The 225,210-nt window shown below is 71.6% G+C and carries 214 protein-coding genes, 1 pseudogene and 1 riboswitch (1 of these 216 only partly in view); of the genes and pseudogenes, 119 read left to right on the top strand and 96 right to left on the bottom strand.

Annotated elements, in window-relative coordinates:
- Positions 1-952, bottom strand: the 5' portion of a protein-coding gene (locus tag ACZ561_RS28685) for an FdhF/YdeP family oxidoreductase (RefSeq protein WP_471000158.1). 1,331 nt of this gene lie to the left of the window's left edge; 952 of the gene's 2,283 nt are visible here — the first part of the coding sequence; the start codon lies at positions 950-952; its stop codon lies beyond the left edge, outside the window.
- A gap of 124 nt (positions 953-1,076) precedes the next feature.
- Between ACZ561_RS28685 and polA the strand changes: the two genes are divergently transcribed.
- On the top strand, positions 1,077-3,785 hold the full coding sequence (polA, locus tag ACZ561_RS28680) for a DNA polymerase I (protein WP_471000156.1): 2,709 nt from the start codon (positions 1,077-1,079) through the stop codon (positions 3,783-3,785).
- Positions 3,786-3,841: 56 nt separating this feature from the next.
- On the opposite strand, the gene ACZ561_RS28675 is transcribed toward polA, so the two are convergent.
- A complete protein-coding gene (locus ACZ561_RS28675; protein ID WP_471000154.1) occupies positions 3,842-4,711 on the bottom strand; it encodes a DUF4184 family protein in 870 nt (289 codons plus the stop codon).
- A gap of 232 nt (positions 4,712-4,943) precedes the next feature.
- Here ACZ561_RS28675 and ACZ561_RS28670 point away from each other — a divergent pair, with 232 nt between their 5' ends.
- The 3 genes from ACZ561_RS28670 (at position 4,944) to pgfA (ending at position 7,970) form a co-directional block, all read left to right on the top strand.
- On the top strand, positions 4,944-6,674 hold the full coding sequence (locus ACZ561_RS28670; RefSeq protein ID WP_471000152.1) for a lytic transglycosylase domain-containing protein: 1,731 nt from the start codon (positions 4,944-4,946) through the stop codon (positions 6,672-6,674).
- Between the two features lie 179 nt (positions 6,675-6,853).
- On the top strand, positions 6,854-6,994 hold the full coding sequence (locus ACZ561_RS28665; RefSeq protein WP_329121831.1) for an SPW_0924 family protein: 141 nt from the start codon (positions 6,854-6,856) through the stop codon (positions 6,992-6,994).
- A gap of 13 nt (positions 6,995-7,007) precedes the next feature.
- Entirely contained in the window at positions 7,008-7,970 is a 963-nt protein-coding gene (pgfA, locus tag ACZ561_RS28660; protein WP_471000150.1) for a cell envelope lipid trafficking protein PgfA, read from the top strand.
- Here pgfA and ACZ561_RS28655 read toward each other — a convergent pair.
- Both ACZ561_RS28655 and ACZ561_RS28650 read right to left on the bottom strand, forming a co-directional pair.
- Positions 7,954-10,683, bottom strand: a complete 2,730-nt coding sequence (locus ACZ561_RS28655) for an ATP-dependent RNA helicase (RefSeq protein ID WP_471000149.1) — start codon at positions 10,681-10,683, stop codon at positions 7,954-7,956. The genes pgfA and ACZ561_RS28655 overlap by 17 nt on opposite strands.
- 108 nt (positions 10,684-10,791) lie before the next feature.
- Positions 10,792-11,619 (bottom strand): class I SAM-dependent methyltransferase, encoded by an 828-nt coding sequence (locus ACZ561_RS28650; RefSeq protein ID WP_471000147.1) that lies wholly within the window; start codon positions 11,617-11,619, stop codon positions 10,792-10,794.
- 345 nt (positions 11,620-11,964) lie between these two features.
- Here ACZ561_RS28650 and rpsA point away from each other — a divergent pair, with 345 nt between their 5' ends.
- From rpsA to ACZ561_RS28630, 4 genes are all read left to right on the top strand, one after another.
- The gene (rpsA, locus tag ACZ561_RS28645) at positions 11,965-13,467 is read left to right on the top strand and encodes a 30S ribosomal protein S1 (RefSeq protein WP_019885395.1); all 1,503 of its coding nucleotides are present in this window, start codon (positions 11,965-11,967) and stop codon (positions 13,465-13,467) included.
- Positions 13,468-13,671: 204 nt separating this feature from the next.
- Positions 13,672-14,610 (top strand): PAC2 family protein, encoded by a 939-nt coding sequence (locus ACZ561_RS28640; RefSeq protein WP_471000145.1) that lies wholly within the window; start codon positions 13,672-13,674, stop codon positions 14,608-14,610.
- A gap of 44 nt (positions 14,611-14,654) precedes the next feature.
- Positions 14,655-15,263: a dephospho-CoA kinase gene (coaE, locus tag ACZ561_RS28635; protein WP_471000143.1), complete on the top strand. Its 609-nt coding sequence runs from the start codon at positions 14,655-14,657 to the stop codon at positions 15,261-15,263.
- Positions 15,264-15,411: 148 nt separating this feature from the next.
- A complete protein-coding gene (locus ACZ561_RS28630; RefSeq protein WP_471000141.1) occupies positions 15,412-15,780 on the top strand; it encodes a tetratricopeptide repeat protein in 369 nt (122 codons plus the stop codon).
- 36 nt (positions 15,781-15,816) lie between these two features.
- Here the strand turns inward: ACZ561_RS28630 and ACZ561_RS28625 are convergent, their stop codons facing one another.
- On the bottom strand, positions 15,817-16,089 hold the full coding sequence (locus tag ACZ561_RS28625; RefSeq protein ID WP_376445834.1) for a DUF6343 family protein: 273 nt from the start codon (positions 16,087-16,089) through the stop codon (positions 15,817-15,819).
- Positions 16,090-16,220: 131 nt separating this feature from the next.
- On the opposite strand from ACZ561_RS28625, the gene ACZ561_RS28620 reads away from it, so the two are divergent.
- The 3 genes from ACZ561_RS28620 to ACZ561_RS28610 all read left to right on the top strand — a co-directional run bounded on the left by ACZ561_RS28620 (position 16,221) and on the right by ACZ561_RS28610 (position 19,328).
- On the top strand, positions 16,221-16,916 hold the full coding sequence (locus ACZ561_RS28620) for a class I SAM-dependent methyltransferase (protein ID WP_471000139.1): 696 nt from the start codon (positions 16,221-16,223) through the stop codon (positions 16,914-16,916).
- A 12-nt stretch (positions 16,917-16,928) separates the two neighbouring features.
- On the top strand, positions 16,929-17,810 hold the full coding sequence (locus ACZ561_RS28615) for a helix-turn-helix domain-containing protein (protein ID WP_471000137.1): 882 nt from the start codon (positions 16,929-16,931) through the stop codon (positions 17,808-17,810).
- A gap of 105 nt (positions 17,811-17,915) precedes the next feature.
- The gene (locus ACZ561_RS28610; RefSeq protein ID WP_471000135.1) at positions 17,916-19,328 is read left to right on the top strand and encodes an alpha/beta hydrolase; all 1,413 of its coding nucleotides are present in this window, start codon (positions 17,916-17,918) and stop codon (positions 19,326-19,328) included.
- A 108-nt stretch (positions 19,329-19,436) separates the two neighbouring features.
- On the opposite strand, the gene ACZ561_RS28605 is transcribed toward ACZ561_RS28610, so the two are convergent.
- Complete coding sequence (locus tag ACZ561_RS28605; protein ID WP_471000133.1) at positions 19,437-19,772, bottom strand: hypothetical protein; 336 nt, start codon at positions 19,770-19,772, stop codon at positions 19,437-19,439.
- Between the two features lie 177 nt (positions 19,773-19,949).
- Between ACZ561_RS28605 and ACZ561_RS28600 the strand changes: the two genes are divergently transcribed.
- The 3 genes from ACZ561_RS28600 (at position 19,950) to ACZ561_RS28590 (ending at position 25,330) form a co-directional block, all read left to right on the top strand.
- Positions 19,950-22,892: a DEAD/DEAH box helicase gene (locus ACZ561_RS28600; protein WP_471000131.1), complete on the top strand. Its 2,943-nt coding sequence runs from the start codon at positions 19,950-19,952 to the stop codon at positions 22,890-22,892.
- Positions 22,889-24,196 (top strand): SWIM zinc finger family protein, encoded by a 1,308-nt coding sequence (locus ACZ561_RS28595; RefSeq protein WP_471000129.1) that lies wholly within the window; start codon positions 22,889-22,891, stop codon positions 24,194-24,196. Before ACZ561_RS28600 ends, ACZ561_RS28595 begins: the two co-directional genes overlap by 4 nt.
- Before the next feature lie 252 nt (positions 24,197-24,448).
- Entirely contained in the window at positions 24,449-25,330 is an 882-nt protein-coding gene (locus ACZ561_RS28590; protein ID WP_471000127.1) for a chaplin, read from the top strand.
- 15 nt (positions 25,331-25,345) lie between these two features.
- Here the strand turns inward: ACZ561_RS28590 and ACZ561_RS28585 are convergent, their stop codons facing one another.
- Both ACZ561_RS28585 and ACZ561_RS28580 read right to left on the bottom strand, forming a co-directional pair.
- Positions 25,346-26,005 carry a DUF2293 domain-containing protein gene (locus tag ACZ561_RS28585; protein WP_471000125.1) on the bottom strand — a complete coding sequence of 220 codons (660 nt, stop codon included), beginning with the start codon at positions 26,003-26,005 and terminating at the stop codon, positions 25,346-25,348.
- 10 nt (positions 26,006-26,015) lie between these two features.
- Positions 26,016-26,474, bottom strand: coding sequence for a hypothetical protein (locus ACZ561_RS28580; RefSeq protein ID WP_471000123.1), 459 nt, complete (start codon positions 26,472-26,474; stop codon positions 26,016-26,018).
- A gap of 80 nt (positions 26,475-26,554) precedes the next feature.
- Here ACZ561_RS28580 and ACZ561_RS28575 point away from each other — a divergent pair, with 80 nt between their 5' ends.
- Together ACZ561_RS28575 and ACZ561_RS28570 are read left to right on the top strand one after the other, a co-directional pair.
- The gene (locus ACZ561_RS28575) at positions 26,555-27,289 is read left to right on the top strand and encodes a DUF7873 family protein (RefSeq protein WP_329121866.1); all 735 of its coding nucleotides are present in this window, start codon (positions 26,555-26,557) and stop codon (positions 27,287-27,289) included.
- A 36-nt stretch (positions 27,290-27,325) separates the two neighbouring features.
- Positions 27,326-27,413, top strand: a pseudogene (locus ACZ561_RS28570).
- Between the two features lie 301 nt (positions 27,414-27,714).
- Here ACZ561_RS28570 and ACZ561_RS28565 read toward each other — a convergent pair.
- The gene (locus tag ACZ561_RS28565; protein WP_471000121.1) at positions 27,715-29,151 is read right to left on the bottom strand and encodes an MFS transporter; all 1,437 of its coding nucleotides are present in this window, start codon (positions 29,149-29,151) and stop codon (positions 27,715-27,717) included.
- A 48-nt stretch (positions 29,152-29,199) separates the two neighbouring features.
- Positions 29,200-30,411 (bottom strand): pyridoxal phosphate-dependent aminotransferase, encoded by a 1,212-nt coding sequence (locus ACZ561_RS28560; protein WP_471000119.1) that lies wholly within the window; start codon positions 30,409-30,411, stop codon positions 29,200-29,202.
- Between the two features lie 84 nt (positions 30,412-30,495).
- Here ACZ561_RS28560 and ACZ561_RS28555 point away from each other — a divergent pair, with 84 nt between their 5' ends.
- From ACZ561_RS28555 to ACZ561_RS28545, 3 genes are all read left to right on the top strand, one after another.
- Positions 30,496-31,152 (top strand): winged helix-turn-helix transcriptional regulator, encoded by a 657-nt coding sequence (locus ACZ561_RS28555; RefSeq protein ID WP_471000117.1) that lies wholly within the window; start codon positions 30,496-30,498, stop codon positions 31,150-31,152.
- Positions 31,153-31,251: 99 nt separating this feature from the next.
- Complete coding sequence (locus ACZ561_RS28550) at positions 31,252-31,659, top strand: cupin domain-containing protein (protein WP_471000115.1); 408 nt, start codon at positions 31,252-31,254, stop codon at positions 31,657-31,659.
- Positions 31,660-31,714: 55 nt separating this feature from the next.
- The gene (locus ACZ561_RS28545; RefSeq protein ID WP_471000113.1) at positions 31,715-32,350 is read left to right on the top strand and encodes a nucleoside/nucleotide kinase family protein; all 636 of its coding nucleotides are present in this window, start codon (positions 31,715-31,717) and stop codon (positions 32,348-32,350) included.
- A gap of 75 nt (positions 32,351-32,425) precedes the next feature.
- On the opposite strand, the gene ACZ561_RS28540 is transcribed toward ACZ561_RS28545, so the two are convergent.
- Genes ACZ561_RS28540 through ACZ561_RS28525 form a run of 4 tightly spaced genes read right to left on the bottom strand, consistent with a single transcriptional unit; the run spans position 32,426 to position 36,275 of the window.
- Positions 32,426-33,340 carry a carbohydrate kinase family protein gene (locus tag ACZ561_RS28540; protein WP_471000111.1) on the bottom strand — a complete coding sequence of 305 codons (915 nt, stop codon included), beginning with the start codon at positions 33,338-33,340 and terminating at the stop codon, positions 32,426-32,428.
- Positions 33,337-34,251, bottom strand: a complete 915-nt coding sequence (locus tag ACZ561_RS28535) for a pseudouridine-5'-phosphate glycosidase (RefSeq protein WP_471000109.1) — start codon at positions 34,249-34,251, stop codon at positions 33,337-33,339. The genes ACZ561_RS28540 and ACZ561_RS28535 overlap by 4 nt, the downstream gene beginning before the upstream one ends.
- Before the next feature lie 49 nt (positions 34,252-34,300).
- Positions 34,301-35,449, bottom strand: a complete 1,149-nt coding sequence (locus ACZ561_RS28530; RefSeq protein WP_471000107.1) for a hypothetical protein — start codon at positions 35,447-35,449, stop codon at positions 34,301-34,303.
- Positions 35,433-36,275 (bottom strand): hypothetical protein, encoded by an 843-nt coding sequence (locus ACZ561_RS28525; protein ID WP_471000105.1) that lies wholly within the window; start codon positions 36,273-36,275, stop codon positions 35,433-35,435. The genes ACZ561_RS28530 and ACZ561_RS28525 overlap by 17 nt, the downstream gene beginning before the upstream one ends.
- A gap of 550 nt (positions 36,276-36,825) precedes the next feature.
- On the opposite strand from ACZ561_RS28525, the gene ACZ561_RS28520 reads away from it, so the two are divergent.
- Positions 36,826-37,182: a cupin domain-containing protein gene (locus tag ACZ561_RS28520; RefSeq protein ID WP_471000103.1), complete on the top strand. Its 357-nt coding sequence runs from the start codon at positions 36,826-36,828 to the stop codon at positions 37,180-37,182.
- A gap of 105 nt (positions 37,183-37,287) precedes the next feature.
- Here the strand turns inward: ACZ561_RS28520 and ACZ561_RS28515 are convergent, their stop codons facing one another.
- Together ACZ561_RS28515 and ACZ561_RS28510 are read right to left on the bottom strand one after the other, a co-directional pair.
- Entirely contained in the window at positions 37,288-38,586 is a 1,299-nt protein-coding gene (locus ACZ561_RS28515) for an MFS transporter (RefSeq protein WP_471000101.1), read from the bottom strand.
- Between the two features lie 78 nt (positions 38,587-38,664).
- Positions 38,665-39,198 (bottom strand): methylated-DNA--[protein]-cysteine S-methyltransferase, encoded by a 534-nt coding sequence (locus ACZ561_RS28510; RefSeq protein WP_471000099.1) that lies wholly within the window; start codon positions 39,196-39,198, stop codon positions 38,665-38,667.
- Between the two features lie 193 nt (positions 39,199-39,391).
- Here ACZ561_RS28510 and ACZ561_RS28505 point away from each other — a divergent pair, with 193 nt between their 5' ends.
- From ACZ561_RS28505 to ACZ561_RS28485, 5 genes are all read left to right on the top strand, one after another.
- The gene (locus tag ACZ561_RS28505) at positions 39,392-40,291 is read left to right on the top strand and encodes an MHYT domain-containing protein (RefSeq protein ID WP_471000097.1); all 900 of its coding nucleotides are present in this window, start codon (positions 39,392-39,394) and stop codon (positions 40,289-40,291) included.
- Between the two features lie 71 nt (positions 40,292-40,362).
- On the top strand, positions 40,363-42,510 hold the full coding sequence (gene uvrB, locus ACZ561_RS28500) for an excinuclease ABC subunit UvrB (protein WP_471000095.1): 2,148 nt from the start codon (positions 40,363-40,365) through the stop codon (positions 42,508-42,510).
- 151 nt (positions 42,511-42,661) lie between these two features.
- The gene (locus ACZ561_RS28495; protein WP_361432709.1) at positions 42,662-43,240 is read left to right on the top strand and encodes a TerD family protein; all 579 of its coding nucleotides are present in this window, start codon (positions 42,662-42,664) and stop codon (positions 43,238-43,240) included.
- Positions 43,241-43,362: 122 nt separating this feature from the next.
- Positions 43,363-45,300, top strand: a complete 1,938-nt coding sequence (locus tag ACZ561_RS28490) for a TerD family protein (protein WP_471000093.1) — start codon at positions 43,363-43,365, stop codon at positions 45,298-45,300.
- Between the two features lie 231 nt (positions 45,301-45,531).
- Positions 45,532-46,554, top strand: a complete 1,023-nt coding sequence (locus ACZ561_RS28485; RefSeq protein ID WP_471000091.1) for a TerC family protein — start codon at positions 45,532-45,534, stop codon at positions 46,552-46,554.
- Between the two features lie 75 nt (positions 46,555-46,629).
- Here ACZ561_RS28485 and ACZ561_RS28480 read toward each other — a convergent pair whose 3' ends face one another.
- The 3 genes from ACZ561_RS28480 to ACZ561_RS28470 form a co-directional block, all read right to left on the bottom strand.
- On the bottom strand, positions 46,630-47,907 hold the full coding sequence (locus tag ACZ561_RS28480) for an MFS transporter (RefSeq protein ID WP_471000089.1): 1,278 nt from the start codon (positions 47,905-47,907) through the stop codon (positions 46,630-46,632).
- Positions 47,908-48,238: 331 nt separating this feature from the next.
- Positions 48,239-48,895, bottom strand: a complete 657-nt coding sequence (locus ACZ561_RS28475; RefSeq protein WP_329121897.1) for an MBL fold metallo-hydrolase — start codon at positions 48,893-48,895, stop codon at positions 48,239-48,241.
- Positions 48,896-48,945: 50 nt separating this feature from the next.
- Positions 48,946-49,647, bottom strand: a complete 702-nt coding sequence (locus ACZ561_RS28470; RefSeq protein ID WP_471000087.1) for a maleylpyruvate isomerase family mycothiol-dependent enzyme — start codon at positions 49,645-49,647, stop codon at positions 48,946-48,948.
- Positions 49,648-49,836: 189 nt separating this feature from the next.
- Here ACZ561_RS28470 and uvrA point away from each other — a divergent pair, with 189 nt between their 5' ends.
- On the top strand, positions 49,837-52,830 hold the full coding sequence (gene uvrA / locus ACZ561_RS28465; RefSeq protein ID WP_471000085.1) for an excinuclease ABC subunit UvrA: 2,994 nt from the start codon (positions 49,837-49,839) through the stop codon (positions 52,828-52,830).
- A gap of 121 nt (positions 52,831-52,951) precedes the next feature.
- On the opposite strand, the gene ACZ561_RS28460 is transcribed toward uvrA, so the two are convergent.
- Positions 52,952-53,845: a carbohydrate kinase family protein gene (locus ACZ561_RS28460; protein ID WP_471000400.1), complete on the bottom strand. Its 894-nt coding sequence runs from the start codon at positions 53,843-53,845 to the stop codon at positions 52,952-52,954.
- A 115-nt stretch (positions 53,846-53,960) separates the two neighbouring features.
- Here ACZ561_RS28460 and ACZ561_RS28455 point away from each other — a divergent pair, with 115 nt between their 5' ends.
- On the top strand, positions 53,961-54,386 hold the full coding sequence (locus ACZ561_RS28455; protein WP_471000083.1) for a Rieske (2Fe-2S) protein: 426 nt from the start codon (positions 53,961-53,963) through the stop codon (positions 54,384-54,386).
- An 11-nt stretch (positions 54,387-54,397) separates the two neighbouring features.
- Here the strand turns inward: ACZ561_RS28455 and ACZ561_RS28450 are convergent, their stop codons facing one another.
- Positions 54,398-55,327 (bottom strand): hypothetical protein, encoded by a 930-nt coding sequence (locus ACZ561_RS28450; RefSeq protein ID WP_471000081.1) that lies wholly within the window; start codon positions 55,325-55,327, stop codon positions 54,398-54,400.
- Between the two features lie 238 nt (positions 55,328-55,565).
- Between ACZ561_RS28450 and ACZ561_RS28445 the strand changes: the two genes are divergently transcribed.
- Complete coding sequence (locus ACZ561_RS28445; RefSeq protein WP_471000080.1) at positions 55,566-56,180, top strand: papain-like cysteine protease family protein; 615 nt, start codon at positions 55,566-55,568, stop codon at positions 56,178-56,180.
- 5 nt (positions 56,181-56,185) lie between these two features.
- Positions 56,186-56,950 (top strand): hypothetical protein, encoded by a 765-nt coding sequence (locus ACZ561_RS28440; RefSeq protein ID WP_471000078.1) that lies wholly within the window; start codon positions 56,186-56,188, stop codon positions 56,948-56,950.
- Between the two features lie 115 nt (positions 56,951-57,065).
- On the opposite strand, the gene ACZ561_RS28435 is transcribed toward ACZ561_RS28440, so the two are convergent.
- Positions 57,066-57,884: an SDR family NAD(P)-dependent oxidoreductase gene (locus ACZ561_RS28435; protein WP_471000076.1), complete on the bottom strand. Its 819-nt coding sequence runs from the start codon at positions 57,882-57,884 to the stop codon at positions 57,066-57,068.
- Here ACZ561_RS28435 and uvrC point away from each other — a divergent pair.
- The 10 genes from uvrC (at position 57,883) to ACZ561_RS28385 (ending at position 70,242) form a co-directional block, all read left to right on the top strand.
- Entirely contained in the window at positions 57,883-60,015 is a 2,133-nt protein-coding gene (gene uvrC / locus ACZ561_RS28430) for an excinuclease ABC subunit UvrC (protein ID WP_471000074.1), read from the top strand. The genes ACZ561_RS28435 and uvrC overlap by 2 nt on opposite strands.
- Positions 60,012-60,986: an RNase adapter RapZ gene (gene rapZ / locus ACZ561_RS28425; RefSeq protein WP_329121916.1), complete on the top strand. Its 975-nt coding sequence runs from the start codon at positions 60,012-60,014 to the stop codon at positions 60,984-60,986. The genes uvrC and rapZ overlap by 4 nt, the downstream gene beginning before the upstream one ends.
- On the top strand, positions 60,983-62,005 hold the full coding sequence (locus ACZ561_RS28420; protein ID WP_471000072.1) for a gluconeogenesis factor YvcK family protein: 1,023 nt from the start codon (positions 60,983-60,985) through the stop codon (positions 62,003-62,005). The genes rapZ and ACZ561_RS28420 overlap by 4 nt, the downstream gene beginning before the upstream one ends.
- Positions 61,996-62,985, top strand: a complete 990-nt coding sequence (whiA, locus tag ACZ561_RS28415) for a DNA-binding protein WhiA (RefSeq protein ID WP_030205188.1) — start codon at positions 61,996-61,998, stop codon at positions 62,983-62,985. The genes ACZ561_RS28420 and whiA overlap by 10 nt, the downstream gene beginning before the upstream one ends.
- 205 nt (positions 62,986-63,190) lie before the next feature.
- Positions 63,191-66,142 carry a M14 family metallopeptidase gene (locus ACZ561_RS28410; protein ID WP_471000070.1) on the top strand — a complete coding sequence of 984 codons (2,952 nt, stop codon included), beginning with the start codon at positions 63,191-63,193 and terminating at the stop codon, positions 66,140-66,142.
- A gap of 224 nt (positions 66,143-66,366) precedes the next feature.
- Complete coding sequence (gap, locus tag ACZ561_RS28405) at positions 66,367-67,377, top strand: type I glyceraldehyde-3-phosphate dehydrogenase (RefSeq protein WP_471000068.1); 1,011 nt, start codon at positions 66,367-66,369, stop codon at positions 67,375-67,377.
- A gap of 110 nt (positions 67,378-67,487) precedes the next feature.
- Entirely contained in the window at positions 67,488-68,699 is a 1,212-nt protein-coding gene (locus ACZ561_RS28400) for a phosphoglycerate kinase (RefSeq protein ID WP_471000066.1), read from the top strand.
- A 30-nt stretch (positions 68,700-68,729) separates the two neighbouring features.
- Positions 68,730-69,485: a triose-phosphate isomerase gene (gene tpiA / locus ACZ561_RS28395; protein ID WP_471000397.1), complete on the top strand. Its 756-nt coding sequence runs from the start codon at positions 68,730-68,732 to the stop codon at positions 69,483-69,485.
- 113 nt (positions 69,486-69,598) lie between these two features.
- On the top strand, positions 69,599-69,829 hold the full coding sequence (gene secG, locus ACZ561_RS28390) for a preprotein translocase subunit SecG (RefSeq protein WP_329121929.1): 231 nt from the start codon (positions 69,599-69,601) through the stop codon (positions 69,827-69,829).
- Between the two features lie 77 nt (positions 69,830-69,906).
- Positions 69,907-70,242, top strand: a complete 336-nt coding sequence (locus tag ACZ561_RS28385; RefSeq protein ID WP_003976875.1) for an RNA polymerase-binding protein RbpA — start codon at positions 69,907-69,909, stop codon at positions 70,240-70,242.
- Positions 70,243-70,320: 78 nt separating this feature from the next.
- Here ACZ561_RS28385 and ACZ561_RS28380 read toward each other — a convergent pair whose 3' ends face one another.
- Positions 70,321-71,169 (bottom strand): MurR/RpiR family transcriptional regulator, encoded by an 849-nt coding sequence (locus ACZ561_RS28380; protein WP_471000063.1) that lies wholly within the window; start codon positions 71,167-71,169, stop codon positions 70,321-70,323.
- 75 nt (positions 71,170-71,244) lie between these two features.
- Between ACZ561_RS28380 and ACZ561_RS28375 the strand changes: the two genes are divergently transcribed.
- Positions 71,245-72,165, top strand: a complete 921-nt coding sequence (locus tag ACZ561_RS28375; protein ID WP_471000061.1) for an N-acetylglucosamine kinase — start codon at positions 71,245-71,247, stop codon at positions 72,163-72,165.
- Between the two features lie 15 nt (positions 72,166-72,180).
- Here the strand turns inward: ACZ561_RS28375 and ACZ561_RS28370 are convergent, their stop codons facing one another.
- The gene (locus ACZ561_RS28370) at positions 72,181-72,909 is read right to left on the bottom strand and encodes a helix-turn-helix domain-containing protein (RefSeq protein WP_471000059.1); all 729 of its coding nucleotides are present in this window, start codon (positions 72,907-72,909) and stop codon (positions 72,181-72,183) included.
- A gap of 243 nt (positions 72,910-73,152) precedes the next feature.
- On the opposite strand from ACZ561_RS28370, the gene ACZ561_RS28365 reads away from it, so the two are divergent.
- The 6 genes from ACZ561_RS28365 (at position 73,153) to ACZ561_RS28340 (ending at position 79,786) form a co-directional block, all read left to right on the top strand.
- Complete coding sequence (locus tag ACZ561_RS28365) at positions 73,153-73,821, top strand: DUF4097 family beta strand repeat-containing protein (protein ID WP_471000057.1); 669 nt, start codon at positions 73,153-73,155, stop codon at positions 73,819-73,821.
- 100 nt (positions 73,822-73,921) lie between these two features.
- Complete coding sequence (locus ACZ561_RS28360) at positions 73,922-75,037, top strand: serine hydrolase domain-containing protein (RefSeq protein WP_471000055.1); 1,116 nt, start codon at positions 73,922-73,924, stop codon at positions 75,035-75,037.
- Positions 75,038-75,236: 199 nt separating this feature from the next.
- A complete protein-coding gene (locus ACZ561_RS28355) occupies positions 75,237-76,001 on the top strand; it encodes a sugar isomerase domain-containing protein (protein WP_471000053.1) in 765 nt (254 codons plus the stop codon).
- Between the two features lie 91 nt (positions 76,002-76,092).
- Positions 76,093-77,745, top strand: coding sequence for a glucose-6-phosphate isomerase (gene pgi / locus ACZ561_RS28350; protein WP_471000394.1), 1,653 nt, complete (start codon positions 76,093-76,095; stop codon positions 77,743-77,745).
- 5 nt (positions 77,746-77,750) lie between these two features.
- Positions 77,751-78,263 carry a PH domain-containing protein gene (locus tag ACZ561_RS28345; RefSeq protein ID WP_471000051.1) on the top strand — a complete coding sequence of 171 codons (513 nt, stop codon included), beginning with the start codon at positions 77,751-77,753 and terminating at the stop codon, positions 78,261-78,263.
- Positions 78,260-79,786, top strand: a complete 1,527-nt coding sequence (locus ACZ561_RS28340; protein WP_471000050.1) for a PH domain-containing protein — start codon at positions 78,260-78,262, stop codon at positions 79,784-79,786. Before ACZ561_RS28345 ends, ACZ561_RS28340 begins: the two co-directional genes overlap by 4 nt.
- A 22-nt stretch (positions 79,787-79,808) precedes the next feature.
- Here the strand turns inward: ACZ561_RS28340 and pgl are convergent, their stop codons facing one another.
- The 5 genes from pgl to tkt are packed head-to-tail and all read right to left on the bottom strand — an operon-like array spanning position 79,809 to position 86,425.
- Positions 79,809-80,591, bottom strand: a complete 783-nt coding sequence (pgl, locus tag ACZ561_RS28335; protein ID WP_471000048.1) for a 6-phosphogluconolactonase — start codon at positions 80,589-80,591, stop codon at positions 79,809-79,811.
- On the bottom strand, positions 80,588-81,637 hold the full coding sequence (opcA, locus tag ACZ561_RS28330) for a glucose-6-phosphate dehydrogenase assembly protein OpcA (protein ID WP_471000046.1): 1,050 nt from the start codon (positions 81,635-81,637) through the stop codon (positions 80,588-80,590). Before opcA ends, pgl begins: the two co-directional genes overlap by 4 nt.
- On the bottom strand, positions 81,634-83,166 hold the full coding sequence (zwf, locus tag ACZ561_RS28325; protein WP_376444132.1) for a glucose-6-phosphate dehydrogenase: 1,533 nt from the start codon (positions 83,164-83,166) through the stop codon (positions 81,634-81,636). The genes opcA and zwf overlap by 4 nt, the downstream gene beginning before the upstream one ends.
- 5 nt (positions 83,167-83,171) lie before the next feature.
- Positions 83,172-84,290, bottom strand: a complete 1,119-nt coding sequence (gene tal, locus ACZ561_RS28320; protein ID WP_471000044.1) for a transaldolase — start codon at positions 84,288-84,290, stop codon at positions 83,172-83,174.
- A 32-nt stretch (positions 84,291-84,322) separates the two neighbouring features.
- On the bottom strand, positions 84,323-86,425 hold the full coding sequence (gene tkt / locus ACZ561_RS28315) for a transketolase (RefSeq protein WP_471000042.1): 2,103 nt from the start codon (positions 86,423-86,425) through the stop codon (positions 84,323-84,325).
- A gap of 317 nt (positions 86,426-86,742) precedes the next feature.
- Here tkt and ACZ561_RS28310 point away from each other — a divergent pair, with 317 nt between their 5' ends.
- From ACZ561_RS28310 to ACZ561_RS28300, 3 genes are all read left to right on the top strand, one after another.
- Positions 86,743-87,690, top strand: coding sequence for a heme o synthase (locus ACZ561_RS28310; RefSeq protein ID WP_471000040.1), 948 nt, complete (start codon positions 86,743-86,745; stop codon positions 87,688-87,690).
- 92 nt (positions 87,691-87,782) lie between these two features.
- Positions 87,783-88,115: a hypothetical protein gene (locus ACZ561_RS28305; protein WP_471000038.1), complete on the top strand. Its 333-nt coding sequence runs from the start codon at positions 87,783-87,785 to the stop codon at positions 88,113-88,115.
- Positions 88,116-88,184: 69 nt separating this feature from the next.
- The gene (locus ACZ561_RS28300) at positions 88,185-89,264 is read left to right on the top strand and encodes an amidohydrolase family protein (RefSeq protein WP_471000036.1); all 1,080 of its coding nucleotides are present in this window, start codon (positions 88,185-88,187) and stop codon (positions 89,262-89,264) included.
- 46 nt (positions 89,265-89,310) lie between these two features.
- Here ACZ561_RS28300 and ACZ561_RS28295 read toward each other — a convergent pair whose 3' ends face one another.
- The 3 genes from ACZ561_RS28295 to ACZ561_RS28285 all read right to left on the bottom strand — a co-directional run bounded on the left by ACZ561_RS28295 (position 89,311) and on the right by ACZ561_RS28285 (position 92,057).
- Complete coding sequence (locus ACZ561_RS28295; RefSeq protein ID WP_471000034.1) at positions 89,311-90,270, bottom strand: COX15/CtaA family protein; 960 nt, start codon at positions 90,268-90,270, stop codon at positions 89,311-89,313.
- An 84-nt stretch (positions 90,271-90,354) separates the two neighbouring features.
- A complete protein-coding gene (locus ACZ561_RS28290) occupies positions 90,355-91,134 on the bottom strand; it encodes an ABC transporter permease (protein WP_471000032.1) in 780 nt (259 codons plus the stop codon).
- The gene (locus ACZ561_RS28285; protein WP_471000030.1) at positions 91,131-92,057 is read right to left on the bottom strand and encodes an ABC transporter ATP-binding protein; all 927 of its coding nucleotides are present in this window, start codon (positions 92,055-92,057) and stop codon (positions 91,131-91,133) included. Before ACZ561_RS28285 ends, ACZ561_RS28290 begins: the two co-directional genes overlap by 4 nt.
- 180 nt (positions 92,058-92,237) lie before the next feature.
- Here ACZ561_RS28285 and ACZ561_RS28280 point away from each other — a divergent pair, with 180 nt between their 5' ends.
- The 9 genes from ACZ561_RS28280 to ACZ561_RS28240 all read left to right on the top strand — a co-directional run bounded on the left by ACZ561_RS28280 (position 92,238) and on the right by ACZ561_RS28240 (position 99,359).
- On the top strand, positions 92,238-92,966 hold the full coding sequence (locus tag ACZ561_RS28280) for a helix-turn-helix transcriptional regulator (RefSeq protein ID WP_376444115.1): 729 nt from the start codon (positions 92,238-92,240) through the stop codon (positions 92,964-92,966).
- On the top strand, positions 92,963-94,378 hold the full coding sequence (sufB, locus tag ACZ561_RS28275) for a Fe-S cluster assembly protein SufB (protein ID WP_471000028.1): 1,416 nt from the start codon (positions 92,963-92,965) through the stop codon (positions 94,376-94,378). Before ACZ561_RS28280 ends, sufB begins: the two co-directional genes overlap by 4 nt.
- A gap of 225 nt (positions 94,379-94,603) precedes the next feature.
- Complete coding sequence (sufD, locus tag ACZ561_RS28270; protein WP_376444110.1) at positions 94,604-95,785, top strand: Fe-S cluster assembly protein SufD; 1,182 nt, start codon at positions 94,604-94,606, stop codon at positions 95,783-95,785.
- Entirely contained in the window at positions 95,785-96,102 is a 318-nt protein-coding gene (locus ACZ561_RS28265; RefSeq protein WP_329121971.1) for a bifunctional 3-phenylpropionate/cinnamic acid dioxygenase ferredoxin subunit, read from the top strand. Before sufD ends, ACZ561_RS28265 begins: the two co-directional genes overlap by 1 nt.
- Positions 96,103-96,109: 7 nt before the next feature.
- Positions 96,110-96,874 carry a Fe-S cluster assembly ATPase SufC gene (sufC, locus tag ACZ561_RS28260; RefSeq protein WP_352186263.1) on the top strand — a complete coding sequence of 255 codons (765 nt, stop codon included), beginning with the start codon at positions 96,110-96,112 and terminating at the stop codon, positions 96,872-96,874.
- Complete coding sequence (locus tag ACZ561_RS28255; protein WP_329121975.1) at positions 96,871-98,139, top strand: cysteine desulfurase; 1,269 nt, start codon at positions 96,871-96,873, stop codon at positions 98,137-98,139. The genes sufC and ACZ561_RS28255 overlap by 4 nt, the downstream gene beginning before the upstream one ends.
- A gap of 9 nt (positions 98,140-98,148) precedes the next feature.
- Positions 98,149-98,610: a Fe-S cluster assembly sulfur transfer protein SufU gene (gene sufU, locus ACZ561_RS28250; protein WP_376444105.1), complete on the top strand. Its 462-nt coding sequence runs from the start codon at positions 98,149-98,151 to the stop codon at positions 98,608-98,610.
- A complete protein-coding gene (locus tag ACZ561_RS28245) occupies positions 98,607-98,945 on the top strand; it encodes a metal-sulfur cluster assembly factor (RefSeq protein WP_352186260.1) in 339 nt (112 codons plus the stop codon). The genes sufU and ACZ561_RS28245 overlap by 4 nt, the downstream gene beginning before the upstream one ends.
- 48 nt (positions 98,946-98,993) lie before the next feature.
- Positions 98,994-99,359, top strand: a complete 366-nt coding sequence (locus ACZ561_RS28240; RefSeq protein ID WP_471000024.1) for a VOC family protein — start codon at positions 98,994-98,996, stop codon at positions 99,357-99,359.
- On the opposite strand, the gene ACZ561_RS28235 is transcribed toward ACZ561_RS28240, so the two are convergent.
- On the bottom strand, positions 99,349-100,434 hold the full coding sequence (locus ACZ561_RS28235; RefSeq protein WP_471000022.1) for a DUF7847 domain-containing protein: 1,086 nt from the start codon (positions 100,432-100,434) through the stop codon (positions 99,349-99,351). The two genes, ACZ561_RS28240 and ACZ561_RS28235, sit on opposite strands and share 11 nt — an antisense overlap.
- A gap of 62 nt (positions 100,435-100,496) precedes the next feature.
- Here ACZ561_RS28235 and ACZ561_RS28230 point away from each other — a divergent pair, with 62 nt between their 5' ends.
- The 4 genes from ACZ561_RS28230 (at position 100,497) to ACZ561_RS28215 (ending at position 102,894) form a co-directional block, all read left to right on the top strand.
- A complete protein-coding gene (locus ACZ561_RS28230) occupies positions 100,497-100,817 on the top strand; it encodes a DMT family transporter (protein ID WP_471000020.1) in 321 nt (106 codons plus the stop codon).
- Complete coding sequence (locus ACZ561_RS28225; RefSeq protein WP_471000018.1) at positions 100,817-101,443, top strand: TetR/AcrR family transcriptional regulator; 627 nt, start codon at positions 100,817-100,819, stop codon at positions 101,441-101,443. The genes ACZ561_RS28230 and ACZ561_RS28225 overlap by 1 nt, the downstream gene beginning before the upstream one ends.
- A gap of 172 nt (positions 101,444-101,615) precedes the next feature.
- Positions 101,616-102,599, top strand: coding sequence for a 2,3,4,5-tetrahydropyridine-2,6-dicarboxylate N-succinyltransferase (dapD, locus tag ACZ561_RS28220; protein ID WP_471000016.1), 984 nt, complete (start codon positions 101,616-101,618; stop codon positions 102,597-102,599).
- 76 nt (positions 102,600-102,675) lie between these two features.
- Positions 102,676-102,894, top strand: a complete 219-nt coding sequence (locus tag ACZ561_RS28215) for a hypothetical protein (RefSeq protein ID WP_361592687.1) — start codon at positions 102,676-102,678, stop codon at positions 102,892-102,894.
- On the opposite strand, the gene dapA is transcribed toward ACZ561_RS28215, so the two are convergent.
- The gene (dapA, locus tag ACZ561_RS28210) at positions 102,879-103,757 is read right to left on the bottom strand and encodes a 4-hydroxy-tetrahydrodipicolinate synthase (protein ID WP_471000014.1); all 879 of its coding nucleotides are present in this window, start codon (positions 103,755-103,757) and stop codon (positions 102,879-102,881) included. The two genes, ACZ561_RS28215 and dapA, sit on opposite strands and share 16 nt — an antisense overlap.
- Before the next feature lie 130 nt (positions 103,758-103,887).
- Between dapA and ACZ561_RS28205 the strand changes: the two genes are divergently transcribed.
- Positions 103,888-104,628, top strand: a complete 741-nt coding sequence (locus ACZ561_RS28205) for an SDR family NAD(P)-dependent oxidoreductase (RefSeq protein WP_471000012.1) — start codon at positions 103,888-103,890, stop codon at positions 104,626-104,628.
- Here ACZ561_RS28205 and ACZ561_RS28200 read toward each other — a convergent pair.
- Together ACZ561_RS28200 and ACZ561_RS28195 are read right to left on the bottom strand one after the other, a co-directional pair.
- The gene (locus ACZ561_RS28200) at positions 104,625-105,104 is read right to left on the bottom strand and encodes a GNAT family N-acetyltransferase (RefSeq protein WP_471000010.1); all 480 of its coding nucleotides are present in this window, start codon (positions 105,102-105,104) and stop codon (positions 104,625-104,627) included. The genes ACZ561_RS28205 and ACZ561_RS28200 overlap by 4 nt on opposite strands.
- Before the next feature lie 110 nt (positions 105,105-105,214).
- Positions 105,215-107,059 carry an endonuclease/exonuclease/phosphatase family protein gene (locus ACZ561_RS28195; RefSeq protein WP_471000008.1) on the bottom strand — a complete coding sequence of 615 codons (1,845 nt, stop codon included), beginning with the start codon at positions 107,057-107,059 and terminating at the stop codon, positions 105,215-105,217.
- Positions 107,060-107,266: 207 nt separating this feature from the next.
- On the opposite strand from ACZ561_RS28195, the gene ACZ561_RS28190 reads away from it, so the two are divergent.
- Complete coding sequence (locus ACZ561_RS28190) at positions 107,267-108,718, top strand: hypothetical protein (RefSeq protein ID WP_471000006.1); 1,452 nt, start codon at positions 107,267-107,269, stop codon at positions 108,716-108,718.
- A 90-nt stretch (positions 108,719-108,808) separates the two neighbouring features.
- Here ACZ561_RS28190 and ACZ561_RS28185 read toward each other — a convergent pair whose 3' ends face one another.
- The gene (locus tag ACZ561_RS28185; RefSeq protein WP_471000004.1) at positions 108,809-109,576 is read right to left on the bottom strand and encodes an SDR family NAD(P)-dependent oxidoreductase; all 768 of its coding nucleotides are present in this window, start codon (positions 109,574-109,576) and stop codon (positions 108,809-108,811) included.
- 88 nt (positions 109,577-109,664) lie between these two features.
- Between ACZ561_RS28185 and ACZ561_RS28180 the strand changes: the two genes are divergently transcribed.
- Positions 109,665-111,080 carry an alkaline phosphatase PhoX gene (locus ACZ561_RS28180; RefSeq protein ID WP_471000002.1) on the top strand — a complete coding sequence of 472 codons (1,416 nt, stop codon included), beginning with the start codon at positions 109,665-109,667 and terminating at the stop codon, positions 111,078-111,080.
- Between the two features lie 73 nt (positions 111,081-111,153).
- On the opposite strand, the gene ACZ561_RS28175 is transcribed toward ACZ561_RS28180, so the two are convergent.
- Together ACZ561_RS28175 and ACZ561_RS28170 are read right to left on the bottom strand one after the other, a co-directional pair.
- Complete coding sequence (locus ACZ561_RS28175) at positions 111,154-112,377, bottom strand: TerD family protein (protein WP_471000000.1); 1,224 nt, start codon at positions 112,375-112,377, stop codon at positions 111,154-111,156.
- 45 nt (positions 112,378-112,422) lie between these two features.
- Positions 112,423-112,653: a hypothetical protein gene (locus ACZ561_RS28170; RefSeq protein WP_376438640.1), complete on the bottom strand. Its 231-nt coding sequence runs from the start codon at positions 112,651-112,653 to the stop codon at positions 112,423-112,425.
- Between the two features lie 100 nt (positions 112,654-112,753).
- On the opposite strand from ACZ561_RS28170, the gene ACZ561_RS28165 reads away from it, so the two are divergent.
- Positions 112,754-113,692, top strand: coding sequence for an AraC family transcriptional regulator (locus ACZ561_RS28165; RefSeq protein WP_470999998.1), 939 nt, complete (start codon positions 112,754-112,756; stop codon positions 113,690-113,692).
- A gap of 239 nt (positions 113,693-113,931) precedes the next feature.
- On the opposite strand, the gene ACZ561_RS28160 is transcribed toward ACZ561_RS28165, so the two are convergent.
- Positions 113,932-114,741, bottom strand: a complete 810-nt coding sequence (locus ACZ561_RS28160; protein WP_470999996.1) for an NAD-dependent epimerase/dehydratase family protein — start codon at positions 114,739-114,741, stop codon at positions 113,932-113,934.
- Positions 114,742-114,965: 224 nt separating this feature from the next.
- On the opposite strand from ACZ561_RS28160, the gene ACZ561_RS28155 reads away from it, so the two are divergent.
- Both ACZ561_RS28155 and ACZ561_RS28150 read left to right on the top strand, forming a co-directional pair.
- The gene (locus ACZ561_RS28155) at positions 114,966-115,895 is read left to right on the top strand and encodes a 5-dehydro-4-deoxyglucarate dehydratase (protein ID WP_470999994.1); all 930 of its coding nucleotides are present in this window, start codon (positions 114,966-114,968) and stop codon (positions 115,893-115,895) included.
- The gene (locus tag ACZ561_RS28150; protein ID WP_470999992.1) at positions 115,892-117,022 is read left to right on the top strand and encodes a hypothetical protein; all 1,131 of its coding nucleotides are present in this window, start codon (positions 115,892-115,894) and stop codon (positions 117,020-117,022) included. Before ACZ561_RS28155 ends, ACZ561_RS28150 begins: the two co-directional genes overlap by 4 nt.
- 16 nt (positions 117,023-117,038) lie before the next feature.
- On the opposite strand, the gene ACZ561_RS28145 is transcribed toward ACZ561_RS28150, so the two are convergent.
- Positions 117,039-118,250, bottom strand: coding sequence for an MFS transporter (locus ACZ561_RS28145; RefSeq protein ID WP_470999990.1), 1,212 nt, complete (start codon positions 118,248-118,250; stop codon positions 117,039-117,041).
- Positions 118,251-118,392: 142 nt separating this feature from the next.
- Between ACZ561_RS28145 and ACZ561_RS28140 the strand changes: the two genes are divergently transcribed.
- Positions 118,393-119,811, top strand: a complete 1,419-nt coding sequence (locus tag ACZ561_RS28140; RefSeq protein WP_470999988.1) for an NCS2 family permease — start codon at positions 118,393-118,395, stop codon at positions 119,809-119,811.
- On the opposite strand, the gene ACZ561_RS28135 is transcribed toward ACZ561_RS28140, so the two are convergent.
- From ACZ561_RS28135 to ACZ561_RS28125, 3 genes are read right to left on the bottom strand one after another with little or no spacing between them, the layout of a single operon-like run.
- Positions 119,804-121,804 carry a HEAT repeat domain-containing protein gene (locus tag ACZ561_RS28135; RefSeq protein ID WP_470999986.1) on the bottom strand — a complete coding sequence of 667 codons (2,001 nt, stop codon included), beginning with the start codon at positions 121,802-121,804 and terminating at the stop codon, positions 119,804-119,806. The genes ACZ561_RS28140 and ACZ561_RS28135 overlap by 8 nt on opposite strands.
- On the bottom strand, positions 121,804-122,496 hold the full coding sequence (locus ACZ561_RS28130) for a hypothetical protein (RefSeq protein WP_470999984.1): 693 nt from the start codon (positions 122,494-122,496) through the stop codon (positions 121,804-121,806). Before ACZ561_RS28130 ends, ACZ561_RS28135 begins: the two co-directional genes overlap by 1 nt.
- Positions 122,493-122,882 (bottom strand): hypothetical protein, encoded by a 390-nt coding sequence (locus tag ACZ561_RS28125; RefSeq protein ID WP_471000391.1) that lies wholly within the window; start codon positions 122,880-122,882, stop codon positions 122,493-122,495. Before ACZ561_RS28125 ends, ACZ561_RS28130 begins: the two co-directional genes overlap by 4 nt.
- 69 nt (positions 122,883-122,951) lie before the next feature.
- Between ACZ561_RS28125 and ACZ561_RS28120 the strand changes: the two genes are divergently transcribed.
- Entirely contained in the window at positions 122,952-123,503 is a 552-nt protein-coding gene (locus ACZ561_RS28120; RefSeq protein WP_470999982.1) for a GNAT family N-acetyltransferase, read from the top strand.
- Between the two features lie 14 nt (positions 123,504-123,517).
- Here the strand turns inward: ACZ561_RS28120 and ACZ561_RS28115 are convergent, their stop codons facing one another.
- The 4 genes from ACZ561_RS28115 to ACZ561_RS28100 form a co-directional block, all read right to left on the bottom strand.
- Positions 123,518-124,966 carry a peptidoglycan D,D-transpeptidase FtsI family protein gene (locus tag ACZ561_RS28115; RefSeq protein WP_470999980.1) on the bottom strand — a complete coding sequence of 483 codons (1,449 nt, stop codon included), beginning with the start codon at positions 124,964-124,966 and terminating at the stop codon, positions 123,518-123,520.
- A 209-nt stretch (positions 124,967-125,175) separates the two neighbouring features.
- Positions 125,176-125,793 carry a response regulator gene (locus tag ACZ561_RS28110; RefSeq protein ID WP_471000388.1) on the bottom strand — a complete coding sequence of 206 codons (618 nt, stop codon included), beginning with the start codon at positions 125,791-125,793 and terminating at the stop codon, positions 125,176-125,178.
- A gap of 29 nt (positions 125,794-125,822) precedes the next feature.
- On the bottom strand, positions 125,823-127,064 hold the full coding sequence (locus ACZ561_RS28105; RefSeq protein WP_470999978.1) for a sensor histidine kinase: 1,242 nt from the start codon (positions 127,062-127,064) through the stop codon (positions 125,823-125,825).
- On the bottom strand, positions 127,061-128,047 hold the full coding sequence (locus ACZ561_RS28100; protein WP_470999976.1) for a hypothetical protein: 987 nt from the start codon (positions 128,045-128,047) through the stop codon (positions 127,061-127,063). The genes ACZ561_RS28105 and ACZ561_RS28100 overlap by 4 nt, the downstream gene beginning before the upstream one ends.
- Positions 128,048-128,206: 159 nt before the next feature.
- Here ACZ561_RS28100 and ACZ561_RS28095 point away from each other — a divergent pair, with 159 nt between their 5' ends.
- The gene (locus tag ACZ561_RS28095; protein ID WP_470999974.1) at positions 128,207-128,704 is read left to right on the top strand and encodes a cupin domain-containing protein; all 498 of its coding nucleotides are present in this window, start codon (positions 128,207-128,209) and stop codon (positions 128,702-128,704) included.
- Here the strand turns inward: ACZ561_RS28095 and ACZ561_RS28090 are convergent, their stop codons facing one another.
- Positions 128,705-129,475 (bottom strand): IclR family transcriptional regulator, encoded by a 771-nt coding sequence (locus ACZ561_RS28090; protein WP_329122037.1) that lies wholly within the window; start codon positions 129,473-129,475, stop codon positions 128,705-128,707.
- Between the two features lie 120 nt (positions 129,476-129,595).
- Here ACZ561_RS28090 and ACZ561_RS28085 point away from each other — a divergent pair, with 120 nt between their 5' ends.
- The gene (locus ACZ561_RS28085; protein WP_470999972.1) at positions 129,596-131,089 is read left to right on the top strand and encodes an aldehyde dehydrogenase (NADP(+)); all 1,494 of its coding nucleotides are present in this window, start codon (positions 129,596-129,598) and stop codon (positions 131,087-131,089) included.
- 15 nt (positions 131,090-131,104) lie between these two features.
- Here ACZ561_RS28085 and ACZ561_RS28080 read toward each other — a convergent pair whose 3' ends face one another.
- A complete protein-coding gene (locus ACZ561_RS28080; protein WP_470999970.1) occupies positions 131,105-132,142 on the bottom strand; it encodes a zinc-dependent alcohol dehydrogenase family protein in 1,038 nt (345 codons plus the stop codon).
- Positions 132,143-132,229: 87 nt separating this feature from the next.
- Between ACZ561_RS28080 and ACZ561_RS28075 the strand changes: the two genes are divergently transcribed.
- Positions 132,230-133,144, top strand: a complete 915-nt coding sequence (locus ACZ561_RS28075) for an AraC family transcriptional regulator (RefSeq protein WP_470999968.1) — start codon at positions 132,230-132,232, stop codon at positions 133,142-133,144.
- Between the two features lie 21 nt (positions 133,145-133,165).
- On the opposite strand, the gene ACZ561_RS28070 is transcribed toward ACZ561_RS28075, so the two are convergent.
- Positions 133,166-134,536, bottom strand: a complete 1,371-nt coding sequence (locus ACZ561_RS28070; protein WP_470999966.1) for a (2,3-dihydroxybenzoyl)adenylate synthase — start codon at positions 134,534-134,536, stop codon at positions 133,166-133,168.
- A gap of 227 nt (positions 134,537-134,763) precedes the next feature.
- Here ACZ561_RS28070 and ACZ561_RS28065 point away from each other — a divergent pair, with 227 nt between their 5' ends.
- The 3 genes from ACZ561_RS28065 (at position 134,764) to ACZ561_RS28055 (ending at position 137,280) form a co-directional block, all read left to right on the top strand.
- Positions 134,764-135,240: a GNAT family N-acetyltransferase gene (locus tag ACZ561_RS28065; protein ID WP_470999964.1), complete on the top strand. Its 477-nt coding sequence runs from the start codon at positions 134,764-134,766 to the stop codon at positions 135,238-135,240.
- A gap of 62 nt (positions 135,241-135,302) precedes the next feature.
- A complete protein-coding gene (locus ACZ561_RS28060; RefSeq protein WP_470999962.1) occupies positions 135,303-136,001 on the top strand; it encodes a DsbA family oxidoreductase in 699 nt (232 codons plus the stop codon).
- A gap of 223 nt (positions 136,002-136,224) precedes the next feature.
- Positions 136,225-137,280, top strand: coding sequence for an aminotransferase class V-fold PLP-dependent enzyme (locus ACZ561_RS28055; RefSeq protein ID WP_470999960.1), 1,056 nt, complete (start codon positions 136,225-136,227; stop codon positions 137,278-137,280).
- A 226-nt stretch (positions 137,281-137,506) separates the two neighbouring features.
- On the opposite strand, the gene ACZ561_RS28050 is transcribed toward ACZ561_RS28055, so the two are convergent.
- A complete protein-coding gene (locus ACZ561_RS28050; RefSeq protein ID WP_470999958.1) occupies positions 137,507-138,046 on the bottom strand; it encodes a MarR family winged helix-turn-helix transcriptional regulator in 540 nt (179 codons plus the stop codon).
- A gap of 125 nt (positions 138,047-138,171) precedes the next feature.
- On the opposite strand from ACZ561_RS28050, the gene ACZ561_RS28045 reads away from it, so the two are divergent.
- A complete protein-coding gene (locus ACZ561_RS28045; protein WP_470999956.1) occupies positions 138,172-139,239 on the top strand; it encodes an alkene reductase in 1,068 nt (355 codons plus the stop codon).
- A gap of 72 nt (positions 139,240-139,311) precedes the next feature.
- Here ACZ561_RS28045 and thpD read toward each other — a convergent pair whose 3' ends face one another.
- From thpD to ACZ561_RS28020, 5 genes are all read right to left on the bottom strand, one after another.
- Entirely contained in the window at positions 139,312-140,184 is an 873-nt protein-coding gene (thpD, locus tag ACZ561_RS28040; RefSeq protein WP_470999954.1) for an ectoine hydroxylase, read from the bottom strand.
- A 3-nt stretch (positions 140,185-140,187) separates the two neighbouring features.
- Positions 140,188-140,586 carry an ectoine synthase gene (locus tag ACZ561_RS28035; RefSeq protein WP_376438572.1) on the bottom strand — a complete coding sequence of 133 codons (399 nt, stop codon included), beginning with the start codon at positions 140,584-140,586 and terminating at the stop codon, positions 140,188-140,190.
- A 41-nt stretch (positions 140,587-140,627) separates the two neighbouring features.
- Positions 140,628-141,896, bottom strand: coding sequence for a diaminobutyrate--2-oxoglutarate transaminase (gene ectB / locus ACZ561_RS28030; protein WP_470999952.1), 1,269 nt, complete (start codon positions 141,894-141,896; stop codon positions 140,628-140,630).
- Entirely contained in the window at positions 141,893-142,420 is a 528-nt protein-coding gene (ectA, locus tag ACZ561_RS28025) for a diaminobutyrate acetyltransferase (RefSeq protein WP_470999950.1), read from the bottom strand. Before ectA ends, ectB begins: the two co-directional genes overlap by 4 nt.
- Before the next feature lie 412 nt (positions 142,421-142,832).
- The gene (locus ACZ561_RS28020) at positions 142,833-143,939 is read right to left on the bottom strand and encodes a pyridoxal-phosphate-dependent aminotransferase family protein (RefSeq protein ID WP_471000385.1); all 1,107 of its coding nucleotides are present in this window, start codon (positions 143,937-143,939) and stop codon (positions 142,833-142,835) included.
- A gap of 189 nt (positions 143,940-144,128) precedes the next feature.
- Here ACZ561_RS28020 and ACZ561_RS28015 point away from each other — a divergent pair, with 189 nt between their 5' ends.
- Positions 144,129-145,214 carry an amidohydrolase family protein gene (locus ACZ561_RS28015; protein WP_470999948.1) on the top strand — a complete coding sequence of 362 codons (1,086 nt, stop codon included), beginning with the start codon at positions 144,129-144,131 and terminating at the stop codon, positions 145,212-145,214.
- Positions 145,215-145,269: 55 nt separating this feature from the next.
- Here ACZ561_RS28015 and ACZ561_RS28010 read toward each other — a convergent pair whose 3' ends face one another.
- Together ACZ561_RS28010 and ACZ561_RS28005 are read right to left on the bottom strand one after the other, a co-directional pair.
- On the bottom strand, positions 145,270-145,863 hold the full coding sequence (locus ACZ561_RS28010) for a GNAT family N-acetyltransferase (protein ID WP_470999946.1): 594 nt from the start codon (positions 145,861-145,863) through the stop codon (positions 145,270-145,272).
- On the bottom strand, positions 145,850-148,036 hold the full coding sequence (locus ACZ561_RS28005) for a penicillin acylase family protein (RefSeq protein ID WP_470999944.1): 2,187 nt from the start codon (positions 148,034-148,036) through the stop codon (positions 145,850-145,852). Before ACZ561_RS28005 ends, ACZ561_RS28010 begins: the two co-directional genes overlap by 14 nt.
- 79 nt (positions 148,037-148,115) lie before the next feature.
- Here ACZ561_RS28005 and ACZ561_RS28000 point away from each other — a divergent pair, with 79 nt between their 5' ends.
- Positions 148,116-148,835 carry a siderophore-interacting protein gene (locus tag ACZ561_RS28000; protein WP_470999942.1) on the top strand — a complete coding sequence of 240 codons (720 nt, stop codon included), beginning with the start codon at positions 148,116-148,118 and terminating at the stop codon, positions 148,833-148,835.
- 303 nt (positions 148,836-149,138) lie between these two features.
- Positions 149,139-150,122 carry an SCO1860 family LAETG-anchored protein gene (locus ACZ561_RS27995; protein ID WP_470999940.1) on the top strand — a complete coding sequence of 328 codons (984 nt, stop codon included), beginning with the start codon at positions 149,139-149,141 and terminating at the stop codon, positions 150,120-150,122.
- Positions 150,123-150,193: 71 nt separating this feature from the next.
- On the opposite strand, the gene cobC is transcribed toward ACZ561_RS27995, so the two are convergent.
- Together cobC and ACZ561_RS27985 are read right to left on the bottom strand one after the other, a co-directional pair.
- Positions 150,194-151,741 carry an Rv2231c family pyridoxal phosphate-dependent protein CobC gene (cobC, locus tag ACZ561_RS27990; protein WP_470999938.1) on the bottom strand — a complete coding sequence of 516 codons (1,548 nt, stop codon included), beginning with the start codon at positions 151,739-151,741 and terminating at the stop codon, positions 150,194-150,196.
- On the bottom strand, positions 151,738-152,919 hold the full coding sequence (locus ACZ561_RS27985) for a bifunctional cobalt-precorrin-7 (C(5))-methyltransferase/cobalt-precorrin-6B (C(15))-methyltransferase (protein ID WP_470999936.1): 1,182 nt from the start codon (positions 152,917-152,919) through the stop codon (positions 151,738-151,740). Before ACZ561_RS27985 ends, cobC begins: the two co-directional genes overlap by 4 nt.
- A 68-nt stretch (positions 152,920-152,987) precedes the next feature.
- On the opposite strand from ACZ561_RS27985, the gene ACZ561_RS27980 reads away from it, so the two are divergent.
- Positions 152,988-153,716 (top strand): ZIP family metal transporter, encoded by a 729-nt coding sequence (locus tag ACZ561_RS27980; protein WP_470999934.1) that lies wholly within the window; start codon positions 152,988-152,990, stop codon positions 153,714-153,716.
- Positions 153,717-153,718: 2 nt separating this feature from the next.
- Here the strand turns inward: ACZ561_RS27980 and ACZ561_RS27975 are convergent, their stop codons facing one another.
- The 7 genes from ACZ561_RS27975 to ACZ561_RS27945 form a co-directional block, all read right to left on the bottom strand.
- Complete coding sequence (locus ACZ561_RS27975; RefSeq protein WP_470999932.1) at positions 153,719-155,173, bottom strand: cobyrinate a,c-diamide synthase; 1,455 nt, start codon at positions 155,171-155,173, stop codon at positions 153,719-153,721.
- Positions 155,167-155,775, bottom strand: coding sequence for a cob(I)yrinic acid a,c-diamide adenosyltransferase (gene cobO, locus ACZ561_RS27970; RefSeq protein WP_158986079.1), 609 nt, complete (start codon positions 155,773-155,775; stop codon positions 155,167-155,169). Before cobO ends, ACZ561_RS27975 begins: the two co-directional genes overlap by 7 nt.
- A complete protein-coding gene (locus ACZ561_RS27965) occupies positions 155,775-157,796 on the bottom strand; it encodes a putative cobaltochelatase (protein WP_470999930.1) in 2,022 nt (673 codons plus the stop codon). The genes cobO and ACZ561_RS27965 overlap by 1 nt, the downstream gene beginning before the upstream one ends.
- Positions 157,797-157,854: 58 nt before the next feature.
- Positions 157,855-159,402, bottom strand: a complete 1,548-nt coding sequence (locus tag ACZ561_RS27960; RefSeq protein ID WP_470999928.1) for a cobyric acid synthase — start codon at positions 159,400-159,402, stop codon at positions 157,855-157,857.
- The gene (locus tag ACZ561_RS27955) at positions 159,399-160,361 is read right to left on the bottom strand and encodes a cobalamin biosynthesis protein (RefSeq protein WP_470999926.1); all 963 of its coding nucleotides are present in this window, start codon (positions 160,359-160,361) and stop codon (positions 159,399-159,401) included. The genes ACZ561_RS27960 and ACZ561_RS27955 overlap by 4 nt, the downstream gene beginning before the upstream one ends.
- A gap of 35 nt (positions 160,362-160,396) precedes the next feature.
- A riboswitch (cobalamin riboswitch) is annotated at positions 160,397-160,536 on the bottom strand.
- 113 nt (positions 160,537-160,649) lie between these two features.
- Positions 160,650-160,871: a hypothetical protein gene (locus ACZ561_RS27950; protein ID WP_329122086.1), complete on the bottom strand. Its 222-nt coding sequence runs from the start codon at positions 160,869-160,871 to the stop codon at positions 160,650-160,652.
- 12 nt (positions 160,872-160,883) lie between these two features.
- Positions 160,884-162,149 carry an inorganic phosphate transporter gene (locus ACZ561_RS27945; protein WP_470999924.1) on the bottom strand — a complete coding sequence of 422 codons (1,266 nt, stop codon included), beginning with the start codon at positions 162,147-162,149 and terminating at the stop codon, positions 160,884-160,886.
- A 360-nt stretch (positions 162,150-162,509) separates the two neighbouring features.
- Between ACZ561_RS27945 and ACZ561_RS27940 the strand changes: the two genes are divergently transcribed.
- A complete protein-coding gene (locus ACZ561_RS27940) occupies positions 162,510-163,634 on the top strand; it encodes an alpha/beta hydrolase (protein ID WP_471000382.1) in 1,125 nt (374 codons plus the stop codon).
- Positions 163,635-163,711: 77 nt separating this feature from the next.
- Positions 163,712-165,136, top strand: coding sequence for a hypothetical protein (locus ACZ561_RS27935; RefSeq protein WP_470999922.1), 1,425 nt, complete (start codon positions 163,712-163,714; stop codon positions 165,134-165,136).
- Between the two features lie 18 nt (positions 165,137-165,154).
- Here the strand turns inward: ACZ561_RS27935 and ACZ561_RS27930 are convergent, their stop codons facing one another.
- Both ACZ561_RS27930 and ypfJ read right to left on the bottom strand, forming a co-directional pair.
- On the bottom strand, positions 165,155-165,553 hold the full coding sequence (locus tag ACZ561_RS27930) for a VOC family protein (RefSeq protein ID WP_384526569.1): 399 nt from the start codon (positions 165,551-165,553) through the stop codon (positions 165,155-165,157).
- A gap of 90 nt (positions 165,554-165,643) precedes the next feature.
- On the bottom strand, positions 165,644-166,534 hold the full coding sequence (gene ypfJ, locus ACZ561_RS27925) for a KPN_02809 family neutral zinc metallopeptidase (RefSeq protein ID WP_470999920.1): 891 nt from the start codon (positions 166,532-166,534) through the stop codon (positions 165,644-165,646).
- A 254-nt stretch (positions 166,535-166,788) separates the two neighbouring features.
- On the opposite strand from ypfJ, the gene ACZ561_RS27920 reads away from it, so the two are divergent.
- The 3 genes from ACZ561_RS27920 to ACZ561_RS27910 all read left to right on the top strand — a co-directional run bounded on the left by ACZ561_RS27920 (position 166,789) and on the right by ACZ561_RS27910 (position 169,866).
- Positions 166,789-168,387, top strand: coding sequence for an ABC-F family ATP-binding cassette domain-containing protein (locus ACZ561_RS27920; protein WP_384526575.1), 1,599 nt, complete (start codon positions 166,789-166,791; stop codon positions 168,385-168,387).
- 323 nt (positions 168,388-168,710) lie between these two features.
- A complete protein-coding gene (locus tag ACZ561_RS27915) occupies positions 168,711-168,932 on the top strand; it encodes a helix-turn-helix domain-containing protein (RefSeq protein ID WP_006123601.1) in 222 nt (73 codons plus the stop codon).
- Positions 168,933-169,068: 136 nt separating this feature from the next.
- Positions 169,069-169,866: an enoyl-CoA hydratase/isomerase family protein gene (locus ACZ561_RS27910; RefSeq protein WP_470999917.1), complete on the top strand. Its 798-nt coding sequence runs from the start codon at positions 169,069-169,071 to the stop codon at positions 169,864-169,866.
- 45 nt (positions 169,867-169,911) lie between these two features.
- Here ACZ561_RS27910 and ACZ561_RS27905 read toward each other — a convergent pair whose 3' ends face one another.
- Positions 169,912-170,607 (bottom strand): hypothetical protein, encoded by a 696-nt coding sequence (locus tag ACZ561_RS27905; protein WP_470999915.1) that lies wholly within the window; start codon positions 170,605-170,607, stop codon positions 169,912-169,914.
- Positions 170,608-170,701: 94 nt separating this feature from the next.
- Here ACZ561_RS27905 and ACZ561_RS27900 point away from each other — a divergent pair, with 94 nt between their 5' ends.
- The 5 genes from ACZ561_RS27900 to amaP are packed head-to-tail and all read left to right on the top strand — an operon-like array spanning position 170,702 to position 172,915.
- Positions 170,702-171,148, top strand: a complete 447-nt coding sequence (locus ACZ561_RS27900) for an Asp23/Gls24 family envelope stress response protein (protein ID WP_470999914.1) — start codon at positions 170,702-170,704, stop codon at positions 171,146-171,148.
- Positions 171,149-171,178: 30 nt separating this feature from the next.
- On the top strand, positions 171,179-171,370 hold the full coding sequence (locus ACZ561_RS27895) for a hypothetical protein (RefSeq protein WP_470999912.1): 192 nt from the start codon (positions 171,179-171,181) through the stop codon (positions 171,368-171,370).
- A 6-nt stretch (positions 171,371-171,376) separates the two neighbouring features.
- Entirely contained in the window at positions 171,377-171,727 is a 351-nt protein-coding gene (locus ACZ561_RS27890) for an Asp23/Gls24 family envelope stress response protein (RefSeq protein ID WP_470999910.1), read from the top strand.
- A complete protein-coding gene (locus ACZ561_RS27885; protein WP_470999908.1) occupies positions 171,724-172,323 on the top strand; it encodes a DUF6286 domain-containing protein in 600 nt (199 codons plus the stop codon). Before ACZ561_RS27890 ends, ACZ561_RS27885 begins: the two co-directional genes overlap by 4 nt.
- Before the next feature lie 4 nt (positions 172,324-172,327).
- Complete coding sequence (gene amaP, locus ACZ561_RS27880) at positions 172,328-172,915, top strand: alkaline shock response membrane anchor protein AmaP (protein ID WP_470999906.1); 588 nt, start codon at positions 172,328-172,330, stop codon at positions 172,913-172,915.
- A gap of 37 nt (positions 172,916-172,952) precedes the next feature.
- Here the strand turns inward: amaP and ACZ561_RS27875 are convergent, their stop codons facing one another.
- The 7 genes from ACZ561_RS27875 to ACZ561_RS27845 form a co-directional block, all read right to left on the bottom strand.
- Positions 172,953-173,708: an SDR family oxidoreductase gene (locus ACZ561_RS27875; protein WP_470999904.1), complete on the bottom strand. Its 756-nt coding sequence runs from the start codon at positions 173,706-173,708 to the stop codon at positions 172,953-172,955.
- Positions 173,709-173,712: 4 nt separating this feature from the next.
- Positions 173,713-175,497 (bottom strand): glycoside hydrolase family 15 protein, encoded by a 1,785-nt coding sequence (locus tag ACZ561_RS27870; RefSeq protein WP_470999902.1) that lies wholly within the window; start codon positions 175,495-175,497, stop codon positions 173,713-173,715.
- A gap of 84 nt (positions 175,498-175,581) precedes the next feature.
- Positions 175,582-176,382 carry an SURF1 family cytochrome oxidase biogenesis protein gene (locus ACZ561_RS27865; protein WP_376442193.1) on the bottom strand — a complete coding sequence of 267 codons (801 nt, stop codon included), beginning with the start codon at positions 176,380-176,382 and terminating at the stop codon, positions 175,582-175,584.
- Between the two features lie 69 nt (positions 176,383-176,451).
- A complete protein-coding gene (locus tag ACZ561_RS27860) occupies positions 176,452-176,685 on the bottom strand; it encodes a hypothetical protein (protein ID WP_376442196.1) in 234 nt (77 codons plus the stop codon).
- 54 nt (positions 176,686-176,739) lie between these two features.
- Positions 176,740-177,714: a DEDDh family exonuclease gene (locus ACZ561_RS27855; protein ID WP_470999899.1), complete on the bottom strand. Its 975-nt coding sequence runs from the start codon at positions 177,712-177,714 to the stop codon at positions 176,740-176,742.
- 145 nt (positions 177,715-177,859) lie between these two features.
- Positions 177,860-180,460: an MXAN_6230/SCO0854 family RING domain-containing protein gene (locus ACZ561_RS27850; protein WP_470999897.1), complete on the bottom strand. Its 2,601-nt coding sequence runs from the start codon at positions 180,458-180,460 to the stop codon at positions 177,860-177,862.
- A 169-nt stretch (positions 180,461-180,629) separates the two neighbouring features.
- On the bottom strand, positions 180,630-181,274 hold the full coding sequence (locus tag ACZ561_RS27845) for a TetR/AcrR family transcriptional regulator (protein ID WP_470999895.1): 645 nt from the start codon (positions 181,272-181,274) through the stop codon (positions 180,630-180,632).
- 97 nt (positions 181,275-181,371) lie between these two features.
- On the opposite strand from ACZ561_RS27845, the gene ACZ561_RS27840 reads away from it, so the two are divergent.
- The 8 genes from ACZ561_RS27840 to ACZ561_RS27805 all read left to right on the top strand — a co-directional run bounded on the left by ACZ561_RS27840 (position 181,372) and on the right by ACZ561_RS27805 (position 189,054).
- Positions 181,372-182,169: an acetoacetate decarboxylase family protein gene (locus tag ACZ561_RS27840; protein WP_376442208.1), complete on the top strand. Its 798-nt coding sequence runs from the start codon at positions 181,372-181,374 to the stop codon at positions 182,167-182,169.
- Positions 182,169-183,053 (top strand): SDR family NAD(P)-dependent oxidoreductase, encoded by an 885-nt coding sequence (locus tag ACZ561_RS27835; RefSeq protein WP_470999893.1) that lies wholly within the window; start codon positions 182,169-182,171, stop codon positions 183,051-183,053. The genes ACZ561_RS27840 and ACZ561_RS27835 overlap by 1 nt, the downstream gene beginning before the upstream one ends.
- A gap of 10 nt (positions 183,054-183,063) precedes the next feature.
- Positions 183,064-184,344 carry an amidohydrolase family protein gene (locus tag ACZ561_RS27830; RefSeq protein WP_470999891.1) on the top strand — a complete coding sequence of 427 codons (1,281 nt, stop codon included), beginning with the start codon at positions 183,064-183,066 and terminating at the stop codon, positions 184,342-184,344.
- Positions 184,344-185,567 carry an amidohydrolase family protein gene (locus tag ACZ561_RS27825; RefSeq protein WP_470999889.1) on the top strand — a complete coding sequence of 408 codons (1,224 nt, stop codon included), beginning with the start codon at positions 184,344-184,346 and terminating at the stop codon, positions 185,565-185,567. Before ACZ561_RS27830 ends, ACZ561_RS27825 begins: the two co-directional genes overlap by 1 nt.
- Before the next feature lie 24 nt (positions 185,568-185,591).
- Complete coding sequence (locus ACZ561_RS27820) at positions 185,592-186,305, top strand: VIT1/CCC1 transporter family protein (RefSeq protein ID WP_470999887.1); 714 nt, start codon at positions 185,592-185,594, stop codon at positions 186,303-186,305.
- 128 nt (positions 186,306-186,433) lie between these two features.
- On the top strand, positions 186,434-187,324 hold the full coding sequence (locus ACZ561_RS27815; RefSeq protein ID WP_470999885.1) for a sterol desaturase family protein: 891 nt from the start codon (positions 186,434-186,436) through the stop codon (positions 187,322-187,324).
- Positions 187,321-187,992: a lysoplasmalogenase gene (locus ACZ561_RS27810; protein ID WP_470999883.1), complete on the top strand. Its 672-nt coding sequence runs from the start codon at positions 187,321-187,323 to the stop codon at positions 187,990-187,992. Before ACZ561_RS27815 ends, ACZ561_RS27810 begins: the two co-directional genes overlap by 4 nt.
- Before the next feature lie 18 nt (positions 187,993-188,010).
- On the top strand, positions 188,011-189,054 hold the full coding sequence (locus tag ACZ561_RS27805; protein ID WP_470999881.1) for a zinc-dependent alcohol dehydrogenase family protein: 1,044 nt from the start codon (positions 188,011-188,013) through the stop codon (positions 189,052-189,054).
- 16 nt (positions 189,055-189,070) lie between these two features.
- Here ACZ561_RS27805 and ACZ561_RS27800 read toward each other — a convergent pair whose 3' ends face one another.
- Positions 189,071-190,372 carry a CoA transferase gene (locus tag ACZ561_RS27800; RefSeq protein WP_470999879.1) on the bottom strand — a complete coding sequence of 434 codons (1,302 nt, stop codon included), beginning with the start codon at positions 190,370-190,372 and terminating at the stop codon, positions 189,071-189,073.
- A 93-nt stretch (positions 190,373-190,465) separates the two neighbouring features.
- Positions 190,466-192,004, bottom strand: coding sequence for a S8 family peptidase (locus ACZ561_RS27795; protein WP_470999877.1), 1,539 nt, complete (start codon positions 192,002-192,004; stop codon positions 190,466-190,468).
- Positions 192,005-192,289: 285 nt separating this feature from the next.
- On the opposite strand from ACZ561_RS27795, the gene ACZ561_RS27790 reads away from it, so the two are divergent.
- The 3 genes from ACZ561_RS27790 to moaA all read left to right on the top strand — a co-directional run bounded on the left by ACZ561_RS27790 (position 192,290) and on the right by moaA (position 195,449).
- The gene (locus ACZ561_RS27790) at positions 192,290-192,685 is read left to right on the top strand and encodes a DUF485 domain-containing protein (protein ID WP_470999875.1); all 396 of its coding nucleotides are present in this window, start codon (positions 192,290-192,292) and stop codon (positions 192,683-192,685) included.
- On the top strand, positions 192,682-194,307 hold the full coding sequence (locus ACZ561_RS27785; RefSeq protein WP_470999873.1) for a solute symporter family protein: 1,626 nt from the start codon (positions 192,682-192,684) through the stop codon (positions 194,305-194,307). The genes ACZ561_RS27790 and ACZ561_RS27785 overlap by 4 nt, the downstream gene beginning before the upstream one ends.
- 152 nt (positions 194,308-194,459) lie before the next feature.
- Positions 194,460-195,449, top strand: a complete 990-nt coding sequence (gene moaA / locus ACZ561_RS27780) for a GTP 3',8-cyclase MoaA (protein ID WP_376446731.1) — start codon at positions 194,460-194,462, stop codon at positions 195,447-195,449.
- Here moaA and ACZ561_RS27775 read toward each other — a convergent pair.
- Complete coding sequence (locus ACZ561_RS27775; RefSeq protein WP_470999871.1) at positions 195,432-195,662, bottom strand: hypothetical protein; 231 nt, start codon at positions 195,660-195,662, stop codon at positions 195,432-195,434. The genes moaA and ACZ561_RS27775 overlap by 18 nt on opposite strands.
- A 181-nt stretch (positions 195,663-195,843) precedes the next feature.
- Positions 195,844-196,188 carry a DUF3099 domain-containing protein gene (locus tag ACZ561_RS27770; protein WP_470999869.1) on the bottom strand — a complete coding sequence of 115 codons (345 nt, stop codon included), beginning with the start codon at positions 196,186-196,188 and terminating at the stop codon, positions 195,844-195,846.
- A gap of 180 nt (positions 196,189-196,368) precedes the next feature.
- Between ACZ561_RS27770 and ACZ561_RS27765 the strand changes: the two genes are divergently transcribed.
- Positions 196,369-196,644, top strand: coding sequence for a GlsB/YeaQ/YmgE family stress response membrane protein (locus ACZ561_RS27765; protein ID WP_470999867.1), 276 nt, complete (start codon positions 196,369-196,371; stop codon positions 196,642-196,644).
- A 168-nt stretch (positions 196,645-196,812) separates the two neighbouring features.
- Here the strand turns inward: ACZ561_RS27765 and tyrS are convergent, their stop codons facing one another.
- Genes tyrS through ACZ561_RS27750 form a run of 3 tightly spaced genes read right to left on the bottom strand, consistent with a single transcriptional unit; the run spans position 196,813 to position 201,046 of the window.
- Entirely contained in the window at positions 196,813-198,084 is a 1,272-nt protein-coding gene (gene tyrS, locus ACZ561_RS27760) for a tyrosine--tRNA ligase (RefSeq protein WP_470999865.1), read from the bottom strand.
- Positions 198,085-198,137: 53 nt separating this feature from the next.
- A complete protein-coding gene (locus tag ACZ561_RS27755) occupies positions 198,138-199,529 on the bottom strand; it encodes a metallopeptidase TldD-related protein (protein ID WP_470999863.1) in 1,392 nt (463 codons plus the stop codon).
- Positions 199,526-201,046, bottom strand: coding sequence for a TldD/PmbA family protein (locus ACZ561_RS27750; RefSeq protein ID WP_471000379.1), 1,521 nt, complete (start codon positions 201,044-201,046; stop codon positions 199,526-199,528). The genes ACZ561_RS27755 and ACZ561_RS27750 overlap by 4 nt, the downstream gene beginning before the upstream one ends.
- Before the next feature lie 197 nt (positions 201,047-201,243).
- Here ACZ561_RS27750 and fabG point away from each other — a divergent pair, with 197 nt between their 5' ends.
- The 3 genes from fabG (at position 201,244) to ACZ561_RS27735 (ending at position 203,277) form a co-directional block, all read left to right on the top strand.
- The gene (fabG, locus tag ACZ561_RS27745) at positions 201,244-201,948 is read left to right on the top strand and encodes a 3-oxoacyl-[acyl-carrier-protein] reductase (protein WP_376443702.1); all 705 of its coding nucleotides are present in this window, start codon (positions 201,244-201,246) and stop codon (positions 201,946-201,948) included.
- A gap of 4 nt (positions 201,949-201,952) precedes the next feature.
- Positions 201,953-202,729 (top strand): enoyl-ACP reductase FabI, encoded by a 777-nt coding sequence (fabI, locus tag ACZ561_RS27740; protein ID WP_470999861.1) that lies wholly within the window; start codon positions 201,953-201,955, stop codon positions 202,727-202,729.
- A 149-nt stretch (positions 202,730-202,878) separates the two neighbouring features.
- Positions 202,879-203,277 (top strand): hypothetical protein, encoded by a 399-nt coding sequence (locus ACZ561_RS27735; RefSeq protein WP_470999859.1) that lies wholly within the window; start codon positions 202,879-202,881, stop codon positions 203,275-203,277.
- On the opposite strand, the gene ACZ561_RS27730 is transcribed toward ACZ561_RS27735, so the two are convergent.
- The gene (locus tag ACZ561_RS27730) at positions 203,231-203,935 is read right to left on the bottom strand and encodes a FadR/GntR family transcriptional regulator (RefSeq protein WP_470999857.1); all 705 of its coding nucleotides are present in this window, start codon (positions 203,933-203,935) and stop codon (positions 203,231-203,233) included. The two genes, ACZ561_RS27735 and ACZ561_RS27730, sit on opposite strands and share 47 nt — an antisense overlap.
- A 64-nt stretch (positions 203,936-203,999) precedes the next feature.
- On the opposite strand from ACZ561_RS27730, the gene ACZ561_RS27725 reads away from it, so the two are divergent.
- The 4 genes from ACZ561_RS27725 to ACZ561_RS27710 all read left to right on the top strand — a co-directional run bounded on the left by ACZ561_RS27725 (position 204,000) and on the right by ACZ561_RS27710 (position 206,390).
- The gene (locus ACZ561_RS27725) at positions 204,000-205,295 is read left to right on the top strand and encodes a CynX/NimT family MFS transporter (RefSeq protein WP_470999855.1); all 1,296 of its coding nucleotides are present in this window, start codon (positions 204,000-204,002) and stop codon (positions 205,293-205,295) included.
- Positions 205,296-205,312: 17 nt separating this feature from the next.
- Positions 205,313-205,429: an SGM_5486 family transporter-associated protein gene (locus ACZ561_RS27720; RefSeq protein WP_261992078.1), complete on the top strand. Its 117-nt coding sequence runs from the start codon at positions 205,313-205,315 to the stop codon at positions 205,427-205,429.
- A gap of 155 nt (positions 205,430-205,584) precedes the next feature.
- Complete coding sequence (locus ACZ561_RS27715; RefSeq protein WP_470999853.1) at positions 205,585-205,791, top strand: hypothetical protein; 207 nt, start codon at positions 205,585-205,587, stop codon at positions 205,789-205,791.
- Between the two features lie 47 nt (positions 205,792-205,838).
- On the top strand, positions 205,839-206,390 hold the full coding sequence (locus tag ACZ561_RS27710) for a SixA phosphatase family protein (RefSeq protein WP_470999851.1): 552 nt from the start codon (positions 205,839-205,841) through the stop codon (positions 206,388-206,390).
- A gap of 80 nt (positions 206,391-206,470) precedes the next feature.
- On the opposite strand, the gene serB is transcribed toward ACZ561_RS27710, so the two are convergent.
- On the bottom strand, positions 206,471-207,685 hold the full coding sequence (gene serB, locus ACZ561_RS27705) for a phosphoserine phosphatase SerB (protein ID WP_376443679.1): 1,215 nt from the start codon (positions 207,683-207,685) through the stop codon (positions 206,471-206,473).
- Between the two features lie 117 nt (positions 207,686-207,802).
- Positions 207,803-209,506: a streptophobe family protein gene (locus ACZ561_RS27700; RefSeq protein WP_470999849.1), complete on the bottom strand. Its 1,704-nt coding sequence runs from the start codon at positions 209,504-209,506 to the stop codon at positions 207,803-207,805.
- 256 nt (positions 209,507-209,762) lie between these two features.
- On the opposite strand from ACZ561_RS27700, the gene ACZ561_RS27695 reads away from it, so the two are divergent.
- The gene (locus ACZ561_RS27695) at positions 209,763-212,327 is read left to right on the top strand and encodes an ABC transporter ATP-binding protein/permease (RefSeq protein WP_470999847.1); all 2,565 of its coding nucleotides are present in this window, start codon (positions 209,763-209,765) and stop codon (positions 212,325-212,327) included.
- 92 nt (positions 212,328-212,419) lie between these two features.
- Here the strand turns inward: ACZ561_RS27695 and ACZ561_RS27690 are convergent, their stop codons facing one another.
- The 3 genes from ACZ561_RS27690 to ACZ561_RS27680 all read right to left on the bottom strand — a co-directional run bounded on the left by ACZ561_RS27690 (position 212,420) and on the right by ACZ561_RS27680 (position 215,228).
- Positions 212,420-213,157, bottom strand: coding sequence for a transglycosylase SLT domain-containing protein (locus ACZ561_RS27690; RefSeq protein ID WP_470999845.1), 738 nt, complete (start codon positions 213,155-213,157; stop codon positions 212,420-212,422).
- 275 nt (positions 213,158-213,432) lie between these two features.
- A complete protein-coding gene (locus ACZ561_RS27685; RefSeq protein WP_471000376.1) occupies positions 213,433-214,527 on the bottom strand; it encodes an S-adenosylmethionine:tRNA ribosyltransferase-isomerase in 1,095 nt (364 codons plus the stop codon).
- 2 nt (positions 214,528-214,529) lie between these two features.
- Entirely contained in the window at positions 214,530-215,228 is a 699-nt protein-coding gene (locus ACZ561_RS27680; RefSeq protein WP_471000373.1) for an SDR family NAD(P)-dependent oxidoreductase, read from the bottom strand.
- Positions 215,229-215,399: 171 nt separating this feature from the next.
- On the opposite strand from ACZ561_RS27680, the gene ACZ561_RS27675 reads away from it, so the two are divergent.
- From ACZ561_RS27675 to ACZ561_RS27665, 3 genes are all read left to right on the top strand, one after another.
- Entirely contained in the window at positions 215,400-216,545 is a 1,146-nt protein-coding gene (locus ACZ561_RS27675) for a GAF domain-containing sensor histidine kinase (RefSeq protein WP_470999843.1), read from the top strand.
- A gap of 43 nt (positions 216,546-216,588) precedes the next feature.
- Positions 216,589-217,236 carry a response regulator gene (locus ACZ561_RS27670; RefSeq protein WP_471000370.1) on the top strand — a complete coding sequence of 216 codons (648 nt, stop codon included), beginning with the start codon at positions 216,589-216,591 and terminating at the stop codon, positions 217,234-217,236.
- A 147-nt stretch (positions 217,237-217,383) separates the two neighbouring features.
- Positions 217,384-217,629: a chaplin gene (locus tag ACZ561_RS27665; protein WP_329122186.1), complete on the top strand. Its 246-nt coding sequence runs from the start codon at positions 217,384-217,386 to the stop codon at positions 217,627-217,629.
- A 195-nt stretch (positions 217,630-217,824) separates the two neighbouring features.
- Here ACZ561_RS27665 and ACZ561_RS27660 read toward each other — a convergent pair whose 3' ends face one another.
- A complete protein-coding gene (locus ACZ561_RS27660) occupies positions 217,825-218,610 on the bottom strand; it encodes a hypothetical protein (protein ID WP_470999841.1) in 786 nt (261 codons plus the stop codon).
- A gap of 151 nt (positions 218,611-218,761) precedes the next feature.
- Between ACZ561_RS27660 and ACZ561_RS27655 the strand changes: the two genes are divergently transcribed.
- The 4 genes from ACZ561_RS27655 to ACZ561_RS27640 all read left to right on the top strand — a co-directional run bounded on the left by ACZ561_RS27655 (position 218,762) and on the right by ACZ561_RS27640 (position 221,966).
- Positions 218,762-219,559, top strand: coding sequence for an ABC transporter ATP-binding protein (locus ACZ561_RS27655; RefSeq protein ID WP_329122190.1), 798 nt, complete (start codon positions 218,762-218,764; stop codon positions 219,557-219,559).
- Between the two features lie 61 nt (positions 219,560-219,620).
- A complete protein-coding gene (locus ACZ561_RS27650; protein ID WP_376443658.1) occupies positions 219,621-220,049 on the top strand; it encodes an NfeD family protein in 429 nt (142 codons plus the stop codon).
- Between the two features lie 93 nt (positions 220,050-220,142).
- On the top strand, positions 220,143-221,102 hold the full coding sequence (locus ACZ561_RS27645) for an SPFH domain-containing protein (protein ID WP_470999838.1): 960 nt from the start codon (positions 220,143-220,145) through the stop codon (positions 221,100-221,102).
- 90 nt (positions 221,103-221,192) lie between these two features.
- Positions 221,193-221,966 (top strand): sulfite exporter TauE/SafE family protein, encoded by a 774-nt coding sequence (locus tag ACZ561_RS27640; RefSeq protein WP_470999836.1) that lies wholly within the window; start codon positions 221,193-221,195, stop codon positions 221,964-221,966.
- 75 nt (positions 221,967-222,041) lie between these two features.
- Here the strand turns inward: ACZ561_RS27640 and ACZ561_RS27635 are convergent, their stop codons facing one another.
- The 3 genes from ACZ561_RS27635 to ACZ561_RS27625 form a co-directional block, all read right to left on the bottom strand.
- The gene (locus tag ACZ561_RS27635; protein ID WP_329122199.1) at positions 222,042-222,548 is read right to left on the bottom strand and encodes an HNH endonuclease; all 507 of its coding nucleotides are present in this window, start codon (positions 222,546-222,548) and stop codon (positions 222,042-222,044) included.
- A 164-nt stretch (positions 222,549-222,712) separates the two neighbouring features.
- Positions 222,713-223,249 (bottom strand): YbhB/YbcL family Raf kinase inhibitor-like protein, encoded by a 537-nt coding sequence (locus ACZ561_RS27630; protein WP_470999834.1) that lies wholly within the window; start codon positions 223,247-223,249, stop codon positions 222,713-222,715.
- A 42-nt stretch (positions 223,250-223,291) separates the two neighbouring features.
- A complete protein-coding gene (locus tag ACZ561_RS27625) occupies positions 223,292-224,074 on the bottom strand; it encodes a sporulation protein (RefSeq protein WP_376443645.1) in 783 nt (260 codons plus the stop codon).
- Positions 224,075-224,177: 103 nt separating this feature from the next.
- Here ACZ561_RS27625 and ACZ561_RS27620 point away from each other — a divergent pair, with 103 nt between their 5' ends.
- Positions 224,178-224,819, top strand: coding sequence for a DNA-3-methyladenine glycosylase (locus ACZ561_RS27620; protein ID WP_376443642.1), 642 nt, complete (start codon positions 224,178-224,180; stop codon positions 224,817-224,819).
- A gap of 155 nt (positions 224,820-224,974) precedes the next feature.
- Here the strand turns inward: ACZ561_RS27620 and ACZ561_RS27615 are convergent.
- A partial coding sequence (locus tag ACZ561_RS27615; RefSeq protein ID WP_467862707.1) for a hypothetical protein occupies positions 224,975-225,210 on the bottom strand: 236 nt, incomplete at its 5' end.

Raw genomic sequence — 225,210 nt, 5'->3', positions numbered from 1 at the left:
CGCGGACGAACTCCTCGTCGACGGCGCCCGGAGTCTCCAGGATCAGCTTGTTGAGCAGCCGGAACAGGGCCTGGTCGCCGCCGATACGGATCTGGAGGAAGAGATCGTTGAGCGCGGCGCCCTTGAACATGCCCTGCGGGGTCTGCGGGTTCTTGAACCGCTCGAGACCGGCCTCCGGCAGCGGGTTCACCGAGATGATCCGCGCGCCCCCGGCCTTCGCCTTCTCCAGGGCGGAGAGCATCCGCGGGTGGTTCGTCCCCGGATTCTGCCCGGCGACGACGATCAGGTCGGCCTGGTGCAGATCCTCCAGCGAGACGCTGCCCTTGCCGATCCCGATCGTCTCGTTGAGCGCCGACCCGGACGACTCGTGGCACATGTTGGAACAGTCCGGCAGATTGTTCGTGCCGAACTCGCGGGCGAAGAGCTGAAGCAGGAACGCGGCCTCGTTGCTCGTCCGGCCCGAGGTGTAGAAGAGCGCCTCGTCGGGGGAGGAGAGGGCGGTCAGCTCCTCCGCGATGATCGAGAACGCCCGTTCCCAGGTCACCGCCTCGTACCGCTCCGCGCCCTCGGGCAGATACATCGGCTGCGTGAGCCGGCCCTGCTGTCCCAGCCAGTACCCACTGCGGGTCGCCAGGTCCGCCACCGGGTGGGCGGCGAAGAAGTCGGGCGTGACCCGGCGCAGCGTCGCCTCCTCGGCGACCGCCTTCGCGCCGTTCTCGCAGAACTCCGCCACATGTCGCTTGTCGGCCTCCGGCCAGGCGCAGCCCGGGCAGTCGAAGCCGTCTTTCTGATTGACCTTGAGCAGGGTCCGCGCGGTGCGCCGCACCCCCATCTGCGCCTGGGCGATCTTGAGGGTGTGGGCGACGGCGGGAAGCCCGGCAGCGGCGTGCTGGGGCGGCGCGACCTGCGGCGCGTCCTGGACCGGGTCGCCGGCGGGGGGCTTGCTGACCATCGCGCTCTCCCTTGAGCGGTCATCGTGTGGCGTACGTACCCGATCCTGTCACGCGCCACGGGCAGCCCGTGCCCGTCGGTCGACGGGGGCGGGAATGTCAGTGGTCCGTGGCAGGATCGTCCCCGTGGCTGAGACAGCATCGAAGACCCAAGACAACCGTCCGCGCCTGCTCCTCATGGACGGGCACTCACTCGCGTACCGGGCGTTCTTCGCGCTGCCGGCGGAGAATTTCACCACGGCGACCGGTCAGCCGACCAACGCCATCTACGGCTTCGCGTCGATGCTGGCGAACACGCTCCGCGATGAGGCGCCCACGCACTTCGCCGTCGCCTTCGACGTGTCCCGCAAGACCTGGCGCTCCGAGGAGTTCCCGGAGTACAAGGCGAACCGTTCCAAGACCCCGGACGAGTTCAAGGGGCAGGTCGAGCTGATCGGCGAGCTGCTGGACGCGATGCACGCGCAGCGGTTCGCGATCGACGGCTTCGAGGCCGACGACGTCATCGCCACGCTCGCCACCCAGGCCGAGGCCGAGGGCTTCGAGGTCCTGATCGTCACAGGTGACCGTGACTCCTTCCAGCTGATCACGGACCACGTGACCGTGCTGTACCCGACCAAGGGCGTCTCCGAGCTGACCCGCTTCACGCCCGAGAAGGTCGAGGAGAAGTACGGCCTCACCCCGCAGCAGTACCCGGACTTCGCCGCGCTGCGCGGGGACCCGTCGGACAACCTGCCCGGCATCCCCGGCGTCGGCGAGAAGACCGCGGCGAAGTGGATCAACCAGTTCGGTTCGTTCGCCGAGCTGGTGGAGCGGGTGGACGAGGTCAAGGGCAAGGCCGGACAGAACCTGCGCGACCACCTGGAGTCGGTCAAGCTCAACCGCGTCCTCACCGAGATGGTGCGGGACGTCGAGCTGCCGCGGACCGTCCAGGACCTCGAGCGCGCGCCGTACGACCGCGCGGCCGTCGCGCTGGTCCTGGACACCCTGGAGATCCGTAACCCCTCGCTGCGCGAGCGGCTCCTCGCCGTCGACCCGGGCGCCGGCGAGGCGCAGCCCGCCGCCCCCGCCGCGGGCGTGGAGCTGGACGGCACCGTTCTCGGCGCCGGTGAGCTCGCGCCCTGGCTCGCCGAGCACGGCGCCGAGCCGCTGGGCATGGCCACGGTCGACAGCTGGGCGCTGGGCACCGGCAGCGTCACCGAGATCGCGCTGGCCGCCGCCGGAGGTGCCGCGGCCTGGTTCGACACCACCCAGCTCGACGAGGCCGACGAGAAGGCCTTCGCCGGCTGGCTCGCGGACCCGGAGCGACCCAAGGTCCTGCACAACGCCAAGGGCGCGCTGCGGGTATTCCCCGAGCACGGCTGGAGCATCGCGGGCATCACCATGGACACCGCGCTCGCCGCCTATCTGGTCAAGCCGGGCCGCCGCTCCTTCGCGCTCGACGCGCTCTCCGTCGAGTACCTGCACCGTGAGCTCGCCCCGGCGGCCGCCGCCGACGGACAGCTCGCCTTCGGCGCCGACGACACCGCCGAGGCCGAGGCCCTGATGACCCAGGCCCGTGCCGTTCTCGACCTGGGCGCGGCCTTCGAGGAGAAGCTCGGCGAGGTCGGCGCGCGGGAGCTTCTGCACGAGGTCGAGCTGCCCACCTCGCTCCTCCTGGCCCGTCTTGAGCGGCACGGCATCGCCGCCGACCGGGCCCATCTGGAGGCCATGGAGCAGCAGTTCGCCGGTGCCGTCCAGCAGGCGGTGAAGGAGGCGCACGCCTCGGTCGGGCACGAGTTCAACCTCGGCTCACCCAAGCAGCTCCAGGAGGTGTTCTTCGGCGAGCTGAACCTGCCGAAGACGAAGAAGACCAAGACCGGGTACACGACGGACGCGGACGCGCTGGCCTGGCTGGCCGCCCAGACCGAGCACGAGCTGCCGGTGATCATGCTCCGCCACCGCGAGCAGGCCCGGCTGCGCTCCACGGTCGAGGGCCTGATCAAGACCATCGCCGCGGACGGCCGCATCCACACCACCTTCAGCCAGACGGTGGCCGCGACCGGACGGCTGTCCTCCACCGACCCGAACCTGCAGAACGTGCCGGTGCGCACCGACGAGGGGCGGGCGATCCGGCACGGCTTCGTCGTGGGCGAGGGCTTCGAGGCCCTGATGACGGCGGACTACAGCCAGATCGAGCTGCGGGTCATGGCCCATCTGTCCGAGGACGAGGGCCTCATCGAGGCGTTCGCCTCCGGCGAGGACCTGCACACCACGGTCGCCTCGCAGGTCTTCGGCGTCGACCGGTCCGCGGTCGACGCCGAGATGCGGCGCAAGATCAAGGCCATGTCGTACGGCCTGGCGTACGGCCTCTCGGCCTTCGGCCTCTCCCAGCAGCTGAACATCGAGGCCGGCGAGGCGCGTGCCCTGATGGACACGTACTTCGAGCGCTTCGGCGGAGTGCGCGACTATCTGCGCCGGGTCGTCGACGAGGCGCGCGCCACGGGGTACACCGAGACGATGCTGGGCCGCCGCCGCTACCTCCCGGACCTGAACAGCGACAACCGCCAGCGCCGCGAGGCCGCCGAGCGGATGGCGCTCAACGCCCCGATCCAGGGCACCGCGGCGGACATCGTGAAGGTCGCCATGCTCAACGTCGACCGGGCGCTGACGGAGGCGGGTCTCGCCTCCCGGATGCTCCTTCAGGTCCACGACGAAATCGTGCTGGAGCTGGCGCCCGGCGAGCGCGAGCAGGTCGAGTCGCTGGTCCGCCGGGAGATGTCCTCGGCGGTCACCCTCCGCGCCCCCCTCGACGTCTCGGTCGGCGTGGGCCCGGACTGGGAGTCCGCGGCGCACTGACGCGACGGGCCCCCACGGTCACGGCCGTGGGGGCCCGTACGACGCAGTCGCGCTGGTCATCGCCCCGGGTGGGAGCACGCCGGCTCGTCGTCCCCGGCGTGTGCCGCCTCGAGGGACGGCGCCGGAGGTGTCCTCCGCAGGCGCATCCACGCCCCGTACAGCACAAGCCCGACGGCGAGGCCCGCGCCGGCCCCGAAGCAGGCCGTCGGAATGATGTCCAGGGGCGTCTCGATCCGGCCCCAGTACGCGTACCAGCGCAGGCAGCGGTGCACCACTCCGGCCAGGAGGCACAGACCGATCAGCCCGCCCGCCAGCCGGCGCTCCCGCCGGCCGAGGACCGGGACGGCCGCGGGCGGCGCGATGTCCCCGGCGGTCGTGCGCAGCGCCCGTACCGTGAACCAGCCCAGCAGGACGAGCGCGAGCGCCGACCCCCCGTACTGGAGATAGAGATAGACGGGGAAGCCGGCCACGATCTCGCCGAGGAACGGGATCGCCCGCGTACCCCAGCGGTCGAGATGGGTGAACGCGTCCCACACCACATGGGTCGTGGCGCCCAGCGCCGCCGACAGTACGAACCAGCCGGCCAGCGGCACCCTCTGCCGCCCCCGCCAGGAGCGGCCGCGGACGAATCCGTACACCCGCCCCCGCCACCGCGCCGGCAGCAGGGCCACCAGCGGCTCACGCACCATCAGCCACGCCGCCACCAGAGCCGCGGTGATCAGCACATCGACGGTGACGACGCCCAGGGCGGAGTGCGTGACATCGCCGAAGACCATCGCCTCCGGGATCGCCGTGGCCGCGAAATAGGTCATGTCGGGCGAGAACGAACCCGCCACCAGTGCGGAGGCGACCAGTGGTCCGCGTGCGGTGCCGTCGCGGCGGATGCCCGGCAGCACCGCGGCGGCATGACTCAGCGTGAACGGCATCGGAACGTCCCCCTCAGGATCCGCGCCGACCAACGGAGTTCCCCTGCGACCGAGGGTCGGCGATCACGCCCAGTATGCGGGAGCGATCGTGAAGGGACGGCGAGCGGCCAAGAGGTGGCGAAAGCGTGAAACACGGTCAGCCCGCGGTGTCCCGGGGCTCGTAGGTGTCATAGGGTCTCCCGTGTTCACGCGCGGGGAGCGCGGGTGCAGTCGAGGGGGAGGGACCATACGTATGGCAGCGCAATTCGGCCGCCGGCTGCGCAGGGGAGCCACCAGCGGTGCCGTCGTGGCCGCGGCGGTGGCGGCACTGGCCGCCTCGCAGGCGCCCGGCGTGACCCCGCCGCCCTCGGACAACGCGAGCGGCGACCGGCCCGCCGGCGTCGGTGACACACCGCCGTCGCCCGACGGCACGGCGACCGGTGACTCCCCGTACTACACCGACCTGCCGCCGCTGAACACGCCCAACAAGCCCGGCACCTCCATAGACCTGCCCATCGTCACCGGCCCCGCCGAGGCGGGCATACCCGCGTCCGTCCTCGCCGCCTACAAGCGGGCGGAGCAGTCGATACGGGCCAGCGACCCCGCGTGCAACCTTCCGTGGCAGCTGCTCGCCGGCATCGGAAAGGTCGAGTCCGGGCAGGCACGCGGCGGCCGTGTCGACGCCAACGGCACCACGCACTCGCCGATTCTCGGCCCGGTCCTCAACGGTGTCGGCTTCGCCAACATCTCGGACACCGACAACGGGGCCTTCGACGGCGACGCGACGCACGACCGCGCGGTCGGCCCGATGCAGTTCATCCCCTCCACCTGGGCGACCTGGGGTCAGGACGCCAACGGCGACGGCCGCAAGGACCCCAACAACATCTACGACGCCGCCCAGGCCGCCGGTCTCTACCTCTGCGCCAACAACCGCGACCTCGCGGTCAAGGCCGACCTGGACCGGGCGATCCTCAGCTACAACCGCTCGACCGAGTACCTGCACACGGTGCTCTCCTGGTTCGAGTACTACAAGCGCGGCACCCACCAGGTGCCGGACGGCACCGGTCAGCTCCCGGTGGACCGCAGCGACACCCCCCGCACCACCACGCCGGGGCCGACGCAGACGCCGACCACCCCGGCCACCCCCGCACCGTCCCCTTCGACGGGCACGCCCAAGCCGAACCCCTCCACGCCCGGCACCACGCCCCCGACCAAGCCGCCCGTCGACCCGCCCGCCGCCGCGAAGGTGTCGCGGATCAAGGACGCCGGCACGGGCGCCCTGACGGCCACCGCCGGCGGCGTCTTCGCCGGCCGTCCGGCCGTCCTCGCTCTCGACGCGGCGGGCAGGCCGGTCGCGGGGCTGGGCGTGCGGTTCGAGATCGTCGGCTCCACCGACGCCAACCTCGGCGGTGTGGCCAAGAGCGTGACGGTGAACACCGACTCCGCGGGCAAGGCCGTCGCGCCGCCCGTCCGGGCGGGCGAGAAGCCGGGCACGTTCCTCGTCCGGGCCACGGTCGTGGGCCGGACGCTCGCGCCCGTCGAGTTCTCCGCGACGGTCACCGAGCGGACGGCCGACACCCTGGTGCGCGGCGACGCCGAGGAGGTGACCGCCACCACCGGCGAGCGGTTCGCCGACCGAGTCCTGGTGAAGGCCACCCTCGACGGTGCCGTCGCCTCGTCGGTCGCGCTCACCGCCACCATGATCACCTCGGGCGACGACCCGCAGACGAATACCAGGGGCCCGTACTTCAAGGACGCCGACGGCAACCCGCTGCGTACGCTCACGGGCCTGAAGACGGACGAGAACGGTCTGCTCACGCTCCCCGACATCTACGCGGACGGGGAGGCCGGCACCTTCCTGCTGCGTCTGACCGCACCCGGCGGCGGCACCGTGACCATCGAACTCAAGGTCACCGCCCCGGCGCCCGAGCCGACCCCGACTCCGTCGCCGAGCGGCTCGACCGAGGCGACGCCGACGCCCTGACCCGACCGGGCCCGGCCGCCGATCCCGTACGGCCCCGCATGACCCCGCCGCCCCTCCGTCCGCCCGGACGGAGGGGCGGCGCTCTGTGTTCTGAGTGCAACGTGTTCTCATCTCGCGGCCGCGTTGCTACGGTGCCCCAGCCCTGACGCCGCATCAGATCGAGCACCGGGAGGCCGACCATGCGCGCCCTCGTAGCCGCCGCCATCGGGCTGGTCCCAGTCCTCCTCGTCATCCTCCTCGTCTCGGTGGTGGACCTCCCGCCCGACGGACCCACCTCGCCCCAGCCCCTCCTCACCGCCGACCCCGGCCCCAAGAAGTAGGAGGAGCCACTCCATGCGCCGCCGAGCCAGCCTCGTCCTGCTCTCCTTCGCCGTGTTCTTCGCCGCGATGGCCCCCACCCTGCGGTGGTACGTCTTCCCCCGCGTGGTGAAGATCCCGCCGAACCAGTACCAAGAGATCGTCCTGGAGTCGAAGCCCGCCACCCTCGTCGACTACTCGACCCTCACGGCCAAGGAGGTCGAGAAGCTCACGATCATCCAGACCCTCAAGGGGAACGTGGAGGAGTCGAAGCGGATCGAGCGCGACGCCGGCCGCGACGTCGTCGTATGGGACGCCCTCACCTACATCACCGGCCCCGACGGCAAGATGGTCTCCCAGATCCCCGAGCGCTACATCTTCGACGCCCACACCCAGGATCCGGTCAACGCCACCGGCGCGATGGTCGACGGCGACGCCGTCCGGCGCGAGGGCATCGAGTTCAAGTGGCCCTTCCTCACCGAGAAGCGGGACTACCAGTACTACGACGCCCGGTCCCGCACCACGGCCCCCATCCACTACAAGGGCACCCAGACCTTCCGCGGCATGGAGGTCTACTACTTCGAGCAGACCATCCCCTGGACCAAGGTCCCCATGCCCAAGACGATGCCCGTCAAGGGCATCACCCCGGAGATGATCGCCCAGTCGGGCATGACCATCTGGTACACCACCAAGCGGATGTTCTGGGTCGATCCCGTCACCGGCGCCCCCGTCAACGGCGAGGAGATCCACGAGGAGGAGCTCCGCAACGACAAGACCGCGTGGAAGGTCACCGCCTTCTCCGGCCATGTGAAGATGCGCGAGGACTACATCCGGTCGACCGTCGAACTCGTCAAGACCAACCGTACTGTCGTCCTTCTCGTCACCTCCTATCTGCCATGGACCTTCGTCACCCTGTCTCTCGCCCTGCTCGCCCTCGCGCTCTGGCTGGAGGCCCGCGGCCGGCGACCCGCCCGGGCGCCCGCTACCGCTCCCTCCTGAGCCGCGCGCTGGTGTGCCGGGTCGGCTCCGCCGCTGCGGGGTCCTCCGGCCACGGGTGCTTGGGGTAGCGCCCGCGCAGCTCCGCCCGGACCGAGCGGTACCCCTCCCGCCAGAACGAGGCCAGATCGGCGGTGACGGCCGCCGGGCGACCGGCGGGGGAGAGGAGATGGACCACGACCGGCGTCCCCGCGACCTTCGGCGTCTCGGCCAGGCCGAACATCTCCTGCAACTTCACCGCGAGGACCGGCTGTTCGCCGCTGTAGTCGACCCGTATCCGCGATCCGCTCGGGACCTCGATCCGCTCGGGCGCGAGCTCCCCGAGCCGGCCGGCCTCACCCGTCGCCCACGGCAGCAGCCGCTGGAGCGCCTGCCCCGCGTCGATCCGGCCCAGATCGGCCCGTCGCCGCGCCCGGGACAACTCGGGCTCCAGCCACGCCTCGGCCCGGTCGAGCAGCGACTCCTCCGCCACCTCCGGCCAGGGCTCGCCCAGGACCCGGTGCAGAAAGCCGAGCCGCTGTCTCAGCTCCTCCGACTCGCGGCTCCACCGCAGCAGCCCGAGCCCCTCCCGCCGCAATCCGTCGAGCAGGGCCGACCGTACGAGCGCAGGATCGGCTCCGTCCCTGAGGGGACGCGTGGCGAGCTCCACGGCGCCCAGCCGGGACACGGACCGGGCGACCACGTCCCCTTCCTCCCAGTGGACCTCCTCGCCGGCCCGGAGCAGGTGCCCGGCGGCGGCCCGCGCCACACCCTCGTCCACCACGGCCGCCAGCCGCACCCGGGCCGTGGCGCTCCGCACCGGCCGGTCCGCCACGGCCACGGCCAGCCAGGGGGCGCTGCGGAGCCCCGAGGCCTCGGCGAGCTCGGCGCCCGTCCCCGACACCATCAGGAACCCGCCGCCCTCCCGGGCCCTGGCCACCCGCTCGGGAAACGCCAGCGCCGTCACCAGCCCGGCCACCGCGTCGTCGCCCCCGCCCGCCCCCGGCCTGGCGCCCCCGGCCGCCACGGGCCCGGTGCCCCCGGAACCAACCGGCCGCGACGAGGACCCGGCAGGATCCGTGCCGTCCGCTCCGACCCGTGCGCCGTCGCCCCCAGGCGCACCGGGCGGGACGGACCCGGCCGACTCCGTCCCGCCCGCACGGGACCCGGCCCGCGCGCCGTCCCCGTCCCCGGGCCCACCGGATCCCGCCTCGGCGGCCGACCGCTCCAGGCGGCGCGCCTCCGCCTTCCACCGCGCTCCGTACGCGTCACCGCCGCGCCGCGCCGCACGCCAGGCGGCCGCCAGATCGTCGCCGTACTCCCGGGGCGGCTCCTCGCTGAGCAGCGCGACCACCTCTGCCGCCCGCCGGACGCCCACCTCGGGCGCGCCGTCCAGGAGGGCCCTCGCCAGCCGGGGGTGCAGGCCCAGCCGCGACATCCTCAGACCCCGCTCCGTGGCCCTGCCCTCGTCGTCCACAGCCCCGGCGGCCGTCAGCGCGGCGCGGGCCGCCGTCATCGCACCCGCCGGCGGGGCGTCAAGGAGTGCGAGCCCTGCCGCCGTGGGATCACCCCAGCACGCCGTCCGCAGGGCGAACGAGGCCAGGTCCGCGATCTCGATCTCCGGGGAGGGGAAGCGTGCTCGCCGTCCGTCGTCCGCCTCCGCCCAGCAGCGGTACACCATGCCGAAGCCCTCCCGGCCGGAGCGGCCCGAGCGCTGAGTCGCACCCGCGATCGACACCGGAACCGTGGCCAGCGACCCGAGGCCCCGGGCGTGGTCCATCCGCGGCTCCCGCGCCAGACCCGAGTCCACGACGATCCGCACCCCGGGCACGGTGAGGCTCGACTCCGCCACGGAGGTCGCGAGGATCACCCGCCGCCGCCCACCCGGCTCCGCCCCGCGCAGCACCGTGTCCTGGACCGCCGCCGGGGCCCGGCCGTGCAGCTGGAGCACGTCGGCGTCGAGGTCCGCCAGCATCGCCGCCGTGCGCGCGATCTCTCCCGTGCCGGGCAGGAAGCAGAGGACGTCGCCCTCGTGGCGCTCGCAGGCGAGCCGGACCATCGCCGCCACATGGCGCAGAAGGGCTGGATCCACCCAGGTGCCGTGCGCCGGCCGGATCCCGGCGGGCGGTGCGGCGAAGTGGACGCGGTACCCGTGCCCCTCTCCCTTTCCCCACACGATCGGCGCCGGACCGGTGCCGTCCAGGACCGTCAGGAGCTGGGCCCACGCCTCGGCGTCGCTGGTGGCCGAGGCGGCGATCAGCTTCAGCTCGGGCCGCAGCGTGGCGCGCACGTCCACCAGGAACGCCATCGCCGTGTCCGCGTCCAGATGGCGTTCGTGGCATTCGTCGAGCAGCACCACGTCCACGCCCGCCAGCTCCGGATCGCGCTGGAGGCGCTGGAGGAGGACACCCGTCGTCACCACCTCGACGCGGGTCGCGGGCCCGGCCCTGCGCTCGCCGCGCACCGAGAAGCCGACGGCCTCGCCGACCTCCTGGCCCAGCAGCCACGCCATCCGCCGGGCCGCCGCCCGCACCGCCATCCGGCGCGGCTCGGCCACCAGCACCCGCCGCCGCGGCCCGTCCCCTAGAAGACCCGCGAGCGCGAGGGGCACCAGCGTGGTCTTGCCGGTGCCGGGAGGCGCGTACAGCACCGCCGTGCCGCGCTCCTCGAGTGCGGTGAGCAGCTCGGGGACGGCATGGCGGACGGGGAGACGGTCGAGTGCGTCGTGTCGGATCACGCACTCAGTTTCGTACGTCGTGGCCGACGCCGTGCCCGGCTGTCCACAGGCCCCCGTCCTCTCATATGACAAGTGGGGTTCACGGGGCCGCTGGGGCGCTTGCGCCCGTCAGTCCCTTTCGCACACGAAGATCGCCGTGCCCGGGATCAGATTCCCCCGCAGCGGGGACCAGCCACCCCACTCCTGGTTGTTCCACACCGGCCACTCCGGCTCGACGAGATCCACCAGCCGGAAACCGCCGGCCACCACGTCGCGTACCCGATCGCCGATCGTGCGGTGGTGCTCCACGTAGACGGCGCGCCCCTGCTCGTCCTGCTCCACATAGGGAGTGCGGTCGAAATAGGAGGAGGCCACCGACAGCCCTTCCGGGCCGGGCTCGTCCGGGAACGCCCAGCGGATCGGATGCGTCACGGAGAAGACCCACCGGCCGCCCGGCCGCAGCACCCGGCGCACCTCGCGGAACACCTTCACCGGATCGGCCACGAACGGCACCGCGCCGTACGCCGAGCACGCGAGGTCGAAGGAGCCGTCGAGGAAGGGGAGCGCTCCCGCGTCCGCCTCGACCAGGGGAACGTCCTCCCCGATCCGCAGCGCGTGCTGGAGCTGTCGGTGGGAGAGGTCGAGCGCCACCGGACGCGCCCCCTGTGCCGCCAGCCAGCGCGAGCACTGCGCGGCTCCCGCGCCGATCTCCAGGACGTCCAGCCCCTTCAGCGCGCCGGCCGGTCCGAGCAGTCCGGCGTCGGCCTCGTCGAGACCCTCGGGACCCCAGACGAACCGGTCGTCCCCGAGGAAGGCTCCGTGGTCGTTCTGGTACTCGTCCGCGTTCCGGTCCCACCACCCGCGACTCGCCCGGCTGCTCTCCGCATCGTCGGCGTCACGCCGGGTCGCCTCCGGCTCCTCGTCGACTCCGTCTTCCTGTTCGTACTCTTGGTTCATCTCGCCCGTCGATGTAGTTTGCGCTCAGCGCGGCTGCGCTACCCCCGGCCGGGTGGCCTGGGGGGACACGAGTTGTGCCGGTTATGCGGCGATCTGCCCCGGGTGCGCGCTTCGCGCATTGACCCTGTCCGGCTGCCCCCGTATGCTAAAGGTTGCGCTGCGGGCCTGCGCGCCTCAGACGGAGCAGGCCGCGCTCGCACGGTTGTATGTCCCCTCGGTTCTCGAGGCGCCCCACCGTTCAGTCGGGAAGGCGCTTCATTGGCTGTCCGGCTTCTTCGGTGCGATACGGGCTCTCGGCGTAGCAGTACCTACGACTTTCTGTCCGTAACCGGAGCCCTTTCCCACATGACGAGCAGCACCGAGACCACCGCCACCACCCCGCAGGTTGCGGTCAACGACATCGGTAACGAGGAAGCCTTCCTCGCCGCGATCGACGAAACGATCAAGTACTTCAACGACGGCGACATCGTCGACGGCGTCATCGTGAAGGTCGACCGGGACGAGGTCCTGCTCGACATCGGTTACAAGACCGAAGGTGTCATCCCGAGCCGCGAGCTCTCGATCAAGCACGACGTCGACCCGAACGAGGTCGTCAAGGTCGGCGACGAGATCGAGGCCCTGGTCCTCCAGAAGGAGGACAAGGAAGGCCGCCTGATCCTCTCGAAGAAGCGTGCCCAGTACGAGCGCGCCTGGGGCACCATCGAGAAGATCAAGGAAGAGGACGGCATCGTCACCGGTACCGTCATCGAGGTCGTCAAGGGTGGTCTCATCCTCGACATCGGCCTCCGCGGCTTCCTCCCGGCCTCCCTGGTCGAGATGCGTCGCGTCCGCGACCTCCAGCCCTACGTGGGCAAGGAGCTCGAGGCGAAGATCATCGAGCTGGACAAGAACCGCAACAACGTGGTCCTGTCCCGCCGTGCCTGGCTGGAGCAGACCCAGTCCGAGGTTCGCCAGACCTTCCTCACGACCCTCCAGAAGGGTCAGGTCCGCTCCGGCGTCGTGTCCTCGATCGTCAACTTCGGTGCCTTCGTGGACCTGGGTGGCGTCGACGGCCTGGTGCACGTCTCCGAGCTGTCCTGGAAGCACATCGACCACCCGTCCGAGGTTGTCGAGGTCGGCCAGGAGGTCACCGTCGAGGTTCTCGACGTGGACATGGACCGCGAGCGTGTCTCCCTGTCGCTGAAGGCGACGCAGGAGGACCCGTGGCAGCAGTTCGCCCGCACGCACCAGATCGGTCAGGTCGTCCCGGGTAAGGTCACCAAGCTGGTTCCGTTCGGTGCGTTCGTCCGCGTGGACGAGGGCATCGAGGGTCTGGTCCACATCTCCGAGCTGGCCGAGCGCCACGTGGAGATCCCGGAGCAGGTCGTCCAGGTCAACGACGAGATCTTCGTCAAGGTCATCGACATCGACCTCGAGCGTCGCCGGATCTCGCTGTCCCTGAAGCAGGCCAACGAGTCCTTCGGTGCCGACCCGGCGTCGGTCGAGTTCGACCCGACCCTGTACGGCATGGCCGCGTCCTACGACGACCAGGGCAACTACATCTACCCCGAGGGCTTCGACCCCGAGACCAACGACTGGCTCGAGGGCTACGAGACCCAGCGCGAGGCCTGGGAGACCCAGTACGCCGAGGCGCAGCAGCGCTTCGAGCAGCACCAGGCTCAGGTCATCAAGTCCCGCGAGGCCGACGAGGCCGCCGCTGCCGAGGGTGGCGCCGCCGCTCCGGCCGGTGCCCCGGCGGGCGTCTCGGGTGGTTCGTACTCCTCGGAGTCGGACGACAACTCCGGCGCCCTGGCGTCGGACGAGGCCCTGGCTGCCCTGCGCGAGAAGCTGGCCGGCGGCCAGAGCTGAATCGGCTCTGCTGCTAGGCACTAGCTAGCCAACGATCGAGGCCCGCTCCCCTTCGGGGGAGCGGGCCTCAGTCGTTCCCGGGTCCGCCTCGCCCCACGCGCGCGTGCCCGCCCGCTGACACTCCGTTCACGAAACCCGGTGCCGGGGGAATGACCGTGCGTCGCAGGGCGTTCTTTTCTACGAACGCGAGGAGGAGCGGTAATCGTGCTTGATCCCCAGGATTTGTACGAATGGGACCAGAAGGGCCTGGCCGTCGTGGACATGGCCCTGGCGCAGGAGTCGGCCGGGTTGGTCATGCTGTACCACTTCGACGGCTACATCGACGCGGGCGAGACCGGCGATCAGATCGTCGAACGCCTGCTGGACACGCTGCCGCATCAGGTCGTGGCCCGCTTCGACCACGACCGGCTCGTCGACTACCGCGCCCGTCGGCCGCTGCTCACCTTCCGCCGGGACCGCTGGACGGCGTACGAGACGCCCTCCATCGACGTCCGGCTCGTCCAGGACGCCACCGGCGCGCCCTTCCTGCTGCTCTCCGGCCCCGAGCCGGACGTGGAGTGGGAGCGCTTCTCGACCGCCGTCCGCCAGATCGTCGAGCGGCTCGGCGTGCGTCTGTCCGTCAACTTCCACGGCATCCCCATGGGGGTACCGCACACCCGCCCCGTCGGCCTCACCCCGCACGGCAGCCGCACGGACCTCATGCCCGGCCACCGCAGCCCCTTCGACGAGGCCCAGGTGCCCGGCAGCGCCGAGTCGCTCGTCGAGTTCCGGCTCACGGAGACCGGACACGACACGCTCGGTGTCGCGGCCCATGTCCCGCACTACGTCGCCCGCTCGTCCTACCCGGACGCCGCACTGACCGCCCTGGAGGCCATCACGGCCGCCACCGGGCTCGTGCTGCCCGGTGTCGCGCACTCGCTGCGCACGGAGGCCCGACGGACGCAGACCGAGATCGAGCGCCAGATCGGCGAGGGCGACGAGGAGCTGACGGCCCTGGTCCAGGGCCTTGAGCACCAGTACGACGCGGCGGCCGGCGCCGAGACCCGGGGCAGCCTGGTCGCGGAGCCCGTGGACCTGCCGTCCGCGGACGAGCTGGGTCGCGAGTTCGAGCGCTTCCTCGCGGAGCGGGAAGGCGACGCATAGACCCGGCGGGCCGGGGGAGGCCCAGGGGCCCTAAGCTGCCGCTCATGCTGAAGGTGGGCCTGACCGGCGGTATCGGCGCCGGCAAGAGTGAAGTGTCGCGGCTGCTCGTCTCGTACGGGGCCGTACTGATCGACGCCGACAAGATCGCTCGCGAGGTCGTCGAGCCCGGGACGCCCGGGCTCGCGGCCGTCGTGGAGGCGTTCGGGCCCGAGATCCTGACCGACGAGGGCACCCTGGACCGGCCGAAGCTCGGTTCGATCGTCTTCGCCGACGCCGACCGGCTCGCCACCCTGAACGCCATCGTCCATCCCCTCGTCGGCGCCCGCTCCGCCGAGCTGGAGAGCGCCGCGGGGTCGGACGACGTCGTCGTCCACGATGTGCCCCTCCTTACCGAGAACCGCCTCGCCCCGCTCTACGACCTGGTCGTCGTCGTGGATGCCTCCCCCGAGACCCAGCTCGACCGACTGGTACGCCTGCGCGGAATGGCCGAGTCCGAGGCACGGGCCCGGATGGCCGCCCAGGCCACACGCGAGGAGCGGCGGGCGGTAGGGGACCTTGTCATCGACAACGACGGGCCGCTGGAGGCGCTGGAACCGCAGGTGCGGAAGGTCTGGACGGAGCTGACGCAGCGGGCGGCCGACAAGGGGCTGTAGGTAATCCGGGGAAGTGCCGGGGTGCGCGCCGATCACCCACGCGCCGGATGGGTAGGGATCGCGGAGGCGGTGGCCGGATCGTATTCCGGTACGGAATACCGCTGCCGTAAGCGATGTTGAACCGCCGGAGCAAGGGAAGGATGCCACCGTGGCCGAGAGGAACCCGGAAACCCACGTCATCGACTTCCGCGCCGCCGAGCAGCTGCTGGCCGCGCGGGATCCTCGCGGTGCCGTGAAGCTGCTCGACTCGGTGATCGCCGCCCATCCCGAGAACACCGCGGCACGACTGCTGCGCGCCCGGGCCTTCTTCGCCGCGGCGCAGCTGCGGCCGGCGGAGCTCGAGTTCGAACTCGTCCTGGAGCGCGAGCCGGACAACGCGTTCGCGCACTTCGCACTGGGGCGCACCTTCCAGCGCTCCGGCCGCCCGGACCAGGCGACACGGCACTTCCGGCTGGCGGCCGCGCTCGACCCCAAGCCGGAGTACCTCCAGGCGGCCCGCTTCGGCACGGAGGACTGACCCCACCCGGGTGGTGGGCGAGCGGGTGCCCGCGCGTCAGTGGCGGCCCGTGCCGCCATGATCGGGCTCGTACGGCGGGATGTCCCGCCCCGGCTGCCAGTGCGGCCCCTGGCGGATGTGGCGCAGCACCATCGACATGTCGACCGCGGCCACCAGGAACAGCACCCCGCAGGCCGCGGCCCACCCCGGCCTGCCGACCAGGGCGAACACCGTCGTGCCGAAGGCGGCCCAGAGCAGACCCCACAGACTCAGCCAGAACCGCATCCGAAGGGCACTGCGTGCGGTCCTGGGCTCACTCCCCGTACGCATCGCGGTCGCATCTCCCAGCAATAACTCCCGAGGCCCTACTGAAGGTCTACCCGCGAAGCGGAGGGGTGAACGGGCCCGGCCCCGGGAACGGCCGCAGGGCCCCCGTCGTTCTCCGGGGCATGAGCGGACGGATGCGTGAGGGACACCAAGGGACAGGGCCCGGAGCCATCACCCCGGACGGATGCGCGGTCGAGGTCTACCTGCGTCTGGGGGTCGGCAACGAGCCCGATGTGATCGAGGCCGCCGTGCCGACCGGCGCCACGCTGCTCGAACTCGGCTGCGGGGCGGGTCGGGTGACGGGGCCTCTGGTCGAGCGGGGCTTCGCCGTCACGGCGGTGGACGAGTCGGCCGAGATGCTCGAAGCGGCCCGGGGACGCGTGCCCGGTGCGGAGACGGTGCTGAGCCCGATCGAATCGCTGCGGCTGGACCGCCGGTTCGACGTGGTGATGCTCGCCTCGTACCTGGTGCACACGGCGGAACACCACACCAGGCAGGCCTTTCTGGAGACCTGCAGACGGCATGTCCGGGACGACGGCCACGTCCTGATCCAGCGCGAGGGCGAGCGCTGGCACCTGGAGGTACCGCGGGAACGCGAGGACCCGGGCGGCTGCACGGTACGGATCGTGTCGGCGGACCCGGTCGGAGACGGCGTCAACTCGGTCGTCGCCGAGTACCTCTTCCCGGATCTGCGCTGGACCCAGACCTTCCTCGCGCGGCCTCTGAGCAAGGAGGACTTCGAGCGGTGTCTGGGCGAGGCGGGGCTCGAGGTGGACGCTGATCTGACGGACGACGGCACATGGGTCAGGGCTCGCCCGAAGTCCGGCTGAGCGGGGGCGGCGATGGACCAGGAAGTCCACGGCATCGACGAGTTGCTCCGCGACGAGACCGTACGCGAACGGCGCGGAGCGCTCTGCCGACGGATCGAGACCGCCGGGATCACCGTCCACGACATCCTCTGCTGCGAGGACCGGACGGCCTTCGTCGGGCCCGGGTACGAGGACCGGCACACCGTGGTCCTCACCCGTTCCGGCGGGTATCTGCGAAGGATCTCGGGCGAGGAGTTCTTCGTCGACCCCACCGGCGGCTATCTGACCCGTCCCGGCGACGAACACCGGGTGGCCCATCCGGTGGGCCCCGGAGACCGCTCCACGGACATCCGTATCGGTGAGCAGCTCTTCGCGGACCGCTTCGACGGGCGTCCAGGCACCCGCAGGTTCACCGTCTCCGGCGCCACCGACCTGCACCACCGCGCCCTCCTGGCCGCCGCCCGGCGCGGCGCCGACCCCTTCGAACTGGCCGAACGGCTCCACCGGTTACTGGACCTGATCGCCGCCTCCGCCGGCCATTGGCGCACCGACACCACCGCCCGCCCCTCCACCGCGCGCGTGCACGGCGACCTGGTCCGCGACACCTGTGCCGCCCTGGCCACCGGCACCCCGGCGCTCCGGCTCTCCCTCGAGGAACTGGCCCGCGTCGTCGGCGTCTCCCCGCACCATCTGAGCCGCGTCTTCCACGCGGTCACCGGAACGACCCTCACGCGCTACCGCAACCAACTGCGCGTCCGGGGCGTCCTGCACGCCCTGGAGGAGGGCGAGGACAGCCTGCGGACCCTCTCGTACGCCTACGGCTTCGCCGACCAGGCACATCTGACCCGGATGTGCCGCAGCCACACGGGCCAGGTGCCCAGCGCCGTACGGAGCCTTCTCACGGATCGAGCATGAATCTTCAACGCCCCTGGAGGGCGGGGCCCGCAGGATGGCCGAGGCCGGAATCCCGGCCGGTGCCGCGACACGGCGGCACCGAGGCTTCTCAGCGGGGGAACGACGATGACGTTACTGGCCAGAGCCGGCATGACCATGGCGGCCGTCCTGACGGCCGCCGCGTGCGTGGGCTCCGCCCCGGGCAGCGCCGCCGGCGCCGAACCCGCGGCCGCATCGCCCGCGGCCGCATCGGCCGCGGGCGCGCCCGGTCTCACCGGCCACCGGCCCTGCCCAGGGCAGCCCGATGTGACCTGCGCCGACCTCACCGTGCCCCTGGACCGCGGCGGGGCCGTGCCCGGCACCCTGAAGCTCCGGACCGCTGTTCTCGGCAAGGCCGACGCACCGCGCGGGACGCTCCTCTTCCTCACAGGCGGCCCCGGCCAACCGGGCGTCCCCTTCGTCGCGAGGATCCGCTCCCGCCTCCCCGAGGTGCTCGCCGAGTACCGGCTGGTCATGATCGACCAGCGGGGGACCGGCGAGGCGGCCATCGACTGCCCCGCGCTCCAGAAGGAGGTCGGCAGCAGCGACACCGTCGCCCCCACGCGCGGAGCCGTCACCGCCTGCGCCGACAGCCTCGGCCGGAACCGGAACTTCTACACCACCGCCGACACCGTGGCCGATCTGGAGGAGCTGCGCCGAGCCCTGCGCGTACCGTCCTGGACGGTCGACGGAGTGTCGTACGGGACGTTCACCGGTGCCCAGTACGCCCTCACCCACCCCCACCGGGTGCGCCGGCTCGTCCTGGACTCCGTCGTTCCGCTCGACGGCGGTGGAGTGCTGTACGAGGACTCGCTCGGTCACTCCGCGCAGGTGCTCCGCGCCGCCTGCCGTGAACAGCGCTGCGGCTTCGACCCGGCGCGTGACCTGGCGACGGTGGTGCGCCGCGACGGCAACGGAGTCGGCGTCTTCAACCTGCTGGTCATCGCCAGCATCATCGACCCGAAGCTCGAGGACCCGCGCTTCGGCATTCTGCACGCCCTCCACGCCTCCGCGGGCGGCGACCGCGCGCGGCTCGACGCGCTCGTCGCCGGCTTCTCCGAACCGTCCGGGGAGACCCCGGCCGACTTCAGCTCCGGTCTCCACGCCGCCACGCTCTGCGCGGACTCACGGTGGCCCTGGGGCGACGCCGCCGCACCCGTCGCGGGCCGGGAGCGCGCCCTGAAGCGGGCCGTGCACCGGATCAGCCCGGCCGACGTCTGGCCGTTCCAACGGGATACCGCGGGCGGCCAGGGCATCCCGCAGACCTGCCTCCCCTGGCCGGCCTCCCGCCCCAACCGGGCGGCGCCAGGACGGACGCTGACCATGCCGGTCCTGCTCCTGTCGGGGGACCGGGACCTGTCCACGCCGGTCAAGTGGGCCCGCGAGGTGGCCGCGGTGACTCCCCGGGCCGAACTGGTCGTCCTCGAAGGCGCCGGTCACTCCACACAGAGCCGCAGCGACGCGGGAGCACGAGCGGCCACGGAGTTCCTGCTCCGGTAGGGCCGTGGAGACCCGTCGGGGCCGTTCGGACCCGTCGGGCCCCGCGAACGACGGCGCGCCACGCCCGGGACGGGGGTCCGGGCGTGGCGCGCAGTCGCGTGGAGCGTCCTAGTGGACGACGCTGTAACTCCGCCAGGGGAGCGTGTCGGGCGCGATCGAGTCGGACAGGGTCGTGGCGACGTAGATGGGCGTCTCGCCCGTGCAGTCACGGGTCCGGTACAGCCAGATGTCGTTCAGCGTCCGGTTCTCGACCCGTGTCACGCCGTGGGGCGCGAGCCGGTGGCAGCCGGTGACGGACGGGCTGGTCACGGTGATCACGACCTCGCGCTCGGTCTCGTAGGTGAGGGTGCCGACCGCGGTGCGGCCGAGTCCGGAGCAGCCCGCGACGGAGAGCATCAGGAGCGCGGCCCCGGCGGCGGTGCCGAGACGCCGGTGAACGGACATGGCGGTTCCTCGTCTGTCGGGCGAAGGCGGCAGAAGCCCTGTTCTCCGTCACCCTGCCGCCTGCCGGACGGGCTGTCATCCGGTGCTGGGCCGCCCGGGCGAAGCGGCACGAGAGCCCGTTGTCAGACCCCACCCGTAAGGTCGGAAATCCAGTCGGACTCCGTCGCGGAACGGGAGGTGAGCAGAGCAGTGCCCCACACCTGGCAGACCAGTGCCGCCGTCTTTCTGCCCGCCGCCCTGCCGCGCGACGGCCGGGTCGCCTTCTGGGCCCCGGACGGCGACGAGCTGCCCGTGGCGACGACCGCCGACGGAAGCCCGGTGACACCCTCGGGCGCGCGGAAGTCCGAGGCCGAAGGCGCCGGCACGCCCGACGCCGGAGACCCCGGCCCTCGGGTCGGCGAGCTCACCGTCGTACGGCGACACGGCGCCGGAGTCCGCAGCCGCAAGGTTCCCGCCGTGATCCTCGGTGTCACCGAGGCCCTGCCCCATCTGGTCGCCGCGCGTCACCACCCGGCCGCCCACCCCGCCACCGCCTGCTGGGGCGCCGCCGCCCTGCACGCCTTGCAGCTCGTCGCGCGGGGGCGTCTGCTGCCCGGGCTCACGGCCGACGATCTCGACGCCTGGCGGGCCGGTCCGCTGGACGCGGACGACATCGCCCACCTGCGGGCCGTCGCCGCCGCCATGCCTCCCGAAGGCCACGCCGTCCCCGCCCCCGGCCTCAGCCCGCTCCAGCTGCCCGATCCCGAGGCCCTGGTGCGGGCCTTCCTCGACGCCGTCGCCGACACCCTGCCCCGTACCCCCGCCGCGGTCCACGCGGCCGGCGCGCCGTTCGCCGCGCGTACCGCACAGCACCTGCCTCGCGCGCGTGCCTGGGCGACCGAGGCCGCCGCCGGCATGGACGCCGGGGTCCGGGTCTCGCTCCGCCTCGACCTCGCCGGATACGAACTCTTCGACATCGCCGAGGAGGGCGGCGACGAGCGGCGGGCCGCCGCGGCCCTGCTCCAGATCCACAGCCTCGCCGACCCCACCCTCGTCATCGACGCCGCCGCCCTTTGGGAGGGTGGTGGAGACGAGCTCTTCGGACCGCGCGCCCGGATCGACGCCGTTCTCGCGCTCCGCCGCGCCGCCCGCGTCTGGCCTCCGCTCGGCAGGCTCCTGGAGCGGGACGTCCCCGACGTCCTCGCCCTGACCGAGGACGAGCTGTACGAGCTCCTCGGCCCCGCCGCAGCCCGTCTCGCCGACGCCGGGGTCGCCGTCCACTGGCCCCGCGAGCTGGCCCGCTCGCTCAGCGCCTCCGCCGTGGTGCGGCCTGCGCTCTCCGCCCCCGGCTCCGCCACCGACGGCACCACGTTCTTCGACAGCGAGGAGCTGCTCCGCTTCAACTGGCAGCTCGCCCTCGACGGAGACCCGCTCACCGAACGGGAAATGGACACCCTCGCCGAGTCCCACCGGCCCATCGTGCGGCTGCGCGACCAGTGGGTGGTCGTCGACCCCGACCTCGTCCGCAAGGCCCGCAAGCGGGAACTGGGCCTCCTGGAGCCGGTCGACGCCCTCGCCGTCGCCCTCAGCGGCACGGCGGAGGTGGACGGCGAGACCGTCCAGGCCGTGCCCGTAGGAGCCCTCGCCACCCTGCGGGACCGGCTCGTCGCAGGACCCGAGTCCATCACCGCGCCCGCCGGTCTGGACGCCACCCTGCGCGACTACCAGCTGCGCGGTCTCGCCTGGCTGGACCTGATGACGTCGCTCGGGCTCGGCGGCTGCCTCGCCGACGACATGGGCCTCGGCAAGACGGTCACGCTCATCGCCCTCCATCTGCGCCGCGCCCGCCGCGCCCCCACCCTGGTCGTCTGCCCCGCCTCCCTGCTCGGCAACTGGCAGCGGGAGATCCGGCGCTTCGCCCCCGGCGTCGACGTGCGCCGCTTCCACGGCGCCGACCGCTCCCTTGACGGCCTCGACGAGGGCCCCGGCACCGGCGGATTCGTCCTCACCACCTACGGCACCCTGCGCACCAGCGCCCCCCAACTGGCCGGGCAGACATGGGGGATGGTCGTCGCCGACGAGGCCCAGCACGTCAAGAACCCCTTCTCCGCGACGGCCAAGGCGCTGCGCACGATCCCGACGCCTGCCAGGGTCGCCCTCACCGGCACCCCCGTGGAGAACAACCTCTCCGAGCTGTGGGCCCTGCTCGACTGGACCACCCCCGGCCTCCTCGGCCCTCTCAAGGCCTTCCGCTCCCGCCACGCCCGCGCCGTGGAGAACAGCGAGGAGATCGAGAACGAGGAGGCCGTCGAGCGCCTCGCCCGCCTCGTCAGGCCCTTCCTGCTGCGCCGCCGCAAGTCCGACCCCGGCATCGTCCCCGAGCTGCCGCCCAAGACCGAGTCCGACCACCCTGTGGCGCTCACCCGCGAACAGGCGTCGCTCTACGAGGCGGTGGTCCGCGAGACCATGGCGCAGATCGAGGGCGCCGAGGGCATCGCCCGCCGCGGACTCGTGATGAAGCTGCTCACCTCGCTCAAACAGATCTGCAACCATCCCGCCCAGTACCTCAAGGAGCAGACGGCCAAGGGGGGCGGAACGGCCCGGCTCGCCGGCCGCTCGGGCAAGCTCGCCCTGCTCGACGAACTCCTCGACACGATCCTCGCCGAGGACGGCGCCGTCCTCGTCTTCACCCAGTACGTGACCATGGCCCGGCTCCTCGCCGACCACCTGGCCGCGCGGGCGATCCCGGCCCAACTGCTGCACGGGGGTACGCCCGTGGCCGAGCGCGAGCGGATGGTGGACCGCTTCCAATCCGGCGACGTGCCCGTCTTCCTGCTGTCGCTGAAGGCGGCCGGCACCGGGCTCAATCTCACCCGGGCCGGACACGTCGTCCACTTCGACCGCTGGTGGAACCCGGCCGTCGAGGAGCAGGCCACCGACCGGGCCTACCGCATCGGACAGACCCAGCCGGTCCAGGTCCACCGGCTGATCGCCGAGGGCACCGTGGAGGACCGCATCGCCGAGATGCTGCGGGCCAAGCGGGCCCTCGCCGACGCCGTCCTCGGCTCCGGAGAGGCCGCGCTGACCGAACTGACCGACCGCGAGCTGGCGGACCTGGTCTCGCTGAGGAGGCCGTCATGATCCCGCGCCGACCCCCGGCCGCCCGGTTCGCCGGCCCGCGCCACGACGACCGGCGCCGGACGTTCCCGGCGCTGGCCCCGCGAGGGGCACCGGACGCCCAGGGGCAGGCGGGGACTCTCGCGGACGGCCGCTTCGCCGCCACCTGGTGGGGCAACGCCTGGGTGGACGCCCTGGAGGGCACCGCCCTCGACCCCGCCCGCCTCGCCCGCGGCAAGGCGTACGCCGGGCGCGGTCACGTCGACGCGATCACGGTCACCCCCGGCCGTGTCGTCGCCTACGTCCACGGCACCCGCCCTCGCCCGTACCGCACCGAGATCCGGCTGCGCACGCTCGGCGACGACGGCTGGGAGCGCTTCCTGGACGAGATCGCCGCGCGGCCCGACCACATCGCCGCCCTCCTCGACAAGGACATCCCGCACGCCGTCGAGGCCGTCACCGGGCTGCTGCCCGCGCCCGGGGACCTCATCCCCGACTGCTCCTGCCCGGACGACGGCTTCCCCTGCAAGCACGCCGCCGCCCTCTGCTACCAGTCGGCCCGGCTCCTCGACGAGGACCCGTTCGTCCTCTTCCTCATGCGGGGCCGCGGCGAGCAGGAGCTCCTCGCCGCCCTCACCCAGCGCAACGCGGCCCGCTCCGCCGCCGAGCAGACGGCGTCCGTACCGCCGATGGCCACCGTCCCGGCCCGCGCCGCCCTCGCCCCGGACCCCGGTCACGCCCTGCCGCCGCTGCCCCCGCCGCTGCCGGCCCCCGCGCAACCCGGCCGGCCTCCGGCCTACCCCCCGGACGCCGACGCCCCGGACCCCCTCGCCCTGGACCTGCTCGCCACGGAGGCCGCCGCCCGCGCCCACGCCTTCCTGGTGACCGGACACGACCCCGTCGCCGCGCTCACCGCCTGGCAGGACGCCGTGCGGCTGGCCGCCGCACACCCCGGTTCCGGACTCACCGCCTCCACCCGTGCGCTGTACCGAGACCTCGCCTACGCCCTCGACCGCACACCCAGCGACCTGGCCCGCGCCGTCGCCGCCTGGCGCCAGGGCGGCCTCGCCGGGCTCGCCGTCCTCGAAGAGCCCTGGGACCCGCCCGCCGGCCCGTTCGACCGGGCCCGACCCGCCCTGCTGGCCTCGGACTTCCCGGCCTTCCGCCCATGGCGCAACCGGCTGTCGACGCGATCCCTCCAGCTCCGCTTCGGCCGCGACGGACTCTGGTACGGGTACGAGTCGGATGCCGACCGCGAGGACTGGTGGCCGCGCGGCACCCCCGACCCCGACCCCGTCGGCGCACTCACCGATCTGCTCGGCCACTGACCGACAGGCCGGCTGAAGGCGTCGACCCGGCCGGCGCCGTGCGAACTCCCCGCCCGCAGGCGTTCACCCGTCGCGCCCTTCGCCGCGTGACGATAATCGCCTCTGAGCGGAGTCGGCAGTTCCCCATACGTTCGAAGTCACACCCACTCGATGGAGTGAATCGCGCCAACGGCCTGATCCAGCCGGGTCAGGATCGCGTTAAGTGCGGTGCGGGCGAGAATGCCCGTGAAAACCTCCGGAAGGCAGGAAGCCATGAGGCAGATTCGCCGAAGTGGTCTGGCCACACTGATGGTCACGGGTGGCGCGCTGGCGCTCTCGGCGGGCGCCGCCCACGCCGACTCCGGCGCACAGGGCGCCGCGGTCGGTTCCCCGGGTGTGATCTCCGGCAACACGGTTCAGCTGCCGGTGCACGCCCCGGTCAATGTCTGCGGGAACACCGTCAATGTCATCGGACTGCTCAACCCCGCCGCGGGCAACCGCTGCGCGAACGTCAGCAAGTCCGGCGGATACGGCTCGGACGCGGACGGCGGCGGACGGACGCACAAGGACATGCCCGCCTCCCCGCGCGCCGGCGCACCCGGCGGTGGGAGCCACGGCGGACACGGCGGCGGTCAGGGTGCCGGACACGGCGGCGGACACGGCGGCGGTCAGGGTGCCGGACACGGCGGCGGACACGGCGGCGGTCAGGGTGCCGGACACAGTGGGGGCAACTCCTCCAACGGCGGTGGCGCCCTCGCCGAGGGCCACGCCAAGGGTTCCCCCGGCGTGCTCTCCGGCAACGGACTCCAGCTGCCGATCGACCTGCCCGTGAACGTCGCGGGCAACTCGGTCAACGTCGTCGGCATCGGCAACCCGGCCTTCGGCAACACCGCGGTCAACGGCCCCTCCCAGCCCGAAGAGCCCGGCGAGGGACCCGGCGAGGAGCCGAACCGGAACGTGCCCCCCAAGCCGCAGCCCGTTCCGGTCAGCGAGACCGAGCCGGAGGCTCCGGCTCCCAGCCCGCAGACCAGCTCGGTCGCGCTCGCCAGCACCGGTTCGGAGCTGGTCGGCTCCGCGGCCGCGGCCGGCGCCGCGCTCCTGCTCGGCGGCGCCCTGGTCTACCGCCGGGCTCGTCGCATGGGCGCGCAGGTCTGAGGCCCGCACGGGTCCTCACGCAGGGCGCCAGGCCCGGAGTACCGCCTCGATGGTCGGTGCGACCCTCATCCGGGCCTGGTGGCGGGGCACGCCCCGCATGAGCAGCGTGTCGTACTCGGTGTCGACATGGCGTACGGCCGCCCGCACGGCAGCTGTGACCGCACCCCGGTCCAGTGCCCGCCCGGCCGCCGTACGCCCCACCCGGCCGCTGCCCTTCTGCGCGGCGTGGCCCGCGATCTCCGCGGCCCGATCGGCCGGGCAGTAGGGAAAGAGCCGCAGGATCTCGGCCTTCAGCGCCGCCGTGACCTCGGCGTCCCGATCCGCGCGGCGCGCGGCGTCACGGGCCCGGCGCCGGGCCCGCGCCTCCGTGTCCGCCAGACAGGCGGCCTCCGCCCGGGCGAGAGCGGCCTCCTCGACGAGCAGCCCCTGACGCTCGTAGCGCGTACGGCGCCTGTTGTGCCGTACGACCACCGCCCAGAGCGAACTGCCCTCGCGCGCCCGGCGGGTGAGCGCGGTGTCCCCACGGCGCAGGAACACCAGATGGCCCAGGTCGGCGCAGTCCAGGCAGACGGGTGCGTTGAACTCGACGATCATCCGCTCCAGCGGGCCCTGTCGGCACTCGGAGCAGCGGCGGCGCTTGAGCGGTTCGACGACGACGGGTGCGACCAGGTCCATGGCGGCTCCCTCAGCGCACGCCGGGCGCGGCCGCGGCGATGAACTGGTCGAGGATCTCCTTCGCCCGGTGGGAGCGGTGCGCCCGGTCCTCCTCGCCGGTCGCCTCGTGCATGCAGTTGGTCATCTCGAACGCCGATTCGGCCAGTCGGCGGGTGTCGGCGTCGTCGCACACCAACTGGACACGGAAGAGAGCCTGGCGGGTGGCGGTGCGCTGCCGGTACGAGGCGTAGCGCGACTCCTCGGCCTCCTCGGAGCCCGCGTCGTGGGCTGCCCGGAACCAGCGGTCGTTCTGACTGCGCCGGTAGTCGACGACCGCGCCGGCGAAGGCGCTGTAGGCAGCGATCCGCTCCTGGCGGAGCTGCTCGTCGCGGGCCAGTATCGCCGTACGTTCGGTGGCTCGGCCCTGGAACCAGTGTGTGGCGACGACACCCAGCAGGGTTCCCACCACGGCGATCAGCGCCGTCTCCATGACCGGTTACTCCTCAGCGGGCTCAAGTGGCGTCAATATTCGTTCGATTCGGCGCCCCGGCCGCGGCTAGGGTCCGTCACGTGGCAACGAAACTCAATCAGATCATCGCAGTGGAGAAGGGCGTCAAGTCCAGGGCGCATCAGGACCTCACCGCGGCGCACCACGGGCTGCAGAAGCCCGCACTGCTCGCCGGCATCTCCCGTACGTACCAGCCGAAGGACGAGGAGGGCGAGCAGCTGCCGCCCGAGTCCACGCTGGTACAGGTGAAGGCCGAGGACGTACTGCGCGACACCGCACGGGCGTTGACGCGGCTGTTCGATGTCACCGCCACCAAGGACTGGGCCAACTGCGAGGCGCGTGCCGACATCACCGTCGACGGACGCGTGCTGGTGAGCCGGGTGCCCGTCGCGTACCTCCTCTTCCTGGAGAAGCAGCTGACGGACATCAACACCTTCGTCCGCAAGCTGCCCGTCCTGGACGCGGCCGAGTCGTGGACACAGGACCCGTCGACCGACGCGTGGAAGACCGATGTCGTCCGCACGGTCCGGACGAAGAAGGTGCCACGCAACCACGTCAAGGCGGAGGCGACGGACAAGCATCCGGCGCAGGTCGAGGTGTACTACGAGGACGTGCCGGTGGGCTACTGGACCACCGTGAAGTTCTCCGGCGCCCTGCCGGCGCGGCGGGTGAACGAGCTGCTGGAGCGGGTGGAGAAGCTCCAGCAGGCGGTGAAGTTCGCCCGTGAGGAGGCGAACAGCGCCGAGGTCACCGACGAGCGCGTCGGCGACGCCGTCTTCGGCTACCTCTTCGGGTAGCGGGGACACCCATGAACTCCCCGGCCACAGAGCACGGCCGGGGTGCGCGAGGAGCGCAAAGCTGAAACTGAGCCTTGTCGTGACATCCGCGGTTCCAGTGGAGGTTCGAGTCCTCCCCCCGGCGCTCTTCCGTGCCGGGGTGGCCCAACCAGGCAGAGGCAGACCGCGATCAATCTCAGACTATTGCTCCAGACTCAGCATTCGCCGCTCATCGCCGGATCGACCGGGCACGGGCCCTGATGCGTCGAAATGCCAGTTCGAATCTGGTCCGCCGAGCTCGATCGGCGGTGGTCCAATGGCAGGACGCGACGCAATGACGACTGACCCGAGCCCTCAAGCGTGCCGGCGTGTGATGTGAGCGGCATCGACAGGGTCCGGGGGCCGGCTACGCCCTCGGACCCGCTCCTTTTCCCGGCGCCGAAGCCCTACGCCCCGGCGGTTTTCGCCGGTACGCACAGCCGGGCGAGGACGGCGGCCGTCAGATAGGCGAGCGCGCCGGCGGCCATGCTGACGCGCAGTCCGGTGCCGGCGGCGGCCGTGGCGAGCAGGCTGCCACCGAGCGCGACCCCGGTGGCGCTCCCGATCTGTCGCGTGGTGTTGAACAGGGCGGACGCGGTTCCCGAGTACGCCGCCGGCGCGGCACCCATCACCGTGGCGGTCGAGCCGGTGAGGGCGAAGGAGGTTCCGAACCCCGCGGCCATCATCGGGGCCACCAGCAGGGCGTAGGCGGGGTCGGCGCCCGCGGCGGCCCAGCCGGCCAGCCCCAGGGCGGCCAGGAGCATGCCGGAGACCACCAGTGGACGGTCACCGGTGCGGCGGGCCAGCCGCCCGGACAGGACGGACGCGAACATGGTCATCGCCACGGCCGGAAACAGCGCAAGACCCGTTTCGAGGGCGCTGAAGCCGCGGTTCTGCTGAAAGTCCAGGCTGGCGGTGAACACCATGCCGTAGAAGCCGAAGTTGAACAGCAGGCCGATGGCGGCTCCGCCGCCCATCGCCCGGGAACGCAACAGGTCCAGCGGGAGGGCGGGGGACCGGGCCAGTCGCTCGCGCACCACGAACGCGACGGCGGCCAGCACGGCCAGGCCCAGCCCGCCGAGAACGAGCGGATCGGACCAGCCTCGCCGTCCGGCCTCGTTCAGCGCCCCCGTCAGCAGCGCCACCCCCGCGACGACCGCGCACTGCGCGGGCCAGTCCAGGGCCCGGGTGGATCGCCGCGGCGAGCGTCCCACGTGTCGCAGGGTCAGCATGAGACAGGCCGCGCCGACGGGCAGGTTGATGAGGAAGACCCAGCGCCAACCCACGGTGGAGACGAGCAGCCCGCCCAGGAGCGGCCCGGCGGAGGCGGCGATGCCCGCCATCGAACCCCACAGTCCGAAGGCCCGCGATCGTGCGGCCGGTGCCGGGTAGGCCTGCTGGAGCAGGGCGAGGGAGCCGGGCACGATCAGCGCGGCGCCGAGCCCCTCCACCAGGCGGGCCGTCACCAGGAAGGGGGTGCTGGGGGCGGCCGCGCACGCGGCCGAGGACACGATGAACACGACGACACCCGCGCAGAAGACCCGGCGGTTGCCGAGCCGGTCGCCCAGCGCGCCACCGGTCAGCAGGAATCCGGCGAAGACCAGGGTGTACCCGTCGGTGATCCACTGGATGCCGGTGAGCGAGGCCGACAGCTCGCGGCCGATCACCGGCACGGCGACGTTGAGGATCGTCACGTCCAGGATCACCATGAAGTACCCGGCGCACACCGCCAGCAGCGGCGCCCAGGATCGTCGCTCCGGCTCCTGTGACGGCTCCGGTGAGGGCTCGGGAGAGGGCGTGGATCCGCCGGACGACTTCCCGAACTCCACGGCCCCAACTCCCATCCGTCCGCGGAGGCCCACGTCACGAGCCAGACTAGGGGGCGCGCCGCCCTACTGCCGGTAGCCGCTCAGGAAGCGTCCGATGCGGCTGATCGCCGCGTCCAGGTCGTCGGCGTACGGCAGCGTCAGGATGCGGAAGTGGTCCGGTCGCGGCCAGTTGAATCCCGTGCCCTGCACCACCTGGATCTTCTCGCGCAGCAGCAGGTCGAGGACGAACTTCTCGTCGTCGTGGATGTTGTGCACCTTGGGGTCCAGACGCGGGAAGGCGTAGAGCGCGCCCTTCGGCTTCACACAGGAGACGCCGGGGATCTCGTTGAGCTTCTCCCAGGCCTTGTCGCGCTGCTCGTGGAGCCTGCCGCCCGGGGCGGTGAGCTCGTGGATCGACTGCCGGCCGCCGAGGGCGGCCTGGATGGCGTACTGGGCGGGGGCATTCGGACACAGCCGCATGGAGGCCAGCATGGTCAGGCCCTCCAGGTAGCTCTTCGCGTGCTGCTGCGGGCCGCTGACGACCAGCCAGCCGGAACGGAAGCCCGCCACCCGGTACGTCTTCGACAGTCCGCCGAAGGTGAGGACGACCAGGTCGGGGGCGAGGGAGGCGGCCGGGTAGTGGACGGCCTCGTCGTAGACGATCTGGTCGTAGATCTCGTCGGCGAAGACCATCAGGCCGTGGCGGCGGGCGAGGTCGAGGATGCCCTCGACGATCTCCCGCGGATAGACCGCGCCCGTGGGGTTGTTGGGGTTGATGATGACGACGGCACGGGTGCGGTCGGTGATCTTCGCGGCCATGTCGTCGAGATCCGGGTACCAGTCGGCCGACTCGTCGCACAGATAGTGCACGGCCTTGCCGCCCGCGAGGGTGGTCACCGCCGTCCACAGGGGGAAGTCGGGGGCGGGGATCAGGACCTCGTCGCCGTCCTCCAGGAGCGCCTGGACGGCCATGGAGACCAGCTCGGAGACGCCGTTGCCGAGAAACACGTCGTCGACGTCGACGTCAGGCAGGCCCATGGCCTGGTAGCGCTGGGCGACGGCGCGGCGGGCGGAGAGGATGCCGCGGGAGTCGGTGTAGCCGTGGGCCTTCGGGAGCATCCGGATCATGTCCTGGACGATCTCCTCCGGCGCCTCGAAGCCGAAGAGCGCGGGGTTCCCGGTGTTGAGGCGCAGGACGCTGTGGCCCGCTTCCTCCAGGGCGTTGGCGTGCTCGATGACCGGGCCGCGAATCTCGTAGCAGACCTCGCTCAGCTTGCTCGACTGCCGGAACTCCATGCGACGACCTCCCCAGAAGGATTGATACTTGGTTTTACCAAGTTCGAGCTTGGAAAGTCCAACAACTTGTCTAGACTGCGCCGTATGCCTCGCCGCCGAAGCTATGACCAGTACTGCCCCGCCGCCCGCGCCCTCGACGCCGTCGGCGACCGCTGGACGCTGCTGATCGTCCGTGAACTCCTCGCCGGGCCGCGCCGCTACACGGATCTGCACGCCGATCTCCCCGGCGTCAGCACGGACATGCTGGCCGGCCGCCTCAAGGACATGGAGGGCGCCGAACTCGTCACACGCCGGCGGCTCCCGCCGCCCGCCTCGGCGTACGTGTACGAACTCACCCGCCGGGGCCGCGAGCTGCTGCCGGTCCTGCGGGCCCTGGCGGAGTGGGGCACGCCCGCCCTGGAGGAGCCGCGGCCGACCGACGCCGTGCGCGCGCACTGGTTCGCGATCCCCCTGCTGTCCGCCCTGGAGGGCGCTGTGGCGGGAGTGGTGCATGTGACCCTGGATGAGGGTGAGTTCCATCTACGGGCCGGGGTCGACGGGCAGCCGCCGGAGTACGGGGACGGGCCGCCGGCCGACGCCGCCGACGTACGGCTGCGGACGGATTCCGCGACCTGTCGGGCGCTGGCGAGCGGACAGTCGACTCTCGGCCAGGCGCTACGGGACGGTCGGGTCGAGGTGGAGGGCGAGGTTCGGCCGGCCGGTGAACTGCCGGCGCGGCTCGCGGCCCTACCGGTGCAGTGATCGTCAATCCCCGTCCGGGTCATCCCCCTTACGAGTAACGTATGACTGTTTGGCGGCCTTGAACCGAAGGGTCGCGGGGGGAAGCGGGAGGGCTGCTCCATGGGGATCGACGTCTGCGCCGACCGGGGCACGCACCCCGCTGGGACCCTGGTGGCCAAGGGCACTTCCAGCGGTACGCTCCGGATCAGGCCGCCCAAGGGCCGAACGGACGTCGTCTTCCGTACCGTCACGCTCGCCCCGGGCGACTCCACCGGCTGGCACCACCACCCCGGCCAGATCATCGCGGTCGTCGAGTCCGGCACGCTGACCCGGATCCTGCACGACTGCTCGGTGGAGACGACCTCCGCGGGGGACGCGTTCGTCGAACACGCGGGCCTCGGGAACCGGCACATCGGGTACAACTTCGGCTCCGAGCCGGTCGTGCTCCACTTGACCTGCCTGCTGCCCCAGGACGCGCCGCTCTCGATAGCGACGGACGCCCCGGACTGCGCGCTCCGCCTCTCCTAGGCCCTGTTCGTAGAATCGGTGCTCGAACCCTGACGCCCAGAGCAAGGTCACGCCCGTGCGAGTCGAAGCGATCACCTGGGAGCGGCTGTCCGATGCCCTGGCCGGGCACGTCGACGCGATGGCGCCCGGCGACGGCGGTGGTCGACTCAAGATCGCCGTCGACGGCCCGCCCGCGGCACCGACCGGGGAGACCGCCGAGCGGATCGCCGAGGCGCTCCGGCTGCTCGGCCGGTCCGTGCTCGTCGTCGGCACCGAAGGGTTTCTGCGGCCCGCGTCGCTCCGCTTCGAGTACGGGAAGCAGGACCCCGACTCGTACTACAGCGGCTGGTACGACACCGGGGCGCTGTGGCGCGAGGTGTTCGGGCCGCTGGAGGAGGGAGGGAGCGGGCGCGTGCTGCCCGATCTCTGGGACCCGGTACGCGACCGGGCCACCCGCAGCCCGTACGTGGAACTGCCGCCCGGGGGCGTGCTCGTGGTGCACGGCCCGTTCCTGCTCGGGCACTGGTTCCCGTTCGACCTGACCGTCCATCTGAGGCTCTCGCCCGGTGCCCTCGCGCGCCGCACCGAGGAGCCCTGGACCCTGCCCGCCTTCGCACGGTACGAGAACGAGGTCGCCCCCTCCGATGCCGCGGACGTCGTCGTCCGCACCGACGACCCGCGCCACCCGGCCTGGACAGGCTTCAAGGGCTAGCGACTCAGGGACTGCCAGGCACTCAGGGACTGCCTACGAACTCTGGGGCTCAGGGACTGCCCAGGGATGCCGGGGCTAGGCGCCGGGGGCGCGACCTGGGGCGTCCCCCGTGGGTCGGCCGCCCACCACCGTCACGGCCTCCGCGCCCGCCCGGCATCCCGCCGCGGCCGCCGTCGTCGGGTCCGCGCCCGCGAGCCGGGCCGCCAGGAACGCCCCCGTGAACGCGTCGCCCGCTCCCGTCGAGTCCACCGCCCGCACCTCGGGTGCCATGACCCGGCTCGTCACCGAGCCCGCCTCCGCCACCAGCGCGCCCGCCGCTCCCAGGGTGACCACGACCAGCGGGAACGTACGGCTCAACACCTCGGCCGCCTGCTCCGGTTCGGCGCACCCGGCCAGCAGGCGGGCCTCGTCGGCGTTCGGGAACAGCACCTCCGCGCCGCGCGCCGCGGTCAGGAACCGATCCACGCCCAGCCGCTCCAGGAACCCCGTGGAGGCCGGGTCGACACTCACCGGCACTCCGGCCTCCCGCGCCGCCCGCAGAGCCCGCAGCACGGTCGCGCGACTGGACGCGGCGAAGAAGAGGTATCCGGACAGATGCAGATGGGTCACACCGTCGAGGAACGCGTCGGTCCAGTCGGTGGGGGAGAGACGCAGCGCCGCCCCGCTGTCGGTCAGGAACGTGCGCTCGGTGCTCGCGTCGACCAGCGCGATCACCGTCGCCGTGGCGGCGTCCGCGTCCGTGACCAGCATCGGCCGCACACCGGCCACGCGCAGGGCCCTCTCGTGCCAGTCGGCCGCCTCGGTCCCGACACGACCGAGCAGCCGCACGTCACCCCAGCCCGAACGCACCGCCCAGCAGGCCGCGTTGGCCCCGGCGCCGCCCGGCAGCGTGCGGATGGCGGCCGCGGTGTCGGTGGCGGGCGCCAGTGGTGTGCCGTGCCGGGCCACCACATCGGTGACCACGTCGCCGACGACCAGCAGGCCGCTCACGCGCCGCCTTCGGCGTACGCCGTGGCGATCCGCGCCGCGAGCCGCACATTGCCCCGTACCGCTGCGAGGTTCGCCTCCAGCGAGGCACCTTCGGTGTGCACGGTCAGGTACTCCAGCAGGAAGGGCGTCACGGCCTGCCCCGAGATCCCCTTCTCCTTCGCCTCCGCGAGGCCCTGCGCGAGGATCCGGTCGTGCAGCGCCGGATCCAACTGGTCCGTCACCGGCACAGGGTTGGCGACGATCAGCGCCGCGTACGGCTCGCCCAGGTCGTCCTGGGCCCGTATGACGTCCGCCACCGCCTCGGGTGTCCTCAGAGTCCAGTCGACGGGCTCTCCGGACGAGGTCAGGTAGAACCCGGGGAAGTGCTCCGTCCCGTACCCCACCACCGTCACGCCGAGTGTTTCGAGCCGTTGCAGCGTCGCCGGGACGTCGAGGATCGACTTGACCCCCGCGCACACCACCGTCACCCCGACCCTGGACAAGAGCCGCAGGTCGGCCGACTCGTCCTGCGTCTCGCTCCACTCGCGGTGCACCCCGCCGAGCCCGCCGGTCGCGAAGACCCGTATGCCGACGGAGTCCGCCAGCCACGCCGTCGCCGAGACCGTCGTCGCACCCGTCGCCCCGGTGGCGAGCGCGGGCGCCAGGTCGCGGTGGCCCAGCTTCCGTACGGACGGATCCTCCGCGATGCGGGTCAACCCGTCCTGGTCGAGGCCGATACGGGCCGTGCCGTCGATCACGGCGATCGTGGCGGGCACGGCGCCGCCGGCCCGTACCAGCGCCTCCAGCTCGCGCGCCACGGCCAGATTGCGCGGGCGTGGCAGACCGTGGGCGATAATCGTGGATTCGAGCGCGACGACGGGACGGCCCTCGTGGAGAGCCTCCCGTACCTCCTCGGACACCTGTGTGGACATGTCCCATCTCTGGCGCAACCGTGAACCACTCAAACCTCGATGGCGACGATCAGCCACACCGCGGCAGGCCGGGCAGCCGGCCGGCGTCCACCACCTGGATCACCGGCCGGGAACCGGACGTCTTGGCGTTGCCGACGCTGTACGCCACGGCCAGCGCACCACCCCTGGCCTGCGCGTACCCGTACGCAGGGGTGATCCGCGCGTACGAACCGGAGTCGAGGTCCAGGGCGTAGGACGTCTCAGGCGTGCGCCAGGTGACCAGGCGGCCGCTGATCCGCAGCTGGTCCATGCCGTCGACGGCGGGGGAGGTCGTCACGACCGCCGTCGGCCGCGCGTCTCCCGTTCGCCACACCATCAGCCGCGGTTCGGCCTCGCCTTCCACCCAGGCCCAGGTCCTGCCGTCGGTGACCACGGACCGGACGTCCCGGAGCGCGGCCAGGGCGTCGGGCAGTGCGGCGGCCCGCGCGCCGGTACGGGAGACGGCGGCCAGCCGTGTCCCCGAGCCCACCGACTCACGCCACACCAGCAGGTCGCCGGCGACGAAGGGGGCGTCCATCACCCCCGTGCGCAGGGCGCGCGGAGCGCCGCCCGTGGCCGCCGCCGCGTACACGGTGGCCTTGCCGTCGCCGACTCCCTGCGCCCAGTGGACGGTGCCGTCGCGGACGACGGGCTGGGGCAGCGGGCCCGGCCGGTCCGCCCGGGCGAGCCGCCGGGACGTGCCCGTGGTGGCGTCCCAGACGTACAGGCTCCATGGGCTGTCCAGGGTCCGCCCCTCCAGGACCGCGAACGCGGCCCACCGCCGGCCGTCGAAGTCGGCCGCGAGCAGCTGGTGTTCGACGGGGTCGGCGAGGGTGAGCAGGGTGCGGGGCGCGCCGGTGCCGCGCAGCAGGGCGGCCCGGCGTTGTCCGGCGCCGGTGAGTTGGACGGCGGTCCAGCCGGGCCCGGTGTCGGTGAGCACCGCCCGCTCGCCGGCCGGTGTCCGCAGCTCGCCCGCCGCGAGAGCGGAGCTCCAGCTGGCGGGCAGCCGTACCTCGCACGCGGCGGCGAGCGCGGTCGGCCGTGGCGCCGGGGCCGACGACTCGCGGGGAGTCGGATCGGGCTGCGCCGACGAGCATCCTGCCATCAGGATGCCCGCCAGCAGCAGGGCCGGCGCCGCTCGGACGCCGACCGGGGAAAGGGTGTTACCAGACGTACCCACGGCCGCCCATGATGGTGGTGATGGTGTCGGACGAGATGTGCGCCGACTTGGGGACGGATCCCGCCCAGGAGATCACGCTCGTGCTCACTCCACCCACCGGATCCAGGTAGTTGACCTGCCCGGCGGCGGAGTCCGTGTTGTAGCCGTCTATCGAGACCCAGTGGAATATCTCGATGTTGGGGTGGCCGACGAGATGCGGCCCGCCCGGGACCTCCCAGGCGTTGCCGGCTATCGCGTAGTCGTGGTCGGTGTTGTGCGTGATGTGCTGCTTGAAGTTCGCCTTGTCGGTGGCGGTCGGGGTGTAGGGCAGTGCCTTGGGAACGTAACCGGCGCCGGGCAGGCGGTAGTTCAGTGCGTCGGCCATCGGATAGCCCGTAGGGCTGGGGACGTTGATGTTGATGCCGTACCAGGCGGTGCCGCTGGAGTTGGTCTTGAGGAGGGTCGCCGCGTCCTGCTGCGAGCGGCCCGCGACCTCGTCGGCCGCGGACTGGGTGATCACGAGGGTGGCCGGTCCGCACCAGTAGGACGTCTTCTGCGACTGGTGGAGGCCCCCGGAGAGCTTGTACCCGGCCAGCGCCGCCCGGGGGCGTACTCCGTCGTACGCTCTCGACGCCTCGGCCTGCTTGGCTGCGCTGAGTCTCTGCTGGGCGGGGGTGAGGCGCTGCGGGCCGAGGGTGTCGTACGCGGCCTTGTAGGAGGCGCCGGGGGCCACCGGGTCGGCCGCGAGGGCGGCGGGGGCGGCCACGGTGACCGCGATCAGCGCGGCGGCTGTCAGGGCGGTCGTGGTCAGGGCGGCGCTGCGGGGGAGGAAGGCTGACGCGGGCATCGCACTCTCCTGTCGGAGGTGGGGGACGAGTCCAGGGGGAGTTTGACGCGCGCACGCCAGGCGGGACAGGGGGCTCGGAGGATTGCCCCCGACCAACATTGGGCGCACCAAAGGCGCCTCTCGTGACCAGCGGGGACATCTGCCGGCGAGCCACCCCCTGGGCCCGGTTTTCGGCCGTATGGCGCCGTGACGCCCTGTCTCGCGGAGTGCGCGTATGAGCGATTTCGCCCCCGAAGGGGCCAAGGTGTCCATTCGTCACTTCTACGACGGTCTCGTGGTCGGGGACGACCTGATTACGCCGACTGGGGGCAAGCCTCGAACGTGTCTGCGGATTCGGTGCCCCGCTGCCCGGTCCGGCCGTCCGGGCCGCCTCCGGCGCGGGCCGGCCGTGCCGCGTGACCTCCCGTGCGCTGTTCCCGCGGCCGTACTTCGGATTTCGTCGCAGCCGCCGAAATCGAGGAAGTCTCCAGGTCGGAGGCGAAACGGAGGCCGTGCTTCCCTCCGGTCCCGGCGGTGGGGCGATCCCCAGTCCCCGCTACAGTCACCGCCCATGACGACACACGACCACCCCTCCTTCGCCGTCCACATCCCCGATGCGGAACTGGAGCCGGAGCCGCTCGACCCCGAACAGATCGTCTCGGGCACCCCCGAGGTGACCGGCAAGGTCCTCTGGGAGTCCGCCGACGGCAGGCAGGTGCGCGGCATCTGGCAGATCACCCCCGGAGTGGTGACCGACACCGAGGCCAACGAGCTCTTCGTCGTCGTCAGCGGTCGCGCCACCGTTGCGGTCGAGGGCGGCGCGACGCTGGAGATCGGGCCGGGCGACGCGTGCGTGCTGCGCGAGGGGGATCGGACCACCTGGACGGTCCATGAGACGCTGCGCAAGGCGTACCACATCAGCCTCTAGGGGACGGGGCGTTGGAGGGCCGGGAGTCGGTGCTCGATCCCGGCCTTTGCTCGCCGCGTCGGGTCGGGTATGGGATCAGAGGTTGGATCCGATATCCGATATCCGTCAGGCGGGCCGCCGCACCACTCCCCGCACCGCCAGCGCCGCCATCGGCAGCAGCAGGCACGCGCCCACCAGGTTCAGCCAGCCGTAGCCCGCCCGGGCGACGATCAGCCCCGCCGCGAGCCCGCCCACGCCGGCGGCGGTGTTCATGGTGAAGTCCGACAGGCCCTGGACGGCCGCCCGGGCGGCCTGCGGAACCGAGTCCGTGAGCAGGGCGGAGCCCGACACCAGGCCCGCCGACCAGCCGAGCCCCAGCACGAAGAGGCCGGCCGCCGTCTGTCCGTGGCTCGGCCCCGCAGTGCCCGCGAGCAGCGCCGCGACCGACAGCAGTCCGACCGCCAGGCCGATCACCGTGAGCCGTCCCAGTCGGTCCGACAGCCACCCCATCACCGGGGAGAAGGCGTACATGCCCGCGATGTGCCCGCTGATGACCAGGCCGATGAGCTGGATGCCCGCGCCGTGATGGCTCAGCGCCACCGGGGTCATCGACATGATCGAGACCATCGCGGTGTGGGACACGGCCACGGTCACCAGCGCGAGACGGGCCCGCGAGGATTCCCGTACCGCTCGCATCCCCGCCTTGAGCGAGCGCCCCTCGGCCGCTGCCCCGTTCTCCTCCGCGCCCGACAGGGCGCGGGCCGTCAGCAGCGGGTCGGGACGCAGCAGCAGCGCCACCATGACGGCGGCGACCAGGAACACCCCGGCCGCCCAGACGAACGGCCCGGCCGTCGCGGGGATGCCGAGACCCGCCACGCTCTCCCCGGCCGGAGCGGCGACATTGGGCCCGAGGACCGCGCCGATCGTCGTCGCCCACACCACCGTCGAGATGGCCCGGCCCCGGCGGTCCGGTTCGGCCAGGTCCGCGGCCGCGAACCGGGCGGCGAGGTTGGCCGAGGAGCCGGCGCCGAAGCCGACCAGGCCCGCGAGGAGGAGTGGGAAGCTGTCGACGACCGCTCCGAGGACCACGACCCCGGCGCCCAGCGCTCCCACCAGATAGGCGAGCACCAGCCCCGGCCGCCGCCCGCGCGAGCCCATGAGGGAGGCGAGGGGCATGGCGAGCAGCGCGGGACCGGCGACCGTGGCCGTCGAGGCGAGACCCGACAGCGCCTCCGTACCGCTGACCTCCTTGGCCAGGACCGCCGCGAGGGCGACGCCGATGGCGATGCCGAGTCCGCCGAGGATCTGGCTGGCGATCAGCACGGCCTGGATGCGCCGGCGGAGCGTCGGCAGTGCGTCGGCCGCGGCAGGGGCGGATATATCCGCCGCGTCGGCGGCGTCAGGGGCGTTGGGGGTGTGGGTCACTTACGGGAGTGTGCCAGCCATCCCGGCCGATGGGAACGCCACCCCCTGGACACCCCCGAGGGGTATCCGGGTGGCGGGTCAGAACAGCGGCTGCGGCAGCACGCCCTCCAGCGCCAGCAGCGTCCGCTTCGTCTCCAGTCCGCCGCCGAATCCGCCGATCCCGCCGTCGCTCTCCACCACCCGGTGGCACGGCACGACCACCGGCAGCGGATTGGCGCCCATGGCCGCCCCCACCGCCTGGGCCGCGCCCGGCTGACCTACCCGCCTGGCCAGGTCTCCGTACCCCACGACCGTCCCGAACGGCACGCCCTCCGCCAGCTCGCGCAGCACCTGGCGGTTGAAGCCGGTCGTCAGGGTCCAGTCGAGGGCGAGATCGAAGTCCCGACGCCCGCCCGCGAAGTACTCCCCAAGCTGCCGTATCGGCTCGGCGAGCCGCCCCGACCCGCTCCCTACCGGCTCCGCGCCGAGCTGACCGGTCAGCCGCTCGAGCGCTGCGTCCCGCACCGCCTCGTCGGCGTGGAAGACCACGCTCACCAGGCCGCGGTCGGTCGCCGCCAGCAGCAGCGGGCCGATGTCGCTCGCCACGACCGTCCATTCCACCGTGGTGTCCATGGAGATCACGGTACGACCGCCCACCGACATCGCCGCCGTCACGCCCCGGTCTCTTCTCGGTCTCACCCCAGCCAAATCCCGGACCACATGGTCGTGCGGCGCCCAGCGCGCCATAATCTCGCCCCGACAGGACTACTCAGCGGTACCGACTGTTTTCGGACGACGTTGCACGACGGGTGGAGGGCACACGCTCATGCAGGGCACGGTCGACGGATTCAGCTACGGCCTCGTGACGCCGGTCGCCGCCTATCTCATGGCCTGCCTCGGTGGGGCCCTCGGCCTGCGCTGCACCATCAGATCGCTGCGCCACCGGGACACCTTCAAGGCCGGCTGGCTGGCCCTCGGGGCGACCTCGATCGGCACCGGCATCTGGACGATGCACTTCATCGCGATGATGGGCTTCTCCGTCCAGCAGGCCCCCATCAGCTACGACCGGCCCATCACATTCGCCAGCCTGGCCGTCGCCGTCGTGATGGTCGGCATCGGCATCTTCATCGTCGGATACCGCGGGGCCACCCCGCTCGCCCTGGTCACCGGCGGCACCATCACCGGCCTCGGCATCGCCACCATGCACTACCTCGGCATGGCGGGGATGCGTCTCCAGGGGCGCATCGAGTACGACACCCTCACCGTCGCGCTCTCCGTCGTCATCGCCGTCGTCGCGGCCACCACCGCCCTCTGGGCGGCCGTCTCGGTGCACGGATTTCTGGCCAGCCTCGGTGCGAGCCTGGTGATGGGCCTGGCCGTCAGCGGTATGCACTACACCGCCATGGCGGCCGTCAACGTCCATCTGCACGGCGGCCCCGTCACCGGAACCGGCGACACCGCCACCTCGCTCCTCCTGCCGATGTTGATCGGCCCCGCCGTCTTCCTGCTCCTGGCCGCGGTCGTCGTCATGTTCGACCCGCTGCTCGTGATGGGCGACCCGGACTGGCAGCGCCCCTCCACCCAGAGCCCGCACCGTCCCGGACTCCCCGCCCCGCGCCGGGCCTCCGGCTACGGCGAGCCCGCGAACTGGTCGGCCCGACAGCCCTCCGGCCGGGGCGGCCGCAAGGGTTCGGGCCGCGGCGGCCACAGCTCCCAGGACTGGTGAGGAACGGACCGCCGGCCGGCCGCCGAGCCGTTCACGGTCCGACTGTCAGTGGGGGGTCGTACGGTGGTGACATGCGGCCCGTTTCCCAGATCGAACGTACGCTGGCGCCTTTCGAGGTCGTCAGCCCCTACCAGCCCAGTGGCGATCAGCCGACGGCCATCGCCGACCTCGAGCGGCGCATCCGCGCGGGCGAGAAGGACGTCGTCCTCCTCGGAGCCACCGGCACCGGCAAGTCGGCGACCACCGCCTGGATGATCGAGAAGCTCCAGCGCCCCACGCTGGTGATGGCACCGAACAAGACACTGGCCGCCCAGCTGGCGAACGAATTCCGCGAGCTCCTGCCGAACAACGCGGTCGAGTACTTCGTCTCGTACTACGACTACTACCAGCCCGAGGCGTACGTCCCGCAGTCGGACACCTACATCGAGAAGGACTCCTCGATCAACGAGGAGGTCGAGCGGCTGCGCCACTCCGCGACGAACTCCCTCCTCACCCGCCGCGACGTCGTCGTGGTCGCCTCCGTCTCCTGCATCTACGGCCTCGGCACGCCCCAGGAGTACGTGGACCGGATGGTCCCGCTCAAGGTCGGCGAGGAGATCGACCGCGACCAGCTGCTGCGCCGCTTCGTCGACATCCAGTACACCCGCAACGACGTGGCGTTCGCCCGGGGCACCTTCCGGGTCCGCGGCGACACCATCGAGATCTTCCCGGTCTACGAGGAGCTCGCGGTCCGCATCGAGATGTTCGGCGACGAGATCGAGGCGCTCTCCACGCTCCACCCCCTCACCGGCGAGGTCATCAGCGAGGACCGCGAGCTGTACGTCTTCCCCGCCAGTCACTACGTGGCGGGACCGGAGCGCATGGAGAAGGCGGTCAACGGCATCGAGCGCGAGCTCGAGAGCCGGCTCGCCGAGCTGGACAAGCAGGGCAAGATGCTGGAGTCCCAGCGCCTGCGGATGCGCACCACGTACGACATCGAGATGATGCGCCAGATCGGCTCCTGCTCCGGCATCGAGAACTACTCGATGCACTTCGACGACCGCGAGCCCGGCTCCGCGCCCAACACGCTCCTCGACTACTTCCCCGAGGACTTCCTCCTCGTCATCGACGAGTCGCACGTCACCGTTCCGCAGATCGGTGCCATGTACGAGGGCGACGCCTCCCGCAAGCGCACCCTGGTGGACCACGGCTTCCGGCTGCCCTCCGCGCTCGACAACCGCCCGCTGAAGTGGGAGGAGTTCCAGAAGCGGATCGGCCAGACGGTCTACCTCTCGGCCACCCCCGGCACGTACGAGCTGTCGCGCGGCGACGGCTTCGTCGAGCAGATCATCCGCCCCACCGGCCTGGTCGACCCCCAGGTCGTCGTCAAGCCCACCGAGGGGCAGATCGACGACCTGGTCCACGAGATCCGGCTGCGCACCGAGAAGGACGAGCGGGTGCTCGTCACCACGCTCACCAAGAAGATGTCCGAGGACCTCACCGACTACTTCCTGGAGCTCGGCATCCAGGTCCGCTATCTGCACAGCGACGTCGACACCCTGCGCCGTATCGAGCTGCTGCGCGAGCTGCGCGCCGGTGAGTACGACGTCCTGGTCGGCATCAACCTGCTCCGTGAGGGACTCGACCTGCCCGAGGTCTCGCTCGTCGCCATCCTCGACGCGGACAAGCAGGGCTTCCTGCGCTCCGGCACCTCGCTGATCCAGACCATCGGCCGCGCGGCGCGCAATGTCTCCGGCCAGGTCCACATGTACGCGGACACGATCACGCCGGCGATGGAGAAGGCCATCGACGAGACCAACCGACGGCGCGAGAAGCAGATCGCGTACAACACGGCCAACGGAATCGACCCGCAGCCGCTGCGCAAGAAGATCAACGACATCGTCGCCACGATCGCGCGCGAGGAGGTCGACACCGAGGAGCTGCTCGGCACCGGCTACCGCCACGAGAAGGACGCCAAGGGTGCCAAGGCGCCCGTTCCCTCGCTCGCCGCGCACTCCACCAAGGCCAGGGGCAAGGGTGGCAAGGCGGGCGCAGCGGGCTCGACGGTCCAGCTCGGCGACCGGCCGGCCACCGAACTGGCCGCGATCATCGAGGAGATGACCGATCGGATGCGGGCTGCGGCGGCGGAGCTGCAGTTCGAGGTGGCCGCGCGGTTGCGTGACGAGGTGGGCGAGTTGAAGAAGGAGTTGCGCCAGATGAGGGAGGCGGGGCTGGCCTGACGCCCGGGGGCCTTGAGCCTCCGGTGTGTTGCAAGACCGACACAAAACGCGACCGCGTCTGCTGCGTTGTCACTGCCCCTGCGTAGGGTGCTGGACAACCGCACGCACAACAAAGGGCGGCCGCGGGGATCGCTAGGAGAGGGGACAGCGCGTGACGGTCAACATGACCAAGGGTCAGGCCATCAGCCTGGAGAAGCAGGGCGGAGGCAGCCTGTCGTCCGTACGGATGGGGCTCGGCTGGCAGGCGGCGCCCCGTCGCGGTCTGTTCGGCTCGCGGACCCGCGAGGTCGACCTGGACGCCTCCGCGGTGCTCTTCGCCGACAAGCAGCCCGTGGACGTGGTCTTCTTCCGCCACCTCGTGAGTGACGACGGTTCGGTCCGGCACACCGGTGACAACCTGGTGGGCGGCGCCGGCCAGGGCGGCGACGACGAGTCGATCCTGGTCGACCTCCAGCGCGTCCCCGTCCACATCGACCAGATCGTCTTCACGGTGAACTCGTTCACCGGCCAGACGTTCCAGGAGGTGCAGAACGCGTTCTGCCGGATCGTCGACGAGACGAACGGCCAGGAGCTCGCGCGCTACACCCTGGACGGCGGCGGCCAGTACACCGCGCAGATCATGGCGAAGGTGCACCGGGCCGGCTCCGGCTGGCAGATGACCGCCCTGGGCAACCCGGCCAACGGCCGGACGTTCCAGGACCTCATGCCCGCGATCCTGCCGCACCTGTAGCAGGCACCGCAGGCGCACCCACAGCTCCCGGAGGCGGCAGGCCACCGGGAGCTGTCCCACATGATCCGCCATGATCCGCCCGTAGTCCGCACAGAACGAAGCAAGCCGAGGGGACAGAGTCGATGACGGCCGAGCTGGTCCGGGGGCAGAACCACCCCCTGCCCGACACCCGACTGGAGATCCGGGTCTCGGCCGGCCATCCGGTCGTCGCCGGCGCCACCCTCGGCGACGAGCGGGGCACGGTCCCCGGCGTCGAGTGGATCGCCCACCCGGGCTCGCCCTCGCTGCCCGGAGTGGAGGTCTCCCAGCAGGCCGCCGCCGACCACCGCCTCGCCGTGGACCTGGAGGCGCTGCCGGCCGCCGTGCACCGCGTCTCCGTCCTTCTGGCGCTCCCCGTCGGCGTCGGCGGCCCGGCCCGCTTCGGCACCGTCGCGGCCCCCTTCGTCGCCGTCACCGGCCTCGACGGCACGGAGATCGCCACCTACACGATCACCGGCCTCGACCGCGAATCCGCCGTCGTCGCCCTGGAGCTGTACCGCCGCCAGGGCGTCTGGAAGGTCCGCGCCATGGGCCAGGGTTACGAGGGCGGCCTGGCCGCGATGCTCGGCGACCAGGGTCTGGAGCGCCCCGCCGACCTGGCCGCGTCGATCCTGGAGGCCGTGGCCCGGGGCCTGGCCCGCTCGGTCTCGGCCCCGCCCCCGCGCGTCCCCGAGGCGGAGCGCGTGCGCCACGCCGCGCCCACGACCGGGTCGGACACGATGCCCGGGTCGGACCCGACGCGCGGACCCGACCCGACGCGCGCGACCGACCCCGCGCCGACCGTGCCGGTGACCCCGCCGCCCGCCCCCACCACGGGCGCCGGCGGCCCGATCAGCTACGCCCACCCCCGCCGTGCGACGCCGGACCCCGAACCGCAGCGGACCCCGCCCGTCCCCGTCGCGGGGGACGCCAGCGGCTGGTCCATGGACGAGCGGCTCTACAACCAGGTGTGGGGCATGTTCGAGGACCTGGCACGCAGCACCGCCGCGTACCGCAGCGCCTGCGACTTCGCGGAGTCCCGCCTCGACCAGGAGCTCGACCGCGCGCTCTCGGACCCGCGCAGCCGCATCGGCGGAGCGGGGGACGCCGCCCGCGAGGCAGCCCGCGCCAAGCACGACGAGCTCACCGCCCGCGCCCAGGAGGCCCTCGACCGGGACCTCGCCCAGCTCGTCGCCGAGTCCGAGGTCGTCGAACCGGCGCTGCCCGCCGCCTACGCCCGCTGGGACAACCCCGTCTGGCAGGCGTACCGCGTCCCCATGGAGGCGCCGATGGCGTTGCGCCTGGGCGACCTCCATCTGCCCGAGCGGACCGACCTGCGCATCCCGATGCTCGTCCGGCTCCCGCTGGAGCGCGGTCTCTGGGTGGACTCGGGGCGCGGTCACTCCGAGGCGGCCGGACTCCTCGACGGGGCCGAGCTGCGCCGGCTCGCCCTGGACACGGCGGTCGCGCACGCCGCCCGGCTCCTCGCCGTGTATCCGTCCGGAGAGTTCGCCGTCCATGTCGTCGACCCGGCGGGCTCCGGAGCCGCCGCGCTCGCCCCGCTCGTCGAGGCGGGTGTCCTGGCCGGGCCGCCCGCCGCCGGGGCGGCCGGGGTCTCCGCCGTCCTCGCACGGCTGACCGAGCGCGTCGACCTGGTCCAGATGGCGCTGCGGGCGGGAGCGCCCGACGCGCTGCCACCCGGCATGGACACCGCCGAGCAGCTCCTGATCGTCCACGACTTCCCGCACGGCTTCGACGACCGGGCGGTCACCCAGCTCCGCTACCTCGCGGACGAGGGCCCGGCCGTCGGCGTCCATCTCATGCTGGTGGCGGACCGCGAGGACGCCTCCGCGTACGGGCCGGTGCTCGACCCGCTGTGGCGTTCCCTGCTGCGGATCACGCCCGTGGCCGACGACCACCTCGCCGACCCGTGGGTCGGCCATGCCTGGACGTACGAGCCGCCCCGCTTCCCGCCCGGCAGCGCAGTGCTCCGTCAGGTCCTCGCCCAGGTGGCCGACGGCCGTCGCCAATGGGGTCGTTGACCTGCCTTCTTGGGACCTCTTTACCCTGCCCTTTACCTTCTCTTGGTTCTTCGGGTAGTCTTCTCGGCGCGGAGGGGAGTACTCCCCAAGCGCGGCGTTCCCGTCAATACGGACGGACCTCGAGTGGTCCGATCCCGGGGCGTCGGCCCGGCCCGTCGCAGACGGCCCGGGTGGAAGAGACCTCCGGCAGCGACGACGCTGATCAAGTAGCCGTACGACGCCGGAGGCGCAGTGGACGTTTCGACGACTCTCTGGGTGCTGACCATTCTCGGTCTGTCCGCCCTCATCGCGATCGACTTCTTCATCGGGCGCAAGCCTCATGACGTGTCGGTCAAGGAAGCCGGAATCTGGACAATCGTCTGGATCGTCCTGGCCGCGCTCTTCGGCCTGGGGCTGGCGATCTTCGGCAACGGCCAGGCGTCGGGTGAGTTCTTCGCCGGCTTCATCACCGAGAAGTCGCTCAGTGTCGACAATCTCTTCGTCTTCGTCCTGATCATGGCGAAGTTCTCGGTGCCCTCCCACCTCCAGCAGCGCGTGCTGCTCGTCGGTGTACTGATCGCCCTGGTCCTGCGAGCGATCTTCATCGCCGCCGGCGCCACGATCATCGCCAGCTTCTCCTGGGTCTTCTACATCTTCGGCGCGTTCCTGATCTACACCGCCTGGAAGCTCATCAAGGAGGCGCGCGCCGGCGAGGACGAGGACGACTGGGAGGAGAACCGTCTCCTCAAGTCGGTCGAGAAGAAGTTCGGCGTCGCGGACAAGTACCACGGCACGAAGCTCTTCATCAAGGTCAACGGCAAGCGGGTGCTGACGCCGCTGATGGTCGTCATGCTCGCCATCGGCACGACCGACGTGCTCTTCGCCCTCGACTCGATCCCGGCGATCTTCGGCCTGACCCAGGACCCGTACATCGTCTTCACCGCCAACGCCTTCGCCCTGATGGGTCTGCGTCAGCTGTACTTCCTGATCGGTGGCCTGCTCAAGAAGCTGGTCCACCTCAGCTACGGCCTGTCGGTGATCCTCGGCTTCATCGGTGTGAAGCTGGTGCTGCACGCACTGCACGAGTCCGGGGTGCACGTCCCCGAGATCTCCATCCCGGTCTCGCTCGCGGTCATCGGTGGCGTCCTGATCGTCACCACGATCACCAGCCTCATCGCCTCGAAGAAGCAGGCCGAGCGCGAGGCCGCCGAGGCGGCGTCCGAGGCCCCGGCCGTGAAGTCCGGCGAGGCCGAGAAGGACAGCGTCGACGCCTGACCGGGCCTCGGCACCAGAACGCACCGTGGCCGGTGCGGGCGGCACACCACCGCCCGCACCGGCCGCGGTGCGTTTCTACGCCGGAACCTTCTCCGGCGCCTCCGCCCGGGTCGGCAATGTCTCCGGGAGCAGCGCGAAGCACCCCAGGCTCACCAGCGCCACCACCGTCAGATACGCCGCCACACCCCAGGGCGGCCCCGAACCCCCGGCCAGGGTCGTCGCCAGGATCGGGGTCAGCGCCCCGCCCAGGACGCCCGCCAGGTTGTAGCCGACCGCCGCTCCCGTGCACCGCACCCTCGGCTCGTAGAGCTCGGGGAGGTACGCGGCGACCACCGCGAACATCGCGATGAAGGCGAGCAGAGCGCCCAGGAAGCCCAGGAACATCAACACCGGCCGCGCCGTGTGCAGTAACGCGACCATCGGGAACATCCACAGCGCGGAGGCCGCGCAGCCGGCCAGGCAGAGCGGACGGCGGCCGTACCGGTCGCCCAGCATCGCCGCCAGCGGTGTCGTGGCCCCCTTGATCGCCACCGCCGCCATGATGCAGACCAGCATGGTCGTACGGGCGACCCCGAGGCGCTCGGTGCCGTAGGCCAGGGCCCAGGTGGAGACCGTGTAGAACACCGCGTAGCCGACGGCGAGCGCGCCTGCGGTGAGCAGGACCAGCCGCCAGTGGTCGCGCATCACCTCGGCGAGCGGGGCGTTCGCCCGCTGCCCGGTCGCGCTGAGTTCCTGGAACTGTGGCGTCTCCGCGAGGGACGAACGCAGCAGAAGTCCGCCCACGGCCAACAGCCCGGCCGCCCAGAACGGAACGCGCCACCCCCACTCGCGGAACTGCGCGTCGGTCAGGGCGGCGGAGAGCGCCAGCATCACGCCGTTCGCGAGCAGGAAGCCGACCGACGGGCCGATCTGCGGGAAGCTCGCCCACAGCGCCCGACGCCGCTCCGGCGCGTGCTCGGCGGTGAGCAGGACGGCCCCGCCCCACTCGCCGCCCAGCCCGAGTCCCTGCAGAAAGCGCAGCACGAGGAGGAGTACGGGTGCGGTGATGCCGATGCTCGCGTACGTCGGGACAAGGCCGACCGCCACCGTCGCGCAGCCGGTGAGCACCAGCGAGGCGAACATGACCGGGCGCCGTCCGTAGCGGTCGCCGACGTGCCCGAAGAGTGCCGAGCCGAGTGGGCGCGAGACGAACCCGACGGCGAAGGTGCCGAACGCGGCCAGGGTCCCCGCGGCAGGGGAGAACGTCGGGAAGAAGAGCGGCCCGAGGACGAGCGCGGCGGCGGTCCCGTAGACGAAGAAGTCGAAGAACTCGATGGCCGTCCCGACGAGCGACGCGGCAGCGAGCCGCCCCATCGACGGGGCGGCGGGGCGAGCCGGGGAACCAGGGGGAGCCGGCGCGTCCGAGGAGCCCCGGGGGGCCGGCGGACCCGGAGAGTCCGGGGAATCCGGGGAGTCCGGGGATGCCGAAGAGGCCGGAGAGTCCGAGGGGCCTGAGGGGCTCGGACGAGCTGCGGAATCCGGGGAATCCGTGCGGGCCGTGGCGTCCGGGACCGACGACGGACGCGGAGAGTGACTGGGGCGCATGTCGCGCCAACTACCCGGCGTCCGCCCGAGTTACGGGGGCGTGCGGAAGCACACGGTCGTGGACCGCGCGCCTCCGCCGGTCAGGGCCGTCCGGGGCGCGTCACCAGCCGCGCGCGTGCCAGGTCGGGAGCTGCGGGCGCTCGTCACCGAGCGTGGTGTCCTTGCCGTGGCCGGGATAGATCCAGCTCTCGTCCGGGAGGACCGCGAAGAGCTTGGTCTCCACGTCGTGGATCAGGCTCGCGAAGGCCTTCGGGTCCTTCCAGGTGTTGCCCACCCCGCCGGGGAAGAGGCAGTCGCCGGTGAAGACGTGCGGGTGGCCGTGCGGGTCGTCGTAGATCAGCGCGATCGAGCCCGGCGTGTGTCCGACCAGATGGCGGGCGGTCATCTCGACCCGGCCGACCTTGATCGTGTCGCCGTCCTGCACCGGTACGTCGGTCGGCACGGGAATGCCCTCGGCGTCGTACGCCCCGGCGTACGTGCGCGCCCCGGTCGCGGCGACCACCTCGGCGAGCGCCTGCCAGTGGTCGCCGTGCTGATGGGTGGTGACGACGGACGCGATGCCGTCGTCACCGATCAGCGTGAGGAGCGTGTCGGCGTCGTTGGCCGCGTCGATCAGCAGCTGCTCGCCGGTCGCCCGGCAGCGCAGCAGATACGCGTTGTTGTCCATCGGACCGACCGCGACCTTGGAGATCATCAGGTCCGTCAGCTCGTGCACATCGGCGGGCCCGCCGACCTTCACCGCTCCGCTGTACGTCATGGGCTCAGCCTATCTCCGGGCATCGACAGGTGGAGGCCCAACAGCCGGGACTACAACGGCGGAAGCTCCGGGAGGTGGTCGCCCGTGAGGACGGCGAGGTGGGCACCCTTGTCGCCGCGGCCGGACAGCCAGCCGAGGAGTTCGGCACGCCCGCCCCCGAGGACGACGGGGTCGCCCTTGTCGCCGCCGGTCCGCCAGCTGGGGCTCTCGTCGTCGTACCCGAGGCGGAGCGTCACCGGCGGGACCTCGGTCCGTCCCGACCAGCGGTCGGCGAGGAAGTCGATCTCCCGCAGGACGAACTCCTCCGGCAGGTCCGCCAGCTCGTAGCCGATGCCGAGGTCGACATGGTGCAGGGCCACCTCGACCCAGCGGCGGAAGGGGATGCGGGCCGCCCGGTCCGTGACGCCATTGCGCAGCTCCACGGTGCGCTCCCAGTCGGCGGGCTCGGCGCCCACGGCCTGGAAGCGCTCGGCGCTGTCGCGCACGTCGGCGAGCTGGACGTCGAGCGGGCGCGGGGCGTCGCGCTCGATGTCGGCGTCGCGGGTCGCGCCGTCCGCGTACATGGGCCGGCCCTGGAGAACGTTCACCAGGGCGTCGGCGTTGCGGGCGATGTGGGCCAGAACATGGCCACGGGTCCAGCCGGGAAGCCGTGACGGCTCGGCCAGCGCCGCGTTGTCCAGGGAGGCGGCTGCGTCGAGGAGTCGCTCGGTCGCTTCGCGTACAGAGGCCAGGTCACGCACATGGTCGATCATGGCGCCGACCCTAGCGCCGCCACTCGATCGGGTGAAGCGGTGAGACCGAGGCCGGAAATCGAATGTGCGTGCTATAGGCTCGACGGAAGTATCCGGCATCCTTGGTTGTTGGGTACTCAGGCACATTCAGGCATATCTGCGACCCGCACTCCCTGTGCCTCCGCTCTCTCAAGAAAGGTGCGGACCGGCGTGGCCGACCGTCTCATCGTTCGTGGCGCTCGCGAGCACAACCTCAAGAACGTCTCGCTCGACCTCCCGCGTGACTCCCTCATCGTCTTCACCGGGCTGTCCGGGTCGGGCAAGTCCTCCCTCGCGTTCGACACGATCTTCGCCGAGGGACAGCGCCGGTACGTCGAGTCGCTCTCGTCGTACGCCCGGCAGTTCCTCGGCCAGATGGACAAGCCGGACGTCGACTTCATCGAGGGTCTCTCGCCCGCCGTCTCCATCGACCAGAAGTCGACCTCGCGCAACCCGCGCTCGACGGTCGGCACGATCACCGAGGTCTACGACTACCTCCGCCTGCTCTTCGCCCGCATCGGCAAGCCGCACTGTCCCGAGTGCCGCCGCCCGATCTCCCGCCAGTCGCCGCAGGCCATCGTCGACAAGGTCCTGGAGCTCCCCGAGGGGAGCCGCTTCCAGGTCCTCTCGCCGCTGGTGCGCGAGCGCAAGGGCGAGTTCGTCGATCTCTTCGCCGACCTCCAGACCAAGGGCTACAGCCGGGCGCGGGTGGACGGGCAGACCATCCAGCTCAGCGAACCGCCGACCCTGAAGAAGCAGGAGAAGCACACGATCGAGGTGGTCGTCGACCGCCTCACCGTGAAGGACAGCGCCAAGCGCCGGCTCACCGACTCCGTCGAGACGGCCCTCGGGCTCTCCGGCGGCATGGTCGTGCTCGACTTCGTCGACCTCGCCGAGGACGACCCCGAGCGCGAGCGGATGTACTCGGAGCACCTCTACTGCCCGTACGACGACCTGTCCTTCGAGGAGCTGGAGCCCCGTTCCTTCTCCTTCAACTCGCCCTTCGGCGCCTGCCCGGACTGCACCGGCATCGGCACCCGCATGGAGGTCGACCCCGAGCTGATCGTCCCCGACGAGGACAAGTCCCTCGACGAGGGTGCGATCCACCCCTGGTCGCACGGCCACACCAAGGAGTACTTCGGCCGGCTCATCGGCGGACTCTCCCAGGCGCTCGGCTTCCGTACGGACATGCCGTACGCCGGCCTCCCGGCACGGGCCAAGAAGGCCCTGATGCACGGCCACAAGACCCAGGTCGAGGTCCGCTACCGCAACCGGTACGGACGCGAGCGGGCGTACACCACCCCGGCCTTCGAGGGTGCCGTCTCCTTCGTCAAGCGGCGGCACAGCGAGGCCGAGAGCGACTCCAGCCGCGAGCGCTTCGAGGGCTATATGCGCGAGGTGCCCTGCCCCACGTGCGAGGGCACCCGTCTGAAGCCGATCGTCCTCGCGGTCACGGTCATGGAGCGGTCCATCGCCGAGGTCTCGGCGATGTCGATCAGCGAGTGCGCCGAGTTCCTGGGCCGTCTGAAGCTCAACGCCCGCGACAAGAAGATCGCCGAGCGGGTCCTCAAGGAGGTCAACGAGCGGCTGAGGTTCCTCGTCGACGTCGGCCTCGACTACCTCTCGCTCAACCGTGCCGCCGGCACGCTCTCGGGCGGTGAGGCCCAGCGCATCCGGCTCGCCACGCAGATCGGCTCCGGTCTGGTCGGCGTGCTGTACGTCCTGGACGAGCCGTCCATCGGCCTGCACCAGCGCGACAACCACCGTCTCATCGAGACGCTGGTCCGGCTGCGGGACATGGGCAACACGCTCATCGTCGTCGAGCACGACGAGGACACCATCAAGGTCGCCGACTGGGTCGTCGACATCGGCCCCGGCGCCGGCGAGCACGGCGGCAAGGTCGTCCACTCCGGTCCCCTCGCCGAGCTGCTCACCAACAAGGAGTCGATGACCGGGCAGTACCTCTCGGGCCGCAGGGCCATCGGGATGCCGGACATCCGCCGCCCCGTGGACCCCTCGCGCCGGCTCACCGTGCACGGCGCCCGCGAGAACAACCTCCGGGACATCGACGTCTCCTTCCCGCTTGGCGTGCTCACCGCCGTCACCGGCGTCTCCGGCTCGGGCAAGTCGACGCTGGTCAACGACATCCTGTACACCCACCTGGCACGTGAGCTGAACGGCGCCAAGTCGGTGCCCGGGCGGCACACGCGCGTGGACGGCGACGACCTCGTCGACAAGGTCGTGCACGTCGACCAGTCACCGATCGGCCGCACCCCGCGGTCGAACCCGGCGACCTACACCGGAGTCTTCGACCACGTACGCAAGCTCTTCGCCGAGACGATGGAGGCGAAGGTCCGCGGCTATCTGCCGGGCCGGTTCTCCTTCAACGTCAAGGGCGGCCGCTGCGAGAACTGCTCCGGCGACGGCACGATCAAGATCGAGATGAACTTCCTCCCGGACGTCTACGTCCCGTGCGAGGTCTGCCACGGCGCCCGGTACAACCGGGAGACCCTGGAGGTCCACTACAAGGGCAAGTCCATCGCCGAGGTCCTGGACATGCCGATCGAGGAGGCCCTGGACTTCTTCGAGGCCGTCCCGACGATCGCGCGCCATCTGCGCACGCTCAACGAGGTCGGTCTCGGGTACGTAAGGCTCGGCCAGTCCGCGCCGACGCTCTCGGGCGGTGAGGCGCAGCGCGTGAAGCTCGCCTCCGAGCTCCAGAAGCGATCGACCGGCCGCACGGTGTACGTCCTGGACGAGCCGACCACCGGTCTGCACTTCGAGGACATCTCGAAGCTGATCACGGTCCTGTCGGGCCTCGTCGACAAGGGCAACTCGGTGATCGTCATCGAGCACAACCTCGATGTCATCAAGACCGCGGACTGGGTCATCGACATGGGCCCGGAGGGCGGCAGCGGCGGTGGTCTGGTGATCGCCGAGGGCACGCCGGAGGAGGTCGCGTCGGTCTCGACGAGCCACACCGGCAAGTTCCTCCGGGAGATCCTCGGCGCGGACCGCGTCAGCGACGCGACGGTGCCCGCGGCGCGGAAGGCGTCCGGCTCGGCGAAGAAGGCACCTGCCAAGAAGGCCACCGCGAAGACGTCCGCGGCCACGGTCAAGAAGGCGCCCGCCAAGAAGACGGTGGCGCGGGCACGCAAGGCATGACGCAGTGGGGCCGGGGTCGCTGAGGCTGCCCCGGCCCACCGGCCCGTACGGGTACGACTCCGTCCAAGGGCCGGTCGTCCGGTCCACGCCGTGCACGACCGCCCCCGTCGCCGCCCTGCCGTCAGTCCGTCAGCTCGCTCGCGTACGGCGGCTCCGCGCCCGGGCGGGTGCAGGTCAGGGCCGCCGCCCTCGCCGCGTACGACAGGAGGGCGGACCAGGCGTCCGCGTCCAGGGAGTGGACCGGGCGGTCTCCCAGGCCGTGGAGCAGGGCCGCGTTCACCGTGTCACCCGCGCCGATCGTGTCCGCGACCTTCACACGGACCGCCGGAACCGACACCTCGGACGACGGGGTGAAGACCGTCAGCCCCGCCCCGCCACGGGTCACGACCACCGCCGACGGTCCCCGGTCCAGCCACTCGGCCGGCGAGCCGCCCAGCCAGGCGGCATCCTCCTCCGAGAGCTTCAGAAGCGAGACGTACGGCAGCCAGCCCGCGAAGCGCTCACGGTACGCGGCGGCGTCCGGGATCAGGCCCGGGCGGATGTTGGGGTCGAGGAGCGTCAGGGCGCCGCGCTCCGCCTCCCGCCGCAGCAGCGCCTCGTACGCGCTCGCACCCGGCTCCAGGGCCAGTGAACAGGTGCCGAACGCCACCGCCCGCACCCCCTCGGGAAGCCGCTCCGGCACGGCGAAGAGCCGGTCGGCCGTTCCCTCGACATAGAAGCCGTACTCCGCCGAGCCGTCCGCGCCCACCGAGGCGACCGCGAGCGTCGTCGGCTCCGGGCCGCGCTGCACCAGCCGGTCCGAGACCCCCGCCGCCCGCAACCCGTCCACCAGGGCCTCCCCGAAGGCGTCCGTGGAGACGCGCGAGCAGAACGTCACCTCCGCGCCCAGCCTGCCGAGCGCCACGGCCGTGTTGTACGGGCCCCCGCCCGGCCTGGGCGTCAGCGCGGACAGCGCAGTGACGGCGGACCCCTCGGGGACCAGATCGATCAGGGACTCACCGGCGACGACGATCACGCCGTGAACGTAACCCATGCCCCACAGGCCACGACAACCCCCGCGAAGGGGCGCAGGGATCCGCCGGTATCGTCGGTTCGGTCACCCCTTGCCCCGATCCCACCGTGGAGCGCTCATGCCCGGCCAGTCCACCCGCCGCACCGTACTGAAGGGTGCCGCGCTCGCCGGGGCCGCCGGGCTGGGTGTCGCCGCCTGCTCCACGGATTCCAAGCTCGGGCACGCCCAGGTCCCGACCCCGACCGCACCGGTCACCCTCGGAGCGCCCGACGAGGTGCCCGTCGGCGGCGCCAAGCTCTACCGCGAGCAGCGGGTCCTGGTGAGCTGCCCGGCCAAGGGCCAGTACAAGGCGTTCAGCGCCCAGTGCACCCACGCCGGCTGCGTCCTCGACAAGATCGAGAACAACGAGGGCAACTGCCCCTGCCACGGCAGCCGCTTCGACGTGACCACCGGCAAGGCCCTCCAGGGCCCGGCGACGGTCCCGCTCCCCGAGGTCCCGGTCCGCGTCGAGGGCGGCAAGCTGGTGGCGGGCCCCGAGGCCTGAGGCCCCGCCGCCTACGTCCAGTCCCAGTCGATCCCCAGGATCCCCGGCCGTACCCCCTGCTCCACCAGATGCACCGTGCGGTGCCGCCCGGTCAGCGTCAGCTCCGACCGGCCACCGCGCGGCGCACCGGCCGAGACCTGCGCGAAGCGCCGGCACCGCACCGGCAGCGCGGCCTCGTCGAACCGCACCTGAAGCACGTACTGCCCGCCGGCGAAGCTGAACCCCCGGACGTACTCCCCGCTCGGACCGCCCGTCCCGTCCTCGAAGCCGTACCCGAAGAGGTACGTGTCCCCGGCCCGCAGCCGCGCGTCGAAGAGCAGCTCCGCGACCAGCACCCCCGTCTCCCGGTGCCACCGCACCCGCCCCGTGCGGCAGTTGTCGGTCGCCCGCACCACCACCCGCGAGGGATCGCAGCCCGGATCGCCGTGGTGGATGGCGAGATAGCGGTCGATCCCGTCCCGGTGGGCCCGCACCACATGCTGGGAGTCGCGCCCCACCAGCTCCCTCCCCGCCCCGATCCGTACCCGCTCGTGGTGGCCGACCGTGTGCAGCCCGCCGTCCACCGGCGACTCCAGCTCGGTGAGCAGCGCCTCCACGGCCCCCGACGCCTCCACCAGCGAGCGGTACGAGCGGCCCGTCGGCCGCTCCACGTCACCGCGCGCCCCGGCGTCCTCGGTCAGCAGCCGGACCAGTGAGTTGCCCGGCAGCTGAAGGACCTCCTCCAGCGCGCGCACGGCCTTCAACGACTCGGGCCGCTGCGGGCGGCGGGCGCCCTGCTGCCAGTAACTGAGGCTGGTCACCCCGACCTTGATCCCCCGATGGGCGAGATGGTGCTGCACCCGCTGGAGCGGCAGACCCCGCACCGCGAACGCCGTGCGGAGCGCCAGATGGAACGGTCCGGTGTGCAGCAATTGCGCCAGATCGGCCTCGGTGTGCCCCACGGGGACTCCTCAGTGAACGTTCACGACGAAGGGGGCGGGCCACCGCGCCGCCGGGGGCAGGGCCGCAGGTGACGGGGAGGCGCGTGTTCACATCCGGGGTCACACCGTTCACAGGCCGCCGTCACCCCGCATTGAAGCGTGTTGACCCGTTCCGGACAACGCTCGATGCTCCTGACAAGCGTCCGGACGCGGTCCTCCGACTCCCCACATCCCCACCCCCCACCTCGGGAGGAACGCGATGCGCAGTAGAAAGCTGTCCATGGCGGCACTCGCCGCTGCCGCCCTCTTCCTGCTCCCCATGTCGTCGGCGACCGCCGCGCCGACGAGCGAGGACGTCTCCACCCAAGCCGCCCAAGGGACCCAGGCGACCCTCGCGTACAAGCGACTGAACATCACCATGCAGGCGCAGCAGAAGACCAACTGGTGCTGGGCCGCCGCCAGCAACACCATCGCGACATGGTTCGGCAGGAACTACAGCCAGAACCAGTTCTGCAACGCCGCCTTCAACCGTCAGCAGGGCTACGACTGCCCCAACAACCAGGCCACCCTCGGCAATGTGCAGACAGGCCTGCGCTGGGCGGGCATCAACCCCGGCTCGTACGTGACGGGCTGGCTGCGCTGGTCGACCGTGCAGAGCGAGATCGACGCCGACCGCCCCATCGAGACACGGATCCAGTGGTCGAGCGGCGGTGGACACATGCATGTGATCTACGGGTACGACGACGCGAACAGCTGGGTCTACTGGGGCGATCCCTGGCCCTCCAGCGACCGCTACAACTGGGCCTCGCACGCCTGGTACGTCGACAACGGCTCGTTCTCCTGGACGCACTCGCTCTACCGGATAGGGGCGTGACGACGATGAACGTACGCGCACGCGCGATCCGCGCCGGGATTCTGTCCGCCGTCGCCCTCGGCGGCCTCGGTGCCGTACCGGCCGCCGCGGCCGATGCGCCGCCTTCCGCGGCGACCCCGGAGAAGGCGGCCTCCGCGCCCGCGACGCTGGACACGCTCTCCCGGTTCTTCGCCCGCGACGGCGCCGTCGCCCGCTCGGCGGCGCAGCCCCGGATCGAGGGCGCTTCCGTACCGGTGCGGGTGCTGTCCCCGGACTTCGTGGCGGGGAAGACGGGAGCTCCCGTCGCCCGCGTCGAGTTCCATGCCAGCAAGGCGGTCGCCTCGGACGGACAGACGGCCTCGCTGTGGACGGTGCGGCAGGCCGGTGGCTGGCAGGTGGTGAACATCGCCACCGGCGACGACGAGATCCGCTACGCGGCGCAGGGTGCGCGGGCGCTGCCGGGCGGGGTCGTGTTCCGCGAGCCGCAGATCGACGCCTGGTACGTCCAGAAGGGCGCGAAGGTGCTTCCGCTGGACGAGGACGCGATACGCGCGGTCGGGAAGAACGGGACGAGTCTGGCGGCGTACCGGGACCGGGTCGTGAAGGCGTACGGGGACAAGCTGCCGGCGTCCGCCTACGCCCGGAAGGGCGCGGCCGGTGGTTACGCGACGGAGGCTCCCGCCCACGAGGAGCCTCTCGTCACGGCCGTCGCCGCCACAGCGGGCGGGGGCGCGGTACTGGCCCTGGGCCTGATCGGGGCACGGGCCCGGCGCCGCCGGCACCCGGCCTGACGCCTTCCCGCCGCGCGGACCGTGCGGCCCGGTGGTGGGGTCGTGCCCACCACCGGGCAACCCCCCACCGGGAGGGGCGGGGGTGGGGCTCGACCTCTCGCCCCACCCCCGCCCCTCACTGCGCCAGGTACCCCCCGTCCACCGGCAGGACCACCCCCGTGATGAAGGATGCCTCCGCCGAGGCCAGGAAGAGGATCGCCGCCGCGACCTCCTCCGGGGTGCCGAAGCGGGCCATGGGGTGGGCGCGGACGATGTGCGACAGGTATTCCGGGCCGCCCGGTTCCGTACGGGCCGCTGCGACACGTTCCGTCTCGATCGTGCCCGGGGCCACCGCGTTGACCCGGATTCCGCGGTCCGCCCACTCCACCGCCAGGTGCTTCGTCAGGCCCGAGGCCACGAACTTGGCCGGGCCGTAGACCGCCTGGCGGGCCTGGCCCGCCACCCCGGAGATCGACGAGGTGCACACGATCGCCCCGCCGCCGTCCTGCCCGGCCATCGCCTCGATCGCGTACTTGCAGGTCAGGAACATGCCCCTGCCGTCCACGGCCATGACCCGGTCCCAGTCCTCCCCGGTCGCCTCCGTGACGTCGGAGAGCGGGATGACCCCCGCGTTCGCCACCAGGACGTCCAGCCGGCCGAACCGCTCCACCGCCGTCGTGATCATCCGCCGGGCGTCCTCGTCCCGCGAGACGTCGCCGACCACCGCCACCATGCCCTCGTCGAGGGTCGCCAGCCGCTCCTCGTCCACGTCGGCGGCCACCACCCGCGCCCCCTCCCGGGCGAAGAGCACCGCCGTCGCCCGCCCGATCCCGCTCGCCGCCCCGGTGATCACGCACACCCGGCCCGCAAGCCGTCCTGTCGCCTCGTTCGCCATGTCCGGCCAACGAGCGCACGCGGTCTGAGTGTCGGTCGCCGCCAGTAGGGTGGGTGGCATGGCCGACCCCTCCAGCTACCGCCCCGAGCCGGGACAGATTCCCGACACACCCGGGGTCTACAAGTTCCGCGACGAGCACCGCCGGGTGATCTACGTCGGGAAGGCGAAGTCCCTGCGCCAGCGGCTGGCCAACTACTTCCAGCCGCTCGTGAGCCTGCACCCGCGCACGGCCACGATGGTCACCACGGCCGCCTCCGTGGAGTGGACCGTCGTCTCGACCGAGGTCGAGGCGCTCCAGCTGGAGTACTCCTGGATCAAGGAGTTCGACCCCCGGTTCAACGTCAAGTACCGGGACGACAAGAGCTATCCCTACCTCGCGGTGACCCTGAACGAGGAGTTCCCGCGCGTCCAGGTCATGCGCGGCCACAAGAAGAAGGGCGTGCGCTACTTCGGTCCGTACGCGCACGCGTGGGCCATCCGCGAGACGGTCGACCTGATGCTCCGGGTCTTCCCCGTCCGTACGTGCTCCGCCGGTGTCTTCCGTAACGCCGCCTCCGCCGGCCGCCCCTGCCTCCTCGGCTACATCGGCAAGTGCTCCGCCCCCTGCGTGGGCCGGGTCACCCCCGACGAACACCGCGAACTGGCAGAGGAGTTCAGCGACTTCATGGCCGGCCGCACCGGCGCGTACATCCGCCGTCTGGAGAAGCAGATGATGGCGGCGGCCGAGGAGATGGAGTACGAGAAGGCGGCCCGGCTCCGCGACGACATAGAGGCGCTGCGGCGCGCGATGGAGAAGAACGCCGTCGTCCTCGCCGACGCCACCGACGCCGATCTGATCGCGCTCGCCGAGGACGAGCTGGAGGCCGCGGTCCAGATCTTCCATGTCCGCGGGGGACGGGTGCGCGGCCAGCGTGGCTGGGTCACCGACAAGGTCGAGGCCGTCTCCACGGCCGGCCTCGTCGAGCACGCGCTCCAGCAGCTGTACGGGGAGGAGAGCGGCGACGCCGTCCCCAAGGAGGTCCTCGTCCCGGCCGTGCCCGAGGACGCCGAGGCCGTCACCCTGTGGCTGAGCGGACGCCGGGGCTCCCAGGTCTCCCTCCGGGTGCCCCAGCGCGGCGACAAGAAGGACCTGATGGAGACGGTCGCGCGCAACGCGCAGCAGGCGCTCGTGCTGCACAAGACCAAGCGCGCCAGCGACCTGACGACCCGCTCCCGGGCCCTGGAGGAGATCGCGGAGGCCCTGGACCTCGACTCCGCGCCGCTGCGGATCGAGTGCTTCGACATCTCGCACCTCCAGGGCGACGACGTCGTGGCGTCCATGGTCGTCTTCGAGGACGGGCTGCCGCGCAAGAGCGAGTACCGCCGCTTCCAGATCAAGGGCTTCGAGGGCCAGGACGACGTCCGCTCGATGCACGAGGTGATCAGCCGCCGCTTCAAGCGCTACCTCGCCGAGAAGGAGAAGACGGGGGAGTGGGACCAGGAGGGCGTGGCCGTGGATGCCGAGGGCGACGCGGTGGACGCCGTGGGCGCCGTCGGCGTGGCGGACGGCGCGGTGGACGGCCCGGGGGCGGCGGACGGCGTGCAGGCGGGACCCGGCCCCGGCATCGGAGGACCCCGCCGTGCCAACGGCTCAGGACCCGCCTCCGGCGAGGTGCCCGTCGACGACGGGCGACCCAAGCGCTTCGCGTACCCGCCCCAGCTCGTCGTCGTCGACGGCGGGCAGCCCCAGGTCGCCGCCGCCCGGCGGGCGCTCGACGAGCTGGGGATCGACGACATCGCCGTCTGCGGCCTCGCCAAGCGCCTGGAGGAGGTCTGGCTGCCCGGCGACGACGACCCCGTCGTGCTGCCCCGCTCCAGCGAGGGCCTGTACCTCCTTCAGCGGGTGCGTGACACGGCTCACGACTTCGCCATCCGCTACCAGCGCTCGAAGCGGAACAAGCGCGTCAGGACCAGCCCCCTGGACGCCGTCCCCGGCCTCGGCGATACCCGCAAACAGGCGTTGATCAAGCATTTCGGCTCGGTGAAGCGGTTGCGACAGGCGACAATCGAGCAGATCTGCGAGGTCCCCGGCATGGGCCGCAAGACGGCCGAGGCCGTGGCAGTGGCCCTCGCGCAGGCGGCTCCGGCCGCACCCGCCGTGAATACGGCAACAGGAGAGATCATTGAAGACGACGGGGGCAGCACAGCATGACCGCGCACGACGGGCACGACCAGCACGATGAGCAAGAGAAGCAGCGAGAAGACGGAGCAGGACACGTGAGTACGGGCACGAAGGAGGCCGGGGAGACCGCCGACTCGGCGGCCATCCCCGAGCTGGTGATCATCTCCGGCATGTCCGGCGCCGGCCGGTCCACCGCGGCGAAGTGCCTGGAGGACCTCGGCTGGTTCGTCGTCGACAATCTGCCGCCCGCGCTGATCCCCACCATGGTGGAGCTCGGCGCCCGCTCCCAGGGCAACGTGGCCCGGATCGCCGTCGTCGTCGACGTCCGCGGCCGGCAGTTCTTCGACGCCCTGCGGGAGTCCCTCGCCGCACTCGACGCCCAGCAGGTCACCCGCCGGATCGTCTTCCTGGAGTCCTCCGACGAGGCCCTGGTCAGGCGGTTCGAGTCGGTCCGCAGGCCGCACCCGCTCCAGGGCGACGGCCGTATCACCGACGGCATCGCCGCCGAGCGGGACCTGCTGCGCGAGCTGCGCGGCGACGCCGACCTGGTGATCGACACCTCCAGCCTCAACGTCCACGAGCTGCGCGCCAAGATGGACGCCCAGTTCGCCGGCGACGAGGAGCCGGAGCTGCGGGCCACCGTCATGTCGTTCGGATTCAAGTACGGGCTCCCCGTCGACGCCGACCTCGTCGTCGACATGCGCTTCCTGCCGAACCCGCACTGGGTCCCCGAGCTGCGGCCCTTCACCGGGCTGAACGAGGAGGTCTCGGCGTATGTCTTCAACCAGCCCGGGGCCAAGGAGTTCCTCGACCGCTACACCGAGCTGCTCCAGCTGATCGCCGCGGGCTACCGCCGCGAGGGCAAGCGGTACGTGACCATCGCCGTCGGCTGCACCGGCGGCAAGCACCGCTCGGTCGCCACGTCCGAGAAGCTCGCCGCCCGCCTTGCAGCGGAAGGGGTCGAGACCGTCGTCGTCCACCGGGACATGGGGCGCGAGTGAAGCCGTACCGCCGGCGTACGTCCACGCTCTCGGTACGTACGCTCCGCAGGCGCGGCGCCCAGCCCAAGGTCGTCGCGCTCGGCGGGGGCATGGGTCTGTCGGCCTCCCTCGCCGCCCTGCGCCGGATCACCGGTGACCTCACCGCCGTCGTCACCGTCGCCGACGACGGCGGCTCCAGCGGCCGGCTCCGGGAGGAGCTGGGCGTGCTGCCACCCGGCGACCTGCGCAAGGCGCTCGCCGCGCTGTGCGGGGACGACGACTGGGGCCAGACCTGGGCCCGGGTCATCCAGCACCGCTTCCAGTCCAAGGGCGATCTGCACGAGCACGCGGTCGGCAATCTGCTGATCGTCGCCCTCTGGGAGCAGCTCGGCGACCACGTCCTCGCCCTGGACCTGGTCGGCAAGCTGCTGGGAGCGCACGGCCGGGTGCTGCCGATGTCCGCCGTGCCGCTGGAGCTCCAGGCCCTGGTCAAGGGGCACGATCCGGCGCGCCCGGACGATGTCGACACGGTCCGTGGCCAGGCCACGGTGGCGCTCACGCCCGGTGAGGTGCAGTCCGTGCACCTCGTACCGAACGACCCGCCCGCCGTCCCCGAGGCCGTCGCCGCGGTCCGCGACGCGGACTGGGTGGTGCTCGGGCCCGGCTCCTGGTTCTCTTCGGTGATCCCGCACCTCCTCGTGCCCGAGCTGCTCGACGCGCTCACCGAGACCAAGGCCCGCAAGGTCCTCTCGCTCAACCTCGCGCCGCAGCCGGGAGAAACCGAGGGGTTCTCTCCGCAGCGTCATTTGGAGGTTTTGGGACGACACGCCCCTAAACTCGCCCTGGACGTGGTGCTGGCCGACGAGGCCGCCGTGCCCGATCGCGAGTCTCTCGCCTACGCCGCCAAGCGGCTCGGCGCCGCGGTCGAGCTGGCGCCGGTGGCCCGTGCCGACGGTCTCCCGAAGCATGATCCGGAGCTGTTGGCCGCCGCGTACGACCGTATTTTTCGGATGCATGGAAGGATCGGCCCATGGCGATGACGGCAGCGGTGAAGGACGAGATCTCCCGGCTTCCCGTCACCCGGACCTGCTGCAGGAAGGCAGAGGTCTCGTCGATCCTGCGGTTCGCCGGCGGTCTGCACCTGGTGAGCGGGCGGATCGTGATCGAGGCGGAGCTGGACACCGCGATGGCGGCGCGTCGGCTCAAGCGGGACATCCTGGAGATCTTCGGGCACAGCTCCGAGCTGATCGTGATGGCCCCCGGCGGGCTGCGGCGCGGCTCCCGCTTCGTCGTCCGGGTGGTGGCGGGCGGCGACCAGCTGGCCAGGCAGACCGGTCTGGTCGACGGCCGGGGCCGCCCGATCCGGGGGCTGCCCCCGCAGGTCGTCTCGGGTGCCACCTGCGACGCCGAGGCGGCCTGGCGCGGCGCGTTCCTGGCGCACGGCTCGCTGACCGAGCCCGGGCGCTCCTCCTCCCTGGAGGTGACCTGCCCCGGTCCGGAGGCCGCTCTCGCCCTGGTGGGTGCTGCGCGTCGGCTGAGCATCGCCGCGAAGGCCCGTGAGGTACGGGGCGTGGACCGGGTCGTCGTCCGGGACGGGGACGCCATCGGCGCCCTGCTGACCCGGCTGGGCGCGCACGAGTCGGTGCTGGCCTGGGAGGAGCGGCGGATGCGCCGCGAGGTCCGCGCGACCGCGAACCGGCTGGCGAACTTCGACGACGCCAACCTGCGCCGCTCGGCGCGGGCGGCCGTGGCCGCCGGCGCACGGGTGCAGCGTGCGCTGGAGATCCTCGGCGAGGAGGTGCCCGAGCACCTCGCCGCCGCGGGCCGGCTGCGCATGGAGCACAAGCAGGCCTCCCTGGAGGAGCTCGGCGCGCTCGCCGACCCGCCGCTGACCAAGGACGCGGTCGCGGGCCGCATCCGCCGTCTGCTGGCCATGGCGGACAAGCGCGCGCAGGACCTGGGCATCCCGGGGACCGAGTCCAACCTGACGGAGGAGCTGGACGACAGCCTGGTCGGCTGACCCGCCGCCGGGAGTCGGCCGACCCCGGACGCCCGTACTCCGCTCAACTCGCCGCTGCCGGTGCCTTTCTGAGGCACCGGCAGCGGCGTTCTGGTCCGATCGGGGGTGATCTTCGACGCGACCGCACGCGCCCTTGACATGATCATGAACGGTGATCAGCCTGGCGTCTGTTCTCTTTCGTGGCAGACAACAGCAAGGGGGGCTTATGAGACGCAGAGCGAGATCGATCCTCGCAGCGGCTTCACTGCTGATCGCGGGACTGGCGGCGGCACCCGTCGCCGGAGCGGAACCGAACGGCGACGGCGGCGACGCCCTCTCCGTATGGCGTGCGCAGGTCAGCAAGGAGCAGGTACCCCTGCTCCTCGAGGCCGGCGCCGACGGTCACGAACTGACCGAGCAGGTACCGGAGAAGGGCTCCGCCACCCTCGAGCTCTACCTCACCGACAAGCAGGCCGGACAGCTGCGCGGCAAGGGCGTCGAACTCGCCGAGCACACCCTCTCCATCCAGGCCGAGAAGCGGGTCGCCGGAGCCGGGGACGGCGTCTTCCGTCCGTACGGCGGCGCGAACGGGCTCAAGCAGGAGATCCTGGCCACCTCCCAGGCCCACCCGGACCTCACCAAGGTCGTCTCCATCGGCAAGACCGTGAAGGGCCAGGACATCCTCGCCCTCAAGGTCACCAAGGGCGCAAAGAAGGCCAAGGACGGCACCCGGCCCGCCACGCTGTACATGTCCAACCAGCACGCCCGGGAGTGGATCACCCCCGAGATGACGCGGCGGCTGATGCACCACTACCTCGACAGTTACGGCAAGGACCAGCGGGTCACGAAGATCGTCGACTCCACCGAGCTGTGGTTCGTGCTCTCCGCCAACCCGGACGGCTACGACTTCACCCACGCCGACCCCGAGAACCGCCAGTGGCGCAAGAACCTCCGCGACAACGACGGCGACGGGCGGATCGAGTCCGGCGACGGCGTCGACCTCAACCGTAACTTCGCCTACAAGTGGGGATACGACAACGAGGGTTCGTCGCCCGACCCGGCCGACGAGACCTTCCGCGGGACCGGCCCGATGTCCGAGCCCGAGACCAAGGCCGTCGACGCCTTCCAGAAGCGCATCGGCTTCCAGTACGGCATCAACTACCACTCCGCCGCCCAGCTGCTGCTCTACGGAGTCGGCTGGCAGGTCGCCACCGACACCCCCGACGACGTGGCCCTCAAGTCGCTCGCCGGCACCCCGGAGAAGTCCGCCGTCCCCGGCTACCGCCCGCAGGTCTCCTCCGAGCTCTACACCACCAACGGCGAGGCGGACGGGCACGCGGCCAACGTCAACGGGATGCAGATGTTCACCCCGGAGATGTCGACCTGCGCCACCGCCTCCCGCGTCGACCCGAAAGACGCCTGGGAGCCCGCCGACTGCGCCTCCGTCTTCACCTTCCCCGACGACGAGAAGCTGATCCAGGCGGAGTTCGCGAAGAACATCCCGTTCGCGCTCGCCGTCGCCGAGACCTCGGCCCACCCGGACCGTCCCGTCTCCGTCACCGGTCTGGACGCGCCCGACTTCACCCCGGACACCTTCACCACCTCCTACGCCCGCGGCGGCGACCAGGAGGTCGCCGTGACCGCCCGCAAGTCGCTGCGCTCCAAGGAGCTCAAGTACCGCGTCAACGGCGGCCGGACACACAGCGAACGCCTGGAGGCGTGGAAGGGCGGCGAGACCTACGGAGGCGAGGACAACCTCTGGTTCGACCAGTACCGGGCCGAGGTCGAGGACGCGGAGCCGGGCGACACCGTCCAGGTCTGGTTCACCGGCCGCACCCGCGAGGGCAAGGCGACCTCGTCCACGCCGTTCACGTACACGGTGGCCGACCGGGCCCGCGGCGACGTGCTCGTCCTCGCCGAGGAGGGCGGCACCGACCCCGCTCGGCACACCGCCGCCTATGTGAAGGCGCTCGCCGACAGCGGCCGCAAGGCCGCCGTCTGGGACGTCGCCACCCAGGGGACCCCGGACGCGCTCGGCGTGCTGAGCCACTTCCGTACGGTCGTCTGGTACACCGGTGCCGAGCAGCCCTCCGGGCCGGTCATGCTGGCCGTGCGTGACTACCTCAACGAGGGCGGCAAGCTCATCAACGCCGGAGAGAAGTCCGGCGGACTCGTCGACATCGGCCGGGCGACGTCCAACGACTTCGCCCAGTACTTCCTCGGCGCCTACCACCGGGCCGGACTGAAGAACCCGCCCGCCTACGCCGGATCCCGCGGATTCGGCGGACTCACGACCGGCCTCGGCGGCACGGGCGACAACCCGCTGGACAACGCCGGCGCGTACACCGTCACCTCGGACACCCTCGAGCCGCGCAGCTTCCCGCAGTTCGGCAGCAGCAGGTCCGCCGGCGACTACCCGGGCGTCCGCACCCCCTTCGAGCCCTACGAGGGCACGTCCTTCGCGGCCGTCCGGCACTCCGACAACACCTGGACGCGCCTCAGCCGCACCGTCGACCTCACCGCAGTCGCCGCCGCGGACAGGCCGAGCCTGCGCTTCCAGGTCAGTTACGACACCGAGCCCGGCTACGACAACCTCGTCGTCGAGGCCCACACCGTCGGCCAGGACGACTGGACCACGCTGCCCGACGCCAACGGCGGCACCTCCACCGCCGCCCCCGCCGACTGCGGCGAGGGCTACTACGTCCAGGGCCACCCCTTCCTCGCCCGCTACCTGACCGTCGGCGAGGACGGCTGCGCCACCAGTGGCACCACCGGCTCCTGGAACGCCTTCACCGGCCCCTCCAACGGCTGGCAGCAGGCGTCGATCGACCTCAGCGCCTACGCGGGCAAGCAGGTCGAGCTGTCGATCTCGTACATCTCCGACCCCGGGACCGGCGAGACGGGTGCCTTCGTCGACGACACCGCGCTCGTCGTCGGTGGCACTCCGGGCCGGAGCGAGGGGTTCGAGACCTCGCTGGGCGCCTGGTCCGTACCCGGCCCGCCGGCCGGCAGCCCCGGGAACGGCACCGAGTGGACCCGCTCGCCGGGACTCTTCCACTCCCAGGCCGCGGTCACCACTCGCGACACCGTCCTCCTCGGCTTCGGCCTGGAGCACGTCACGAGCGCGGCGCAGCGAACGTCACTCATTCGAAGGGCGCTCGGAGCGGTGCACGGCTGAGCGGGCACCCGCCCTTTTGATCACAGTCAGTGATCGGGACGAATTGGGCACTGTGGCTCGAACCCGTCGGTAATAACGGGCCACAGTGCTTTCTCGCGGTATTCCGACTGCACGCGATGTCACTCTGAGCCGATGGGAGAGGTAGGGTCGTAAGCGGTCGGGGACATCCCTAAAAGAATCTCGCCGGCGTCGAAACCCGGCGTACCTAACGAGGAGATCGGTTCGTGACGATCCGCGTAGGCATCAACGGCTTTGGCCGCATCGGTCGCAACTACTTCCGCGCGCTCCTTGAGCAGGGTGCCGACATCGAGATCGTGGCTGTCAACGACCTGGGTGACACCGCGACCACTGCTCACCTGCTGAAGTACGACACGATCCTGGGACGCCTCAAGGCCGAGGTCACCCACACCGCCGACACCATCACCGTCGACGGCCACACCATCAAGGTGCTCTCCGAGCGCAACCCGGCCGACATCCCCTGGGGCGACCTGGGCGTCGACATCGTCATCGAGTCGACCGGCATCTTCACCAAGAAGGCCGACGCCGAGAAGCACATCGCCGGTGGCGCGAAGAAGGTCCTCATCTCGGCTCCGGCCAAGGACGAGGACATCACCATCGTCATGGGCGTCAACCAGGACAAGTACGAGCCGGCGAACCACCACGTCATCTCGAACGCCTCCTGCACCACCAACTGTGTGGCGCCGATGGCCAAGGTTCTCGACGAGAACTTCGGCATCGTCAAGGGCCTGATGACGACGGTCCACGCGTACACCAACGACCAGCGCATCCTGGACTTCCCGCACTCCGACCTGCGCCGCGCCCGCGCCGCCGCGGAGAACATCATTCCGACCACGACGGGTGCCGCCAAGGCCACCGCCCTGGTCCTCCCGCAGCTCAAGGGCAAGCTGGACGGCATCGCCATGCGCGTCCCGGTCCCGACCGGCTCGGCCACCGACCTGGTCGTGGAGCTGCAGCGCGAGGTCACCAAGGACGAGGTCAACGCCGCCTTCAAGAAGGCCGCCGACGACGGCGACCTGAAGGGCATCCTCTACTACACCGAGGACGCGATCGTCTCCTCGGACATCGTCGGCGACCCGGCGTCGTGCACCTTCGACTCCTCGCTGACCATGGTCCAGGAGGGCAAGTCGGTCAAGATCCTCGGCTGGTACGACAACGAGTGGGGCTACTCCAACCGTCTCGTCGACCTCACCGTCTTCGTCGGCAACCAGCTCTAAAGCCTCCGGAACCGGCACCTCGATGTGAGCACAGGGCTCGGACAGCGCGATGATGCGCTGTACGAGCCCTGTCTCGTGTGCTTCACCGCGTACCAAGGAGTCAGTAGAAGATGAAGACCATCGACGAGCTTCTCGCCGAAGGCGTCGCCGGCAAGCGCGTATTCGTCCGCGCCGACCTCAACGTGCCGCTGGACGGCACCACCATCACCGACGACGGCCGCATCCGCGCCGTCGCACCCACGGTCAAGGCGCTCGCCGACGCCGGCGCCCGTGTCGTCGTCGCCTCGCACCTGGGCCGCCCGAAGGGCTCCCCGGACCCGGCGTTCTCCCTCGCCCCTGCCGCCGCGCGCCTCGGTGAACTGCTCGGCGCCGACGTGGCCTTCGCGACCGACACGGTCGGCGAGTCCGCCCGGGCGACCGTCGCGGGCCTCGCCGACGGCCAGGTCGCCGTCATCGAGAACCTCCGCTTCAACGCCGGCGAGACCTCCAAGGACGACGCCGAGCGCGGCGCGTTCGCGGACCAGCTCGCCGCCCTCGCCGACGTCTACGTCGGCGACGGCTTCGGCGCCGTGCACCGCAAGCACGCCTCGGTCTTCGACCTCCCGGCCCGGCTGCCGCACGCCGCCGGCTACCTCATCGCCACCGAGGTCGGCGTCCTGAAGAAGCTGACCGCCGAGGTCAAGCGCCCTTACGTGGTCGTCCTGGGCGGCGCCAAGGTCTCCGACAAGCTCGCCGTCATCGACGAGCTGCTCGGCAAGGCCGACCGCCTCCTGATCGGCGGCGGCATGGCGTACACCTTCCTCTACGCCAAGGGCTACGAGGTCGGCATCTCCCTGCTCCAGAAGGACCAGGTGGAGGTCGTCAAGGAGTACATGAAGCGTGCCGAGGAGAACGGCGTCGAGCTGGTCCTCCCGGTCGACGTCCTCGTCTCCTCGGAGTTCCCGGACCTGAAGACCAAGGCCCCGGCCGACTTCGAGACCGTCGACGCCGACAAGATCCCGTCGACGAAGGAGGGCCTGGACATCGGCCCGAAGACGCGTGAGCTGTACGCGTCGAAGCTCGCCGACGCCGAGACGGTGTTCTGGAACGGCCCGCTGGGCGTCTTCGAGCACCCCGACTACGCCAACGGAACCAAGGCCATCGCGCAGGCCCTGCTCGACAGCCCCGGCTTCACCGTCGTCGGCGGCGGCGACAGTGCCGCCGCGGTCCGCATCCTGGGCTTCGACGAGAATGCCTTCGGCCACATTTCGACCGGCGGCGGCGCCTCCCTCGAGTACCTCGAGGGCAAGACGCTCCCCGGCCTCGCCGCACTGGAGGACTGAACACCTGTGAGCAGCACCCGCACCCCGCTGATGGCGGGCAACTGGAAGATGAACCTCAACCACCTCGAGGCCATCGCCCACGTCCAGAAGCTCGCCTTCGCGCTGACCGACAAGGACCACGACGCCGTCGAGGTCGCGGTCCTGCCGCCCTTCACGGACCTGCGGTCCGTCCAGACCCTGATCGACGGCGACAAGCTCAAGATCAAGTACGGCGCCCAGGACATCTCGGCGCACGACTCCGGTGCGTACACCGGCGAGATCTCGGGCGTCATGCTGTCCAAGCTGAAGTGCGCCTACGTCGCCGTGGGCCACTCCGAGCGCCGGCAGTACCACGCCGAGACGGACGAGATCTGCAACGCCAAGGTCAAGGCCGCCTACAAGCACGGGATCACCCCGATCCTCTGCGTCGGCGAGGGCCTGGACGTCCGCAAGGCCGGCCAGCAGGTCGAGTACACCCTGAAGCAGCTCGACGGCGGCCTGAAGGACCTCCCGGCCGAGCAGGCCGAGTCCATCGTGATCGCCTACGAGCCGGTGTGGGCCATCGGCACCGGCGAGGTCGCCACCCCCGAGGACGCGCAGGAGGTCTGCGGAGCGATCCGCGGCCGTCTCGCGGAGCTCTACTCGCAGGAGCTGGCCGACAAGGTCCGCATCCAGTACGGCGGCTCCGTCAAGGCCGGAAACGTGGCCGCGATCATGGCGCAGCCCGATGTCGACGGCGCCCTGGTCGGCGGCGCGGCGCTGGACTCCGACGAGTTCGTCAAGATCGTCCGCTTCCGCGACCAGTGATGTGATCAGCGAGTAGGCGGTAGCGACGATCCGTCGTACCCTTGCGGGGGTCGGGCAGGACCTGCCCGACCCCCGTCCGTATGAGATCCGAGGAAGTTGGTCCAGCCGTGGTTATGGGGTTCTCGATCGCCCTGATCGTCTTCAGCGGCCTGCTGATGCTGCTGGTGCTCATGCACAAGGGGAAGGGCGGCGGCCTCTCCGACATGTTCGGTGGCGGTATGCAGTCGTCCGTCGGTGGTTCCTCGGTCGCCGAGCGCAACCTGGACCGCATCACCATCGTGGTCGGTCTGCTGTGGTTCGCGTGCATTGTCGTACTTGCGCTTCTGATGAAGTTGGACGTGTAACTCCAATCACTGGACGCGCGTTGGGCCTTACGTAGACTGGGGCATCTTCGAGCACCATCACGCAGGGAGTTACGACCGTGGCAAGTGGCAACGCGATCCGGGGAAGCCGGGTCGGAGCGGGGCCGATGGGGGAGGCCGAGCGGGGCGAGTCGGCGCCGCGCCTCCGCATCTCCTTCTGGTGCTCGAACGGGCACGAGACGCAGCCGAGCTTCGCCAGTGACGCACAGGTTCCGGAGACGTGGGACTGCCCGCGCTGCGGCTTCCCGGCCGGTCAGGACCGGGACAACCCGCCGGACCCGCCGCGCACCGAGCCGTACAAGACGCATCTCGCGTACGTACGTGAGCGGCGCAGCGACGCGGACGGCGAGGCGATCCTCGCGGAGGCGCTCGCCAAACTGCGCGGCGAGATCTGAGCGTGGTGTGACAGTGTGACGAACGGGCCCTGCCCGCGAACTCGGTTCGTGGGCAGGGCCCGTTCGCGTACGCCCGCTCTAGCGGTGGTTGTCCGGAATGTGCGCGGTGAGCGCCATCGTGGCGGTCGCCCGTGCGTACGTCAGTTGTGCCACGCGCGCGTAGAGGCAGTCCAGGATCAGCAGCACCGAGTGCCGGGTCCCGAAACCGCCGCGCCGGAAGCTGGTCTCGGCCGAGGTCGCCGTCAGATGGGTGGTGGCGGCCCGGGCGACAGGGGAGCGGGGGTCGCCGGTCACCGCGATCGTCCGTGCGCCCCGGTCGGCCGCGAGCCGCAGCGGGGAGAGGACTTCGCGGGTCGCCCCGGAGTGGGAGAGCGCCACGACCGCGTCCGCGGGCGTGAGCAGCGCCGCCGAGGTCTCCGCGGCGTGCACCTCCGTCCAACCACGGGCGTCGCAGCCGATGGTGAAGAGCCGGGCCTCGGTCTCCAGGGCCACCACGCCGGAGGCGCCGACGCCGTAGACGTCGATGCGACGGGCCTTGGCGAGGAGCTGCGCGGCCCGCTCCAGGGCGTCGAGGTCCAGATGCTCGGCCGTCCTGCGCAGGGCCAGCAGGTCGGCCTGGGCGACGGCGGCGACGACCTGGTCGAGCGGATCGTCGGGCCCGATGTCCGGTCCGAGGGGCCGTTCCTCGCCGCTGCGTTCGTTCTCTCCGCGCTCCTGCGCGAGGGCGAGGAGCAGCTCCTGGTACGAGCCGAGGCCGAGGGCGTGGCAGAAGCGGGTCACGGTGGCCTGGGACGTACCGGTGCGCCGGCCCAGCTCCGCGGCGGAGACTCCGGAGACCCGGCCCGGATCGTCGAGGACCCAGACGCCGACCTTGCGCAAGGAACCGGACATGCGGGGCAGTTCGGAGCGGATCAGAGCGGTGATCACGGTGGTGTTCCCTCCTGACCTGCCTGGTGCGCGGGTCTTGTCGAGCGGTGAATCTATCAACCACCATGCGAGCTGATGAACGAATCCGGGATTCAGATGTGCGTGCTCGGCATCGACGCCGGCGGTACGCGGAGCAGGGCGCGGCTCTCCGACGCGGCGACGGGCGCGGTGCTCGCGGAGGGTACGGGCGGCCCTGGCAACGCGCTGAGCGTGCCGCACGCCGATCTCGTACGGAATCTGAGCGGTGCGCTGCGGGGCGCCGTGCCGCGGGATCGGGCGGGTGCGCTGGTCTCCGTGGTGGCCGGTTTCGCGGGCGGCGGGCCGGGCGGAGGCGTCGAGAAGGCCCGTTCGGCGCTCGCCGCGGCGCTGGCCGAGGTCGGCGCGTCCCCCGCTCGGGTCGAGGTCATGGGGGACGCGGACATCGCCTTCGCCTCGGGGCCCGGCACTCCGGCGGAGGGGCTCGTGCTGATCGCCGGCACGGGCGCCGCCGGCGCGCGGGTGGAGCGGCGCAGGGCGGTGGGGGCCGTGGACGGCGACGGCTGGCTGCTGGGCGACTCGGGCAGTGGCTTCTGGCTGGGGCGAGAGGCGCTGCGGGCGGTCCTGCGCTCCCTGGACGGCCGTGGCCCGGCCACCGCCCTCGCCGGGCCGGTGGGAGAGGTGTGCGGCGGCCTGACCAAGGAGCGCGTCGTCGGGTACGGATTCGGTGGCCACCCGGTCCGGCTCGCGGCCCTCAGCCCGCTCGTGGTGGAGGCGGAACGGGCCGGGGACGAGGTGGCCCGTTCGCTCCTCGACCGAGCGGCGGACGAACTGGCCGCCACCGTGGGCGCGTTGACGCCACGCCCGGGGGAGCCTCTGGTCTCCACGGGTGGCCTGATCGGCCCCGGCGGCCCGCTGCTGCCCCGACTCGCCGAGCGGGTGGGCGCGGTGGGCCTGGTCCCGTCCCCGGTGCCGGACGGACTGGCCGGCGCCGTCGCACTGGCCCGGCTCCCGCGCTGACGGTCCGAACGCGGTTCAGGTGGTGCTGTCCGAGGCTGATTCGGGCTTCGTGTGGAGGATCGCGCGGGCCTGCTCCGCGGCGCGGGCGGTGCTCTCGGAGACGAAGTCGAGGAAGCGGGCGATGTTCTCGAGGCGGGTGCCGACCGGGGTGGCGGTGCCGTGGACGCCGACGCCCTGGCGTGCGATCTCGCTTATGTGGGCGGTGGAGCGGGCGCTGGCCATCATCGACTGGTACCAGACGTCGTCGTCGACGACGTAGCGCTCGCGGCGGCGTTCGTCGCGCTCCCGGCGGACCATGCCCTGGCCTTCGAGGAACGTGATCGCCTTGGACACGGACGCCGGGCTGACCTGGAGGCGTCCGGCGAGTTCGGACGCGGTGAGGCTGCCCGAGTCGGCGAGGCAGAGGCAGGCCATCACCCGGGACATCATCTTGGGCATGCCCGACTGCATCATGACGGTGGTGAACACCTCCTCGTACTCGCGCACGGCCTCGGCGTCGCGTCCGTGGGCGAGCGGAGGCGCCTCCGACGGCGCGGCCTGCCTGCGCCGGTGGGTGCGGCGTTCCGTGGCGCGGTGGGCCAGGTCCGCGCGGTAGGCGGTGGGGCCGCCGTTGCGCATCACCTCGCGCGTGATCGTCGAGGTCGGGCGTTCGAGGCGCCTGGCGATCTCGGCGTAGGCCAGGCCGTCGGCCAGCCCCAGCGCGATCTGCTGGCGTTCGGGCTGGGTGAGCCTACCTCCGGGCATCGCGGTCTCCTTCGCGGTCGTAGAGACCTCGACTATAGCGTTCACCTTTCATTCATTGCAACGAACGGCATAGCGAACGTTGCGTTAGATTTGTATCCGTTGCAACGATTTCTCTGCATCTACCTGCAGTGATGGCAATCCTGCGCAACGAGTCTGTTGCCAAGTCTATGAACGCAACGTAGCTTTCCATCATCAGAAACAGCGGGCCGACGGAGTGCACGCTGCTGACACGAGGAGAGCACCATGCAGAAGTTCGCCACCACCGCCGCGATCTCCGCCGTCCTGGACATCCCCGCCGGGCGCGTCCGGTTCGTCGCCGCCGACCGGGCCGACGTCACCGTCGAGGTCCTGCCCGCCGACGCCTCCAGGAGCCGTGACGTGACGGCGGCGGAGCAGACCACGGTCGAGTTCACCGGCGGTGTCCTGCGGATCCAGGCCCCGGAGGCGAAGAACCAGGTCCTCGGCGGCTCCGGATACGTCGAGGTCACCGTCCAGCTGCCGGCCGGCTCCCGCGTCGAGGCCAAGGGCGCCGACGCCGAACTCCGCAGCACCGGACGGCTCGGTGACGTCGCCTTCGAGGCCGCGCAGGGCACGGTCGAGCTCGACGAGGCCGCGAGCGCCCGCCTGACCCTCCAGGCCGGTGACATCGCGGTCGGCCGCCTGGGCGCCGACGCGGAGATCCGCACCCGGAAGGGCGACCTGAAGGTCACCGAGGCCGTGCGCGGCACCGTCACCCTGCACACCGAATCCGGCGGGATCTCGGTCGGCGCCGCCCACGGCGTCTCCGCCTCCCTGGACGCCGGCACCGCATACGGCCGGATCCACAACGCCCTCCAGAACAGCGACGGCACCCCCGGCCTGAACATCCACGCCACCACCGCCTACGGCGACATCACCGCCCGCAGTCTCTAGAGGCGCCATCGCCAGCGGATACCCGGGTGCCGACAGGGCCCCGTCGCACCATCCGTACGCCCGACCGACGTTCATGACAGCCGAAAAGGAGCACACCATCATGTCCCTCACCCCTGCCGAGCAGGATCGCCCGGAGCTGCAGAAGGCCATCCAGCAGATCGTCGATTCCGGATTCGCCGGCGTGCAACTGCGCGTGCACGACGAGCGGGGCGAATGGGTCGGCAGCGCCGGGGTGCGCAAGCTCGGCGAGAGCGCCAAGCCGGCCACCGACGGGCGGTTCCGGATCGGCAGCACCACCAAGACCTTCACCGCGACCGTGGTGCTGCAGCTGGTGGCCGAGGGCAGGATCGGGCTGGACAGTCCGGCCGACGACTACCTGCCCCGGTTCGGCCTCGACCGGCGGATCACGGTGCGGATGCTGCTCCAGCACACCAGTGGGCTGTTCAGTCACACCGGCGAGTACTACGAGGACGGGACGGTCGCGCCGGGGATTCCCTGGCAGGGCCAGGAGTACGTGGACCGCCGGTTCCACACCTACGATCCGGAGGAGTTGGTACGGCTCTCCCTGTCCAAGCCGGCGCGGTTCGAGCCGGGGGCGGACTGGAGCTACTCCAACACCAACTACGTGCTGGCCAAGTTGCTGATCGAGGAGGTCACCGGCCGCACGCTGGCCGAGGAGATGGAGCGGCTGATCCTGCGGCCGCTGGGGCTGTCGGGCACCGTGGTGCCGGGCACCTCGCCGGAGATCCCCGAGCCGCACGCTCACGGCTACTACCGGTACGAGCACGCCGGCCGGTGGAACGTCGTCGACGTCACCCGCTTCAACGTCTCCTGGGTCTCCGCCGCCGGCGACATGATCTCGACCACCGAGGATCTCCACACCTTCTTCTCCGCGCTGATGAGCGGCAAGCTCCTGCCGGAGTCGCTGCTGGCCGAGATGCGCACGCCGCACCCCAAGCTGGGCTACGGCCTGGGGGTGTTCGTGGAGGAGTTGGACGGCGGCGGCACCGTCCTCCACCACAACGGCGGCTTCTTCGGTTGGGCGGCGCTGATGTACAGCACGCCCGACGGCAGCAGGACCCTGACCGCCTCGCTGACCAGCGGGGACGCCGAGCTCGACTTCGCCGCCACGGCCGCGGCGTTCCAGGACGTGCAGAAGGCGCTCGTCAAGGAGGTGTTCGGCGGGCAGGCCGGGTCGGCCGAGCCGGCTCGGTAGACAGGGCCGAACGCCACGGCCCCGTACACGGGCCGTCGTCCGCAACGCGTCCGGCCCGAGGGCGGTGTACTCCCGGCATCGCGTCGGTGTACGCCGCCCCGTCGGCGTTCTCGGGGCCTTGACGGAGGTCCGACGGGCTGGTTCATTGAATCGGAACGCTCGCCCAATTTCGGTTCAACGAACCAATGGAGGCTTCACCATGCCCCAACCCACCCTCGGCGCCGCCCTGTTCGCCGACCATGCCCGCGAGGCCTTCGAGCGGGCCGTCGCGGCCAACAAGGACGCGGTCGCCGCGGCTGCCCGGCTCTTCGCCGACTGCGTCGCCGTCGACGGGGTGATCCACGCCTTCGGCACCGGACACTCGCAGGCCACCGCCCTGGAGATCGCGGGCCGGGCCGGCGGGCTCGTCCCCACCAGCCGGATCGCGCTCGCCGACCTGGTGCTGCGCGGCGGCGAGGACCCCTCCGTACTCGCCGATCCGCTCCTGGAACGCTCCCCGGGCCTCGCCGACCGGCTCTACGCCCTCGCCACACCCCGCCCGCAGGACCTCTTCGTCATCATCTCCAACTCCGGCGTCAACAACTCGATCGTCGACCTGGCGCTGAAGGTCACCGACGCCGGTCACCGGCTCGTCGCCCTCACCTCCCTGGAACACACCCACGCCGTCCCCGCCCTGCACCCCAGCGGCAGGCGACTCGCCGACCTCGCCGACGCCGTCCTCGACAACTGCGCCCCCACCGGCGACGCCCTGCTGCCCCTCCCGGACGGCGGGGCGCTCTGCGGCATCTCCACCCTCACCTCCGCGCTGCTCGTGCAGATGGTGGTCGCCGAGTCGGTCGCCCTCCTCCTCGCCGACGGGCACGAGCCGCCGGTCTACGTCTCCGCGAACCTGCCGGGCGGCCACGAGCGCAACGCCGTCCTCGAAGCCCGCTACAAGGGCAGGTTGCATCGCGGCGGCCACTGAGTCGTCGCGCGCCGTCCGTCCCCGCGATCAATTAGGTTGGAGTCGCAGCGGGGCAAGCAGGCAGGAAGAGAAGAAGTAGGCGATGTCCGAGATGAACGCAGAAGGACGCACGAAGCTCAACCGGCTTCCGGAGTGGACCGCCCTCGGGAAGCACCGGGAGCAGTTGGGCGACACGCACCTGCGCGAGCTGTTCGCCGCCGACCCGGACCGGGGCACCGGTTACGCGCTCCGGGTCGGTGACCTGTATCTGGACTACTCCAAGCACCTGGTGACCGACGAGACCCTCGCGCTGCTGCGCGAGCTGGCCGCCGCGACGGGCGTGGCCGAGCTGCGCGACGCCATGTTCCGTGGCGAGAAGATCAACACCACCGAGGACCGCGCGGTCCTGCACACCGCGCTGCGAGCCCCGCGCGGGGCCGTCGTCGAGGTCGACGGCGAGAACGTCGTCCCGGGCGTCCACGCCGTCCTCGACAAGATGGCCGCCTTCGCCGACAAGGTCCGCGCGGGCGAGTGGACCGGTCACACCGGCAAGCCGATCAAGAACATCGTGAACATCGGCATCGGCGGCTCCGACCTCGGACCTGCCATGGCGTACGAGGTCCTGCGCTCCTACACCCAGCGGGATCTGACGTTCCGTTTCGTCTCCAACGTCGACGGCGCCGACCTCCACGAGGCGGTCCGCGACCTCGACCCGGCCGAGACGCTCTTCATCGTCGCCTCGAAGACCTTCACCACCATCGAGACGATCACCAACGCCACCTCCGCGCGCGACTGGCTCCTCACCGGGCTGCGGGCCGGCCAGGATGCCGTCGCCAAGCACTTCGTCGCCCTGTCGACCAATGCCGAGAAGGTCGAGGACTTCGGCATCGACACGGCCAACATGTTCGAGTTCTGGGACTGGGTCGGCGGACGCTACTCGTACGACTCCGCCATCGGCCTCTCCCTGATGATCGCCATCGGTCCGGACCGCTTCCGCGAGATGCTCGCCGGCTTCCACCTCGTCGACGAGCACTTCCGCACCGCCCCGGCGGAGGAGAACGCGCCGCTGCTCCTCGGCCTTCTCGGCGTCTGGTACGGCGCCTTCTTCGACGCCCAGGCGCACGCCGTCCTGCCGTACTCGCACTACCTGTCGAAGTTCACCGCCTACCTCCAGCAGCTCGACATGGAGTCCAACGGCAAGTCCGTCGACCGGGACGGCAACCCCGTCGAGTGGCAGACCGGACCGGTTGTCTGGGGCACGCCCGGCACCAACGGCCAGCACGCGTACTACCAGTTGATCCACCAGGGCACCAAGGTCATCCCGGCCGACTTCATCGGCTTCGCCGAGCCCGTCGCCGATCTGCTCCCGGGCCTCGTCGCCCAGCACGACCTGCTGATGGCCAACTTCTTCGCCCAGACGCAGGCGCTGGCCTTCGGCAAGACACCCGAGGAGGTACGGGCCGAGGGCGTGGCCGAGGAGCTCGTCCCGCACAAGACCTTCAAGGGCAACCACCCCACGACCACCATCCTGGCCAAGGAGCTCACGCCCTCCGTCCTCGGCCAGCTCATCGCGCTCTACGAGCACAAGGTGTTCGTCCAGGGTGCGATCTGGAACATCGACTCCTTCGACCAGTGGGGAGTCGAGCTCGGCAAGGTCCTCGCCAAGAAGATCGAGCCGGTGCTGACCGAGGGCAAGGGCGCCGGCGAACTCGACGGCTCGACGGCCGGTCTCGTCGCCACCTACCGCTCGCTGCGCGGACGGTAGAAGCCATGACGGGGGAGAACGCGGTGCCAGGCGAGATAAGGCTCAGGCCGCCGAACAACACGCTGAACGAACGGGCCGTCGGCTGGTGGCGCACGCAGTGGCTGCTGACGACCGCCACACCGGTGGGCGTCCTCGGCGTGCTCGGCGCACTGATCGCGCCCGCCCGGTTCTGGCTGCTGCTCGTGGCCGGTGCCGTGGCGGTCGTCGGCCTCGCCTGCACCGCGTTCCTCCCCCACTGGTGGTTCAAGGTGCACCGCTGGGAGGTCACCGAGGACGCCGTCTACGTCCGCACCGGGGCCTTCTGGCAGGAGTGGCGGATCGCGCCGATGTCCCGGATTCAGACCGTCGACACCGTACGCGGACCGCTGGAGCAGGCCTTCAAGCTCGCCACGGTGACCGTCACCACCGCCTCCTCCAAGGGCGCGCTCCGGATCGAGGGGCTCGACCACGAACTGGCCGCCGATCTCGCCGAGCGGCTGACCGCCATCACCCAGGCCACCTCCGGGGACGCGACATGACGGAGGACTGGCGGCGCCTCGACCGCCGTACGGTCCTGGTCACCGCCGCGGTCCTCGCCGGTGTCGCCGGCGGCGCCGCCCTGCCCGTCTTCTTCGGCCTCACCGGCTCCATGTCCGCCTGGAAGGCCCTCGGCTGGATCGGCGCCGGGGCCGCCCTCCTCATCGGCGCGGGCGCGGCCGCCGACCACGTCCGCTGGCGCCGCACCCGCTATCGCATCGGTGCCGAGCGCGCCGAACTCCACACCGGGCTCCTCCTGGTCAAGCGCCGCTCGCTGGCCCGCGAACGCATCCGCACCGTCGACCTGACGGCCAACCCGCTCCTGCGCGTCCTCGGCCTGGTCAAGGTCCGCATCGGCACCGGTGAGAGCACCGGCGGCGGCGAGTCCACCCTCGAACTCGACCCGGTCGCCCGGGCCGAGGGCGAACGACTCCGCCGCGAACTGCTCGCCCGTACGGTCTCCGCCGCCGAGGACACGACCCACGACGGCGCACTGGCCGAGCTCGACCGCCGCTGGATCCGCTACGCCCCGGTCTCCTTCGTCGCCCCGCTCCTCGGCGGCGCGGCGGCCGGAGCCGTCATGCAGGTCAGCGAGTGGTTCGGAGCCCAGGCCAAGGTCATCAACTGGATAGGGGACCGCTTCGAGGACACCTCGGTCCTCTCGATGATCCTTGTCCTCGTCCTGCTCGCCACCCTCGTCGGCACCGTCGGCGCTCTCGGCCTCTGGGTCGAGATGTGGTGGAACTACCGTCTGGAGCGCGAGCCCGGCGGCACCCTCAGGGTCCGCCGCGGACTCTTCACCGCCCGCTCGATCTCTGTCGAGGAACGCCGGCTGCGGGGCGTCGAACTGGTCGAGCCGCTGGGCGTACGGATGTGCCGCGCCGCCCGCGTCGACGCCGTCGCCACCGGCCTCGTGGAGAACGAGGAGGACGAGCACGCCGACCACAAGACCCTGCTGCCGCCGTCGCCCCGGGCCGTCGCAGACCGGGTCGCCGCCCAGGTCCTGCGCGAGCCCGAGCCCCCGACGAGCGCCCCGCTCACCGTCCATCCCCGCGCCGCCCGCACCCGGCGACTGCGCTGGGCCCTCGCGAGCGCGCTCGTCCCGGCCGCGGTCCTCGCCCTCCTCGGAGCCGTACTCACCCCCGTCCTGCTGTACATCGCGGCTGCCTGCGCCCTTGTGCCGACCCCGCTCGCCGTACTGCTCGCGCTCGACGCCTACCGCAATCTCGGGCACGGCATCACCGGCGGCTATCTGGTGGCCCGCTCCGGCACCATCCGTAGGACCACCGTCGCCCTCCAGCGCGGCGGCGTCATCGGGTGGACCGTCAAGCAGTCGTACTTCCAGCGCCGGGCCGGGGTGCTGACCCTGACCGCGACGACCGCGGCGGGCGCGGGCGCGTACGACATCCACGACGCCGGGGAGAGCGAGGGCCTGGCCTTCGCCGCCGAAGCGGTGCCGGAGCTGCTCGCCCCCTTCCTGGAACCCGTACGGGAAACGCCGAAGGCCCGGTCCACCGTGCGGTGAACCGGGCCCGAGTGACCGTCCGTCAGGCCGAGGCCGGCGGATAGAGACTGCGCGGCAGCTCCGAGGCGGCCGCCGCGTCGAGCAGCCACAGCGTGCGCGAGCGGCCGTAGGCACCCGCGGCCGGGGCCTGGACCGCGCCCGCGCCCGACAGCGCGATCGCCGCGGCCTTCGCCTTGTCCTCACCGGCCGCGAGCAGCCAGACCTCGCGCGCGGCACGGATCGCGGGCAGCGTCAGCGAGATCCGGGTCGGCGGCGGCTTCGGCGCGCCGTGCACGCCCACCACCGTCCGCTCGGTCTCGCGGACCGCCGGGAGCTCCGGGAACAGCGAGGCGACATGGGTGTCGGGCCCGACACCCAGCATCAGGACGTCGAAGCTCGGCACCGACGCATGGTCCTCCGGACCCGCGGCCGCGGCCAGTTCGGCCGCGTAGGAGTCGGCCGCGGCCTCGACATCACTGCCGAACGGCCCGTCCGAGGCCGGCATCGCGTGCACCCGCGCCGGGTCCAGCGGGACGCTGTCGAGCAGCGCCTCGCGGGCCTGGGTCACATTGCGCTCCGGGTCCCCGTCCGGCAGATAGCGCTCGTCGCCCCACCACAGATCGAGCCGCGACCAGTCGATCGCGTCCCGAGCGGGGGCCGAACTGAGCGCCGCCAGCAGACCGTTGCCGTTGCGGCCGCCCGTGAGGACCACGGACGCCGAGCCGCGCGCGGCCTGGGCGTCCACGATCCGCGTGATCAGCCGGGCCGCCGCGGCCTGGGCCATCAGCTCCTTGTCGCGGTGGACGACGAGCTGCGGAGCACTCACTTGGCCGCCGCCTTCTTGGCCGGGGCCTTCTTCGCCGCAGTAGTGGCCTTCTTCGCCGGAGCCGAAGCGTCCCCGGCCTCGGGCGCGTCCTCGGGCGTCACGGGAGCGGTGGTCGCCGCCTCCTCGTCCAGCCGCTCCAGGCCGAACTTCAGCGCCGAGGCATAGGTGTCGTCCGGGTCGAGCCGGCGCAGCTCCTCCGCGATCAGCTCGGCCGTCTCGCGGCGCTTGAGCGCCACGGCACGGTCCGGCTGCCCCTGGATGGAGAGCGTCGCCAGCGAGCCGTCGGGCCGGTCGAGCACGATCGGCCCGCAGGTGGACTCCATCCGTACGGACGTGAGCCCGGGGCCCGCCGACCTGCCGCGCCGGACCGGAATCTTCAGCCGGTCCGCCAGCCACATGGCCAGCAGTTCGACGCTCGGGTTGAACTCCTCGCCCTCGACCTCGGCGGAGGTGACCTCGCACACGACCTGGTCGAGCGCGGCGGCCAGCATCGAACGCCACGGGGTGATCCGGGTCCAGGCCAGATCCGTGTCGCCCGGGGTGTAGTTGTCCGCGCGTCCGGTCAGCTCGTGGATCGGCTGCTCCGAGGCGTACGTGTCGGTCACCCGGCGCTGGGCGAGCGCGCCCAGCGGATCGTTCGCCGGGTCGGCCGGCGCGTTGACCGGCCACCAGACGACGACGGGCGCGTCCGGCAGCAGCAGCGGAAGGACCACCGACTGGGCATGGTCGACGACCTCGCCGTACAGCCGGAGGACCACCGTCTCCCCGGTGCTGGCGTCGGCGCCGAGGCGGACCTCGGCGTCGAGCCGCGCCTTGGCGCGGTCGCGCGGCGAGCGTGAGACCCGCTTGATGACCACCAGCGTCCGCGAGGGGTGCTCGCGGGACGCGTCGTTGGCCGCCTTGAGCGCGTCGTAGGCGTTCTCCTCGTCGGTGACGATGACGAGGGTGAGCACCATGCCGACGGCAGGCGTGCCGATGGCCCGCCGCCCGAGCACCAGCGCCTTGTTGATCTTGCTGGACGTGGTGTCCGTCAGGTCGGTCTTCATGGCCGGCGCCAGCTCCGTCCGTCTCGTGCGAGCATTTCGTCCGCCTCGACCGGACCCCAGGTCCCGGACTGGTACTGCGCGGGCTTGCCGTGCTTGTCCCAGTACTGCTCGATCGGGTCGAGGATCTTCCAGGACAGCTCGACCTCCTCGACCCGCGGGAAGAGGTTCGAGTCGCCGAGGAGGACGTCGAGGATGAGCCGCTCGTACGCCTCGGGGCTGGACTCCGTGAAGGACTCGCCGTAGGCGAAGTCCATCGACACGTCCCGGATCTCCATCTGCGTGCCCGGCACCTTGGAGCCGAACCGCACCGTCACGCCCTCGTCCGGCTGGACCCGGATCACGATGGCGTTGCGGCCGAGCTCCTCGGTCGCGGTGTGATCGAAGGGGGAGTGCGGGGCGCGCTGGAAGACGACCGCGATCTCGGTGACGCGGCGGCCGAGGCGCTTGCCGGTGCGGAGGTAGAAGGGGACACCCGCCCAGCGGCGGTTGTCGATCTCCACCTTGATGGCCGCGTAGGTGTCGGTCTTCGACTTGGGGTCGATCCCGTCCTCCTGCAGATAGCCGACGGCCTTGGCGCCGCCCTGCCATCCCGGCGCGTACTGGCCGCGCACGGTCGAGGCGCCCAGGTCCTTCGGCAGCTTCACAGCGCCGAGCACCTTGGTCTTCTCGGCCGCGAGCGCGTCGGCGTCGAAGGAGGCGGGCTCCTCCATCGCGGTCAGCGCGAGCAGCTGGAGGAGGTGGTTCTGGATGACGTCACGGGCGGCGCCGATGCCGTCGTAGTAGCCGGCACGGCCGCCGATGCCGATGTCCTCGGCCATGGTGATCTGCACATGGTCGACGTACGACCGGTTCCAGATCGGCTCGAAGAGGGTGTTGGCGAAGCGGAGCGCCAGGATGTTCTGGACGGTCTCCTTGCCCAGGTAGTGGTCGATCCGGAAGACCGCGTCGGGCGGGAAGACCTCGTGGACGACCTCGTTGAGATCCTTGGCGGACGCCAGGTCGTGGCCGAAGGGCTTCTCGATGACGGCGCGGCGCCAGGAGCCGTTCTTCTGGTCGGCCAGGCCGTGCTTCTTCAGCTGCTGGACGACGAGCGGGAAGAACTTCGGCGGTACGGAGAGGTAGAAGGCGAAGTTGCCGCCCGTGCCCTGTGCCTTGTCCAGCTCCTCGATGGTGGTCTTCAGCTGGTCGAAGGCGTCGTCGTCGTCGAAGTCGCCCTGGACGAAGCGCATCCCCTGGATCAGCTGCTGCCACACCTCCTCGCGGAACGGGGTGCGGGCGTGCTGCTTGACGGCCTCGTAGACCTCCTGCGCGAAGTCCTCGTCCTGCCACTCGCGGCGGGCGAAGCCGATGAGCGAGAAGCCCGGCGGCAGCAGGCCGCGGTTGGCCAGGTCGTAGACGGCAGGCATCAGCTTCTTTCGGGACAAATCGCCCGTGACACCGAAGATCACCAGACCCGACGGCCCCGCGATACGCGGGAGCCGTCGGTCTGCGGCGTCACGGAGCGGGTTGGCTCCGTGGACTGCGCTCAAGGTGGTTACGCCTCCGAAGGTGCGAGGCGCTCAAGCTCCGCCTCGGTCGACTTGAGCAGGTCGTTCCAGGACGCCTCGAACTTCTCGACGCCCTCGTCCTCGAGCACCTGCACGACGTCGTCGTACGAGATGCCGAGCTTCTCGACGGCGTCCAGTTCGGCGCGGGACTGCTCGTAGGTGCCACGCACGGTGTCACCGGAGACCTCGCCGTGGTCGGCGGTGGCCTCCAGGGTGGCCTCCGGCATGGTGTTGACCGTGCCGGGGGCGACCAGGTCCACGACGTACAGGGTGTCCTTGTACGCCGGGTCCTTCACGCCCGTCGAGGCCCACAGCGGACGCTGCTTGTTGGCCTGCGCCTTGTCGAGGGCGGCCCAGCGGTCCGAGGAGAAGACCTCCTCGTACGCCTCGTAGGCGAGACGGGCGTTGGCGAGGGCGGCCTTGCCCTTGAGCGCCTTGGCCTCGTCGGTGCCGAGGGCGGTCAGGCGCTTGTCGATCTCCGAGTCCACACGGGAGACGAAGAAGGAGGCCACGGAGTGGATCAGGGAGATGTCCAGGCCGCGCTCGCGGGCCTTCTCCAGACCCGCCAGGTAGGCGTCCATGACCGCGCGGTAGCGCTCCAGCGAGAAGATCAGCGTCACATTGACGCTGATGCCGAGGCCGATGACCTCGGTGATCGCCGGCAGACCCGCCTTGGTGGCCGGGATCTTGATGAGCGTGTTGGGACGGTCCACCAGCCAGGCCAGCTGCTTGGCCTCGGCGATCGTGGCCGCCGTGTTGTGGGCCAGACGGGGGTCGACCTCGATGGAGACCCGGCCGTCCTGGCCGTCGGTCGCGTCGAAGACGGGGCGCAGGATGTCGGCGGCGTCCCTCACGTCCGCCGTCGTGATCATGCGGATGGCCTCGTCCACAGTGACCTTGCGAGCGGCGAGGTCGGCGAGCTGCTGGTCGTAACCGTGGCCCTCCGAGATCGCCTTCTGGAAGATGGACGGGTTGGTGGTGACACCGACCACGTGCTGCTGGTCGATCAGCTCGGCCAGGTTTCCGGACGTGATCCGCTGACGCGAGAGGTCGTCCAGCCAGATCGCGACGCCTTCGTCGGAGAGGCGCTTGAGAGCGTCTGTCATGAGAGGTTCTCCAAAAGTCGTGTCTAAGGGCGTCAGCGCGCGGCGGCGGCGAGAGATTCCCGCGCGGCGGCGGCGACGGCTTCCGGCGTGAAGCCGAACTCGCGGAAGAGGACCTTCGCGTCGGCCGAGGCGCCGAAGTGCTCCAGCGACACGATCCGGCCGGCGTCGCCGACGTACTTGTGCCAGGTCAGACCGATACCGGCCTCGACCGCGACACGAGCCTTCACCGACGGCGGCAGGACCGAGTCCTTGTACGCCTGGTCCTGCTCCTCGAACCACTCGACGGACGGCATCGAGACCACGCGGGTCGGGACACCGGCGGCCTGGAGCTGCTCGCGGGCCTCGACGGCCAGGTGCACCTCGGAGCCCGTGCCGATCAGCACGACCTGGGCGTCTGCGTTCTGCCCGGAGGGCCCTTCGGCGTCGGCCAGAACGTAGCCACCCTTGGCGGCGTCCTCGTTCCAGTCGTACGTCGGCACACCCTGACGGGTCAGGGCGAGACCGTGCGGGGCGCCCTTCCCGAACTCGCGGGTGTGACGCTTGACGATCTCGCGCCAGGCGATGGAGGTCTCGTTGGCGTCCGCGGGGCGGACGACGTTCAGACCGGGGATCGCGCGCAGCGACGCCAGGTGCTCCACCGGCTGGTGGGTCGGACCGTCCTCGCCCAGACCGATCGAGTCGTGGGTCCAGACGTACGTCACCGGCAGGTGCATCAGGGCCGACAGGCGGACCGCGTTGCGCATGTAGTCGGAGAACACCAGGAAGGTGCCGCCGTAGACGCGGGTGTTGCCGTGCAGCGCGATGCCGTTCATCTCCGCGGCCATGGAGTGCTCGCGGATGCCGAAGTGGATCGTGCGGCCGTACTTGTCGGCCTCCGGCAGCGGGTTGCCCTCGGGCAGGAACGACGAGGTCTTGTCGATCGTCGTGTTGTTCGAGCCGGCGAGGTCGGCCGAGCCGCCCCACAGCTCGGGGATGACCGCGCCGAGCGACTGCAGGACCTTGCCGGACGCGGCGCGGGTCGCGATGCCCCCGCCCGCCTCGAACACCGGGAGCTTCGACTCCCAGCCCTCGGGCAGCTCGTTCGCCTGGATGCGGTCGAACTCCGCGGCACGCTCCGGGTTGGCCGTGCGCCACTCGGCGAGCGACTTCTCCCACGCGGCGCGGGCCTCACGGCCGCGGTCGCCCAGGGCGCGCGTGTGGCCGATGACCTCGTCGGTGACCTCGAAGGTCTGCTCCGGGTCGAAGCCGAGGACACGCTTGGTGGCCGCGATCTCCTCGTCGCCCAGCGCCGAGCCGTGCGCGGCCTCGGTGTTCTGGGCGTTCGGGGCGGGCCAGGCGATGATCGAGCGCATCGCGATGAACGACGGACGCTCGGTCTCGGCCTCGGCGGCCTTGATCGCCGCGAACAGGGCGGCCGGGTCCAGGTCGCCGTTGGCCTGCGGCTCGACACGCTGGACGTGCCAGCCGTAGGCCTCGTACCGCTTCATCGTGTCCTCGGACACGGCGGTCTCGGTGTCGCCCTCGATCGAGATGTGGTTGTCGTCCCACAGCAGGACCAGGTTGCCGAGCTTCTGGTGACCGGCCAGCGAGGACGCCTCGGCGGAGATGCCCTCCTGGAGGCAGCCGTCACCCGCGATCACGTAGATGTTGTGGTCGAACGGGGAGGTGCCGGGGGCCGCCTCCGGGTCGAACAGGCCGCGCTCGTAGCGGGCGGCCATCGCCATGCCCACGGCGTTGGCGACACCCTGGCCCAGCGGGCCGGTCGTCGTCTCCACACCCGCGGTGTGTCCGTACTCCGGGTGACCCGGGGTCTTCGAGCCCCAGGTGCGGAAGGCCTTCAGGTCGTCCAGCTCGAGCCCGAAGCCACCCAGGTACAGCTGGGTGTAGAGGGTGAGGGACGAGTGGCCGGCGGAGAGCACGAAACGGTCGCGCCCCACCCACTCCGGATCGGCCGGGTCGTGCCGCATCGCCTTCTGGAAGAGGGTGTACGCGGCGGGCGCCAGGCTCATGGCCGTACCGGGATGGCCGTTGCCGACCTTCTGTACGGCGTCCGCGGCCAGGACGCGGGCGGTGTCAACGGCCCGCTGGTCCAATTCGGTCCACTCGAGGTCTGTGGTGGTCGGCTTAGTGCTCACCCTGAGTCAGGGCTCCTCTCCACATGTACTGGAAAGCCGGTGACTGAGGGTGTACCGGCGGTGTCGAGCCTACCCCCGACAACACGCCCATCCTTTCGAGTGCGCGGGCCTCATATGAGCGGATACGGCAAGAGTGCCGGTCACTGTGTCACTTCGCCTCCCGAGCGCCGTCCAACCCTTGGGACAAGCCTCCTCAACACGACCCCACCCCCGCGAAGATCGGCGTATGGGCAACGTCTACAGTGGCGTGGTACGCGCAAGTCTTCACCCCGTCTTCATCCGGGGAGCTTGCTGGGAATTCTCTGTCAGGGGTGTGCGTGACGGCCGTCGAGTCCCGACCCGCAGGGGTCGTCTTGACTCCCAGCCCGGGGGGCCATCGGCCGTTCGGGGCCCGCGTCAAGGCATACGTGGCGCTGACGAAGCCGCGGATCATCGAGCTTCTGCTCATCACGACCGTTCCGGTGATGTTCCTCGCCGAGCAGGGCGTGCCGAACATGTGGCTGGTACTCGCCACTTGCTTCGGCGGCTATCTGTCGGCGGGCGGCGCGAACGCGCTGAACATGTACATCGACCGCGACATCGACGCCCTGATGGACCGCACCTCCCAGCGCCCGCTGGTCACCGGAGCGCTCACCCCGCGTGAGGGTCTGATCTTCGGCCTCACCCTCGCCGTGGTCTCCACGCTCTGGTTCGGCCTCCTGGTCAACTGGCTCTCCGCCGCACTCTCGCTCGGCGCGCTCCTCTTCTACGTCGTGGTCTACACGATGATCCTCAAGCGGCGGACCGCGCAGAACATCGTCTGGGGCGGCATCGCCGGCTGTCTGCCCGTGCTGATCGGCTGGTCGGCTGTCACCAACTCGATGTCCTGGGCCGCGATCATCCTCTTCATGGTCATCTTCTTCTGGACGCCGCCGCACTACTGGCCGCTGTCGATGAAGGTGAAGGACGACTACGCCCGCGCGGGCGTCCCCATGCTGCCGGTCCTCGCCTCCAACAAGGTCGTCGCGAAGCAGATCGTCGCGTACAGCTGGGTGATGGTCGCCGTCTCGCTGCTGCTGACCCCGCTCGGCTACACCGGCTGGTTCTACACCGCCGTGGCGCTGCTCACCGGCGGCTGGTGGCTCTGGGAGGCGCACGCGCTGCTCCACCGCGCGAAGAACGGCGCGACCGGCGCGAAGCTCAAGGAGATGCGCCTCTTCCACTGGTCGATCACCTATGTCTCGCTGCTCTTCGTGGCGGTCGCGGTCGACCCCTTCCTGAGGTAGTCACTCGGACCTGATCGACGGCCGGGGTACGTGGGCAAGACCACGTACCCCGGCCGTCGCCAGTCGATCTACCTGTCAGTAGCATCCTTGCTATGGCAGACACCAAGCAGGCGGACACCAAGGCGGAGCGCAAGGCGGCCAAGCTCGCCAAGCAGATCCAGGCGTTCTCCAAGAAGCACGGCGGCGCCGAGGGGCAGCTCGCCTACATCGGTCAGATGGGCACCCGCATCGTCCTCGTCGGCGAGGACGGCGGCTGGGGCGACCTGGTGGCCCCCACGTTCCCCGTCGCCCGGCAGGCCGCCGAGAAGGCCGGGCTGACCCTGCACGACGAGTTCGACGGCGAGTTCGCCGCCAAGGTCGTGACCGGCCCGTACGAGTGGACCCGGATGGCCGGTATCCAGCTCGGCGGCCCGTCGAACGGCTGAGGCAACAACCTCGGGTGGGGCTCACCCGTTAGGACGGGTGGAAACACGTCCACGCAGGGAGCCCCCCGAATGATCGAGACCCCGAGCCTGGTGGACCAGTACTGCCACGGGGTGCTCCGCAAGGAGCTCGGCCTCGGCACCTTCGAGGCACACCTCGGCAGGACCGGCGCGCCGCCCGCGCCCGGCACCACCTTCTTCGACACCCAGACCGGCTTCGCGGTACGCCGTTGGTGCCCGCCGCTGCTCGGCCTGGAACCGCACTGCCCACCGGCCCGCTATCTCGCCCGCCGGCGCGAACTGGGCGTCCTGGAGTCCGGACGCAGGCTGCTGCGGGCCTCCGGAATCTCCACCTATCTGGTGGACACCGGACTGCCAGGCGATCTGACGGGGCCCGCCGAGATCGCCTCCGCCGGGGCCGCCGACGCCCACGAGATCATCCGGCTGGAGCCGCTCGCCGAGCAGGTCGCCGACACCTCGGGGACGGTCGAGGGTCTCCTGGCCAACCTCGCGGAGGCCGTCCACGGCGCCGCCGCGACCGCCGTCGCCTTCACCTCCGTGGCGACGGTGTCCCGGGGGCTCGCGTACGCGCCCGAACCACCGGGCCCCGGCGAGGTGCGCGGGGCGGCGGGCCGCTGGCTGGCCGGGCGCACGGCGGGCGGCCGGCTCACCGACCCCGTCCTGCTGCGCCATCTGCTGTGGATCGCCGTCGCCTCCGGGCGGCCGCTCCAGCTGCACGTGGGGACCGAGGACCCGGACGGAGTCGCCGGCTTCGCCGCCGCCACCAGCGGGCTCGGCGCCGACCTCGTACTCCTGCACGGATACCCGTACCACCGGCAGACGGCCCAGCTGACCGGTGTCTTCCCGCATGTGTACGCCGACCTCGGCTCCGTCCTCGGCAGGACCGGTGCCCGGGCCGCGGCCGTCCTCGCCGAACTCCTGGAGCTGGCCCCCTTCGGCAAGCTGCTCTTCTCCAGCGGCGCCCACGCCCTGCCCGAGCTGCACGTCGTCGCGGCCAGCGTCTTCCGCGGCGCGCTGAGCCGGGTGCTGGGCGAATGGGTGGGCGACGGCGCCTGGTCCCTCGGCGACGCGCAGCGCGTCGCCACGATGATCGCGGCGGGCAATGCGCAGCGGGTCTACAAGCTCATCTGAGCGCGTACCCGATTTCGGATATCGCGTGGATCCGTTCCGGGCAGCCCTACGCCGTGGCCAGCGCGGAGTCGGCCTGGGCCGGGATCTCCGGGGCGGACACCGGGCGCTCGCGCAGGCTCAGGGCGAGGCGCAGGACGGCGATCCACATCAGCGCGGAGCCGAGCATGTGCGCGCCGACCAGGAGCTCGGGAACGCCGGTGAAGTACTGGACGTACCCGATCCCGCCCTGCGCCAGCAGCACGATCAGCAGGTCGCGGGCGCGGGCCCGGGTGTCGTCGGGAGCGTCCACCACCCGCAGCACCAGCCACATGGCGAGCCCCAGCGCGCAGACGACCCAGGCGGCGATGGCGTGGAGATGGGCGGCGGCGGTCCAGTCCCACGGCATCCGCGGGACGTCGCTGCTGTCACCCGCGTGCTTGCCCGACCCGGTCACTCCGGTGCCGAGGACGATCAGCAGCGCCGAGGCGGCGATGATGGCCCAGGACAGCTTGCGGACCGGGCCCGGGACGCGCGGCCGGGGTGTCGTGTCGCCCTCGCCGGCGCGCTGCCAGGTGATCACGGCGACGGTGAGGAGCGCGTTCGCGGCGATGAAGTGGCCGGCGACCGTCCACGGGTTGAGGCCCATCCACACGGTGATGCCGCCCAGGACCGCGTTGCTCGCGACGATCCAGAACTGCAGCCAGCCGAGCCGGGTCAGACCGCGGCGCCAGGGCTTGGTGGACCGCGCGGCGATGATCGCCCAGCCGACCGCGGCCGACAGGACGTACGTGAGCATCCGGTTGCCGAACTCGATCGCGCCGCGGTAGCCCTGCTCGGGCGTCACGATGAGGCTGTCGTCCGTGCACTTGGGCCAGGTGTCGCAGCCGAGACCGGAGCCGGTGAGCCGGACCGCCCCTCCCGTGACGATGATGAGCACGCTCATCACGACGGCGGAGAGCGCGGCGCGCCGGAGCGTCCGGGGGGACGGGGTCCAGCGCCTGGCGATGAAGGCGAGGGGGGTCAGCACGGGCCCTATCGTAGGACGGGGCTTGTGCACGCTTTCACGAGGGGTGCGTTACGGGTGAAGTCACCCCGGAACGTCACCCCTCGGCTACTCCCAGCGGAAGAACTTCGCCGCCGCGCCGAGCCCGAGCACCGCCCACACGGCGAGGATCAGCGCCTGTCCCCACGGCATCGCGGCGCCGCCCTGGAGCACGTCCCGCAGTCCGTCCGAGAGCGCCGAGATCGGCAGCAGTTCCAGTACGGCGCGGGCCGCGTCCGGGAACCTGTCCAGCGGCACGATCACTCCGCCGCCCACCAGGAGCAGCAGGAAGACCAGGTTCGCGGCGGCCAGCGTCGCCTCCGCCCGCAGCGTGCCGGCCATCAGCAGGCCGAGGCCCGAGAAGGCGGCCGTGCCGAGGACGAGCAGCAGCAGGACGGAGAACGGGTCGCCCTGGGGCGACCAGCCGAGCCCCAGCGCGATCGCCGTCAGGAGCGCGACCTGGAGCACCTCGGTGACCAGGACGGAGAGCGTCTTGGCGGTCATCAGCGCCCAGCGGGGCAGCGGGGAGGCGCCGAGCCGTTTGAGCACCCCGTAGCGGCGCTCGAAGCCGGTCGCGATGGCCTGGCCGGTGAAGGCGGTGGACATCACGGCGAGCGCGAGGACACCGGGTGCGAGGAAGTCGACGGCCTTGTCCGTCCCCGTGTCGACGATGTCGACGGTCGAGAACAGCACGAGCAGCAGGGACGGGATGATCACTGTCAGGAGCAGCTGCTCGCCGTTGCGGAGCAGCATCTTCGTCTCCAGGACGGTCTGCGCCGCGATCATCCGGCCGACGGGGGCGGCTCCCGGCCTCGGGGTGTACGTCCCCGCACTCGTACCGGTGCTCATGCGCGCAGCTCCTTGCCCGTGAGCTCGAGAAAGACGTCTTCGAGGGTGTGGCGCTCCACCGCGATGCCGTCCGGCATCACACCGTGCTGGGCGCACCAGCTGGTGACGGTGGCGAGCAGCTGCGGGCCCACCTCGCCGCTGATCCGGTACGCGCCCGGGGTGAGCTCCGCGGCGGCCGTGCCGTCCGGCAGGGCCTTGAGCAGCGAGCCGAGGTCGAGACCGGGGCGCCCGGTGAAGCGCAGGGTGTTCTCGGCGCCGCCGCGGCAGAGCTGCTCGGGGCTGCCCTGGGCGGCGACCCGGCCGCCGTCGATGATCGCGACGTCGTCCGCCAGCTCCTCGGCCTCGTTCATGAAGTGCGTGGTGAGGACGACGGTGGCTCCGTCGGTACGCAGCTCGCGGACGAGGTCCCAGGTGGCGTGGCGGGCCTGCGGGTCGAGTCCGGCGGTCGGCTCGTCGAGGAAGACCAGCTCGGGGCGGCCGACGACGGCCATGGCGAGCGCGAGGCGCTGCTGCTGTCCGCCGGAGAGCCGACGGTAGGTGGTCCGGCCGCAGGAGCCGAGCCCGAGGCGCTCGATCAGGGCGTCCACGTCCAGCGGGTGCGCATGCAGCTTCGCCATGTGGCGGAGCATCTCGTCGGCGCGGGCGCCGGAGTAGACGCCACCCGACTGGAGCATTACGCCTATCCGGGGACGCAGCAGGCCCGCGTCGGCGACCGGGTCGAGGCCGAGGACGCGGACGGTGCCCGCGTCGGCCTTCCGGTAGCCCTCGCAGGTCTCGATCGTGGTGGTCTTCCCGGCCCCGTTGGGGCCGAGGACGGCGGTCACGGTGCCGACCCGGACGTCGAGGTCGAGGCCGTCGACGGCGGTCTTCGTCCCGTACCGCTTGACCAGGCCGCGGACCTGGACGACGGACTCGTTTCGCATGCCGGGAAGTCTAGAGAGGTCGCCGGGGTGGATCCGGCGCGGGGCCCGAATCCCGCTCCAATTCGTCCTATGAATGATCATCTCCGCAGGTCAGGTAAGCCTTACCTGAGTGATGCACGGCACCGTCGTCCGCTCGGACGGCGCTTGTCACTGCCGAAGGAATTACGCAACAATGGCGTTGTGAAAAACGTCGACGCGGCTCCCGTGGAGGAACTCGCGACCGGTGAGCGCTCCACACGCAACCGGGTCGCGCGGTCCATCCTGGATCACGGACCGTCGACGGTCTCCGACCTCGCGCAGCGCCTCCGCCTCACCCAGGCGGCCGTGCGCCGCCATCTCGATTCCCTCGTCGCGGACAATGTCGTCGAGGCCCGCGAGAAGCGCGTGTACGGAGCCCGCACCCGCGGCCGCCCCGCCAAGGTCTTCGCGCTGACCGACTGCGGTCGGGACGCCTTCGACCAGTCGTACGACTCGCTGGCCGTCGACGCCCTGCGCTGGATCGAGAAGAACGCCGGGGGAGAGGCCGCCGTGGCCGCCTTCGCCCGCGACCGTCTCGAGCACCAGGCGGAGGCGTACCGCGAGGCCGTCGAGTCGGCGGAGCCCGACCAGCGCACCGAGGCACTTGCCAGGGCGCTGAGCGCGGACGGGTACGCTGCCACTGCGCGGAACGCGCCGGTCGGCGAGCAGCTCTGCCAGCACCACTGCCCGGTCGCCCATGTCGCCGAGCAGTACCCGCAGCTGTGCGAGGCGGAGACGGAGATCTTCTCCCGCCTCCTGGGAACGCACGTCCAGCGTCTCGCCACCATCGCGCATGGTGACGGCGTCTGTACGACGTTCATCCCGCACAGCGCCCCACAGACCACCCCATCAGAAGCATCCGCAAGCACGGCCGGGAGGAACCCCGCATGACCACCGAGATCAGCCACCCCGAGCTCGAGGGCCTGGGTCGGTACGAGTACGGCTGGGCCGACTCCGACGCCGCCGGTGCCACCGCCAAGCGCGGTCTGAACGAGGACGTCGTCCGCGACATCTCCTCGAAGAAGAACGAGCCCGATTGGATGCTGAAGCTGCGGCTCAAGGGTCTGCGCCTCTTCGACAAGAAGCCCATGCCGAGCTGGGGCTCCGACCTGTCGGGCATCGACTTCGACAACATCAAGTACTTCGTCCGGTCCACCGAGAAGCAGGCCGAGTCCTGGGAGGACCTGCCGGAGGACATCAAGAACACGTACGACAAGCTCGGCATCCCCGAGGCGGAGAAGCAGCGTCTCGTCGCCGGTGTCGCGGCCCAGTACGAGTCCGAGGTCGTCTACCACCAGATCCGTGAGGACCTGGAGGAGCAGGGCGTCATCTTCGTCGACACCGACACCGCGCTGAAGGAGCACGAGGAGCTCTTCCGCGAGTACTTCGGCACGGTCATCCCGGTCGGCGACAACAAGTTCGCCTCGCTGAACACGGCCGTCTGGTCCGGCGGATCGTTCATCTACGTGCCGAAGGGCGTGCACGTCGAGATCCCGCTGCAGGCCTACTTCCGTATCAACACGGAGAACATGGGCCAGTTCGAGCGGACGCTGATCATCGTCGACGAGGACGCCTACGTCCACTACGTCGAGGGCTGCACCGCCCCGATCTACTCCTCCGACTCGCTGCACTCCGCGGTCGTCGAGATCATCGTGAAGAAGGGCGGCCGCTGCCGCTACACGACGATCCAGAACTGGTCGAACAACGTCTACAACCTGGTCACCAAGCGCGCCGTGGCCTACGAGGGCGCGACCATGGAATGGGTCGACGGCAACATCGGCTCCAAGGTCACCATGAAGTACCCGGCCGTCTACCTGATGGGCGAGCACGCCAAGGGCGAGACCCTGTCCATCGCCTTCGCGGGCGAGGGCCAGCACCAGGACGCCGGCGCCAAGATGGTCCACATGGCCCCGAACACCTCCTCCAACATCGTCTCCAAGTCGGTGGCGCGAGGCGGCGGCCGCACCTCCTACCGCGGTCTCATCGAGATCGGCGAGGGTGCCCCGGGCGCCAAGTCGAACGTGCTCTGCGACGCGCTGCTCGTCGACACGATCTCCCGCTCGGACACGTACCCCTACGTGGACGTCCGCGAGGACGACGTCTCCATGGGCCACGAGGCCACCGTCTCCAAGGTCTCCGAGGACCAGCTCTTCTACCTGATGAGCCGCGGCATGACCGAGTTCGAGGCGATGGCGATGATCGTGCGCGGCTTCGTCGAGCCCATCGCCAAGGAGCTGCCGATGGAGTACGCCCTCGAGCTCAACCGGCTGATCGAGCTGCAGATGGAAGGCGCGGTGGGCTGAGGCACCCCGCGGACCGGCCGGGCGCGTCCCGGCCGGATCGGCCCCGTCCGGACGACCCGTCCGGACACGGACCGGCAAACGACGACCCCCGGGCTCAGCCGCTGAGCCCCGCGAGCACGCCGCTGGGCGGCGCGGCCGCGGACGGTGCCCCAGGCAGCACCGCCGCCGGCCGCCCGGCACAGGCGGGCAAGCACGACGAGGCAGGAAGAGAGCAAGACGACAGCCATGGCTGAGGCTCAGAACATCCCGGCGGGCTCCACCACCGCCGGCTCGATCGCGGTGGCCGCCGAGTCCACCGTCGCCACGCGCATGAGCGCGCCCCCGTCCTTCGACGTCGCGGACTTCCCCGTCCCGCACGGTCGCGAGGAGGAGTGGCGGTTCACGCCGCTGGAGCGTCTGCGCGGTCTGCACGACGGCACGGCGGTCGCGTCCGGCGAGGGCGTCAAGGTCGTGATCGAGGCCCCCGAGGGCGTCACCGTGGAGACCGTCGGCCGTGACGACGCGCGGCTCGGCAAGGCCGGCACGCCCGTCGACCGGGTCGCCGCCCAGGCGTACTCCTCCTTCGAGAAGGCCTCGGTCGTCACCGTCGCCAAGGAGGCCGTCCTCGACGAGCCGATCCGGATCGCCGTGCACGGCGAGGGCGGCGTCGCCTTCGGCCACCAGGTGATCGAGCTCGGCGCGTTCGCCGAGGCCGTCGTGGTCATCGACCACACCGGTGACGCGGTGCTCGCCGCCAACGTGGACTACATCCTCGGGGACGGCGCCAAGCTCACCATCGTCTCCGTCCAGGACTGGGACGAGAAGGCCGTCCACGTCGCCCAGCACAACGCGCTGGTCGGCCGCGACGCCTCCTTCAAGTCGGTCGTGGTGACCTTCGGCGGCGACGTCGTCCGCATCCACCCGCGCGTGCGGTACGCGGCCCCGGGCGGCGAGGCCGAGCTCTTCGGCCTCTACTTCACCGACGCCGGCCAGCACCAGGAGCACCGCCTCCTGGTGGACCACAACACGCCGCACTGCAAGTCCAACGTGGCCTACAAGGGCGCGCTGCAGGGTCAGGACGCCCACGCCGTCTGGATCGGCGACGTCCTCATCCAGGCCGCCGCCGAGGGCACCGACACGTACGAGCTCAACCGGAACCTGGTCCTGACGGACGGCGCCCGCGTCGACTCCGTGCCGAACCTGGAGATCGAGACCGGCGAGATCGCCGGCGCCGGTCACGCCTCGGCCACCGGCCGCTTCGACGACGAGCAGCTCTTCTACCTGATGGCCCGCGGCATCCCCGAGACCGAGGCCCGCCGCCTCGTCGTCCGCGGGTTCTTCGCCGAGCTGGTCCAGCAGATCGGTCTGCCGGACGTCCAGGAGCGCCTCATCGCCAAGATCGAGGCCGAGCTGGAGGCGTCCGTCTGATGGCCTTCGTCCGAGTCTGCGCGCTGAGCGAGCTGGAGACCGACACCCCGAAGCGGGTCGAGGTCGACGGCACGCCGGTGTCGGTCGTGCACACCGAGGGCGAGGTGTTCGCGATCAACGACATCTGCTCGCACGCCAACGTCTCCCTCTCGGAGGGCGAGGTCGAGGACTGCTCCATCGAGTGCTGGCTGCACGGCTCCAGCTTCGACCTCCGCACCGGCAAGCCGTCCGGCCTTCCCGCGACGCGCCCCGTCCCCGTATACCCCGTAAAGATCGAAGGGGACGATGTGCTCGTCTCCGTCACCCAGGAGTCCTGAGTCACCCATGGCAACGCTTGAAATCCGCGACCTGCACGTCTCCGTCGAGGCCGAGAACGGCCCCCGTGAGATCCTCAAGGGCGTCGACCTGACCGTGAAGCAGGGCGAGACCCACGCCATCATGGGCCCCAACGGCTCCGGCAAGTCGACCCTGGCGTACTCCCTCGCCGGCCACCCGAAGTACACGATCACCGGTGGCACCGTGACCCTGGACGGCGAAGACGTCCTGGAGATGTCGGTCGACGAGCGCGCCCGCGCCGGCGTCTTCCTGGCCATGCAGTACCCGGTCGAGGTCCCCGGTGTCTCGGTCTCCAACTTCCTGCGCACCTCCGCCACCGCCGTCCGCGGCGAGGCCCCCAAGCTGCGTACCTGGGTGAAGGAGGTCAAGGAGGCCATGGAGAAGCTCCAGATGGACCCGGCCTTCGCCGAGCGCAACGTCAACGAGGGCTTCTCCGGCGGTGAGAAGAAGCGCCACGAGATCCTTCAGCTGGAGCTCCTCAAGCCGAAGATCGCGATCCTCGACGAGACCGACTCCGGCCTGGACGTCGACGCGCTCCGTATCGTCTCCGAGGGCGTCAACCGCGTCCGTGAGACCGGCGAGGTCGGCACCCTGCTGATCACCCACTACACGCGCATCCTGCGCTACATCAAGCCCGACTTCGTGCACGTTTTCGCGAACGGCCGCATCGCCGAGTCCGGCGGCGCCGAGCTCGCCGACCAGCTGGAGGCCGAGGGCTACGACAAGTACGTGAAGGGTGGCGCATCCGCGTGACATCTGCCCATCAGGGGCTCTCCGGCCTCCTCGACACCGAGGCGATCCGCAAGGACTTCCCGCTCCTGGATCGCGTGGTCCACGACGGCAAGAAGATCGTGTACCTGGACTCCGCGGCGACCTCGCAGAAGCCGCGCCAGGTGCTCGACGCGCTCAACACCTACTACGAGCGCCACAACGCCAATGTCCACCGCGGCGTCTACACGGTCGCCGAGGAGGCGACGGCGCTGTACGAGGGCGCCCGTGACAAGGTCGCGGCGTTCATCAACGCGCCGAGCCGCGACGAGGTGATCTTCACCAAGAACGCCTCCGAGTCGCTCAACCTCGTGGCCAACATGCTGGGCTGGGCCGACGAGCCCTACCGCGTGGACCACGAGACCGAGATCGCCATCACGGAGATGGAGCACCACTCCAACATCGTGCCGTGGCAGCTGCTCTCGCAGCGCACCGGCGCGAAGCTGAAGTGGTTCGGCCTCACCGACGACGGTCGTCTCGACCTCTCGAACATCGAAGAGGTCATCACCGAGAAGACCAAGATCGTCTCGTTCACGCTGGTCTCGAACCTGCTGGGCACGATCAACCCGGTCGAGACGATCATCCGGCGTGCGCAGGAGGTCGGTGCGCTGGTCTGCATCGACGCCTCGCAGGCGGCCCCGCACATGGTGCTCGACGTGCAGGCGCTGCAGGCCGACTTCGTGGCCTTCACCGGCCACAAGATGGTCGGGCCGACCGGTATCGGCGTGCTGTGGGGACGGCAGGAGCTCCTGGAGGACCTGCCTCCGTTCCTCGGCGGCGGCGAGATGATCGAGACCGTCTCGATGCACTCGTCGACGTACGCGCCGGCTCCGCACAAGTTCGAGGCGGGTACGCCCCCGATCGCCCAGGCCGTCGGCCTCGGCGCGGCCGTGGACTACCTGTCGGCGATCGGCATGGAGAACATCGCGCGCCACGAGCACGCGATCACCGAGTACGCCGTCCGTCGCCTCCAGGAGGTTCCGGACTTGCGGATCATCGGCCCCACCACGGCCGAGGACCGCGGCGCGGCGATCTCCTTCGTGCTCGGCGACATCCACCCGCACGACGTGGGCCAGGTTCTCGACGAGCAGGGCATCGCGGTGCGCGTCGGCCACCACTGCGCGCGGCCGGTCTGCCTGCGGTACGGAATTCCTGCGACCACGCGAGCGTCGTTCTATCTGTACTCCACCCCGGCCGAGGTCGACGCCCTGGTCGAGGGACTTGAGCACGTACGGAACTTCTTCGGGTAGGGGCTGGTCGTGAAGCTGGATTCGATGTACCAGGACGTCATCCTGGACCATTACAAGCACCCGCATGGGCGCGGTCTTCGGGACGGCGACGCCGAGGTGCACCACGTGAACCCGACGTGCGGCGACGAGATCACGCTCCGGGTGAAGTACGACGGCTCGCGCATCGAGGACGTCAGTTACGAGGGTCAGGGCTGCTCGATCAGCCAGGCTTCGGCCTCGGTCCTGAACGAGCTGCTCGTCGGCAAGGAGCTGGCCGACGCGCAGAAGATCCAGGGCACGTTCCTGGAGCTGATGCAGTCCAAGGGTCAGATCGAGCCGGACGACGCGATGGAGGAGATCCTCGAGGACGCGGTCGCGTTCGCGGGTGTCTCCAAGTACCCGGCCCGGGTGAAGTGCGCGCTGCTCAGCTGGATGGCGTGGAAGGACGCGACGGCCCAGGCTCTGGGTGACGCGGAGAGGAAGTCGGCATGACCGAGAACGCCGAGGCCACGATGAAGCCGGCCTCCGAAGAAGAGATCCGCGAGGCGCTGTACGACGTCGTCGACCCCGAGCTGGGCATCGACGTCGTCAACCTCGGCCTGATCTACGGCATCCACATCGACGACTCCAACGTCGTCACGCTGGACATGACCCTGACGTCGGCGGCCTGTCCGCTGACCGATGTGATCGAGGACCAGGCGAAGGCCGCCACCGACGGCATCGCCAGCGAGCTGAAGATCAACTGGGTCTGGATGCCGCCGTGGGGTCCGGACAAGATCACGGACGACGGTCGCGAGCAGCTGCGCGCGCTCGGCTTCAACGTCTGACCGTTTCGCGCTTTCGAACGGCCATGCCCGCCAGGCAGACTGGCGGGCATGGCCGTTCGCATGTATCAACTCACCGTCGACTCCCACGACCTGCCCGCCCAGGCCCGGTTCTGGTCGCAGGTGCTGGACTGGCAGATCCTCTTCGAGGCAGAGGACGAGATCGTCATCGGTGCCGACGCCACCGCCATGCCGGGGATGTGCTTCGTTCCCGTGTCCGAGACCAAGTCCGTCAAGAACCGGCTGCACATCGACCTGACGCCCGACGACCGGGACGCCGAGGTCGAGAGGATCCTCGGCCTCGGGGCCCGGCGCGTCGACGTCGGTCAGGGTGAGGACGTCACCTGGGTCGTCCTCGCCGACCCCGAGGGGAACGAGTTCTGCGTGCTGCGCCCGAAGAAATCCCTCACCGACTGAACGGAGGCGGCTCGGCCGCCGCCTCGACGAGGGCCGGGGCGAGGTTCTCCTTGCGGATGCGCTGGTCGACGTAGACGAGACCGGTGACCAGGGGCGGGAAGACCGAGCAGACGGCCTGCGCCACCATCGAGCCGAGGACGACGATCACCAGGACCGGTACGAAGGCCAGCAGTACCTCGCTGGCGGAGTCCGCGCCGGACGGCTCCGTGAACGTGCCGGGGAGAGTGACCAGCAGGCCGAGGACCTGCTGGATCAGCCAGTTCGCCACCGCGGCCAGGATGCCCGCGACCAGCAGCGCGCCGAAGATCCGCCACCACGAACCGCTGACCAGCCGGCTGGAGCGGCGCATCGAGGCCACCGCGCCCTGCCCCTCGAAGACCGCGACGGAGGGCGCCAGGCTGAGCTTCACCCAGATCCAGGTGGCCAGCGGCATGACCGCCAGGGCGACGAGGAAGGCGACGACGCTCAGGCCGGGCGAGATGTCCGTCGAGCCCGAACCGGTGCTCGCGTTCGACGCGGCCGAGAAGAGGGCCACCATGAAGCCGACCATGGCCAGCATGAAGAGGGCGATGGGGACCATGATGATCAGCGTGGTCAGGATGACCGTGCCCACCACCGCGGGCATCCGCGACCACGCGCGGCGCCAGACCGTGCCGAAGGTCGTGCGACGGCCGAGGACCGCCTCCTGGAGGACCGCCGGGCACGCCGCGTAGACGACGGCGCTCGCGACCAGCATCGCGACCATGGCGATCAGCCACACACAGCCGAAGGCGATCAGCAGCGGCCGGCCGTCCTCCCAGCTGGGGTCCTGTCCGCGCGGCAGATCGAAGATCCCGGGCAGATGGTCGGAGACCAGGGCGAACCCGATGCCGAGGGCCGCGGCGGCCAGCAGCAGGGCCCCGCCGTACGCGACCGCGGCGACACCGAACAGCTGCTTCCAGTAACGCCCGATGGTGGTGAAGGCGCCGGTCAGGAGCTGGCTGAGACTCAGCGGCGCGAGGGGTATCACGCCGGGCTGCGGCGGAGGCGGCGGGGGAGCGTAGCCGTAGTCGTACGGCCCCGGGGCGTATGTCATGCGCACACCGTAGCCGGAGCGGTTGTGTACGCCCGTACATATCGTTATGTACACTCGTACGCATGGGATACGGACTGCTGGCGGGAGCCATCACCGCGGAGATCGTCGCCACGGTCTCCATGAAGTACAGCGAGGGCTTCTCGAAGATCTGGCCCTCGATCGTCACGGCGACGGGCTATGTGATCGCCTTCGCGCTGCTCGCCCAGGCGCTCAAGACCCTCCAGGTCGGCACCGCGTACGCGATCTGGTCCGGCGTGGGCACCGCGGCGGTCGCCGTCATCGGCATCCTCTTCATGAACGAGACCCTCAGCGTCGCCAAGGTCGCCGGAGTGCTCCTGATCATCGCGGGGGTCCTCGTGCTCAACATGGGCGGAGCGCACTGATGGCCCGCCCCCGCCGTCACGATCCCGAGCGGCGGCAGCGGATCGTCGACGCCGCGTTGCGGGTGGTCGGCGCCCGTGGCATCGAGGGGCTGAGCCACCGTACGGTCGCCGCGGAGGCCGACGTCCCGCTCGGCTCCACGACGTACCACTTCGCCTCCCTCGACGAACTGCTCGTCGCCGCGCTCCGGCAGGCCAACGAGGGGTTCGGGCGGGAACTGCGCGAGAGCGGCGCGCTGGCCGACCCCGGGACCGACCTCGCGGGCGAGCTCGCCCGGCACATGGGGGAGTGGATCGCCGGGGAACGGGCCGGGGTGGAGCTGGAGTACGAGCTCTACCTCGCCGCCCTGCGCCGCCCCGCGCTGCGACCGGTCGCGGCGGAGTGGACGGACGCCGTCGCCGAGGTCCTCTCCCGGCGGACGGACCCGGTGACCGCCCGCGCCCTGGTCGCCCTCATGGACGGCATCTGCCTCCAGGTCCTGCTGACGAACGGGACGTACGACGAGGGGTATGCGCGCGAGATGCTGGCGCGCCTCCTGCCGGAGGGGCGGGAGAAGGGCGCCGCGCCCGGAGGCGGCGCCGAGGGGGCCGGCCGGCCCCCTCGGGCCGAGCGGCGGGGGGCGGGGTGATCCGCCACTCGGCGTGGCCGGTCCCGGCCGGTTTCGGCGGGGCGTGGTCTCCGACCGCGGCCGGGTGATCCGACGAGGGGCGTGGCGCAGGGGTTGTCGGTTCCGCCAGGCGGCTCGACCGACACCTGAGACCGGTTGGCCCGCGCGGGGCCCCGAACGTTAGGTTTTCCGCATGACCACTGCTCCTCGCACCACCGGCGCCGTCGCCGCCGGCCTCGCCACCATCGCCGGTGACGGCACCGTTCTCGACACCTGGTTCCCCGCCCCCGAGCTGACCGACGCGCCCGGGCCCGCCGGAACCGAGCGGCTCACCCCCGACGCCGCCGTCAACGCCCTCGGTGAGGGCGCCGCCAAGGCCCTCGGCGTGGACGCCCGCCGTGGCGTCGAGGTGGTCGCCGTCCGCACCGTCATCTCCTCGCTCGACGACAAGCCGCTCGACGCCCACGACGCGTACCTGCGCCTGCACCTGCTGAGCCACCGGCTCGTCAAGCCGCACGGCCAGAGCCTCGACGGCGTCTTCGGCCTGCTCGCCAACGTCGCCTGGACCTCGCTCGGCCCGGTCGCCGTCGACGACATCGAGAAGGTCCGTCTCAACGCGCGCGCGGAGGGCCTGCACCTCCAGGTGACCTCCATCGACAAGTTCCCGCGGATGACCGACTACGTCGTCCCCGCCGGCGTCCGCATCGCCGACGCCGACCGCGTCCGCCTCGGCGCGCACCTCGCCGCCGGTACGACCGTCATGCACGAGGGATTCGTCAACTTCAACGCCGGCACGCTGGGCACCTCGATGGTCGAGGGCCGCATCTCCGCGGGCGTCGTGGTCGGTGACGGGTCCGACATCGGTGGCGGCGCCTCCACCATGGGCACCCTCTCCGGCGGCGGCAACGTCATCATCTCCATCGGCGAGCGCTGCCTGATCGGCGCCGAGGCGGGCGTCGGCATCGCGCTCGGCGACGAGTGCGTCGTCGAGGCCGGTCTGTACGTCACCGCCGGTACGCGCGTCACGATGCCGGACGGCGCGATCGTCAAGGCCCGTGAGCTCTCCGGGGGCGACAACATCCTCTTCCGCCGCAACTCGGTGACCGGAGCCGTCGAGGCCCGCCCGAACAACGCGGTGTGGGGAGGGCTCAACGAGATCCTCCACAGTCACAACTGAGTCGTGACCTGCTCGTGTGACGCTGCGTTAACGGTACGACGTTGAGTCACACGAGCAGACAAGGCGAGGAGTCGACATGAGGACGAGGCCCACCATCGTCGGAGCGCTGACCGTGGCGGCGGTGCTCCTTCCGGCCGCGGCCGCCTCCGCGGACGAGACGCACACGCGGACGCACAACGGCCCGTACGTCTCGAACGGGCCCAGCCTCACCCTCCACACCGGTCAGATCGACGACCCGCTGGAGGACGTCCTCGAGCACGCGGCGCTCTTCGGCACCACCTACGTGTTCGACTGAACCAGATCCTCGTACGCCGCCCGCAGCCCGTCGACCGTCTCCAGGTCGGCGGGCTGCAGCGGTTCCCGGACGAAGTCGCCGAGGAGCGCCTTCGCCGTCACCGTGCCCGGCAGGCCGGAGGCCATCATCAGCTCGGAGAGCGGCATGGTGAGCGCGTTGAGCCGGGTCGCTCCGGCCGTGTCCCCCGCGTCGAAGGCGTCGAGGACGGCTCGCATCTGACGCGGCGCGACATTGGCCACCGTGCTGACGTAGCCGGCGCCGCCCACCGCGTACAGCGGGAGGTTGAGCTCCTCGGAGCCGGAGTAGTACGCGAGGGACGTCCGGGCAATCACCTTGGTGGAGCCGAGCAGGTCGTAGGCGCAGTCCTTGACCGCGACGATCCTCGGGTGGGCGGCCAGCCGCAACATCGTCTCCGGCTCGATCCGGGTGCCGGTGCGGCCGGGGATGTCGTAGAGCATGACCGGCAGATCGGTCGCGTCCGCGACCCTGAGGAAGTGCGCCTCGACGGCGTCCTGCGGAGGGCGGCTGTAGTACGGGGTGACGACCAGGAGTCCGTCCGCGCCCGCCTTCTCGGCCTGGCGCGCCAGCTCGACCGTGTGCCGGGTGTCGGAGGTGCCGACGCCCGCGAGGACCGAAGGGCCGGGGCCGACGGCCTCGCGGACGGCCTGGATCAGGGTCGCCTTCTCGGCGTCCGTGGTGGTGGGGGACTCACCGGTGGTGCCGTTGAGGACGAGACCGTCGCAGCCCTCGGACACCAGATGGGCGGCGTGCTCGCGGGCGACGTCGAGATCCAGCTCGCCGGAGGCGGTGAAGGGCGTGATCATCGCGCAGAGGGCCCGGCCGAAGGGGCGTTCAGTGCTCATCAAGAGATTCTGCGGGGCGCGATGCTGAAGGTCCACTTAGTTCTTCTTGGGGTGAGGGGTAAGCATCCCTGAAGGATGGGTCTCTGACATGATCTCCCTGCGCGACAGGAGGACATGGAGAGAGAACATCATGAGCGAACAACGTGTCGCCCTGGTCACCGGCTCGTCCTCGGGCATCGGCGCCTCCGTCGCCCGTCGCCTCGCCGACTCGGGGATCCGGGTCGTCGTCAACTCCGCGCGGTCCGTGGACGCCGGCAAGGCCCTCGCAGCCGAACTGCCCGACGCCGTCTACGTCCAGGCCGACGTCTCCGACGAGGCCCAGGCGACGGCTCTCGTCGCTGCCGCGGTGGAGGCGTACGGGCGGCTGGACATCCTGGTCAACTGCGCGGGCACCACGAGGTTCATCCCGCACGACGACCTCGACGCGGCCTCGCCCGACGTCTGGCGGCACCTCTACGACGTCAACGTCATCGGGGTCTGGCAGACCATCACCGCCGCCGTCCCCCACCTTCGGGCGAACGGCGCGGGCAGCGTAGTGACCATCTCCTCGCAGGCCGGCGTCCGCCCCGGCGGCAGCTCCATCCCGTACGCGGTCTCCAAGGCGGCCGTCAACCACATGACGAAGCTGCTCGCCAAGACGCTCGGCCCGGACGTCCGGGTCAACGCGGTCGCCCCGGGCTTCATCGACACCCCCTGGTTCGACGGGGTCGAGGGCGCGGACGAGGCCAAGGCCCATGTGGCGGGTGCGGTGCCGCTACGGCGGGTGGGAGAGCCCGAGGACATCGCTCGCGCCGTCTTCGACCTCACCAACGCCTCGTACATCACCGGCGAGGTCCTGCTCGTCGACGGCGGAGGCCACCCGCTCGGCTAGGGCCTGTCCGGCGAATGAGGGTCGGTCAGGCCCTGGAGCGCGAGCTTGAAGCCGTCGTGGCTGCGCGCGAAGCCCAGCGAGGCGTAGAAACGGTGGGCCTCGGTCCGTTCCTTGTTGCTGGTCAGCTGGACGAGCGCGCAGCCCCGTGCGCGAGCCCGCTCCACCGCGCGCCCCATCAGCTCCCGGCCGAGCCCACCGCCACGCCGGTCCGCCCGGACCCGCACGGCCTCGATCAGCGCCCGCTCGGCCCCGCCCTTCCCGAGACCGGGAATGTACGTCGCCTGCAGACACCCCACGACCAGTTCCCCGTCGACGAGCACCAGCAATTCGTTGCGGGGGTCGCCCTCGATGTCCGCGAAGGCCCGCTCGTACGCCGGCGTGACGACGACCGAGGCGGGGTCCACGGCCGTCTCCTCGTCGGCGAGAAGCGCGAGGACGGCGGGCAGTTCGGCGCGGGTGGCGGGGCGAAGGATCACACGGGGCAGTCTTCCACGGGCCATCGGGCGTCCGGTGGGTGGCGGGTGCTCGCCCGACCACGCGGAACACGCCCGCGCCGAGGCTCGGCGCGGGCGTGCGGTGGGGGGTGCTACGGGCGGAAGCGCAGCACCTGCGGGTCGTGGTCGCTGTTCTGGTCCGCGAACTCCGCGTTGATGTGGACGCTGTCGTACTCGAAGTGGCCGATTCCCGGGCTCGTCAGGATCTGGTCGAGAACCTGGCTGTTGCCCTGGAAGACGTACGAGTAGCGCTCGCTGCGCGGCAGCGACTTCACGGCCGGGTAGAGCGCCCCGTCGGCCGTCAGCGCCTTCGTCGTCTCCGAGAACTCGAAGTCGTTGATGTCGCCGAGGACCAGGACATCGGCGTTCTTCTCGATCGCGAGGACGTCCTTGACGAAGGCGTTGACGGACTGCGCCTGCAGGAGGCGCTTGGCCTCGGAGGAACGGTTCGGCGGCTGGCGGTGCGCGACCAGCGACTCGTCACCGCCCTTGGAGCCGAAGTGGTTGGCGATCACGAAGACCGTACGGCCACGGAAGGTGAACTCGCCCGCCAGCGGCTTGCGGCTGTTCTCCCACGCGGTGTTCGCCGGGTCGATCCGGCCGGGGGAGAGGGTCAGCGCGGCACGGCCCTTCGCGCCGCGGACCACGCCGGTCGCCGTCGCCGCGTCGCCACCCGTGCGGTCGGTGAAGGAGACCCGCTCCGGGTTGAAGAGGAAGACCTGGCGGATGTTGCCGCCGGGCTCGCCGCCGTCCTTGTTGTTCTCCGGGTCGACCGAGCGCCACTCGTACGCCGGGCCGCCCGCGGCCACGATCGCGTCCGTGAACTTCTTCAGCGTCTGGTCGGCCGCGACCGTACCGTCGTTCTTGGCACCGTTGTTGTCCTGGATCTCCTCCAGGGCGAGGATGTCGGGCGAGGCGAGGTTGTCCACCACGGCCGCGGCCAGCGCGTCGAACTTCTCCTGCGGGTCGGACGGGTCGAGGTTCTCGACGTTGTACGTCGCGACCGCCAGCTCGTTCTTGTGCTGCCTGTCCGTGCTCTCGCGCTCCAGGCCGCGGTCGACGACCGTGCCCAGGGTGCGCGCGGTCAGCGTGTAGCCGCCGAACTGGTTGAAGTCCAGCGGGCCCTCGGTCGTGCCGGAGAGCACGTCGCCGACGTTCGCCTTGGGGAAGGGCTGCTGCGCGATCGGCGTCAGCGACTGGATCTGGAGCCGGCCGGTGTTCTGCGAGGTGTACGAGCCGTACACCGTGCCGCCGCGCCAGTTGCGGTTCTCCCACGGCTTCACCGTGACCCACAGCTCGGAGTACGGGTCGGTGGCGCCCACCACGCGCGAGGTGCCGACACGGACGTTGGTGCCCTCCAGCGACTCGTAGTAGTCCAGGGCGTACCGCTGCGGCTGCAGGGTGAGGCCGTTGATGGAACCGCCGGCCGCCGGGTCGCCCTCCGGGGTGTACGCGGACGGGACGGACCAGGCCGAGATCGTCACGGGAGCCGGGACCGGGTTGCCGGAGGAGACCACGGTGACGGTGGGCTTGGAGAGCTGCGTCAGCGACTGGTTGCCGGAGTTCAGGCCGCCGGGGACGTACTCGCCGACCGTGCCGTTCACGCTGACCGCGTCGCCGACGGCGACGGTCGGCACCGAGCTCGTGAAGACGAAGAGGCCCTCGCTGGTGGCCGGGTTGTCGTCGGCCTGCGGGTCCTGGATCCAGAATCCGCGCGAACCGTACGTCCGGACACCGGTCACGATGCCCGTGACGCCGGTGACCTGCTGGCCGACGAGGGGCGAGACCCGGGTCGTGCCCTGGATGTCGTGGACGCGGACGGCGGCTGTGTCCGCCGTGGTCTCCGCCGAGGCGGAGGAGCCCGCGAGGAGTCCGGCCGCGAGCGCGGCCGATACGACGGCGGCCACAGCCGCGGATCTCGGTATGGAGGAAGGCATCAAGGAGCTCCGGAGACGCTTGGAGAAACGGTCGATGTATCTACGCGCGTCAATCTCTTGGCTGAGCGGGGGACTTGTCAAGGGTCGACGGGTGTACGAAGGCTGACGGCTCCGTGAACCGGAGGCCCACCCGGGAAATGCGTCTACCCTGAAGGCCGTTCGCCAGCACCGTCGCCCCCGACGCGCCCTTCGAGGAGAAGACCCCAGATGGCACCGGACCGTCCCACTCTGCCCCCCGTTCAGCTGCACTCGGACGCGGAGCTGGCACGGGCCGCTCTGGCCGCCCCCCTCCTGGCCCGGGCGGCACGCCTCGCCCGCTGGGCGGGCCCGGAGACCCTGGTCGACGCGGGCGGGGAGCTCGTCGACGAACAACTGCCCGCCGCCGCCGGGGTGCTGGGGCTCGAAGCGGACGAGGACGGCGCCGCGTACGCGAGCGAGGCGTGGCGGCTGGCCGTCGACACGGGACTCGTGGACGTCGAGGACGGCGACGACGACACCCCCGGCACCGTCAGCACCGGAGCGAACCTCGCCGTCCTCACCGGCGGTGCGCCCCTCGACATCCTCGGGATCTGGCTCGACGGTCTGGACGTGGTGTTCGCCGACGCCACCGCGCCCGTGCTCGACGACCTCGCCGAGGTCATCGGCGAGGACGGCGAGATCGACTTCGAGCTCCTCGACTGGAACCCGGAGGAGGAGGCCGAGTTCCTGGAGGGCGTGCTCGGCAACCTGTACCTGCTGACGGTCGGCGAGGGCGGCCCGGGCGAGGGCGCGGTACCCCTGCCGGCACTCGCCGCGTCGATGATCGTCCCGGACGACATGGGCGAGCCGACCGACGACGTACTGGAGCAGGTCTCCGAGGCGATGATGCGCCTCGACGACCAGTTCCGTCTCCTGGAGCCGATCGGGCTCGTCGAGTACCAGCCCGTCGACGAGGCGCTGATGGTCGAGGAGGGCGAGGAGCCCGCCCCGCAGATCGACGAGGTCGACGACGAGGACGTCACCCGGTACGGGATGGTCAGGCTGACCCCGCTCGGACTCTACGGCGTACGGGCCCGGATGCTGGAGGCGGGCGTGGACGCGCCGGCCGTCGGTGAACTGGCCGACAAGGGCGCGGACGTGCTCCTCGACGGGCTCGCCGTCTACCCCGAGGCCGCGGCGCGCGCCGAGACGGTGGGCTGGCTGGCCGGGCGGGACGAGGTGACCGCCGCACGCGAGCTGCTCGGTGCGGCGCGCGGCGTCGACGCCGGCTCGCCACTGCGCCGCCTCCACTGCCAGCAGGCGCTCTCCCTGGTGGGCGTGGCGGCGGAGCCCGCGGTGCGAGAGGTGCTGGACGACGCGGAACTGGGCGGGCTCGCCCGGGTCTGGCTGGCGGAGCGTGGTGCGTCGGACGTTCCGGCGCCGCCGGAGTCGATGATCTTCTGGCTGGCGATCGACACGATCGCGGCGCAGCTCGACGCGGCCGGTGACCTGGAGGAGCTCCGGGACCTGATCGAGGGCCTGACGGGCCGGCACGGCGGCTTCTTCGACGCGGCGTGGCGGGTCGAGCACCCGGCGACCGCGGAGGTCCTGGAGGCGATGGGCCGTCTGCACCGCGACAAGGGCGCGGCGAAGGAGGCCCGCAAGGCGGCGTTCAAGGCGAGGTCGCGGTCGGGGAACTGACACGCGGGGGCACCGGCTCCGAGACCGCCGCGGGCACCGGCTCCGAGACCGCCGCGGGCGGCGGGGCCTCGGCTCCGCCGCCCGGCGGTCTCACGTACGCAGGTACGACGCGCCGTTGAGGTCCAGGATCGTGCCCGAGGACCATTCGGCCTCCGGGGAGGCGAGCCAGAGGACCGCGTTCGCGATCTCCTCGGGGCCGGCCACCCGCCCGAACGGGCTCTGGGCGCGGATCGCGTCGCCCTCGGGGCCCGTGAGACGGGGCGCCACACGTTCGGTGGCGAAGAAGCCGGGGGCGACGGAGGCCACCCCGATGCCGTGCGGGGCCAGGGAGACCGCCAGCGACTGGCCCAGCGCATGGACGGCGGCCTTCGTCGCCCCGTAGGCCGGGTGGTCCGGCTCGCCGCGGAACGCTCCGCGCGACCCGATGTTGACGATCCTTCCGCCGCCGCCCTGCTCGATCATCCGCCGTGCCGCCAGATGGCTCAGATTCGCGGTGGCGAGCAGGTTCACGGCCACATGCCGCTGCCAGACGGCGACCCACTCCTCGTACGGCGTCTCCGCGAGCGGGTGGCGGACGTTCACCGCCGCGTTGTTCACCAGCACGTCGATCCCACCCAGCGCGTCCGCCGCGGCGTCCGCCACGGCCGCTGCTCCCGCCGGATCCGCGAGGTCGCCGCCGGTCAGGACATGGCCGGTGCCGTCAAGGGAGTCCAGGGTCTCGCGGGCCTCGTCGGCCCGGGTGCCGTAATGGACGGCGACCCGGTCGCCGTTGGCGGCGAACGCCTGGGCGACCGCGCGGCCGAGCCCCCGGGAGGCACCGCTGACAAGGACGCGCCGTCCGGCGGTCGGCAGGTTCATGGAAGACAGCCTCTCTGTTCAACTCTCGTTTATACGCGGGCGAGAACGTGTGCCCCGACACCGGGTGACCGCAGGGAGACGAATCGCCATGCCGCTCGACCGCAGAGAGTTCGCCAAGAAGTCCGCCGCCACCGGCGCCGGGCTCGTCCTGACCGGCGCCGTCGGCGCGCTGGCCACCGCACCCGAGGCGCTGGCGGCCTCGGAGGAGCTGGAGACCTGGGGCCACGGGCACCGCCTCGGCTACGGCCCCCTCGTCGAGGACCCCGCCGGCGTCCTGGCCCTGCCCGCCGGGTTCTCGTACCGCGTCATCACCCACAGCGGCCGCACCAAGCTGGAGTCCGGCGAGTTCACGCCGGAGAAGCACGACGGCACCGCCACGTTCGAGGGCCCCCGCGGCACCACGCTCCTGGTGAACAACCACGAGCTCAAGGGCCCCCGCTCCAACTGGGACCACCCGGTCCCGCTCACCGACGGCCTCGTCTACGACCCCGCCGCGGCCGGGGGCTGCACGGTCGTCGAGATCCACCGCGACGGCACCGTCGCCGAGTGGGTCGGCATCGCCGGCACCTCCACCAACTGCGCGGGCGGCCGCACCTCCTGGGGCACCTGGCTCACCTGCGAGGAGAACTCCGACCTCGCCGGCGAGAACGGCATGACCAAGGACCACGGCTACGTCTTCGAGGTCGACCCGCGCGACCGCCGCGCCAACCGCGACCCCAAACCCGTCAAGGCGTTCGGCCGCTACGACCACGAGGCCGTCGTCATCGACCCCAAGCGCGGCCACGCGTACCTCACCGAGGACGCGGACGAGCCCAACGGTCTCTTCTTCCGGTGGGTGCCGCCGCAGGGGTTCCGGCACGGCCGGGGCAAGCTCCGCACCCTCGCCGACGACGCCGGTGTCCTCCAGGCACCCCGCTGCATCGACTCGGGCGGGCGGTTCGTCGACGACCTCTCCCGCGCCACCCGGATCGGCACGGTCTATGGCGTCGACTGGCTGGACGTACCCGACCGCGACGGCCGCGAGGTCGAGGTCCGCGAGCAGTTCGGCCCCGACGAGGTCACCCGCGCCCGCAAGCTGGAGGGCATGTGGTGGGCCGACGGAGGCGCCTACATCGTCTCCTCCTACGCCCGCGAGGAGAGCCCCGGCGCCCCGCACGACGGCCAGGTCTGGTTCTACGACCCCAAGCGCCGCACCCTCACCCTCCAGGTCCTCCTCGGCGTCAACGCCGACCCGGACAAGGACGGTGCCTACGACGGCCCCGACAACATCACCGTCTCCCCGTACGGCGGCCTCGTCATCGCCGAGGACGGCGAGGGCGTCCAGCACCTCTTCGGCGCGACCGAGCGCGGGCGTACGTACCCCATCGCGCGCAACGACCTGAACGACAGCGAGTTCACCGGCGTCGTCTTCTCGCCCGACGGCGACACCCTCTACGCCAACATCCAGGAGCCGGGCATCATGGTCGCCATCACCGGCCCGTGGCGCCGCCAGCCCCGCCGCTGACCGCGACGCGTACGAGGAAGGGCCCGCCGGACGACCGGCGGGCCCTTTCCACGGATTGTGCTCCGTGGGTGGTTCAGAGGGCCTGAGCGGCCGGCTTCACCATCCCGCGGACCGTCCGTGACTTCACGAAGTCGCCCATCGCCGTCATCTCCCACTCACCGGTGAACTGCTTGATGAGCTTGGCCATCATCACGCCGGTCTGCGGCTCGGCGGTGGTGAGGTCGAAGCGGACCAGCTCCTCGCCGGTAGCCGCGTCCATCAGCCGGCAGTACGCCTTGGCGACCTCGGTGAACTTCTGGCCGGAGAAGGAGTTGACCGTGAAGACCAGGCCCGTGGCGTCGGCGGGGAGGCGGCCGAGGTCGACCACGATGACCTCGTCGTCGCCCGCGCCCTCACCGGTCAGGTTGTCGCCGGAGTGCTTGATGGCGCCGTTCAGGATGGACAGCTTGCCGAAGTAGCAGCTGTCCAGGTGGTTGCGCTGGGGGCCGTACGCGATGACCGAGGCGTCGAGGTCGATGTCCTTGCCGCGGTACGCGGGCTCCCAGCCGAGGCCCATCTTGACCTGGGAGAGAAGCGGGCGGCCGCCCTTGACCAGGGACACCGTCTGGTTCTTCTGGAGGCTGACCCGGCCCTTGTCCAGGTTGATCTTCCCGGTGGAGACCGGGGCGGCGGCCGGGGGAGCGGGCGGGGCGGACGGCGGGGGAGGCGTCTGCGCGGCGATCCGCGGGTCCACGGGGGCGGCCACCGGGGGCGCGACGGGCGCGACGGGCGTCGGGGGCGCCGCGGCGGCGGGCTCCTCGTCGACCGAGACGCCGAAGTCGGTGGCGATGCCGGCGAGCCCGTTGGCGTACCCCTGGCCGACGGCGCGAGCCTTCCAGGCGCCGTTGCGGAGATAGATCTCCACGACCACCAGCGCCGTCTCCGTGCCGAGCTGCGGCGGGGTGAACGTGGCGAGGACGCTGCCGTCGTCCGCGTTGCGGATCGTCGCGGTGGGCTCGATGCCCTGGAACGTCTGGCCCGCGGCGTCGGGGCTCGCGGTGACCACGATCTTCTCGATGCCGGGCGGCACCGCGCCGGTGTCCACCACGATCGCGTCCGGCGCCGAGCCACCGCCGGAGCGGTAGGCCACGCCGGGGCCGGACGGCTGGTTGTAGAAGATGAAGTCGTCGTCCGAGCGCACCTTGCCGTCGGCGCTGAGCAGGAGGCCCGAGACGTCGAGCCGCACCGGGGCGGCCACGTCCACCGCCACGCGCGCGGCGGAGAGAGGGATGTTCGAGCCGGGGGTCATAGCGGTCATGCCAGGGGTAACGAGCGAGACCGCTTTGCCGTTCCCTTACCTTCGCTACCTTCGGCCACCCTGATTACGGGGATGGTTCCGGGCCATGCGCTCGTTGCCGAACTTGTACGAGCCCGTCCAGCGGGCCATGACGAGCTGGGCGTCCCCCGACACCACCTCCGCCAGGAACTTCTCCGCGCGAGGCCCGCGCAGGGTGGCGGCGGTGCGCCCGTGGTGGGTGATGACGACCGTGGCGTCGGCACGCTGTTCGTAACTGAATCCATGAGGCTGTGGCATGGCGGGCATCCTGCCGTTCCCGGGCAGGTCCGTCATGTGAATATTCGAGCGGCTCGTATCCTTTCCGCTCGTGGGTGGGAGCTCTTTTCGAACGCGGGACGTGGACGAGGCGCGGCAGGAGATCGACGCGCGGTACTACGCCAACTTCATGGACGTCATCGAACCGGGCGAGCGTCCCTTCGCCGCCCGGTTCGACACCGTCGACCTGGGGGACCTGGTCATCGGTGACCTGGCCTGCGGGGCGGATGTGCGCATGCGCTTCGGCGAGCTCGGGGCGTTCCACGTCAACGCCCCGCTCAGCGGCACGATGGAGATGCGCCAGGGCGGCGGCGCGCCGGTGGTCGCGACGCCGACCGACGCGCTCGTGCTCGACCCTTCGGGAGACACGTTCCTGGACCGCTGGAGCGGGGACTGCCGGACCGTCTCGGTCAAGATCGGCGCGGCGGCGCTGCACGACCGGCTGGAGCGGCTCCTCGGGCGGCCGCCTCGGGGCGCCCTCGCCTTCGAGCCGCGTCTGGACATCTCGCGCGGCCCCGGGCTGGCCTGGGCTCGCTTCGCCCGGCAGGTGGCGAGCGAGGCGCTCGCCGGGGACAGCCTGGCCCATCACGCGCTGGTCGCGGCGCCCCTTCAGGAGGCGCTGCTGAACGGACTGCTGCTGGCCGCCGAGCACTCCTGGCGCGAGGAGCTGGACCGCCCCGTGGAGCCACTGCGGCCCGCGCCCGTCAAGCGCGCGATGGACGCCGTACGGGACCGTCCCGAGCACCCATTCACCACCACCGAACTGGCCACCCTGGCCCGCGTCGGGGTGCGCCGGCTCCAGGAGTCGTTCCGGGAGTACGTGGGCATGTCACCGATGGCGTACGTCCGCGAGGTCCGGCTGGAGCGGGTCCATGCGGAGCTGCGGGGCGCGGGGCCGGCCGAGCTGAGCGTGAGCGAGGTGGCCTGGCGCTGGGGCTTCGCCCATCACGGGCGGTTCGCGGCGCAGTACCGGACCCGATTCGGCGAGACGCCCTCGCAGACCCTGCGCGCGGAGGGGTGACGGCTCCGCGTCCGGAGGGGGACGGCCTGAGTCGGGAGGGGTGACGGCCTGCGTCGGGAGGGCGGCGGTCGGCTCGCCGCGCTGAGCGGACACTCGCCGCGCTGAGCGGATCGCGGGGTCCGTATCGCCGCCGTAACGTTCCTTCTGTCGCGTGTGCCAACGCACGTCGTGACCCGGGCCCCGGCCGGCGCCCCCGCATAAGTCCGGCCGGGCCTGAGATCGTCCGCGGTGCGCTCCCCCTAGTAGGGCCAGCGCGGCGGGTCGGTGCAGAAGTGCCCGCCCAGGTTCACCTCCGCCGGATCGCCCTCCACGGGCAGCCCCTGCTCGGCGATGATCCGCTCGGCGAACCGCTCCGAGTCGTCCCGCGGCTCGTAACCGAGCGCCCGGGCCGAGGAGAGGTCCCACCACAGCCGGGTGTTGGCGGACGATCCGTAGACCACGGTGTGGCCCACGTTCTCGGCGGTGAGCGCCGCGTGGAGAAGGCGCGCGCAGTCGCCGGGGCTCAGCCACATCGACAGCATCCGGACCGAGGTCGGCTCGGGGAAGCACGAACCGATCCGGACGGAGACGGTCTCCAGGCCGTGCAGGTCCCAGTAGAACTGCGCGAGGTCCTCGCCGAAGCACTTGGACAGTCCGTAGAAGGTGTCCGGCCGGTGCGGGGTGTCGACGGGGATCACCGGCTCGTCCCCGCGCGGGTGCGGGGTGAAGCCGACGGCGTGGTTGCTGGAGGCGAAGACGATCCGCCCCACCCCGTCCTCGCGCGCGGCCTCGTAGAGGTGGTGCAGGCCGGTGATGTTCGCGGCGAGGATCTTCTCGAAGGTCGACTCCAGGGAGATGCCCGCGAGATGGATGATCGCGTCGACCCCTCGGACGGCCTCGCGCAGCGCCTTGCGGTCCGTCACATCGGCGACGATCGCGTCCGGTGCGCCGTCGACGGGCGCCAGGTCGAGCAGGCGGAGCTCGTATCCGTACGCGGGCAGCAGCTCGCGCATCAGCGTGCCGACGCCCCCGGCGGCGCCGGTGAGCAGGACGGTACGGGGTGTGGGCATCGAAGAGGTCTCCGTCCGTGGATCAGATTCACAAACGTGGACACGGTAGGGAGAGGGCTCGTCGAGCGTCAAGAGTGCACACGGACCGTCAAGAGTGAACGCTGGAGACGCGTTTGCGCCTTGACCGCCCCTTCGGGGCTGCTCTAGCGTGAAGTCGTTCAAGAATATGGACAACAATCAGAACTGTGCACGACGGTGCACGACGGACTTCTCTGGGAGCGCCCGTGACCTCAGCCCCGCTCGCCGCCCGGCTGGACGGCCTGCTGTTCTTCCCCGTCACCGCCTTCGGACCGGACGGCACCGTCGACCTCGACACCTTCCGCGCCCATGTCCGCGACGGCATCGAGGCGGGCGCGGCCGCGGTCTTCGCCTGCTGCGGCACCGGTGAGTTCCACGCCCTCACGCCCGAGGAGTTCCAGGCCTGCGTCGCCGCCGCCGTGGAGGAGTCCGCCGGCCGGGTCCCCGTCCTCGCCGGCGCCGGCTACGGCACCGCGCTCGCGATCCGGTACGCGCGGCTCGCCGAGGAGGCGGGCGCCGACGGGCTCCTCGCCATGCCCCCGTATCTCGTCGTCGCCGACCAGGCGGGGCTGCTGCGCCACTACACCGAACTCGCCGCCGCCACCTCGCTCGACGTCATCGTCTACCAGCGCGACAACGCGATCCTCACCCCCGAGACCGCCGTGGCCCTCGCCCGCGCCGAGGGGATCATCGGCCTCAAGGACGGCCTCGGCGACCTCGACCTGATGCAGCGGATCGTCAGTGCCGTCCGAGCCGAAGGCCTCGACCTGCTCTACTTCAACGGCCTGCCGACCGCCGAACTCACCGGCCTCGCCTACCGGGGCATCGGCGTCACGCTCTACTCCTCCGCCGTCTTCTGCTTCGCCCCCGACATCGCCCTCGCCTTCCACCGGGCCCTCACGACCGGCGACGACGCGACCGTGGAGCGGCTCATCGACGGCTTCTACCGCCCGCTCGTCGAACTGCGGGCGAAGGGACGCGGCTACGCGGTCTCCCTCGTCAAGGCCGCGGTCCGCATGGGCGGACTGGACGTCGGCGAGGTACGGCCGCCGCTGAGCGAGCCCGCGCCCGAGCATCTGAAGGAACTCGCCGTGATCATCGAGCACGGCCGGGCACTGCTGGGGAGCGACACGTGAGGGCCGGGACCTTCGTCTACCCCTGGGACGTCATCGGCGACCCGGCCGCGCCGGGCCTCCTCGCGGACCTCGGCGTCGCGAGCGTCACGCTCGCCTCCGCCTACCACTCCACGCGCGCCCTGACCCCCCGGCATCCGGGGCACCGGATCGTCACCGCCGAGCACGCCGCCGTGCTCTACCCACCCGACGGGGCCCGCTGGTCGGGGCACTCGCTGCGGCCGTACGGGGCGGGGGACTGGGCGCCCGGCGACGCCTACGGCGAGGCCGCGGGCGCGCTCGCGGACGCGGGCCTGGAGGTGCACAGCTGGGTGGTCCTGGCCCACAACTCCCGCCTGGGGGCCGAGCATCCGGAGACCTCGGTGGTCAACGCCTACGGCGACCGCTACCCCTGGGCGCCCTGCATCGCCCGACCGGACGTACATTCCCACCTGGTGGAGCTGGCGGTGGAGGCGGCGGTACGGCCGGGCGCGGCCGGCACCGAGCTGGAGTCCTGCGGCTGGTACGGCTTCGCGCATCTGCACGCCCACGACAAGACCGCCGGGGTCGCGCTCGGCGACCGTGAGCAGTACCTGATGTCCCTCTGCTTCTGCCCTTCCTGCCGGAAGGGGTACGGGGAGGAGGGCGTCGACCCCGACGCGCTCGCGACCGCCGTGCGGGGCGCGCTGGAGCCGGTGTGGACCGGGGGCGCTGCCGGGCCGCTCGACGGCTTCGAGGCCCCGGTGCTCGCCCGGCGCACACGGACCGCCCGCACGCTCCAGGAGTCCGCGGTGGCCGCGGTACGGGCGGCCGCCCCGCCCGGCTTCCGTGTCCTGCTCCACGCGGACCCGCACCCGTACCGCTGCGGCGCGAACGCCGGCACCGACCCGGCCCATGTCCTCACGGTCGCGGACGGTGTCGTCACCCCGTCCGCGACCGTGGCACCCTTCGCGGCGCACATGGACCGGGACACCGTCCTCGCGGCCAACTTCGGCGTGGTGACGGGCATGGGCGGCTCGCCCGCCACGCTCGCCGAGGACGCGCGGCGGGCGGCGGCGGACGGCGCCACCGAACTCCGCCTCTACCACGCGGGTCTGGCCTCCGACGCCGACCTGGCCGCGGTACGGGAGGCGCTGCGGAAGCTGGACTGAGGGGTGGGCGGACGCCTCAGGCGTCCACCCTCGCCGGGGCGTCGGCACGGGCGGCCGCCCCTCGGGTTGCCAGGACGATCGCCCCGGCCGGCCCGGCGACCGCCAGCAGCGGCAGCAGCAGCCGGATGTCGACAAGGGCCACCAGGCCCGCGCCCGCCGCCAGGGCGATCGCGTTCGGAACGAAGACCATGGTGTGGGCCGTCGCCGCGGCGCGGCCCACCGCGGTCTCCGGGGCCTCCCGCTGCACCGCCGTCATCACGGCGACCAGGACACAGGGCAGGCCCATTCCGATCAGCGCGCTCGCCACCAGCGCCACCCCGTCGTGCGGGACCGCCCTGGCGCCCGCGGCCACCGCGAACAGCGCAAGCCCGGCGGCGGACAGCAGGCGTTCGGGGACCCGGCGCAGCAGCGGTCCGGCCGCCAGTCCCGCGACGACCGATCCCGCACCCTGGACGGCGTACAGCACACCCGCGTACGCGGGCGAACGGCCGAGCCCCTGGTCGACGACGGCGTAGATCGCCGCCCCGTTGACCCCGGCGAGCAGCATCGTGAACGAGCCGGCCAGGACGAGTGGACGCAGCACGGGCGAGGCGAGGATCGTGCGCAGGCCCTCGGTCGTGTCGCGGAGCCAGTGCGCGGCCACCGGGCGCACCGGCTTCTCCTCCCGTACCCGCATCAGCGCGAACACGCCCGCGGCCAGCGCGAACGTCGCCGCGTCGAGCAGCGCCACCGGGCCGCCGCCGTAGCGGGCGAAGAGTCCGGCCGCGGCGAGCGGGGCGATGAGCTTCACGCTCTCGTTCACCGTCATCCGCAGCCCGTTGAAGTCCCCGAGCAGCCGTTTGTCGAGCGCACGCGCGGCCAGCGCGACCTCCGCCGCCTCATGGACGGTGCCCTGGATCCCGTACAGCACGAGCACGGCGAACAGCAGCCACACCTGGTCCGCACCGTCGACCCACAGCAGCGTCGGCAGCAGCGCCGCCATCGCCAGGTTCGTCCACACCATGAGCGGTCGCCGCCTCACCCGGTCGGCGACCGTGCCGAGCAACGGACCGACGAGCGCCGGCGCCCACAGGGCGAACACGGTCAGCGCCGCCAGACTGTCCGAGCCGGTCAGGGACTTGACCCAGATCCCCGACGCCAGCCACATCGCCGTCGTGCCGAAGCCGGAGACCAGGACGCCGGTCAGATAGAGACCGGCCGTTCCTCTCCCACCCGTTGTTCCACTCATCCCGGCAGCGTGGCCTCTGAGGTGGCGGGCGCGGATCGGGCAGATGCCCTAGAGGAGGCGCCGAGATCGGCTCCGTAACACCGAGGACACCTGAAAGGGCCCGCTGCTGGGCACAATCCAGCCAGCCGTCCCGAGGAGAGTCATGTTCGACACCAGAACCAACCCCGTCGACCGGTACTTCGCGATCAGCGCCAGGGGGTCGACCTTCGGCCGGGAGATACGCGGCGGCTTCGCCACGTTCTTCACCATGGCCTACATCCTCGTGCTCAACCCGATCATCCTGGGCAGCGCGGAGGACAAGTTCGGGAACACGCTCAGTGGAGCCCAACTGGCCACCGTCACCGCCCTGGTGGCCGCCGTCATGACCGTCGTGATGGGCGCCGGCGGGAACCTTCCGCTCGCCGTCGCCGCCGGACTCGGACTGAACGCCGTCGTCGCCTTCCAGCTCGCACCCCTCATGAGCTGGCAGGACGCGATGGGGCTCGTCGTCCTCGAAGGCATCCTCATCTGTGTCCTGGTCGTCACCGGGCTCCGCGAAGCCGTCATGCACGCCATCCCGCAACCGCTCAAACAGGCCATCAGCGTCGGCATCGGCCTCTTCATCGCCTTCATCGGCTTCATCGACGCCGGCTTCGTGACCCGCATCCCCGGAGAGACCGGCACCGTCCCCGTCCAACTCGGCGCGGGCGGCCACCTCTCCGGCTGGCCCATGCTCGTCTTCTGTCTCGGCGTCCTGCTCACCGTCGCCCTCATGGCCCGCAAGGTGAAGGGCGCGATCCTCCTCTCCATCGTCGCCATGACCCTCGTCGCGATCGTGATCAACGAGATCGCCGACATCCCGGCCACCGCCTGGGGCCTGACCGTCCCGGCCGTTCCCGAGGACATCGTCGCAGCGCCCGACTTCGGGCTCGTCGGCTCCTTCAGCCTGCTCGGCGCCTTCGAACAGATCGGCGTCGTCACCCTCGTCCTGCTCGTCTTCACCCTGCTGCTCAGCGACTTCTTCGACACCATGGGCACCGTCGTCGGCGTCTCCAGCGAGGCCGGCCTCCTCGACGAGAACGGCAAGGTCCCGCACCTCGGCAGGGTCCTCCTCATCGACGGTGTCGCCGCCGTCGCGGGCGGCGCCGCCTCCGCCTCCTCGAACACCTCCTACATCGAATCGGCGGCCGGTGTCGGCGAGGGCGCCCGCACCGGCTTCGCCTCGGTCGTCACCGGTGGCCTGTTCGCCCTGGCCCTCTTCCTCACCCCGCTTGCCACCGTCGTCCCCGCCCAGGCCGCCGCGCCCGCCCTGGTCGCCGTCGGCTTCCTGTTGATGGCCCAGGTCCGGCACATCGACTGGACGAGCTACGAGATCGCCATCCCGGCCTTCCTGACCATCGCCGTCATGCCCTTCACGTACTCGATCACCAACGGCATCGGCGCCGGATTCCTCGCCTACGTCGTCATCAAGGCCGTCCTCGGCAAGGCGCGCGAGGTGCACTGGCTGCTGTGGGGGACGGCCGCGCTGTTCGCCGTCTACTTCGCGATCGACCCGATCGAGCAGCTGCTCGGCGTCAAGTAGCTTCATCTGTACGGGAGATGGCGAGCAGCGCGGCGCGGGAGGCGTCGCGCAGCTCGTCGTCCTCCGGCACCGAGCGCCAGGTACCGTGCCTGATCGGTCGCTCGTCCACGTCGAGAAAGCGACGCAGGACCGGGACGGCGGCGACGGCGGGAGGGCCGATCTCGCCGAGGAGCCTGATGGTCTCGGTGACGGCGCGGGTGGCCTTCCCGCCCTCCCCGGCGAAGGGCTCGATCGCCCCGACGAGAACGGGGACGACCCCGTCCGTCTCTCCGGTGATCCGCCACAGCGCCTCGCCGACCCGCAGAGGTAGCCAGCTCGTCCTCTGCCGGGTGAGGAGTGCGCGCAGCGGCGGGACGTACGGCGCTGCCGTGGGCCCCAGTTCCCCGAGCAGCGTGACGGCGTTGTCCCGGCCGTACGGTTCGCCCAGCTTGGGTAGCAGCAGTGCGAGCGCCGGCTCCCGGTCGCCGGTGAGCCGTCCGTACGCGAGCGCGAGGGCGGGTCCCGCGAACGACCAGCCCTCGGAAGGGGCCGGGAGCATGGCCCGCAGCCGCTCCCGGGGCACGGCCTCCGCGGCCTCGGGACCGATGGCGGCCAGGGCGTCGAGCGCCCACACGGCGCAGTCGGTGTCCAGGAGGGGCAGCAGCTCGGGGATGGCGGGAGCCGCCGCGGGACCCCAGCGCTCCAGGAGTTGGCAGAGCGCGCGCCGCTCGCCGAGGGTCGACGCGGCAGCGAGCCGGAACCGCAGGGGCGGCAGCAGGACGTCCGCGTGGGCGGAGAGACCGCCGGCGGTCTCGACCAGGCTCAGCTCGTACGTCCACCAGCCGTCGGCATGGGTCCCGTGGTCCGCGAACCCCAGCCGCTCCCCGGCGAGCCGCTGTGCGAGCGGGGGTACGCACCGGGCGTCCCCGAGCCGGGACAGCGCCCAGACGGCGTGGTCCTGAGCAGGCGGGTAGGGCTCGCCCTCGTCCGTGACCATGACCGCCAGTGCGTCGGCCCAGGGGCGGGCCGCGTGCCCGCACATGCCGAGGACGCGGGCGGCGAAGAGGCGGTGGTCGGGCCCGGGGTCGGACAGCAGAGGGGCGACGGCCGGCAGCAGCGCCGGTACGGCGGATCGCCGCCGGCCCATCGCGTCGGCCGCCGCCTTCAGCGCACCGGTCCGCACGGCCGCGTCCGGATGGGCCAACAGGCCGCGGATCGTGGTGATCTGCTCCGCCGGGTCGGCGTCGAGCAGGCCGACGGTGCGCGCCACGGTCCACTCGGCGTGTGCGGCGTGCGGCTGCCAGGTGGCCGGATCGCTGCCCAGCAGGACCTCGGACACGGTCTTCGCGTACGCGTCGTCGGCCTGCCCCCGCTGGGCAGTGTGCAGCGCCTTCACGGCGGCGAGGCGGACGGCCGCCGGCTCCCCGCCGTCCGTCAGCCCGCGCAGCCAGGCGAGGGACGCGTCCCGCTGCTCGTCGGCGTGAGGCGTCAACGAGCCGATCGAGTCGACGAGTTGGTACCGGACGCCCGGGTCCCGCTCCGCGGCCCACCGGGCCCGCAGCGCCGTGATCACCTCGTCAGCACGGTGACGGGCCTCGGCGAGGGCGTCCGCCGCCGCCTGGCGGATCGCGGCCTCCGGCGCGTCGAGCAGAGAGAGAAGTCCCGTCACCGCCAGGTCCCAGGCGGCGGGCCAGGCCCGGTCGACGAACCGGGCCTGGGCGGTGTTGCCCGAGTGGGCGAGGGACCCGAGCAGTTCGACCAACTCCTGGCGGACGGCCGGCCCGATGCCCGGGTCGGCCGAGGCTCGGAGCACGTACGGCACGGCGGGCGCGGCGGAGGTCACGACGCAGCCGCCCTGGTGGTGGACGTGGGTGCGCAGGTCGTCGGAGGCCCGGGCGGCCTTCTCCGGCAGGTACAGGTCCCGCAGCATTCCGGGTACGTCCTCGGCCGATCCGTATGCGTGCCGCAGCCCCGCCCAGCCGATGGCGTCGAGCCCCGCGAGTGGATCGCGCATCAGTACCTCTCCTCGACCTGGTCCGACACAGTGAACTCGCCCTCGCAATCCGGGCAGACGGCCCGTCCGAAAAGATGGGTCAGTCCTCGCGCCACGTCCTCGTGGCCCGCTTCCAGAGCCATGTGGCGCAGGCGCGCGGGGAGCGCGTCGAGGTCGGCCGGGGCCGTGGGCAGAAGTGCGGACGTGACCGGGTCCGCCGTCACGTAGTCGCCGGCCGAGGCGAAGGTGCCGTGCTCGCCGAAGGCGATGAAGAGGTCCGAGGAGCAGTGCGGGCAGTCCACCTCGTACTCCTCCTCCATCAGCCCCTCCAGGCGCGCTGCGCTCCACACCCGCTCGCCCTCGAAGGCCAGCACGCACTGGAGCATGTACACGAAGGCGGAGACGTCGTCCGTCGCGTCGAGCAGGCCGCGGGACACGGGGAGGAGTTCGGCGATCTCCCGCGCGTACCGATCCGTGTGCTCCTCGTCCGCCGCCGAGACGATCAGGCCCGCCATCAGCACGGCCTCCGTCGGCTCACCGGCGCCGCGCCCCGTTGCGATCGCCGTCAGGAACGGCAGGGCGGGGAAGCTGTCCTCGTAGACGGACCCCTGGTGACACAGGTCGTCCCACAGCTCGCTCCAGACCTTGTCGTCCTCCTCGCCGCCGAGTCGGGCGAAGGCCGCGGTCAGATCGTCGGAAGGGCGCGGGCTCATGCCACCACACCCTTGCGGGCCCCGTTCTCGTAGCGCAGGGCCGCCCCCGTCACCAGTGCGCCCATGCCCTCCCACAGGCCGACGCCGAGGAAGCCGGCCGGGGCGCGGCCGGTGACGACGGCGAGGGTGAAGACGGCACAGGTGAGGAGCCGGAAGGGAACCGTCCAGCGGAAGAACGGCTTCCAGTCCGCGAGCGCGGCCAGGACGTAGTACACGCCCATGTTGAGCGCGGCCATCGAGGACGCGGTGAGGAAGACGAGGGTGTGGTCTCCGTCCGCGCGGCTCCCCGTCGGCAGGGGTTCGAAGCCCATGGTGGTGAGCAGGGCGTCGGGCGCCACAAGACCCACCACCCCCAGCACCGCGGCGAGGAGTCCGAAGACGGCCATGGTCCAGCCGGACAGGGAACGGGGCAGTCGCACGGCGGTCCTCCGCGGGGTCGAAACTATGCTCGGTTCATGAGTGACCTTGCATACCGCGTCGCGGGGCCGAACGACCAATCGGCCCTCGCCGCTCTCGACGACTCGTTCACCACGGAGCATGTCTACGAAGTCGCCTCCGGGGACATCGGGTTCGGGCTGCGACTCGTCGCCGTCGACCCGCCGCTGGTCAAGGTCTTCCCGGTGGAGGACGAGGACGGCGCGGGCGAGGACGGCGCGGCGGCGGACGTGCACGAGATCGTGGCCGTCGACGCGGACGGGACGCCGGTCGGGTTCATCGCGGTCGGCGTGGAGGAGTGGAACCGGCGACTCGTGGTCCACCAGGTCACCGTCCACCCCGCCCACCGCGGCCGGGGCATCGGCGGCGAGCTGATGCGCCGCGCCCTGGCCCATGGCCGCGAGCGCGGGGCCCGTACCGCCTGGCTGGAGGTCACCAGCGTCAACGTGCCGGCGGTACGGGCCTACCGGCGCATGGGATTCCGGCTCTGCGGGCTGGACACCACGCTCTACACCGGTACCGAGTCCGAGGGCGAGACCGCCCTGTTCATGGCCAGGCCCTTGGACCGGTAGGGACTGTCAGGCCACTAATTCAGCGCCGCCTTCATCATCTTCTGTGCCACCGGGGCCGCGAGCCTGTTGCCGCTGACCTCCGAGCGCGCGGCCCCGGAGTCCTCGATCAGGACGGCGACCGCGACCTCCTTGCCGGTGTCCGCGTCCTTGGCGTAGGAGGTGAACCAGGCGTACGGCGTCTTGCTGTTGTTCTCGCCGTGCTGGGCGGTGCCCGTCTTGCCGCCGACCTCGGCGCCGGAGATGGCCGCGTTCGTGCCGGTGCCCTTGTCCACCACGGTCACCATCGCGCTGCGCAGCTGCTCCGCCGTCGCGGAGGAGACGACCCGCTCGGTGTCCCCGTCCTCGAAGGACTCCAGGGTGTCGCCGTCGGAGTCGACGACCTTCGAGACCATGTGCGGCTTCGCCATGACCCCGTCGTTGGCGATCGCCGCGGACACCATGGCGATCTGGAGCGGCGTCGCCGTCACATCGAACTGGCCGATACCGGTGAGCGCGGTCTGCGGCCTGTCCATGCCGGACGGGTACACGCTCGGGTAGGCGCGGACGGGCACGTCCTGCTCGGCGTTGTCGAAGCCGAACTTCTCCGCCATCGCCTTCACCTTGTCCTGGCCGAGATCGACGGCGATCTTGGCGAAGACGTTGTTGCAGGAGTACTGGAGCGCGGTGCGGATGGTGGCGTTCTCGCAGGGAGCGGAGGCGTTCTCGTTCTCCAGATAGCGGGTGGAATCGGGAAGTCTGTACGGGTTCGGACTGTCGGTCTTCGTGTCCACGGAGCTGTAGAGACCGTTCTCCAGCGCGGCCGCCGCGACGACCAGCTTGAACGTGGAGCCCGGCGGCAGCGGCTGCCGCAGGGCACGGTTGACCAGCGGCTTGTCCTTGTCCGTGGTCAACTCCTGCCAGGTGGAGCCGTCGGTCAGGCCGGCGATCTTCGAGGGGTCGTACGAGGGCGTGGAGACCATGCCCAGGATCCGCCCGGTCTTCGGGTCGATGGCGACGGCCGCGCCCTTCTTCTCGCCGAGCGCCTCGTAGGCGGCCTTCTGGACGGCCGGATCGATGGTCGTGAGCACATCACCGGGCTCCTGCTGCTTGCCGGTGAGGGCGTCCAGCGGGTTCTTCAGCCGGGTGTCGGTGCCGTCCAGGACATCGGAGTAGATGCCCTCCAGCTGGGTGGCGCCGTAGGCCTGCGAGCTGTAGCCGGTGACGGCCGCGTAGAGCTCGCCGTCGGTGTAGCTGCGCTTGTACGCGAGATCGCTGCCCTCCGTCTCCTTCGATCCGGTGACCGGCGAACCGGCCACGATGATGTTCCCGAGCGGCTGCGCGTACTGCGCCATCACGTTCCGCCGGTTCTTCTTGTCGTCCGCGAGGGCCTTGGCTTCGTACGCCTGCACCCAGGTCGCCCGCCCCAGCAGGGCGAGCACCAGGAGCAGCGAGAAGACCGAGGCGCGCCTGATCGTCTTGTTCATCCCATATGCGGGACGAGCGGGAGGGGGTGCGGCGTTCCGCATGTGTCCCGTTTCTCAGGAAACGTTCATGCGCGCCGGGGTGCCACGGCGGCCCGCAAGGTGTTCCGGCGCCCGTTCCTCGGCCGCGGGCGGAACCGAGAGCGGCGGGTGGACCCGAGGGGCCGGTCGGCACCACGTCGCACCCCCGCCGACCGGGCCGGGGTCCGTCGTCACCCGGGGCTGATGAATCCCGACTCGTACGCCAGGATCACCGCCTGGGTGCGGTCCCGGGCGCCCGTCTTCGCCAGGACCGCCGCCACGTGGGTCTTCACCGTCGCCGGGCCCACGCCCATCCGGCCGGCGATCTCCGCGTTCGTGAGGCCCTTCACCACCAGGCGCAGCACCTCCGCCTCGCGCTCGGTCAGCCGGGCCACCCAGGGCGGCGCCGCCGGGGGACGGCGGCGGGCGTGTTCGGCGGCGAGGCCTCGGACCGCCGCCGGGTAGAGCAGGGAGTCGCTGCGCGCGACCAGCCGGACCGCGTCCACCAGCTCCTCGGCCGCCGCCCGCTTCAGCAGGAACCCGGCCGCGCCCACCCGCAGCGCGTCGTACACGTACGCATCGTTCTCGAAGGTCGTCACCACCACGATCCGCGGTGGCTCCGCCATCCCCGCCAGGATCTGCTCGGTCGCCCGTATCCCGTCGATCTCCGGCATCCGCACGTCCATCAGCACCACGTCCGGCCGCCGCTCACGCACCACCGACACCGCCTCGGCGCCCGTCGACGCCTCGCCCACCACCTCCAGGTCGGGCTCCGCGTCGAGGATCACCCGCAGCGCGGTCCGCACCATCCGCTCGTCGTCCGCCAGCACGACACTGATCACCGGCCACCTCCCAGCGGCAGGCGCACCGCGAGGTGCCACGCGCCGTCCACCGGGCCGGCCTCCGACGTACCGCCCAGAAGGCGGGCGCGCTCCGCGATGCCGAGGAGGCCGCGGCCGCCGTCGGGGCGGGCCACCGGCGCGCGGGCGGGCAGGGGGTTCTCCATCGTGATCTCCAACTCGTCGTCGTGCAGGGCGAGCCGCGCGGTCACGCGCCCGCCGCCCGCGTGCCTGGCCGCGTTCGTCAGCCCCTCCTGGACGATCCGGTACGCCTCCCTCGACACGGCCTCCGGCACCCGGTCGAGCTCCCCGGTCACCGACAGCTCCACCCGTGGCCCCGCGCCCTTCACGAGCGAGTCCAGCGCGTCGAGCGGCAGCCCCGGCAGCTCCCCGTCGTCCTCGCCCTGACGCAGCAGCCCGAGGACGGAATCCAGCTCGCCGACCGTGCGCCGGGTCGTCTCCTCGATCGCCGCGAGGGCCTCGCGCACGAACTCCGGATCGCTGTCCAGCACCCGCCGGGCCGCGCTCGCCTGGAGCGTCACCGCGCTCAGGGCATGGCCGACCGAGTCGTGCAGTTCCCGGGCGAGCCGGTTGCGCACGGCCAGCTCGGCCGCGCGCCGCTCGGCCGCCGCAAGCCGGTCCGCCGGGCTCGGCCCGAGCAGCCTCGGCGCCTGCCGGGCCAGGAGCTCCCCGGCGGCCGCCACTACGGCGGCGAGCGCGAGGAGCATCGCGAGACCTGCCGGGAGCCCGAACCACTGTGCCCACGGCCGGTCCATGCCCCAGAGCGAGGTCAGCTCCGACTCCCGCAGCGACGCCGAGAACGGCAGCGCCATCACCGTGACCGCGAACGGCGGCAGCGCCAGCGTCGCCCCGCTGATCAGCGCGCCGACACCCAGATGGAGCGTGAACCAGCCCGTCGTCCGCGCCTTCGCGCTCCGGCCGCGGGCCGGACCGTCCGCGAGCCGGTCCGCCCGGATCCCGCACAGCGCCCGCGCCCCCGCCACCGACATCGGCCGGGTCAGCGGGAAGAGCGAGGTGACCGCGGCGAGCGGCAGACCGATCGCGTACGCCCCGAACTGCACGCTCAGGCTCGCCGCGAACATCGACTCGCCGCCGACGAGCCATCCCATGACCACGGTACCGACCAGCCAGTACGGCATGAACACGGCGCCGCCCAGGATCAGATGGACCCAGCGGAACCTGGCCCGCTGCCCCAGGAGCAGCGCGAACGGACGCCTCACGCGCTCGCACTCCGCTGCCGCAGGAAGACGGCCAGGCAGCCGGCCAGCAGGAACCCGGTGATCATTTCCCCAGCGTAGGTCAGCTGCGCAAGGCCGGTGAACGGATCGGCCGGATCGGTGTCCGGCATGAGCGTCACCAGGGTCATGTACGCGCCCCAGCACCCCACTCCGCCCGAGCCGACCCAGGCCACGCCAAGGGTCGTACGGACCGACAGCGACCGGGCCCACCGGAGGACCAGCAGCAGCACGCTGATGACGGCGACGGCGATGAACAGGGCCCGCATCCACTCCAAAACGTAGAAGTCGCCGGTGCGGCGGGCGATCTGCGCCGACGAGAGACCCCGGGTCGAGCCGAGCCCCCACATCAGATGGACGGCGGCGGGTGCCAGGGCGAGCAGTGAGGCCACGACGGCCGTGGCGCGCGTGCCGGTGCCGAAGAGCCGTTCGGGCAGCTCGCCCAGGACACCGCGCCAGACGTGCGACCAGCGGTCCCGTGTGTAGAGGACGAAGAGCGTGCCGAGCGCGAGTCCCTGGACGATGAAGCCGCCGTAGACGACCCCGAAGACCCATTCGTCGAGGAACGGCTCGCGGGACCCGGTCTGCTGCGGGCCGGTGAGCAGGGAGACCACGATCTGCGCGGGGAAGCCGACCATGATCGGGGCCAGCAGCCCGGTCGCGGCCCACAGCGGGAGGGCGAGCAGCCAGGCCCGCACCCGCAGGCCCCACGGCTGGGTGAGCAGCAGGGCGAGGACGACCACCACGGAGTCCATCACCACGGAGACCGAGTTGGCGACGATCAGCAGCGTCCGGTGCTCCAGGAGCACACTGCCGGCCGGGATGCCGATCTCGCTGCCCGCGACCCAGGCGATCTTGAGCGAGATGTACGGGAGGCAGGCCACGACGGCGAGGGCGCGCAGGATCCGGCGGGCGACGCCCGGTCGGGAGGCCGGCGCGTGAGCGGGGAGGGCGGAGGTCCGTGTCATGGCTTCACGCTCCCGCGCGGGCCCGTCCCGCCACCTCCTTCCTGCCGACGAACCGCCTCCGCCGCGCGGGGGAGACGGCCCTCAGGCTCGAATTGACCCATGTTTTTCGAGGAGGAATGCACCCCTTGACCGGTCACTGGAGTCCATAGAGTGATCTTCATGAACACGACGCAGCCCTTCGCCCCGCTCCTCACCCGCGCCGCCACCGCCGAGACCACGGCCGACCCGAGCAGCGTGATGACCCTCCTGGCCGACTCCGACACCACCGGCGGGCAGCTCACCAGCTACCGCTCGACCTTCGCGAAGGGTGCCGTCGGAGCCCCGGCGCACTTCCACACCAGGGCGTCGGAGATGTTCTTCGTGCTCGGCGGCTCGCTCCAGGTGCTGCTCGGCGAGGAGTTGACCGTCCTGGAGCAGGGCGACTTCCTGCTCGTGCCGCCGCGCACCCCGCACGCCTTCGCCGCGGCACCGGGCGCCGAGGCCGACGTCCTGTTCGTCTTCACGCCGGGCATGGCCCGCTTCGACTATCTGCGGCTGCTCGGGCGCGTGATGCGCGGCGAGGCGAGCTTCGAGGAGATCAAGGAGTCCTCCGAGAAGTACGACAACCACTATGTCGACAGCCCGGTGTGGCAGCAGGCGCTCGCCGCGCGGTCCTGATCAGAGGCGGCGGGTCGCCAGCGTCAGCCGGTCGCGCGCGTCGAAGAGCGCGTCCTTGATCATCTGCTCGTGTCCGGGGGTCAGCCGGGCGACCGGGACCGAGCAGCTGATCGCGTCCCGCGCCGGGGTCCGGTACGGGATCGCGATGCCGAAGCAGCGCAGCCCGAGGGTGTTCTCCTCGCGGTCCACCGCGTACCCCTGCTCGCGGATCAGATGCAGCTCCTCGATGAGCTTCTCGCGGTCGGTGATCGTGTGCTCGGTCAGCGCCGGGAGCGTCTCCGGGAGCAGCTTGCGGACCTGTTCGTCGCTGTGGGTGGCGAGCAGCGCCTTGCCGAGCGAGGTCGAGTGGGCGGGCAGCCGGCGCCCGACCCGGGTGAACGGCCGCAGATAGTGCTGGGACTGACGGGTGGCCAGATAGACCACGTTGGTGCCGTCGAGCCGCGCCAGGTGGATGGTCTCGGTGGTGTCGTCGGAGAGCCGGTCCAGGGTGGGCCGGGCGGCGGCCACGACCTCGTCGCCGTCGATGTACGAGGTGCCGACCAGCAGGGCCCGTACGCCGATCCCGTACCGCGTGCCCGTCGCGTCCGTCTCCACCCAGCCCAGCTCGACCAGCGTGCGCAGCAGCATGTACAGACTGGACTTGGGATAGCCGACCGCCTCCTGGACGGCGGCGAGCGAGTGCATCCCGGGACGCCCGGCGAAGTACTCCAGCAGTTCCACCGTACGCACCGCGGACTTGACCTGGGCCCCACCCGTGTCGGCTGTCGACATTGCCCTCGCCCCTCTTGTTGGTGCCTCTTGTGGAGACGGCACGCCCGTCAATAGAGTCCTGATTCATCTACAGGAACTCTGTTCAGAATAGCGAACGGGGTGCGAGCGAGGGGCGTTGCGGTGGCAGCTCAACCAGTGTGGAGTGTGGACCCCCGGACGGGGAAGCCGCGTGAACAGGTTGCGGTGGAGGCCACGGCGGAGGAGATCGACCGGGCGGTCCGCGCCGCGGCGGCCACCCGCGAAGCCCTCGCCGACCGTACGGCGCGGGCCGCACTGCTCCGTACCGCCGCGGACCTTCTCGACGAGGCCGGCCCGAACGTCATCGAGGCCGCCGACGCCGAGACCGCACTCGGCCCGGTCCGCCTCACCGGCGAACTCGCCCGCACCACGGGCCAGTTGCGGTCCTTCGCCGACGTCGTCGACGAGGGCTCCTTCCTCGACGTACGGATCGACCTGCCCGACCCGACGACGACCCCGCCCCGACCCGACCTGCGCCGCTGGAAGATCCCGCTCGGGGTGGTCGCCGTCTACGCGGCCTCCAACTTCCCGCTCGCCTTCTCCGTACCCGGCGGCGACACCGCCAGCGCCCTCGCGGCCGGCTGCCCCGTCGTGATCAAGGCCCACCCCGACCACCCCGCCACCTCCGAGCTCTGCGCCTCGATCCTGCGCCGGGCCGCGGTCAAGGTCGGGCTCCCCGAGGACGTGGTCGTGCTGGTCCACGGCTTCGATGCGGGCGTCGAGCTGGTGCGCCACCCGCTGGTCGCGGCGGCCGGCTTCACCGGTTCCGTACGGGGTGGCCGGGCGCTGTTCGACGCGGCGGCGGCCCGTCCCGTCCCCATCCCCTTCCACGGCGAACTCGGCTCGATCAACCCGGTCGTGATCACCGAGGCCGCCGCGGAGGAGCGGGCCGCCGAGATCGGGGCCGGACTCGCGGCCTCCGTGACCATGGGCCAGGGGCAGTTCTGCACCAAGCCCGGCTTCGTCCTGGCGCCCACGGGCGAGGCGGGCGACCGCTTCGTGTCCGCCCTCACGGACGCCCTCAGTGAGTCCGAGCCCGGGGTGATGCTCGACCACCGGATGCGGGACCACTTCCTCACCGGAACCCGCGAGCTCGCCCAGATCTCCGGTGTCACCGCGCCCGTACACCCCGGCCCCGGTGGGCCGCACACCGTCAACGCGGGCTTCCTGACCTTCGACGCCGAGATCCTGCTCAAGGGCGAGCACCGGGCGATCCTGAACGAGTACTTCGGCCCCGTGACCCTGGTCGCCCGCTACACCACGCGGGAGGAGATCACCGCGGTCCTCGGCCTTCTCCCCGGCAACCTCACGGCCACGCTCCAGATGGCCGAGGAGGACCCGGAGGCCGCCCCTCTGCTCGCCGAACTGACCCCGCTGGCCGGCCGCGTGCTCGTCAACGGCTGGCCGACGGGTGTGGCGGTGGCGGGCGCCCAGCACCACGGCGGGCCCTACCCGGCCACCACCTCCACCTCCACCTCGGTCGGGGCGACCGCGATCGAACGCTGGCTGCGCCCGGTGGCCTACCAGTCGACGCCCCAGCACCTGCTTCCGCCGGAGCTACGCGACGACAACCCGCTCGGCCTGCCGCGCCGCTGACCCGGCCCGGCACGGTCAGACGCGCACGACGATCTTCCCGATGTGCGTGTCCGACTCCATCAGCCGATGGGCGTCGGTGATCCGTTCCAGTCCCTCGAAGGTCCGGGCGATCACCGGCGCCAGGGAGCCGTCGCGCAGACCGGAGCCGATGAACCCGGCGATCCGGCACCGCCCCTCCTCGTCGCGCACCACCGCACCGTTGGCGTAACCCCGCACGGTGAGCGGCCAGTTCAGCGGCATCGCGGCCGGCCGGGGATCGAGCCAGCCGTACAGCACCGCCGTGCCGCCCGGCTCCAGGGCGTTCCCGAGCTCCGCGAACCCCGGCCCGCCGATGGCGTCGAAGACCAGCCGCGCGCCCCGGCCCCCGGTGAACCGCCGCACCTCCTCCACCACGGACTCGCTCTCGGTCGTGATCACCCGCGCCGCGCCCAGGTCCAGCAGTCTCTGCCGCTTCCCCTCGCCCCGCGTCGTGGCGATCGGTACCGCGCCGATCCGCAGCGCCACCTGGATCGCGGCCGTCCCCACCCCGCTGGACGCCCCCGTGATCACCACCGGGTCACCCGGACGCAGCCCGCCCGCCTCCACCATGCCGCCGTACGCGGTCGAGTACGTCAGCCACGAGGCGGCCGCGGTCACCGCGTCCACGCCCTCGGGCCTGCGCACCAGGTACTCCTCGGGCAGCACCACCCGCTCCGCGTACACCCCGTGCACCCCGAAGTCGAAGTTGGCGGCCGCCATGACGGGATCGCCGACGGCGTACGCCGTGACGTTCGCGCCGACCGCCTCGACCACCCCCGCCGCCTCGTAGCCGAGCCGGGAGCCGGGGAGCGTCGCCGGGTAGTAGTACGTGCCCGCGCGGAACAGGGCTTCGGCGCGGTTGAGGCCGATCGCCTCGACGCGGAGGAGCACCTCGCCGGGGCCGGGCGCGGGGAGCGGAATCTCCTCCACGGTCAGCACCTCGGGTCCTCCGAGCTCGTGGAAGAGAACCGCGCGTGTCATCTGCCGGGTCGTCGTGTCGGTCGGGATGTCGCCAGTCGTGATGTCGGTCGTCATGTCCTCGACCGTAGGCAGGCGCGGCGAGACGTTCCATGTCCCAGGACCTCCCCACCATGTCCGTCCGTCTCGCGGTACGGTGCGGTCATGGACGTACTGAGCGATGCCGTCGCCGCCATGCGCACCGGGCGCCCGCACTCCTCCCGTACCGTCAACTCCGGCTCCTGGGGCTTCCGTTTCCCGCCGAGCAAGGGCGCCGGCTTCCATGTGGTGGTCCAGGGCACGGCCTGGCTCATGCCGCCGGGCGACGGCGGACCCGTCGAACTCCGCCCCGGTGACGTGGTCCTGCTCGCCCACGGCACCGGCCACGGGCTCGCCGGGCGGCCCGACGCCCCGCTCGTCGACGCCGTGCAGGCCCCCGACGGCTCCTGGCCCACCCCGCCCGACCGGGCACCCGCCCGGGCGGACGAGACCCTGCTGCTGTGCGGCGCGTACCAGGTGAGCAGGGCCAGGGCCCACCCCCTCTTCACCGAGCTGCCGCCGTACGTGCACATCCCCGCCCGGGCCGGCGCCCATCCCCGGCTGCGCGCCGCGGTCGACCTGCTCGGCGCCGAACTCGCCGACCCGCAGCCCGGATCCGACGCGCTCGTGCCCGCCCTGCTCGACACCCTGCTCGTCCTGATGCTGCGCACCTGGTGGCTCACCGAACGCCCCGACCGCACCTCCGGCTGGTCCGCCGCCCTGAGCGACCCGGCCGTGACCGCCGCCCTCCGTGCGATCCACGCCGACCCGGCCCGGGCGTGGACGGTGGAGGAACTCGGAGCCGAGGGCGGCCTCTCCCGCGCGGCCTTCGCGCGCCGCTTCACCACGCTGGTGGGGCGGCCGCCGCTGGCGTATCTGACGTGGTGGCGCATGACGACGGCGGGACGACTGCTCCGCACCGACGACACCCCGCTCCGTGCGGTCGCCCAACGTGCTGGCTACACCTCGGAGTTCGCCTTCGCCAAGGCGTTCAAGCGGGAGTACGGGGTGGCCCCGGGGCGGTACCGCAGAGGCCCGTAGCTCGCATGCGGCTCGCGGGTCCTAGGCGGCGTTCCCGCCCGCGCCCTCCCGGAGCCCGCCGGTCACCACCAGGTCGCCGTCCGGGGTGCGTCGCGCGAGGGTTCCGGTGCGGAACCAGCCGTCGCGGGTGAAGGAGCGCGCGTCGTCGTCGGGGGCACGGAAGTAGCCGCGCGGGACGGACGGGCCGCGGGCGAGGAGCTCGCCCGGCTCCCCGTCGGGCACGTCCTCTCCCGCGGCGTCGACCAGGCGGATCTCGTCGTCGGGCGAGAGCGGGCGGCCCTGTGTGGTGAGTACCGACTCGTCCGGATCGGTGGGCCGGGTGAGGGTGAGCGGCCCCTCGGCCAGGGTGAAGACCTGCTGCAGACGGCAGCCCAGTTCGGGGCCCACGCGGTCGGCGTCCGCCCGCGGCAGGGGGGCGCCGCCGACCTGGAGAAGACGCAGACTGCGCACGTCGGCCCCAGCGGCGGGAAGCGCGTCGAGCCAGCGTCGGGCGACGGCGGGCTCCACCGAGGTGAGGGTGACCCGCTCCCGTTCGACGAGCGGAAGGCAGACGGCGGGGTCCGGGTCGTCGGCCAGGACGACGGTCCCGCCGGCGGAGAGGGTGCCGACGACACCGGGGCAGCCGAAGGCGAAGGCGGACCCGGTGGGCAGGGCGGCCAGATACACGTCGTCCTCGGTGAGCGACACCAGCTCGGCGGCGGCCCGCGCCTGGTAGGCGTAGTCGTTGTGGGTGCGTGGAACGAGCCGGGGCGTCCCGTCGGGTCCTCCGGAGAGCAGGAAGAAGGCCACCTGGTCGGCGCTCGGGGCGTGCGTCGGTGCCGGCGGGGCGTCGACGGAGCCCAGTGGGAAGTAGTGGCAGCCCGACGGGTCGGTCGTGAAGCCGCCGTACGGGGACTCGGCACCAGGCTCCTCGTACGTGAACACCCTGCGCAGGAAGGGTCCCTGGGCCGCGATGCCGACGGCCATCGCCGTGTGGTCGAAGCCCTCGTACGTCGACGGGCCGACATAGCCGACGGCCTCGGTGACCCGCACGAGGTGGGACACCTCGGCCGCGCGGTACCGGACCGGGCAGAGCACGGGGGCGACCCCGGCGCGCATCAGCGCGAACACGGTGACGACGAACTCGGAAACGTTGGGGAGCTGCACGACGGCCCGTTGCCCGGGCCGGAGGTCGAGCAGCCGGAAACCGGCGGCCATGCGGTCGACGCGCCGGTTGAGCTGCCCGTAGGTGACGCGGGTGGCGCCGTGCACGAGCGCGGTCCGCGGCCCGTACTGCGCAGCCCAGCCGCGCAGCAGGTTGTCCAGCGTGTTGCCACGCCAGTGCCCGGCCATCCAGTAGCGATCGACGAACTCCTCGGGCCAGGCTGTGCGGCCGTCGGGCAGGGGTGTCATGCGCTTCCTTCTGTACCGGCGACCTGTTACCGGCGACGCCGCCGTGTCGACCTTGGCAGTCCAGTGCTCCCGCCCACCCGTCCGCAAGGCGCCGTACCGACCAAGGCGCGCCGGCTCCGCTCGGCGGAACGTCCAAGGGACGGGCGCTGACCAGCGGGAGCGGCTTCGGTCGGCCCCGGCGGCCTCCCCGCGGCAACCGCCGTGCGGCCCCTCGCGTCCCCATTGTCATGATCAGAACTGCGACCCGCGACGACCTCGACGCCATCGCCGCCCTGCACCTGGAGGCCCGGTCCACCTACTACCGCGGCCACATTCCCGACATCGAGTTCGAGGGTCCGGAGGAGCTCGCCCGCTCCCGGGAGGGCTGGAGCCGGGCCGTGGAGCGCGGCACCGTGCTCTGTGCCGAACGTGACGGCCGGATGGTGGGCGTCGCCGCCTACGGCCGGGTCGACGGGGTCATGACACTGACCCAGCTCCACGTCCTGCCCACGCGGTGGCGCGCCGGGGTCGGCACCGCGCTCCACCGCGCCTGCCTGGAGATCTGGCGGTCCACAGGGGTCGAGACCGCCCGGCTCGAGGTCTTCGAGCGGAACGAGCGGGCCCAGGCCTTCTACGCCGCCCACGGCTGGACCCCGGACGCCGACGCCCCGCGCTCCGGCAACCACCTCGTGCTCCGCCTCACAGTGGGCCCCGCGACGGAATGATTCCGGCGCCCGGCGGTGTTCCCGCCACGGAACATCCCCCGACCCCGGAGAGAAGCAAGAACATGCGCGTCGAGATCTGGAGCGACATCGCCTGCCCGTGGTGCTACATCGGCAAGGCCCGCTTCGAGAAGGGGCTCGCGGACTTCGCCCACCGTGACGACATCGAGGTGGTGCACCGCTCCTTCGAGCTCGACCCGAACCGGCCCAAGGGTGACACCGCGCCGGTGATCGACATGCTGGCGAAGAAGTACGGCCGCACCCTGGACGAGGCCCGCGCCATGGAGGCCCATGTCGCCTCCAACGCGCACTCCGAGGGGCTCGAGTACCGCACCGAGGGCCGCGACCACGGCAACACCTTCGACATCCACCGCCTGCTCCACCTCGCCAAGGAGCGCGGCCGGCAGAACGAGCTGCTCGACCTCGCCTACCGCGCCAACTTCGCCGAGGAGCGCTCCGTCTTCGACACCGAGACCCTCGTACGGCTCGGAGTCGAGGCCGGTCTGGACGAGGCCGAGGTCCGGTCCGTGCTCGCCGACGAGAGCGCGTACGCGGACGCGGTACGGGCGGACGAGCGCGAGGCGGCCGAACTCGGCGCGAACGGCGTGCCGTTCTTCGTCCTCGACCGCCGCTACGGCATCTCCGGCGGGCAGCCCGCCGAGGTCTTCACCCAGGCCCTGGAACAGGCGTGGCAGGGCAGGGCGCTGCAGCCGATCGGTGGCGACGCCGCCGCGTGCGACGCCGACGGCACCTGCGAGGTCTGACCGACCCCGCCCTCCCTCGGAGCCCGGCCCCGGACGCGGACCGTCCGGGGCAGAGTCGTTCCCGGGGGCACGGGAATGCGGTCGGCCTCCGGTCGTCTTCGGCGGCGTGTGCACCGACTCCGCGCCACGACAGGCTTCTGACCTGCGCACATAAGCGGGGCTTGGCTTCTCCCCATGATCAAAGGCAATTGACGGCGGGTCGGAGGGACCCCAGGCTGGGGCCATGGATGCCATCGAACCCCTCGGCGGAGCCGAGTTCGCGCCGAAGCAGACGTATCTGAACACCTCCGTCTGCGCGCTGCTGCCGCGCCGCACCATCGAGGCGATCACCCTGCTCGCCGAGGAGACCGCGGACGGGAGGCCGGCGGGCGCCGGTGACTTCGAAATCGTCGCGGAGGCCCGCGCCACGTACGCCCGGCTCATGTCCGTCCATCCGGACCGGGTGGCCGTCGGCAGCTCGGTCTCCGTCCACATCGGAATGATCGCCCAGTCGATGCCGGCGGGGGCGGAGATCCTCTTCCCCGAGGGCGACTTCAGCTCCGTCATCACGCCGTTCGTGGTCCGCGGCGACCTCAAGACCCGCTTCGTCCCGCTGGAGCGGCTCGCCGAGTCCATCGGCCCCGAGACCCATCTCGTCGCCTTCTCCGCCGTGCAGTCCGCGGACGGCCGGACGGCCGACTTCACGGCGGTACGGGCCGCGGCGGCCGCGCACGGCGCCCGTACGCTCGTCGACGCCACGCAGTCGGCGGGCTGGCTGCCGCTGCGGGCGGGGGAGTGGGACTACACGGTGGCCGGCGGCTACAAGTTCCTGCTCTGCCCGCGCGGGGCGTCCTTCCTCACCGTCACCGAGGAGGCGCAGGACACCCTGGTCCCGATCCACGCGGGATGGGTGACGGGCGAGGAGCTGTGGGTCAACAGCTACGGACCGGTGCGCGAACTGGCCCGGTCGGCACGACGGTTCGACGAGCCGCCGGCCTTCCTCTCGTACCACGGGGCCGCTCGCTCGCTCGCCCTGCTCGAAGAGATCGGCATCGAGCGGATCGAGGCCCACAACAAGGCGCTCGCGGCCCGCTTCCGGGCGGGTCTCGTGGAACTGGGGCACGAGCCCGTTCCGGACGTCTCCGGTGTCGTCGGCATGCCGGGCCTCGGCGACCGCCAGTCCGCGCTCCGGGCGGCCGGCGTCCTGATGTCCGCCCGCGTGGGCTTCCTGCGGGCGTCCTTCCACCTCTACAACAGCGCGACGGACGTGGACCGCGCCCTGGACGTCCTGGCCGGTTGACGGCCGGCGCGCCGCGACCAGGGGGCGTCCGGCCGAGCATGGGCGGCTAGCCGGGCACCCCGGACGCCCCGGGGACCCCGGACACGCGGATGGGCCGGGCACCCCGGGTACCCCGGACACACGGATGGGCCGGACACACGGATGGGCCGGACACGCGGACGCCGCGGACGCCCCCGGCACCCGGACACCCCGGACGCCCCGGACGCCCCGGACGCCCCGGACACCCCTACGCCCCGCGTCCCGCCTTCGGCTCCGAGCAGTCGCCCAGCTCGGCGACGCCCGCCTCCGCGCACAGGTTTCCCTCGACCTTGCTCAGGAGCCGGGCGAGGTCGGCGCGTTCGGCCGGGGTGAGGCCGGCCAGGGCGTACTCCTCCAGGCCGGTCCAGACGTCCGCGACCCCCGACCGCAGCGCGCCGCCCTCGTCCGCGGCCGCGACGAGCACCGCGCGCCGGTCGGTGGGGTCCGGGCTGCGCCGCACATGCCCGCTCTGCTCCAGGCGCTGGAGCATCTTGGTGACCGTCGAGGCGTCGAGTCCCATCGCCTTGATCAGCTCGGACTGCCGGACCGGCCCGCGGTCCCACAGGCACATCATCAGGAACTCCTGGCCCGGGAAGAGCCCGACCTCCTTGAGCAGCCGGCCCGCGGCGATGCGGTGCAGCCGGGCCACCCGGGCGAGGGCGTGGCTCACCGGTCCGCCCTGTGCGGCGGTCGGCAGCGGGCCGCTACAGACGGGGTCCGACGGCGGCGCGGACGGGGACTCGGGCATCGCTGGCTCCTTGCGGCGGGCTTCTGCGGGGAGGCTTCCCAGATTACCTTGGTCGGCCAAGTAATGCGTTACAGTGGCGTCAGGCCAAATACTTGGCCGACCACATAAACGCCTCGGAGGCCGCCATGACCACCGCTTTCGATCCCATCGACCTTGCCGGCGCTCGGCTCGCCAACCGCATCGCGATGGCCCCGATGACCCGCAGCCGCGCCCACAACGAGGGCCGGACCCCGACCGCACTGGTGGCCGAGTACTACGCCCAGCGCGCCTCCGCGGGGCTGATCATCACCGAAGGCACGCAGCCCTCCGCCGTCGGCCAGGGCTACCCGAACACCCCCGGCCTGCACAGCGCCGAGCAGACGGCCGCCTGGCGCGAGGTCACCGACGCCGTCCACGCCCGCGGCGGCACGATCTTCGCCCAGCTCATGCACTCCGGCCGGATCGGCCACCCCGATCTCCTCGACGGCGAACTCCACCCCGTCGGCCCGTCCGCCGTCCGCCCCGACGGACAGCTCTACACGCTCGACGGCTTCAAGGACTTCGTCACCCCGCGCGAGCTGACCGCCGAGCAGGTGCGCGCCACCGTCGCCGATTTCGCGTCCGCCGCGCGCAACGCCGTCGCCGCCGGCTTCGACGGCGTCGAGATCCACGGGGCCAACGGCTACCTCGTCCACCAGTTCCTCGCCACCGGCTCCAACCACCGCACCGACGAGTGGGGCGGCTCCGTGGAGAACCGGATCAGGTTCGCCGTCGAGGTGGTCGAGGCCGTCGCCGCCGAGATCGGCCCCGAGCGCACCGGCCTGCGGATCTCCCCGGCCAACCCCTACAACGACATCACGGAGACCGGGTCGGAGGAGACGTACACCGCGCTGGTCGAGGCGATCGATCCGCTCGGCATCGCCTATCTGCACGTCACCGAGGCCGGCCCGGACATCCGCGAGCTGACGCTCACCCTGCGCAAGCGGTTCTCCGGCACGTTCGTCCTCAACCCGGCGACCGAGGGCCCGACAGGGGCCGAGTCGCTGGCCCTGATCGAGGACGGGACCGCGGACATGGTCGCGTACGGTCAGCTCTTCATCGCCAACCCCGACCTGCCGGCCCGGCTGAGGAACGACGGCCCGTACAACACTCCGGACCGCGCCTCCTTCTTCGGCGGCGACCACCGCGGCTACACCGACTACCCGGCGCTGTGAGGGACCCGCGGGGGCCCGCCAGGGCCCCCGCACCCCTCAGTCCTCACTCCGCACCGTTGAGCCCGTCCGCGTTCACCGCACCGGTGTGAAGTCCCGCGCCCCGACGAACTCCGGCCGCCGCACCGGCGCCGCGAACGGCTCCACCGCCGCGTTCTCCACGCTGTTGAAGACGATGAAGACGTTGCTGCGCGGGAACGGCGTGATGTTGTCGCCCGAACCGTGCATGGCGTTGCAGTCGAACCAGGTCGCCGAACCGGCCCGGCCCGTGAAGAGCCGGATGCCGTGCGCGTCCGCGAGCGAGGTCAGCGCCTCGTCCGACGGGGTGCCCGCGTCCTGCATCTGAAGCGAGCGCTTGTAGTTGTCCTTCGGGGTGGCTCCCTCGCAGCCGAGGAACGTCCGGTGCGAGCCCGGCATGATCATCAGGCCGCCGTTGGTGTCGTGGTTCTCGGTCAGCGCGATCGACACCGACACCGCCCGCATCCGCGGCAGCCCGTCCTCCGCGTGCCAGGTCTCGAAGTCCGAGTGCCAGTAGAAACCGGACGCGCCGAAGCCCGGCTTCACATTGATCCGCGACTGGTGGACGTACACGTCCGACCCCAGGATCTCGCGGGCCCGGCCGACCACCCGCTCGTCGCGCACGAGCCGGGCGAAGACCTCGCTGATCCGGTGGACCTCGAAGACCGACCGTACGGAGGCCGACTTCGGCTCGACGATCGCGCGCGGGTCGGCCCGTACGGCCGGATCGGCGATCAGCCGGTCCAGCTCCCGCTTGTACACGGCGACCTCGTCGTCGGTCAGCAGATCGGGCTGGGCGAGGAAGCCGTCGCGGTCGAAGGTCTCCAGGCCCGGCGCGTCGCTCCACACCACCGGGTCACGGCGGGGAGTCAGCACCTCGGTGGCGCCGCGGGTCGGGTACAGGTCGGTGCCCGTCAGCACGTCGGTCATGGTTCAGCCCTCCTCCGTCAGCAGGGGGTAGACCCCGTTCTCGTCGTGGTCCTCCCGGCCGGTGACCGGCGGGTTGAAGACGCAGACACAACGGAAGTCGGTCTTGGGGCGCAGGGTGTGCCGCTCGTGGCCGTCGAGCAGATACATCGTGCCCGGCTCGATCCAGTGCGCCTCGCCGGTCTCGTCGTTCGTCAGCTCGGCCTCGCCCTCGACACACAGGACGGCCTCGATGTGGTTCGCGTACCACATGGACGTCTCGGTGCCCGCGTACAGCACGGTCTCGTGGAGCGAGAAACCGACGCGCTCCTTGGCGAGGACGATCCGCTTGCTCTCCCAGGTGCCGGACGCGGCCCGCACATGGCGTTCGGTGTTCTCGATGTCCTTGAACGATCGGACGATCACGGTGGTGCAACTCCCTTACGTCTAGGGGTGGTACGGGTGGTTCAGACGGTCTCGCGGACCGCTCGGGACAGCGTGCGCAGCCCCTCGTCCAGCTCCTCGGGGGAGATGGTCAGCGGCGGGAGGAGCTTCACGACCTGGCTCTCCGGGCCCGAGGTCTCGAGCAGCAGCCCCAGCTCGAAGGCGCGCGCGCAGACCTTCGACGCCCGCGCCCGGTCGGCGAACTCCAGACCCCACACCAGGCCTCGGCCGCGGTAGTGCGCGCCGTCGGCGGAGTTCTCCTCGCAGAGGGCGAGGAGCGCCTGCTCGACCTGTTCGCCCCGCGCGAGGGTCTGCTTCTCCATCTGGCCGTCGGCCCAGTACGTGTCGAGGGCGGCGGCCGCCGTGACGAAGGCCGGGTTGTTGCCGCGGAAGGTGCCGTTGTGCTCGCCCGGCTCCCACACGTCCAGCTCCGGCCGGAACAGGCACAGCGACATGGGCAGCCCGTAACCGCTGATCGACTTCGACAGCGTGACGATGTCCGGGGTGATGCCGGCTTCCTCGAAGGAGAAGAAGGCGCCCGTGCGGCCGCAGCCCATCTGGATGTCGTCGACGATCAGCAGCATGTCCTGCCGCCGGCACAGGTCGGCGAGCGCCCGCAGCCACTCGGGCCGGGCCACGTTGATGCCGCCCTCGCCCTGCACCGTCTCCACGATCACGGCGGCGGGCTTGTTCAACCCGGAGCCCTGGTCGTCGAGCAGCCGCTCGAACCAGAGGAAGTCGGGCAGCTGACCGTCGAGGTACTGGTCGAACGGCATCGGAGTGCCGTGCACCAGCGGAATGCCCGCACCGGCCCGCTTGAAGGCGTTACCGGTGACGGCGAGCGAACCCAGCGACATTCCGTGGAACGCGTTGGTGAAGGACACGACCGACTCGCGGCCCTTGACCTTCCGGGCCAGTTTCAGCGCGGCCTCCACGGCGTTGGTGCCGGTCGGCCCCGGGAACATCACCTTGTACGGCAGCGAGCGCGGTCGCAGCACGACTTCCTCGAAGGACTCCAGGAAGGTCCGTTTGGCGGTGGTCGCCATGTCGAGACCGTGGGTGATCCCGTCGTGTTCCAGATAGTCGATCAGGGCCCGTTTCAGTACGGGGTTGTTGTGGCCGTAGTTGAGCGAGCCGGCGCCTGCGAAGAAGTCCAGGTACGTGTGGCCGTCCTCGTCGGTGAGTCGCGCGCCCTGCGCGCGGTCGAAGACGGTGGGCCAGCCGCGGCAGTAGCTGCGCACCTCCGACTCCAGGGTCTCGAAAACACTGAGGGCGGGCGGGGTGATGGTCACAGCGAAGCTCCGGTGTGGGGGAAGGGGCCGATGCGGTGCAGTACTTCGGGCAGATGGCCGGCACCGTCGGACGTGTCGGGGAACAGGCCCCCGTCGAAGAGGACCTCGCGCTCCAGGGGGAGCCCGTGCCGTACGGCGAAGGCGGTGAAGAGCCGGCCGGAGGCCGTGTTGTCGGGGGTGACGGTCGTCTCGACGGCGGTGGGGGCGACCCGCGAGGCGAGCGCGTCGAGCAGCACGCCGGCCAGGCCCCGGCCGCGGTGCTCCGCGTCGACGGCGATCTGCCAGACGACGAGGGTGCCCGGGCGGTCCGGGCGCAGATATCCGGTGACGAAGGCGACCGGCTCGCCGTCGGCGGCGCGCGCGACCAGCGAGGTGGCGGCGAAGTCACGGCACCACAGCAGATAGCTGTACGGGGAGTTCAGGTCCAGGACCTCGGAATCGCGGGCGATGCGCCACATCGCCGCTCCGTCCTCCACGCGTGGGCTTTCCAGAGACAGGGTCATGGCTGCTTGTGCTGCGGTCATAGCGAGGGAATTTACCGAGCAATTTCGTGGATTGCATGTGCGAGTGGGGTGTGCGGGTGCTGCCGGGTGTGTTATCCGCGCGGGCGCGAATTGCGGCCGTTTTGCCCGTATATTTCTGAGCAAAACGGGCGCGATGTGGAGTCGATCACAGGACCGGAATGTGGGAGGAATGTTGATGAGATCTTGGCGTTTGAGGTCGGGGAATCCGGGCAGAAGAACTGCGGAAGGTATACGGGAATTCGCTTGAAGAATCTTCCCCTGGAATTCGTATCGGTATTTCCGTGGCATTCGCGGGAATGCGGTCCTCGCGGGCTGATGGTGTGGGCGGTGGTGCGGGCATACGAAAGCGGGCGGGGCCCGTAGGCCCCGCCCGCCTTCCGCGTACCGCCCAGGCCCTCCGGGGCCCGGGGTCCTAGTGGGTGCCCCACGCCTCCGTGACCGCGCGGCGGGCGGCCTCCAGGTCCACCGGGCGGCCCGTCTCGCCGAGGGCGGCGCCCAGCGCCGCCACTGAGGACTGGACCGCGCCCGGCGTCGCGTCCACGCCGTAGTGGTTGACCCGGATCATCTCCTTCGCCAGCGCCCCGCCGCCGGCGATCAGCGGCAGCGACGGGTCGGCCGCCAGCGCCTTCGCGACCAGCTCCGAGGCGTCGACGCCCGCAGGGGAACGCAGCGTCGTCGCGACCGGGGCCGCGTCCTTCGCGTCACGGACGTACGGCTCGAGACCGCCGCCCAGGGCCAAGGCGCCCGCGCGGGTCGCGGCGGCCGCGGCGGAGTGACGGGCCATCAGCGCGTCCAGGCCCTCGGCCTCGATCCGCTCCACGCACGCCTCCAGAGCCAGCATCTCCAGCTGCGCCGGAGCGTGCAGCAGCGCCTTGCGGCCACCATCGATCCAGCGCTCCTTCCAGTCCAGGAGGGAGAGGTACGAACGGCGCGGCGCCTGCGGGTTGGCGGCGAAACGCTCCCACGCGCGCTCGCTGACGGAGACCGCCGAGACCCCGGCCGGACCGCCCATCGCCTTCTGTGCGCCGATGATGCACATGTCGACGCCCCACGCGTCCGGCAGCACCGGCTCTGCGCCGATCGACGCCACCGCGTCCAGATAGAACAAGGCACCGTGCGCCCGTACGACCGCGCCGATCTCGGCGACCGGATTGGTGTTGCCCGTCGCCGCCTCCGCGTGGACCAGGGACACGAAGTCGATCTCCGGGTGCTCCGCCAGCGCCTGCTCCACCTGCGCGGCAGTCACCGCCGTGTGGAAGGGCACCTCGAGGTCCACGACCGTGGCGCCGCAGTCGCGCAGCCAGTTGCCGAAGGTCTGGCCGTACGGCCCGGTGACGATGTTCAGCGCCGTCGAGCCGGGCCGGGCCCCGCTGCGGATGCACCCCTCCAGGGGCAGCAGCGCCTCGCCCTGGGTGATCACCACGTCCTGCTCGGTCGAGAGGAGGGCGGCGACCCGCCGCTCGATGGACACGAAGTGCGCGGCGGTCAGCGGGGCCAGGTCCAGAAGCGGGTGTGTCACGGTCACGGCGGTGCCTTCTTCGGATCGGTTCGGTGCTGGTGGAGCCGGGGCCCTCCGGACGGATCCGGGGAAGGCCGAGCGTCGGTTCAGGGTACCGAGCGGCCCTCCCGCCCCTCGTGTCCGCTTCGGTGCGGCGATCGGCGAACGACCACCGTCCGAGCGGCCGCCCGCCCCTCGTAGAGTGCAGATATGAGCGATCACGTGGTGCTGCATGTGAAGGGGCGGGTGCTCGTCGGCCCGGAGGACGTACGGGACGAGCTGTGGGCCGTCGACGGGCGGATCACGTACACCCGGCCGTCCGGCGACGCGCTGACCGTGGAGGGCTGGGCCCTGCCGGGGCTCGTCGACGCGCACTGCCATGTCGGCCTGGACCAGCACGGCCCGGTCGACGACATCACCAGCGAGAAGCAGGCGCTCACCGACCGCGACGCGGGCACGCTCCTGATCCGGGACGCCGGCTCGCCCTCCGACACGCGCTGGATCGACGAGCGCGAGGACCTGCCGAAGATCATCCGTGCGGGCCGCCACATCGCCAGGACCCGCCGCTACATCCGCAACTACGCCCATGAGATCGAGCCCCCGGAGCTGGTCGCGTACGTGGCGCAGGAGGCCCGGCGCGGCGACGGCTGGGTCAAGCTCGTCGGCGACTGGCTCGACCGGGACGCGGGCGATCTGGGTGCCTGCTGGCCCCGCGCCGAGGTCGAGGCGGCGATCGCCGAGGCCCACCGGCTCGGGGCACGGGTCACCGCGCACTGTTTCGCGGAGGACTCGCTGCGGGACCTGGTGGAGGCGGGCATCGACTGCATCGAGCACGCCACCGGACTCACCGAGGAGACGATCCCGCTCTTCGCCGAGCGGGGCGTCGCGATCGTCCCGACGCTCGTCAACATCGCCACGTTCCCGAAGCTCGCGGAAGGCGGCGAGAAGAAGTTCCCGCGCTGGTCGGCGCATATGCGACGGCTGTACGAGCGCCGGTACGACACGGTCCGCTCGGCGTACGACGCGGGCGTCCCGGTCTTCGTCGGCACGGACGCCGGCGGCTCCCTGGCCCACGGCCTGGTCGCGGCCGAGGTCGAGGAACTGGTGAAGGCCGGCATCCCCCCGCTGGAGGCCCTCTCGGCGACGGCCTGGGGCGCGCGCGCCTGGCTGGGCCGCCCCTCCCTGGAGGAGGGCGCCCCGGCGGACCTGGTCGTCTACGAGCAGGATCCGAGGGCGGACGTCCGCGTGCTCGCGGCGCCTCGGCGGGTCGTCGTGAACGGCCGCGTGATCGGCTGAGGCGGGGGTGTACGTGGGGCCCGGTGCCGGTCGCACCGGGCCCGTACCCACTCCGTCAGCGGGTCAGGAAGGCGAGCCGCGCCTTCTTCTCCGGGATGAAGACCTCCGGGAGGTCCACCTCCGGCAGGACGACCTCGGGGCCCAGCTCGAACCCGGCGCGCACCAGCCGGGCGATCGCCTTCTCGTTGTCGGCGTCCGGCTCGGCGACGGCGCGCGTGCGGCCGGTCATGGCGAAGTCGTTCAGCGCGACGAACAGCTTGGCGGAGAAGCCGGGTTCGGGGGTGGCGGCCGGGGCGATCAGGATGTGCACCCCGATGTCGCCGGGCTGCACCTCGTAGCACTCGCTGACCCGGTCGGCCTCGGGCTCGTACGTCTGGAAGAGCGCCACCGGCTCGCCGTCGCGGCGGACCAGGAAGCCGTGGTGCGTGGTGAGCGAGTCGAGGTGCGCGTAGATGTCCCGCACCTGGTCGACGGTCGTCCCGCCCATGCCCCAGAACCGGGCGCGGTCCTCGTTGACCCAGCCGTGGACGAGGGCGGCGTCGGCGTCCGGGTCGACGGGGTCGATCCGGACGGTGCCGAAGCCCTCGACGGTCTGGAGGTGGGCCGGCTGTCTGGACTGTACGGGCTGTCCGGACTCAGTGGTCGTCACGGGGGAACTCCTTGGTGAGGTGGTGCCAGTCGGTGGTGACGGGGGCGAGTTCGCCCCGGAGCCACAGGGGGAGTTGGTCTCGGTGGTGGGCCTCACCGGCGACGCCGGAGGCGCCGAACGGCACGACCCAGAGGCTGTTGTCGCGGTCGGCGAGGTCCCAGACGTAGCGTGCGGCCGAGGCGCGTCCGCTGCGGTCGGTGAACCCGGGCACGCTGGACGTGGACAGCACGCAGTCGTGGTCGCCTCCGAGGCCCGGCCACTGCGCGTCGGCCGCCTCGGCGTCGGTGTCGGGCAGCGCCTGCCACGGCGCGAGCCGGTGCGTCACGCCCCAGGCGGGCGGCTCCTCCCCGGAGGCGACCTCTTCCAGGGCCGCCCGGACGATCTCCGCGATGTCCGCGGCCGGTACGGGCCCGGCGGCGAGGAGCGTCTCCAGGGCGAAGGCCACGCGCGGCCCGAGCGCGAGCCACGGCTGGAACACCGCGGGATGCGCGGCGGGCTCCCGCAGCGCCGTGAACGCCGGGTGCCCGGCGACCCGCCGCACCACAGCCCCGCGCACGGCGGCGTACAGCCCGGCGTCGACGCTCTCCGCGTCCATCCGCCGGTCCCAGTCGAGCAGCCGCGCGCGGACGGCGAGCGCGTCGGGGGAGAGCGGACCGGACGCGGGGGCGTCGGGGGAGCCCACGGCGCGTACCGCCTCCAGCAGGCGCGCCGCCGAGGGATTGTCGGTGTCCGTGTGGACGGAGGTCATCGCCTCCGGGGTCCAGGTCTTCGAGCCGTCGAGCAGCGCGGCGATCCGCTCCGCCCGGTGCCGCGGGGCGAACTCCGCGCCCAGAGGGGCCGCGATCCCGCGCGCGTTGGCCATGACGGCGTGGCCCTCGACGTCCGCGCGGGGCGTCGGGGCCTGCTCGCCGTCCTGCCAGGCGTGGGCGGCCTCCCAGGCCGGGACGACCCGGAGGGAGTTGGCGCGGTCGCGTACGGGGACGTACCCGGCGACCCGGTGCAGCAGGCCGCCGTCCACGTCCGCCGCCTGGAGGACGTTGACCGGCTCGATCCAGCCGTCGACCGCGCGGTCCACGTCCGCGACGGTACGGGCGGCGAGCAGCGCGGGCAGGACGCCGAAGCCCAGCTCGCCGGTCACCCTCGGCGGGTACCGCAGACTGATCGCCTCCCAGGAGCCGGGGCCGGAGCCGGTGGTGTCGGAGCCCGAGCCGCCGGCGCCGGAGTCCGAGTCCGCACCGCTCCCGTCGCCCGCACCGCTCCCGCCGTCCGCGCCGATGATCACCGGCCCGCGTGCCGTCTCGATCACCTCGATCTCGACCGGCTCCGCGCCCGCGACCTCCACCGTCTCGACGTGTGCCGTCGCCGTTCGCCAGCCCTCCGGGCCGAGGGCCTCGACGCCGCCGTCCGCGGTCCGCCGCAGCCGTTCCCGGTACAGGTCCTGGTAGTCGGCCATCGCGTTGGTGATCGCCCAGGCCACCCGCCCCGCGTGCCCGAAGTGGGGCAGGCCCGGGACGCCCGGTACGGCGAAGCCCACCACGTCGAACTCGGGGCAGGCCAGCCGGATCTGCTGATAGACCCCGGGCGCCTCGATGAAGCGGTGCGGATCGCCCGCCACGATCGCCGCGCCGCTCGCCGTGCGGTCGCCGGACACCACCCAGCCGTTGGAGCCGGCCGTTCCCGGCCCGTCCGTGGCGAACAGCTCGGTCCACTCCTCGCCGAGCCGGCGCGCGACCTCCTCCCGCCACAGCTTGGTGGGCATCCCCGCGAAGAGGATGTGGGTGGCGAGCCAGACCGCGAGGGGCGTCCAGGGCTCCCAGCGCCCGGGCGTGAGCCCCGTCCGAGCGAACTCGGGTGCCCGGGCGGCGCCTTCCGGCAGGCCCGCGTTGACCCCGTCCACGTACGCCCGGACCCACCGCGCCGTCGCGGCGTCGAGCCGGTCGAAGCAGCGGCGCGCGGTGTCGGCGAGCCGGGCCCGCCGTACGAAGGTGTCCCAGCCGGTCTCACCCGTGCCGAGGAACGAGGCCGTGGTGCCCTGTGCCCGGTGCCGCTCGACCTCCAGCTGCCAGGCGCGGTCCACCGCGGTCACCCGCCCCTGGGCGAAGGACAGTTCGTCGGGATCGGCGGCCCGCAGGTGTGGAATGCCCCAGTTGTCCCGGTAGACCTCGACGCTCAATCCGATCCCGATCCCATCCGTGTTTCTTAGGTTAGGCTGACCTAAATTAATCTACAGCTTCGCAGGGGAGGAGAGTGCGGTGGGGCATGGCTGGGAGGGTGTCGTCCTCAAACTGTTCCGGGGTCGGGACTTCACATTCACGGTGACGGGGGCCGAGCAGGTCACCGAGCACTACCGCCGGGTGCACATGACGGACGGCGGACTCCTCGCCGCGGCCGGTGTCCATCCGACGATGTGGGTACGGCTCTGGTTCGAAAACGCGGGCAAGCCGCACCAGCGGGCCTACACCCTGGTCGACCCGGACGCGGAGGCCGGAACCTTCAGTCTGGAGTTCGCCCTCCATGAGGGCGCCGCCAGCGACTGGGCCCGCGCCTGCGCCCCCGGCGACACCATCGAGGCGACCCTGCAGGGCACCGGGTTCACCGCCCCCGAGCCCCGCCCCGAGCGGCTGCTCGTGATCGGTGACCCGGCCTCGCTGCCCGCCATCAACTCCCTCCTCGACTCGTCGCCCGACGTTCCCGCCACGCTCTGGTTCGAGACCTCCCACGGCGCCGACGAGGAACTGCCGCTGCGCCTCGACGCCGACCGGCACGACGTCCGCCGGGTGCCGCGGCAGGGCGGCGGCGCGGCGCTCGTCGAGCGCGTGCGGGCCGAGCTGCCGGAGCTGCTCGGGAGCGACCCGTACGTCTGGATCGCCTGTGACACGGCGACCACCCGCACGCTCGCCACGTACGTACGCAAAGAGCTCGCGCTCCCCAAGGAGCGGGTGCACTCACTCGGCTACTGGCGCGCCACCTGAGCGAGGCCCCCGGTGATGCGTCGGGTTGACGATCCGTTACCCGGCGACGGCGCACCTCGTTGAAGCACTTGCTGCGCGCGCCCGCGCACTGTGCAACGCGCGGGGCGCGCGGGAACGCGTGTGCCGAAAGAATCGAATATGGGCGCGGAAACCCCCCTTTGGAGTGAACTCACGTCAGGTGTCTGTCGGTTCACTCTCAGTGCGTAAAGATTCCGGTGTCTCAAGTCGCCGACGCCGCGCCGACCCCGTGTCCCCGTGGTGAGCGGCCGGCGACGCCATGTCTCTTGTGGGGGTTCCACCATCTTGAACAGCAACACCTTCCGCATGCCTGTTCGCCGTACCGCGGTCGCCGCGACCGTCGCCGCGCTGGCCGTCGGGCCCGCGGTCCTCCTGGCCCCCGCGGCGCACGCCACGGGCGGCGAAGGGCGCGCGACCGCCGTCGTCCTGCGGGCCGGCCTCGACGTCTCCCTGCTCAACAAGGCGGTGGACGTGCCGCTGCGGACCTCCCTCAACGAGGTCAAGGCGCCGGAGAGCGAGAACAAGACCGCGCTGACCGTGAAGGTGGAGGGCGCCGAGAACGGCAAGCCGATCAGCATCCTGCGGGCGGACGTCGCCACCTCGACGGCCACGGTGGAGAAGAACAAGGCCGAGGGGCATGTGAACCTGGTCAAGGCGCGGGTCCATGTCCCCGGCATCCGGGCGCTCTCCCTGATCGAGGTCCAGAAGGTCACGGCCGACGCCGTCTGCGAGACGGGCAAGAAGCCCGTCGCCGAGGCCAACGTCCTCGGGCACGTGACGGTCTTCGGCAAGAAGACCACCCTGTCGACGGCCGGGCAGACCAAGGTCTCCGTGCCGGGCGTCGGTGACGTGACCCTCGACCTGTCCCGTACGTCCACCACCTCGCGCACCGCGGCCGCGACGGCGCTGGAGCTGAAGGTGGAGGTCAACCCGCTGAAGCTGGGGGTGGCCGAGGTCAACGGCGTGGTGACGCTCGCGGAGGCGACCTGCGAGACGCCGAAGGGCACGAAGCCCACCGACGAGCCCACCGACAAGCCGACCGAGAAGCCCACGGAGCAGCCGAGCGAGCAGCCCTCCAAGGAGCCCTCGGCGGAGCCCACCGACGCCGTTGGCGTGAAGACCCAGAACGGCGGATCCGGCCCGGCCGGTCAGAACCTCGCCGCGACCGGTGGCAGCTCGACGACCCCGTACCTGGCGGGCGGCGCCGTCGTCCTGCTCGCCCTGGGCGCCGGCGCCTTCGTCCTGGCACGCAGCCGCGCCCGCGGCTGACCGACCCGAGGGGGGCCTCAGGGGGAACGCGTGCGGAGGGCGGTGGTGACGACACCGCCCTCCCCGCGCGCTCAGCCCGTGATCAGCAGAGCCTGGTCCAGGGCCTGCAGGAAACGGTTCGTCGTGACCCGGTCCCGGACCGCGAGCCGGAGCCAGTTCCGGTCCAGACCCGGGAAGGTGTCGCCGCGCCGCGCCGCGAAGCCCAGGGCCCGCAGCCGCTCCCGCACCTCGTCCGCGCGATGGACCCGGATCAGGACGAACGGGCCCTCCGCCGCGGCGACCGCCCGGACCTCGTCGAACTCCGCGAGCCCCGCCAGCAGATGCGCGCGCTCCACCCCGATCCGGTGCGCCGCGAACTCCGCCTCCGCGAGCGCAGCCCGCGACATGCAGGCCTCCGCGGCCACCAGCGCCGGAGTGGACACCGGCCACAACGGCTGCGCCGCGGCGAGGGTCTCGATCGTCTCCGGCTGTGCGAGTACGTAGCCGATCCGCAGGCCGGCGAGGCCCCAGGTCTTCGTGAGGCTCCGCAGCACCACCAGACCCGGCACGTCCGTCCGCCCGGCCAGCGACTCCTGCTCGCCCGGCACCGCGTCCATGAACGCCTCGTCCACCACCAGTGTCCGGCCGGGGCGCGCCAGCGAAGCGATCGTCTCCGCCGGGTGCAGCACCGACGTCGGGTTCGTCGGGTTCCCGATCACCACCAGGTCCGCGTCGTCCGGAACGGCCGCGGGATCGAGCCGGAAGCCCTCCTCCTCCCGCAGCAGCACCCGGCCCACCTCGTGCCCGGCGTCCCGCAGCGCCGCCTCCGGCTCGGTGAACTGCGGATGCACCACGACCGGCCGCCGCACCGGCAGCGCCCGGGCGAGGAGGACGAACGCCTCCGCTGCCCCGGCCGTGAGCAGCACCCGCCCGGCCGGCACATCGTGGCGCTCGGCGACGGCGGCCCGCGCCGCCCGCCCGTCCGGATAGTGCGCCAGGCCGGTGAGGGAGTCGGCGATCCGCCGGCGCAGCCACTCCGGCGGCGTGTTCGTGCGGACGTTGACCGCGAGGTCGATCAGCTTCTCGTCCCGTACCTCTGCGTCACCGTGGTGACGCAGATCGTGGACGTCAGTGTGCGCGTGGATATCCATGGCCGCCGTCGGGTGGTGAGTGGGGGGTGTACGGGGCTCCGTCTGACCAGCGATGTACCCCTGTCCCTGGGGCAACAACCGTGCGGCGGAGGCATCTTCGTTCGGGCGAAACGGGAGAGAACGGGCGATAGCGCACGTCACGCGCCTCGATTTCCGCTTCGGCACGAGGAGTTCGGCCCCGGGACCCGCCGCGAGCAACGCCGCGGCCTCCGCCACCGACCCCGTCCCCGTCGCCGCCAGCGGAGCCCGGGACGGATGCGGTACGGACACGGCGGCCAGCGCCTCCGCCCCGTACGCCCGCAGGGGCACGCCGAGCCGTCCGGCCGCGCCCACGATCCCCGGCTCCGCAGCCCGTGCCTCCAGCGTGGCGAGCACCGTCACGTCCGAACCCGCGAGACCCGCCTCCCGCAGCGCCTCCGCGACCAGATCGAGGATCTCGTCCACCGACACCCCCGAGCGGGCCCCGACCCCCACCGTCGCCCCGCTCACCGCGTACCCCACACCAGGAACACCGGCGCCGCCGGCGCCATCGTCGAGGAGCCGTCCGGCAGTGTGAGCAGCCGCTGGGACTGCAGCAGCACCCCCTCGGCCTCGAAACCGCAGCACGCCAGCGCCGAGCGGACCGCGGCCACCTGCTCCAGAGCCGTCACCGCCACCACCACAGCCCGCCGAGCCCGCCGGGCCGCCGTCAGCACGATCGACCTCAGCTCGCTGCCGGCGGCACCGATGAACACCCCGTCCGGATCCGCCAGATGGGACAGCACCGTCGGCGCCGCGCCGTGCACCGCCCGCACCTCCACGCCGTGCGCGGCCGTGTTCGCCCGGATCCGTTCGACACCGGACGCCGTCTTCTCCACCGCGACCACCGCCGCGCCGAGCCGGGCGCATTCGACCGCGACCGAGCCGCAGCCCGTACCGATGTCCCAGATCAGATCCCCGGCCCGCGGCCCGAGCCGCGCGAGCGCCAGCGCCCGCGCCTCGTACGGCAGCACGGACCCGCCGTCGACGCCGTCCGCCCCGAACTCCTCATCCGGCAGCGCCCAGCGGCCCGGCCCCGTCAGCGGCCCCGTCACCACCGGAGGAGGCCCTTCCACCCGCGACTCGTCGAGACACAGCACCAGGCTCACCCCCTCCCAGCTCCGGCACATCGCCTCCGCCGGCTCCACCCGCTCGAACCGCTCACGGAACGGATCGCCCAGCGCCGAGAACACCACCAGCGTCCGCGACGCCACCCGGTGCACCAGCTCCGCGCCCAGCTCCGCCGGGCCCACCCCGGGCCCGGGCAGCACCGCCACCTTGGGATGGGCCCGGCACACGTTCACGGCCCGGTTCAGCGCATGGCCGCGCACCTCCGCGCCGTCCACCACGAAGGCGTCGTCCCACGGCAGACCGAGGCGCGCGAACGCCAGCCCCACCGCCGTCGGCCCGGGCCGCACCTCGAGCTCCGCGGCGCCGAAGCGCTCCTCCAACGTGCGTACGACCCCGAAGAATCCGGGATCTCCCAGCACTCGCACGACCACCCGTGTCCCGCCCCCGGCCACATGCTTCTCGACCAGGTCGATTTCCGTGTCCGTCAACTCGTCGCCCCGCACGTCCACCACCAGGGCCGCCTCGCCCGCCCAGGAGCCCGCGTCGGCTCCCGCACTGCTCCCGATCACCGTGATCACGCGACCAGCCTCCCCACGCCGGCCCTTGTGATGTGCGCGAGACGCTCACGATCCGATAGCAAGGGCGCATGGCCGTTTTCGTCGCGCTCGGCGCGTTCCTCATGACGCTCTTCGGCGGATGGACCGCGCAGCGCGTCACCGACCGGCGTCACCTCGTCCTCGGCCTCGCCGGCGGCCTGATGCTGGGCGTCGTCGGCCTCGACCTGCTGCCCGAGGCCATGGAGGCCTCGGGCGAGAAGGTCTTCGGTGTGCCGCAGGCCCTGCTGCTCTTCGTGGGCGGCTTCCTCCTCGCCCACGTCGTGGAACGTCTCCTTGCGGTCCGTCAGGCCGCGCACGGGGTCGGTGCCGACGAGAGGGTGCCCCAGGTCGGACTGACCGCGGCCACCGCGATGGTGGTCCACAGCCTCATGGACGGCATCGCGCTCGGCGCCGCCTTCCAGGTCGGCGGAGGCATGGGCGCCGCCGTCGCGCTCGCCGTCATCAGCCACGACTTCGCCGACGGGTTCAACACGTACACGATCACCAGCCTGTACGGGAACGCCCGTCGCAAGGCGATCACGATGCTCGTCCTCGACGCGCTCGCACCCATCGTCGGTGCCGCGTCCACCCTGCTGTTCACCCTTCCGGAGGAACTGCTCGGCAGCTATCTCGGATTCTTCGGCGGCGCGCTGCTCTACCTCGCCGCCGCCGAGATCCTTCCCGAGGCCCACCACGAACACCGGGCCCGCTCCACCCTGTTGTGCACGGTGGCGGGCGTGGCCTTCATCTGGCTCGTGGTGGGCGTCTCCGGCGGCTGATCTCACGCGGCGGGGCCGTTCGCACAGTGCTCCACGAAGCGCACGGCCGCCTCCGGGGCGCCCGCCCAGTGGGTGTGCACATAACTCGCGTGCACTCCCTGCTGCACGAACCCCTCGACGCTCCCCCGAGCCCCTCGAGCAGGGGAGACCCCCACCGGCTGCCGCAGCCCCCAGGCCGCGTTCGCCCCGGCGCCCGGCTCGATCACGGTGCGGTGGAACTCGTGACCCCGCATCCGCGCCCCGGCCGCCGCGAGCGAACTGTCGCTCACCGCCACGGCGTCCCGGTACCCGAGCGTCAGCCGCTCCGACATCCGCGCGTCCGCGTCGAGCACCCCGCACATCGGCCTCCCGTCGAGCGACCGCGCGAGATACAGCAGCCCGGCGCACTCGGCGGCGATCGGCGCGCCGGCTGCCGCCAGCTCGGCCACGGCCTTGCGGAGGGGCTCGTTGGCGGACAGCTGCTCGCCGTACATCTCCGGGAACCCGCCGCCTATGACGAGCCCGCTCGTGCCCTCGGGGAGGGCCTCGTCCCGGAGCGGATCGAACGTGACGACCTCGGCGCCGGCGGCCTGGAGCAACTCCGTGTGCTCGGCGTACGAGAACGTGAAGGCCGCCCCGCCGGCGACGGCGATACGTGGTTGTGGGCAGGCGTTCCGCAGGACGGTGGGGGCACCCCCGGACGAAGTCCGGGGGAGGGCGGGCACAACCCCACCACCGGCCCGCACCCGGACGGCCTCCACGGGGTCCCACACCTCTCCAGGCAACGGCGGCGCCGACCGCGCCAGCGCGAGCAGCGCCTCCAGGTCGCACCCCTGGCGAACCTGCTCCGCCTGCGCGGCAACCGCCTCCACCGCCGCCGCCTGCCGCTCGGCAACCGGCACGAGACCCAGGTGCCGCGACGGTGTCGCGACGGCCGGAGCCCGCCGCAGCACACCCAGCACCGGCACCCCGGACTCCCCGAGAGCCTCCCTCAGCAGGTGCTCGTGCCGATCGGTCGCGACCTTGTTGAGGATCACGCCCCCGATCCGCACCTCCGGATCCCACGACGCGAACCCGTGCACCAGCGCCGCCACCGACCGCGACTGCGACGAGGCGTCCACGACCAGCACCACCGGCGCCTTGAGCAGCTTGGCCACCTGCGCCGTGGACGCCAGCTCGCCCTGGTCGGCCGCCCCGTCGTACAGACCCATGACGCCCTCGACGACCGCCAGGTCGCAGCCGCGCGCCCCGTGCTCGAAGAGCGGCGCGATCAGCCCCGTACCGCACATGTACGCGTCGAGGTTGCGGCCCGGCCGGCCGGTGGCAAGGGCGTGGTAGCCGGGGTCGATGTAGTCCGGGCCGACCTTGTGCGGGGAGACCGCGAGACCACGGCCGGCGAACGCGGCCATCAGGCCGGTCGCGACCGTGGTCTTGCCCGCGCCGGAGGACGGCGCGGCGATGACGAGACGTGCTACCACTCGATGCCCCGCTGGCCCTTCTGACCGGCGTCCATCGGGTGCTTGACCTTGGACATGTCGGTGACGAGATCGGCGAAGTCGACCAGCTCCTGCGGCGCGTTGCGGCCGGTGATGACGACGTGCTGGTGCCCGGGCCGGTCGCGCAGGACCTCGACGACCTCCTTGGTGTCGATCCAGCCCCAGTGCAGCAGGTAGGCGAACTCGTCGAGGACGTAGAACTTGTACTTCTCCTCGGCGAGGTCGCGCTTGACCTGCTCCCAGCCCTCGCGCGCCTTGTCCTCGTGGGACTGCTCGCCCTCGGCGACCTCGCGCTGGATCCAGGACCAGCCCTCGCCCATCTTGTTCCAGGTGACGGTGCCGCCCTTGCCGGTCTCACCGAGCGCCTTGAGGGCGTTCTCCTCGCCGACCTTCCACTTGGCGGACTTGACGAACTGGAACACCCCGATCGGCCAGCCCTGGTTCCAGGCGCGCAGCGCCATGCCGAAGGCTGCGGTCGACTTGCCCTTGCCGACGCCCGTGTGCACCATCACCAGCGCACGGTTGCGGCGCTGACGGGTGGTGAGACCGTCGTCGGGAACGACGGTCGGCTGTCCCTGCGGCATTACGCGGCCCTCCTGGTTGTCTGTCCTGCCTGTACGTCTCTGACGAGCCCGGCGATCGAGTCGGCGCGCAGCTCGTCCAAGGTCACGGCGGTGCCGCCCAGTTCGCGGGCGAGCTCTCCGGCGAGCCCGAGCCGTACGGGCCCGGTCTCGCAGTCCACGACGACGGCCGCGGTGCCCTCGGAGGCGTGCAGCCGCGCCGCGCGGGCGGCGAGCGCCACCGGGTCCGCGCCGCCGCCGGTCGCCCGGCCGTCGGTCACGACGACGAGCAGCGGGCGGCGCGACGGGTCGCGGAGCCGCTCGACGCGCAGTACGTCATGGGCCTTGAGGAGCCCCGCCGACAGGGGCGTGCGGCCGCCCGTCGGGAGCTGTTCCAGCCGCGCGGCGGCCGCGTCCACGGACGAGGTCGGCGGCAGTGCCACTTCGGCGTCCCGCCCCCGGAAGGTGACCAGGCCGACCTTGTCGCGCCGCTGGTAGGCGTCGAGCAGCAGCGAGAGCACGGCGCCCTTGACGGCGCTCATCCGCTGCCGCGCCGCCATCGAGCCGGAGGCGTCCACGGCGAAGAGCACGAGGTTGCCCTCGCGGCCCTCGCGGGTCGCCTGCCGCAGATCGTCCCGGCGGACCACGAGGCCGGGGCCGGTCCGTCCGCGGGCCTTCTGGTGCGGGGCGGCGGCGTGCACGGTCGCGGCCAGGTGGAGCTTGGTCAGCGCGCCCCGGGGCCGTACGGAACCGGTGGTCCTGCCGTGCTCGGTACGGGCCCGTGAGCGGCGCCCGGCCGCCCCCTCGCCGAGTCCGGGCACGCTGAGCATCTTCGTACGGAAGGGTTCGGCGGCCTTGACGGCGGCGCGCTCACCGGCGCCGCCGGCTCCGCCCGGAGCGGGCGCGGGAGCCTCGTCCGAACCCGTGTCCTCGGGCGTGCTGTTGTCGGGACCTTCGCTCTGGGGCGGTACACCGCCACCCGGACCCCCGGGTCCGCCGTCGGGACCGGGGTCGGGATCGTCGTCCCCGTCCTCGCCCTTGAACTGCTCCAGCGTCTCGTCGAGCTTGTCCTCGTCGAGCCCCGGCGCGTCGAAGGGGTTCCGCCGCCTGCGGTGGGGGAGGGCGAGCAGCGCGGCCTGCCGTACGTCCTCGGAGGTCACCTCCGTGCGTCCCGCCCATGCGGCGAGCGCCGTCGCCGTCCGGGCCATCACGATGTCCGCGCGCATTCCGTCGACCTCGAACGCGGCGCAGGTCGCGGCGATCTGGAGCAGGGCCGCGTCGCCGAGCGCGACGCTCGGCAGCAGCTCGCGCGCGGCGACGACGCGGTCCCGCAGCGCGGTCTCCTCGTCGGCCCAGCGGGCGGCGAAGGCGGCCGGGTCGTCGTCGAACGCGAGCCGGCGGCGCACGACCTCGACCCGCTGCTCGGGCTCGCGGGAGGCGGCGACCTCGACGGTGAGACCGAAGCGGTCCAGCAACTGCGGCCGCAGTTCGCCCTCTTCGGGGTTCATCGTGCCGACGAGCAGGAAGCGGGCCGCGTGCCGTACGGAGACGCCTTCGCGCTCGACGTACGAGGAGCCCATGGCGGCGGCGTCGAGGAGCAGGTCGATCAGGTGGTCGTGGAGGAGGTTGACCTCGTCGACGTAGAGGATCCCCCGGTGCGCGTCCGCGAGGAGCCCGGGCTCGAAGGCCTTCACGCCCTCGGCGAGCGCCCGCTCGATGTCCAGCGCACCGACGAGCCGGTCCTCGGACGCACCGACGGGCAGCTCGACCATCCGCGCGGGGCGGGCGGCGCCGGGCGTCTCGGTGTGCGGCCCGTCCGGGCACTGCGGGTCGGGCGCGCCCGGGTCGCAGCTGAACCGGCACCCGGCGACCACCGCCACCGACGGCAGCAGGTCCGCGAGCGCCCGCACGGCGGTCGACTTGGCGGTCCCCTTCTCGCCGCGTACGAGGACACCACCCACCGCCGGGCTCACCGCGTTCAGGAGCAGCGCAAGCCGCAGGTCGTCCATGCCGACGACGGCGGTGAACGGATACCGGGTGCTCATCGGGTGGTCACTCCTTCAAGGTCGAGTCGCTGACGTTCGCTCATGTGCGGGTCCGGCCTCACGGTGCACCCGGCGGGATGAACGGCAGCCCGTTCGGCGGGCCGTTCTCGATCAGGCGCAGCAGTGCGTCCGTGTCCGCGTGTTCCTCGATCAGGTCGCCGAGACGGTCCAGCTGCTCCTCGCGGAGCGCGCCGAACGACGTGTCGGGGGCCGGGACGAAGCGCCGGCCGGACGCCGCCGCCACCTCCCGCAGGAACGCCCGGCGGAAGCCGTCGCTCTCCAGGGAGCCGTGCCAGTGCGTGCCCCACACCGCGCCGACCCGGCATCCGTCCAGGAACGGTTCGCCGCCCCGCACGTCCGCGACGCCGTGGTGGATCTCGTACCCCTCGACGGGCTCGCCGAGCGCCGCGCCGACCGGCCGCGCCAGGGTCTTCCCGGGCGCGAACCGGACGTGTACGGGCAGCAGTCCGAGCCCGTCGACGGTGCCGGCCTTCGACTCGACGTCGTCCTCGATCCGCTCGCCGAGTGCCTGGAAGCCGCCGCAGATGCCGAGCACCGGCCGGCCCTCCGCCGCCCGCCGGGCGATCGCGTCCGCCAGGCCGCGCTCGCGCAGCCAGGCCAGCGCCTTGACCGTCCCGCGCGTGCCCGGCACGACCACCAGGTCCGCGTCGACGAGCTCCTCGGCGCGGTCCACGAACCGCACGACCACGCCCGGTTCGGCCGCCAGCGCGTCCACGTCGGTGAAGTTGGACATCAGCGGCACGGCGCAGACCGCGACCCGCAGCACGTCCTCGCCGACCGGCGGCGCGACGACCGATTCGCGGACCGTGCCCCGCAGCGAGACCCGCAGGCCGTCCTCCTCGTCGATGCCGAGCCCGTGCGCGTACGGCAGCACACCGAAGGTGCGGCGCCCGGTCAGCCCGAGCAGCATGTCGAGGCCCGGCTCGAGCAGGGTCACGTCACCCCGGAACTTGTTCACGAGATAGCCCGCGATCAGCTCCTGGTCCTCCGGCGCGAGCAGCGCCGTCGTGCCGAAGAACTGGGCGAACACTCCGCCCCTGTCGATGTCGCCGACCACCAGCACCGGCAGCCGCGCCGCCCGTGCGACGCCCATGTTCACGATGTCCGTACGCCGCAGGTTGATCTCGGCCGGACTGCCCGCCCCCTCGCAGATCACGGCGTCATACGTGCCCCGCAGCTCCTCCAGGCACGCCAGGACGGGCTCGAAGAGCTCCTTCTGCCGGCCGCCGTGCAGCGCTTTCCCGGGGGACGACCCCCCAGACCCCCCGAAGAACCCCCTGGCGCTCAGCTCTCCCACGGGCTTGCCCATCAGGACGACCTGGCTGGAGCGGTCGCTGCCCGGCTTCAGCAGCACGGGGTTCATCAGCGCGGACGGCTCCACGCGCGCCGCCTGTGCCTGCATGGCCTGCGCGCGGCCGATCTCCGCGCCCTCCCTCGTCACGAAGGAGTTCAATGACATGTTCTGGCCCTTGAACGGGGCGACCTTCACGCCCTGCCGGACCAGCCAGCGGCAGATGCCGGCCGTGACGACGCTCTTGCCCGCGTCGGACGTGGTCCCCGCGACCAGCAGCCCCCCGCCTCTCATGCCTTCCTCCGCTTCATCGCGCCCGCCACGATCCGTCCACCCACACACACCGCCAGCGTCAGCGCGGTCACCCGGCGCGAGAGCCGCACCGCCCGCTCGATGTCCCCGACCTCCACGGCCCGGCCCTGCCCGTTCAGCACCGGCCGGTGCTCGACCCGTCCGCCGTACGAGAGCGTCCCGCCGAGCCGTACGCCGAGCGCCCCCGCGAAGGACGCCTCCACCGGACCGGCGTTGGGGCTCGGATGCCCGGCCGCGTCCTGCCGCCAGGCCTTCGCCGCCCCCCTGGGGTCGCCGCCCGCCACCGTCGCGAGCGCGGCCGTCAGCCGGGCGCCCGGCCAGCCGGCCACGTCGTCGAGCCGGGCCGAGGCCCAGCCGAAGCGCCGGTACGTCGGGGACTTGTGGCCGACCATCGCATCCAGGGTGTTCACGGCGCGGAAGCCGACCAGGCCGGGAACGCCCGCGACGGCGCCCCAGACCAGGGCGCCCACGACGGCGTCGGAGGTGTTCTCGGCGACGGACTCCACCACCGCCCGGGCCATCGCAGGACCGTCCAGGGACTGCGGATCGCGCCCCACCAGATGCGGCATCCGCTCGCGGGCCACCTCCAGGTCCCCGGCCGCCAGGGCCCCGCCGATGGCGCGGGCCTCCCGGCCCAGGGTCGTGCCGCCGACGACGGCCCAGACGGAGGCGGCGGTCAGGGCGGCGGCGGCTCCGGGGCGGTCGCGTACGGCACGCGCGGCCAGCGCAGCGATCGCCGTGGCGCCGCCGGCGCAGACGGCGGTGTGCAGCGCGCCCCACCCGCGGTGGTCGCGCCGGAGAAGTTTCTCGACGGAGCCGGCGGCCCGCCCGAACGCGGCGACCGGATGGCCGCGGCGGGGGTCGCCGATGATCAGGTCCGCGGCCAGACCGGCGGCGGCGCCGTACGCGAATACACCTGTGGCTGCACTGCGGCCGGGCATGGCGCTGTGTCCTCACTCAGGGTCCGCGCCCTGGCTCGACGTGACCGGCGGTGAGAGTTCCTGGCTCCCGGGGATCGACTCCCCGGTCACAGTGGCGGGACCGCGCCGGATTCGCACCGGACTTCCTCTGTTGCCGCCGTAATGGCCCCGGAAGTCCACCACGCTGTGCGAACAACCGTCAACTCACGTTTGACCTGCGGCGGGACAGTGTGCGAAGCACCACAGGAACGCCGGACGGGCGGTCGCACCCAGAGGTGCGACCGCCCGTCCGGCGAAGCGGGACCGTCGTCAGACGACGATCAGATAGATGCCGTACGCGACGGCCGCCGCGCACAGCGCGAAGCAGGCGTACGCGCCGGTGCGCGCCAGGGCGGCGGAGCCTCCCTGGGAAGCGGCCTGCTCCTGCTTGGAGAGGCCGACGATGCCGAGGGTGAACAGGCCCACGAGGGCGACGGTCGCCACGAGGCTGACTCCGAAGACGGAGCCGAGAGCTGCCCAGTCGATCTTCATGTCGTTCGTTCCTTACACCGCGGCCGCGGGGGCCGTGGGGGCTGCCGGGTCCGTGGGGGCCGGCGAGGGGATGGTGGTCTTGAGGTCCTCGTCCGCGACGGCGGCGACGGAACCGGCCGGCGGCGGGGTGACCGCCGCGATCGCGGTGGTGACGACACCCGCGGGCTCGGCGTCGAGGTCGTCCGCGGTGACGTTGTTGTGGTCGACGGGCTTGCGGCGCGACAGCGCCCAGATGACGCCCGAGCCGGTGACGAGGAGCACCGCGACGGTGGCGACGCCCCAGCCGCCCTGCTTGGTGAGGAACTCGGCGCCGGCGCCGACCAGACCCGCGGCGGGCAGGGTCAGACCCCAGGCGACGAACATCCGGGTCGCGGTCGACCAGCGGACGACACCGCCCTTGCGGCCGAGACCCGCGCCCATCACGGCGCCGGAGCAGGACTGAGTGGTGGAGAGGGAGAAGCCCAGGTTGGACGAGGCCAGGATGACCGTGGCGGCGCTGGTCTGCGCGGCGAAGCCCTGCTGCGGCTGAAGGTCGGTGAGGCCCTTGCCCATGGTGCGGATGATGCGCCAGCCGCCGAGGTAGGTGCCGAGCGCGATCGCGACACCGGCGGAGACGACGACCCACATCGGGGGGTTGGAGCCGGGGGCGACGACACCCTGGGTGACCAGGGCCAGGGTGATGATGCCCATGGTCTTCTGCGCGTCGTTGGTGCCGTGCGCGAGGGAGACGAGACCGGCGGAGGCGATCTGGCCGGCCCGGTAGCCCTTCGCCGTGGACTTCGTGTCGGTCCTGGAGGCGATCTTGTACGTCAGCCGGGTGGCCGCCATTGCGGCGAGGCCGGCGACGAGCGGCGCGGCGATCGCGGGGATGAGCACCTTGGTGACGATGGTGCCGCCGTTGACCGCCGACCAGCCGGCCGACATCACGGCCGCGCCGATGAGGCCGCCGAAGAGGGCGTGGGAGGAGCTGGACGGCAGACCCATGAGCCAGGTCAGCAGATTCCAGAGGATGGCGCCGACGAGCGCCGCGAAGATCACTTCGGTACGAATGCCCTGTTCGTTGATGATCCCGCCGGAGATCGTCTTGGCGACCTCGACGGACAGGAACGCACCGACCAGGTTGAGCACGGCGGACATGGCCACCGCCGTCTTGGGCTTGAGGGCACCGGTCGAGATGGTCGTCGCCATCGCGTTGGCGGTGTCGTGGAAACCGTTCGTGAAATCGAACACGAGAGCTGTCACGACCACAATCGCGAGCAGCAGCGTGATGTGTTCCATTTACCCAGGCAATCGTTTGACGTCAGTGGCTGGACGAACGTAGGCAACCTGAGTGAACGGAAGGTGAACTGGGTCAGGCTGCATGGTGACTCTAACCGTGTCCAGACATTCCGCTTAGCGTCTCCGGGAGTGGTTCCGTCCACCATGTGGTCACCCCGCAACCCCGGGTAAGCCGTGCCGTTGCCGGACAGACAGGACGTGTCCCACTTCCGCCCCACTCGCCCCATGTCACCAGCCGGACACTCCGTGGGCCGCGTCAGCCGACCGGGGGACCCGCGGATGAGACCCACGTCACTCCAAGGTGGCCCCGTGCGGGTCTGTCCGGTGGCAGCCCGCCCCCGCCCTGCCGACACTGGGATGGTGCGCCCGGCTACAGCGACGGCAGCGGCCGTCACCACCCTGCTCGGTGTCGGCGCGGCCGCGATCGCGGCCGGCCGGTACGCCAGTGACGCCGCCCTCAAGGCGGCCGGACGGCCCCTGCCCCGTGACCCCCGGCTCACCGTGCACGCCACGGGCACCGACCAGGTCACCCTCACCCGCAGCCTCGCCTCGCTGCGCTCCGGTACGTACGGGATCGAGGGCCCGGACGTCCACGCCGTCGTCGGACCCGTGCTCGACCGGGTTCCGCACAGCGCGGACACAGTCGTCCGCCGCCTGGAACGGGTCGAGCTCGGCACCCTGGAACCGGGCGCCCGGGTCCGCTTCACCCCCGAGCTGCACCACGGCACCCCGACCACCGCGCTCGGCCTCGACCACGAGGACGTCGAGATCCCCGGCGAACTCGGCACCCTCCCCGCCTGGCTCGTTCCCGGTGCCCGCTCCACCTGGGTGATCGCCCTGCACGGCATCGGCACGACCCGCCGGCATCCCCTCAACCTCGTCCCGTTCCTCTCCCGGCGCCAGATCCCCGTCCTCTGTCTCGCCTACCGCGGGGACGAGGGCGCGCCCCCGTCCCCGGACGGCCTCGGCCATCTCGGCGACTCCGAGTGGCGCGACGTCGACGCGGCCATCCGGTACGCCGTCCGCAAGGGCGCCCAGCACGTCGTCCTGTACGGCTGGGGGCCCGGCGCCACGATGGCCCTGCACGCCGCCGCCGACTCCGGCGTACGGGACGTGATCCGCGGCCTCGTCCTGGACTCCCCGGTCCTCGACCAGGAGGCCACCCTGCGCAACCTCGCCTCCGCCCGCCGCGTCCCCGGCCCCCTGCTCCCGCTCGCCGTCCGCGCCGCACAGGACAGGACGGGCCTGCGCGGCGACCGTCTCCAGAAGGTCTCCGACCCGGCCGGTCTGCGCGTGCCGACGCTGGTCTTCCACGGCCCCGACGACACCATCGCCCCCTGGGAGCCGTCCCAGGAACTGGCCGCCCGCCGCCCGGAACTGGTCACGCTGCACACGGTCCGCGGCGCCCCGCACGCCTCGATGTGGAACGCCGACCCGGTCCCCTACGAAGAGGCCCTGCGCCGCTTCCTCACCCCCCTGCTCTGACCCCTCCTCCGGCGGCGTTCCACCGGCGCTGTCGATTCCGATTGGGCTTTCGGGCCGTCAGCGGGAAGACTGCCTCCGTGACGTCTCGAAAGCCTGATGAGCAATTGGCGCGCAACTCCAGACTCCGACTCGTCCGTCCGCGGGCACTCGCCACCGCCCGACGGGCAGTGACGACCCGGCGCACCCGGCCGGCGCCGCGGCCGCCGGAGGGCACTCCGCCCCGCGCGGAACTGGCCCGCCAGGCACGGACCGTCCTCGCCGACGCCGTACGGATCGCCCGCTGGGCCGCCGTCGACCGCGGGGCCGGTGGCGCCGCTCCGACCGGCCCCGAGGCCGTTCCCGTCCAGGAACGCGCCGCCGCCGCACTGGACCTGACGCCCGACCGGATCCGTGCCGGATGGGACCGGGCCCGGCTCGCGGGACTCGTCGAACTCCACGGCGACACCGCCCGCCCCGGCTGGCGGCTGCACGCCTGGGACCGCGACGACTCCGCGGTGCTGCGCGGCTGGGTCGCCCTGTTCGACGCCTGGTCCCTGGTCCACCCCGCTCCCGAGGGCGTGGCGCCCAGCGCCGTGGCCGAGGTCGTCGAGGCCGTCCCGCAGGTGCTCTCGCTGCTCCAGCTCTCCGCCGGACCCGTGCTCGTCCCCGCCCTGCTCGACCTGCTCCAGCAACGGGTCGAGGAGCTGCGCGAGGAGCGCTGCGAGGTCCCCGTCGACGGAGCGGGCACCGACACCGACGCCGTGTGCGCGGCCGACCCCGACGGGCTCTCCGCCCTGCTCGACTGGGCACTGGAGGGCCTCGCCGCCGTGGGTGCCCTGACCCTCGGCGACGGTTGCGAGGGCGCCGAAGGCGGCCTCGCCACCCTGACCCCGCTGGGCAACTGGGCGGTCTGGGTCAAGCTGGAGCAGATCTGCGTCGCCGCCCAGAGCCCCGCCGGCAACATCGAGCAGTCGGCCGAGGACATGCTCCGCGGCTGCGCCCGGCTCACCCCCGGCCCCGCCCGCGACGAGTACCGCGCCTGGCTCGCGGCCCGCACCCTCTCCAGCGCGGTCACGGAGCTCCTCGCCGTCGCCCGCGGAGAGGACGCCCTGCTGCGCGGTCTCGCCTTCGAGGCGCTCCGGGTCGTCGGAGCCCCCGCGGAGGCCGAGGTCCGGGCCGCCGCCGCGGAGGCCTCGCTCCGCCCCTACGCCCTGCTCTGGCTCGCCGAGTACGACGGCGCCGACCCCGACGACGCCCCGGACGTGCTCACCCGCGAGGAGGCCACCTGGCTCTGGGTGGACACCGCAGCGGCCGTCGCCGACCACGGTGAGAGCGTCCTGCTCGTCCGCCACCTCGACTCCGCCGTGCAGGGCACCGTCCCGGCCCTCCTCGACGAGATCAGGGCCGTCGGCCACCCCCGTACGGTCCAGGTTCTGGTCGCCCTCGCGGCCGCCCACCCCGACCCGGCCCTCGCCAAGGCCGTCCGCCGGGCGGCCTTCCAGGTCCACACCGGGGGATCGTGAGGGAGGCGTGAGGGCCCGCTACTCCGCGCCTCCCGGGAGGTACGTACCGAAGCTCCAGATGTTGCCCTCCGCGTCGCGGGCGATGTAGTCCCGCGAGCCGTACTCCTGGTCCTTGAGCGGCATCACGATCTCGATGCCGTGCTCCACCGCCCGCGCGTGGTGTGCGTCCACGTCGTCCACGTGGACGTACACCCCGGCGGGCCCGGCGGCCTCGACCAGCTTGTCGAACTCGCTGCCCGTCCCCTTGCTGCCGAGCATCACCATGCCGTTCCCGTACGTCAGCTCGGCGTGCACGACCTTGCCGTCCTCCTCGTACACCGCGTGGCGGGTGAAGCCGAACCCCTCCGTGAGCTGCTTGATCGCGGCGTGCGCGTCGTCATAGGTCAGGGTCGGACAGATGTGGGGTCCCTCAGCCATATCGATCACTCCTTTTCGCCTGATGCGCCATGGAAGCCCGGAATGTGACCTGGGTCTCAGTCTGGCATTCGCCACCGACAACGCCGTGTCTCAGCGGAAGGTGTTGCACCGCGCCATGTCGCCCGTCGTGTAGCCGGTGTAGAACCACTGCTGACGCTGCGCGGCCGAGCCGTGCGTCCAGTTCTCCGGTGTCACCCTGCCCTGGAACCTCTCCTGGATCCGGTCGTCGCCCACCGCGGCCGCCGCGTCCATGCCGTCGCGGATGTCGGCCTCCGTGAGCTTCGTCAGCAGCGGCCGGCCCGTCTTCTCGTCCGGCGTGGTCGTCGCGTGGTGCGCCCAGACCCCGGCGTAGCAGTCCGCCTGCAGCTCCACCCGTACGGCGTTGGAGTCGGCGCCCGCGCGCCCGTCCTGGGAGCGGGCCAGGGTGCCCATCATGTTCTGCACATGGTGGCCGTACTCGTGCGCCACGACGTACGCCTGAGCGAAGGGGCCACCGGTCGAGCCGAACTTCGTCCGCAGCTCGTCGAAGAACCCCAGGTCCAGATAGACCTGCCGGTCCCCCGGGCAGTAGAAGGGCCCGACCGCCGAGGTGGCCGAGCCGCAGGCGGTGCCCACCTGGTTCGTGAACATCACGGTGCGCGCGTCCCCGTAACGCCCGCCCCGCCGGGCGTACTCCGCCCGCCAGAAGTCCTGCACGCTGTTGACGACCGCCACGATCCGGCAGTCCTCGCGGGTGTTCGCATCCGCGCCGGTCCGGCAGGTGCGCTCGACCTGGGCGACGGAGGAGGAGGTCGCCGCAGGCTCGGGATCACCGGAGGAGAGTCCGAGCTGCTCGGGGCCCACCCCGAAGAGCAGCCCCAGGATCAGTGCGATGAAGCCGACGATTCCGCCGCCGACGGTGGCCCTCCCGCCCGGGATGCGGCTGCCGCGGACGTCCTTCACCTCGGAGGTGTCCAGATCGGCGTCGTCGTCGAACTGCATGGGCCACCGCCTCTGCCATGTCTGCCGCGGCAGTGGCCGCCGCCCTGCGGCCGAGTATCGGCGAATCCGACAGGGCCCGCCCCTTTTGTCGGGCATGGGCGGGACGGCGTGAGATGCGCCTCGGTGCGGGCCGTGGCCGAAAAGCAGTTGCAGGGGCCCGTTAGACTGGCCGTATGGCCATTCTCCTCGTGCACTAGCGGCGTCGAACCGCCCAAGAGCCCTTCCGCCGTCCACCCCCGCCCTGGAGTCTGTCCGTGATCACCGCTTCCGGCATCGAGCTGCGCGCCGGCGCCCGCATCCTCATCGAGTCCGCTTCCTTCCGTATCGCCAAGGGCGACCGCATCGGCCTGGTCGGCCGCAACGGAGCGGGCAAGACCACCCTCACCAAGTGCCTCGCCGGCGAGGGTATGCCCGCCGCCGGGCAGATCGCCCGCTCCGGCGAGGTCGGCTACCTCCCGCAGGACCCGCGCACCGGTGACCTCGACACGCTGGCCCGCGACCGCATCCTCTCCGCCCGCGGCCTGGACGTCCTCATCCGCAAGATGCGGATGAACGAGGAGCGCATCGCCACCGGCTCCGGCGCCACGCGCGACAAGGCGATGAAGCAGTACGAGCGCCAGGAGACCGAGTTCCTCACCAAGGGCGGGTACGCCGCCGAGGCCGAGGCGTCCACGATCGCCGCCGCCCTCGGGCTCCCGGACCGGGTCCTCGGCCAGCCGTTGCACACCCTCTCCGGTGGTCAGCGCCGCCGTGTCGAGCTGGCCCGGATCCTCTTCTCCGACGCCGACACCCTGCTCCTCGACGAGCCCACCAACCACCTCGACGCCGACTCCATCGTCTGGCTGCGCGACTACCTCAAGACCTACCGCGGTGGCTTCATCGTCATCTCCCACGACGTCGACCTGGTCGAGACCGTCGTGAACAAGGTCTTCTACCTGGATGCCAACCGCTCCACGATCGACGTCTACAACATGGGCTGGAAGCTCTACCAGCAGCAGCGCGAGGCCGACGAGAAGCGCCGCAAGCGCGAGCGTCAGAACGCCGAGAAGAAGGCCGCCGCCCTCAACTCGCAGGCCGACAAGATGCGCGCCAAGGCCACCAAGACCGTCGCCGCCCAGAACATGGCCAAGCGTGCCGAGCGTCTGCTCTCCGGCCTGGAGGCGGTCCGGGTCAACGACAAGGTCGCCAAGCTCCGCTTCCCGGAGCCCGCGCCCTGCGGCAAGACCCCGCTGACGGCGGAGGGCCTGTCCAAGTCGTACGGCTCGCTCGAAATCTTCACCGATGTGAACCTCGCCATCGACAAGGGCTCGCGCGTCGTCATCCTCGGCCTCAACGGCGCGGGCAAGACCACGCTGCTGCGCCTGCTCGCCGGGGCCGAGAACCCCGACACCGGCGAGGTGACCCCGGGCCACGGCCTCAAGCTCGGCTACTACGCCCAGGAGCACGAGACCCTCGACCCGGAGCGCACCGTCCTGGAGAACATGCGCTCCTCCGCGCCCGACCTCGACCTGGTCGAGGTGCGCAAGACGCTCGGTTCCTTCCTCTTCTCCGGCGACGACGTCGACAAGCCGGCCGGGGTCCTCTCCGGTGGTGAGAAAACCCGGCTGGCGCTGGCCACCCTGGTCGTCTCCTCGGCGAACGTGCTGCTCCTGGACGAGCCGACCAACAACCTCGACCCCGCCAGCCGCGAGGAGATCCTCGGCGCGCTGCGCACCTACAAGGGCGCGGTCGTCCTCGTCACCCACGACGAGGGCGCGGTCGACGCGCTCGAGCCGGAGCGGATCATCCTGCTTCCGGACGGCGTCGAGGACCTGTGGGGTCCGGACTACAAGGACCTGGTGGCGCTCGCCTGATCATCTCGGTATGGATCATTCGGCTCATGGGTGATCCTTCATCTGAGTGAGTGCGTCTCATACCCCCCGGCGCGGCCCCTGACGAATCCTTCCGTCAGGGGCCGCGCCGTCTTCTTCCCACGGGTGCGGCGCTGACCTGGCACTTCCCGCCCCGAGCGGTTCCCGGCCGTGCTCCGAGCGCAGCGGAATCAGAGATTCCGGTCGTGACGTCACCTTCCGCTCCCGCAATCCTTGTGGCACGGACCTTGTCGAATGGGTGGCCAGGACGTCCGGAAGGGGTGATCATGAGAAGTCCAGAGCGCACTTCCCATGAGGAGGCACGGGTGGCCGAGACTCTGAAGAAGGGCAGCCGGGTGACCGGCGCCGCGCGCGACAAGCTCGCGGCAGACCTGAAGAAGAAGTACGACTCCGGTGCGAGCATCCGGGCGCTGGCCGAGGAAACCGGTCGCTCCTACGGATTCGTCCACCGGATGCTCAGTGAGTCCGGAGTCACGCTGCGTGGACGCGGCGGGGCGACACGGGGCAAGAAGGCCGCCTCGGCCTGACCGGGGCGCGGTTCGTCGGGTCCACCGATTCTCATGGTGGCCACCCGGTCGACCGTGCGGTCGACCGGGTGGTTACTGTGCAGTCACTTACGCGTCAGTATTGCTGTCAGTGCTGCACTGGAACCGGAGGCGCCCCATGACTTCGCTCGACTCTGTGCTCGTTTTCGACAAGGACGGTGTACGGCTCACCGTCGAGGACGCCGTTGCCACGGTGACCCTGACCAACCCGGCGAAGCGCAACGCTCAGTCTCCCGCTCTGTGGCGGGCGTTGACGGAAGCCGGACGGTCACTGCCGGGCAGCGTGCGGGTCGTGGTCCTGCGTGGCGAGGGCATGTCCTTCTCCGCCGGGCTCGACCGGCAGGCGTTCACGCCCGAGGGCTTCGACGGAGAGCCGTCCTTCCTCGACCTGGCACGCGGGTCGGACGAGGACCTGGACGCGGTCATCGCCGAGTACCAGGAGGCGTTCACCTGGTGGCGCCGTAGCGACATCGTGTCGATCGCGGCTGTCCAGGGGCATGCCATCGGTGCCGGGTTCCAGCTCGCCCTCGCCTGCGACCTGCGGGTCGTCGCCGAGGACGTGCAGTTCGCCATGCGCGAGACCAGCCTGGGCCTCGTGCCGGACCTGACCGGTACGCACCCGCTGGTCTCCCTCGTCGGCTACGCCCGTGCGCTGGAGATCTGTGCCACGGGCCGCTTCGTCCATGCCGAGGAGGCCGAGCGCATCGGCCTCGCCAACATCGCCGTGCCCGGTGACGAACTCGAAGCCGCCGTACGGGACTTGAGCGCCGCACTCCTCTCCGCGCCGCGTGACGCGGTCATCGAGACCAAGGCGCTGCTCCAGGGCGTCTGCGGACGCACCTACGAGCAGCAGCGCGCCGCCGAGCGTGCCGCCCAGGCCCGCCGTCTGCGCGACCTCGCGGGCCTCGGCGACTGACACCCCGGGCCGTCGGCGGCCGCTTGCGCGCCCGGATCCGCGCCGTCAGCCCACCGCCGAGACCAGCACCGTGACCGCCGTCGCCTCCGGGGCGGCGGCGGTCGCCGCCGTGCGGGCGGCGCGTGCCACGTCCAGCGCACGATGCCCGGCGGACACCGCCAGCTCCACACGGAGCAGGCCGGGGGCGCGATGCAGCGGGTTGCCCAGTGTGCCGGTCAGCGTCGCGACGCCCTCGACCGCGAGCACCGCGAGGGCCGTCGGGTCCTCCGGCATGAGTGAGGTTTGCCCGGGTGGGTGAGTGGCGGCCGGCGAATCCGGGGCCTCCCAGGCGTCCTCGGCGAGGTCGGTCACGCGGAGGTCCACCTCGACGACTGCCAGGCCCAGTTCCCGGTCCGCCGAGGTGAACAGGGCCTCGCGCACCTCCGCCGCGAGCGCCGGCAGTGGCCTGCCGGCCTCCGTCCCGTACTCCGCCGCGAACCCGGCCGAGATCCCCAGGGTCCCCGGGGGGAGTCCGCCCGGCGGCACAGGGAACGGCTCCTCCCCGCCCGCCTCCACGAGCCCCACCCGGAGCGCCCCCGGCACCACCCCTCGTACGGCCGCCGCCGCCCGCAGCAGCACCGCCCGCGCCGCCTGCTCCGTCAGCCACGCGCCGTCCGCCGCCTCCCCGAGCGGCAGCAGTCGGCCCGGCGCGAGTCGCTCGCGCACCGCCGCCGCCCATCCCGTGCCCGCTGTCGTCGTCATGTCCCCCAGCCTGCCGCATCCCCGGCGCGAGACCGGGCAAGCGCGCTTAATGTGGGCAAAGAGGTAGATAGCGGAATGGAAGGGATGATCGGCGATGAATGACCCCGCACACCCCGATGAACCGTCCGTGACCAAGCGCGGCGGCGGCGCCCCGGCGAGCCGCGGCAGGACCACCATCGCCGACGGCGTCGTGGAGAAGATCGCCGGCCTTGCCGCCCGCGACGTTCCCGGCGTCCACGCCATGGGCAGCGGTCTCTCCCGTACCTTCGGCGCCGTACGCGAACGCGTGCCCGGCGGAGGAGGGCAGAGCGCAACACGAGGCGTGAAGGCTGAGGTCGGCGAGGTGCAGACCGCACTCGACCTGGAGATCGTCGTCGACTACGGCGTCTCGATCGCCGATGTGGCCGGTGATGTGCGCGAGAACGTCGTTACCGCCGTGGAACGGATGACCGGCCTGGAGGTCGTCGAGGTCAATATCGCGGTCAGCGACGTGAAGCTGCCGGACGAAGAGGACGAGACGTCGGAGCCGCGGCTCCAGTAGCCGCTGGCAGCCCGGCGAAAGGGGCTCAGCATGAGCATGGCGATGATCGGCCTGGTGGCCGGAATGGGCCTCGGCTTCGCCGGATACTTCGGCGGCTTCGGGGCGTTCGTACTGGTCGCGGCGTTGGGCGCGATCGGCTTCGTCGTCGGGCGGTTCCTCGAGGGGGACCTCGAACCCGGCGACTTCTTCCGGAGTCGCGAGCGCGGCGACCGGCGGCGGTGACCGGGGGTGAGAGCAGACCGGGTGGGCCCCGCCGGTCGCGGGGCGACGACGATCGCCGACCGGGTCGTCGCGAAGATCGCCGCGCGGGCCGCGCGGGAGGCGCTCGACCGCGTCCCCCCGGGCGGCTCGCCGCCGCACGCCTCGGTCGTCGTGCAGCGTGACATCGCGCGCGTCTCGCTGAGCCTGGAACTCGGGTACCCCGTCGACCTCGGCCGCCAGTGCGGCGCGGTCCGCAGCCATGTGATGCGCCGCGTACGGGAGTTGGCGGGCATGGAGGTGCCCGAGGTGGCCATCCACGTCGAGCGCTTGCACTCCCCGCGCACGGAGCGCGCGTCGGCCGGGCGGAGGCTTGCATGACCACGGAGACCGACACCGACACAGTGCCGCCCGTACGCGAGAAGGCGACGGTCGCGGCCCGCCGCTTCTGGGCCGTCCGGCGGATCCCCGCGGCGCTGATCGCGCTCCTCGTCCTCGGCGGCGCAGGACTGCTGCTCTACGACGTGGCCGCGGTACGGGCCGACCACACGGCCATGCGCTGGCGACGCGTACTCGCCGACGACCTGGCGACCCGGCACCTCGACAACGCCTGGGTCCTGGCCGGCGCCTCCGTCGCCGTCGTCCTCGGCGCCTGGCTGCTGCTGCTCGCGGCCACCCCGGGGCTGCGCGCCGTCCTGCCGATGCGGCGCGGCCACGCCGACGTACGGGCCGGACTCGACCGCGACGCCGCGGCCATGATCCTGCGGGACCGGGTGATGGAGGTCTCGGGCGTGCAGTCCGTACGGGTACGGATGGGGCGCAAGAAGGTGGCCGTGCACGCGGTCTCGCACTTCCGCGAACTCGACGAGGTACGCGCCGACATCACGACCGTGGTGACCACGGGAATCGACGAACTGGGGGTCGCCCGGCCACCGGCGCCGACCGTGCGGGTGGCCCGGCCGCCGAGGAAGGGGTGAAGGGGTGACCGTCATTCTCCGGCGCGTCAACAGGATCGTGCTCGGACTCGTGGGCCTGCTGCTCGTCGTCGTCGGCGGGGCGGTCCTCGCGGCCGGATTCGATCTGCCGGTGCCCTCGTGGTGGCCGTGGTGGGGGCCCTCCGACGTCCTGCTGAGCAAGGCGGACCGGTACCGATGGCGCGACGAGGGCTGGTGGTGGCCGGCGGTCATCGCCGCCCTCGGACTCGTCGTGCTGCTCGCCCTGTGGTGGCTGATCGCCCAGTTCCGGCGTGCCCGGCTCGCGGAGGTCCTGGTCGACACCGGCGACGGAGAGGGAGCGACGGTGAGGGGCCGGGCGCTGGAGACCGTCCTGGCGGCGGACGCGGAGGCACAGGACGGGGTGGCCCGCGCCCGGGTCCTCCTGACGGGCCGCCGCACGGCGCCCCGTGCCCGTATCGCCCTGCTCCTGGAGCCCTACGCCTCGCCGGGCGAGGCCCTGACCTCCCTGACCGACCAGGCCCTGGCCGACGTCCGCACCTCGGCGGGCCTGGCGTCCCTGCCCACCGAGGCCCGCCTCCGCGCGACCAAGCACGGCGCGCGGAGGGTGACCTGAGGCTCCGTGGCCGAGGCCGCTCCTTCGACGCGGACCGTCAGAAGCCGTGCCTCGCCCCGCCGTCCACCGAGACCATCACGCCCGTCACGTACGAGGCCGCGGGCGACAGCAGGAACGCCGCCGTGCGGCCGTACTCCTCCGGCGTGCCGTAACGGCGCAGCGGGATACGGGACTCGCTCGCCGCCCGCGCCGCGTCCGCGTCCCCGGACATCGCGTCGAGCGAACGCACCCGGTCCGTGTCGATGCGCCCCGGCAGCACGCCGACGACCCGGATGCCGCGCGGCCCCAGATCGCCCGCGAGGGACTTCGCGAAGCCGGCCAGACCGGGGCGCAGCCCGTTGGAGATCGTCAGGCCCGGGATCGGCTCGTGGACGGAGCCGGAGAGCACGAAGCCGATGACCCCGCCCTCGGTCAGCGAGTCCGCCGCCGCCCGGGCCATCCGTACCGCCCCCAGGAAGACCGTGTCGAACGCCGACGCCCACTGCTCGTCGCTGTTGTCCGCGCCGAAGCCCGGCGCCGGGCCGCCCACGCTGACGAGGATGCCGTCGAAGCGCCCGAAGCGGGAACGCGCCTCGGCGATCAGCCGGGCGGGCGCATCCGGGTCGGCGTTGTCGGCGGCCAGACCGGCCGCGTCCGGGCCCAGCTCCTCGGCCGCCTCGGCGACCGCCTTCTCCTCGCGCCCGGTGATCAGCACCTTCGCGCCCTCGGCGAGCAGCGCCTCGGCCGACGCCCGGCCGAGCCCACGCGTCGCGCCGGTCACCACGTACACACGGTCCTTCAGCCCAAGATCCATGGCCCTATCCTGCCGCGTCCTCCCAGGGCAGCGCGAGGGCGGTGCCCACCAGGCCGATGTGGCTGAACGCCTGTGGGAAGTTGCCCAGCTGCCGCCGTGCCACCGGGTCGTACTCCTCCGCGAGGAGCCCCACGTCGTTGCGGAGGGCGAGCAGGCGCTCGAACAGCTCGCGCGCCTCGCCCTCCCTCCCGGTCATCCGCAGCGCGTCCGCGAGCCAGAAGGAGCAGGCGAGGAACGTTCCCTCGCCGCCGGGCAGGCCGTCGACCGAGCCCCCCTCGGTGCTGTAGCGGCGGACGAATCCGCCATGTGTCAGCTCCTCGCGGACCGCGTCGATCGTCCCCAGCACCCGCGGATCGTCCGACGGCAGGAACCCGACCCGCGGGATCAGCAGCGTCGCCGCGTCCAGCTCCCGCGAGCCGTACGACTGGGTGAACGTGTTGCGATCAGGGTCGTACCCCTTCGCGCACACCTCCGCATGGATCTCGTCCCGCATGGCCCGCCACCGCGCCGCGTCCCCGCGCAGCGAGGGATCCGCCTCGAGCGCCCGCACCGCGCGGTCGGCGGCGACCCACGCCATGACCTTCGAGTGCACGAAGTGGCGGCGCGGCCCGCGCACCTCCCACAGCCCCTCGTCCGGATTCCGCCAGGTCGACTCCAGGAAGCCCAGCAGGCTCAGCTGCAGGTTCCAGGCGTGCGGCTCGGCGGGGATCCCCGCCGCCCGCGCCATGTCGAGCGAGTCCATGACCTCGCCGTACACATCGAGCTGGAACTGGTCCACCGCAGCGTTCCCGATCCGTACCGGCGCCGAGTCCGCGTAGCCGCGCAGCCAGGGCACCGTCATCTCGGGCAGCCGCCGCTCACCGCCCGGGCCGTACATGATCTGCAGATCGGCCGGATCGCCCGCCACCGCGCGCAGCAGCCAGTCGCGCCACGCCGCCGCCTCGTCGACATAGCCGGCCGCCAGCAGTGCGCCGAGCGTGAGGGTCGAGTCGCGCAGCCAGCAGGAGCGGTAGTCCCAGTTCCGTACGCCGCCCAGCTCCTCCGGGAGCGAGGTCGTGGGGGCGGCCACGATGCCGCCCGTCGGCGCGTACGTGAGCGCCTTGAGCGTGATCAGCGAGCGCAGCACCGACTCCCGGTACGGCCCCTCGTACGTACAGCGCGCCGACCAGTCGCGCCAGTCCCGCAGACAGTCATCGAGCGCGCCGTAGGGGTCGATCAGCGCCGGACGCGGCTCGTGCGAGGGGTGCCAGGTGAGCACGAACGCCACCTTCTCGCCCTCGTCGACCGTGAACGACGACCATGTGGCGAACTGCTGCCCCCAGGTCTTCACCGGAGGGTCGCTGCGCAGCCACACCGAGTCGGGCCCCGCCACCGCCACGCGATGGCCGTCGCTGCGCCGGACCCACGGCACGATCGAGCCGTAGTCGAAGCGCAGTCGCAGCGCGGCAGTCATCTCGACGCTGCCGCTGACGCCCTCCACGATCCGCATGACATCGGGCGCCTTGTCGCGCTGCGGCATGAAGTCGACGACCTTCACGGTCCCGGTGCGGGTCTCCCAGTACGTCTCGAGAACGAGGGAGTCGCCGGCGTAGCCGCGGCTGGTGCAGGTCGTGGCGCCCTTGGGGGCTATACGCCAGTGCCCGTTGTCCTCGTCGCCGAGCAGCGCGGCGAAGCAGGCGGCCGAGTCGAAGCGCGGCAGACACAACCAGTCGATCGACCCGTCGCGGCCGACGAGCGCGGCCGTCTGCAGATCGCCGATGAGGGCGTAGTCGTCGATACTTTGCGTCACGCTTTGGCGTGTTCCCGGAAGAGGCGACGGTCAATCAGGGAGGCGGCTGAGCCGAGGCACTGCCCGGCCGATCGGGCGGTTCGGCTAGACGGCGGCGGGGGCGGGTTCCGGGGCTTCCGCGTCTCCGTCGGTGTCGGCCGCGGCCTCCCGGTCGCGCTTCTCGCGACGCACCAGGACCACCCAGCCGACCGGCACACCGGAGGCGAAGAGCCACCACTGCACGGCGTACGCCATGTGCGCGCCGATCGAGTCGTGGTCGGGCTCCGGAACAAGCTCGGGGGTGTTCCCCGCGGGCTCGGGCGCCGTCTGCTCCAGGTAGCCGCCCAGGACCTCGCGGCCGAGCAGCTCGGCCTGCTGTGCGCTGTTGATCAGCATCACCTGACGGTCCGGCAGCCCGCGCAGGTCCTTGATACCGCTGGCATCGGTCGTCTCGTCCGCCTTCAGACGGCCGGTGACGGTGACCTCGCCCTTCGGAGCGGGCGGAACCTCGGGGTACGCCTTCTGGTCGGGGGCCGCCGGAACCCAGCCGCGATTGACCAGGACGACCCGGCCGTCCTTCAGGACCAGCGGGGTGAGCACCATGACGCCCTGGCGGTCGTCGGCGTTGGTACGGCGCCGGACGACGACCTCGTGCGCGGTGTCGAAGGTGCCGGTGGCGGTGGTCCGGCGCCAGTAGTCGGCGCGCGGGACGGTGTGACCGGGGGAGGTCAGCTCCTCGATGGGGAGCGGCTTCGCCTGCAGGTTCTCCGCGATCAGGGCGTTCTGGGCGACGCGGCGCTCGTGCCGGTGGAACTGCCAGAAGCCCAGCTCGACCATCGTCGGGACGAGGGCGAGGGCGATGAGGGTGAGGATCACCCACTGCCGGGACAACAGGAAGCGGTACACCCCATGACCGTACAACTGTGGTCATGGGGTGCACGCACGGGGGTTCCGGTCGCCCGGGGCGGCCGTGGTTCAGACGTGATCGACGATGCCCACCTTTCCCTCCGCGCGGGCGCAGTGCCCGCCGCAGAACCAGCTGCCCTCGACCTCGACGCCCTGGCCGATGATCTGCACCTTGCAGTGCTCACAGATGGGCGCCATGCGGTGAATGGCGCAGGAGAAGCAGTCGAAGACGTGCACCGCGCCCTGCGCGTGCACCTCGAAGGACATGCCGTAATCGTTTCCGCAGACCTCACAACGTGCCATGCGCCACAGGGTGCGACGCGCGCCCCGGGAAGCGTGGGCGGCACGCCCGGTGCGTCACCCGTCTGCCGGGGCCACGTCCCGCAGCAACTGGGTGAAGGCCGCCTCGTCGACGATCGGCGTACCGAAGGACTTCGCCTTCACCGTCTTGGAGGTCGCGGCGTCCGGGTCGTTGGTGACCAGCAGGCTCGTCAGCCGGGAGACACTGCCGGCGATATGGAGCCCCGCCTCGAAGGCGCGGTCCTCCAGGAGCTCGCGGTCGATGGAGGTGTCGCCCGAGAACGCCACCCGCATCCCCTGCTTGAGCGGTTTGTCCGTTTCGTAACGCCCGGGGTTGGGATGGGGGCACGGCGGCCGCTTCCGCGAGGGGCGCCAGCTGTTCGTGTGGTACGAGGCCTGGTAGCCGATCCGCGGCGCGGCCGGCGTGGACGCCCACTCCGTCAGCGGCCGGCACTCCAGCAGCGGCAGTCGTACGTTCCGCTCGGCTGCCGTGTGCAGACTCGGCCGGAAAGCCTCGGCCAGCACGCGCGCGTCGTCCAGCGCGTTGTGCGCCCGCTGCTGGACGACGCCGTAGTGCGCGGCCAGCGACTCCAGCTTGTGGTTGGGCAGCGGAAGCGACAGCTCCTTGGAGAGCGCGATGGTGCACAGCCGCTGCCGTACCGGCGCGGTGCGCTCGGCCCGCGCGTACTCCCGGGCGATCATCTGCCAGTCGAAGATCGCGTTGTGCGCCACCAGGACCCGGCCGTCGAGCCGGGCGGAGAACTCGGCGGCGATCTCCGGGAAGAGCGGCGCGCCCTCCAGCAGGTCACTGGTCAGTCCGTGGATCCAGACCGGCCCCGGGTCCCGCTCCGGATTGACGAGCGTGTACCAGTGGTCCTCGACATTGCCCTGGGCGTCGAGGCGGTAGACGGCAGCCGACACTATCCGGTCGTCGCGGGCGAGTCCGGTGGTCTCCACGTCGACGACCGCGTACCCCTGTGGGTAGGCGGTCGGCCACGTCGCTGCTGTCGTACGGTCGTCGAGCATGGTCACTGAGAATACGGGCCATCGCTGACAACTCCGCCCCCGGTGTCCGCTCCGGCGCCGGAATCCGGTCACGACATCGACGCCTCGCCCCGCTCGCCGCGGCCATGGCGCGGCGAGCGCAGGCCAGTTCACCCGGCGCGGTCCGCCCCGCTCACCCCAGCAGGGCCACCAGGTCCCCGGCCGCCGCCTGTTCGAGCCCCCAGCCGTCCACCGGTCCCGGCAGCAGACGGTAGACCGTGCCTGTCACCTCGTCGGGCACGACGTCGCCGTCCAGGAGGGCGAGGAAGGCGTTCCGGCCGTTCGCCACCTGCGCCGCCGTCGCGCGTCCGTCCTCGGCCGTCCGCCGCAGATCCGGCACCCCCGCCGTACGGATCCGGTCCGCGAAGGAGCCGGCCTCCTCGTCGGGACGCCGTGCGTACTCCCACACCTCGTCGGTGCGCCGGTGCCCGCGCCGCAGCACCACGACCCGGTCCGAGCGCGCGGCGGCATGCCAGACGGCCAGGTCCCAGAGCGTCGTCCGGCCGGCGGTGAAGTACTGGTACAGGTCCCTGCCGACCCGGCCCAGGTCGGCGCTGTGCGCGGACACGCTCTGGAAGCCTTCGGACGGCGGCAGGTGCAGATCCGTCCAGAGGAACGTGCGCTGCTCCAGGTCGACCAGCATCGGCACATGGATCCGGGCGTCGCCCATGAGGTCGTACCGCTGGCGCACCGTCCTCGGGTCGTACTCCGCGCCCCTGCCCTCCCTGGAAGGGAGGGCCATGAAACCGGCGAAGGCGTCCAGGAGCTGGTCGAAGGGCACGTTGTTGTAGCTGAGGACGATCGGCATCGCGAACCGTACGCCGGCGTCGGCGAGTTCCGCCAGGTCGAGATCGGCGTACTCGGTCGCGCCCTTGGGCGCGGGCGCGGAGGTCAGGTCACCGGAGTGGACGACGGCCCGCCTGCCGTAGACGAGATTGGTGTAGTCGCACAGTCCGACGTACGACCAGTCCGCGTCGAAGAGCGCCACGGACAGATCCAGGTCGACCCGGGTCTTCGTCGGCTGGGTCCAGTGCAGGAACATGCGCAGGACGTCTCCCCGGGGCAGCGGCTGCGTCGAGCCGCGCGGCACCGACACCAGGGCCTTGGCCGCGGCGCCCTCCGCGGACGGCACCGCGAGTCCGGAGAGCGCCTCGTCCAGGACGGAGACGTCGAACCGGGGTGCGGCGGCGAGCCGGCGCAGCACCTCGCGCTCCAGCAGGGCGCAGACCTCTTCGGTGAGGGCGCTCGGCAGGGGCGCGCGCCGGTCGTCCGTCGTGTACGCGTGCGTGACCCGCCCGCGAGGGAAGAACACCCGCCGGTCGCCCGGCAGATGGCGGATCCGCAGCCGTCCGAGTGCCGCGAGCAACGGGCCGGGGCCCGCGCCGGGCAGGGCGCGGCGCAGCGTCTCGGCCACGCGCGCGTGGAGGGCGTCGGAGCCGTACAGCCGCAGCAGATGGTCGAGGCGTCGCACCAGTTCGCCGGGGCGCTGCGCGAGCAGGGTGAGCGCGGTGTCCGGGTCCCGCTCGGCCAGGGCGGTCTCGACGCGACCCGACCAGGTGTGCGGCTTGAGGCGGAGGCCGTCGACCCGTACCGCGTGGGGGTGCTCGGCGGCGGTCCGCAGCAGGGCCTCGCCCAGTGGGTCGTTCCCGGTCTCCACCGAGGTGCCGCGCAGCACCGCGAAGGCCATGGCCGCCCGGGGGTGCCGGGTGTGCTGCTCGTACGGGTGGAGGATCTCGGCGGCCTTCTTCCACAGGCCGGGGTGGCGCAGCAGGTCCTCGACCAGCGACGTCGTGTCGAGCCCGTCGAGGACGGCGAGCAGCCGGCGGCGCAGCGGGCGCGGCAGGGACAGGAAGCGTCGGGGCTCCAGCAGATCGGCCTCCCCGCCCGACCGGACGGCCAGCAGCCGCAGGACGTCCGTGGCGGTGGTCAGCCGGGCGTCCAGCTCGGCCTCCACGGCCGCGCGGGTGGTTCGGTCGAGCAACAGCGTGCCCAGGAGCAGGGCCTTGGTCTCCCGTACGGGGATGTCGGCGGGCAGCCAGTCGAGCGTGGTCGGGGCGTGGGCGAGAAGCACCTTCAGGTCGTCGCGGTCGCTCGGGGACAGCGGAGTGCGCCGGGCCAGGAGGGTCAGCAGGGCCGTGACCACGCCGGCGTGCAGGTCGCGGCCGAGCGCCAGCAGCCGCAGCGGACCGGCCGAGGACTCCTCCTCGTCCCGAGCGGCGGCGGTGGCGGCGGAGGGCTTCAGGAACGGGTCCTCCGGGTCGATGCGCCGGTGGCAGATCGGGCAGCCCGTGTACTCGGCGCCGTCCCAGCAGACTTCGCACACCAGATGGGCGCAGGGCGAGACGGCGTGGACGCTGCCGGCGGTCCCGCACAGCACGCACGGCTGGGTCGGCCACTGGAGCAGCAGCCCGAACATCCGGTCGACGTACAGCGCGAACGTGTCGTCGGGGACGGAGGCCGGGAAGGACCGGAACAGCGGCATGTGCGAGCGGTCCGCGCCCAGTTCGGCGTCGAGCCGTCCGAGGAGGCCGTGGCCGGCGTCCGCCAGTCCGGCCGGTCCGAGCCGGCCGAGCGCGGCGCGCAGCTCGGCGGTGGGGGCGAAGCCCCGGTCCAGGAGCTCTGCCTCGAGGGCGGTGAGGCCTTCGGCGGTGGAGCGGTCGCCGGGGCGGGGCCCGGCCTGATCGACGTAGACCGTACGGAGACGGCGGAGCAGGACGGACGACACCACAGACAAAAAAGGGATCTCCAGGAGGGAGGGGAAGAGTGGGGCGGGAGACGGAGAGTGAGCGCGCTACAGGTGTCGTAGAAAGAGAGAAGGAAGCACGCTTGCGGAGCCGTCCCCGCGTGAACTCACCCTAGGACGGCCCCACGCGCGCGTGCCACCGAATTAATCCGGGACTCCGTCATGCTTGATCCGGGACTCCGTCAGGGGGCCTCAACAGGCCGTCCACCAATGCCCGTACGGAGGTGGTGAAGAGCCGCTCCGGGTCGACCGGGGCCGCGAGGGCGCGGGTGAGGGCGGGGTCGGGCGGGTCGGTCGTCTCCGTCTGCCAGAGCTCCACCTCGGCGGGCGACTGGACCGGCGCCCGCTCGCGGTTGCGCTCGACCAGGACATGGCCGACGACCTGGACCTGCACGGCCCGGACCACCTCCGCCGCCCGCGCACCGCGCAGACCCGCCGCGTGCACCTCATGGGCCAGGGCGCGCTGGGCGGGCAGGAACATCCGCTCCGTCAGGCCCCGTTCGTGCACCATCGCCACCAGATGCGGGCGCTCCCGCAGCTCGCGGCGGAGCGCCCGCGCCACGGAGACGATGCGGGCGGCGGGAGTGCGGCCGCGCGGGGTGATCGCGGAGAGATCGGCGACCGTCCGCTCGACCAGCGCGTCGAGCAGGGACTCGCGGTTGCCGACGTGCCAGTAGATCGAGGTGACCGCGGTGCCGAGCTCGGCGGCGAGCTTGCGCATGGTCAGCGCGTCCGGGCCGTGCTGCTTCACCAGAGCGGCGGCGGTCTCCAGAACCTCCTCGCGGGTGAGTGCGGTGCGCGCCATCCGTTCCCCCAACTCTGTTGCCTGCACGGCTCTTTACCCTTCATCGCCGCCGGTGTAACTGTGTTACAGACCCGACCCGCTGAAGGGTGGTACGTCCATGGCACGAGTACGGTACGGGGCGCGCACCGACGCCGAGATCACGGCGGCCCGCACGAAGAGCGCGAAGCTCCCCGACATCTGGTCCACCGGAGTGGTCGCCGTCTGGGAGACGGATCCGGACGTGGTGGCGGCCGTCCTGCCTCCCCCGCTGAAACCCACCGAACGGCCCCTCGTACGGGCCAACATCTCCCAGGTCGATCTGCCCGGCTACCCCCTCGGCGCCGGCTCGGTCGCCGTCGCCGCCGCCCACGGCGACCAGGAGGGCTGGTATCCGCTCGTCATGCCGATGACCCTGGAGCGCGCCCTCATCGGCGGCCGTGAGGTCTTCGGCGAACCGAAGAAGCTCGGTGAGGTCGCCGTCGAACGCGACGGACTCGTCGTCCGCGCCTCGCTCGGGCGACACGGCATCGACTTCGTCGAGGTGCGGGGCGCGGTCTCCGGCCCGCTGCCGCTGCCCGAGCCCGCCGACAAGACCGACTTCTACTTCAAGTTCCTGCCGGGCGTGGACGGCACGGGCTTCGACGCCGACCCCGTCCTCGTCCACTGCGTCCGGGCCGAGAAGGTGCGGAAGCTGGAGCGGATCACCGGAGACGTCGTCCTGCGCGAGTCCATGTACGACCCCGTCGCAGACCTCCCCGTACGCCGGATCGTCGAGATCACCATCGGCGAGAAGACCACCGACCAGAAGGGCCGGGTCGTGGAGCGGGTCAGCGCGCAGGCCCTCCTGCCGTACATCCACCAGCGGTACGACGACCCGCAGCAGATCCTCGACGGCCCGCCGGAAGGGAGCGTGTGATGGAGCTGCGTCAGGGCCAGGTCGCCGTCGTCACCGGCGCGGCGAGCGGCATCGGGCTCGCCATGGCGCGCCGCTTCGCCGAAGAGGGGCTCGCCGTCGTCCTCGGCGACGTGGAGGAGGCGGCGCTCGCCAAGGCGGCCGGGGAGCTGATGGAGGGCGGCGCACAGGTTCTCGCCCGTACGGTCGACGTCAGCGAACCCGACTCCGTACGGGCCCTCGCCGACGCCGCGTACGACGCCTTCGGCGCCGTCCACGTGCTGTGCAACAACGCCGGCGTCGGCTCCGGCGCCGAGGGCCGCATGTGGGAGCACGAGCCCAACGACTGGAAGTGGGCCTTCGCCGTCAACGTCTGGGGCGTCTTCCACGGCATCCAGGCCTTCGTCCCGCGCATGATCGCCGGCGGCGAGCCCGGACACGTCGTCAACACCTCGTCCGGCGACGGCGGGATCGCCCCGCTGCCCACCGCCTCCGTGTACGCCGTCACCAAGGCGGCCGTCGTCACGATGACCGAGTCGCTGTACGCGCATCTGAAGGCGGAGCACGCGCGCGTGGGGGCGTCCGTGCTCTTCCCCGGTCCGCACATGCTGCGCACCGGCCTGTGGGAGTCGCACCGCAACAGGCCCGAGCGGTACGCCAAGGAACGGCCGCGCAAGACCCCGTACCGCAGCCTCGACCAGTGGGAGGCGGCGATGAAGGACGCCGGGCACGAGGTCGCCTTCACCCCCGTCGAGGAGGTCGCCGGGCACGTCGTCGACGGCATCCGCGCCGACCGGTTCTGGATGCTCCCGGCGAGCGAGCACAGCGACCGGCAGATCCGGGCGCGCTCGCAGTCGATGCTCGACCGCGCCGATCCGTCGTACCTGGAGAGCTTCATTCTCGACTGAGGGGCACCCCATGAGTCATGAAGACCCGTATCTGATCATCTCCTCCGACTGCCACGCCGGTCTGCCCACCGAGCGCTACCGGCCCTATCTGGACTCCCGCTTCCACCGCGCCTTCGACGAGTTCCTCGCCGGGCGCGACGCCCGCCGTGAGGCCATGACCCGGCTCGGGGTGCGCAACGAGGCGTTCGCGAACAAGTGGTTCAGCGACAACGAGGAAGGGCTGCGGGGCGGGTGGGACGCCGCCCAGCGGCTCAAGGAGCTCGACGGGGACGGTGTGGCCGCCGAGGTCGTCTTTCCCGACGCGGACGCCGTCGACAGCCAGACCGCCGCGCCCTTCGGGGTCGGCCTCGGGCTCTCCGGCGACCAGGACCCGGAGCTCGGCATGGCGGGCGCGCAGGCGCACAACCGCTGGCTGGCCGAGTTCGTCGGACAGAACCCCGAGCGGCACTGCGGAGTGGCGCTGCTGCCGATCACGGCCGAGCCGTCGAAGGTCGTCGCCGAGATCCACCGGGCCAAGGAGTCGGGGCTCGGGGCGCTGATGATCCCCTCCATGTGGGTGGACAGGGAGCCGTACCACGACCGGCGTTACGACCCGATCTGGGCGGCCGCCGCCGAGACCCGGATGCCGCTGGTCACCCACTCGGGCGCGGCGCCGCGCGAGGAGTACGGCGACCATCTCGGCATCTACGTCAGCGAGGTGACCTGGTGGCCGGCCAGGCCGCTGTGGTTCCTGCTCTGGTCCGGCGTCTTCGAGCGGCACCCGGGGCTGAGGTTCGGCGTCGCCGAGTCGGGCTGCTGGTGGCTGCCGAACCTGCTGTGGTTCATGGACCGGCTCTATCTGGGCGCCCACGGCGGCAAGAAGCTGTCCCCGTTCGCCGAGCTGAAGCGGCCGCCGAGCGAGTACCTGGACCGCCAGGTCTTCGTCTGCGCCACCAACACCAAGCGGCGCGAGCTGGCGCAGCGGTACGAGATCGGCGTGGACAACATCCTGTGGGGCTCGGACTTCCCGCACCCGGAGGGGACCTGGCCCAACACGCGCGCGTGGCTGCGGAACACGTTCCACGACATCCCGGTGGCGGAGACGCGCCGAATGCTGGGTCTCGCGGCGGCCGAGGTCTTCGGATTCGACATTCGCACGCTGGATCCGATCGCCAAGCGCATCGGCCCGACCCCGGCCGAGCTGGGTCAGTCGCCCGACCAGGCAGCGGTCGAGGCGTCCTGGGCCCGCTCGCGCGAGGTCGGCCGCCACTGGCTGACGGACCACGACTTCCCCACCCTGGGGGTGAGCTGATGGACCGCTACACCGTCATCTCGGCGGACTGCCACGCGGGCGCCGACCTGCTCGACTACAAGCCGTACCTGGAGAAGAGGCACCACGACGACTTCGACGCCTGGGCGGCCGGCTACGTCAACCCGTACGAGGACCTGCTCGCCGACACCGCCGACCGCAACTGGAACTCGGGGCGCCGGCTGCGCGAGCTGGAGGCGGACGGGATCATCGCGGAAGTCGTCTTCCCCAACACCATCCCGCCGTTCTTCCCCTCCGCCTCCCTGATGGCCCCGGCCCCGACCCGCGAGGAGTTCGAGCAGCGCTGGGCCGGGCTGCGCGCGCACAACCGCTGGCTGGCCGAGTTCTGCGCGGACGCGCCCGGCCGTCGGGCGGGTGTGGCGCAGATCCTCCTCAACGACGTCGACGAGGCGGTACGGGAGATCCGCCGCACCAAGGAGGCGGGCCTCACCGGCGGCATCCTCCTGCCCGGCGCCCCGCCCGGCAGCGGGATCCCCGAGCTGTACTCGCAGACGTACGACCCGATCTGGGCGGTCTGCGCGGAGCTGGGCGTCCCCGTCAACCACCACGGCGGCTCCGCCTCGCCGCCGCTCGGCGACGAACCGGCCGCGCGTGCGGTGTTCATGGTGGAGACGACCTGGTTCTCGCACCGGGCGCTCTGGCACCTCGTCTTCGGCGGCGCCTTCCGCCGCCACCCCGAGCTGAAGCTCGTCCTGACCGAACAGGGCTCGGGCTGGATCCCCGGGGTCATGGACATGCTGGACTACTACCACGCGCGCCTGGTCGCGGCGGCCTCTCGTACCGGCACCGCCGAGTCCAAGTTCGGAGCCGGCCTGGCGGAGTCCATGGGCAAGGGCCCCAGCGAGTTCTGGCGGGACAACTGCTTCGTCGGCGCGAGCTTCATGCGCCCGCACGAGGTGCCGCTGCGCGACCGGATCGGCCTCGACAAGATCATGTGGGGCAGCGACTACCCCCACGACGAGGGCACGACCCCGTACTCCCGCGAAGGTCTCCGCATCGCCTACGCGGGGCTGCCGAGGGAAGAGGTCGCGGCGATGGTCGGCGGCAACGCGGCCCGCGTCTACGGCTTCGACCTGTCGCTGCTGGACGCCCTGGCGGCCGAGCACGGCCCCACCGTCGAGGAGATCGCCGAGCCGCTGAAGGAGGTACCGGCGGACGCCACGAGCCCCGCCTTCGCCCCGGGCGGGTCGGTCCGCGTCTGGTGACGGACCGGGTGAGAACCTCCCGAGGTGACTGAAGCACCCACCCACGACGAAGCCCACGGCGGCGGTCTCGGCACCCGTCTCAACTGGCTCCGGGCCGCCGTGCTCGGAGCCAACGACGGCGTCGTCTCCACCGCGGGCCTCGTCGTGGGTGTCGCCGGTGCGACGGAGTCCCAGGCCGCGCTCCTCACCGCGGGCCTGGCCGGTCTGCTCGCCGGTTCGATGTCGATGGCGGCGGGGGAGTACGTCTCGGTCTCCACCCAGCGCGACTCGGAGAAGGCGGCCCTCGCCGTGGAACGGCGTGAACTGCGCGAGCAGCCCGAGGCCGAACTGGCCGAGTTGACGGACCTCCTGTCCGCCCGTGGCCTCTCCCCGGACATCGCCCGCGAGGCCGCGGAACAGCTCACCGAACGCGACGCGCTGCGCGCCCACGCGCGCGTGGAGCTCGGCATCGACCCCGACCGGCTCACCAACCCCTGGCACGCGGCCGCCGCCAGCTTCCTCGCCTTCACGATCGGCGCCCTGCTCCCCCTTCTCGCGATCGTGCTCCCACCGGCCTCGATCCGCCTCTGGGTCACGGTCCTGTCCGTCCTCGCCGCCCTCGCCCTCACCGGCTGGTGGAGCGCCCGCCTCGGCGCGGCCCCACCGGCCCGAGCGGTCCTGCGCAACATGGCCGGCGGCGCGCTGGCGATGGCGGTGACCTACGGGGCGGGGTCGCTGCTGGGAGCGGCGGGGGTCTGAGGCCCGCGGTGACCGCCGTCGCCGACCGCCCTTGTCGGAAGGTGCCAAAGCTTGCTGACAAGTCGTCTCGCATACTTGTTGGTAACAGCGTCTAGCCGCGCCCGACCCGCGCCTCTACCGTCATCGGCATGCCGAACCTGCCCGATGTCGTGCTCTGGTCCATACCGGCGTTCGTCCTGCTCACCGTCCTGGAGATGGTCAGCTACCGGCTCCATCCCGACGAGGACGCCGCCGGGTACGAGACCAAGGACGCCGCCACCAGCATCGGCATGGGGCTCGGGAGCCTCTTCTTCGACCTCCTGTGGAAGATCCCGATCGTCGCGATCTACACGGCGCTCTACGAACTCACCCCGCTCCGCGTCCCCGTCCTGTGGTGGACGTTCCCGCTGATGCTGCTCGCCCAGGACTTCTTCTACTACTGGTCGCACCGCGGCCACCACGTCATCCGGATCCTGTGGGCCTGCCACGTCGTGCACCACAGCAGCCGCAGGTTCAACCTCTCCACCGCGCTGCGCCAGCCCTGGACCGGCGCCACCTCGTGGCCGTTCTACCTGCCGATGATCGCGCTCGGCGTCCACCCGGCCGCCCTCGCCTTCTGCTCCTCGGCCAACCTCGTCTACCAGTTCTGGATCCACACCGAGCGCATCGACAAGCTGCCCAGGCCCTTCGAGTACGTCCTCAACACCCCCTCGCACCACCGCGTCCACCACGCCTCGCAGGGTGGCTACCTGGACCGGAACTTCGGCGGCATCCTCATCCTCTGGGACCGGCTGTTCGGCTCCTGGGTCGGCGAGACCGAGCGGCCCGTGTTCGGGCTCACCAAGAACATCGAGACCTACAACCCGCTGCGCGTCGCCACCCACGAGTACGCCGCCATCGCCCGTGACCTACGGGCCGCGACCAGCTGGCGCGAACGCGCGGGGCGGGTCTTCCGAGGGCCGGGATGGCAGCCGGACGCCACACCCGGACCCGTCGCCGGCAAGCCGGCGGGCCCCGCCGCTCCGGAGCCCGCCGCGTGAGCGCCCGTACCGCCGGCGCCACGGCCGCGCCGCCCCGGCCCACCCTCGCGAGCGCGCTGCTCCTCGCCCTCGCGCTCGCGGTCGCCGTCGACCTGGTCTCCCTCCTCGCCGACGCCGAGCTCGGGCACCGGATCGCCAAGCCGCTGCTGATGCCGCTGCTCGCCGCGTACGCCGCCACCAGGGGTGCCCCCAAGCTCCTGCTCACCGCGCTGCTCCTCGGCTGGTGCGGAGACCTCTTCCTCCTCTCCGACGCCGACTGGGCCTTCCTCGTCGGTATGGGTTCCTTCGCCGCCGGGCACGTCTGCTATCTCGTGCTCTTCGGACGACGGCGTACGTCCGTCCCCCTGGGGATCGCGTACACCGTCGCCCTCGTCGGTACCGTCGTGCTCCTGTGGCCCGACCTCCCCGCCGAGCTGCGGATCCCCGTCGCCGGCTACTCGCTCCTGCTCACCGCCATGGCCTACAGGTCAAGCGCCCTGGGGCTCACCGCCGGCGCCGGCGGCGCGCTGTTCCTGCTGTCCGACACGCTCATCGCGACCGGCGTCGCCGCATGGCCCCAGCCGCCCGCCCCCGACTTCTGGGTCATGGCCACCTACATCGCCGCCCAGTGCCTGCTGACCGAGGGAGCGCTGAAGGCGGAGTACGGTGAACGTCGTACTACCGACTGACAGCAAGGACCGTCCGCCATGCGCGCCACCACCATCCATGCCCCCTTCGAGATGCGCGTGGAGGACGTGCCCGACCCGGTGATCCAGGACACGACGGACGTCGTCGTCCGGGTCCTGCGCGCCTGCATCTGCGGCAGCGACCTCTGGGCCTACCGCGGAGAGTCCGCCCGGCAGCCCGGCCAGCGCATCGGCCACGAGTTCCTGGGCATCGTCGAGGCGGCGGGCTCGGACGTCTCCGGCTTCTCGGCCGGCGACCTCGTCGTCGCCCCCTTCGTCTGGTCCGACGGCACCTGCGAGTACTGCGCCGAGGGCCTGCAGACCTCCTGCCCGCGCGGTGGCTTCTGGGGCTCCGTCGGCTCCGACGGCGGCCAGGGCGAGGCCGTCCGCGTCCCCTTCGCCGACGGCACCCTCGTCAAGCTGCCCGCCGAGGCCGCCTCCGACGACCACCTGCTCACCGCGCTCCTCGCACTCTCCGACGTCATGGGCACCGGCCACCACGCCGCCCTCGGCGCCGGTGTCCGCAAGGGATCGACCGTCGCCGTCGTCGGCGACGGCGCCGTCGGCCTGTGCGGAGTCCTCGCCGCCAAGCGCCTCGGCGCCGAGCGGATCATCGCCCTCGGCCGCCACACCGTCCGTACCGACATCGCCCGGGCCTTCGGCGCCACCGATGTCGTCGCCGAGCGCGGCGAGGCCGCCGAGGCCGCCGTTCGCGAACTCACCGGCGGCCAGGGCGCCCATGCCGTCATCGAGGCGGTCGGCACCGAACAGTCGATGCGCACCGCCGTCGCGATCGCCCGCGACGGCGGCTCCATCGGCTACGTCGGCGTCCCGCACGGCAGCGGCACGGGGCTCGACCTCTCCGTCATGTTCGACCGGAACATCGCACTGCGCGGTGGCGTGGCGCCGGTCCGCGCGTACATCCCCGAGCTGCTCCCGGACATCCTCGACGGCACCATCGACCCGGCGCCGGTCTTCGACCTGACGGTCGACCTCGACGGCGTCCCGGGCGGCTACAAGGCGATGGACGAGCGCACCGCGCTGAAGGTCCTCGTCAAGCCGTAGCCGTCACCGGGCGTGCTCAGGCGCCGAGCCACGCGGCATCGTCCTCACCCTGAAGGCCCGGCGGACGCGACCAGCCCGCCGGGCCGCCCTCGTACGAGACGGGCGACAGCGCGTGCCGCAGCCGGCCCAGCGGGCCGTCCGTCTCCGTGAGGTACCGCTCCGGCTCGTACCGCGGGAGGGTGTGCGTCAGCCAGTGCCCCGTCTGCGCCAGCGCCATGCGTACGAGGCGGGTCCCGCCGTCCCTGTCCTGCTCGGTCAGGGACCGCAGCACGGCCGCCGCGAGCAGATACCCGGAGCCATGGTCCAGGGCCTGCGCCGGCAGCACGCCCGGCTCCTCCTCCGAACCCTCGGTCACCGCGATCCCGGTCGCCGCCTGCACCAGGCTGTCGAAGCCACGTCGCTCGCCCCAGGGGCCGTAGTCGCCCCACGCGGAGAGCCGCGCGACCACCAGGCCGGGCCGGCGGAGCTCGAAGCGGTTCAGGGCCCCGGGGCGGTAGCCGGTGACCAGGACGTCGGCGGAGTCCAGGAGCTCGTCGAAGGTACGCCGGTCCGCGGGCCGGTCCAGGTCGAGCGCGGCCGTCCGCTTGCCGATGTCCGTCTCCGCGTGCTGGTCGGGCAGCTCGGGGTTGCGCGGCGGGTCGATCCGCAGCACGTCCGCGCCGAGCAGTGCGAGCGTCCGGGTCGCGACCGGTCCCGCGATGACCCGGGTGAGGTCGAGCACCCGGAGGGAACCCGAACGTCGCCGCGGGGGTGCCTCGTCCAGCCGCTCCCGTGTCAACAGGGGTCGCGCCGCGACCTCCCGGCCCTGCTCGGTCTCCGCCCACCGCGCCGGTGTGCGTACGGCGACGGCCAGGCCCCCGGCCGCGTACACGGCCGCCTCCACCTCCTCGGCGCCGCGCTGCCCGATCGCCGACCTGACGGCCTCCGGCGACTCCTCACGTACCTCCAGGGCGCGTACCAGCGCCGCCCGGTGGTGCGGATAGTTGGCGTGCGTACGGACCCACCCGTCGGCGGCACGGAAGAAACCGGACAGCGGCGCGAAGTTCACCGGTGCCCGTCCGTCCACGCGGAGATGGCGCTCGCTCACGAAGGCCGTGGCGACGGCCCCGTCGTCGACCCGGACCGCGCCGGGCGCCCCGCACCGTTCCACCGCGGCCAGACCCGCGACTCCGACCGTCGCCCGGGCCAGGTCCATCACCGGCAGCCGCGCCGGCAACCCTCCTGACGGGCCGACGAACGACACCCGGTCGACCAGGGCGGGATCGCCGCCCAGGGCCGACCACAACAACTCCGTACCCGTACGCACTGTGTTGTCCATGCACGCATGATGGCACTCAGTGCCACGCAAAGGGGCCCCGGTGTGGCGCACCACACCAGGGCCCCTCGTCACGCATGCCTACCGGCGATGTGCCTACCGGCGGACCGCGTCGAGCGCGTCCACCAGGCCGGCTCCGTAGAAGCCGTTCTTGTTCTTGCCACCCTCGCACACGGCGTCGACGACGCCGTCACCCTCGATGTCGTACGGGTTCGTGCAGGCGCGGTCGTCGGCCTGGGCGTACAGCATGGCCTTCAGCGCGGCCGGGCTCGCCTTCGGGTGCGTCGACTTCAGCAGCGCGAGCACACCGGCGGCGTGCGGCGAGGCCATCGACGTACCGGCCTTGTAGTTGAAGCCGCCGTTGACCGTGGTCGACAGGATCCGGCCGTTGACCGCCGGGGCGTCCGGGGTCTGGTACTCGGTGCGGTCGCCGCCGGGCGCCGCGATGTCGACGATGCCGAGACCGTAGTTGGAGTACGAGGCCTTCAGGTCCTTGGCACCGGTGGCGGAGACCGTGACCACACCCGGGAGCATCGACGGGTAGTCGAGGCACTCCCGCGGGTCGATGACCCGGGTCACCGGCGTGGTGTCGTTGGGGCTGGAGGTGTCCGTGATCTCGTCCGAGGCCAGGTCCATCTTGGAGTTGCCGGCCGCGGCCACATTGACCGTGCCCTTGCGCTCCGCGTAACGGGTGGCGCGCGTGACGGCCTCGATCAGCGCCTTCTGGTCGGCGTCGTTCTTGCACGCGAACAGCCACGGGTCGGTGTAGTAGCTGTTGTTGGTGACGTCCACACCGTGCTCGGCCGCCCACACGAAGCCACAGACGACGGCCTCGGTGTAGAAGAAGCCCTCGGAGGTGGACACCTTGATGCCCGAGACCTTCACGCCCGGCGCGACACCGGTGATGCCGGTGCCGTTCTTGGCGGCGGCGATGGTGCCGGCGACGTGCGTGCCGTGGTCGCTCTCGCCCGGGTTCGGACGCCACGAGCCGGGGGTGATGTCCGGCTTGCCGGTCACGCAGTTGGCGGAGGCCTTGGCGTCGAAGTTCGGCGCCAGGTCCGGGTGGGTGTCGTCGACACCCGTGTCGATGACGCCGACCGTCACATTCCTGCTGCCGAGCGTCCTCTGGTGGGCCTTGTCCGCCTTGATGGCGGGCAGGTCCCACTGCAGCGGCTCGAGCGCGTCCTGATCGTCCGTGGCACGGGCCGCGGCGGACGTGGCCTCGGACGCGGTGAGCGCCTGGCCGCCCTCGCCGACGGAGGTGTCGGTCTGGACGGAGAGCGGGGCGGTGCGCGTCGAACCGGCCGACACCACACCGCGGGCCTTGCGGATCGTCTTCGCGAACTCGGGGTTCTGCGAGTGGACGACGATGACACCGATCTGGTCATAGGAGATGACCACCGTGCCACCGGCCGCGGCTATCGCCTTCTTCACCGACGCGGCCGTCCCGCGGCCACCGTCGACGTTCACGACGTACGACAGCTTGGGGCCGTCCGTCGAGACGGCGGTCGTCGCGGGGGCGTCACTCACCACCGCGGCGGATGCGCCGGTCGGAAGGAAGCCGAGCGAGGCCGTGAGCGCGAGACCGGCAGGCAGAGCGAGTACTCGGCCGCGTCTCGATCCCAGATGAGCCATGGGTTCTCCACATCATCCGTATGTACTGCCCGCGCGCGGATTGCGGACGGGCAGGTGCATGACGAGTGAAGTTATCGCTGATCTTCCCGGCCCATCAATGAGTTGAGACGACTTGATGCAGATCCGGAGGAAGATCCAGGAAGAAAGAAGTTTCGCGGTGAACCGCGTCGCCCCGCTCTCCGTGCCGTTGTGCAGGGGAGGTGCTCCGTCGGGAGCGCCGTTCCCCCACCCCCCAGTGAGGCCCCTTTGTCCATGCCCACCGCACCCATGTCGCGAGGAGAATCCGTGGCTACCGAAGCACCGCCGCCGCCGCCCCAAGGCGGCGCCGACGTCCACACAGGCCCCGCCCAGCCCACGACAGAGGCCTTCGTCGAGGTGCAGGAGAGTGCGGAATTCGGCGAACTGCGCCGCACCTACCGCTCCTTCGCGTTCCCCCTGACGGTCGCCTTCATCGCCTGGTACCTGCTGTACGTGCTGCTCTCCAACTACGCCGGCGGCTTCATGGGGACCAAGCTCTTCGGCAACATCAACGTGGCGCTCGTCCTCGGCCTCGGCCAGTTCGCCACCACGTTCCTCATCGCCTGGCTGTACTCGCGGCACGCGGCGAACCGCCTCGACCCGAAGGCCGAGGCCATCAAGTCCCGTATGGAGCAGATGGAGCAGTCGGAGGCCGACGCGTGAGCAGCACACTTCTCCTCGCGGCGGGCAGCGCCACCAGCGAGCACCGGACGCTGATCATCACCCTCTTCGGTGCCTTCGTCGTCGCCACACTCTTCATCACCGTCTGGGCCGGGCGCCAGACCAAGAGCGCCGCCGACTTCTACGCCGGCGGCCGCCAGTTCACCGGCTTCCAGAACGGCCTCGCGATCTCCGGCGACTACATGTCCGCCGCGTCCTTCCTCGGCATCGCCGGCGCCATCGCGCTCTTCGGCTACGACGGCTTCCTGTACTCGATCGGCTTCCTGGTCGCCTGGCTGGTCGCCCTGCTCCTGGTCGCCGAACCGCTGCGCAACTCCGGCCGGTTCACCATGGGCGACGTCCTCGCCTACCGGATGCGCCAGCGCCCCGTCCGTACCGCCGCAGGCACCTCCACCATCGTCGTCTCGATCTTCTATCTGCTCGCCCAGATGGCCGGCGCGGGCGTGCTCGTCTCGCTGCTCCTCGGCATCACCAGCGACGGCGGCAAGGTCGCCATCGTCGCCCTGGTCGGCGTGCTGATGATCGTGTACGTGACCATCGGCGGCATGAAGGGCACCACCTGGGTGCAGATGGTCAAGGCCGTCCTGCTCATCGCGGGCACGCTCCTGATCACCTTCCTCATCCTGTGGAAGTTCAACTTCAACCTCTCGGACCTGCTCGGCGCGGCCGCCACCAACAGCGGCAAGGGCTCGGCCTTCCTGGAGCCCGGCCTCAAGTACGGGGTCTCCGGCATCTCGAAGCTGGACTTCATCTCGCTCGGCATCGCTCTCGTCCTCGGCACCGCCGGCCTGCCGCACATCCTGATCCGCTTCTACACGGTGCCGACCGCCAAGGCCGCCCGTAAGTCCGTCAACTGGGCCATCGGCATCATCGGTGCCTTCTACCTGATGACGATCGTCCTCGGCTTCGGTGCCGCGGCCCTGCTGAAGAACAGCGACATCATCGCCTCCAACAAGGCGGGCAACACGGCCGCGCCGCTGGCGGCCCTGGAGATCGGCGGCGGCGCCGGCTCCACCGGTGGAGCGATCCTGCTCGCGGTCATCTCCGCCGTCGCCTTCGCCACCATCCTCGCGGTCGTCGCCGGACTGACCCTGGCCTCGTCGTCCTCCTTCGCGCACGACATCTACGCCAACGTCATCCGGCGCGGAAAGGCCACCGAGAAGGAGGAGGTCCGCGCGGCCCGCTGGGCGACCGTCCTCATCGGCATCGTCTCGATCGCGCTCGGCGCGCTCGCCCGCGATCTGAACGTCGCCGGTCTGGTCGCCCTCGCCTTCGCGGTCGCCGCCTCCGCCAACCTGCCGACGATCCTCTACAGCCTCTTCTGGAAGCGGTTCACCACCCAGGGCGCGCTCTGGTCGATCTACGGCGGCCTGATCTCCTCGGTCGTGCTGGTGCTGTTCTCGCCGGTCGTCTCCGGAAAGCCGACCTCGATGTTCAAGAGCGTGGACTTCTACTGGTTCCCGCTGGAGAACCCGGGCCTCGTCTCCATCCCGCTGGGCTTCCTGCTCGGCTGGCTCGGCTCCCTCCTCTCCAAGGAGGAGCCGGACAAGGGCAAGTACGCGGAGCTGGAGGTCAAGTCCCTCACCGGTGTCGGAGCGCACTGAACCGCGCACGGTGAGCGACCACGGAGCGGTCTCGTCGTAGGGTCCTACGACGAGACCGCTCCGGTCCTCGTTCCAATCGGCCCCTGCTGGTTGTCCGTGCTCTCGCGTAGGCTCGCTGTATAAATCACCGAACGACAGGGAGGGGGCCCACAGTGCTCATCGACACCTACGGCCGTGTAGCCACCGACCTGCGTGTTTCGCTCACCGACCGGTGCAATCTGCGGTGTACGTACTGTATGCCGGAAGAGGGTCTGCAGTGGCTGGCCAAGCCCGACCTGCTGACCGACGACGAGATCGTCCGGCTGGTACGGATCGCCGTCACCGACCTCGGCGTCACCGAGGTCCGCTTCACCGGCGGCGAGCCCCTGCTCCGCCCCGGCCTCGTCGGCATCGTGGAGCGGTGCGCGGCCCTGGAGCCCCGCCCCAAGATGTCCCTGACCACGAACGGCATCGGGCTCAAGCGCACCGCCGCCGCCCTGAAGGCCGCGGGCCTGGACCGGGTCAACGTCTCCCTCGACACGCTGCGGCCCGAGGTCTTCAAGACCCTGACCCGTCGCGACCGCCACCACGACGTGCTCGACGGCATGGCCGCCGCTCGCGACGCCGGACTCACCCCGGTCAAGGTCAACGCGGTCCTGATGCCCGGACTCAACGACGACGAGGCCCCCGACCTGCTGGCCTGGGCGGTGGAGAACGCGTACGAGCTGCGTTTCATCGAGCAGATGCCGCTCGACGCCCAGCACGGCTGGAAGCGCGACGGCATGATCACGGCCGGGGACATCCTGGAGTCGCTGCGCACCCGCTTCACCCTGACCCCCGAGGGCGCGGACGAGCGCGGCTCGGCCCCCGCCGAGCGCTGGGTCGTGGACGGCGGACCGCACACGGTCGGCGTCATCGCCTCCGTCACCCGCCCGTTCTGCCGGGCCTGCGACCGGACCCGGCTCACCGCCGACGGTCAGGTGCGCACCTGTCTCTTCGCCACCGAGGAGACCGACCTGCGGGCGGCGCTGCGCTCCGACGCCCCGGACGCCGAGATCGCCAAGATCTGGAAGCTGGCGATGTGGGGCAAGAAGGCCGGTTCGGGTCTGGACGACCCGAGCTTCCTCCAGCCGGAGCGCCCGATGTCAGCGATCGGCGGCTGAGCCTCCGGCCGACTCCCACTCGGCGAGCGGCACGACATCCTTCAGGAAGCCCCGTACCCCCAGGAACTGGGAGAGATGTTCGCGGTGCTCCTCGCAGGCGAGCCAGGTCTTGCGGCGCTCGGGTGTATGCAGCTTGGGGTTGTTCCAGGCCAGTACCCATACGGCGTCGGCGCGGCAGCCCTTGGCGGAACAGATCGGGGTTTCGTCACTCACCTGATCATTGTCCAGCAATGGCGATGCCGAGCAGCCACGGGGGGAGCTGCCCGGCATCGGTCCGTCGCTCCGACGGGGGATGCGGAGCGCGTAGGAAGTATGTCACGGGGAATGGGCTACGGTGCACCGGAACTTCATGATTGATCTGAGCTTTTCTTGAGCTTTTCGGTCGCAGCGATGATCAACTCTGACCGTACGAACGTTCCGTACGCGCTTCCGCGGGAGGCTCGCCCGCAGACAGTTCCGGGCGGGTCGGCGCCGGCACGAACGTCGACGGAAGAGTCGGCGGCTTCTCCCGTCCCGCGTTCGCGATGACCACGGCGACATAGGGGAGCAGCGCGCCGAGCACGAGAGCCACGACGGCCACATGGCGCTCGACGTTCCACAGCAGGACCGCGGCGATCACGGACAAGGTCCGTACCGCCATCGAGATCACATACCGGCGCTCCCGGCCGCGTACATCGGCGGCCAGGCCCTGACGCGCACCGGTGATCCGGAAAACCTCTGTACCGCCGTGCTTCCGCATCGCATTCCACCGCCAGCGTCCACGCCGAACTCTCCCCGGTCCGGACCTGTCTCCACGGTACGCCCGACGGCCGAGGGTGAGGAGGCCGGGTCACGTATGGCGTCGTCCGACATGCGTCGTATGGCTGATGGGCCGAGACTGGGCCCACATGCGCAGATCGCGCCGCATGAGGAGGCGACCATGAGTTGGCTGTGGGCAATCATCGTGGGCTTCGTGCTCGGTCTGATCGCCAAGGCGATCCTGCCGGGCAAGCAGCAGATCCCACTGTGGCTGACGACCGTGTTCGGCATCATCGGCGGCCTCCTCGGCAACGCCGTCGCGGGCTGGATCGGGGTCGAGGACACCCGGGGCATCGACTGGACGCGCCACCTGCTCCAACTCGTCTTCGCGATCGCGGTGGTCGCCGTGGGCGACATGCTGTGGGCCACGGTCCGGGGCGGCAAGCAACGAACGTGACGGCCCGCGGCGCGCCCTGACGCGGAGGAGCGCGGGGTCGGCGTGACCTCCGACGACCTCGCGCCGACCCGTTTCCGGCGCGGAACCACACGTCGCCCCGGACACGACGGAGGCCGGTACGCGCGTCACGCGCGTACCGGCCTCCGTCACGTCATGCTCCGGGGGGCGTCAGCCCGCGGCGCCGACCTCGATCGCCGCCAGGTTCTTCTTGCCCCGGCGCAGCACCAGCCACCGGCCGTGCAGCAGCTCGTCCGCCGACACCTCGGCGTCCTCGGCGGTGACCTTCACGTTGTTCACGTACGCCCCGCCCTCCTTCACCGTCCGGCGTGCTCCCGACTTGCTGGGCGCAAGACCGACCTCGACGAACAGGTCCACGACCTGCCCGAGCTCCGCCACGCGCGCGTGCGGCAGCTCGGAGAGCGCGGCGGCCAGCGTCGCCTCGTCCAGCTCGGTCAGGTCGCCCTGCCCGAACAGCGCCTTCGAGGCGTTGATGACGGCCGCGCACTGGTCGGCGCCGTGCACCAGCGTCGTCAGCTCCTCGGCGAGCGCCCGCTGGGCGGCCCGGGCCTGCGGCCGCTCGGCGGTCTGCTGCTCCAGCTCCTCGAGCTCCTCGCGGGACTTGAAGGACAGGATCCGCATGTACGTCGAGATGTCCCGGTCGTCCACGTTCAGCCAGAACTGGTAGAACGCGTACGGCGTGGTCATCTCCGGGTCGAGCCACACGGCCCCGCCCTCGGTCTTGCCGAACTTGGTGCCGTCCGCCTTGACCATCAGCGGGGTCGCCAGCGCGTGCGCCTCGGCGCCCGGCTCCAGGCGGTGGATCAGGTCGAGGCCCGCCACCAGGTTGCCCCACTGGTCGGACCCGCCCTGCTGCAGCGTGCAGCCGTAGCGCCGGTACAGCTCCAGGAAGTCCATGCCCTGGAGCAGCTGGTAGCTGAACTCGGTGTAGCTGATTCCCTGCTCGGACTCCAGGCGTCGGGCGACGGAGTCCTTGGTCAGCATCTTGTTGACCCGGAAGTGCTTGCCGATGTCGCGCAGGAACTCGATCGCGGACAGGCCGGCGGTCCAGTCCAGGTTGTTCACCATGACCGCCGCGTTCTCTCCCTCGAAGGAGAGGAACGGCTCGATCTGGCTCCGCAGCCGGTTCACCCAGTTCGCGACCGTCTCCGGGTCGTTCAGGGTGCGCTCGGCGGTCGGCCGCGGGTCGCCGATCTGGCCGGTGGCCCCGCCGACCAGCGCCAGCGGCCGGTGACCGGCCTGCTGGAGCCGGCGGACGGTGAGCACCTGGACCAGGTGGCCGACGTGAAGACTGGCCGCGGTCGGGTCGAAGCCGCAATAGAACGTGACGGGGCCGTCCGCGAGGGCCTTGCGCAGGGCGTCCTCGTCAGTGGACTGGGCGAACAGCCCACGCCACTTCAGCTCGTCGACGATGTCCGTCACGGTGTCCGGTCTCCTTGATCGATGGTCGTCACGCCGCCCTCAGTCTAGGCGGGTCATACGCCCTTGCTGACCGAGCTCATGTTGAAGTCCGGCACCCGCAGCGCCGGCATCGCGGCCCTGGTGAACCAGTCGCTCCATTCGCGCGGCAGCGTCTTCTCCGTGCGCCCCGCCTCCGAAGCCCGCGACAGCAGGTCCACCGGCGACTCGTTGAACCGGAAGTTGTTCACCTCGCCGACCACCTCGCCGTTCTCGACGAGGTAGACGCCGTCGCGGGTCAGCCCGGTCAGCAGCAGCGTCGCGGGGTCGACCTCGCGGATGTACCAGAGGCAGGTCAGCAGCAGACCGCGCTCGGTCGAGGCGACCATCTCCTCCAGCGAGCGCTCGCCGCCGCCGTCCAGGATCAGGTTCCCGGCGCCGGGCGCCACGGGCAGGCGGGTGAGCGCGGCGGTGTGCCGGGTGGTGATCAGATGCTCCAGCTTCCCCTCCCGCACCCAGTCGATCGGCGCCAGCGGCAGACCGTTGTCGAAGACGGAGGAGTCGTCGCCCGAGGAGTGCGCGATCACGAACGGCGCGGACTCCAGACCCGGCTCGTTCGGGTCGCTGCGCAGGGTCAGCGGCAGCGGCGAGAGGGTCTCGCCGAGCCGGGTCCCACCGCCCGGCTTCGAGAAGACCGTGCGGCCCTCCACCGCGTCCCGGGCCGTCGAGGACCAGAGCTGGTAGATCAGCAGGTCGGCCACGGCGGTCGGCGGCAGCAGCGTCTCGTACCGCCCGGCCGGCAGCTCGATCCGGCGCTCCGCCCAACCGAGCCGCTGTGCCAGATCGGCGTCGAGGGCGGCCGGATCGACGTCCTTGAAGTCCCGGGTGGAGCGCCCGGCCCACGCGGAGCGGGAGCGGTCGGGGGACTTGGCGTTGAGCTCCAGGGTGCCGTTGGGCTGGTCGTGCCGCAGCCGCAGCCCCGTCGACGTACCGAGGTAGGTCGAGGTGAGCTCGTGGTTGGCGAAGCCGTACAACTCGCGCCCACCGGCCCGGGCCCGGGCGAAGGCCTCGCCGAGCGCGGGCGCGAAGTCCGCGAAGACGGCGGAGCTGGTCTCGGCCGGCGCGTCCGTGAAGTCGGGGGAGGCGTCGATGCCCTCGACCAGGGGCTGCGCGTCCTCGGCGGGCCCCGCGGCGCGGGCGGCCTCCTCCGCGGCCCGCACCAGCGGCTCCAGGTCGTCCACGGTCACGGCGGAGCGCGAGACGACACCGGACGCGGTGCCCTGCGCGCCGTCCACGGTGGCGACGACCGTGAGCGTACGGCCGCGGGTGACGCCGTTGGTGGTCAGCGCGTTGCCCGCCCAGCGCAGATTGGCGGAGGACTCCTCGTCGGCGATGACGACACACCCGTCCGCGCGGGACAGCTCCAGGGCCCGCTCGACGATCTCGTACGGCTTGCTCACGCGGCTCATCGACCGGCCTCCTGCGTGGTGTTCAGAATGTTGACGCCCCTGAAGAGGGCGGAGGGGCAGCCGTGGGAGACCGCCGCGACCTGGCCGGGCTGGGCCTTGCCGCAGTTGAACGCGCCGCCGAGGACATACGTCTGCGGGCCGCCGACCTTCTCCATCGAGCCCCAGAAGTCCGTCGTCGTCGCCTGGTACGCGACGTCCCGGAGCTGGCCGGCCAGCCTGCCGTTCTCGATGCGGAAGAAGCGCTGCCCGGTGAACTGGAAGTTGTAGCGCTGCATGTCGATAGACCAGGACCGGTCCCCGACCACGTAGATGCCGCGCTCGACGCCCCCGATCAGATCCTCCGTGGAGAGCCCGCCCGGGTCCGGCTGCAGGGAGACGTTCGCCATCCGCTGCACCGGTACATGGCCCGGCGAGTCGGCGAAGGCACAGCCGTTCGACCGGCCGAGGCCCGTGAGCTTCGCGATGCGCCGGTCCAGCTGGTAGCCGACGAGCGTGCCGTCCTTCACCAGGTCCCACGACTGCGCCTCGACGCCCTCGTCGTCGTACCCGACGGTCGCGAGCCCGTGCTCGGCGGTCCGGTCACCCGTCACGTTCATGATCGACGAGCCGTACGCCAGCTTGCCCAGCTGGTCGAAGGTGGCGAAGGAGGTCCCGGCGTACGCCGCCTCGTAGCCCAGTGCCCGGTCCAGCTCGGTGGCGTGGCCGATCGACTCGTGGATCGTCAGCCAGAGGTTCGACGGGTCGACGACCAGGTCGTAGGCCCCCGCCTCCACGCTCGGCGCCCGCATCTTCTCGGCGAGCAGCCCGGGGATCTGCTCCAGCTCCGCGTCCCAGTCCCAGCCGGTGCCGGTCAGATACTCCCAGCCGCGCCCGACCGGCGGCGCGATCGTCCGCATCGAGTCGAACTCGCCGGTCGTCTCGTCCACGGCGACCGCGGTGAGCTGCGGGTGCAGCCGGACCCGCTGCTGGGTGGTGACGGTGCCCGCCGTGTCCGCGTAGAACTTGTTCTCCTGGACGGTCATCAGCGAGGCGTCGACATGCGCGACGCCGTCCGCCCGCAGCAGCCGCTCGCTCCAGTCGGCGAGCAGCGCGCTCTTCTCGGCGCCGGGGATGTCGAACGGGTTGATCTCGTACGAGGAGATCCAGGTCCTCTCCGCGTGCACCGGCTCCTCGGCCAGCTCCACACGCTCCTCGGAGCCCGCCGCGGCGATCACCTTGGCGGACAGCTTGGCCATGGCGACGGCCTGCGAGGCGACCCGCGCCGCCCCGTCCATGGTCAGATCGACCCCGGAGGCGAACCCCCAGGCCCCGCCGTGCACCACCCGCACCGCGTACCCGAGGTCCGTGGTGTCCGAGGAACCCGAGGGTTTGGCGTCGCGCAGCCGCCACGAGGCGCTGCGCACCCGCTCCAGACGGAAGTCGGCATGGTCGGAGCCGAGGGCACGCGCGCGTGCGAGCGCCGCGTCGGCGAGCGCCCGCAGCGGCAGTGCCGTGAAGGCCGCGTCGAGGGAATGGATGCCAGATGGCACAGCTGTCTCCTGTCGTGTGAGACCGGTCGACCCCGATCATGTCGCGCTTTCGGCCGCCACGCCCAGAGCTTTCTGTAGGGACCCGACAGTGACATCCGTACGCCACTGTCAGGGGTCGATTCCTCGCGGAAGGGACGGGACCGATAGGTTTTCGGTAACCAGACCGCTATCGAAAGGGTGATCCGTTGAGCCGCTCGGTTCTCGTCACCGGAGGCAACCGGGGCATCGGCCTCGCCATCGCCCGCGCGTTCGCCGAAGCCGGCGACAAGGTCGCGATCACATACCGCTCCGGAGAGCCGCCGGCCGGCTTCCTCGCCGTCAAGTGCGACATCACCGACGCCGAGCAGGTGGAGCAGGCGTACAAGGAGATCGAGGAGAAGCACGGTCCCGTGGAGGTGCTGGTGGCCAACGCCGGCGTCACCAAGGACCAGCTGCTCATGCGCATGTCCGAGGAGGACTTCACGTCCGTCCTCGACACCAACCTCACCGGCACCTTCCGGGTCGTGAAGCGCGCCAACCGCGGCATGCTGCGCGCCAAGAAGGGCCGCGTCGTGCTGATCTCCTCGGTCGTGGGTCTCCTCGGCTCGGCGGGTCAGGCGAACTACGCCGCCTCGAAGGCCGGCCTGGTCGGTTTCGCGCGGTCCCTCGCCCGGGAGCTCGGCTCGCGCAACATCACCTTCAACGTCGTCGCGCCCGGTTTCGTCGACACCGACATGACCGCCGTCCTCACCGACGAGCAGCGCGCCGGCATCGTGTCCCAGGTGCCGCTGGGCCGCTACGCGCAGCCGGAGGAGATCGCCGCGGCGGTGAAGTTCCTCGCCTCCGACGACGCCTCGTACATCACTGGAGCCGTCATCCCGGTTGACGGCGGATTGGGCATGGGTCACTGATCACATGAGCGGAATTCTCGAGGGCAAGCGCATCCTGATCACCGGTGTGCTGATGGAGTCCTCCATCGCCTTCCACGCCGCCAAGCTGGCCCAGGAGCAGGGCGCGGAGATCATTCTCACCGCCTGGCCCCGGCCGACGCTGACCGAGCGCATCGCCAAGAAGCTGCCCCAGCCCGACAAGGTGAAGGTGCTGGAGCTCGACGTCTCCAACGACGAGCACCTCGCCCGCCTGGAGGACCAGGTCCGCGAGCACCTCGGCGACCGCCTGGACGGCGTCGTGCACTCCATCGGCTTCGCGCCGCAGGACGCGCTCGGCGGCAACTTCCTGAACACGCCGTTCGAGTCCGTGGCCACCGCCATGCACGTCTCGGCCTTCTCCCTGAAGTCCCTGACGATGGCGCTGCTGCCGCTGATGAGCGAGGGCGGCTCGGTCGTCGGTCTCACCTTCGACGCGCAGTTCGCCTGGCCGCAGTACGACTGGATGGGCCCGACCAAGGCCGCCCTGGAGGCCACGAGCCGCTACATGGCCCGCGACCTGGGCAAGCAGAACATCCGCTGCAACCTGGTCTCGGCCGGCCCGCTCGGTTCGATGGCCGCCAAGTCCATCCCGGGCTTCTCGGAGCTGGCCTCCGTGTGGGACAACCGTTCCCCGCTGCAGTGGGACCTGGCCGACCCGGACCCGGCGGGCCGCGCCATCGTCGCGCTGCTGTCCGACTGGTTCCCGAAGACGACCGGCGAGATCGTGCACGTCGACGGTGGTCTGCACGCCATCGGCGCCTGAGGCTCGTACGCAGGCCGGGCGTCCCTCCACGGAGGGGCGCCCGGCCTTCGTCGTTCCCGCCCTCTCCCCCGAGTCGAAAAGTTGGGCGAACCCCCTCACACTGGATCGGAGCGTGACATTCCGGCTACTGACGGGGAGGAGGTAGGGATATGCGCGCGCCGCACCGCAGGGCCGCCGCTCTCGCCTCGGCCGCCGCACTCCTCGCCGGATTCGCCGTCGCGGCCGAGGTGCGCGCGGCGCCCGGTCCCCCCGAGGACGCCCCGCCACCGGCCGTCGCCCAGGAGCCCGAGAACTTCGGGGCCTCCTGTCGCACGGTCGTCGAGGGCTCCCGCGTCACCGCCTACTGTCACAACCCCTACCCCGACACCGATCGCGTCCGGCTGCACGTCGAGTGCGACCGATGGTGGGACGTCGACACCGACAGCGCCCCCGTCGACGTGGAGGCGACCGCCTACGCCCGGCTGACCGGCCGTTGCTGGAAGGAGGTCCGCTCCGTCTGGCTCACGCACCAACCGGTCGAGCCGGCTCCGCGGGCCCCAGGTTCCTGAGGCACATGAACGGATACCCGGCCGCCTCGGCCGCCGCCGTGTCCGCGTCGCCCGACCGGATCGCCTCCACCAGGCGCGCGTGGTCCATGTGGTGCTCCGGCCGCAGCTCCTGGCCGAGGTCGTCACGCAGCCACTGCCGCAGGACGTCTCCGAGGTCGGCGTAGAGCTCGGTCAGTACGTCGTTGTGCGAGGCGACCACCACCGCGTGGTGGAACGCGCCGTCGGCCGTCACGAACCGCTCCGCGTCGCCCGACCGCCAGGCCTCCTCTCGACCGCTCAGCAGCGCGTCCAACTGCTTCAGGTCCCGCTCCGTGCGCCGCTGCGCCGCGAGCCGCGCCGCCGAGGACTCCAGCGTCGAGCGGAGCTCGGCGATGTGCCGCGGGTCGGACCCGGCGAACCGGCGGTGCATCACACCGGCGAGCTCGCTGGTCGCGACGACATAGGTGCCCGAGCCCTGACGGATGTCGAGCAGCCCGTTGTGCGCGAGCGCGCGGACCGCCTCGCGCACGGTGTTGCGGGCCACGCCCAGCTGCTCGACCAGCTCCGGCTCGGTCGGGATCCGCGACCCGACCGGCCACTCGCCGGAGGTGATCTGGTTCCGCAGCTCGGTGATCACCTGATCGGAGAGCCCGGAACGCCGGGGGGAGCCGAGCGCCATGGTGCACCTTCCATTTCGTTCCGGATTGGACAACCAATCATCCCATGATTCTATGATGGCGCTCATGCATGACGAGCCGCAGACCCTCGAGACCGCCGCACCGTCGGCCCGAACCTCGAAGCCGACCGCCACCGTGGGGGATTCTTCCGCACCGGACCGGCCGGCCCTCTGGATCACCCGGATCGTCCTCGTCGGACTCGTCCTCGCCGCGCTCAACCTCCGCCCCGCCATCACCAGCCTCGGCGCCCTCCTCGAAGAGGTCCGCGACGGACTCCACATGAGCGGCAGCGTGGCCGGTGTCCTCACCTCCGTACCCCCGCTCTGCTTCGCGGTCTTCGGCATCACGGCGCCCCGCCTCGCCCGCCGCTTCGGTCCCGCCGCCGTCGTGTGCGCCGGTATGGCCGCGATCCTCGCCGGTCTCGCCGTCCGCCCCTTCGCCTCCGGCACCGTCGGCTTCCTCGTCGCCAGCGCCCTCGCCCTCATGGGCATCGCCGTCAGCAACGTCCTCATGCCCGTCATCGTCAAGCGGTACTTCCCCGACCGCGTCGGCAGCGTGACCGGCCTGTACTCCATGGCGCTCGCCCTCGGCACCTCCCTGGCCGCCGCCGCGACCGTGCCCATGACCGAGACCCTGGGCGGCAGTTGGCGCACCGGCCTCGGCGTCTGGGCCCTCCTCGCCGCCCTCGCCGTACTGCCCTGGGTCCCGCTGCTGCGCGACCGGGGTACGGGGTCGGCGACCGGCGCCCTCGAGGCGCGAGCCGCGGCCCCCTCGGCCGCCCCGCTCCGGATCACCCGCAGCCGCACCGCCTGGACCCTCGGCGCCTACTTCGGTCTCCAGGCCACCGGCGCGTACATCACGATGGGCTGGATGCCGCAGATCTTCCGTGACGCCGGTGTCCCGGCCGGTACGGCCGGCGTGCTGCTCGCCGTCACCATGGTGATGGGCGTACCGCTCGCGTTCGTCATCCCGCGCCTCGCGACCCGGCTCAGGACCCAGGGCCCGATCGTCGTGGCCCTGGGCCTGTGCGGCGTGGTCGGCTACACCGGCCTCTTCCTCGCGCCCTCCGGCGGAGCCTGGGTCTGGGCGGTGCTCCTCGGCATCTCCAACTGCTCGTTCCCGCTCGCCCTCACCATGATCGGTTTGCGCTCGCGCAGCGGCGCCGGCGTCGTCCGGCTCTCCGCCTTCGCGCAGAGCGTCGGCTACCTCATCTCGATTCCCGGGCCTCTTCTGGTCGGCGTCCTCTACCAGCACAGCGGCGGCTGGGGCCTGCCCATCGCGCTCATGGCGGGGCTGATGATCCCCCAGATGATCGTGGGCACCCTCGCCGGAAGGGACCGGACCGTCGAGGACGAATGCTGAGATGCGAGACTGTCTCCATGCCAGTGCTCGACCCGAACCCCCAGAACGGCCAGAAGAAGCTCCTGCTCGTGCTCGGCGCGATGCTGGGGATCTCGGTCGTCATCGCCGTCATCGCCACCATCGCCTCCCCCTGACCCGCCTCGAGGTGGGGTCAACCCCACCATCCCCTAGGGGGTGAGTCTCAGGGTGAAGTAGGTGGATCACCGGATGGGCCCGGCGATGCGCGCTCCGTAGCGTGGAGACATCGCGGCAGTCACCGCCGCGGAAGTCCCGACCCACGGAGGCGGCCATGTCGGCCCGTACGCACACCCGGACCCCGGCCCCCTCCGTCGTCGGCGTCGGCACCCGGCTTCCCTGGTGGGCGCTCGCCCTCCCGGTGGCCGCGTTCGTCGCCCTCTTCCTGCTGATAGCGGGACCGGGCGGGGCCCACGCGGCCGGTGGCGACCCGTCGGTCGGGCATCTCCTGGAGCAGATCCAGCAGACGCTGCCCCACTGACCCAACACCCTGCGCCCGGTGGCTCGTTTCGTGCGAAGCTGGAGCCCATGAGCGTCGCAGCGACTTCCGGGGGGACACCCCCCGGCCCCCCCGAACCCCGCAGGATTGTGTTGCTCCGGCATGCCAAGGCCGACTGGCCCCAGGTGTCCGACCACGAGCGACCGCTCGCCGACCGCGGCCGCGCGGACGCCCCCGTGGCCGGGCGCAAGCTCGCCGACTCAGGAATCACCTTCGATCTGGCCCTCTGCTCGACCGCGGTCAGGACCCGCGAGACCTGGAAGCTGGCCGTGCAGGAGCTGCCGCACCGACCCAGGACCGTCTACGAGGAGCGGCTCTACGAGGCCTCTCCCGGCGAGCTGATCGCCCTGCTCAACGAGGTCTCCGACGAGGTCGGGAACGTCCTCGTCATCGGCCACAACCCCGGGATGCACGCCCTCTCCGAGGTCCTCGCGGGCTCGGCCGAGGGCGACGCCCTGGCCCGGATGGACAGGGGCGGCTTCCCCACCGCCGCGTTCTCCGTCCTCGGCTTCAGCGGCTCCTGGAAGTCCGTGGAGCCCGGTGTGGGCACCCTGCTCGACTACTGGGCACCGCACAGCTGACCCGCCCGTACGGCGAGGGGCCCGGCCACCCCAAGGGGGCCGGGCCCCTCGCCGTACGCGGGCGGGGTGGGCGACGGACGTCAGTGCAACAGTTCCTCGTCGCCGTCCGCCGCCTCGACCTCCTCGCGGGTGATTCCCAGCAGATAGAGGACCGTGTCGAGGAAGGGCACGTTCACGGCCGTGTGGGCGGCCTGGCGCACCACGGGCTTGGCGTTGAAGGCCACGCCGAGGCCGGCCGTGTTCAGCATGTCCAGGTCGTTGGCGCCGTCGCCGATCGCCACCGTCTGGGAGAGCGGCACCCCCGCCTCCACCGCGAACCGGCGCAGCAGCCGCGCCTTGCCCGCACGGTCCACGATCTCGCCGGTGACCCGGCCGGTCAGCTTCCCGTCCACGATCTCCAGCGTGTTGGCCGAGGCGAAGTCGAGCCCCAGCCTCTCCTTGAGATCGTCCGTGACCTGGGTGAACCCGCCCGAGACCACGCCGACCTGGTAGCCGAGCCGCTTGAGCGTGCGGATGAGGGTGCGGGCGCCGGGGGTGAGCCGTACCTCGGCACGGACCTTGTCCACCACCGAGGCGTCGAGCCCGGCCAGCAGCTCCACGCGTGCGTGCAGGGACTGCTCGAAGTCGAGCTCGCCACGCATCGCCGCGGCAGTGACCTCGGCGACCTTGTCCTCGCAGCCCGCGTGCGCCGCGAAGAGCTCGATCACCTCGTCCTGGATGAGTGTGGAGTCCACATCCATGACGACCAGCCGCTGCGCACGGCGGTGCAGCCCCGCCGAGACCACGGCCACGTCCACACCGATGTCGTGCGCCTGCGTGGCCAGTGCGGTTCGCAGCGGCTCGGTCTCGCAGCCCGAGACGGCGAACTCGACCGCCGTCACCGGGTACTTCGCGAGGCGGAAGATACGGTCGATGTTGCCGCCGTTCTCGGCGATCCTCGCCGCTATGGCGGCGGTCTGCTCGGCGGTCAGCGGGTGCCCGAGGACGGTGACGTGCGAACGGCCACTGCCGCGCGGACGGTTGTCACCGGTGCCGGAGATGATCTCCGCCTGGAGCTTCAGCGACTCGGCCCAGCTGTGGATCGTCGCGCGCAGCTCGCCCTGGGAGGCGACGGTCGGCTCGGTGACGAGCGCGCACAGGACGAGGCGGCCGCGGGACACGACCTGCTCGATGTCCACGACGTCGACGGAGTACGCGGCGAGGGTGTCGAAGAGCCCGGCGGTGATCCCGGGGCGGTCCTTCCCGAAGATCTTGACGAGAAGGGTGGGAACGTCTGAGGTCTGCGATGCGCTCATGGTGGTTCCACCGTATCGGGCACTGGGTGCCACCAGTCCCCCCGTCCCGCGTACCGGACACCCGGCTGGTCGCACCCTTGTCACCGTAGCCCTCCGAGGGGCAGCGGGCGCGACCGGTCACGACGACCCGTGCCCCGGCCCACCGGGCGCCGGACCGGACGGCCCCGCCGGACCGGACGGGCCGGGCCGGCCTGGACCGGGCGGCCCCGCCGGACCGGACGCGCCGGGCCGGCCTGGACTGGGCGGCCCAGGCCTTGCCGGACCGGGTGGACCGGACAGCGGGGGCGGTGGAGGCGGCGGTGGAGGGGCCCAGAGGCCGGGACCCGCCTGCGTCGGAGCGCTGTGCAGCCCGCCGTCGCCCTGCTCGCTCCCGTACGGACGCGTCCCCACGCCCTGCGGCCGGTACGGCGTCGAGGGGCGGTACGGCCCCGGCATACGGGCCGGGCCCCCGTACGTACCCGCCCGGCCGCCCGCCACCCCCGCCGCGCACGCGAGCAGCGCCCCCAGGCCCCCCGCTCCCGCTCCCCACACCGCCCCCAGCAACAGCGCGGCCCCCACATCCCCGTGCAGCTCGATCCCCGCGTCGAAGGCGTCGACCCCGAGCACCGCGAGCGACGCGTCCACCGACACCCCGCTCAGCACCACCAGCAACGGCAGCGCGAGCGCGGTCGCCGCACCGAGCCGCACCGCGCACCGCCGGGCGAAGCCGGCCGCCCCCAGCCCCGCCCGGGGCGTACGGGCGGCGGCCAGCACCCCCGCGGCGAGCATCGCCACGATCGCGGCGACCGCGAGCAGCCAGACCCCCTCGTCGAGCTCCGCGAGCCGGTCCACCGTCACCGGCCGCTCCGTGGAACCCCGTACGAGCGCGTCCAGCGGATCAGGCAGCACCTCCGCCAACGACCCGCGCGCGGCGCCCCGCCAGGGCACGAAGAGCCCGAGCGGCACCCCGAGCCCCACCCCGTTCGGCGCGCCCAGCAGAGCAGCCCCGGCCACCCGGCGCGGATGCTCGTCGCCGAGCGCCGCGTACCCCGCCGCCGCGTAACCGGCGGCCACCGCCACCAGGACCACCGTCACCAGCGCCGACACCGCCGGCCGCGCCACCCGCCGCACCGCGTCCCCGACCCGCCCCGGCGGCAGCGGCGCCCGCCGCGAGGCGAGCAGCGCGATCAGCACCACCCCGACGACCCAGAACAGCGCCCCCGCCGACGACTCGACGGCGTTCACCGAGAACCCCACCGACGCCTCCGCCTCCACCAGATCGCCGATCCGGTCCGGCAGCAGCCCACCGATGTCCCCGATGCCTCCGATGCCATCGACGTCGATGTCCCCGATCCCGCCCGCCCCCGGAACCCCGTCGACGCCCCACGCGCCCCCGTCGATGGTCACCACGTCGTTCCCGGCCCACGCCAGACCGGCCACGACCGCCAGGAACAACGTCACCAGAACCAGGACCCGGGCGGCGAGTTCCGTCCCCGAGACGTACGGCCCGGCGCGGCGCAGCGAGCGCAGGAAGAAGTACGCGAGGAACAGCGCCCCCGTCAGGGAGACCCCCAATGGCGTGAAGTCGACGGCGGTCTCCATCGCCGCACCCTCCAGGCCGAACGCCGACACATCGCCCGACGGCGTCACCGACCCGCCCACGCCGAGCACGACCACGGCGGCCGTCATCGGCCCCAGCCCACCGGTCGCGTCCGCGCCCAGCAGATGGAGTCCGAGCGCCGCGGCACCCGCCATGCCCACCAGTGCCCAGCTCACCGCGGCGATCGAGGCCAGAATCACATCGATCGCGACCGCCCGCTCGCCATCGCCGCCCGCATCCATCAGAACCCCCCGGTTTGTGGCGAGTTGCCCCACTCGTACATGATCCGTATGCACTCATGGGTGCTTACCACTCTCCGGGGTGGTTTCTCCTTGAGTCAACGGCCCGTACGGGGGGCACTCGGGGGCGGTCGAAGCACGCCTCTGCGGGGTCTTCACACCGCCCGACTTTCGGAGTACCGGCAGGGCCTGAAATAGTTCCCCCCGATGTTCGCCATCCCTAGACTCCCTGCGACGGGGGTACATCGGGGGACAAGTAGTGGGGCATGGAGTGCCAGAACTCGTACTGGAATTGAACGGAAGGACCTGGACTCTCGATCCGTCCAGGTCGTACACCCTGGGACGTGATCCGCAGGGCGACCTGGTGATCGACGACGCCAGGGTCTCGTGGCGTCACGCCACCATCAGCTGGGGCGGCCGGAGTTGGGTCATCGAGGACCACGGCTCGACCAACGGCACGTTCGTGCAGGGGCAGCGGATCCACCAGATGGAGATCGGCCCCGGCTCCGCGGTACACCTCGGCAACGCGACCGACGGCCCGCGGCTGAACCTCGCCGGCGGCGCCCCGGCGCAGCAACAGGCAGCGGCCCAGGCGCCGCACGCGGCGCAGGCGGCCCATGGCGCGCCGAACGCACAGCAGTCCGCCGCGCAGGCCGACTGGGCCACGCATCAGGCCCCGCCGCCGCAGCAGAGCTGGCAGCAGCAGGGACAGGCACAGCAGTTCCCGCACCAGCAGGGCGGCCCCGCCGAGCAGTTGGCGCAGAAGGTGCCCGGCCAGGGAGGCGGCGCCGCGGGGGCGCCGCCGGTCTACGGCGACCGCAGCCCCACCACGTTCCACCAGCTGGCCCTCGGTCACGTCATGCGCATCGGTCGTGCGCTCGAGAACGAACTGGTCGTCTCCGACCTCCAGGTCTCGCGCCACCACGCCGAGTTCCACGCGACGCCCGACGGCCGCTTCGAGATCCGTGACCTCGGCTCGCACAACGGCACGTACGTCAACGGTCAGCCGATCGCCAAGGGCGGCTCCGTCCTCATCGGCCCCAACGACATCGTCGGTGTCGGTCACTCGACCTTCCGGATGGTCGGCGGTCAGCTCGAGGAGTTCGTCGACACCGGTGAGGTCTCCTTCTCGGCCCGCCACCTGACGGTCACCGTCGACGGCGGCAAGCAGATCCTCAAGGACGTCTCCTTCGGCGTCCCCGAGAAGTCGCTGATCGGTGTCATCGGCCCGTCCGGCTCCGGCAAGTCCACCCTGCTCAAGGCGCTCACCGGATACCGCCCGGCCAACGAGGGCGATGTCCTCTACGACAACCGGAGCCTCTACAAGCAGTTCGCCGAGCTGCGCCAGCGCATCGGTCTGGTCCCGCAGGACGACATCCTGCACAAGGAGCTGACCGTCCAGAAGGCGCTCCGCTACGCGGCCAAGCTCCGCTTCCCCGGCGACACCGCGGAGAGCGAGCGCGAGGCCCGCATCGACGAGGTGCTGCGCGAGCTCAAACTCGACATCCACAAGGAGAAGAAGGTCACCTCCCTCTCCGGTGGCCAGCGCAAGCGTGTCTCCGTCGCCCTGGAGCTCCTCACCAAGCCCTCGCTGATCTTCCTGGACGAGCCGACCTCAGGCCTCGACCCGGGCATGGACCGCGACGTCATGCAGCTGCTCCGCGGCCTCGCCGACGACGGCCGCACGGTCCTCGTCGTCACGCACTCGGTGGCCGAGCTGGGCCTGTGCGACAAGCTCCTCGTCATGGCTCCCGGCGGCTCCGTGGCCTACTTCGGTCCGCCGGAGGAGGCGCTGAACTTCTTCGGCTACAGCACCTGGGCCGATGTCTTCTCCGCCTTCGAGAACTACCGCGACTACGACTGGGCGGGCCGCTGGAAGGGCTCGCAGCACTACCAGATGTACGCCGCGGACATCGACGCCGTCGCCGCGCAGCCGGTCCAGATGCCGCAGCAGGCCATGGCCAGGCAGCCCAAGCCGCAGGGCTGGGGCTCGCAGCTGTGGACGCTGATCCGCCGCTACTCCTCGGTCATCGCCTCGGACAAGGGCTTCATGGGCCTGATGGTGATCCTGCCGGCCGTCCTCGGCCTGGTCTCGGTCGTCATCCCGGCCGACTTCGGCCTCGCCCCGCCCACGCCGCCGTCGCGCTTCAACGGCGACGCCGGCACGATCATGCTGATCCTCGCGGTCGGCATGTGCTTCTCGGGCGCCGCCAACTCCGTACGAGAGCTGATCAAGGAGCGGGTCATCTACGAACGGGAGCGGGCCACCGGCCTGTCCCGCTCGGCGTACCTGATGTCCAAGGTCATCGTCCTCGGCGTGATCACCGCCATCCAGGGCGTGATCATCTGCGGTATCGGCTTCGCCACCCGTGAGCTGCCGGCCGAGGGTCTGGTGCTTCCGCCGGCCGTCGAACTCTGCGTCACGATCATCGCGCTCGGCTTCACCTCGATGATGTTCGGCCTGGTCATCTCCTCGCTGGTGAAGACCGCCGAGAAGACGATGCCGCTGCTCGTGATGTTCGCGATCGTCCAGGTCGTGTTCACCGGCATCCTCTTCCAGGTGTACGGATCGCCCGGCCTGGAGCAGTTCGCCTGGCTCATGCCCTCGCGCTGGGCCATCGCCGCCGCGGGCTCGACCCTCGACCTGGCGCACCTCATGCCGCCGTGGGACCACAAGGACCCGACCAACCTGGACCCGCTGTGGGACCACACCGTCGGCCAGTGGGGCTTCAACCTCACGATCCTGCTGCTCATCGGCATCGCCTGTGGCTTCGCGGTGGCGCGTCTGCTGCGCCGCCACGAGCCCGAGGTCATGCGCAAGTAGCACCGGCCCGCGCCCACGCCGAAGGGCGGCACCCCTGCACGGGGTGCCGCCCTTCGGCGTGGCAGCAGCTTCGAGCGGCGTGTGGGCAGCTCTTAGTAGGCGCTGTTGACGTTGTCGATCGAGCCGTAGCGGTCGGCGGCGTAGTTGGCCGCGGCGACGATGTTGGCGACCGGGTCGTACTGGTCGAACTTGGTGCCCGGGACGTGGTACGCCTTGAAGGTCGGGTAGATGACCTGCAGCAGGCCCTTCGACGGGACACCGTTGATGGCGTTGATGTCCCAGTTGTTGATGGCCCGCGGGTTACCGCTGGACTCACGCATGATGTTCTTGTGCAGGCCGTTGTACGAGCCCGGAATGTTGTGCTTGTCCATGATGAACAGCGCCTCGCGGATCCAGCCGTCGAGGTTGTTCGCGAAGACGGGCGTACGGGCGGCGGCACGGCTCGCGGCCGCCTTCGCCGCGGCGCGCTTCTTCGCCTCGGCCTCGGCCTTGGCCTTGGCAGCGGCCTTCGCCTTGGCGTCGGCCTTGGCCTTCGCGTCAGCCTTCGCCTTCGCGGCGGCTGCGGCGGCCTTGGCCTCGGCCTCCTGCTTGGCCTTCAGGCCGATGCTCGCGGTCTGGTCGGCGAGGCTGGCCTGCAGGGCCTTGGCCTGCGCGCTGTCAGCGTTGTAGGCCAGGGCGACCTGCTGCGTGTTCGCCAGGGCCTGCGGCTCGACCTCGGTGGCGGCGTTGGCCGGCACGAGGGAGAAGCCGAGGGCTGCGGCGCCGAGAACGGCGACACCGGCGATCGAGGCCTTGTGGGTCTTGTTCAGACGACGGGTGTTCGCAGACATGCAGGACTACCTCTTCGAATAGCAGGGGGTCGCTCAGGCCGGGGCGGCGCTTCGCCCTCTCGGCGGCGACGGCTGCAATTCTTAGCGGCAGCAAAATCCTGTGGCAAAGGTGTGACGTACGATCCCGGGTAGTGGATCAGGGGCCGGTGCACGACCCATGGAAACGCGCCCGGGACCCGCTCAGACAGTGGTTATCTGTCCCTTTTGGGTCCACTAGGGCGGTTCGTAAGTGACCTGCGTCCTATGTGCGGGCTCACATCGGCCATGTAACGAACTCACCAGGCGTTGCTTCGCACTTGCGCATGGTGAGGGCTCTCCTTCGGGAGGATGAGGTGGACGTCGCCGAACTCGTGCCAGAGGTAGAGCTCCTGTACCGCCTCGGTATAGGCGCGGCGCAGAGCGGGCCGCCCGGCGATCGCCTCCAGCATCAGCAGATGCGAGGCCTCGGGCTCGTGCAGCCCGGTCAGCAGCCCGTCCACCACCCGCACCCCACGCGCCGGCGTCACCACCAGGTCCGTCCACCCCGCCGCGGACCGTACGAGTCCGCTCCCGTCGGCGGCCGACTCCAGGGCCCGCACGGCCGTCGTCCCCACGGCGATCACTCGGCCCCCGCCCGCCTTCGCCGCGTTCACCAGCCACGCCGTCGACGCCGGGACCTCGAAGCGCTCCGGGTACGGCGGCTCATGGGCCTCAGCCGACGCCACCCCCGTATGCAGGGTGAGGGGAGCGAACTGCACCCCCCGGCGCACCAGCTCCGCCACGAGAGCGGCCGTGAACGGCCGGCCCGCGCTCGGCATCTCCGCCGACCCCGAACCGTCGGGGGAGGGGAGCGCGAAGACCGTCTGATACGCGGCCAGCGGCTGGTCCCGCTCCGTGTACCCGTAACGGATCGGCCGCCCGTACCGCGCGAGCAGCGCCGGTACGGAGGTGTCCGCCCGCGCCCACCACAGCCGGGCGGGCCCCGCCACCAGCGGCTCCTCGAGCACGAGACGCGCCCCGCCGGGCAGCCGGACCACCGCGCCCGCGGGACCACCCGCCCGCGGCCGGGTGCTGCCCCGCCCGTCGGGCTCCCGTACCTCCACCGCCCACCGGCCGTCGTCGCCACGCGTCGAGAAGTGCACGACCACCGCCTCCCCACCGCTCTCCCCGCCCAGCCGCCCGGTCACGGCGGCGGCGAGGGTCGCACTCGTATTGACGACGAGCACGTCACCGGCCCGCAGCAGCGCCGGCAGCTCCCGGAACGCGTGGTGCGACACCTCCGTCCCGCGCGACACCATCAGCCGCACGTCCTCCCGTCCCCGCCCCGGCCCGCGCTGCTCCGCCGGCACACGCGCGGACAGCTCCTCGGGCACCGTGACGGCCGCAGACACCCTCACAGGACCGCCTCCACCAGGTCGGCAGCCGCGTACCTGCCGCTCGCCGGCCTGCGGTCGAGCAGCGTGAGGAACCCCGGCACCGCCGCCCCCGGCTCCGGCCGCGGACCGTCGTCCTCAGGGACGGCCGCCGCGTACAGGTCCGTGTTCATGTCCCCGGGATCCACCGCCCACACCCGCAGTCCCGGCTCCTCGACCGCCAGCACCGCCATCAGCTGGTCCAACGCCGCCTTCGACGCCCCGTAACCGCCCCAGGTCTCGTACGCCTCCGCAGCCGCGTCCGAGCTCACCGCGACCACCGCCCCCACGGCGCTCTCCCTCAGCAGCGGAAGCGCCTCCTGCACGAGTCCCAGGGCGGCCACCACGTTCGTCTCCAGCGCCGCCCGCAGACCGTCCAGGGTCAGGGCGTCCAGCCGCACCAGAGGCTCGGCCCCCAGCGCGCTCGCGTTGCTCACCAGCAGATCGAGCCCGCCGAGCTCCCGCGCCGCGGCCACCAGCTCCCGGCGGTGCGCCGCGTCCGTCACATCCCCGGGCAGCGCCACCACCCGCGCCCCACGCGCGCGTGCCGCCTCCGCGCTCTCCTCGAGAACCTTCGCCGTCCGGGCGTCGAGCACCAGATCCCAGCCCCGCCCGGCCAGCGCGCCCGCCAACGCCCGGCCAAGACCCTTCGACGCACCCGTGATGGTCGCGACTGGCATGACATCCATCCCCTCTCCTGCCGATGGATCCAGCCTCCGACCGCGCACCCTGCCGCCGCCTCGTCCGCGGGCCCCGACCGCACAAGGCACTTCGACCTAGGCCCACGGTCCCGGCCGACGGCCGTCCCCAGGCGGATACACACGGTCACGACGCACCGGTACGGTGAATTCATGAGTCATCGACCGAGCTCCGGCCTGGCCGCCGTGAGCACCGCACTCCTGGCGATGAGCCGCCATCTGGAGGTGCGCGACGTCCTCAAGACGATCGTGGCCTCCGCCCGCGAGCTCCTCGACGCCGAGTACGCGGCACTGGGCGTCCCGGACGACCACGGCGGCTTCGCCCAGTTCGTCGTCGACGGCGTCAGCGACGAGCAGTGGCGGGCCATCGGGCCGCTGCCGCGCCAGCACGGCATCCTCGCGGCCATGCTCCACAAGGCCGAGCCCGAGCGGCTCGCGGACGTACGCAAGGACCCCCGCTTCGAGGGCTGGCCCTCCGCCCACCCGGAGATGTCCGACTTCCTCGGCCTGCCCATCCAGGACGGCGAGGAGACCATCGGCGCCCTCTTCCTCGCCAACAAGCGATGCCCCAAGCCGGAGGGCGGCTGCGGCTTCACCGAGGAGGACGAGGAGCTGCTCTCGATCCTCGCGCAGCACGCCGCCATCGCCCTGACCAACGCCCGGCTCTACGAGCGCAGCCGCGAGCTCACCATCGCCGAGGAGCGCTCGCGCCTCGCCCACGAGCTGCACGACGCCGTCAGCCAGAAGCTCTTCTCGCTGCGGCTCACCGCCCAGGCCGCGGCCGCCCTGGTCGACCGCGACCCGGCCCGCGCCAAGGGCGAGCTCCAGCAGGTCGCCGCGCTCGCCGCCGAGGCCGCGGACGAGCTGCGCGCCGCCGTCGTGGAGCTGCGGCCCGCCGCGCTCGACGAGGACGGGCTCGTCCACACCCTCCGCACCCAGATCCAGGTCCTGGACCGGGCCCACAGCGCCCATGTCACCTTCGACAGCTCTGGGGTGCGCGCGCTGCCCGCCGCACAGGAGGAGGCCATGCTGCGGGTCGCCCAGGAGGCCCTGCACAACGCCCTGCGCCACGCGGAGCCGGAGCTGGTCGCCGTCTCCCTCGTCCGCGCCGGCCAGGGGGCGCTGCTCACCGTCTCCGACGACGGCAGGGGCTTCGACCCCCGCACGGTCCGCAGGGCGGGCCGGCACCTCGGTCTCGTCTCCATGCGGGACCGGGCCGGTGGGGTCGGCGGCAGACTCACCGTGACATCGGGGCCCGGCCGAGGCACCACGATCGAGATGGAGGTCCCCGGTGGGTGACAGCAAGAGGGGCAGCGCGGAGCGCTCCGTCGGAAGGGCGGTCGTGGGAGACGGGAGGGCCATTCGCGTTCTGCTGGTCGACGACCACCAGGTGGTCCGGCGCGGCCTGCGGACCTTCCTGGAGGTCCAGAACGACATAGAGGTCGTCGGCGAGGCGGCCGACGGAGCCGAGGGCATCGCGCGAGCCGAGGAGCTGCGGCCCGACGTCGTCCTCATGGACGTCAAGATGCCCGGCATGGACGGCATCGAGGCGCTGCGGAAGCTGCGCGAGCTGGCCAACCCGGCGAGGGTGCTGATCGTCACCAGCTTCACCGAGCAGCGCACGGTCGTTCCCGCGCTGCGGGCGGGTGCCTCGGGGTACGTCTACAAGGACGTGGACCCGGACGCGCTGGCCGGCGCCATCCGCTCCGTACACGCGGGACATGTGCTGCTCCAGCCGGAGGTGGCCGGGGCGCTGCTCTCCCAGGAGGACGGCCACGGCGGCACCGGTCGCGGCTCCACGCTCACCGAGCGCGAGCGCGAGGTCCTCGGCCTGATCGCGGACGGCCGGTCCAACCGTGAGATCGCCCGGGCGCTCGTCCTCTCGGAGAAGACGGTCAAGACGCACGTGTCGAACATCCTGATGAAGCTCGATCTTGCGGACCGGACGCAGGCGGCGCTCTGGGCGGTGCGGCACGGCCTGACCCCGTGAAACGCGTGAGGCGGAAGGGGCACCTCCGTTCCCTTCTTCATACTGTGGGGTGCATGTCCCCCGTTCGGCGCAACCCGACGGGGCTGCGGGCGTTCTCCATGGCGTGCTGCGGCGGCCGGCCGCAGCGAATACCAGGAGGATCCTGAAGTGAAGAACCTGAAGAAGGCCGCTGCCCTCACCATGATCGCCGGTGGCATCGTCGCCGCGGGTGCGGGTGTCGCCTCCGCCCACGGTGGGGCGGACGCGCACGGCGAGGCCCTCAACTCGCCGGGCGTCGCGTCCGGCAACCTGGTGCAGGTCCCGGTGCACGTCCCGGTGAACGTCTCCGGCAACACGGTCAACGTGATCGGCCTGCTCAACCCGGCCTTCGCGAACGGCGCCGTCAACCACTGACGCCCCCGCGACCAGCCCGGCCCCCGGACGATCCCCCGGGGGCCGGGCTTCTCCCTTTTCCCGACGTGTCCTCGCACCCGTCGACGCAGGGGCGCCTCCCCGGCCCCGCCCACTGCGGCGCACTCCGCCCGCGGTCGTGGCCGAGCCGCGTGACCGAGCCCTCAGAGCTCCCGCTTCCTCAGAGCTCCCGCTACCTCAGAGCTCCCGTTCCCGCTCCTCCACATACGCGTTGTACGCCGCCACCTGCGCCCGCCGAGCCACCCGCTCCACCGGCCGCAGCGCCGCCCCCCGCGCCGCCATCTCCGATGCGCTGACCGCGCCGCCGTGGCCGTGGTCGTACGCCAGGTCGATCAGCAGGCCCACCCGCTGGGCCAGCTCCAACACCCGTACCGCACGCGCCGGATACCCCGGGGCCAGCACCTCGCGCCCCGCCTCCGCCCGCGCCCGGTAGGCCTCGCGGGCCGCGTCCGCCACCGGGCCCGACCCCGCGACGTCCAGCTTCGTCAGCACCGCCGTCGCCTCGCGCAGGGCCTCCGCCAGCTCCCGCTCCGCCTCGCCGAGCGACGGTACGTCCGCGGGCGGCGCCTCCCGCACGGCCAGGCACCGCCACACCACCTCCACATGCAGATCACCCGGCGGACCCGCCTCCGTGACCTCCGGCACAAGACCGTACGGAGCGCCGAAACCGACCACCGCCTCCTCCGCCTCCAGCGCCCGCGCGTTGAAGTCCGGCGGCCCGCTCAGCCCCAGCGGATGCCCCGGCGCCGGCAGCGCCACCCGCCACCCGGACACCCCGAGCCGCCGCAGCCGACCGAGCGCCAAGGTCAGACCGACCGGCCCCGCCTCGCCCGGCAGACCCTCCACGCGGTGCACCGCGTCATTCCCGACAATGGCCAGCGCCGCGTCGTCCGGCGATACCGATCCGGCCAACAGGGCATTGCCCCAAGCGGCCAGACGTCCTGAGCGTGGTTCCGAAAGCATGCCCCCAGACTAGGGACTCCCCGCCCCGCGGCAGGGAAGTACCGGACCTAACGACCGGCCCGCTCCGACAGTGGCGTAGGTTTTCCCTGGACGCCGCGCCCACAGGCGCACGCGACGACTCGACTCGACCGCAAGGGGAGACAACGCGCTCATGAGCGATGTACTGGAGCTGGTGGACGTATCCGTGGTCCGCGACGGACGGGCTCTGGTGGACGATGTCTCCTGGTCGGTCAAGGAGGGCGAGCGGTGGGTCATCCTCGGCCCCAACGGCGCCGGCAAGACCACCCTCCTCAACATCGCCTCCAGCTACCTCTTCCCCTCCGCCGGCACCGCCCGCGTCCTCGGCGAGCAGCTCGGCGGCGTCGGCACCGACGTCTTCGACCTCCGCCCCCGCATCGGCATGGCCGGCATCGCGATGGCGGAGAAGCTCCCCAAGAAGCAGACCGTCCTGCAGACCGTCCTCACCGCCGCGTACGGCATGACCGCCACCTGGCACGAGGACTACGACGCCGTCGACGAGCAGCGCGCCCGCGCCTTCCTCGACCGCCTCGGCATGACCGAGTACCTGGACCGCAAGTTCGGCACCCTCTCCGAGGGCGAGCGCAAGCGCACCCTGATCGCCCGCGCGATGATGACCGACCCCGAGCTCCTCCTCCTCGACGAGCCCGCCGCCGGACTCGACCTCGGCGGCCGTGAGGACCTCGTCCGCCGCCTCGGCCGCCTCGCCCGCGACCCGTACGCCCCCTCCATGATCATGGTCACCCACCATGTCGAGGAGATCGCCCCGGGCTTCACCCACGTCCTGATGATCCGTCAGGGCAAGGTACTTGCGGCCGGCCCGATGGAGACCGAGCTGACCTCCCGCAACCTCTCCCTCTGCTTCGGCCTGCCGCTCGTCGTCGAGCACGTCGGCGACCGCTACACCGCCCAGGGCCTCCCGCTGAAGTAGCCGAATCCGGCCGGGTATCGCACCCTGTCCCGGACCCACCCCACCGCCCTACCATGACCACGTGGACATCGACGCATGGGTCTGGTGGCTGATCGGCGCGGTAGGACTCGGTATTCCGCTCGTCCTGACCGCGATGCCCGAATTCGGCATGTTCGCCGTCGGTGCGATCGCCGGAGCCGTGACCGCAGGTCTCGGTTTCGGCATCGTCGCGCAGGTGGTCGTCTTCGTCGTCGTCTCCGTCGCGCTCCTCGCGGTGGTACGACCCATCGCCGCCCGCCATCGCAACGGCCCGCCCCAGCACGCCAGCGGCATCGACGCGCTGAAAGGCCGTCAAGCCGTCGTCCTGGAACGGGTCGACGGCAACGGCGGCCGCATCAAGCTCGCCGGTGAGATCTGGTCCGCCCGCGCGCTCGACTCCGGCCTCGCCTTCGAGCCCGGAGAGCAGGTCGACGTCGTCGACATCGACGGGGCGACCGCCGTGGTCATGTGACCGAACCCCCCACGCGACAGCGCGCCGTCTGGGAAACTCGATCATCACAACCAACCCGGCAGTCGACCGGCAGCGAAGGGCACAGGGAACGCGATGTCAGCAGTCATCATCGTCCTGATCATTCTGGTGGTGCTTGTCTTCATCGCCCTGATCAAGACGATCCAGGTCATCCCGCAGGCGAGCGCCGCGATCGTCGAGCGCTTCGGCCGCTACACCCGCACCCTCAACGCCGGCCTGAACATCGTCGTCCCGTTCATCGACTCGATCCGCAACCGGATCGACCTCCGCGAACAGGTTGTCCCGTTCCCGCCGCAGCCCGTGATCACCCAGGACAACCTGGTCGTCAACATCGACACCGTCATCTACTACCAGGTGACCGACGCCCGCGCCGCGACCTACGAGGTCGCCAGCTACATCCAGGCCATCGAGCAGCTCACCGTCACCACCCTGCGCAACATCATCGGTGGCATGGACCTGGAGCGGACCCTCACCTCCCGCGAGGAGATCAACGCGGCCCTGCGCGGCGTCCTCGACGAGGCCACCGGCAAGTGGGGCATCCGCGTCAACCGTGTCGAGCTCAAGGCGATCGAGCCGCCGACCTCCATCCAGGACTCGATGGAGAAGCAGATGCGCGCCGACCGCGACAAGCGCGCCGCCATCCTCACCGCAGAGGGCATCCGCCAGTCGCAGATCCTCACCGCCGAGGGCGAGAAGCAGTCCGCGATCCTCCGCGCCGAGGGTGAGGCCAAGGCCGCCGCCCTGCGAGCCGAAGGTGAGGCCCAGGCCGTCCGTACGGTCTTCGAGGCCATCCACGCCGGAGACCCGGACCAGAAGCTCCTCTCGTACCAGTACCTCCAGATGCTCCCGAAGATCGCCGAGGGCGACGCCAACAAGCTCTGGATCGTGCCCAGCGAGATCGGCGACGCGCTCAAGGGCCTCTCCGGCGCCTTCGGCAACCTCGGCGGCGGAGCGCCCGGCTTCAACACCGGCACAGTGCCCGGCAGTCGCACCGGCGCCGAGACCGAACGCCGCGAAGCACCCCCGGTCGACTGACACGTACACGTAGTCAGGCATGATCGGTGCGAGCCCCTCGACCCCGACGGACGTCAGGGCGGGGAGGCGAGCCACTGATCCTTTAAGGAGATGGCGTTGTCCATCTGGGAAATACTGGCCGTGTTCGCGGCCGGCGTCGGAGCCGGCACCATCAACACCATCGTCGGATCGGGAACGCTGATCACGTTCCCCGTCCTCCTCCTCACCGGACTGCCCCCGGTCACGGCCACCGTCTCCAACGCCCTCGGTCTCATCCCCGGCTCCGTCAGCGGAGCCATCGGCTACCGCGAGGAACTCAAGGGCCAGCGTCGGCGCGTCCTCCGCCTCGGCTCCGTCGCCGCGATCGGCGGACTCTGCGGAGCCGTCCTCCTGCTGATGCTCCCGGCCAGGGCGTTCGAGACGATCGTCCCCGTCCTCGTCGCCCTCGCACTGGTCCTGGTCGTCCTTCAGCCCCGGCTCTCCAAGGCCGTACAGGCCCGCCGTGAACGCAACGGCCACCACGGTGACCCCGACGGCGGCCCGCTCCTGCTGACCGGACTGCTCCTCGCCAGCGTCTACGGCGGCTACTTCACCGCCGCCCAGGGGATCATCTACCTCGCCCTCATGGGGATGCTCCTCGCCGACACCCTCCAGCGCCTCAACGCCGTCAAGAACGTCCTCGCCGCGATCGTCAACGGCATCGCCGCGCTCTTCTTCCTCTTCGTCGCCGACTTCGACTGGACCGCCGTCGTGCTCATCGCCGTCGGCTCGGCCATCGGCGGCCAGATCGGTGCCAAGGTCGGCCGACGCCTCCCCCCGCCCGTCCTGCGCGGCGTCATCGTCGTCGTCGGCATCGCCGCCATCGTTCAGCTGCTGCTCCGCTGAACGACGAGGGCCCGCTCCCCGGGAAGGGAAGCGGGCCCTCGTCGTACGCTCCCGCACACATCGAAAGGCACCGGATCACGCCGCCGAATTGGCCAGCCACTGCGGCAGCTCGGACCTCTCACCGGCCCGCATCGCCAGCAGCATCGCGTCCGCCGGCGTCGGCACGAACGGCTCGTGCAGCAGCGGCATCCCCGCCTGCTCAGGAGTTCGGTCCGCTTTGCGGTGATTGTCCTCGGCGCAGGACGCCACCGTGTTCAGCCAGCTGTCCCCACCACCCTGCGCCCGCGGCACCACATGGTCCACGGTCGTCGCGCGCCTCCCGCAGTACGCGCACCGGTGCTGGTCCCGGACCAGCACCCCCCGCCTCGACCACGGGGCCTGTCTTCGGAACGGCACCCGTACGTAGCGGCAGAGCCTGATCACCCGAGGCACCGGAATGTCGACGGCGGCGGCACGCATACGAAGATCGGGATGCTCCTGCTCCACGACGGCCTTGTCCTGCAGGACAAGCACCACCGCACGGTTGAGTGTGACCGTCGACAGCGGCTCGAAGCTCGCGTTGAGAACCAGCGTGTCCCGCATTGTGCCCACCTCCCGTGTGCCGGCCCAGCCCCGTTGGCAGGGCTCCGGGCTGGGATCAACTCTGGCCGGGCGCGCCGGGTTGGACAACGCAATATCGTGCGCAACGAAAGATGCCCGCTTCTGATCTCTCCAAGACCAGAAGCGGGCAAACAACAAACGAACGCTCAGCTGTGGGTGGGACCCGTGTACTCGGCGAGCAGCTGGGCACGGGCCAGCGTGTGGAACCGCAGGTTGAAGCCCACGGCAGCCGGGGACGCGTCCGCGTCCGGACCGAGCTTCTCCTTGTCCACCGCGTACACGGTGAAGACGTACCGGTGGTTCTCACCGTCCGGGGGAGCGGCCCCGCCGAAGTCCTTCTTGCCGTAGTCGTTCCGGGCATGCACGGCACCGGCGGGCAGACCCTCGAACCAACCCGAGCCCGCACCCGCCGGCAGCTCGGTGACCGACACCGGGATGTCGAACAGCACCCAGTGCCAGAAACCGCTGCCCGTCGGCGCGTCCGGATCGAAGCATGTGACGGCGAAGCTCTTCGTCTCCGCCGGGAAGCCCTCCCAGCTCAGCTGCGGCGAGGTGTTGCCCTCCGCGTACACCTGAGCGTCCTTCAGCACCCCGCCCGGCACGATGTCGTCGCTCACCACGGTGAACGCCGACACCGGCGGATGGAAGTCGTGAGGGAGCGGCGCCCTCTTCCCCTCGGCCACGTCTGAACCTCCGTATCGCTGACCTGCAGTACGGGGCCGAGCCTAGAGCCAGTTGCGCTTGCCACCGACGTCGGCGAGCCACTGGTTGAGGTAAGCAGCCCAGTCGGTCGTGTGGAAGTCCTGCAGCCCCACCTTGAAGGCGCGGAACGAGTCGCTGCCCTCGCTGAACAGCCCCGGCTTCTTGTCCATCTCCAGGACGACGTCCATCTCACGGTCGTCCGCGACGAAGCTGACCTCGACCTGGTTCAGACCGCGGTACTGCTGCGGCGGGAAGAACTCGATCTCCTGGTAGAACGGCAGCTTCTGCCGGGTCCCGCGGATGTGCCCGCGCTCCATGTCCGCGCTCTTGAATCGGAAGCCCAGCTGGAGGAAGGCGTCCAGGATCGCCTGCTGCGCCGGCAGCGGGTGGACGTTGATCGGGTCCAGGTCGCCGGAGTCCACCGCACGGGCGATCTCCAGCTCGGTGGTCACACCGATGTTCATCCCACGCAGCTGCTGACCCGCGATCGTCGTGACCGGCGTCTCCCAGGGAATCTCAAGACCGAACGGCACCACGTGCACCGCACCGGCCTGCACCGTGAAGGCGCCGCCGAGCCGGACCTTGACGAACTCGACGTCCTGCTTGGTCTCCTGGTCCGCGCCCTCGACCTCGACCCGGGCCTGCAGTCCTACGGACAGCCCCTCGATCTGCTGGTCGACCGAGCCGCCCTGAATCCGCACCTCACCCTGCACGACGCCACCCGGGACGACGTTCTCCTCGGTGAGCACCGTCTCGACGGACGCGCCGCCGGCACCCAGGCTCGCGAGCAGCTTCTTGAACCCCATGAACACTCCCTCTTGTCCTGCTTGGCCTTGACCTCTACATACGCGCGACGACCGTAGCCGGTTCCCCACCGCTTCCCCAGGGGCCCCAGTACGCTCGGACGCCATGAGCGAGAGCCCCGACCGTACGCCGCTCCCGCGGACCTTCTTCGACCGCCCCGTCCTGGAGGTCGCCCCCGATCTGCTCGGCCGCACCCTCGTACGGAACGCGAACGCGGGCCGGATCGAGCTCCGCCTCACCGAGGTGGAGGCGTACGCCGGCGCGATCGACCCCGGCTCCCACGCCTTTCGCGGCCGCACCGCCCGCAACGCCGTCATGTTCGGCCCGCCCGGGCACGCGTACGTCTACTTCACCTACGGAATGTGGCACTGCCTCAATCTGGTGTGCGGTCCGGAGGGCCACGCGAGCGGAGTCCTGCTGCGCGCGGGGGAGATCCTCGTGGGAGCGGAACAGGCACGGACCCGTCGACTCTCGGCCCGCTACGACAGGGAACTGGCCAAAGGCCCGGCCCGCCTGGCCACGGCCCTCGACGTGGCCCTCGCCCTGAACGGCACCGACACCTGCGCCGGCCCGGACTCCCCACTGTCCCTCCTTACAGGCACCCCACCCCCGGCCGACCAGGTACGCAGCGGCCCGCGCACGGGAGTGGGCGGCGACGGAGCACCGCACCCCTGGCGCTTCTGGATCGACGCCGACCCGACGGTGAGCCCGTACCGCGCCCATGTGCCCCGCAAGAGGACCTCTTGACCCGACTTGACTCGGGTGCTGCGGACGCCTAACGTAGGCGAGCCGCTTGAAACGGGACATGCTTGCTCAAGCACCCCGGAGCGGCCATCCACTACCTACGACGAACCCCAACGGGGCGGATTTCGGCATGCCGAAATTTGGTCCGAATGGCTCGATTATGAGTCGCCGGGGAATTCAGCTAAAGTAGTGACCACGCCGAAAGGCAAGGCCGCCAACAGGCCACCGGAAACAAAATCCGAACCGGAAACGGAACGGAAAAGGATCTGGTAAGGTTGGAAACACGAAAGACCGAAGGGAAAGCCCGGAGGAAAGCCCGAGAGGGTGAGTACAAAGGAAGCGTCCGTTCCTTGAGAACTCAACAGCGTGCCAAAAATCAACGCCAGATTAGTTG

The organism is Streptomyces sp. NPDC039609 (genome assembly GCF_055596705.1).
This window is presented reverse-complemented; position numbering and strand designations above follow the sequence as displayed.

Excerpts from the sequence above, each read along its gene's own strand:
- ACZ561_RS28370 (WP_471000059.1), bottom strand. The coding sequence starts at position 72,909 with ATGCCCGGAGGTAGGCTCACCCAGCCCGAACGCCAGCAGATCGCGCTG.
- ACZ561_RS28215 (WP_361592687.1), top strand. The coding sequence starts at position 102,676 with ATGAGGACGAGGCCCACCATCGTCGGAGCGCTGACCGTGGCGGCGGTG.
- ACZ561_RS27900 (WP_470999914.1), top strand. The coding sequence starts at position 170,702 with ATGAATGACCCCGCACACCCCGATGAACCGTCCGTGACCAAGCGCGGC.
- ACZ561_RS27905 (WP_470999915.1), bottom strand. The coding sequence starts at position 170,607 with ATGACGACGACAGCGGGCACGGGATGGGCGGCGGCGGTGCGCGAGCGA.
- ACZ561_RS28455 (WP_471000083.1), top strand. The coding sequence starts at position 53,961 with ATGCCCGGCCAGTCCACCCGCCGCACCGTACTGAAGGGTGCCGCGCTC.
- ACZ561_RS27960 (WP_470999928.1), bottom strand. The coding sequence starts at position 159,402 with ATGAGAGGCGGGGGGCTGCTGGTCGCGGGGACCACGTCCGACGCGGGC.
- ACZ561_RS27655 (WP_329122190.1), top strand. The coding sequence starts at position 218,762 with ATGAGCGATGTACTGGAGCTGGTGGACGTATCCGTGGTCCGCGACGGA.
- ACZ561_RS28410 (WP_471000070.1), top strand. The coding sequence starts at position 63,191 with ATGAGACGCAGAGCGAGATCGATCCTCGCAGCGGCTTCACTGCTGATC.
- ACZ561_RS28555 (WP_471000117.1), top strand. The coding sequence starts at position 30,496 with ATGCCTCGCCGCCGAAGCTATGACCAGTACTGCCCCGCCGCCCGCGCC.
- ACZ561_RS28120 (WP_470999982.1), top strand. The coding sequence starts at position 122,952 with ATGAGTGACCTTGCATACCGCGTCGCGGGGCCGAACGACCAATCGGCC.
- ACZ561_RS27725 (WP_470999855.1), top strand. The coding sequence starts at position 204,000 with ATGCATGACGAGCCGCAGACCCTCGAGACCGCCGCACCGTCGGCCCGA.
- ACZ561_RS27950 (WP_329122086.1), bottom strand. The coding sequence starts at position 160,871 with ATGAAGATCGACTGGGCAGCTCTCGGCTCCGTCTTCGGAGTCAGCCTC.
- ACZ561_RS28470 (WP_471000087.1), bottom strand. The coding sequence starts at position 49,647 with ATGATCGACCATGTGCGTGACCTGGCCTCTGTACGCGAAGCGACCGAG.
- ACZ561_RS28225 (WP_471000018.1), top strand. The coding sequence starts at position 100,817 with ATGGCCCGCCCCCGCCGTCACGATCCCGAGCGGCGGCAGCGGATCGTC.
- ACZ561_RS27840 (WP_376442208.1), top strand. The coding sequence starts at position 181,372 with ATGGCACGAGTACGGTACGGGGCGCGCACCGACGCCGAGATCACGGCG.
- ACZ561_RS28535 (WP_471000109.1), bottom strand. The coding sequence starts at position 34,251 with ATGTCCACACAGGTGTCCGAGGAGGTACGGGAGGCTCTCCACGAGGGC.
- cobO (WP_158986079.1), bottom strand. The coding sequence starts at position 155,775 with ATGCCGCAGGGACAGCCGACCGTCGTTCCCGACGACGGTCTCACCACC.
- ACZ561_RS28190 (WP_471000006.1), top strand. The coding sequence starts at position 107,267 with ATGGCACCGGACCGTCCCACTCTGCCCCCCGTTCAGCTGCACTCGGAC.
- ACZ561_RS28615 (WP_471000137.1), top strand. The coding sequence starts at position 16,929 with ATGGACCAGGAAGTCCACGGCATCGACGAGTTGCTCCGCGACGAGACC.
- serB (WP_376443679.1), bottom strand. The coding sequence starts at position 207,685 with ATGAGCGCATCGCAGACCTCAGACGTTCCCACCCTTCTCGTCAAGATC.
- ACZ561_RS27625 (WP_376443645.1), bottom strand. The coding sequence starts at position 224,074 with ATGGGGTTCAAGAAGCTGCTCGCGAGCCTGGGTGCCGGCGGCGCGTCC.
- ACZ561_RS27710 (WP_470999851.1), top strand. The coding sequence starts at position 205,839 with ATGAGCGTCGCAGCGACTTCCGGGGGGACACCCCCCGGCCCCCCCGAA.
- uvrC (WP_471000074.1), top strand. The coding sequence starts at position 57,883 with ATGGCCGACCCCTCCAGCTACCGCCCCGAGCCGGGACAGATTCCCGAC.
- ACZ561_RS28345 (WP_471000051.1), top strand. The coding sequence starts at position 77,751 with ATGACGGGGGAGAACGCGGTGCCAGGCGAGATAAGGCTCAGGCCGCCG.
- sufC (WP_352186263.1), top strand. The coding sequence starts at position 96,110 with ATGGCAACGCTTGAAATCCGCGACCTGCACGTCTCCGTCGAGGCCGAG.
- ACZ561_RS28650 (WP_471000147.1), bottom strand. The coding sequence starts at position 11,619 with ATGAACCAAGAGTACGAACAGGAAGACGGAGTCGACGAGGAGCCGGAG.
- ACZ561_RS28075 (WP_470999968.1), top strand. The coding sequence starts at position 132,230 with ATGGACGTACTGAGCGATGCCGTCGCCGCCATGCGCACCGGGCGCCCG.
- ACZ561_RS28550 (WP_471000115.1), top strand. The coding sequence starts at position 31,252 with ATGGGGATCGACGTCTGCGCCGACCGGGGCACGCACCCCGCTGGGACC.
- ACZ561_RS28365 (WP_471000057.1), top strand. The coding sequence starts at position 73,153 with ATGCAGAAGTTCGCCACCACCGCCGCGATCTCCGCCGTCCTGGACATC.
- ACZ561_RS27830 (WP_470999891.1), top strand. The coding sequence starts at position 183,064 with ATGAGTCATGAAGACCCGTATCTGATCATCTCCTCCGACTGCCACGCC.
- ACZ561_RS28100 (WP_470999976.1), bottom strand. The coding sequence starts at position 128,047 with ATGACACGGACCTCCGCCCTCCCCGCTCACGCGCCGGCCTCCCGACCG.
- ACZ561_RS27735 (WP_470999859.1), top strand. The coding sequence starts at position 202,879 with ATGCGCGCGCCGCACCGCAGGGCCGCCGCTCTCGCCTCGGCCGCCGCA.
- ypfJ (WP_470999920.1), bottom strand. The coding sequence starts at position 166,534 with ATGCAGTTCGACGACGACGCCGATCTGGACACCTCCGAGGTGAAGGAC.
- tal (WP_471000044.1), bottom strand. The coding sequence starts at position 84,290 with ATGACAGACGCTCTCAAGCGCCTCTCCGACGAAGGCGTCGCGATCTGG.
- ACZ561_RS27690 (WP_470999845.1), bottom strand. The coding sequence starts at position 213,157 with ATGTCTGCGAACACCCGTCGTCTGAACAAGACCCACAAGGCCTCGATC.
- ACZ561_RS27715 (WP_470999853.1), top strand. The coding sequence starts at position 205,585 with ATGTCGGCCCGTACGCACACCCGGACCCCGGCCCCCTCCGTCGTCGGC.
- ACZ561_RS27800 (WP_470999879.1), bottom strand. The coding sequence starts at position 190,372 with ATGGACAACACAGTGCGTACGGGTACGGAGTTGTTGTGGTCGGCCCTG.
- ectA (WP_470999950.1), bottom strand. The coding sequence starts at position 142,420 with ATGACCGCAGCACAAGCAGCCATGACCCTGTCTCTGGAAAGCCCACGC.
- ACZ561_RS27845 (WP_470999895.1), bottom strand. The coding sequence starts at position 181,274 with ATGGCGCGCACCGCACTCACCCGCGAGGAGGTTCTGGAGACCGCCGCC.
- tpiA (WP_471000397.1), top strand. The coding sequence starts at position 68,730 with ATGGCGGGCAACTGGAAGATGAACCTCAACCACCTCGAGGCCATCGCC.
- ACZ561_RS27815 (WP_470999885.1), top strand. The coding sequence starts at position 186,434 with ATGCCGAACCTGCCCGATGTCGTGCTCTGGTCCATACCGGCGTTCGTC.
- ACZ561_RS28065 (WP_470999964.1), top strand. The coding sequence starts at position 134,764 with ATGATCAGAACTGCGACCCGCGACGACCTCGACGCCATCGCCGCCCTG.
- ACZ561_RS27720 (WP_261992078.1), top strand. The coding sequence starts at position 205,313 with ATGCCAGTGCTCGACCCGAACCCCCAGAACGGCCAGAAGAAGCTCCTG.
- ACZ561_RS27730 (WP_470999857.1), bottom strand. The coding sequence starts at position 203,935 with ATGGCGCTCGGCTCCCCCCGGCGTTCCGGGCTCTCCGATCAGGTGATC.
- sufD (WP_376444110.1), top strand. The coding sequence starts at position 94,604 with ATGGCTGAGGCTCAGAACATCCCGGCGGGCTCCACCACCGCCGGCTCG.
- ACZ561_RS27930 (WP_384526569.1), bottom strand. The coding sequence starts at position 165,553 with ATGGCTGAGGGACCCCACATCTGTCCGACCCTGACCTATGACGACGCG.
- ACZ561_RS27910 (WP_470999917.1), top strand. The coding sequence starts at position 169,069 with ATGACTTCGCTCGACTCTGTGCTCGTTTTCGACAAGGACGGTGTACGG.
- ACZ561_RS28360 (WP_471000055.1), top strand. The coding sequence starts at position 73,922 with ATGTCCCTCACCCCTGCCGAGCAGGATCGCCCGGAGCTGCAGAAGGCC.
- rpsA (WP_019885395.1), top strand. The coding sequence starts at position 11,965 with ATGACGAGCAGCACCGAGACCACCGCCACCACCCCGCAGGTTGCGGTC.
- ACZ561_RS28140 (WP_470999988.1), top strand. The coding sequence starts at position 118,393 with ATGTTCGACACCAGAACCAACCCCGTCGACCGGTACTTCGCGATCAGC.
- uvrB (WP_471000095.1), top strand. The coding sequence starts at position 40,363 with ATGCGGCCCGTTTCCCAGATCGAACGTACGCTGGCGCCTTTCGAGGTC.
- ACZ561_RS28185 (WP_471000004.1), bottom strand. The coding sequence starts at position 109,576 with ATGAACCTGCCGACCGCCGGACGGCGCGTCCTTGTCAGCGGTGCCTCC.
- opcA (WP_471000046.1), bottom strand. The coding sequence starts at position 81,637 with ATGAAGACCGACCTGACGGACACCACGTCCAGCAAGATCAACAAGGCG.
- ACZ561_RS27770 (WP_470999869.1), bottom strand. The coding sequence starts at position 196,188 with ATGCGGAAGCACGGCGGTACAGAGGTTTTCCGGATCACCGGTGCGCGT.
- ACZ561_RS28625 (WP_376445834.1), bottom strand. The coding sequence starts at position 16,089 with ATGCGTACGGGGAGTGAGCCCAGGACCGCACGCAGTGCCCTTCGGATG.
- ACZ561_RS28590 (WP_471000127.1), top strand. The coding sequence starts at position 24,449 with ATGAGGCAGATTCGCCGAAGTGGTCTGGCCACACTGATGGTCACGGGT.
- pgi (WP_471000394.1), top strand. The coding sequence starts at position 76,093 with ATGAACGCAGAAGGACGCACGAAGCTCAACCGGCTTCCGGAGTGGACC.
- ACZ561_RS28475 (WP_329121897.1), bottom strand. The coding sequence starts at position 48,895 with ATGACGTACAGCGGAGCGGTGAAGGTCGGCGGGCCCGCCGATGTGCAC.
- ACZ561_RS27955 (WP_470999926.1), bottom strand. The coding sequence starts at position 160,361 with ATGCCCGGCCGCAGTGCAGCCACAGGTGTATTCGCGTACGGCGCCGCC.
- ACZ561_RS28560 (WP_471000119.1), bottom strand. The coding sequence starts at position 30,411 with ATGGAGTTCCGGCAGTCGAGCAAGCTGAGCGAGGTCTGCTACGAGATT.
- ACZ561_RS27875 (WP_470999904.1), bottom strand. The coding sequence starts at position 173,708 with ATGGATCTTGGGCTGAAGGACCGTGTGTACGTGGTGACCGGCGCGACG.
- ACZ561_RS28340 (WP_471000050.1), top strand. The coding sequence starts at position 78,260 with ATGACGGAGGACTGGCGGCGCCTCGACCGCCGTACGGTCCTGGTCACC.
- ACZ561_RS28045 (WP_470999956.1), top strand. The coding sequence starts at position 138,172 with ATGACCACCGCTTTCGATCCCATCGACCTTGCCGGCGCTCGGCTCGCC.
- ACZ561_RS27805 (WP_470999881.1), top strand. The coding sequence starts at position 188,011 with ATGCGCGCCACCACCATCCATGCCCCCTTCGAGATGCGCGTGGAGGAC.
- ACZ561_RS28675 (WP_471000154.1), bottom strand. The coding sequence starts at position 4,711 with ATGCCGTTCACGCTGAGTCATGCCGCCGCGGTGCTGCCGGGCATCCGC.
- dapA (WP_471000014.1), bottom strand. The coding sequence starts at position 103,757 with ATGAGCACTGAACGCCCCTTCGGCCGGGCCCTCTGCGCGATGATCACG.
- ACZ561_RS28490 (WP_471000093.1), top strand. The coding sequence starts at position 43,363 with ATGACGGCCGAGCTGGTCCGGGGGCAGAACCACCCCCTGCCCGACACC.
- whiA (WP_030205188.1), top strand. The coding sequence starts at position 61,996 with ATGGCGATGACGGCAGCGGTGAAGGACGAGATCTCCCGGCTTCCCGTC.
- fabI (WP_470999861.1), top strand. The coding sequence starts at position 201,953 with ATGAGCGGAATTCTCGAGGGCAAGCGCATCCTGATCACCGGTGTGCTG.
- rapZ (WP_329121916.1), top strand. The coding sequence starts at position 60,012 with ATGACCGCGCACGACGGGCACGACCAGCACGATGAGCAAGAGAAGCAG.
- ACZ561_RS28080 (WP_470999970.1), bottom strand. The coding sequence starts at position 132,142 with ATGACGACCGACATCACGACTGGCGACATCCCGACCGACACGACGACC.
- ACZ561_RS27620 (WP_376443642.1), top strand. The coding sequence starts at position 224,178 with ATGAGCGAGAGCCCCGACCGTACGCCGCTCCCGCGGACCTTCTTCGAC.
- ACZ561_RS28435 (WP_471000076.1), bottom strand. The coding sequence starts at position 57,884 with ATGCCACCCACCCTACTGGCGGCGACCGACACTCAGACCGCGTGCGCT.
- ACZ561_RS27640 (WP_470999836.1), top strand. The coding sequence starts at position 221,193 with ATGGCGTTGTCCATCTGGGAAATACTGGCCGTGTTCGCGGCCGGCGTC.
- ACZ561_RS27795 (WP_470999877.1), bottom strand. The coding sequence starts at position 192,004 with ATGGCTCATCTGGGATCGAGACGCGGCCGAGTACTCGCTCTGCCTGCC.
- ACZ561_RS27675 (WP_470999843.1), top strand. The coding sequence starts at position 215,400 with ATGAGTCATCGACCGAGCTCCGGCCTGGCCGCCGTGAGCACCGCACTC.
- ACZ561_RS28180 (WP_471000002.1), top strand. The coding sequence starts at position 109,665 with ATGCCGCTCGACCGCAGAGAGTTCGCCAAGAAGTCCGCCGCCACCGGC.
- ACZ561_RS28070 (WP_470999966.1), bottom strand. The coding sequence starts at position 134,536 with ATGACACCCCTGCCCGACGGCCGCACAGCCTGGCCCGAGGAGTTCGTC.
- ACZ561_RS28170 (WP_376438640.1), bottom strand. The coding sequence starts at position 112,653 with ATGCCACAGCCTCATGGATTCAGTTACGAACAGCGTGCCGACGCCACG.
- ACZ561_RS27700 (WP_470999849.1), bottom strand. The coding sequence starts at position 209,506 with ATGGATGCGGGCGGCGATGGCGAGCGGGCGGTCGCGATCGATGTGATT.
- ACZ561_RS27860 (WP_376442196.1), bottom strand. The coding sequence starts at position 176,685 with ATGGCACGTTGTGAGGTCTGCGGAAACGATTACGGCATGTCCTTCGAG.
- ACZ561_RS27765 (WP_470999867.1), top strand. The coding sequence starts at position 196,369 with ATGAGTTGGCTGTGGGCAATCATCGTGGGCTTCGTGCTCGGTCTGATC.
- ACZ561_RS28015 (WP_470999948.1), top strand. The coding sequence starts at position 144,129 with ATGAGCGATCACGTGGTGCTGCATGTGAAGGGGCGGGTGCTCGTCGGC.
- ACZ561_RS27980 (WP_470999934.1), top strand. The coding sequence starts at position 152,988 with ATGGCCGTTTTCGTCGCGCTCGGCGCGTTCCTCATGACGCTCTTCGGC.
- ACZ561_RS28285 (WP_471000030.1), bottom strand. The coding sequence starts at position 92,057 with ATGCGAAACGAGTCCGTCGTCCAGGTCCGCGGCCTGGTCAAGCGGTAC.
- ACZ561_RS28125 (WP_471000391.1), bottom strand. The coding sequence starts at position 122,882 with ATGGCCGTCTTCGGACTCCTCGCCGCGGTGCTGGGGGTGGTGGGTCTT.
- ACZ561_RS28355 (WP_471000053.1), top strand. The coding sequence starts at position 75,237 with ATGCCCCAACCCACCCTCGGCGCCGCCCTGTTCGCCGACCATGCCCGC.
- ACZ561_RS28110 (WP_471000388.1), bottom strand. The coding sequence starts at position 125,793 with ATGGTGCGGACCGCGCTGCGGGTGATCCTCGACGCGGAGCCCGACCTG.
- ACZ561_RS28520 (WP_471000103.1), top strand. The coding sequence starts at position 36,826 with ATGACGACACACGACCACCCCTCCTTCGCCGTCCACATCCCCGATGCG.
- ACZ561_RS28620 (WP_471000139.1), top strand. The coding sequence starts at position 16,221 with ATGCGTGAGGGACACCAAGGGACAGGGCCCGGAGCCATCACCCCGGAC.
- ACZ561_RS28665 (WP_329121831.1), top strand. The coding sequence starts at position 6,854 with ATGCGCGCCCTCGTAGCCGCCGCCATCGGGCTGGTCCCAGTCCTCCTC.
- ACZ561_RS27755 (WP_470999863.1), bottom strand. The coding sequence starts at position 199,529 with ATGAGCCGCGTGAGCAAGCCGTACGAGATCGTCGAGCGGGCCCTGGAG.
- ACZ561_RS28135 (WP_470999986.1), bottom strand. The coding sequence starts at position 121,804 with ATGCGCGATCCACTCGCGGGGCTCGACGCCATCGGCTGGGCGGGGCTG.
- ACZ561_RS27635 (WP_329122199.1), bottom strand. The coding sequence starts at position 222,548 with ATGCGGGACACGCTGGTTCTCAACGCGAGCTTCGAGCCGCTGTCGACG.
- ACZ561_RS28060 (WP_470999962.1), top strand. The coding sequence starts at position 135,303 with ATGCGCGTCGAGATCTGGAGCGACATCGCCTGCCCGTGGTGCTACATC.
- ACZ561_RS28175 (WP_471000000.1), bottom strand. The coding sequence starts at position 112,377 with ATGACCGCTATGACCCCCGGCTCGAACATCCCTCTCTCCGCCGCGCGC.
- sufB (WP_471000028.1), top strand. The coding sequence starts at position 92,963 with ATGACCACCGAGATCAGCCACCCCGAGCTCGAGGGCCTGGGTCGGTAC.
- ACZ561_RS28585 (WP_471000125.1), bottom strand. The coding sequence starts at position 26,005 with ATGGACCTGGTCGCACCCGTCGTCGTCGAACCGCTCAAGCGCCGCCGC.
- ACZ561_RS27825 (WP_470999889.1), top strand. The coding sequence starts at position 184,344 with ATGGACCGCTACACCGTCATCTCGGCGGACTGCCACGCGGGCGCCGAC.
- ACZ561_RS27680 (WP_471000373.1), bottom strand. The coding sequence starts at position 215,228 with ATGCCAGTCGCGACCATCACGGGTGCGTCGAAGGGTCTTGGCCGGGCG.
- ACZ561_RS28525 (WP_471000105.1), bottom strand. The coding sequence starts at position 36,275 with ATGCCCGCGTCAGCCTTCCTCCCCCGCAGCGCCGCCCTGACCACGACC.
- ACZ561_RS28265 (WP_329121971.1), top strand. The coding sequence starts at position 95,785 with ATGGCCTTCGTCCGAGTCTGCGCGCTGAGCGAGCTGGAGACCGACACC.
- ACZ561_RS28130 (WP_470999984.1), bottom strand. The coding sequence starts at position 122,496 with ATGAGCCCGCGCCCTTCCGACGATCTGACCGCGGCCTTCGCCCGACTC.
- coaE (WP_471000143.1), top strand. The coding sequence starts at position 14,655 with ATGCTGAAGGTGGGCCTGACCGGCGGTATCGGCGCCGGCAAGAGTGAA.
- ACZ561_RS27645 (WP_470999838.1), top strand. The coding sequence starts at position 220,143 with ATGTCAGCAGTCATCATCGTCCTGATCATTCTGGTGGTGCTTGTCTTC.
- ACZ561_RS28145 (WP_470999990.1), bottom strand. The coding sequence starts at position 118,250 with ATGAGTGGAACAACGGGTGGGAGAGGAACGGCCGGTCTCTATCTGACC.
- ACZ561_RS28505 (WP_471000097.1), top strand. The coding sequence starts at position 39,392 with ATGCAGGGCACGGTCGACGGATTCAGCTACGGCCTCGTGACGCCGGTC.
- ACZ561_RS28230 (WP_471000020.1), top strand. The coding sequence starts at position 100,497 with ATGGGATACGGACTGCTGGCGGGAGCCATCACCGCGGAGATCGTCGCC.
- secG (WP_329121929.1), top strand. The coding sequence starts at position 69,599 with ATGGGGTTCTCGATCGCCCTGATCGTCTTCAGCGGCCTGCTGATGCTG.
- ACZ561_RS27895 (WP_470999912.1), top strand. The coding sequence starts at position 171,179 with ATGAGCATGGCGATGATCGGCCTGGTGGCCGGAATGGGCCTCGGCTTC.
- ACZ561_RS28580 (WP_471000123.1), bottom strand. The coding sequence starts at position 26,474 with ATGGAGACGGCGCTGATCGCCGTGGTGGGAACCCTGCTGGGTGTCGTC.
- ACZ561_RS28565 (WP_471000121.1), bottom strand. The coding sequence starts at position 29,151 with ATGGGAGTTGGGGCCGTGGAGTTCGGGAAGTCGTCCGGCGGATCCACG.
- ACZ561_RS28375 (WP_471000061.1), top strand. The coding sequence starts at position 71,245 with ATGAACGAATCCGGGATTCAGATGTGCGTGCTCGGCATCGACGCCGGC.
- ACZ561_RS28305 (WP_471000038.1), top strand. The coding sequence starts at position 87,783 with ATGGCAGACACCAAGCAGGCGGACACCAAGGCGGAGCGCAAGGCGGCC.
- ACZ561_RS28510 (WP_471000099.1), bottom strand. The coding sequence starts at position 39,198 with ATGGACACCACGGTGGAATGGACGGTCGTGGCGAGCGACATCGGCCCG.
- ACZ561_RS28195 (WP_471000008.1), bottom strand. The coding sequence starts at position 107,059 with ATGCCTTCCTCCATACCGAGATCCGCGGCTGTGGCCGCCGTCGTATCG.
- pgfA (WP_471000150.1), top strand. The coding sequence starts at position 7,008 with ATGCGCCGCCGAGCCAGCCTCGTCCTGCTCTCCTTCGCCGTGTTCTTC.
- ACZ561_RS28240 (WP_471000024.1), top strand. The coding sequence starts at position 98,994 with ATGGCCGTTCGCATGTATCAACTCACCGTCGACTCCCACGACCTGCCC.
- ACZ561_RS28440 (WP_471000078.1), top strand. The coding sequence starts at position 56,186 with ATGAACGTACGCGCACGCGCGATCCGCGCCGGGATTCTGTCCGCCGTC.
- ACZ561_RS28235 (WP_471000022.1), bottom strand. The coding sequence starts at position 100,434 with ATGACATACGCCCCGGGGCCGTACGACTACGGCTACGCTCCCCCGCCG.
- ACZ561_RS28595 (WP_471000129.1), top strand. The coding sequence starts at position 22,889 with ATGATCCCGCGCCGACCCCCGGCCGCCCGGTTCGCCGGCCCGCGCCAC.
- ACZ561_RS27965 (WP_470999930.1), bottom strand. The coding sequence starts at position 157,796 with ATGAGCACCCGGTATCCGTTCACCGCCGTCGTCGGCATGGACGACCTG.
- ACZ561_RS28445 (WP_471000080.1), top strand. The coding sequence starts at position 55,566 with ATGCGCAGTAGAAAGCTGTCCATGGCGGCACTCGCCGCTGCCGCCCTC.
- ACZ561_RS28205 (WP_471000012.1), top strand. The coding sequence starts at position 103,888 with ATGAGCGAACAACGTGTCGCCCTGGTCACCGGCTCGTCCTCGGGCATC.
- ACZ561_RS28245 (WP_352186260.1), top strand. The coding sequence starts at position 98,607 with ATGACCGAGAACGCCGAGGCCACGATGAAGCCGGCCTCCGAAGAAGAG.
- ACZ561_RS28095 (WP_470999974.1), top strand. The coding sequence starts at position 128,207 with ATGAACACGACGCAGCCCTTCGCCCCGCTCCTCACCCGCGCCGCCACC.
- ACZ561_RS28670 (WP_471000152.1), top strand. The coding sequence starts at position 4,944 with ATGGCAGCGCAATTCGGCCGCCGGCTGCGCAGGGGAGCCACCAGCGGT.
- ACZ561_RS27945 (WP_470999924.1), bottom strand. The coding sequence starts at position 162,149 with ATGGAACACATCACGCTGCTGCTCGCGATTGTGGTCGTGACAGCTCTC.
- ACZ561_RS28610 (WP_471000135.1), top strand. The coding sequence starts at position 17,916 with ATGACGTTACTGGCCAGAGCCGGCATGACCATGGCGGCCGTCCTGACG.
- ACZ561_RS27835 (WP_470999893.1), top strand. The coding sequence starts at position 182,169 with ATGGAGCTGCGTCAGGGCCAGGTCGCCGTCGTCACCGGCGCGGCGAGC.
- ACZ561_RS27660 (WP_470999841.1), bottom strand. The coding sequence starts at position 218,610 with ATGCTTTCGGAACCACGCTCAGGACGTCTGGCCGCTTGGGGCAATGCC.
- ACZ561_RS28160 (WP_470999996.1), bottom strand. The coding sequence starts at position 114,741 with ATGCCCACACCCCGTACCGTCCTGCTCACCGGCGCCGCCGGGGGCGTC.
- ACZ561_RS27885 (WP_470999908.1), top strand. The coding sequence starts at position 171,724 with ATGACCACGGAGACCGACACCGACACAGTGCCGCCCGTACGCGAGAAG.
- dapD (WP_471000016.1), top strand. The coding sequence starts at position 101,616 with ATGACCACTGCTCCTCGCACCACCGGCGCCGTCGCCGCCGGCCTCGCC.
- ACZ561_RS28290 (WP_471000032.1), bottom strand. The coding sequence starts at position 91,134 with ATGAGCACCGGTACGAGTGCGGGGACGTACACCCCGAGGCCGGGAGCC.
- ACZ561_RS28480 (WP_471000089.1), bottom strand. The coding sequence starts at position 47,907 with ATGGGGCGGCTCGCTGCCGCGTCGCTCGTCGGGACGGCCATCGAGTTC.
- ACZ561_RS28605 (WP_471000133.1), bottom strand. The coding sequence starts at position 19,772 with ATGTCCGTTCACCGGCGTCTCGGCACCGCCGCCGGGGCCGCGCTCCTG.
- ACZ561_RS28115 (WP_470999980.1), bottom strand. The coding sequence starts at position 124,966 with ATGAACAAGACGATCAGGCGCGCCTCGGTCTTCTCGCTGCTCCTGGTG.
- thpD (WP_470999954.1), bottom strand. The coding sequence starts at position 140,184 with ATGACCGACGTGCTGACGGGCACCGACCTGTACCCGACCCGCGGCGCC.
- ACZ561_RS28090 (WP_329122037.1), bottom strand. The coding sequence starts at position 129,475 with ATGTCGACAGCCGACACGGGTGGGGCCCAGGTCAAGTCCGCGGTGCGT.
- ACZ561_RS28055 (WP_470999960.1), top strand. The coding sequence starts at position 136,225 with ATGGATGCCATCGAACCCCTCGGCGGAGCCGAGTTCGCGCCGAAGCAG.
- ACZ561_RS28300 (WP_471000036.1), top strand. The coding sequence starts at position 88,185 with ATGATCGAGACCCCGAGCCTGGTGGACCAGTACTGCCACGGGGTGCTC.
- ACZ561_RS28400 (WP_471000066.1), top strand. The coding sequence starts at position 67,488 with ATGAAGACCATCGACGAGCTTCTCGCCGAAGGCGTCGCCGGCAAGCGC.
- ACZ561_RS28050 (WP_470999958.1), bottom strand. The coding sequence starts at position 138,046 with ATGCCCGAGTCCCCGTCCGCGCCGCCGTCGGACCCCGTCTGTAGCGGC.